Here is a 230686-nt window from a genome sequence, read left to right on the forward strand (position 1 = left end):
CCCGATCCGCGCTGTCACGGCGCGGATCATGTAAAACAGGAGGCATCCCGATATTTTCCTCTGTCCAAAAACAAAGGCGTCTGATAGTCTTGTTTGACACAGAACGACAGTCATAGCGCCCGCCGCGCTTGCCAGTTCATTCTGGCGGCGCGACCGATCTCAACTCAAAAACAATTCTCTTGGACTAAAGAGAGAATGAAATAAAATTTATGGCAAATTTTTTTGACGAGATGTATTCCAACGGCGCCCAACAGGTTCGCCCGCATTACTCCGAATTTTCAAACTGGCTGTCCGCACAATCGGCGGAAACAATCGCCCGCAAACGCGCAGAATCGGACCTGATCTTTCGCCGCGTCGGCATCACCTTCGCCGTCTACGGCAACGATGCCGGCACCGAACGGCTGATCCCTTTCGACATCATCCCGCGCATCATCCACGCAGCGGAATGGGCCAAGCTTGAAGCCGGTCTCATCCAGCGGGTGAAGACGCTCAACATGTTCATCCACGACATCTACCACGAGCAGAAAATCATCAAGGCCGGCATCATCCCTGCCGAGCAGATTTTCCAGAACGCGCAATACCGGCGCGAGATGCAGGACGTGGATGTGGCTTCCGATATCTACGCGCACATTGCCGGCGTCGATATCGTGCGCGCCGGCGAAGGCGAGTTCTATGTGCTTGAAGACAATCTGCGGGTTCCCTCCGGCGTGTCGTACATGCTGGAAAACCGCAAGATGATGATGCGCCTGTTCCCCGACCTCTTCACCCGCCACAAAATTGCACCGGTTGATCACTACCCCGATCTGCTGCTCGACAATCTGCGCTCGGTAGCGCCGGCCGGCGTGACCGATCCGGTGGTGGTGGTGATGACGCCGGGCATGTACAACTCGGCCTATTTCGAACACGCCTTCCTTGCTCAACAGATGGGCGTGGAACTGGTCGAAGGCCAGGATCTGTTCGTCAAGGACAACGTGGTCTACATGCGCACCACGCGCGGCCCGAAACGCGTCGACGTGATCTATCGCCGCATCGACGACGACTATCTCGACCCCCTCGCCTTCCGTCCCGATTCCTCCCTCGGCGTCCCGGGTCTGCTGGCCGCCTATCGCGCCGGCAAGGTCACGCTGACCAATGCCATCGGCACCGGCGTGGCCGACGACAAATCCATCTATCCGTATGTGCCGGACATGGTGCGCTTCTATCTGTCGGAAGAGCCCATCCTCAACAACGTGCCGACTTATCAGTGCCGCAAGAAGGACGATCTTTCCTACACGCTGGCCAATCTGGAAAAGCTGGTGGTCAAGGAAGTGCACGGCGCCGGCGGTTACGGCATGCTGGTCGGTCCGGCGTCGACCAAACAGGAAATCGAGGATTTTCGTCAGCGCATCATCGCCAAGCCGGACGGCTACATCGCCCAACCGACGCTGGCGCTGTCAGTCTGCCCGACCTACGTCGACGCCGGCATCGCACCGCGCCATCTCGACCTGCGGCCGTTTGTGCTGTCCGGCAAAAACATCTCGATGGTCAAGGGCGGCCTCACGCGCGTGGCGCTGAAAGAAGGCTCGCTGGTGGTGAACTCGTCGCAAGGCGGCGGCACCAAGGACACCTGGATTCTGGAGAAATAAGACATGCTGAGCCGTACTGCTGATCACCTGTTCTGGATGGCGCGCTATACCGAGCGCGCAGAAAATACCGCACGCATGCTTGATGTGCACGTACAAACCGCATTGCTGCCGCAATCCCCCGACGACGCCGAACAAGGCTGGCGCGCGTTGCTGGGGATTTCCGAGCTCTTGTACGGCTACGAACAGAAATACGACAAGCTGACCCAGAAGGACGTCATCGACTTCATGGTGCGCGATCCCGACAACTCATCGTCGATTGCATCCTGCCTGCGTCAGGCCCGTGAAAACGCGCGTGCCGTGCGCGGTGCGCTGACCACCGAGGCCTGGGAAATCCAGAATGCCACCTGGATCAAGATGCAGTCTTATCTGCAGACCAATGCGCTGGAGCAGAATCCCAGCGACTTCTTCGAATGGGTCAAGCATCGCTCGCACCTGTCGCGCGGCGTCACCATCGGCACGATGCTGAAAGATGAAGCGTTTCACTTCATCCGCCTCGGCACTTTCCTTGAGCGCGCCGACAATACCGCGCGTATCATCGACGTCAAGTTTCACGGCGCCAAGGAGTCCAAGAAGCAATCCGGCGCCACGCAGTCGCAAAGTCAGTCGCAAGGCGACATCCAGGAAGAAAATCCGCAAATCGATTTTTATTACTGGGCAGCAATTCTTCGTTCGGTGTCCGGCTTTGAAATCTATCGCAAGGTGTATCGCGATGTGATCACGCCGGAGCGCGTGGCCGAGCTGCTGATCCTGCGCGCCGACATGCCGCGCTCGCTGGCGGCGTGCATGGGTCACGTGCTGAGCAATCTCAAGAACGTGCACAACGACGTTTCCGCCGATACCGAACGCTTCGCCGGCAAGCTGCACGCCGACCTCAAGTTCAGCAGCATCGAGGAAGTGCTGGACGCCGGCCTGCACGATTATCTGACGGTCTTTCTGGAACGCATCTTTGAGCTGGGTAATCGCATCAGCAAAGATTTTCTTGTTCCTTTGGCAGCATAAATATTCAGATAAACAATATCGCTGCCTAAGAAAATTCTGAAAGCTGCCGTTAATGTAGGTACACGGCGACAGTTGGCCTCGTCCACGCTTCGCGTGCACGAGGCTTCCTGTAAAATCCGGCTTTTACTTTTTTAGATCACATCATGACTTATTGCGTGGCCATGCGCCTGAATAGCGGCCTGGTTTTTCTTTCCGACTCGCGCACCAATGCGGGCGTCGATCATATCGGCACCTTCCGCAAGATGAGCGTGTATGAAAACGCGGGGGATCGCGTGATGGTTCTGATGACGGCCGGCAATCTTTCCATTTCGCAATCGATACGCCAGCTGCTTTCGGATCGCACCAATGCCGAAGGCCACACCATCTGGACTGCCAAATCGATGTATGAGGCGGCGCAGATTCTGGGCGATACCATCCGCGCCGTGCATGACCGCGATGCAGAAGAACTGAGCAAGTTCGGCATCGACTTCAATGTGAGCATCATCTTCGGCGGTCAGATCAAGGGCGAGCGCTGCCGTCTGTTCCAGATGTATTCGGCCGGCAATTTCATCGAATCCCATGATGAAAACACCTATTTCCAGATTGGCGAAGCCAAGTACGGCAAGCCCATCATCGACCGCGTGGTCACGCCCAAGACCAGCCTCGACGAGGCCGCCAAGTGTGCGCTGATTTCGATGGATTCGACGCTGAAGTCGAACATTTCGGTCGGTCTGCCACTGGATCTCTTGCTGTACGCCAACGATCAGCTGGCCGTGACGCGCTTCGTCACCATCGATGAGCAGAACCAGTATTTCCAGATGATCCGCCGCAGTTGGGGTGCGCAGTTGAAGCGCGTGTTCGAAGCGATAGACGATCCGATCTGGAACGCCGCACCGGAAACCACCCTGAACGTATTGTCTTCGGTCGATGAACTCAGCGAACCGGTGCGCGTACCACCGCCGGTCGAAGTCACCCGCAGCATTCTGGAGCCGGTGCCGCGCCAGACGCTGGCCGAAGACGGCGGCAAGGAACAGGCGACCTGATTGCCTGCAACTTGAGCGGAAGATGAGCGCAAGCAGCGCTCATTATTCAGCGAGGGAAATACAGGCGATATCAGACGCACATAAAAAATGGCTGCAAGCAATTGCAGCCATTTTCATTTGCAGCGTCCGGCTTAGCATTCTGGCCTTGCCACAACTGAAGTCAGCGCCGTGAGACGGCGCCAACTTCAGCCGGAATATCAAACCACAATGGTCTGAGCTTCGCCTTCGGCGCGTTCGCGAATTTCGCCGATACGCATCACGGTTTCGCCGGCCGCCTGCAGTTGCGCCATGGCGGCATCTGCGTTTTCCCTGGAAACGATCACGGTCATGCCGATGCCGCAGTTGAAGACGCGGTGCATTTCAGCATCGGCCACGCCGCCGTGCTGTTGCAGCCAGGTGAACAGCGGCGGCATGGTCCAGGCCTTGCTGTCCAGCACAGCGGTCAGATTCTTTTGCAGCACGCGCGGCACGTTTTCGACCAGACCGCCGCCAGTGATGTGCACCAGACCCTTGACTTCCATTGCTTCCATCAGCGCCAGCAGCGGCTTGACGTAGATACGGGTCGGGGCCAGCAGCACGTCGGCCAGCTTGCGGCCGTGAAAATCAGAATTCAGGTCAGGCTTGGCCACTTCCAGAATCTTGCGCACCAGCGAGTAACCGTTGGAGTGCGCGCCCGAAGAGGCCAGACCCAGCACTACGTCGCCCGGAATGATCTTGGTGCCGTCGATCAGCTTGGATTTTTCGACCGCGCCGACCGCAAAACCGGCCAGATCGTATTCGCCATCCGGATACATGCTCGGCATTTCAGCGGTTTCGCCGCCGATCAGCGCGCAACCGGCTTGTTCGCAGCCCTGAGCGATGCCCTTGATGACATCGGTGGCGCTGGCCACATCCAGCTTGCCGCAGGCAAAGTAATCGAGGAAGAACAGCGGTTCAGCGCCCTGCACCAGAATGTCGTTGACGCTCATGGCCACCAGATCAATGCCGACCGTATCGTGACGGTTCAGATGGAAAGCCAGCTTCAGCTTGGTGCCGACGCCGTCGGTGCCGGACACCAATACCGGCTCCTTGAACTTCTTGCTGATCTCGAACAAGGCGCCGAAACCGCCAATACCGCCCAGGACGCCTTCGCGTGTTGTCCGCTTGGCAAAAGGCTTGATTGCTTCGACCAGAGCGTCCCCGGCGTCGATGTCGACACCGGCGTCGCGGTAGGAAAGGGAGACATTGGATGATGAAGTCATGATGATATTGGCACTGAAGACGGTAAAATAAGGAAATATTCAGGGAAAAATCCCTGTCAAACCGTGATTTTAACAAAACCGCTACGCCCCAAGACCGATTCCATGCCTTTTTCTTTCTCCGACGAGCAAAAACAAAATCTGGTGTGGCTGATCGTCGGAATTCTGCTGGTAACCCTGATTGCTGCTCTGGGGCCCATGCTGTCGCCCTTCATCGCCGCCGCCATCCTCGCTTACGCCCTGAATCCGGGGGTGGACTGGCTGGCGCGCCGCCGCATCGGGCCGCTGCGCCTGCCGCGTTTCATCGCCGTCAGCATCATGATTCTGCTGATGCTGCTGGCCGGACTGACGCTGGTGCTGATCGTGGTGCCGATGGTACTGAAACAGATTCCGCAGTTGCAGGCCCAGATTCCGCCGCAACTCGACAAGCTCAACGCCTTTCGGTCGCCGCGCCTGCATTTGCTGGGCATCGACGTGCGACTGGACATGGCCGGCATCAAGGCCCTGCTAACCCAGCAGATCAGCACCAGCGGCGATGAAATCTGGGCTTCGGTGCTAGCCTCGGCCCGCGTCGGCGGCGCCGCCTTGCTGGCCTGGGCCGCCAACATCTTGTTCGTGCCCATGGTGCTGTTCTATCTGCTGCAGGACTGGCATCCCTTCATCAAGCGCGCGCAGAGCATGATCCCGCGCCGCTGGGCCAGCAAGATCGGCGCGATGGCCACCGAGGTCGACGACCTGCTGGCGCAATATCTGCGCGGGCAGCTGCTGGTCATGCTGGTGCTGGCGATCTATTATTCGGTCGGCCTTTCTCTGGCTGGCTTCGACAGCGCCATTCCGGTCGGCGTGCTGACCGGCGTGCTGGTGTTCATTCCCTACGTCGGTTTCGGCCTCGGCCTGGTGCTGGCTCTGCTGGCGGCGGTACTGCAATTCGACGGCTTCTACGGCCTGCTGTCGGTGGCCGTGGTGTACGGCATCGGCCAGGTACTGGAAAGCTTTATCCTGACGCCCAAGCTGGTCGGTGAACGCATCGGCCTGCATCCTCTGGTCGTCATTTTTGCGTTGCTGGCATTTGGTCAGCTGTTCGGTTTCGTCGGCGTATTGCTGGCCTTACCGGCATCGGCCATCATCTCGGTATTGGCGAGCCATCTGCGCCGCGAATACCTGGGCAGCAACTTTTACAATCGCCAGTCATGAAACAAATTCCGCTCGACCTGAGCGCGGACCAGCCGCAAAGTTTCGATACTTTCGTCACCGGCCGCAATGAAGAACTGCTGCAGCATCTGCGTTACAGCGCTGGCCTCAACACCGGTGCCGACGCCGGCCCCGACACTGCTGCCGATGCTGCGCTCGGCAACGACCGCTTCATTTACATGTGGGCCGAAACCGGCGCCGGCAAAACGCATCTGATCAACGCCCTGGCGCATCATGCCGGCGACGCAGCGCGCATCATCCGCGCGGCCGACGCCTTCGACAGCGACTTCGACTACAGCCCGCACATTTCGCATTACCTGCTGGACGACGCCGATCAGCTGTCGGCGCCGACGCAGATCGCCGCCTTCAATCTGTTCAACCAGATCCGCGAACAGGGCGGCTGGCTGATCAGCAGCGGCCAGTTGCCGCCGGCCCAGCTGGAGCTGCGCGAAGACTTGCGCACACGCCTCGGCTGGGGCCTGATCTATCAGGTGCACGGTTTGTCGGACGACGAAAAAATCGCTGCACTGACGCAGTCAGCGCAAGCGCGCGGCATGGGTCTGCCGGCCGGCGTGCTGCCCTATCTGCTCACGCATTACCGGCGCGACATGCCTTCGCTGTCGCGCATGCTGGATGCGCTCGACCGCTATTCGCTGGAAACCAAGCGCGCCATCACGCTGCCTTTGCTGCGCGAACTATTACAACAGGAAGCCGAACAACAATGAATCTCGCCTTATTCGATCTCGACCACACGCTGATTCCCATCGACTCCGACCACGAATGGGGCGAATATCTGAGCCGCAGCGGGCTGGTCGATGCGCTCAGCTTCAGGCAGGCCAACGACGAATGGTTTGCGCACTATCAGGCGGGCACGCTGGATCCGGTCAAGTACCTCGAATTCGCCTTCGGCATCCTGTCGCAATTCCCGCGTGAAAAGCTCGATCAAATGCACCGCGACTTCATGCAGGAAGTCATCCGTCCGGCAGTGCTGCAGCATGCGCGCGACCTGGTCAAACAACATCTGGATGCAGGCGATCTGGTGGCCATCGTCACCGCCACCAATCAGTTTGTCACGGCGCCGATTGCAGAACTGTTCGAAGTGGAACACCTGATCGCCGCCTTGCCGGAACTCGACAGCGGCGGCAACATCACCGGCAAACTGCTGGGCACGCCGACCTACGGTCCCGGCAAGATCGTGCATACCGAAGCCTGGCTGAGCCGCATGGGCAAGACGCTGGCGGATTTCGAGCGCAGCTATTTCTACAGCGATTCGCAGAACGATATTCCCCTGCTGGAACGCGTCACCGATCCCATCGCCACCAACCCCAACGACAAGCTGAAAGCGCATGCCATCGCGCGCGGCTGGCCGATTCTGAACCTCTTCGACGGCCACGCACAATGATTAAGAAGCTGATCCGCTCGATTCTGGGCAAGGGCAAAAAAGCAGCTGCCGGCACCGAACCCGACATCCTCGGCCCCAAGCAGCACGGCATTGATCCTCAACTGGTGTCGCCGAATGCCGTGCGCGTCACGCAGACGCTGCAGGAGGCTGGTTTCAAGGCCTTCATCGTCGGCGGCGCCGTGCGCGATCTGCTGCTGTCGGTCAAGCCCAAGGACTTCGACGTCGCCACCAACGCCACGCCGGAGCAGGTCAAGCACTTGTTCCGGCGCGCCTTCATCATCGGCCGCCGCTTCCAGATCGTGCACGTGATGTTCGGTCAGGATCTGATCGAAGTCACCACTTTCCGCGGCGCCTCCGCCGAAAGTGCACTCAAGGATGAACACGGCCGCGTGCTGCGCGACAACACCTTCGGCGAACAGCATGAAGATGCCGTCCGGCGCGACTTCACCATCAACGCCATGTACTACGATCCGGCCACCCAAAGCGTGCTGGACTATCACGGCGGCATTGCCGATATCCGCGGCAAGACCTTGCGCATCATCGGCGAACCGGAAGCGCGCTATCGCGAAGATCCGGTGCGCATGCTGCGCGTGGTGCGCTTTGCGGCCAAGCTGAAATTCAATATCGATCCGGCCAGCAGCGCGCCGATTCCCATCATGGCGCCGCTGATCGACAACGTGCCGGCGGCGCGCGTGTTCGACGAAATGCTCAAGCTGCTGATGAGCGGCCATGCGCTGGCCTGCCTGCAGCAACTGCGCAAGGAAGGTCTGCATCACGGCCTGTTGCCGCTGCTGGACGTGGTACTGGAACAGCCGCTGGGCGAAAAATTCGTGACGCTGGCGCTGGCCAATACCGATGCCCGCATCAAGCAGGGCAAGCCGGTTTCGCCGGGCTTTTTGTTCGCTTCGCTGCTGTGGCATCAGGTGCTGGAAAAATGGCGCGCCTATCAGGCCGCCGGCGAATATCCGATTCCGGCGCTGCATCTGGCGGCCGACGACGTGCTCAATGCCCAGACCGAAAAGCTGGCGCTGCAACGCAAGATCGCCTCCGACATGCGCGACATCTGGGCCATGCAGCCGCGCTTCGAACGTCGCGTCGGCAAGGCCCCGTACAAGCTGCTGGAACATCTGCGCCTGCGCGCCGGTTACGACTTCCTGCTGCTGCGTTGCGAGTCGGGCGAACTGGATCTGGAGTTGGGCGACTGGTGGACCGCCTTCATGGAAGGCGGCAGTTCAGAGCGCGAAGAATTGCTGGCGCGCAAACCGAACGATAGCGGTTCCGGATCAGGTGCCGGCCCCGGCGGCGGCGCCGGCCCGGCCAAGAAACGCAAGCGTCGCGGCGGCCGCAATCGTTCCAAGAGCGGCGGTGCCGAAGGCGGTTCGGGTGGCGATGAAGGCGGAAGCCAGACGGCCCCATCTGCATCATCTGCGCCATCTTCAATAGCGGCCGCACCGGCACCCCGGACGCCGCGCAAGAAATCCCCGGACGCAGCTTAAGCAGTGAGCGCAGTTGCCTTGAACGTGGATAGCCAGGTCGAAAAATTCACAGCCTATATCGGCATCGGCGCCAACCTCGGCGACGCGCGTCAGACCGTCGCCGACGCGATTGCGCAACTGGCACAGTTGTCTCAGACCTCGCTGCTGGCGCAGTCTGCCTTTTATCGCACCGCGCCGGTCGACTCCAGCGGCGATGATTACGTCAATGCGGTTGCCGCCGTATCGACCTCACTGACGCCGCTGCAATTGCTGCATGCCCTGCAAGACATGGAACAGCGGCACGGCCGCCTGCGCCCTTATCGCAATGCACCGCGCACGCTGGACCTGGACATCCTGCTTTACGCCGAACAATCCATCGCCGGCGCCGAACTCGACGTGCCGCATCCGCGCATGACGCAGCGCGCCTTCGTCCTGATTCCCCTGCTGGAAATTGCTGCCGACATCGTCATCCCCGGCCACGGTCCGGCGCAAGATTTTCTGCCGCAGGTGCAGGGCCAGGCCATCAGCAAAATCTGAACGGCAAGCGCTTTGCAACCGGCATAGCGCATCCTCGCCCCACGCCCTGGCGCCTTTCATTTCATCCTCCAGCCCGTCGCTTCGTTTTACCGTGAACTGCGGCGCCGCTTTCTCATCCAACCCGAACTCGCCCGTCCGCAGCTTGCAGCGGATGTCGCATCGCCAAGCTCGGCGGCAAGGGGCGCACACCACCGGGAGATGAAGATGAAACTGGAAGGATCATGCCATTGCGGCGCCGTGCATTTCAGCCTCGACAGCAATACGCCCACCCCCTATCAGCGCTGCTACTGTTCGATCTGCCGCAAGACGCAGGGCGGCGGCGGTTATGCCATCAATCTCGGGGGCGACGCCGCCAGCATGAAGGTGCGCGGCAAGAAATTCATCAGCATCTATCACGCGCGCATGAAGGAAGAAGGTGCCCGGCGCGCCCACGCCAGCACGGCCGAGCGGCACTTCTGCAGCCGTTGCGGCAGCGCGCTGTGGCTGTTCAGTCCTGAGTGGCCGGAGTTGATACATCCCTTCGCCTCGGCCATCGATACACCGTTACCGGTGCCGCCGGAACACACGCATCTGCTGCTGGATTCAAAGGCATCCTGGGTCGAAGTGCAGGCGGGCCGCAAGGACAAGAAGTTTCAGCACTTCCCCGAGGAGTCATTGCTGGAGTGGCATCAGCGGCATGGTTTTGCTGCTGAAGATTGAGCCGGAAACGGCGCGCGCCCCTCAGGTCCTGACCTGATTTTCCGGCACAGAGAAATGCAGCGAGCGATCAACCCGGCGGACTCCCCGCCGTATCGGCTGAGCCGGCACTGCCGTCGCCGGGTGGCAAGGGACGCAATTCCGGCAGACGACGGTGATGTCCCTTGAGCCAGGTCGGCAGCTCATTGGCCGGCATCGGCTTGGCGATCAGATAGCCCTGCCCGATGGCGCATCCTGAATCCTGCAGCAGACGCCAGTCTTCTATGGTCTCTATGCCTTCTGCCACGGTCACCAGTTCCAGCCGGCTTGCCATGTCCAGCGCCGACTGCAGAATCACGCGCAGATTCTTGCGGCTGTGCGCGCCATGCACGAAGGAACGATCGATTTTCAATTCGGTAAAGGGAATGCGCGCCAGTTGCTGCATCGATGAAAAGCCGGTGCCGTAGTCGTCGATGGAAAGGCCGAAGCCCTTGAGACGCAAGCGCGCCAGCGTACCGAGCGCATTGCCAAGATTGGCCACCACCGAGCTCTCGGTGATTTCCAGCACGATCTGATCGGCATCAACCTCATGCTCATCAATCATGGTCAGAATCTTTTGCACGAAGCCCGGCACCTCCAGCGACAAGGGCGACAGATTGATCGCGACCTTGATGGCCAGGCCGCGACTATGCCAGGTCGCAGCCTGGCTCATGGCCTGGCGCATCATCACCAGCGTCAGTTCGTGAATCAGGCCGGTCTGCTCCGCCATCGGGATGAAACGATCCGGCGGGATCATGCCGCGCTCGGGATGCATCCAGCGCGCCAGCGCCTCCACCCCCTTCAACATGCCGCTGCGGATATCCACCTTGGGCTGATAGTAAGGAATCACCTCGCCTGCCGCCAGCGCCTGCGTCAGTTCCTGCTCGGTCATGGGCGGTGAATTGTCGTAGCGCTTGGGGGCAGCGCCGGGCGCCTTGAATGTCTTCAGCGCCCCCAGCAGCTTGTCCTTGCTGAGCGGTTTCTGCAAGGCGCCGAGCACATTCATGCCGAGCGCCTCGATCATGGTCTCCACCGAACTGAGCAAGGAGGTTTCGCGGCTGGACGCCACGATCAAGGGTACGTTGACGCCGCGCTGCTGCAACTGCTGGATCAGCTCGACGCCGTCCATGCCCGGCATCTCCAGATCGATGATGGCCAGGCTAGGCGGCAATTTCAGGATCGCCAGCAGATCGAGGGCCTCGTTGCCGTTGCCGGCTTCGTAGATCATCTCGATGCCGAGTTCGCGCATCAAACCCACGGTGTGTTGACGCTGCAAGGAGCTGTCGTCCACCACCAGCAGGGATTCGATAAGTTCGTTCAGATTTTCAGGAGCCATATCGACCGATCACCGCAGAAATGTTTTCCAGGGAGATGACGTCGCCGACGCCACCCAGTTGTATTGCCTCTTTCGGCATGCCGAATACGACACTGCTCGCTTCATCCTGAGCATAAGTGGCGGCGCCGCGATCAGACAATTCCTTCATGCCACGGGCGCCGTCGTCGCCCATGCCGGTCATGATGATGCCGACCGCGTTGCGCCCCGCGGCCTTGGCGACCGAGCGGAACAGCACATCCACCGAGGGTTTGTGACGGCTCACCAGCGGGCCGTTGACCACCTCGACGTAGTACTGCACGCCATCACGCTTGACCACCACATGCATGCCGCCCGGCGCAATCAGCACGCGCCCCGGCAACACCAGATCGAGATGCTGCGCTTCCACCACTTCCGCCTGCGACAGGCCATTGAGTCGCTGCGCAAAACTCTTGGTGAAGTGCTCCGGCATATGCTGCACGATCACTATTCCCGGACAGTGCGGCGACAAGCCGCGCAATACATACTCCAGAGCCTGCGGCCCGCCGGTCGATACGCCGATGGCCACAATCTTCGGCGTCGCCGGCTGATAGCCGTCGGCCAGGCCCGGTGCACTCAGCACGGCATCGGCGCTCAGGCGCGCATGGTCGGAGGCATGATTGCCGTCCGTGAATGTGCGCGGCAGAGGGCGGATGCCTTTGAACGGCGTGCCCGGCGCGGCGTTCTGAAGCGGCTGCGCCGACACATGAACAATCGCCGCCGGTTCATGCACAACGGCAACTGGCGCAGCCGTCAGTGCCGGGAACGCCGGGAATGCCGCTGCGCCCGCCGGCGCATGCTCGGCAGCATGCGCCGGCCGCACCACCCTCGCCTGTGCCGCCGCTCTGATGGCGGCGATCAGATCGTCCGAACTGTCATGCAGAAAATCACGCACGCCCAGCGATGGTTTGGTGATGATGCCGACCGCACCGGCCGCCAGCGCCTCCATCGTGATGCCGGCGTTCTTCTCCGTCAGCGTCGAGCAGATGATCACCGGCGTCGGCCGGATCGCCATGATCTGGCGCAGGAAAGTGATGCCGTCCATGCGCGGCATCTCTATGTCCAGCACGATGACGTCGGGCCAGGCAACGCGCATCTTGCCCATCGCAAAAATCGGGTCGGAGGCGGTGGCGATCACTTCGATGTCATGGCAATGCGCCAGCAGATCCTGCATCACCTGACGCACCACCGATGAATCGTCCACGATCATGACGCGCGTCTTCATCCCGGCCCACCCGACTCAGCCCGTTTCGCCTCTTCCTTCTTCAAGGTGCCGCGACCGCGGCGCACCCACACATCGCCCGTATTCAGATCGAAACGCAGATAGCGATAGCCGTCGCCTTCGATATCCTGCGCGGCAATCGGTATCTTGTGCTGCTTCAGAATATCCAGCGCAAATTGCGCGTTGGCCTGGCCCACCGGCTTTTGCAACAGTACGGTATCCATGGTACGGCTGCCGCCGAATACCTTGACCTCGTAATCGGCCACCCGCGTCTTGTGTCGTTTGATTTCGGCCAGCAATTGGCGCAAGGCATCTTCACCATAGCGACCATCCAGCGGCAGCTCAACGTCTTCCTGCCCGTTTTCCTTCCGGCCTTGCCGCTGCCGCGCCGGCAGCAAAAAATGACAGAGCCCGCCCAGTCCCTGCTCCGCATGCCAGAACACGATGGCGACGCATGAGCCCAGCAAGGTCTCGACGTAACAGTCGCCCTGCCCGAAAAATACTTCGCCGGGGCTGACGAAAATGCGCTCGGCACTCATCGGCTCTTCCAGTAGATCGAAGGCGACAGCATCTGCAGATCGAGCGGCATGCCGTGCAGCGATTCCGAATGGCCGACAATCAGATGGCCGCCCTGCTTGAGCTTACGGGTGACTGCGCGGATTACCTCGACCTTGGTCTCGAAATCGAAGTAGATGATGACATTGCGCAGAAAAATGATGTCGTACTGCTGATCGGCATCCTGCGACAGATCCATCAGATTACGCTGCTCGAACTGTACTTTGCGGCGCAGCTCCGGCGCGATCAGAAAATGCCCCTCGTACTTGCCGGTGCCGCACAGGCAGTAACGCTTGAGATAGGCCTCCGGAATATTCTGCCCGCGCGCCATCGGGTACAAGCCGCGCCGGCCGAAACTCAGAACACGCTGACTGATGTCGGATGCAAACACACTCCATGCCGCCTGGCGGCGCTGCTCGCCCAGCAGCATCGCCAGTGAGTAGGCCTCTTCACCGGATGAGCTGGCAGCGCTCCAGACCTTGAGATGCGACACGATCCCCAGCGTCGGCAACAATTGCTCTTTCAAAAAATCGAAATGACGTTGTTCGCGAAAAAAATAGGTCTCGTTGGTGGTGATCAGATCAATGGCGCGCTGACGTTCCGCAGTGGCCGAGGGCCTGGCGATCAGCGCGTGATATTCACCCAGCGAGCCAAGCCGCAGTTCGTTCATGCGCCCTGCCAGCCGGCTGTGCAGCAGCGCCTTTTTCGAGTCCGGCAAGTGCAAACCCACATGCTGCCGGAAGAGCTGCTGAAACAGCTGCATCTCCTGGTCGCTGACATCAATGTCGATGGGGGCCGGCGCATTGAACATGGATTCAACTGCCTCCGTTTTTTTCGCCGCCGTCGAAGCCGCCGTCCTCATCTTCGGAACTCATCCCCAGCAGGCTGGCCAGCTCATCCACCGACAGCACCTGCTGAATGTCGAGCGCAACCACGAAGCGTTCGTTGACGCTGATCATGCCTTCGATGAAATCGGCACGTATCCTGGCGCCGAAGGTGGGCCGGGTTTCGACCTTGTTGGCTTCTATGCTCTGCACCGCGCTCACGGCATCCACCATCACGCCCAGCAACAGCAGCTGCTCATCCTGGGTGAACTCCAGAATGATTACGCAGGTGCGTTTGGCCGGCACCGTCGGCGCCCGCCCGAAGCGTATCGCCAGATCGATCACCGGCACCACCGACCCGCGCAGATTGATCACGCCGCGCAAGAACGCCGGCATCAGCGGCACCTCGGTGACGCCGCCGAATTCGATGATCTCGCGGATATTCTCGATCGCCATGGCGAACTGCTCGCCGCCAACCAGAAAGGTCAGAAACTGCCGCATCTCTACCACTTCCGGCGCGCGCTTCTTCCTGAACAAGGACTCTCCGCCTATCGATAAACTTGGCATATGCCTACCCTTTGCAAACTGCTCTCTGAATTTCACACATCCGAAAAAGACGAATTCTTCATATTCTGGCCCGTCAGCATGGGCAACGACTGGGATCTCTTGCGTGCCGCGCCCGCAAACTTCCTTCCAGCATGCGCACTTCCGCTCCCGCTTTCCTCCAGCGAGAAATATTCCATCATTTCCTTGAGCTGCAGCACCTGGCCGCTCATTTCCTCCGACGTCGCCGATAACTCTTCCGATGCCGCGGCGTTCAGTTGCGCGGCCTGCGACACTTGACTGATTGCGGTATTGATTTGTATCAGTCCCGAATTCTGTTCCTTGGCCGAGAAGGAAATTTCATCGACCAGATCGGCGGTGCGCCGTATCGACGGCAACATGTTGTCCAGCAAATGTCCGGCGCGCTCGGCCAGCACCACACTACGCCCGGCCACCTCGACGATCTCCTGCGCCGCCATCTGCGAGCGTTCCGCCAGCTTGCGCACTTCGCCCGCCACCACAGCGAAACCCTTGCCGTTCTCACCGGCGCGCGCCGCTTCAATTGCGGCATTCAATGCCAACAGATTGGTCTGGTAGGCGATATCGTCGATCACGCCGATCTTGCCGGCGATCTGCCGCATCGCTTCCAGCGTCTGACGCACCACGTCACCACTCTCGCTGGCGGCGCGCGCGGCCTCGCCGGCGATGATATTGGTCTTGTTGGCGTTCTCCGTGTTGTGCAGGACGGTGGCGGTGATCTCCTCCACCACGGTGCCGGTCTCTTCCGCATTGGCAGCCTGTTCGGACGAATTCTGGCTGAGTTGTCCTGCGGCGGAGGCCAGTTCGCTCGAGGCCGAAGCCAGCATAACCGTAGTCACGTTGACGTCATTGAGCACCAGATTGATTTTCTCCAGCATCTGCTGCGCGCTGCACAGCATGCTGCCGTCGCCGAAACGCGAGATGTCAAAACGCACGGTGAGATCGCCATCCGCCACCTTCTTCAGCGCCAGCATCGCCTCTTGGGGATCGCCGCCGATCTGGCGCGCGAACATATAACGGGTATACAAGCCCAGCAGCAAGGCAAACAAAACCGCGCACGCTGTGACCGTACTGACTTCAAACAGATTGCTTCGCTCCAGCAGATCGGCGCGCGTCTTGTTGTCGGTGGCTTGCCGTACATTTTCGTCGGTCAGCAGGCGGAGTTGCTGACGCACTTTTTCCGATAGCAGATAAGTATCGTTGGAACTGTCAATGACAGCGGCATTGTCCAGAAGCTGCGCCCGCCGCTTCTCGATGGAGGCGTAGAAATCCTGAAGAATCTGCTCGCACTGCCTCTGCAGATCAGCCTCCAGTTCGGTCACGATCGAGGTGGTTTTATATGCGATGAAAGCCTGCCTGGTCTCTGCGAGACTCCCCTCCACTGCTCCGGCAAGACGTTGGCGCTCGGCAGGATCCTGCGTTTTCTCGAGCAGGGTGGTAGTCGCATACGCATCCAGCGCCCCCTTGCGCACATCGTTCAGATTGACGATGGTCTGCAGATTGGAGCGATAGATTTCCTGTAGCAAGCTGTTCACACGGAACAGGTTGTACATGCCATCCGCCCCGACCCCCAGGGTGATGATCGCCCCCAGTCCGAAACACAAGGCCAGTTTGCTTGCCAGTTTCATACACCCCTCCGACACCACAGTAGTACACGCATTCCGGACGCTCACCACGCGATCCGCACTTGAGTGTTGCATCGGGTCTTGTATGCCCGTTGGATCATTCAAATCACACAACTGCTGCGGGTAAACCCGCCACGGCCAAGATATTGCACCGCCCCTTGCTTCATTGCACCGGGGCCAGCTTCAGAAGCGCTTGAACGAAGATTCATCGACCGGTTCTTCGCCGGTATCCAGCATCGAGATACGACGCGAACGCGGGGTGCTCGCCTTGATCACCTGAGGTTCGTTGATCTGCTTGCCCGCGCGCCCGGCCTGCGCCGCCTGCAAAGGCGGCGCTTCGCCGACGCGGAAGAAACGCATCAGCTCCTGCAGCTGTATCGCCTGCGCGCTCATTTCCTCCGAAGTCGACGACAACTGCTCCGAGGCCGACGCCGTCATCTGCGTGGTCTGGGCCATTTGATGTACGGCATTGTTGATCTGCTCCAGCCCCGCAGACTGTTCGTTCGATGCCGCAGAAATCTCCTGCACCAGATCGGCGGTCTTGCGAATCGACGGCACCATCTGATCCAGCAAGGCGCCGGCTTTTTCCGCCAGACCGACGCTGTTTTCTGCGACGGCGATGATTTCCTGCGCGGCCGCTTGCGAGCGCTCGGCCAGCTTTCTGACTTCGGCGGCCACCACCGCAAATCCCTTGCCGTGCTCGCCGGCACGCGCGGCTTCAATCGCCGCGTTTAATGCCAGCAGATTGGTCTGATACGCAATGTCATCGATGATGCCGATCTTGCCGGCGATCTGTTTCATCGCCAGCACGGTCTCGCGTACTGCCATGCCGCCTTCGGTGGCGGCACTGGCCGACTTGCTGGCGATGCCGTCGGTCATGCGTGCGTTCTCGGCGTTCTGCGCAATGGTGGCGGTAATTTCTTCCACCGAGGCGCTGGTCTCTTCGACGTTGGAGGCTTGCTGCGAGGCGTTCTGGCTGAGCGCCTGGGAAGACGCGGAAATCTGCTCGGAGGCCGAGGCCAGCGAGCTGGCCGTACCGCCGACGTCACCGATCACTGCGGTCCACTTGGCGATCATCTGCTGCGTACTGAACAGCACGCTGCTGCGATCCCTGCCCGACACCGGCACCGCCACCGTCAGATCGCCTTCGGCCACCTTGCGCAGCACCGCCATGGCGTCCTTGGGTTCACCGCCTATCTGCGAGCGGATCGCGCAATAGGCGTACAGCAGGCAGATGAACAGCACCACCATCGATGCGCCCAGCAACCAGAAAATGCGTAATTCCAGCACGGCGTAATCGGACTGCGCCCTCTTCACGCCGGCGGCGGTGCGTTCGTCCACCATGCGCAGAAAATCATTGGTCGGCGTCATGATGCGGCCCAATACGTCGCGGTAGTTCTGGTCGAACACCAACTCCTGCGCCATGGCCTGATTGGGCGCGCCGGTCACGCTGAACTTGCCGGCGCCATCATCGAACTGGCCCTTCACTGCGTGAAATGCGGTGATGTCGATCTTCGACAACTGATCGGCGGTGGATTGCGCCTCCTGCATCTTGGCCAGCTCGGCGGGAGTAAAACCGGCCTGCTTCATCAAGGCGCTCAAAGGCTGCGCCGGACCGCTGGCAGCTTCCACCATCTTGCGCGAATTGACCAGCTCCCAGTTGAAGCGCTCATAGTTCTTGGGACGCGCACGCTTGCCGTTGCGGATGTCTTGCACCATGTAATAGCGCTCTTCATCGTTCGGGTCGCCGGTGGTGACATAGGCGCGCGCGAACTTGGTCATGTCCTCGGTGGTGCGGCGCAACTCATTGGCCAGCGTGAACGAGTAATAGCGCGACTCATGCGCATGATCGAGCGTGCTGTTGGCTTCCTTCAACTGTCGTGTGAGGCCCACTACCGCCGCCACCAGCAGCGCCAGCACAATCACCAGCCAGCTGAAAAGTTGCTTGATGCTCATGCGTTGCATAACTCGGGTTTGCATAGACGTCCTCTGTATCTTCCTGCCGCTCGGCGATGGCCTTACTGCTCCGACGCGAAACCGCGCTCCGGCTGAATCAAACGCACCTGCTCCTGCTGCTGCGTGTATTGAATAAGATGCGGCACATCCAGAATCAAGGCCACCCGGCCGTCACCCAGGATGGTCGAGCCTGACAAGCCCTTCACCTTGCTGAACAGCTTGCCCAGCGGCTTGATCACGGCCTGGCATTCACCCAGCAAACCGTCGACCATCAAGCCGGCGCGATGATGACCGTACTGCACCACCACCAGGCTCTTGCGGCCGCTGGCGCGTGCCGGCAATTCGAACAGCTCGCCCAGCGGAATGAAGGGCAAGGGTTCGTCGCGCAAGGTAACGATGTTGTTGTCGATATTCTGGCTGACCAGATTGATGCACTCGACCACCATGTCGAGCGGAATCACGAACACCGCATTGCCGACAATCACCTGAAAGCCGGAGATGATCGCCATGGTCAGCGGCAAACGAATTCTGACGACCGTACCCTGCCCCAGCACGGTAGCAATATCGACATCGCCGCGCAGCGCATCGACGTTTTTCTTCACTACATCCATGCCGACGCCGCGCCCCGACAAGGCAGTCACCTGCTCCGCCGTCGAGAAGCCCGGCTCGAACACCAGACGGAAAATATCGGCCTCGCTCAGTTCCGCATCGGCGCTGACCACGCCCTGCTCGACCGCCTTGCGCAAGATGCGATCGCGGTTCATGCCGCGGCCGTCGTCCATCACTTCGATCACCACACTGCCCGATTCATGCGTGGCATTGAGCCGCAGAATCGAAGCTTCCGGCTTGCCGGCGGCGACTCTTTCATGCGCCGGCTCGATGCCATGATCAATCGCGTTGCGCACGATATGCATCAACGGGTCGGCGATCTTTTCGACCATGGATTTGTCGAGTTCAGTTTCCGAACCGGTCATCACCAGCTCGATATCCTTGCCCAGATCACGCGCCAGATCGCGCACCACGCGCGGAAAACGCTGGAAGATTTCATTGACCTGCACCATGCGCAACGTCAGCGCGGCATCGCGGATCTGTTCCACCAGTCCGCCTATCGACTGTGTCGCTTCTTCGAACTGCGGATCCTTGCGCCGCTTGGCGATCAGGCTGGCGCCGGCGCCGGCGATGACCAGTTCGCCGACCAGATTGATCAGCTGATCCAGTTTCGACACTTCGATCTTGATGAACTTCTGTTCCTGCGCGCGCTTGTCTTCCAGCGAACGCGGCTTCATGGGCGCGACCGCCAAGGCATTTACCGCAGCCACTGCGGCCTGAATGGTAGCGGTCGCTGCGGTACTGCTCAATGCATGCACGTCCAGCGCGGCGATATCCGGCAGGTCTGCGGCCACCGGCAAACTGGCACGATCATGCTGCGCCAGTTCGAGTATCGCATTCCATTCAAAAGCGTCGAACGCGCCGATGTGATCGAACAGCACGCCCAGACGCGCAGCATCGACCGCGCTCAGTTGCGCCAGCTGCGCGGCATACAATGCCGGCGCACTGCGCGGCGGCAGTACCTGGATGCTACTGTCATCGCGCACGAATTCGAAGACGTCTTCCAGCGTCTGCTGCGTTGAATCGGAGGCGAAGGCGATTTCAAAACCGAGATAGCAATTCTCGGCATCCATCTCCGCAGCGGCCGGGATTTCCTGATCGATGACCAGCACCGCGGCCATGCGACCCAGCGTACGCAGATAGTGCAGGAAGGAAACCGGATCCAGACCATGCCGCAATACGTCCTGACTGAAACGCAGCGACAGATGCCAGAAGGGATTGCCGGTGACCGCACCATCCGGATCTGCGGCCGCCGCATGCGCAGGCGATGGTGCGGATGAAATCGTTGGCGTTGACGTTGACGCTGGCGGCAACGGTGACGATGCCGGCGCCAGCAGATCGAGATTGTCCTTGGCGGTGGCTTGCTCCGGCTCTTCGGACAGCAGACGCTGCAAGGCGGCTTCCAGTTCGGCGCGTTGCTGCGGATCGGGATCGGTGTCTTCGTGCAATTGTTCGATGGCATCGACCAGCGCGCCGATGTAATCGCCGCATTGCAGCAGCAGCGACATCAGCGCTTCGTCGAGCGGCAATTCATTCTTGCGTACGCGTTCCAGCACGCTTTCCAGGATATGGGTGAACGCGACGATGCTGTCGAAGGCGAACAGACCGGCCGAGCCCTTGATGGTATGCGCAGCGCGGAAGATGGCGTTGATGGCATCCTTGCTCGGACCTTCGGCTTCGATCTGCAGCAAGGCCGCTTCCATCGCGACCAGAAGTTCGCGCGCCTCCTGCACCAAGGCGTCCCGGGCGGCATCTTTCTTCATGACGCCCCCACGCCGTCTGCGGCGAAACCGGGCACGGCTCGCGCCTCATCATCGGCGGCGTCGGCGGCAGCGGCGAAATATCCATGCAGATGCAACAGGTCGAAAACCGTCAGCACTGCGGGACTGGAGGCCAGCACCACCACCCGCTTTCCCTGCAAGGCTGCTTCCTTGCGCACCAGCAGCAGCAATTGCACACCCGCGGTATCAATTTCATCGATGCCGCGCAGATCGAGCTGCAACACGGCATGCGCCTGACCCAGCGCGCGCAGCAGATCAAGCTTGCTTTGCGCAGCCTGAAAGATAGTGAAGCCGCCGTTCAGACTGAGCAGCAACTCTCCTTCATGGGTGGCGTAAGTCAATGGCATGGTCGATGCTCCGCACGCATATTCATTTCACCTCAAGGCAGCACCAGCTTGGCGACCGCTTCCAGCAACACCGGCGGCTGGAATGGTTTGTGCACCCAGGCCCGCACACCGGCGGCACGCCCCTCCTGCTTGATGTCTTCGCCGCTTTCGGTGGTCACCATGATCACCGGCGTGAATTTGTAGTTCGGCATCTGCTTCATTTCGCGCACGAAACTGAGGCCGTCCAGATTCGGCATGTTGACGTCCGAAATCACCAGATTGAATTTGCGGCCGTCGAGTTTGCTCAGCGCGTCCTTGCCATCGTTGGCCTCGACCACCTGATAGCCGGCGCTCTTGAGCGCGATGCTGATGGTTTGCCGCAGGCTGAATGAATCGTCGACGATCAGGATGGTTTTTTCCATGCGTTCCCCCGCTAAAAGAAATCGACCGACGAATGCAGCACGGGCGCCGACTGTCGGCCGCTGTGCATCTGTCGCTGTTCGTGAGTGGTATAGGTCTGTTCCAGATCAGCCAGCCATTGCGCACGCGGCGGCAAGCTGTGCCCCCCATCCAGCGCCTCATGCAGCTTGCTGATGTCGCTTTGCACATGGTCGAGGATCTGGCTGATGCGATCCTGAAATTGCAGGCTGACCAGGATCTGGCAGATCTCCTGATCGACTTCGCGATTTTCTTCCTGCAACTGATCGACCTTGCCGCTCAGCTTGAGCGCCGATTCGCGGAAATCCGACACCACCTGATCGATCACCGTGCGCGAATTGTCCATGACCGCGCCGGATTCGCTGTCGATTTCGCTGGCGGCGCTGATCGCCGCCTGGATCTGCTGACGCGCCGCTTTCGATTTGGCGACGATCTGGCGGCTGTTGCTGGCCGAGCGTTCTGCCATTTCCTGCCAGCTGCGCTCATCGCTGACCAAATCCGCGACGCCGGTATGGCCGGCGAGCTGTTCGTTTTCCTGCGCCAGCTGACGAATCTCTTCATGCGCGTGACTGAGGCTATCCATCTTGCGCAACAAACCCTGGCGACTTGCCAGTACATCTTCCAGCGCCGCAGCGATCGCACCGAGTTGCATGGCGGCGTTCTGTATCACTTGCAGTACATCGGCATTCTTGCCGCCCTGCGACAGCTTGAGAGCACCGCCCAGACGATCGTGCAGACCGGCGAAACGCGCAGTCAGATTGTCGATCGCCTCCTGCGTCTGGCTGCGCGCCAGTTGTACATTACCGCGCCAGGCCGGCAGCACGCCCGACATCAGTTCAGGCAGCGCCTGCGCCTGCGCCTCGTTGGCGACAACGGTGGAGTGCTGTGAGGTACCCTCCGCAACCGAGGTGGCGCCCGTCATCATAGGGGCCGCGGTTTCGACGTTACTCAATTGCACTTCATGTCCGGCAACCACCACGGCGACGGGTGCCGTGCTTTGGGGCACAGGCAAGGGCGAGGCAGCGTCCGCAGCCTCGCCGGCGATCCGCAGCGCGCCATTGAGATAGAAGGCGCCGCCCAGCAAGACCCCGACCAGCACCCCCAGCCACCAATGTTGCGCCAGCGATGCCATCAACACGAGGTTGAGCATGCATAGCAACAGCAAGATATTTCGCAAAGACTTCACATCCCGCCCCATCTGAAATTGTTCTTCTGATGCACATCCTGCGCCGGCATGCGGTCGTCCAGATGTTTTCGTCCCTATCCATTGCTTAACGGCAGGGCAAGACTGCTTTTTTAGCAAGCAAGCGAAATTTTACGAAAAAAGTTGCCCGCTAAAAACGTGTGGCTGGCGCAAAGCCTCGGCCCATCAACGGCTGATGAGCTATTGTGAAGCTTACAAGAAGCTGAGCGTCGCCGGAATAAGGGGGAAATACTGCCGGATTTTTCGGATTGAATTTCCCATAAGAATAATTTTCCCTGCGGCAAGGATGGTGCGCCGGAGTGCCTGGTACAAAATCCTCTACAATGCGGCACCTGCAATCTGCAATGCCGAGCGGAGCAAGCAGAGCGGGAAACCTGATCAGCGGATTGACGCACGCATGGATTTAACTACCTGTAAATACATTGCGGTCGAAGGACCGATCGGCGTTGGCAAAACCACGCTGACGAAGCGGCTGGCCGCCACACTTGGCGCCCGCCCCGTCCTTGAGCTGCCGACCGAAAATCCGTTTCTGGAAAAGTTTTATCGCGATGCCGCCCGGTACGCATTGCCGACCCAGATGCATTTTCTGTTTCAGCGCATGGAGCAGTTGCAGCCCCTCAATCGTGACGAGCGCGGCGAAGCCCGTTTCGTCGCCGACTTCGTGCTGGAAAAAGATGCGCTGTTCGCGCAACTGACGCTGGCCGATGAGGAACTCAAGCTGTATCAGCAACTGTATGCCCATCTGCGTCCGCAGGTACGCCAGCCCGATCTGCTGATCTATCTGCAGGCATCGCCAAGCACGCTGCTGCAGCGTATCGCGCAACGCGGCATTGCAATGGAAGGCGCCATTTCTGCCGACTATCTGCAACGCCTGTGCGACAGCTACAGCAACTTTTTTTATCACTACGAGGGCGCGCCGCTGCTGACGGTCAATACCGAGCATCTGAATCTGGCCGAAGGCGATTCGGATTTCAGCACCTTGCTGTCACACATCGCCGCCCTGCGCGGCAAGCGCGCCTATCTGAATCAGGGAGACTGAAAACATGTCAGGCTATTTGCAGGAAACCGGCGCGACGGCGCGCAGTAAAGCGATCACCACGCATACCTTGCAAGCCATGCGCGACAAGGGCGAAAAATTTTCCATGCTGACCTGCTACGACGCCAGCTTTGCAACGCTGATGGATCGTAGCGGCGTTGAAGTGGTGCTGATCGGCGACTCGCTGGGCATGGTCTGCCAGGGTCACAACTCGACCCTGCCGGTCACAGTGCAAGACATCGTGTATCACACTGCCAGCGTGGCGCGCGGCAACGGCACCATGCTGATCATGGCCGACCTGCCCTTCGGCAGCTATCCGACATCGCAGGCGGCTTTCGACAATGCCGTCAAGCTGATGCAGGCAGGCGCGCACTCGATCAAGCTGGAGGGCGGCGCCTGGCTGGTCGACACCGTCAAGTTCCTGACCGAGCGCGGGATTCCGGTGTGCGCGCATCTGGGCCTGACGCCGCAGTCAGTGCATCAGCTGGGCGGCTTCAAGGTGCAGGGTAAAACCATGGACGGCGCCACGCGCCTGCATGCCGATGCGGTGGCGCTGCAAAATGCCGGCGCTTCCATGCTGTTGCTGGAAGCGATTCCGGCAACGCTGGGCAAGGAAATCACCGAGCGCCTCAGCGTTCCGACCATCGGCATCGGCGCCGGCCCCGATTGCTCTGGCCAGGTGCTGGTGATGCATGACATGCTGGGGGTGTTCCCAGGCCACAAGAGCCGCTTCGTGCGCAACTTCATGGACGGCGCGAACGGCATCGACGGTGCACTGAAGGCCTATGTGGCGGCGGTGAAGGATGGCAGCTTTCCGGCCCAGGAACATTGTTTCTGAGCGGAGGCCGGCCATTCTTTACGCGCTGCAGGACTGACTTCCCAGCCTCGCATCACTCAATAAAAAAGCCTGCTTGCGCAGGCTTTTTTATTGTTCAGGTGCAGCCGGTGTCAGCTCACTCTTCGCTGAGGTCGCTGTAGCGTGCAAGACTCTCGCTCAGATAGCGGGTGCATTCGTCGGTATTGCTGATGGTCGGCGACAAAGCGCTCAGCAGACCGTCGTGCACGCCGTAGACCAGCGGATGAATGCTCAGTTGCTGACCGCGCTCCCAGGCATCGGCGACAATGGTGGTGCGGCAGATGTTGGCGACTTGCTCAAGCACATTCAGCTCGCACAGGCGATCGTGCTTCTCGTTGTCAGACAGATGATCATGGAAGCAGCCGACGTGCTTTTCATGCACATCCTGCACGTGCTGCAGCCAGTTATCGGCGAGGCCGACACGGCGCTTGGTCAGGGCCGCCTGCACCCCGGCGCAGCCGTAATGGCCGCACACGATCACGTGCTTGACCTTGAGTACATCCACCGCGAATTGAAGGACCGACAGGCAATTCAGATCGGTATGCACCACCACGTTGGCAATGTTGCGGTGAACGAATAACTCGCCGGGCAACAGGCCCAGCAGATCGTTGGCGGGAACGCGATTGTCGGAACAGCCGATCCAGAAATATTCAGGCGAGCGCTGGGCGCCCAGCTTCTTGAAAAAATCGGGATCGCGGTCAGTGATTTCGCTGGCCCAGCGGCGATTGCCCTGAAGCAGCTGTTGCTGAACCTGGTCTTGTTGGCTTGTTTTTTTCATAGTCTTCAAGATCGAGTGTCATGTGGCCCGCTCGCGGCACGAGCGTGCAGCCGGGACGACATGAAGGTGGATGAGCGGAAGACCGTGCAGCTTGCCGGAATCCCGAGCGCAGCGCTGAAGCCGGCCGGGATCGGAGCCGGTCTGCAGCCCTGTTAAAAAGACTGAGGCCGACGCTGCTATCGATATCTTCCGGGAAAGTAGCGCAGCTCGCGCTACTGCAGATCTGTGCGGCACCCGCCTGCGTGTTGCAGGCTCATGCGCGCGTGGATCGCCGAGACAGCATTGTATAGAAAAAGCACATAAAAAAACCGGCACATCGGTAAAGACATGCCGGCCTGGTGCGGGCTTACTCGAAGAATTCCTTGACCTTGTCTTTCCAGGTCTTGGTCTGCGGGCTGTGCTTGGCGCCGCCTTCGGCAGTCAGTTGCTCAAACTCGCGCAGCAGCTCCTTCTGGCGTTCGGTCAGCTTGACCGGCGTCTCCACCACCACATGGCAGAACAGATCACCGGCATAACCGGAGCGCACGCCCTTGATGCCCTTGCCGCGCAGGCGGAAAGTCTTGCCGCTCTGCGTGCCTTCAGGAATCGAGAACGAGGCCTTGCCGTTGAGCGTAGGCGCTTCGATTTCGCCGCCCAGCGCGGCCTTGGCGAAGGAGATCGGCATTTCGCAATGCAGATCGTCGCCGTCGCGCTGGAACACTTCGTGTTGCTTGATGTGAATTTCCACATACAGATCGCCCGGAGGACCGCCGTTCACGCCCGGTTCGCCGTTGCCGGACGAACGGATGCGCATGCCGTCATCGATGCCTTCGGGAATCTTCACCTCCAGTGTCTTGTTGCGCTTCAGGCGACCGGCGCCGGCGCACGTCGGGCATGGCTCGGGAACCACCTTGCCGCTACCGTGGCACTTGGGGCAAGTCTGCTGAATGCTGAAGAAACCCTGCTGCATGCGCACCTGGCCGTGGCCGCCGCAAGTCGAGCAAGTGACCGGCGAGGTGCCGGGCTTGGCGCCGCTGCCGTGGCAGGTGTCGCACTCATCCCAGGAGGGCACGCGAATGGTGGTGTCGAAACCGTGGGCGGCCTGCTCCAGCGTGATTTCCAGGTTGTAGCGCAAGTCGGCGCCGCGATATACCTGCGGACCGGCGCCGCGACCGCGGCCACCACCGCCGCCGCCGCCGAAGATGTCGCCGAAGATGTCGCCGAACGCGTCGGCAAAGCCGCCCGCACCGGCGCCGCCGCCACCGCCGCCCATGTTGGGATCAACGCCGGCGTGGCCGTAGCGGTCATAGGCATCACGCTTCTGCGGGTCGGACAGCATTTCGTATGCTTCCTTGACCTCTTTGAATTTGTCCTCCGCGCCCTTGCTGTCCGGGTTGCGGTCAGGATGGTACTTCATCGCCAGTTTGCGATATGCCTTCTTGATTTCTTCGTCCGTGGCGTTTTTCGCCAGACCGAGAATCTCGTAAAAATCACGTTTTGCCATGTAAAGAACTCATTTCATAAGTAGGCGTGAATGCGAGCGAGTCCTGTCGGATCGGGTGCATGGCGCGCCAGGGAAGCAAACAGGCCGCTTCCTTCGGGTTCTGCTCAGAATAGTTGCGCTACAGACAGAAACCAACAATGTGAAAAAGCCGAGGGACTAGCTTGCGGCTGTCTACCTCGGCGCGTCGCCAGTGAAACGGCGACCTGTTTTGCTTGCCTGATACCTTGCTTCTTTGCTGTACGTCCGGCGCATGATCTTGTTGCATTCAGCTACATCAACGAACCCGGATTTGCCCTTTTCCAGCATGCAAATTTCGCGCCCGCTACCGCTTCATCCAGCCGGAAGCCGAGCCGCCGCGATGCATCAAGCGGCGGCCGGACAGGGGTCTTGCTATTACTTCACTTCCTTGAAGTCGGCATCGACCACGTTGTCGTCCTTGGCGGCTGCGCCTTCGGTCGCACCGGCAGTTGCGCCGGCCGCGCCGCCTGCAGCTGCGGCTTGCGCCTGCTGGTCGGCATACATCTTTTCGCCCAGCTTCTGCGCGGCGGTCGACAAGGCAGCGGTCTTGGCGTCGATGGCAGCCTTGTCGCTACCCTTCAATACCTCTTCCAGCTCCTTGATGGCGGCTTCGATCACTTCCTTCTCGCCGGCCGCCAGCTTGTCGCCGTATTCGCCCAAGGCCTTCTTGGTCGAGTGCACCAGCGCATCGCCCTGGTTGTGGGCTTCAGCCAGTTCCTTCAGACGCTTGTCTTCATCGGCGTTGGCTTCGGCGTCACGCACCATCTTTTCGATCTCTTCTTCATTCAAGCCGGAGTTGGCCTTGATGGTGACCTTGTTTTCCTTGCCGGTGGCCTTGTCCTTGGCGCCCACGTGCAAAATACCGTTGGCGTCGATGTCGAAGGTCACTTCGATCTGCGGCGTGCCGCGTGGCGAAGGTGGAATGCCTTCCAGATTGAATTCGCCCAGGCCCTTGTTGCCGGCCGCCATTTCACGCTCGCCCTGATACACCTTGATGGTCACGGCCGGCTGATTGTCGTCGGCCGTCGAGAACACCTGACTGAACTTGGTCGGAATGGTGGTGTTCTTCTTGATCATCTTGGTCATCACGCCGCCCATGGTTTCGATACCCAGCGACAGCGGGGTCACGTCCAGCAGCAGCAAGTCCTTGCGATCGCCGGACAGCACCGAACCCTGGATCGCGGCGCCGACGGCCACCGCCTCATCCGGATTCACGTCCTTGCGCGGCTCCTTGCCGAAGAATTCCTTCACCTTTTCCTGCACCTTAGGCATACGGGTCATGCCGCCGACCAGAATGATGTCGTCGATGTCGCTGACCTTGACGCCGGCATCCTTGATCGCGATGCGGCAAGGCTCGATGGTCTTGCTGATCAGTTCTTCGACCAGCGATTCCAGCTTGGCGCGGGTGATCTTCAGATTCAGGTGAACCGGTGCGCCATTGGCCATGGCGATGTAAGGCTCGTTGATTTCAGTCTGTTGCGACGACGACAGTTCGATCTTGGCGCGCTCGGCCGAAGCCTTGATGCGTTGCAGAGCGATGGCGTCTTTCGACAGGTCCAGACCGTTGATCTTCTTGAACTCTTCGATGATGTAATCGATGATGCGTTGGTCGAAGTCTTCGCCGCCGAGGAAGGTGTCGCCGTTGGTCGACAGCACTTCGAATTGCTTTTCGCCATCGACGTCGGCGATTTCGATGATGGAGACGTCAAAGGTGCCGCCGCCCAAGTCATACACCGCGATCTTGCGGTCGCCCTTTTCGGTCTTGTCCAGGCCGAACGCCAGCGCAGCCGCAGTCGGCTCGTTGATGATGCGTTTGACTTCCAGACCGGCGATACGACCGGCGTCCTTGGTCGCCTGACGTTGCGCGTCGTTGAAGTAAGCCGGCACGGTGATCACGGCTTCGGTGACTTCTTCGCCCAGATAATCTTCGGCGGTCTTCTTCATCTTGCGCAGCACTTCTGCGGAGATTTGCGGTGGCGCCAGCTTCTTGTCGCGCACGCCGATCCAAGCGTCGCCGTTGTCGGCCTTGACGATCTGGTAAGGCATCAGACCGATGTCTTTCTGTACTTCTTTTTCTTCGAACTTGCGACCGATCAGACGCTTGGCGGCGTAGATGGTGTTCTTCGGATTGGTGACTGCCTGGCGCTTGGCCGGCGCGCCGACCAGCACTTCGCCGTCTTCCTGATACGCGATGATGGATGGCGTAGTGCGCGCGCCTTCCGAGTTTTCAATGACCTTGGGTTGATTGCCTTCCAGAATGGAAACGCAAGAGTTGGTGGTACCCAAGTCAATACCGATGATTTTTCCCATGATTTTTCCTTTAATTCCTCTGCCCTGGATGCCGGGCCACAATGTTTTGGATGTTTTTAATATATGGAGAGAACTCGTGCTTTCAAGCGTCGCGAACGCGCGAAAAAGCAATTTTTATGCCCTTGCCCGTTCTTTACTTGCCTTGCGCCACTGTAACCAGCGCCGGACGCAGCAGCCGATCCGAAATCGTGTAACCCTTTTGCAAGACGGCGACCACGGTATTGGCTTCTTGCTCGGCCGGCACGGCAGAAATCGCCTGATGTTTCATTGGGTCGAGCTTCTCGCCGGCTTGCGGACTGACTTCCAGCAGCTTGTTTTTTTCAAAGGCGGACGACAATTGCTTGAGCGTCATGTCCACGCCTTCCTTGAGCGACTCCAGCGAAGGTGTTTCTATCTTCAGCGCCATTTCCAGGCTGTCCCGGACCGACAACAGCGACTCGGCAAAACCTTCGATCGCAAATTTGTGGGCGCGGCTGATGTCTTCCTGAGCGCGACGACGGATGTTTTCCGCTTCGGCCTTGGCACGCAGGAAAGCATCCTGCATTTCCGAAGCCTTGGCTTCGGCTTCCGCCAGCTTTTGTTCCAGTGTCGGCTCGGCGCCGACGGGAGCTTCGGCAGCCGTTGCGGCCTGAGCGGCAGCATCGGTCGGCTGAGTCGCCGCTTCGTTTTCAGCTTGTTTTTCCATCTCTTGCATACCTGATTTACCTCCAACAAATACAATTCTGGTGTGGACATTCGCCTGTCCGGGCAATTTTCCGCCGCCCGTCATGCGCTGCGATGCGCAGCACATGGGGCATGCCCTTATTTTTTCAAGGGCTTTCGGACCTGTTTCAGGCCCGAATTCGGCAAAAATTGACGTTCAGACAAGCAAAATGTCACTGCCTGTTACAAAAATGTCGCCGCGTGAAACAAACTAGAAGCAGACGCGCTCTAAGATATCCATATGCGGCCGGAACAGGGTTGCACAAGCCAAGCCAGGGATGTTCAGCGTTTCCTCAGCTATCCCATCGCAGTATCGCTTTCAGCAAGGTGACACCATGAAATTGCCACTGATTGCAGCATTCATCATCATTACCTACAGCCTGCTGGCTGCCGCCTGGATCAGCTATTCGCGTTTGCCGCTGCTCTATGCGCTGTAAATACCGGCGCAAGCGCGGTATTCAGCCAGTAAGGCAGACAGTCAGATGGACGATAGAGCTGCGGCGCATTGAAAATATTGCAAATAAAACAACAACATTAATCACAACACCTCGCCCTGCCTGATCCCGCGATATCGGCCCTGCCCCCGACACACTCCGGACTCGCTTCCCCCGCCGTTTTTAATTTTGCGGCGGCCCGGCGTCGTATCAGCCCGCTATTCTAGCAGGCCCTAACAAGGCTCTGAAGCTTTGGAGATGCTCAATGCTCGCCTGGCGGCGACGCTATTGGCGACTTCCCTTGATTGATCGCCTGGGATTTGCGCACTTAGGTGGGTGCGCTCAGTTTTCGCGCGCGCTCGGCGGAAATACCCGCCTCCAATGCCGCATCTTGCCGCGCCGCCGGATTGCTCATGGTCGGCCAGCCGGCCAGATGCTGCTCGGCAATCTCTGCCATGCCCTTGCCCCAGACTTCGGCTTCGTTCAGACAAGGGATGAAATGGAATTCCTTGCCGCCGGCATGCAGGAACTCGGCCTTGGCTTCCATCGCAATTTCTTCCAGGGTTTCCAGACAGTCGCTGATGAAACCTGGACACATCACATCGACCCGGCCCACGCCCTGCTGTGCCATTTGCTGCAAGGTCGGCGCAGTATAGGGTTGCAGCCACTCAGCCTTGCCGAAGCGCGACTGGAAAGTCACTTGATATTCATCATCGCCCAGCCCCAGTGCCTGCGCCAGCAGACGCGCAGTCTTGTGGCATTCGCAATGGTAGGGGTCGCCCAACAGCAGCGTGCGTTTGGGCACGCCGTGAAAACTCATCACCAGTTTGTCCGGGCGGCCGTGCAGCGCCCAATACTCTTCCACCGACTGGCGCAGCGCCGCGATGTAGGCCTGATGATCGTGATAATTGCGGATCAGTCTCAGCTCCGGCACATTGCGGATCTTGCGATAGTGCTGAAAAACGGCGTCGAAAATGGAGGCGGTGGTGGTGCCGGAATATTGCGGATAGGCCGGCAAGACCAGGATACGCCCGCAGCCTTCGGCCTTGAGCCGGTCCAGCACATCGGGCAAGGCCGGCTGGCCGTAGCGCATGGCGCAGACCACCTCCAACTGATGCCCGCGCTGCGCCAGCACATTGCGCAACAGCGCAGTCTGGCGCTCGGTATGCACCTTGAGCGGCGAGCCTTCCGGCATCCATACGCTGGCATATTTGGCGGCCGATCTGCCGGATCGAAACGGCACGATGATGCAATTCAGGATGAACCACCAGATGGCGCGCGGAATTTCGACCACGCGCTGATCCGACAAAAATTGCTTCAGATAGCGTCGCAGCGCCGGGGCATCCGGCGCGTCCGGGGTACCCAGATTGACCAGCACGACAGCGGTCTTGACCTGGTTGCCGTGGGTGTAAGGAGGTTCTTTGCGAAAGGCCATCGTGATCCGTGAAAGTCTGATTGCGCAGGGCGTCTTTAGTATTGTGTATTTATGCCAGAGGCCGGTTTCGGCGCCGCTTCAGGACGCCAGCAACTCGCGCGCATGCTTGCGCGTGGTCGCAGTGATCTCCAGGCCGCCCAGCATGCGCGCGATTTCTTCCACGCGCGACTTGGCGTCAAGGCCGTCGATCTGCGACAAGGTCTTGCCGCCTTCGCTGCGCTTGCTGACCTGGAAATGCTGATTGGCCTGACTGGCGACCTGCGGCAAGTGCGTCACGCACAAGACCTGGCGCTCCTGGCCGAGGCGCTTGAGCAGACGTCCCACCACTTCCGCCACGCCGCCGCCGATGCCGCTGTCGACTTCGTCAAAGATCAGCGTGGGTGTGCTGGTCGCGGTGGATGCGATCACTGAAATCGCCAGCGCGATGCGCGCCAGTTCGCCGCCGGAGGCCACCTTAGCCAGCGGCCGCGGTGCGACGCCCGCGTGTCCGGCCACCATGAATTCCACTTGCTCCAGACCATAGCTGGCCGCTTCGCCGGCATGTAACGCAATTGAAAAGGTACCGCCAGCCATGCTCAGATCCTGCATCGCAGCCGTCACTGCAGCGCTCAATGCCGTGGCCGCCTTGGTGCGTGCCTTCGACAGCTTTTGCGCCAGCGCCATGTAGATCGCTTTCAGTTTTTCTTCCTGCGCACGCAGCGCATCGACGTCGCTGGCGTCGGCCAGTTGCTTGAGCTGCTCGGAAAGCGTGACCTGTTCCTGAGGCAATTCTTCCGGCTGCACGCGGAATTTGCGCGCGGTCGAATGGACCGCTTCCAGGCGCAGCTCCAGCTGTTGCAAACGCGCCGGATCGAGCTCCACCCGGCTCAGATAATCGTTGAGCGCATACACCGCCTCCTGCATCTGGATACGCGCAGGCTCGAGTGCATCAAGCACCGGCTTGAGACCGGCATCGACATCCACCAGCTTGCCCAGCTTCAGGTTCAGGCTGGTCAGTTGAGACAGCATCGGCGCCTCGGATTCGGACAGCGCCGCCAGCGTTTCCTGCGCACCGCCAATCAGGCTGGCAGCGTGCGACAGGCGGCTGTGCTCGGTACTGATCTCGGTCCACTCGCCGGGCTTGAGCGCCAGCTTGTCCAGTTCGTTGACTTGCCATTCGAGGCGTTCACGCTCCAGCAAGACGTTCTTGGCATTGCGTTCGAACTCTTCGCGCTGACGCGCCAGCGCCGACCAGCTCTTGAAGGCCGCGGCCACCGCGCGCGCCTCGTCCAGCAAGCCGGCCTGGCTATCCAGCAGTTGGCGCTGTGCATCGTTCTTCAGCAAGGATTGATGCGCGTGCTGGCCATGGATATCGATCAGCATTTCGCCGAGTTCGCGCAACTGCGTGGCGGTGGCCGCGATGCCGTTGATGAAGGCTTTGGAGCGGCCGTTGTTGTCGATCACGCGCCGCAGCAGCGCGCCGCCGTCTTCGTCGGCGAATTCATAGTGTTCCAGCCAGCCTTGAATTTCGGGCGTGCCGGCGAAATCCGCCGTGATGTCGGCCTTGGCGGCACCTTCGCGCACCACGCTGGCGTCGCCGCGCCCGCCGAGCGCCAAGGCCAGGGCGTCGATCAGGATCGATTTGCCGGCGCCGGTTTCACCGGTAAACACGGAAAAGCCGCGCGAAAATTCAAGTTCGATCGCGTCAACAATCACAAAGTCACGAATCGTCAGGGTACGCAACATGGTCGGTCAGAAGAAAACGTTGAGGGGAGTCATACAGATCGCCGCACATGAAACCGCAGCCGCGTTGCTGCTTCAATCACGCAGCAAGACGGCTTTCGATTCCATGCAGAGACAGTGGTGGCCGTCGTTCAGCGACGCTTATTGTAGTCGGCCTTCCACCGAAGGATATTCATTCCAGTGCAATTTACGCCGCAAGGTGTCGAAATAGCTCCATCCGTGTGGATGCAGAAAGGTCACCTTGTGCGCCGAACGACGGATGACGATGCGATCGCCGTGCGACAGGCTGGTCAGCGATTGCATGTCGAAGTTGGCGCTCATCTCACGCCCGTTGACCACCTGAATCACGATTTCACAGGAGTCGGACAAGGTAATCGGCCGGTTCGACAGGGAATGCGGCGCAATCGGCACCAGCACGATGCCGTGCAGACTCGGATGCAGAATCGGCCCGCCCGACGATAGCGCATAGGCGGTGGAGCCGGTCGGCGTCGCCACGATCAGGCCGTCGGAACGCTGGTTGTACATGAAGCGGCCATCGACTTCGACGGTCAGTTCGATCATGCCGGAAGTGGCGCCGCGCGATACCACCACGTCGTTGAAGGCCAGCGCGTGAAAGATCTGTTCGCCGGCGCGATATACCTTGGCGTCCAGCAAGGAACGCGACTCCGCCTCAACTTTACCGTCCAGCATGTCGGCCAATGCCGGTATCATGCCATCCAGCGGCAGATCGGTGATGAAGCCCAGACGTCCTTGATTGATACCGATCAGCGGCACGTTGTAGGGCGCGAGCTGGCGCGCGATGCCGAGCATGGTGCCATCGCCGCCGACCACGATGGCAAGGTCGGCATACTGCCCGATCTGCGCCGGCGTCATGGCGTCGTAGCCGTCGAGCGCAACATTGGCCGCGGTTTCCGCTTCGAACACCACGGTATGACCATGCGTTTCGAGAAACACGGCGATGTCGGATAAAATCTGCGCAATACCGACGGTCTGATACTTACCGACGATCGCGATGGTTTTGGGCACAGCTGCCTGTATGGGTAATTTGATGGGCCACATGCTGCGGATTAAAACATATTTGACCGGTCTTTGTAATGAATAAACCTGCAACACCCCCAACCGCGACAACTGCGGCGAGCTCCTCTGCCGGCGCGCCGGTGCGCGCAGTGCTGTTCGATCTGGACGACACACTGTGGGCCATCGAGCCGGTGCTGGTGCGCGCCGAGAATCTGCTGTTCGACTGGATGCAAGCCAATGCGCCGCGTGTGACGCAGCATCACAGCATCGCCAGTCTGCGCCAGCGCCGCCTGGAATTGATGGAGCGCGAACCGGCCTACCGCATCAATCTGTGGGCCTTGCGCCATGCAGTGCTGACCGAGGTATTTCAGGAACATGAAGAAGATCATAGCCGCGTTGACGAGGCCATGGCCTTGTTCAGCGAGGCACGCAACGCGGTCACGCTGTTCGACGACGTGCTTCCGGCATTGCAGTTACTCAAGCAGGGCCTGGCGCTGGGCACCGTTTCCAACGGCTTCGCCGACCTCAAGCATATCGGGCTGGACGGGCATTTTCAGGTATCCATCGCAGCGCACACCTTCGGTCGCGCCAAACCTGATCCTTCCATTTTTCTGGCCGCCTGCGAAGCCTTGCAAGTGACGCCGCAGCACACCGTGTACGTCGGCGACGATCTGATGCTGGACGTGCAAGGCGCCCAGCAGGCCGGTCTGCGCGCAGTGTGGATGAATCGTTTCGAACGTGAATTGCCGCCGCACGTGAAGCCCGACGCCGTTTGCAGCAACCTGCACGATCTGCAGCGCTGGTTGGCGGCGCTGGAATCGCAGGCAGGCTAAGACCCGCTGCGCAACAGGACATCCGAAGAATCGAAGAATGCTGGCAGGCTTTCGGCCGCATCGTTAGAATAGCCCCATGCAACTTGATAATCGCGCCCGCACTCTCCTCAAAGCCCTGGTCGAAAGGTATATCGCCGACGGCCAGCCTGTGGGTTCGCGCGCCTTGTCGAAACTGTCGGGACTGGAGCTGTCGCCGGCCACCATCCGCAACATCATGGCCGATCTCGAAGAGATGGGTTTCGTCGCCAGCCCGCATACCTCGGCCGGCCGAGTGCCGACGCCGCGCGGCTACCGGATGTTCGTCGACACCCTGCTGACGGTCGAGGCGATTGATGAAAGTGCGCTGGAAAGCCGTATGCAGTCGCGCTTCCCGACCAGCAACTCGCCGCAAAAGATCATTACCAATGCCGCGCAGGTCCTGTCCTCGCTGTCGCAGTTCGCCGGCGTGGTGATGACGCCGCGCCGCGAATCGGTGTTTCAGCAAATCGAATTTCTGCGCCTGTCCGAAAAGCGCATCCTGCTGGTGATCGTCGATCCCGGCGGCGACGTGCAAAACCGCATGCTGCTGACGGAGGTCGATTACACGCCGTCGCAGCTGACCCACGCGGCCAATTATATCAACCTGCATTACGGCGGTCTGAGTTTCGATCAGGTAAGGCAACGTTTACAAGGCGAACTGCGTCAGCTGCGCGACGACATGACCAGCCTGATGCAGGCGGCGGTCGAAGCCGGCAGCGACGCCATGAGCGAAGAATCGGACAACGTGGTGATCTCCGGCGAGCGCAATCTGCTGACGGTAGCCGATCTGTCGTCCAACATGAGCTCGCTGCGCAAGCTGTTCGACATGTTTGAACAAAAGACCGGCCTGCTGCAATTGCTGGATGTATCCAGCAAGGCCGGCGGCGTGCAGATTTTCATCGGCGGCGAATCGCAGCTGGTGCCGATGGACGACATGAGCATCGTCACCGCGCCCTATGAAGTCAATGGCAAGATCGTCGGCACGCTGGGCGTGATCGGCCCGACCCGCATGGCTTACGAGCGCGTGATTCCGATTGTCGACATTACGGCCAAGCTGCTGTCGAGCGCGCTGAGCGGGCAGCATTGAAGAACATGACGTACTGCAGCGCAAATGAAAAACGCCTGGCTCACACCGGGCGTTTTTCATTTGACCACCTCAGTCGGACTACCCGGCTTGATTGCTCACGCCGCGTAGTCCGACACTGGTAAATCAAGGCAAATTATTTTTTGCTTTTTTGGCAATTACGGCAGTGTCCGTAAAGCGCCAGCGCGTGGTCGGCGATCTCGAAACCGTGCTCTTGAGCGATCTTCAACTGGCGCTTTTCGATCTCGGCATCGAAGAATTCTTCGACCTTGCCGCAGTCCAGACAGACCAGGTGATCGTGGTGCGAACCTTCGTTCAGTTCGAACACGGCCTTGCCGGTTTCAAAGTGATTGCGCTGCAAAAGGCCGGCTTGCTCGAACTGCGTGAGCACACGATAGACGGTCGCCAGACCGACATCAAGATTGTCGGACAGCAACATCTTGTAAACGTCTTCGGCGCTCAGATGGCGCACGGCGGTGTTCTGAAAAATCTCAAGAATTTTCAGGCGAGGCAAGGTGGCCTTGAGGCCGCTTGCTTTCAATTCGGATGGATTATTAGGCATGGTTCAGTAATTTCCCGGTTATCTGGCTTATCATATAGCGTTTTAGGCTCATGGCTCAACCCGGTTGAAATTTTATGCAAATGCTGCCCCGTATGATGTCCCGTTATTCCTCGTATAAAACCTCTGCGCTCGGCCTGTTGCTGGTGATGGCAGGCCTGCTGGCAGGCTGCTCTTCGACCAAGCCCGAACAGAAGGCAGACGCCACCGCGCCCGGCGGCGTGAAGGTGACCGGCAACAACGGCAGCCTGTTCGGCTTCCTCAAGCCTTACCGCATCGATATCCAGCAAGGCAACTTCGTTTCCAAGGAAATGGTGTCGCAACTGAAGCCGGGCATGACCCGCGAACAGGTGCGCTTCGTGCTGGGTACCCCGCTGCTGGCCGACATGTTCCACGCCAATCGCTGGGATTACGACTTCCGTCTGGCCAAGGGTAACGGCCAGATCATGGCCAGCCGCGTGTCGGTGTTCTTCAAGGAAAACCTGCTGGAGCACGTCGAAGGCGGCGATGATCTGCCGACCGAGCAGGAATACCTGACCCTGATCTCCAACGCCAAAGTGGGCGCACGCCCTGAGCTGAGTGACACCAACATCAAGCCGGCCTCCCCGGTCGCACCATCTGCCAACGAAAAGTAACATGACTGCTCTGAAACTGGCGGTAGCCGGCGCCTCCGGGCGCATGGGCCGCATGCTGATCGAAGCGATCCAGAACGCCGACGACCTCACATTGGCCGGCGCACTGGATACCCCCGCATCCCCCGCACTCGGCATCGATGCCGGCGCCTTCCTCGGCAAGGCGGCCAATGTCGTGATCGAATCCGACCTGGCCAAAGGCCTGGCCAGCGCACAATTGCTGATTGACTTCACGCGCCCCGAAGGCACGCTGAAACATCTGGAATACTGCGCGGCGCACGGCATCAAGATGGTGATCGGCACCACCGGTTTCGATCAGGCCGGCAAGGATGCCATCGCCGAAGCGGCCAAGAAAACCGCGATCCTGTTCGCGCCCAACATGAGCGTGGGCGTCAACGTCACCATGAAGTTGCTGGAGCTGGCGGCCAAGAGCTTTTCGCACGGCTACGACATCGAAATCATCGAAGCGCACCATCGCCACAAGGTCGATGCACCTTCCGGCACTGCGCTGAAAATGGGTGAAGTGATCGCCGATGCGCTCGGCCGCAAGCTGGATGACGTCGCCGTGTATGCGCGCGAAGGCGTCACCGGCGAACGCGATCCCTCCTCGATCGGTTTCGCCAACATCCGTGGCGGCGACATCGTCGGCGACCACACCGTGCTGTTTGCCGGCATAGGCGAGCGCATTGAAATCACGCACAAGTCTTCCAGCCGCGTCACCTACGCGCACGGCAGCCTGCGCGCCGCGCGCTTTCTGGCCGACAAGCAGACCGGTCTGTTCGACATGCAGGATGTGCTGGGCCTGAAGTAAGCCCGTCTGCCATCGCACCAGACACGCCGCCGCGCACACCCTGCCCGGCGGCGAATTTTTTATCAGCGGCGCACTCTGATTCATTCGGATTACACTTGATGTGAAGTCCGGCCCCCCGATCAATCTCCCCCCTCACTCCAGGAAAGCACACGAGCATGGAACAGACCACAGGAATCGCACATTACTGGGCGCAAGGCGACGCGGTATCGCACAGCGTTGCCTATCTGCTGTTGCTGATGTCAGTCGCCAGCTGGTACTACATCCTGTCGAAAGCCTGGAGTTCGTGGCGCATCCGCCGCGGCAGCAATGCGCTGGACGGTTTCTGGAAAGCGCCGACCCTGCCCGACGCCATCAACAGCATGCAAGGCATGGACAGCGAGCAGATTTATACGCCGCTGGCGGTGCGCGCCTCGGAAGCGGCCGGCATCTCATCCAGGCAGCAAGGTGCGCCCTCACTGAATGCCGCCACCGATCCCGGCGAGCTGATCACGCGCACGCTGCGCCGCGAAATCAACCGCGTCTCGGCGCGTCTGGAACGCGGCCTGACCTTGCTGGCCTCGGTCGGCTCGACCGCGCCCTTCGTCGGCCTGTTCGGCACGGTCTGGGGCATTTATCACGCGCTGGTGGCGGTGTCGGCCAGCGGCACGGTGCAGATCGACAAGGTCGCCGGTCCGGTCGGCGAAGCGCTGATCATGACCGCGCTGGGGCTGGTGGTGGCGATTCCCGCGGTGCTGGCCTACAACGCCTTCACCCGCGTCAATCGCTTGACGCTGGCCGAGCTGGACGGTTTCGCCCACGATCTGCACGCCTATCTGACCACCGGCGAACGCGTCGGCAAATAAGCGATACATAAGCGACGAGCAGCACCTCCCCCAACCACGTATTCAGGAGAGCGCCATGAGCTTCGGCGGATTCAACGACAACCAGCACTCAGGCCCGATGGCCGACATCAACGTCACACCCATGGTCGACGTGATGCTGGTGCTGCTGGTCATCTTCATCATCTCGGCGCCGCTGTTCACGCACGCGCTGAAACTCGACCTGCCCACCGCCAAGTCTTCCCCGGCGCCGGAGAAACCGACCACAGTCAGCATCGGCATCGACGCGGTCGGCAAGCTGTTCTGGAAGGATCAGCCGGTCAGCAAAGATGAATTGCAGCAAAGACTGGCCGAAGCCGCGCAGCAGCAACCGCAGCCGGAAGTACAACTACGCGCCGACAAATCGACCCGTTACGAAGTCATCGCCGACGTCATGTCCGCCGCGCAAAGCACCGGCCTGAGCAAGATCGGCTTCGTCACCGATCCCAAGCCGGAGGCGGCGGCCAGCAGCGCTGCACCGGCTGCTAAAAACCAGGTCGGCACGCGACAAATATCGAAGTGAGCAGCAAGCCGCATCCCACCAGACACACAGCAAAAAAGCAGAAAGCACACCATCATGCCAAGCGTACAACTGGCGGGCGACCGCATCACCGACTGGGACAGCTTCCACACCGAAAGCGCACTGGCCTTCGGCTTCCCCGACTTCTACGGCCGCAACATGAATGCCTGGGTCGACTGTCTGAGCTATCTGCGCGACGACGACGGCATGTGCAAATTCAAACTCAAACCCAAGGAAGTCTTACGCATAGAAATCAGCGGCAGCAAAGAACTGCACGCGCGCCTGCCCGAACTGGTGGAAGAAGTGGAATTCTGCTGTACCGCGATCAACGACCGCTGCGAAGACTATGACGAACTGCCCACGCTGGAATTGATCTGGAAGTGATGTGCACTTATTGAGGAAATGACCGTAAAACGAGATAGACGAGATAACAAACAAAAAAATAACAAAGTCTCAAGCAAGCAGCAAACACCAGAAATGAGACACCGCAAAGCCGAAGGCGAGCAAAAATCCCGATGCCGAAGGCGAGGCAGTTAAAAGAATTCCCCCGTGGGGACGCAGCCGGTGATGTGGTGCAGAAAATGGATCAGAAGTGAAACTTGTCTGAGCGCAGCGAGTTTGTTTCACTTCCCATTTTTTGCGCCGCAGCGCCGGGAACCCCAAAGGGGCAAGTCTTCGGGGTCGCCTTTCTTTGCTCACTTTCTTTGGCGAAGCAAAGAAAGTGAGTAGCTGCCGGGCTACCCCGGCGCTCCCCTCCGCCCGAAGAAACAAAAGAATCAATCAACGCACTCCAGCCGGCAATTGCAAACAACCCAAAGCACCAACGCCAAACCCAACCCAACACAACCCAACACAACCCAACACAACGCATCGCATCGCATCGCATCGCATCGCATGCGTATCACACCAAGCAAGATCCAACTGAATCAGTCAATCAACGCATCCCCATCATAAAACGGATAAGGCCCCTCAAACTCCCCCACATAAGCCGTATGGCTGATCAGACTACCGGCCGCCTCATCCCATAAATGCAACTGAAACCCCGGCGGCTCCAGTACAAACTGCGAAGCCGCCTGCGGATCCAGATCCAGCATCACCTGATGCGAAATTCCCGGGCAAGTCGAAGCAATCGTCCCGCCGAATCGCACATGAATCGGCCGATGCAAATGCCCGCATAAAACACGCTCCACCTGCGGATGACGCCGCACCACCTGCTCCAGTAATTCAGGCTGCGCCAGACCGATATCGTCCATGTGCCCGATGCCGGTCTTGAATGGCGGATGATGCATCACGATCACGGTCGGCGTCGCCGGCTGCTGCGCCAGGACTTCATCCAGCCACTGCAGACTGGCAGGCGCCATTTCACCCAGACTGGAACGCGGAATCACGGTATCCAGCGCAACGATGCGCAGCGCGTGGGTGTCGATCACATACTCGATGCGCTCGCCGCCCTGCTGCAGATAAGTGTGCTCGGGAAACGCCGCGCGCAAGGCCGCACGCTCGTCATGATTGCCCGGCAGCAGATAGAAAGGCATGCTCAGCGGCTGCAGCAACTGACGCAGAAATTCATATTCGCCGGGCAGGCCGAAATCGACCAGATCGCCGGTCAGCACCACCGCATCGGGACGTTGCTTGAGCTGATTGACCTGCGCCACGCAACGTCGCAGGCTCTCGGCGGTGTCCACCACCCGATACGATTTCTTGCCGCCGGTCTTGATGTGCGGATCGGATATCTGACACAGAATCATGCGGTCACCTGTGCAGTTGCATGGGTGCTCATGCCGTCATCCGAAGACAGGCAATTCAGCAAGGCGTGCGGCGCAATTCGCAGCGCCACCGTCTGCCCCGCATGCCAGTTGCCGCGCCGCGCAGTTTCGGCGATCACGGTCTGGTTGCCGTATAGCTCGATCACGAAACGGGTGCGGTCGCCAAGGAAAAAACTGTCGAGCACGCGCCCCTGCACATCGCTGCCGCTGAAAGCGCCTGCTTCCTGCGCGTCGAACACTTCCACATCTTCGGGACGAAACATGGCGGTCACCGGCGCGCTGATTTCCGGTGCGCGCTGCGGCGCCGCCGGGAACGCCAGACGGCCGTTGCCGATGTACAGATAGCCTTCACGCAACGGGCCGCTGATGCGGTTCATGGTGCCGATGAAATCAGCGACGAAGGGGCTGGCCGGCTGGAAGTAGATTTCCTGCGGGGTCCCGATCTGCGCGATCTTGCCGCGCTCCATCACCACAATCCGGTCCCCCAGCGCCATGGCTTCGCCCTGATCGTGCGTCACGTAAATCGCGGTGATGCCGAGCTTGCGCAACAGGCGATTCAGATCGGCGCGCACCGCTTCGCGCAGCTTGGCGTCGAGCGCCGTCAGCGGCTCGTCCAGCAGCAGCACGCGCGGCTCGACCGCCAGCGCACGCGCCAGGGCAACACGCTGCTTCTGGCCGCCCGACAACTGATCGACGCGACGATGGCCGAGGCCCTGCAGGTGCACCATCTCCAGCAAGGTCTCGATGCGCTGCAGACGTTCGGCCGGCGCTACCTTGCGAATCTTCAGACCGTAGGCGATGTTCTCGCCCACCGTCATGTTGGGGAACAGCGCGTAGTTCTGAAACACCATGCCGACGCCGCGCTTCTCAATCGGCAAGGCGGTCACATCTTCATCGCCGAACATCACGCGACCGCCGGCATCAGGAAACTCCAGCCCGGCGATCATGCGCAGGGTGGTGGTCTTGCCGCAGCCGGAGGGGCCCAGCAGCACCAGCGTTTCGCCGGGCGCGATCTCCAGATTGAGCGGCTGCAGTGCCTGCGCGCCGTTGGGATAGGTTTTGCCGCAGTGCTGCAGCTGGATGGAAACGGCATTTTTCATAAACGGACTCGTGTACGGCTGCTGTGCGCCACCCACTGCATGGCGATCAGCAAAGGAATAATCATGAAAAAGAAAATCAGGGTGTAGGCGGAACCGACTTCCAGTCGCATCGATGCGTAAGCGTCGGCCAGGCCGACCGGCAGCGTCATGGTGAGCGGCGTGTGCAGCATCCAGGTGATGTTGAACTCGCCGATGGAGAGCGTCACCACCATCAGCGCGCCGGCCACGATGCCCGACAGCACATTCGGAATCACCACGGTAAAGAAACGCTGCATCAGGCCGGCACCGAGGCCGGCGGCAGCCTCTTCCAGCACCGCCAGCTGCGAGGACTGCATCACCGCCAGCACCGGGCGCACCATGAACGGCAAGGTGAACAGCACATGCCCGACCAGGATGAACAGCAGGCTGCCGCGAAACGCGCGGTACTGGCCGTAAGCCATGATCAGCGCCAGCGCGGTGGCCAGACCGGGCACCGCCACCGGCATCATCAGCAATTCTTCGATCACGCGCGCCAGGCGGCTGTTGCCGCCCTTATGGCGCGCCAGCGCGTAGGCCAGCGGCACGCCCAGTACGGCGGTCACCAGCAGACAGGCCAGTGCGATGAAGATCGAGCGCCAGATGGTGGCCTGATAGGCATCCCACACTTGCAGCACCCAGCGCGTGGTGAAGCCGCTGGAAAGGCCGACGAACACGTTCTCCGTGATGCCGGCCAGCATCGACAGCAGCACCGGCACGATCAGGAAGGCGCACACCAGCAGCGTGAACGCCAGTTGCAGATAAAAACGCCACGACCTTTGCATGTTGCGTCCTTTCTTCACATGGACTTCCGACGCGCCGCTCATGCTGCCGCCGCCACGCCGTTGCCGGTGAGCGAGCGCGCCAGCGCCAGCACCAGCCAGGTAATGACGCCGAGCACGATGGACAGCGCCGCCGCCATCGCGAAATTCGCGTAGCCGGTAAATTCGTTGTAGATGGTCATCGGCAAAACATCAATCCGCGTGGCCAGCGTGAACGCGGTGCCGAAGGCGCCGACGCTGGTGGCGAAACAGATCGCACCGGATGAGATCAGCGCCGGCAACAGCGCCGGCATGACGATGTCGGTCAGCACGCGCAGCGGACTGGCGCCCAGCGAACGCGCGGCTTCTTCCAATGCCGGATCGAGCTTTTCGGCGGCCGCCACCACGGTCAGGATGACGCGCGGAATCGAAAAATAGAGGTAGCCCAGAAACAGTCCGCTGAGCGAATAGGCAAACACCCAGGCGTCGCCGAAGAGGGCATGGCTGATGGAGCCGATCAGGCCCTGACGGCCGGCCAGCATGATCACCATGAAGCCGACCACGACGCCGGGAAACGCCAGCGGGAAAGTCAGCATCGCCATCAGCAACTGCTGCCCGGGGAAACGATTGCGTTGCAAGAACAGGCCGACCAGCGAAGCGATCAGCAAGGTCGCCAGCGTGACCACCGCCGACAGTGTCAGCGTCGACAGCAGACTGATGAAATAGCGATGATTGGTCAGCACCGCGAAATAGGCGGCAACCCCGTCCGGTCCGCTGGCGCCGACGCTGAACAGGCGCAGCATGGGCAGCAGCCAGAAGGCCGCGAACAGGGCCAGCCCGGGCGCGGCGAACCACAGCCAGGGCTGCGGCCGCCGCACTGCCGGTGCGCCCCGGGGCGCCGAATGCTGAGGCGTCCCGGGTGCTTGCTGAAGAGGCAGGCTGCGCGACATGTTTAACGCACCTCGGCCAGATAGCGCTCGCTGAACTTGCGCTGCACTTCTGCCATCTTGCCGTAATCGACCGACTTGGCGCGGGCGTATTCGGACGCCGGCAGGAAGCGCGATTCAGCTTCCTTCGACATCGCCGATGCGCGCACCGGACGCAGATAGGCATTGGCCCAGATCGCCTGACCTTCGTTGGACAGCAGGAAGTCCAGCACCTTCTTGGCATTGGCCTGGTTCGGGCCGTTCTTCACCAGACCGACCACGTAAGGAACGGTCACCGTGCCTTCGGTCGGGATCACGAAGGCGACATTGGATTTGTCCTTGTACTTGGCGCGATAAGCGTCGAAGTCGTAACCCAGCAGGATAGGGATTTCACCCGACAGCAGACGTGCATACGAAGTCTGCTTGGGCACGATAGGCTGATTCTGCTGCAGCGACTTGAAGAAGTTGATGCCCGGCGTGAAGTCGTCCAGCGTGCCGCCCAGCGCCTGGTTGATCGCCACCGCGCCGACATAGCCGACGAAGGCGCTGGCCGGATCCAGATAACCGATCAGACCCTTGTATTCCGGCTTGAGCAGATCCTTCCACGACTTCGGCACCGGCTTGCCCTTGAGCGCGTCGACGTTGACCATGATGCCCATGGTGCCGGAGTGAATCGTGAACCAGTAACCGTCAGGGTCCTTCAGGCCGTTGGGAATGTCGTTCCAGCCGGCCGGCTTGTAGGACGTGATCAGATCGTTCTTCTTGGCTTCGATGCCGAAGGTCACGCCGACGTAGGTGAAGTCAGCCACCGGGCTGGCTTTCTCTGCCGTCAGCTGCGCCAGGGCCTGGCCGCTGTTTTTGTTGTCGGGCGGCACGGTGATGCCGGTCTTGTCCTTGATGGCCTTGATCTGGGTGGCCCAGTCAGCCCATTCCGGCGGACAGTTGTAGCAGATCGCATTTTGCGCGGACGCCGCGAGCGAGGCCGACAGCAGCAAGCCGCCGGCGATGGTTTGAACAACACGTTTCAGGAACATGTCCGATCCTCTCAGATGGTGAAGTGTGAAAAAACAGGAAAAACAAGAACAACTAAAACTTACTCAATCAGGCAAAACAAATTCGGAAATGCATGGAGCCGGGCTCAGTCCTCCGGCGCCGGGGCCACATAAGCCGCCGCCGAAGCGCCGGTGCGTATTGCATGCGGCAGGATGCGGCGCTGCTCCGCCGCGGCCAGACCGGCGTTGTCGTTTTCGATCGCCGCCACCAGCGTGCGCAGCGCCACTTCGCCGATCTGGCCGGAGGGCTGCACCACGCTGCTGAGCACAGGCTCCATCAGTTCGCCCAGCGGAATACCGTCGAAACCCATGACCGAGATGTCTTGCGGCACACGCAGGCCGAGCGCGCGCAGATCGCGCATGGCGCTCAGGGCCAGCAAATCGTTGGAACAGAACAAGGCGCTGGGACGGCACGCCGGATCGGCCAGCAATTGCTGGTAATCGGTCGCTGCGGTCAGGGTGTGCCGCTGTACTTCAATCGCCGGCAAAGGCGCAAGCTGCGCCGCCTGCATCGCCTCCAGATAACCTTGGTGTCGCTGCAATGCGCGGTCCGAGGCGCTGAACTGGCCGGACAACATCTGGATGCGGGTGTGGCCCAGCGCGATCAGATGCGCCACCGCATCGCGCGCGGCCTGGCGGTTGTCGACCGAGACCGCAGTCCGGCCTGGCGCGTTGTCGCTGAGCTGGTTGTAGGCCAGAACATAAGGAATCCGTTCGTGCTCCAGCAAATCCAGCGTGGCGTTGGCGCCGGCATCGGCCACAGTGAGAATCACGCCATCCACGCGATGGCTAAGCAGGCGTTCGACCGCGGCCGATTCGTCCTGCGGCAGATATTCGGTGGCGGTAAACATGACCGAGTAAGCGAGCTCGCGCGCCGCCAGCTCTATACCCTGCAGACACTGGGCGAAGACGGTATTGGACAAGGTCGGCACCACCACCCCGACCGTGCGCGAATTGCCGGCGCGCAGATTGCGCCCGGTGAAGTTGGGCCGAAAGCCCAGCGCAGCGATAGTTTGATGGATGCGCTCGGCAGTTTCGGCGCTGACCGATCCCGGTTTGTTGAGCAAACGCGACACCGTGGCGATCGAAACGCCAGCCTGAGAGGCAACTTGTTTGATGGAAGGTCGCACGATAGTGAGCGCTGAAGGCCGATAGATGAAAACGATTACATCTTGACCGGCCTTTGTTACCGCCTCATGACGATGAATGACGAGCCATTCTTAGAAGAATTTCAACTAGTTTCCGCAATTCAATATTTCTTTTATAGATTTGTTTCCATGCGGAAATCAAATTAAATTGAGATCACTCGCGTTTTGAAGCCTGCGCGAGCATTCATTCACCCATATCGGAGCTCATATGAAAAAGCCACAGCACAGAAATATTCGATCCACCCAGACCCATTGCCTGCAAGTCTGTCGTAATGCACCAGGATCACTGGCATCCCTGGCGTCTTTGGCTTCACTTGCCTCGGCCATCGCGCTGACGACATTCAACCCGATGCCAGCTAACGCGGCGGAGTCAGCCGAAATCAAGGTGAAGGGAGTCATCAAGCCGCCCGCCTGCACGCCCAATCTGGTCAGCGGCGGCGTGATCGATTACGGCACAATCCAGGCCAGCGCCTTGCGCCCCAACGAGTACACCGTACTGGGTGAAAAGAGCATTCCGTTTTCCATATCCTGCACTGCCGCCACGAAGATGGCCGTACGCTCGACAGATAATCGCGCGGCGTCTATGGTGGCAGGGATCGTCGACGGCGTGCCCGCCACCGCTGCCGGCAGTCATTGGGGTGATCGCTTCAACTATGGCCTGGGCATGGTCAACAACAAGCCCATCGGCGGCTATGTACTCGCGTTCCGCCAGGACACCTTCAAAAGCGGCAGCCAGAACGTCGACACGATCGTTTCCGCAGATGCAACAACATGGAAAAAATCCAGCATGGGGGGCGCGCCAAAATCAGAAATCATCTCTTGGGCTACGCCGGGCACCGTGCTGCCCGCTGCCCTGCTATCGGTGACCGGCACCATCATGATTAACGCGGTGCTCAACAAGCCAGGCGAATTGCCGTTGAACCAGGAAATCCCGCTGGACGGTTCGGCTACTCTGGAGGTGATCTACCTGTAATACTTGCGGCAAGCCAGTGAGTCTCAAGGCGCCATAAAGCAAAGGGCCGTTACGACCCGATACAACACAACACCACAAAGGCGCATTCCCGCTCAGGATTGACCGCCGCCCGCAGCAGACCGCCCCTCCGCCGTCCCTTCCGCCCACGGTACTCCTCAAGAAAAAATTTACTCAGCCTCGCAAGCAGCCGGCAAGTCTTCCGCTTTCTTTACATCAAGCCCGTAATCCGCCTCTGCCGGGCAACGCTTACTTGATTTCTTCTCGCCTGAAGAGAATAAGCGCCGGAATCCATCGCGGTTGTCCGTGAGCACCGCAGCAATCGGCGACTTACTGGGCCTGCAGGCGCATGAGCCGCTATAAGAGCCGGTATAATGCTGGGTTTCGATCTCCCACCGGTTTCAGCCCGTCATGCAAGATAAATACAGCCCAGCCGAAGTAGAACAATCCGCGCAACAACACTGGACCGCGATCGACGCCTACAAGGCCGTCGAACACGCCAAAGACAAGAACGGCAAGGACAAGCAGAAGTTCTATGCCTGCTCCATGCTGCCCTATCCGTCCGGCAAGCTGCACATGGGCCACGTGCGTAATTACACGATCAACGACGTGATGTACCGCTATCTGCGCATGAGCGGCTTCAACGTGCTGATGCCGATGGGCTGGGACGCCTTCGGCATGCCGGCCGAAAATGCGGCGATGGCCAACGGCGTGCCGCCGGCGCAATGGACTTACTCGAACATCGAGTACATGAAGAAGCAGATGCAGGCCATGGGTCTGGCGATCGACTGGTCGCGCGAGATGACCGCCTGCACGCCCGAGTACTACAAATGGAATCAGTGGATGTTCCTGAAGATGCTGGAAAAAGGCATCATCTACAAGAAGACCGGCACCGTGAACTGGGACCCGATCGATCAGACCGTGCTGGCCAACGAGCAGGTTATCGACGGCCGCGGCTGGCGTTCCGGCGCGCTGATCGAGAAGCGCGAAATCCCGATGTACTACGCCAAGATCACCGACTACGCCGAAGAGCTGCTGGAGCACGTAGAAACCAAGCTGCCGGGCTGGCCCGAGCGCGTGCGCCTGATGCAGGCCAACTGGATCGGCAAGTCGACCGGCGTGCGCTTCGCTTTCCCGCATGAGATCAAGGACGACGGCAAGCTGATCAATGACGGTCAGTTGTGGGTCTTCACCACCCGCGCCGACACCGTGATGGGCGTGACCTTCTGCGCCGTGGCGCCGGAGCATGCGCTGGCGACTTATGCCGCAAAGAACAATCCTGCGCTGCAAGACTTCATCGCCGAATGCAAAAAAGGCAGCGTGATCGAAGCCGACATGGCCACGATGGAAAAGAAGGGCATGCCGACCGGCCTGTTCGTCACCCATCCGCTGACCGGCGCGCAAGTGGAAGTGTGGGTCGGCAATTACGTGCTGATCACCTACGGCGACGGCGCCGTGATGGGCGTGCCGGCGCATGACGAGCGCGATTTTGCGTTCGCCAAGAAATACAATCTGGCGATCAGGCAAGTGGTCGCGCTGGAAGGCAAGACCTACTCCACCGACGCCTGGGAAGAATGGTACGGCGACAAGGAAAGCGGCAAGACCATCGATTCCGGCAAGTACGACCATCTGGACTATGCCGGCGCCGTCGATGCGGTCGCCGCCGATCTGTCGGCCAAGGGTCTGGGTGAAAAGAAGATCACCTATCGCCTGCGCGACTGGGGCATCTCGCGCCAGCGCTACTGGGGCACGCCGATTCCTATCATCCACTGCGCCGATTGCGGCGACGTGCCGGTGCCGGAAAAAGATTTGCCCGTGGTCCTGCCGGAAGATTGCGTGCCGGACGGCAGCGGCAATCCGCTCAACAAGCATGAAAAATTCCTGAAGGTCGATTGCCCAAGCTGCGGCAAGCCGGCGCGTCGCGAAACCGACACCATGGACACCTTCGTCGATTCGTCCTGGTACTACATGCGCTATACCTCGCCGCAAAGCAATGAGGCGATGGTCGATGCCCGCAACGACTACTGGATGCCGATGGACCAGTACATCGGCGGTATCGAACACGCCGTGCTGCATCTGCTGTACGCGCGCTTCTGGACCAAGGTCATGCGCGACTTCGGCCTGGTGAAATTCGACGAGCCCTTCACCAACCTGCTGACGCAGGGCATGGTGCTCAACGAAACCTACTATCGCGAAGAATCCAACGGCAAGAAGATCTGGATCAATCCGGCGGATGTCGAACTGAGCTTCGACGACAAGGGCCGTCCGGTTTCAGCGATCCTGAAGAGCGATGGTCAGCCGGTGCAGATCGGCGGTACCGAGAAGATGTCGAAGTCGAAGAACAACGGCATCGACCCGCAGGCGCAGATCGATCAGTACGGCGCCGATACCGCGCGCCTGTTCACCATGTTCGCCTCGCCGCCGGAGCAGACACTGGAATGGTCGGGCACCGGCGTTGAAGGCGCCAACCGTTTCCTGCGCCGGGTCTGGGCCTTCGGCTTCAACCATGCGGCGCGCATTGGCGGCGCCGGCGCGCTGGATGCGGCGCAACTGGACGACAAGCTGAAGACGCTGCGCCGCGAAGTGCACAAGATCCTGCAACAGGCCGACAACGACCTCAAGCGTATCCAGTACAACACCGTGGTGTCGGCCTGCATGAAGATGCTCAACACGCTGGAAGCAGCCAAGCTGGACGACAGCCCGGCCGCCAATGCGGTACTGGCCGAGAGTTTCTCGGTTTTCCTGCGCGTGCTCAATCCGATCACGCCGCACATCACGCACGTGCTGTGGCAGGAGCTGGGCTATGCCGCCAAGCAGGGCGACATCCTCGACGCCGACTGGCCGCAGGTCGACAACGCTGCGCTGGAGCAAAGCGAAATCGAAATGATGGTGCAGGTCAACGGCAAGCTGCGCGGCAGCGTGACGGTCGCCAAGGACGCCGACAAGGCCAGCATAGAAGCGCTCGCGCTGGCCAACGAAAGCGTGCAGAAATTCCTGACCGGCGCGCCGAAGAAAGTCATTGTTGTGCCCGGCAAGCTGATCAACATCGTCGTCTGACCTCCTGATATCGAAGCGGAACCTGCAATGCACAGAATGCACACATCTCTTCAACAACGTATCGTTCACGGTCGCCAGTGGCTGCTGATGCTGGCGGCGGCGCTCCTGCTGAGCGCCTGCGGCTTCCACATGCGCGGCCCGGCCAATCTGCCGTTCAAGTCAATCAACCTGGGCTTCTCGCCGGGCTCGACACTGGGCGTGGAACTCAAGCGCAACATCCAGGCCAGCGGCGTACAGGTGGTGGATGACGCCAAGTCGGCCGAGGCCGTGATGCAGGTGCTCAGCGACACGCGTGATCGTCAGATCCTGACCCTCAACACCAACGGCCGCGTGCGTGAATATGCGCTGTTCCAGCGCTTCAGCTTCGTGGTCAAGGACAACAAGGGCGTGATCATTATCCCGCCGACCAATGTCACCCTGCGCCGCGTCATCACTTATGACGAAAATCAGGAACTGGCGAAGCAGGCTGAGGAAGCGCTGCTGTACCGCGACATGCAGAGCGATCTGGTGCAACAGATCCTGCGCCGTCTGTCGGCCAGCAAGCCCAAGACCGACGACGCTGCGTCGATGGAATAAGCCAGCCAACTCAGAAACCGACCTCAGCCACCATGCAACTCCGTCTCGACGCACTCGATGCGCATCTCAACAAATCGCTGGCGCCACTGTATGTGATCGCCAGCGACGAGCATCTGCTCGCGCTCGAGGCGGCGGACAAGATACGCAAGACGGCACGCACGCAAGGTTTTACCGAGCGCGACGTGCTGGTGGTGGAGCGCAGTTTCAAATGGGGCGAGTTGCTGGCAGCGAATCAGTCGCAATCGCTGTTCGGCGACAAGAAACTGATCGAGTTGCGCATCCCCACCGGCAAACCCGGCAAGGATGGCGGCCAGGCGCTGCAGGAATACGCCGCCAATCTGAGCCCCGACAACATGACCATCATCAGCCTGCCCAAGCTGGACTGGGCCACGCAAAAGGCGGCCTGGGTCGGCGCCTTGCAGCAGGCGGCGGTGTATATCGACATTCCGCTGGTCGAGCGCGCACAGTTGCCGGCCTGGATCGGCAATCGCCTGACCGCGCAGCAGCAGAGCGCCGACCGCCAGTGCCTGGATTTCATCGCCGACCGCGTGGAAGGCAATCTGCTGGCCGCGCATCAGGAAATTCAAAAGCTGGGCCTGCTGCACCCGCCCGGCAAGCTGTCGTTCGAACAGGTGCACGACGCCGTGCTCAACGTCGCGCGCTACGATGTCTTCAAGCTCAACGAAGCCATGCTCTCGGGCGATGTCGCCCGGCTGACGCGCATGATGAGCGGCCTGAAAGGCGAAGGCGAAGCGCTGCCGCTGGTGCTGTGGGCGCTGACCGAAGAAATCCGCACGCTGCTCAAGCTGAAATCGGGCGCCGCGCAGGGACGCCCGGTCGGTGCGCTGCTCAAGGAATACCGCATCTGGGGCCCGCGCGAAAAACTGATGGAACCGGCCTTGCGCCGCATCAGTCTGCCCGCCTTGCAGGCCGCATTGCAGGAAGCCGCGCAGATCGACAAGATGGTCAAGGGATTGCGCGCCAAGGCATTCGCCGGCGATGCCTGGGATGCCTTGTCGCAACTCGGACTGAAGCTGGCGCGCGGAGCCTGAGGCAGCAGAGCTGAATCGTCAGGCTCCCGTCACGCGGCAGTTCTCACAGGCAACGACATCGCACCACCAGGTAATCAACAACACCAGCAAAGCTGCACTATCCGGCACCGGCCTCAGGCCATGCCGCCAGAAGGGAATCGAAACATGGACAACATCGAACACTACATGAATGAAGTCGGCCAGCGCGCGCGCCAGGCCTCGCGTGCCATGGCCAAGGCCGACAGCGCCGCCAAGAATCTGGCGCTGTCGCTGATCGCGGCCGCCATCCGGCGCGACGCAGACATTCTGCGCGCCGCCAACCAGCAGGATCTGGACGCGGCGCGCGCCAACGGTCTGACCGAAGCCATGCTGGATCGCCTGACGCTGTCCGACAAGGCCATCGCCACCATGGCCGAAGGTCTGGAGCAGATCGTCTCGCTGTCGGACCCGATCGGTGAAATCAGCAACATGAAATATCGCCCGACCGGTATTCAGGTCGGCCAGATGCGTGTGCCGCTGGGCGTGATCGGCATCATCTACGAAGCCCGTCCCAATGTGACGGTGGACGCCGCCGGCCTGTGCATCAAGAGCGGCAACGCCACCATCCTGCGCGGCGGTTCGGAAGCGATCAACTGCAATCAGGCGCTGGCCAGACTGGTCAAGCAAGGTCTGGCCGAAGCCGGTCTGCCGGAAGATGCAGTGCAAGTCGTGGAGACCACCGACCGCGCCGCCGTCGGCGCACTGATCACCATGACCGAATACGTCGACGTGATCGTGCCGCGCGGCGGCAAGGGCCTGATCGAGCGCCTGATCAAGGAGGCCAAGGTGCCGATGATCAAGCACCTGGACGGCATCTGCCACGTCTACATCGACGACAAGGCCGACAGCCGCAAGGCGCTGGATGTGGCCTTCAATGCCAAGTGCCATCGTTACGGCACCTGCAACACCATGGAAACTTTGCTGGTGGCGCGCGCGGTCGCGCCGCAGATTCTGCCGCCGCTGGCCGAACTGTATCGCGTCAAGGAAGTCGAGCTGCGCTGCGACGAGGAAAGCCACGCGATTCTGGCCGACTATCCGCAACTGGCCGTGGCGACCGAAGAAGACTGGAGCACCGAGTACCTGGCGCCAATTCTGGCGGTGAAGGTGGTGGCCGATGTGGATGAAGCGATCGAACATATCAATCGCTATTCCTCGCAACACACCGACAGCATCATCACGGAAGACTACACGCGCGCCATGCGCTTCCTGCGCGAAGTGGATTCAGCTTCGGTGATGGTGAATGCCTCGACGCGTTTTGCCGACGGTTTCGAATACGGACTGGGCGCCGAGATCGGCATTTCCAACGACAAGCTGCACGCGCGCGGCCCGGTCGGTCTGGAAGGCCTGACCTCGCTCAAGTACGTCGTGCTGGGTCAGGGTCAGGTCAGGCAGTAAGCCCGCCCGTCCCTGCGTTTCACTGCCGCTCGCCACACAGAAATAGCTGAAGTATTGCCAAAGGAAGCCCATGCTCTGGATCAAAGCGCTGCATATCGTCTTCGTCACCTCGTGGTTCGCCGGGCTGTTCTATCTGCCGCGCATTTTCGTGAATCTGGCGCAGGAAAGCGAAACCGTCAGCCGCGAGCGCCTGCTCGGCATGGCGCGCCGCCTGTATCGCTTCACCACGCTGCTGGCGTTTCCGGCGCTGGCCTTCGGCGCCTGGCTGCTGACCTATGGCTTCGGCCGCGGCCCGGGCAACGGCTGGCTGCATGCCAAACTGTTCTTGGTGCTGCTGGTGATCGGTTATCACCACGCCTGCGGTTCACTGCTCAAGAAATTTGAACTCGGCAAAAATACGCGCAGCCATAAATGGTTTCGCTGGTTCAATGAAGTGCCGGTCATTTTGCTGTTGATCATCGTCATTCTGGTCGTCGTCAAACCCTTCTGAACCTGCAGCAGGTTTTCAACTACTTTAGCCAACCCGGAGCCATCCATGAGCAAGGTCTGTGAATACTTCTTCGCGCCGCATTCGCCTTACGCCTATCTGGGCCACGCTCGCTTCGTGGCGCTGGCCGAAAAATACGGGGTGCAAATCCTGCTCAAGCCTTTCGATCTGAGCAAGATCTTCGGCGTCTCCGGCGGCCTGCCGCTGGCCAAGCGCGCACCGCAACGTCAAGCCTATCGCCTCAAGGAACTGGCGCGCTGGCGCGACTATCTGGAACTGCCGCTGAATTTGCAGCCGACCTATTTCCCGGTGCAGAGCGACGCTGCAGCACGTCTGATCATCGCCACTCAGCTCACGCACGGCACCAGTGCGGCGCTGGCGCTGACCGGCGCCATCATGAGCGGGGTCTGGGCCGAGGAAAAGAATATCGCCGACACCGCGACCCTGATTGCCATCGCCAATACGCTGGAGCACGACGGCGCTGCCCTGCTGAAGTCCTCCGAGACCGCCAGCGTGCAGGCCGAGTTCGATCGCTTCACCGAAGAAGCCAACGCCGCCAGCGTGTTCGGCGCGCCCTGGTTTGTGTTTGAGGGCGAAGGCTACTGGGGCCAGGACCGGCTCGACTTTCTTGAGCGGGCATTTGCCGCAGCGTAAGCGTAGTAAGCAAGAATAAAAAGGGCTGTGCCAGCCGACGGCTGCACAGCGGCAATATCTGCAATATCAGCAGCATCAGTGAGATCGGCAACATCTGTAACATCAGCAAGCTTTTCACCGTCCACCAAGGACATCAGATTCACCACGGATAAAAGGTACCCCCATGACCACACCCTATTCTTATTTCTGCCCCTGCCCGCGCGGCCTCGAAAGCGCACTGGCCGAAGAGCTCAATGAAATCGCCGTGCATGCCGGCCCGGAAGCGGCGCTGAAAGTACACAACCAGGTGCCCGGCGGCGTGCACTGTTCCGGCACCATGCAGGCCGCGTATCAGCTCAATCTGCACTCGCGCATCGCCAGCCGCGTGCTGATGCGCATGGCGCACGGCGCCTACAAGAACGAAAACGACATTTACGATCTGACGCTGGCGCAAGCCTGGGAAGACTGGTTCAAGGTCTCGCACACCATCCGCGTCGATGTGACGGCGGTGAAGTCGCCGCTGCGCAGCCTGGAATTCACCACCCTGAAAATCAAGGACGCCATCTGCGACCGCTTCCGCGACCTGATGAACCTGCGCCCTTCCGTCAACACCAAGACGCCGGACATGCGCATCACCGGTTTTCTCGATGCACACAATTTCACGCTGTATCTGGATACCTCGGGCGAGGCGCTGTTCAAGCGCGGCTGGCGCGATGAAACCGGCGATGCGCCACTGCGTGAAAATCTGGCGGCCGGCCTGCTGCGCGTCAGCGGCTGGAAACCGGGCGTGCCGCTGTTCGATCCGATGTGCGGCTCCGGCACCATCCTGGCCGAAGCAGCGCAGATCGTGGCCGGCGTGCCACCGGGCGCACGTCGCCGTTTTGCGTTCGAGAAGTTCGGCAATTTCGACGCCGGCACCTGGCTGTCGATCAAGGGCAATTTCAAGCCCAATCCCTTCCCGACCACGCCGACCATTTTCGGCAGCGATATCTCGGGCGACATGGTGGAAATCACGCGCCAGAATCTGATCAATGCCGGCATCCAGTTCGACGTGCCGCTCAAGCAAATCGAAGCGCAGGAAATCAAACCGCCGCTGGATGCCGACGGCCAGCCCATGGTCGGCATCATCCTGACCAATCCACCGTATGGCGAACGGATCGGCGTGCGCGGCGACCGCGCGCTGCCGACCGAAGAACTGTTCGAAGCCTTCTTTGCCGCCTTCAGCACCACGCTCAAGCAGCGTTTCGCGGGCTGGAGCGTGTTCCTGTTCTCTGGCGATCTCGGCTTGCCCAAGCTGATGCGTCTGAAAGAGGCGCGCAAGACGCCGTTCTTCAACGGCGCGCTGGAGTGCCGTCTGTTCCGTTTCGACATGGTGGCCGGTTACAACCGGCGCGAAGAAGCCAAGCCGAAGCCGGCTGCAGGCGAGTGAAGAGATAGGCAGACTGGCGAGGATGAATGAAGCCTGAACAAGGCTGCGTTTTTAGTACCAATGCCGTTCAGTTCATCACTGAGCGGCATTTTTATTTGTGCGTTGCGCCCGACGCTTTGAAACCGGCAAGCCACTACCCTTGCCGCTTATCAAAATCGGCCATTGTCAATTTTTTCAAAACAATCTGTCCTGCCTCCCCTGATTTATCTGCTCGCATTTTTTCCCTACAGTGTCATCACTGCAGCCGGATCGGAGTCTTTCCGCTCAGGCTTATATGAACCACACCTGTCCGGGGAAACCACATGACTACCGTCACCGCCAATACCAAAGCCGACTACGCCGCCTTTCTGCTGCGCGTCACCATGGGCATTTTCTTTCTGGTGCACGCCTGCGTGAAGATTTTCATCTTCACCCCGGCCGGCACCGTGGCCTTCTTCTCGTCGCTGGGCGTACCCGGCATCCTGGCCTATCCGATCATCGCGCTGGAAGTGGTCGGCGGCATCGCGCTGGTACTGGGCTACTATGGCCGCTATCTGGCGATTCCGCTGGCGCTCGACCTGGCCGGCGCCATCGTGCTGGTGCATGGCAAGGCCGGTTTCGGCTTCACCAATCCGCACGGCGGCTGGGAATATCTGGCGCTGTGGATCGTGGCCCTGATCGCAGTGTTCCTGCTGGGCGACGGCGCCTATGCCCTGAAGCGCGAGCCGCTGAACAAATAAGTCCGGTGCGCCCTGAGCAATCGGCCGTCACGGCAATGATTGCCACAGCAGGGCCTAACGGGCCCGCTCCCTTTTCTGATTTTCCTGCTCTGTTCTATCGGAGGAAACCATGTCCGCACAATTCACCCTGCCCTCGCTGTTCGTCTCCCACGGCTCGCCCATGCTGGCGCTGGAGCCCGGCAAGACCGGGGCTATCCTGAGCGCCATCGGCGCGGCATTGCCCAAACCGAAAGCCATTCTGATGGTGTCGCCGCACTGGGAAACCGTGAGCGCGCGCGTCGGCAATCTGCAGAAGCAACGCGTGATTCACGACTTCGGCGGCTTCCCGCAGCCCTTGTATGAACTCGATTACCCGGCCGCCGGCTCGCCGCCGCTGGCCGAGCACGTGGCGCGTATTCTGCGCGACGGCGGTGTCGATGCCGGCACCGACGGCAGCTGGGGACTGGACCATGGCGCCTGGGTACCGCTGCGCTATCTGTATCCGCACGCCGATGTGCCGGTGGTGCAGTTATCGCTGCAGCCGCATCAGCCGCCCGCCTATCACTATCAGATAGGTCGTCTGCTGGCGCCGCTGGCGCGCGAGGGCATTCTGCTGATCGGCTCCGGCAGCTTCACGCACAATCTGCGCGAACTGCAGCGCAGCGATCCGACCGGCCCGGTGGCGCCGCATACGCTGGAGTTTTTGCACTGGTTCCTGGATCACTTGCAAAGCGGCGATCTGGAAAGCCTGCTGGCCTATCGCAGCCTGGCCCCGCATGCGGTGCGCACGCATCCGACCGACGAGCATTTGCTGAGCCTGTTCTTTGCCATGGGCGCAGCCGACGACTGGAAGCGCTTCGTGCATCTGGACAGCGGTTCGACGTATCATAGCCTCCGCATGGACGCCTTCGCCTTCGGCTCTCAAGCCGATTTGCTGGCAAAATTGCCGGCCGCTGCCTGAGCACAATCTGGCTTGATGTGCATCAGCACGCGGCGCGCGGGCATCGCGCATAGTGCTGCAATACACTGAGCGCCGCCGTCGATGTTCTGCCTGGAATCCGACGGCGGCGCGCTTTCACATCAGGGATGGATAATTTGAACAAACTGCGCGAAATCGAATGCTTCATCGCCGTGGCCGAAATGGGCAGCTTCGTCAAAGCGGCCGACGAGCTCGGTATTTCCAAGGCGGCGGTCTCGCGCACCATCCTTGAGCTGGAAGCCCGTCTCGGCTCACGCCTGATGCAGCGGACCACGCGCCGCCTGTCGCTGACTGAAGCCGGCAGTCTTTATCTGGAACGCTGCAAGCAGATCGTGGCGGCGCTGGAAGAAGCCGATGAAATGCTCAGCCTCGGCGCCAGTAAGCCCAGCGGCCTGCTGCGCATCAACGCCCCGCAGACTTTCGGGGTGCTGCATCTGGCGCCCTTGTGGCCGATGTTCATGCAGCGCTATGAAGGCGTGAATCTCGACGTCACGCTATCGGATCGCATCGTCGACATCATCGACGAGGGATTCGACATGGCGATCCGTATCGCGCGCCTGTCCGACTCCACGCTGGTGCACCGCAAGCTGGCCGCTACCAGCGTGCAGGTCTGCGCCTCGCCGGCTTATCTGGAGAAACACGGCAGGCCCACCCATCCGCACGATCTGGCGCAGCACACCACCATCGGCTACACCTATTCGGCCAGCAAGGACGACTGGCATTTCATGGGCCCGGACGGCCCGGTCAACGTCAAGGTGACGTCGCGTATGCACATCAACAATGGCGACAGTTGCGTGGCGGCCGCGGTGGCCGGCATCGGTATCACGCGCCAGCCCACCTTCATGGTCGATCAGCATCTGCGCAACGGCTCACTGATCGCGCTGATGCCGGAATACGTCACCAGCGAACTCGGCATCTATGCCGTCTATCCCAGCCGCACGCACTTGCCTGCCAAGGTGCGCGCCATGATCGACTTCCTGGCGGAAGCGTTTCAACAGGTGCGCTGGGCCGAAACCTGACACCGGCATGAGGACCGCAGCCGGTTGAGCAAGGCCTCGCCGCAAAAGCCGGCAGCGCCCCCAAACTTTCCTCCTTTGCATCACGCAGAGCGACAAACCCCGTGCGCCACGGCACCCTGCCAGGCCAGCCCCCTCACGCCGATTCAATACCCTGCTCGCCGCTTCCGATGAGTAGTCCATCGGCACGCTCCCCCAATAGCAAGGCACGAGCACGGTGGAATCTTTCGACGATGTCAGATCAACATCTTGAATCGGCCTGATCCGCCGTCTCTGCGATATCTGCCCGCTGAATTTCAGCATCAAATACGCACCACTTCCATCCAAAAAAAAGACATTCTGGTGCATAAAAATCTCTATTTTTGTCACCAGCATCCGCAAAAAATATAGCTTTTCATCAGATTGAAAATAGACTTAACCCATTCATTTTAATAAATAAATTACTCAAATTCCCATCCACACACAAGCTTAAAAAAACATGGTGGCATGCCTATTGCTTTATATCCTTTATTGCATGCAACAAATCATGCAACGGCAATCATTTTCCGAGAGATGAAGGCGTGCAGATAACGCCGTAACAAAGTGGACAAAAGATCATTGATGAGCCCGAACTCTTCTTCTGTGCAGCCTGCAAGCGACTCCCCTGTCTTGCAGCAAGCCCTTCAAACCCAGTTGCCAGCCATGCTGGCCCTGCTCGAAGAGCTGGTCAATATCGACAGCGGCTCTTATGACGTCGCGGGCGTCACCCGCATCAGCACAAGGCTATCCGGCCTGCTGGCCGACATCGGCTTTTCCATCAAGCGCCTGCCGGTGCCCGAGCGCGCCGATCTGGTGACGGCAACGCTGCGCATGGGCGGCCAGGGCCGGCTGGTGATTCTGGGCCATAGCGATACGGTCTGGCCGGCCGGCACCGTGGCCGAGTGGCCATACACGCGCCTGGATGCAGAGCGCGCCACCGGCCCCGGCGTCGGCGACATGAAGGGTGGACTGGTGATGGCGCTGTTCGCGCTGCGCGCCCTCATTGCCGATGGTTTTAACGGACTGGAATCCATACGCCTGATCCTGGTGCCCGACGAAGAACTGGGCAGCGCCAACAGCCGCCCCGTGATCGAAGCACAGGCGCGCGATGCAGACGTAGTGCTGGTGCTGGAACCGGGTCGCCCCGGCGGCGGCGTGGTGAGCGCACGCGGCGCGCTGGGCGCCTTCTTCATGAAAGCCCACGGTTGCAGCGCGCATTGCGCCAGCAATTACGCCAAGGGCGCCAGCGCGCTGCGCGAACTGGCCGGCAAGGTGGTCGAGCTGGACGGCCTCTCGGACCCCGACAACGGCGCCATCGTCAATGTCGGCGTACTGCAAGGCGGCACCGCCCGCCAGGTGGTGCCGGGCGAAGCGCGCATGGATATTGATCTGCGCGCCCGCACCGATGCGCAGGCAGCCACTTTGCACGCCGCCATCGAACGCATTGCGGCCGATTCGCGCGACGAACGCGTGCAGGTCGAACTGAGCGGCCGCCTCACGCGGCCGGCATTCACCGGCGAACGCAACCGCGCGCTGGTGGCGCTGGCGCAGTCGGTGGCCGGCGAACTCTCGCTGCCGATCTTCGAGGCGCCGCCGGCCGGCGGCGGTTCGGACGGCAACTTCACCGCCGCCCTCGGAATTCCCACCCTGGACGGACTGGGCCCGGTCTGCCATGACATCTGCAGCCGCCAGGAAATCATCGAACTTCAAAGCCTGGTCGATCGCGCGGCGCTGCTGTGCGGCCTGATCCGGCAACTTCCTTCACTTCTTTCTCAAGGTCACTGACACCATGGCACTACTCACCGGCAAGCAATATCGCGCATCCCTCAAAGACGGCCGCCAGGTCTTCGTCAACGGCGAACTGGTCGAAGACGTCACCACGCATCCGGCCATCAAGCCCATGGTCGATGCCATGGCAGCGCTCTACGATCTGCAGCACGACGAACGCTACAAGGACGTGTTCGGCTACGTCAACGAAGATGGCGAAATCGCCAGCCGCGTCTACAAGCTGCCGGAAACCATCGAAGACCTGCGCAATCGCCGCGAGATGACGGCCGCCATTCTCAATGAAGTCAGCCCGGTGATCGACCGCTTCGGCGACGAGACTGTGACCCCGCTGTTCGTGATGAAGGATCGCAAGGCGCTGCTCGACAAGTACGACACGCGCTACTACGAAAACGCGGTGCGCTGGCTCAAGAAACTGCAGGTCAGCAACTGGTTCCTGACCTCGGGCAATACCGACCCCAAGGGCGACCGCAGCAAGCAACCCTACCAGCAGGACGACCCTGACATGTACACCCGCGTGGTCGAAGAACGCGAGGACGGCATCATCATCCGCGGCGCCAAATTCGAGACCGGCGCCTGCTATGCGCACGCGGCTTTCGTCAAGCCGACCGTCGGTTCCTGGGTGCCGGAAAACACCGACTATGCAGTGGCCTGCATCGTGCCGCTGAATTCGCCCAACCTGCGCCACATCTGCCGTGCGCCACACTTCGACAGCCCCAACGGTTTCGATAAACCGCTCTCGTCGCAGTTCGACGAGCTGGATACCCTGATCGTTTTCGACGACGTCTTCGTGCCATGGGAAAACGTCATCTTTTCGCGCAAGCCGGAACTGGCTGCATTGATCCGCCAAGACCTGCACAACTGGGCGGCCCAGGGCTTCCTCAACCGCGCCTATGCCAAGGCGGATACCCTGGTCGGCGCGGCGCTGCTGGTAACCGAGCACACGCGGCTGGGCGCAATTCCCTCGATCCGCGAAAAGATCGCCGTCCTCATGGGCTACCGCGAAACCATCCGCGCCTTCATCTTTGCTTCCGAGTCGGAACATCAGGTCAGCGAGAGCGGCATGATCATGCCCAACCTGAGCATCCAGAACGCGGGGCGTGTTTACGCTTCTTCCAATTTCTATGAAATGGTGCAGATCCTGCGCGATCTGGCAGGCGGTACTGCGGTCATGCAACCCGACGAGCGCTCGCTGCGCAGCCCCCTGACCGGCCCGGACGTGCAGAAATATTTCCGCATCGGCAGCACCACCGCCGAAGACCGCCTCAAGGTGCTCAACCTGGTGAACGAGCTCACCGCCAGCAGCTTCGCCGGCCGCATGTGCGCGTACGCGATGTTCGCCGAAAGCCCGCCGATGGTGCAGGCCATGTCGCTCTACAACAGCTTCGATCGTCAGGGCTCGCTGCAGCGTGCCGCGCGTCTGGCCGGCGTCGCCGCCTGAAGTCCGTGATCCATTGAATCCGCTGAATCCATTGCATCAATTGACGAGCACTCTCATGACAGAACCTCTCCACACGCCGGCAGGCGTCGCCCTGGTCGTTGATCAGGTGCGCAAGCACTACGGAGCCTTCACCGCGCTCGACGACATTTCCCTGTCAGTGCCGCCGGGCGCATTGCTGACCCTGCTGGGCCCCAGCGGTTGCGGCAAGTCCACACTGCTGCGCATCATCGCCGGCTTTGCCAGCGCCACCGGCGGTCAGGTGAAAATCGGAGACAAGGACGTCGCTGCGGTGCCGCCCTTCCAGCGCGAAACCGCCATGGTGTTCCAGAGCTATGCCTTGTTTCCGCACATGCGCATAGTCGAGAACGTCATGTTCGGATTGAAGATGCGCAAGGTGAAAACTGCCGCCGCCCGCGAACGCGCCATGCAGGCACTGGAAATGGTGCGCCTGGCGCATCTCGCCGACCGCTATCCGGCACAGCTCAGCGGCGGCCAGCAGCAACGCGCGGCGCTGGCGCGCGCACTGGTCACCGATCCCAAGATCCTGCTGCTCGACGAGCCCTTTGGTGCGCTGGACAAGAGCCTGCGCGAAGAAATGCAGGTCGAGCTGCGCAAGCTGCAGAAGGCCGTCGGCGTGACCACGGTATGCGTTACCCACGATCAGGCTGAAGCCATGACCATCTCCGATTACGTGGCGGTGATGAAGGATGGCCGGCTCGAACAGTTCGGCCGGCCGCTGGAAATCTACGATCGCCCGCGCTCCGAATTTGTCGCCACCTTCATCGGGAGCGCCAATGTGTTCAAAGGCAAGGTGCAATCCGCCGCCGGCGAGCGCGTGGAAATCACACTGCCGGGCGCCGGCACGATCAATCTCGCCGCTACACGTGCGGCCGGGCAGAACGCGGCCGTCGCGGTGCGGCCCGGGGCACTGGCAATCGGCAGGCCGGATATGCATGGCGACCCTGCGCACGACAGCTTGCGCATGCCGGGTCAGGTGGCGTTCTGCGTCAACCTGGGCCACGGCGTGAGTTACGAAGTCGCGGTGCCGGGCGTGGGCAAGGTGATGGTCGAACGCCCGCGCCGTCAGGACGACACGCTCTTCGAACCCGGCCAGCAGGTGGTGCTGACCGCTGCGGCGCGCGACTGCGTACTGCTGGAGGCATGACCATGGCTACCGACAAGGACGCTCTGCAACATCGGGCCTCGCCCTGGAACTTCACGCCCGCCTTCGTGGTGATGGCATTCTTCTTCAGCGCCTACGCCACCTTCCTGTACACCAGTCTGCTGCATCAGGTGCCGGGCCAGGCCACTTATGGAGGCGCCCCCAGCCTCGCCAACTACGCACGCTACTTCAGCTCGGCGTCCGATCTGGCGGTGCTGGGCAAGACGCTGTGGCTGTCGGCAGAGCTCACCCTTGCCTCGCTGGTGCTGGGCTATCCGGTGGCCTATGTCATCGTCCGCACCGAATCAGGCGCCTTGCGCGGCCTGCTGCTGGGCGCCATGGCGGTGACCTTCCTCTCGGGATCGGTCACCCGTGCCTATGCCTGGCTCATCATTCTGGGCAACAAGGGACTGATCAACGCACTGCTGCTGCAACTCGGCGTCATCGCCAAACCGCTGCAACTGGTCTACAACGAGACCGGCGTGTTCATCGCGCTGCTGCACTTCGTGCTGCCGTTCTTCGTGCTCACCATGATGGGACCGCTCAAGAACGTGCCGCGCTCACTGGAGGAATCGGCCATCAATCTGGGCGCCACGCGCTGGCGCGCCTTCCTGCATGTCACGCTGCCGCTGGCGGTGCCCGGCATCATTGCCGCCAGCTCGCTGACTTTCGCGATGGCGCTGAGCTCATTCCTGTTTCCGCTGGTGCTGGGTGGCGGACGCGTGCGCATGGTGGCCAATGCGATTTACGAATACATCTTTGCGTCTTACGATTTCCCGTTCGCAGCGGCGACCGCAACCATCTTCCTGGCCGTTGCGCTGTTCTTCGTCTGGGCCTTTTCCGCCGCGCAGAAAGCGCTCACCCCCGGCATGAAAAGGAGCGCCTGATGCACGGCAACTACAAACTTTATTCGCCGACGGTGCTGGCGCTGACGCTGGCCACGGCCTTCTTCCTGCTGGCGCCGGTGATGTTCATCGTGATTTACGCCTTCAACGACAGCAGTTATTTCAGCTGGCCGATGAGCGGCCTGTCGACCAGGTGGTTTGCCAACTTCTTTGCCAACGACCGCTTCATGGCTGCGGCGAAAACCAGCATGACCATGGGTGCCATCGTCACGCCGCTGAGTCTGGCCATCGCCGTGCCCACCGCCTATGCGCTGGTGCGCTGCGAGTTCCGCGGCCGCGAGCTGATCAACGCCTTGCTGATGTCGCCACTGCTGATCCCCGGCGTGGTGACCGGCATCGCCTTCCTGATCTATCTGAGCAACATCGGCATCGGCCCCGGCTTTACCGGCCTGGTGATCGCGATGACCTGCTTCAGTCTGCCCTTCGCGGTACGTACGCTGGTGGCCAACATGCATGGTCTGCGGCCCGAACTGGAAGACGTGGCACGCAATCTGGGCGCCGGCGACTGGCCGGTGTTCTGGCGCATCGTGCTGCCGCAGTTGCGCCCGGGTCTGCTGGCCGGAGGCACCTTCGTATTCGTCGAAGCCATCGATAATTTTTCGATCTCGGTCTTCCTCTCCACTGCCGATGTGAGCACGCTGCCGGTCGAGGGCTACAGCTATATCCGCGACTTCGACGATCCCACCGTGGCCGCCATGGCGGTGGTGCTGATCGCGCTGTCGACTGCTCTGGTGTTGCTGGCCGGACGACTGGTAGGACTCAACCGCATGTTCCGCATCGAATGAATCCGCCCCCTGCTACTCACGCTCCCGACCTCATTTCCAAGGATGCCGCCATGGATGCCAGAACGCTTTTCCTCGAGGCCATGCGCCACACCACTGCGCCGGTGGCGGTGGTCACCACTGACGGCGCGGCCGGCCGCGCCGGCGTGACCGTCAGCGCCGTGTGCTCGCTGTCGGCCGATCCGCCGTCCATCCTGGTGTGCATTCACGAGATGAGCCCGGTGCTCAATATCATCCGCCGCAATGGCTGTTTCTGCGTCAACCTGCTGGGCGCCGAACAGAGCCACGTGGCCGACAGCTTCGCCGGCCGCGTCGCCCGCTGGCGCGACGAGCGCTTCGCCTGCGCAGAATGGACGAGCGCCGTCACCGGCGCGCCGGTCCTGCAAGCTGCACTGGCCACGCTGGACTGCGCGCTGGCACGCGACATTTCTCATGCCACGCATGCGATGCTGGTCGGTGAAGTCCGGAACACACTGGTCACACCGGGCCCGGGCCTGTTGTATGTAAACCGCGGCTACCACAGCATCGGCGCACCAGTGCCGGCCCACGCAGAGGCTTTCGCATGACTTTTTCCATCGTCGGGCGTTGCGCCCGCACCGGCATGCTGGGCATGGCCGTCACCTCCTCCAGCTTATGCGTCGCCAGCCGCTGCGCCTGGACGCGCGCCGGCACCGGCGTGATCGCCACGCAGAATCTCACCGATCCGGGCCTTGGCCCGCTCGGTCTGGATCTGCTGGCGCACGGCAGGCCGGCGAGCACGGTGCTGGAGATGCTGGTGCGCGCCGATCCGCAGTCCGGCCATCGCCAGTTGCTGGTGCTCGATGCGCAGGGTCGCACAGCTCATTTCACCGGTGCGCAGGCGCTGCCGACTCATGGCTTCTCACTCGGACAAGACTGCGCCGCTGCCGGCAACATGCTGGCCAATGATGCAATCCCGCAAGCCATGGTGGAGACCTTCACTGCGACCGCTGAATTGCCGCTGGCCGAACGTCTGCTGCGCGCGCTGGAACGCGGCCTGGCTGAAGGCGGCGAGGAACGCGAACTGCGCTCGGCCGGCGTACAGGTCGCGCATACGCTGAACTGGCCGGTGGTTGATCTGCGCATCGATGGACAGAATCAGCCGCTGACCGCGCTGCGGGCGCTATGGCATTTATACGAGCCGCTGCAGGACGGATATGTCAGCCGCGCCTCTGCGCCGCAGAATTATGTGCTGGCGCCCGCGCCGGCGAAGTCAGCCCCGGCGTCAACCATTCAGGATCAATGATGAAACTGCTCTATTCCACATCGTCCCCCTTCGTGCGCAAGATCACGGTGCTGATCCATGAACTCGGTCTGCACGAAGGTATCGAGCGACTGCCCAGCGCAGCCAATCCATTGCAACGCGACGAACGCATCACGCGCCACAATCCGCTCGGCAAGGTGCCGGTGCTGATCACCGATAGCGGTCTTTCGCTGTTCGATTCGCGCGTCATCGCCGATTACCTGTGCAGCCTGTTGCCCGGTAATTCGCTGTTGCCGGAGAGCGGTGATACGCGCTGGCGCATCCTGCGCGATCAGGCGCTGGCCGATGGACTGCTGGATGCAGCGCTGCTGGTGCGTTATGAAATCGGACCACGCCCGGAAACTCAACGCTGGGCTGGCTGGATCGATGCGCAGACCGCCAAGATAAGAGCCGCGCTTGACGTGCTTGAGAGCGAGGCCGCAGGCTGGAGCGGACGCTACGACCTCGGCATCATCGCCGCCGGCTGCGCGCTCAGCTATCTGGATCTGCGCTTTGCCGAACTGAACTGGCGGGCACGCTGCCCCGCGCTCGCAACAATCATGGCGCCGGTATTCGAGCGGCCGGCCTTCTTGCAGACCGTGCCGCTATTGCCAACGCCGCCGGCCTCGCCGGCCGCCACAAATCCATCCACTCCCGTGCAAGCCCCTCGCGGCCCGCGCGTCTGAGTCCAATCAACCCGTCTACAAGGAAATCACCGTGAGCGATCTCGCCAACGCCATTCAAGCCCCGGCCGCCTCCGCCGAGGATATTGCATCCTTATTCGCATCGAGCTCGCCCGAAGAACGTCAGGTACGCCAGGACCTGGCGGCGGCCTATCGTCTGGTTGCGCTGCTGGGCATGGAAGACAGCATCTGGACCCACATCTCGGCGCGCGTGCCGGGCACGCATGACCAGTTCCTGATCAACCCGCACGGCGTGCTGTTCCGCGACGTGACCGCCTCCTCGCTGGTAAAGATCGACACCGAAGGCCGCATTCTGGCGCCGACCAGACATGCGGTGAATACCGCCGGTTTCGTGGTGCACAGCGCGGTGCACATGGCGCGCCATGATGCCGGCTGCGTGGTGCATCTGCATACCGTTGCGGGGGTTGCGGTGTCGTCGCTGGCCTGCGGCGTGCTGCCGACCAATCAGTGGTCCTTCCAGTTTCACAACCGGGTGGCTTATCACGACTACGAAGGCATCGCGCTGGATACCGCTGAACGCGAAAGCCTGATCGCCGACCTCGGTCCGACCTCGCGTGTGCTGGTGCTGCGCAATCACGGCATGCTCACCCTCGGCAACACCGTGGCGGATGCCTTCATCCTGATGCGCAATCTGGATATCGCTTGCCAGGCGCAGATAGCGATTTCCTCAACCGGTCTGCCGGTCACCGAAGTCCCCGAGGCGGTACGCGAACACACCGCACGTCAATACGAGCGCAGCGTGGAAAAGCACCATGCCGATCCGTCGAACTCTTCCATCAGCCTGGAGTGGAGCGCTTTGGTGCGTCGCCTGTCGCCGCCTGAAGCTACCCATTTCAGCGACTGATACCCGCAACTCATGATCGTAGAGCCGGCCGCCGGCCTGGCGCCGGCGGTGGAAGAGGATTCGGGGGTCTCCCCAGTCAGGGCTGTTTTTTTGCCCTTCACTGCATGCAGCAATGAATGCTGGCATGGATTCTGCTAAAACAGGTTTTCCACACCCGAGATTAAGATCCACGTTTTATCGGACTCTACGACAACAAAGCGAGACAAGTCATGAATAACGAGCAACCAACACCATCCGCCCCGGCCACCGATCTGGCATCCATGGTCGACGCCAATACACCCTGGTTCGTGCCCAAAGGTGTGCCGGTCGCGCGCATGGCCGACCAGATCTACCGGCGCCTGCGCACTGCCATCCTCAGCGGCGAGATCCCGGCGCGGACGCGGCTGGTGGAACTGGACGTGGCGGCGCGTCTGCAGGTCAGCCGCACGCCGGTGCGCGAAGCAATCTCGCGGCTGGTGAGCGACCTGCTGGTCACGCCCATGACCTACGGCGGCGTGGAAGTCGTCGATACCGCCGAAGAACAGGGCGACATCTTTGCCATCCGCGAAGCGCTCGAAGGCAGCGCGGCCCGGCTGGCCGCCGAGCGCATCACGGAGGCCGAACTTCAGGCCCTGGATCAGGTACTGGAAGAAAGCATGGCGCTGCCGCTGGATGCGCTGGCGGAGCGAGCCGTGCTCAACGACCGGTTTCATACGCTGATCCTGCAGGCTTCGCGCTCGCAACGTCTGATCCAGATGGTCGAAGGCTTTCGCGAATTCTTCATCGATGAGGTCAAGCTGATGCGCTACACCCAGCGCGACACCCAGACCGCTCTCAAGCACCACCAGGAAATCGTCGCAGCGCTACGTGCCCACGACGGCAAGCGAGCCGAGCGTCTGGCCCGCAATCATCTCGAACACAGCAAGGCGCGCCTGCAAAAACCAGGCAAGCGTCGCCGATCCTAGTTTCTCCACCCAGCCACCACCAATCGCCATGAAAACTCCAAACGTCCGCTTCCTCTGCTCCGCTCTCGCGGCCGCTTCTTTCGGCCTCCTTGCCTCCCTGCCCGCCAGTGCGCAAGAAAAATCCATCAGCGTCATGATGTGGGGCTCCACCTGGCAGACCTCGCTGCAACAGTCCAGCGCCGACTTCACCAAGAAGACCGGCATCAAGGTCAATCTGGTGACGCAGGGAAGTTCCGGCGAAGGGCTGGTCAAGCTGCAGACCATGAAGGCCAAGCCTACCATTGACGTCTGGTTCACCACCGCGTCGGTAGCCGAGCGCGCAGTCACCGACGATGCGCTGTTCGCGCCGCTGCCGGCTGCCAAAATGAATAATCTGGGCGAACTGGCCAAGGGCACGGCCACCGACAGATACGTCGGCATCTATGGATATCCGGTGTCCATCATCTATCGCACCGACCTCGTGCCGGAGCCGATCAAGGCCTGGTCCGACCTGTGGCAGCCACGCTTCGCCGGCAAGCTGGCGATCCCCGCGATGGGCATCTACCAGGGCCGGGCGCTGATGATTGCGTCGATGAGCGCAGGCGGCAGCGCCACCGACGCCGACAAGGGCTTCGAGATGCTGGGCAAGCTCAAGCCCAACGTGGTGATGTTCTACGGCACCGATACCCAGGCGCGTCAGGCGCTGGCGCAGGGAGAGGTCTCGGTGCTGGTGGGACCGCCCTCGCAGGCCAAGCGCATGGCTGACGCCGGACGTCCGGTTGCCGTGGTGAGCCCCAAGCCGGCCATCATGAACTTTGATGTGGCCACCATCGTTCGTTCCGGCAAGGAAGATCTGGCCGCCCAGTACATCAACTTTCTGCTGGAGCGTGAAGCCAATGAAACCCTGGCGCGCAACCTCAACATGAGCCCGGTCAACAAGAACGCCAAGCCGTCCGACTACCTGGCGCCGATGCTGCCGAAAGCAGAGGATGCGTTCATTCCCAGCGAAGAGTTCATCAACAAGAACATCGCCGCGTGGACCGAGCGTTTTAACCGCGACATCGTCAAATAATCCCTTCCCCGCATGACACCGGCCTGCGTTCCTGACGGGAAAGCAGGCCGTTTCCTTTTCAGGCCTGCGGGTGCGCTTGAAGCGCACCCGCACCGCAATGATTGCAAGAGCCGGCTCGGCGCCTGGCTCATGCAGCAGCCTCAGCACTACCGCCATTGGCGAACTCTTCACGACCGGCAATAAAACACTGCGCAGGATACAATCCAGTGGTCTTACCAATCACAAGTAGTTATTCCAGCAGGCCAATTGCTTGAGCGCTGCCGTGAAAATTCATTGAGCTCGCATACTTTGAGGTACCGGACGTTTGCGCTCCCGGCCTGATTTTTCCTATGCCGAACGGCTGAATTTCCACGCACAGATCGAAAAATATAACTCGTATTCAGTCTCCATCGCCTCGCTGCCGCCTCTCTTGACATCTTTTCGCCAAACGCGCAAAGTGACCACAATACAGACTATATGTCCATATAGTGAACAACAAAAGCCAGGCAGACAGATCAATCGAGGAGCATTCATGACCGAGCAAACACCCGCCGCATCCAAGCTGATGCCGTATCAATTCCCCAATCCCAAGGAAGCGCCACTGGAAATCGTGGTAAATCCGGCCATTCCCGACGACGAACGCGTCTGGGTGCCACAGGCCGAGAACGTCTGGTTCCGGCCGCTGTGCCTGAATGTGTCGCAGGGCTACTGGACCAATCTGCTGCGCGTGCGCAAGTCCGGCGTGCTGAGCCGCCATCGCCATCCGGCGCCGGTGCATGGCATGGTGCTCAAGGGTAAATGGCACTATCTGGAACACAACTGGATCGCCGAACAAGGCAGCTACGTGTTCGAACCGCCGGGCGAAACACATACCCTGTTCGTGCCGGAAGACGTGGAAGAAATGATCACCTACTTCCACATCACCGGCGTGATGTTCTACTGCGACCCATGGGGCAAGTTCGAAGGCTACGAAGACGTCTACACCAAGCTGGAAATGTGCCGCAAGCACTATGAAAGCGTCGGCCTGGGCAGCGACTTCGTCAACCAGTTCGTGAGATAAGCATGGCCTACGCAAACGCCGATTACGACTTCACAGGCTGTGTGGCGGTGGTCACGGGCGGCACCGGCGGCATTGGCGCCGCCATCAGCGAGCGGCTGGCCAAGGGCGGCGCGCAAGTGGTGTGCTGGGATCTCAAACCCAATCCTGAATCACGCTTCACGCAGGACACCGTGGACGTCAGCGACCCGGCCTCGACCGATGCTGCCGCTCAGCGATTGCTGGCGCGCAGCGGCCGCATCGACTTCCTGATCAACAACGCCGGCTATGCCGGCTCGACCGTGCCGCTGGACGAATACGACGTGGCCGAATGGCATCGCATCGTCAGCGTCAATCTGCTGGGCGTTTTCCACGCCTGCCGCAGCGTGGTGCCGGCCATGCGCGCCGCCGGTCAGGGGCGCATCGTCAATATCGCTTCGCTGGCAGGCAAGGAAGGCACGCCCAACGCTTCGGCCTATAGCGCGTCGAAGGCCGGCGTGCTGGCGCTGACCAAGTCGCTGGGGAAGGAACTGGCCAACGCCGGGGTGCTGGTCAATGCGCTGGCGCCGGCAGCGGTCAAGACCGCGCTGCTGCAACAGATGGATCAGGCGCACGTGCAGAACATGATCAACAAGAGTCCGATGGGCCGTCTCGGCACCGTCGATGAAGTATCGGAAATGGTGGCCTGGCTGTGCTCAGGCTCATGCACCTTCAACACCGGCGCCGTGTTCGATCTGTCCGGAGGTCGCGCCACCTATTGATTTTCGTTTTACCGCTGCACCCTGCAGTACGGCAATACCGTAGCAACGCGTCAAAACTAAAAAACGACTGTTTCAAGCACCGCGCAGACGACGCAGGCAGTCCAAAAAAATATTTCGGCTGATGTAACTGAAAGCCGCGCCAACGCCTTTCTATTCTGGAGACTTACATGGAAGTTCAAAAGAGCCCCAAGCTCAAACGCATACAACTTGTTGCACTCACGTTTCTGATGCTGGCGGGCATCGTCAACTATCTCGACCGCAGTACGCTGTCCATCGCCAATCATTCGGTCAGCCAGGAGCTCGGCCTGTCCGCGTCGCAAATGGGTCTGCTGTTGTCGGCCTTCTCGCTGGCCTATGCATTTTCGCAATTGCCGATCGGCGCCATGCTGGATAAATTCGGTGCACGCATCATGCTGGGCGCCGGCATGTTCGTCTGGTCGGTCGCACAACTGGCCGGCGGCTTCATCGGCAATCTGCAGCAGTTTCTGGTGGCCCGCGTGTTCCTGGGTCTGGGCGAAGCGCCGCAGTTTCCGGCCGGCGCCAAGGTCGTCAGCGAGTGGTTCGCGGTGCGTGAGCGCGGCGGCCCGACCGGCATCTTCGTCGCCTCGTCCACCATCGGCCCGGCGCTGGCGCCGCCGATCCTGACCATCCTGATGCTGTCCTTCGGCTGGCGCATGATGTTCGTAATCATGGGCATACTCGGGATTGCGGTGTCGGTGGGCTGGTACATCTTCTATCGCAACCGCAATGAAGTCGAACTGACCCCGTCCGAAATCCTGTACCTGGCCGACGGCAGCGATAACGATCCGAACGCCAACGCCAAACTGACTTTCGCCGAGTGGAAGAGCCTGTTCAAATACCGCACTACCTGGGGCATGCTGTTCGGCTTCATGGGTGTGATCTACATGGTGTGGCTGTATCTGACCTGGCTGCCTGCCTATCTGGAACATGAACGTCACCTGAGCATCGCGCGCACCGGCTGGGTGGTGGTGATTCCTTACATCTTCGGCACGCTCGGCATGCTGTCCTCGGGCTATATCGCCGACGGTCTGATGAAACGCGGCATGGCGCCGATTCGCAGCCGCAAGTGGCCGATCTGCGCCGGCCTGATCGGCGCCGGCGCCTTCACCATTCCTGCCGCCTATACGCCGAGCACCACCATGGCGATCGTCTATATTTCGCTGGCGATGGCGTTCGTGAACATGGCTTCGGGCGGCGCCTGGGCCCTGGTCAGCGTGGCGATTCCACGGCGTCTGGTGGCATCGCTGGGCAGCATGCAAAACTTCGGCGGCTACCTCGGCGGTTCGCTGGCGCCGGTGATCACGGGCGTGGTGGTCGATCAGACCCACTCCTTCATCAACGCGCTACTGATCAGCGCGGGCGTGGCCTTCGCGGCAGCGCTGGTGTACATGTTCGTGGTCGACAAACCGATCGACGCGCACGCATAAATTTCAAGCACTCTGGTGGCGTGGCGACCTTGCCCGCCACATGGCCGCAGCTGCATGCGCATGCAGCTGCGCTCCGGCTTTTTTCAAACTGCAGCACCGCATTCATTACAGCAAGGAACCGACATGACGTTTTCGACCGATATCTTCAAGGGCAAGACCGCACTGGTCACCGGCGGCACACAGGGCATAGGCGGCGCCATCGCGCGCAAGCTGGCCAGCCTGGGCGCACAGGTGATCGCCGCCGGCCTGCCGCCGTTCGCCACCGAAGAATTCAAGGACACCGGCATCACGCTGGCGTCGCTGAACGTGACCTCGGACGAAAGCGTCAAGCAATTGCTGGCCGATATCCAACAGCTCGACATCGTGATCAACTGCGCCGGCATCATCAAGCGCGGCGCCGAACTCGAAATCGACGCCTTCGAACAAGTCATCGCCGTCAATCTGAACGGCACCATGCGCGTGTGCGCAGCGGCGCGTTCGCTGCTCAAGGAAAGCAAAGGCTGCATCGTCAACACGGCGTCCATGCTGAGCTTCTTCGGCGGCGGTCTGGTGCCGGGCTATAGCGCCAGCAAGGGCGGCATCGCGCAACTGACCAAGTCGCTGGCGATTGCCTACGCGGCCGACGGCATCCGCGTCAATGCCGTAGCGCCGGGCTGGATCGCCACGCCGCTGACGCAGGCGCTGCAGGATGATCCGCAACGTGCCGGCCCGATTCTGCAACGCACGCCGCTGAACCGCTGGGGCACGCCGGAAGATGTCGGCAATGTCACCGCCTTCCTGTGCACGCCCGCCGCCTCTTTCATGACCGGTACCATCGTGCCGGTGGATGGCGGCTATCTGATTTCCTGAGTACATCAGGCAGACATCAGCGGAGTGCCGTCGCCGACCGTGCTCCGCTATAATCTGGCGCTCCCGCTGCAGCCATCTCCATGCATCAACACCTGCCAGGCACGCTTATGACCACTCCCGCTCACAGCCCGGAAGACTCGACCAAGATCGCCGGCACGGCTGCGTTCTCCAAGTTCGTCGCCGTGCTGCAGCTGATCGCCGACCAGACCGGCTCCTCGCTCAGCATTTCTCAGCTGGCGGCGCTGAGCGGCTATCCGCGCCCGACCGTGTATCGCATTCTGGGCGCGCTGATGGCCGAAGGCATGGTGGTGGAAAATCCGCGCACCCGCAATTTTGAAGTCGGCCCGCGCCTCATCAATCTGGCCAGCAAGGCCTGGGACCGCAGCGATATCCGTACCACCGCCATTGATGCGCTGCGCGCGCTGCGCGACATCACGCGTGAGACGGTGCATCTGGCGGTGCCCAGCGACACCGGCATGGTCTACATCGAAAAGCTGGAGAGCCCGCAGGCGGTGCGCATGACCTCGCGCATCGGCACCCGCGTGACGCTGTATTCAAGCTCGGTCGGCAAGGCGTACCTGTCGGCGCTCGGCAGCGAGGACAGCGAACGCCTGATGCGCGCGATTACCATGCAGAAATTCACTGAACACACCATCACCGACATCGCCACGCTGCGCGAAGAAATCGCACAAACCCGGCAACGCGGTTTCGCCGAAGACCGCGAAGAAAACGAGGCCCAGATTTTTTGCCTGGGCGCGCCCATTCCCGGCCCTGATGGAGCGCCGGTGGCCTGCATCAGCATCAGTATTCCGCTGTTCCGCAAGCAGCAGGATGTGCAGGCCAGCTATATCCAGCCGCTGCTGGAAACCTGCGCCGGCATCGCGCGCAAGCTGGCCGGCCCGGGCTGATCAGCCTGGCTTGCCGCCCCCCCCCGGCAAGCGTCAATAAAGTGTTACCAATTGCGTTTCCCGCCGTCTTGCGCGCGCAAAGCTGCTTAAATTCCGGCTTTGCCTTGATGGAGCAACGACGATGCCGGGCCCTGCTTTTTCCCCACGACTGAATCAATGGCGGCGCATCGCCCATGCGGCCGCCGGCGGCGCTCTGCTGTGCGGCGCACTGTGGATGGCGCCGGTCAGCGCGGCGCCGCTGGTCGACCTGCTGGCCAGCGACATCCTGCCGATGAGCGAGCAACTGCGCAGCGATCTGAAGCTGACGCCGAATCAACAGATCCTGTGGAAGCAGACCGACCAGAAAACCCGCGCCATCCTGCGTCAGCGCCAGACGCGGCGCGAGCGCCTGCAAGCCGAGACCGACGCCGTGCTGCACAGGCCGGACGGTGACTTCCGCGAACTGACACGCGGCTACGATGAAGACGGCGTCGCCGCCGAACAGGAAGGCAGACAACTGCGCGAGATCTGGCTGACCATGGGCGATGCGCTCGACGATCATCAGCGCAAGATCGCGCAGGATTACATTCTCGATCGCATGCAACGCGCCAGTGAAGGCAGTGGCGGTGGTCGTGGCGGCAGCGGTGGCCGTGAAAAAGGCGGAGGCATGGGCGGAATGGGAGGCATGAACCGCGGCGGCATGGGCGGCAGTTCCGGCATGGGTGGCAGCGGCATGAATTCCGGCGGCGGCAGTGGCAGTTTCAGTAGCGACTCTTCCTTCTGAGCCGGCAATGAAAACGCAGCGAACTCATGTGAGTTCGCTGCGGCGGGTGATCAAACGGATCGCCGATAACGAATTGATTCGGCCTCAGGCCGCCGGCGGCAACTCGACCTTGAACAATTCCTTGCCGTCGACATCGTGCAGCGACATGGTCAAGGCCTTGCTCTTGGCGTCGATCTTGCCGATGCCGAAGAACTGATAGTTATCGGTCGGCGGGCGGTTCTGTTTCATGTCGGCCGGGATGCTGACGAAGCGTACATCCGGCCCGAAAGTACGATCGATTTCACCGGGGCCGAAAGTGCCTGCATTGAGCGGGCCACCGACGAATTCCCAGAACGGATCGAAGTCGTTGAACTGCGCGCGCTCCGGCGAATAGTGCGTGGCCGACGCGTAATGTACATCGGCCGTGACCCACACCACATTCCTGATGCGATTGCGCTTGATGAAGCGCAGTAGCTCGGCCACCTCCAGTTCCCGGCCCGAAGGCTTGCCGTGGTCGGCATTGGCCCACGCTTCGAAAGTGCCCTGCGGTACATCCGGATTCAGATCGGGCACCACGATGGAAATCGGCATGTCGCTGGCAATCAGCTTCCAGGTCGCGCGTGAACGCAGCAGCGACTGCTTGAGCCAGCGCATCTGCTCGCTGCCGAGAAAGGCGGCATCCGCGCCGCCGGTCTGCCGATTGGGCGAATTGGCGCCACGATAGCTGCGCTCGTCGAGCATGAAGGTTTCCAGCAGCGGCCCGTGATTGAAGGCGCGATAAATGCGATGCGGATCGCTGCTGTCGATGCGGAAGGGGTTGTATTCAAACATGGCCTGCCGTGCGCGCGCCGTCAGCACATTCAGCTCGCGCTCCTGATAGCGCTTCTCGGCCGCGCCGATGACCTGGCCCGGATACCAGTTGTTGCGCACCTCATGGTCGTCCCACTGCACCAGAAACGGTACCTCGGCGCAGAAGCGGCGCTTGCTTTCATCGAGCTGGTTGTAGGCGAAGTTGCCGCGATAGTCGTCCAGCGTCTGCGCCACTTTCGATTTGGCTTCGGTCACCACATTGCGCCACAGGCTGCCGTCGTCCAGTTTGACCTCGGCCTGAATCGGACCGTCGGCGTAAATCTGGTCGCCCGAATGAATGAAGAAATCCGGCTTGAAGCGACGCATTGCCTCATACACGCGATAGCCGCCCCACTCACGATTGATGCCCCAGCCCTGCCCGGCCTCGTCACCGGAAAACGCGAAGGTGATATCGCGCGGCGGCTTGCCCGCCCCCATATCAGCCACATCGGGAATCACCAGACTGCCCTGTAGCGCCTCGCTGATGGCGGAGCTATGCGTCAGATCCTGAAAACGCACGCGATAGTGAATCCGCCCCGGCGGCAGATCGCGCAATTCAACACGTGCGGTGTAATCGCTGCGCGCCAGTGCAATCGAGCCCTCGATGCGGCGTGCGTCGCGAAAACTCTCGTCGCTGGCATATTCGATCAGCATGCGCGCATTGCGGTCGCTGCGACTCCAGATGATGGCGCGGTCGCGCGTGACGTCGCCGCTCATGATGCCGCCCGGCAGTTGCGGGCGCAGGCGTTCCGAGGTGATCACAGCCGGTGCCGCCGGGCTATTTTGCGCATGCGCTCGCATTGTCTGAGCGGATGCCAGCAGCGCGCCGCTGCCCAGTACTGCATCGCGCAGAAACAAACGGCGGCGGCGATCGAGGGGATGTTCATGGTCAGGCATGGCGACTCCTTGGCTGGCGGTTGAAATGACGCGCTCGGCCAAACGACACGGGGCGCGATGAAATATTGCAATTTAACAATGCAATATGACCGCGGCATGAACGCCCCCAGCCAGTCATCAGGCACCGTTTCTGCGATGGCAGAGCATTCCGCACGCTGATTTCCCTGCCGAAATACTTCGCACCAAAATATTCAGACCAATGCCCGATTCACGTGCATCCCGCCCATTTCTCAAAGCCAACAGAGTCAATTTATACTTAATAATCAATCACCTAAACATAAAGCACCAAAATGGAATGTTTTTTGCTTTAAGAGCAAGCCTCAGCGCATTTCTTGCACAATTATTGGGAGATTTTGTAGTGGACGATCATAAAAACGGAGCGGATGCCTTATTCGTCCTGCTCGGCGCCATCATGATTCTGGCGATGCATGCGGGCTTTGCGTTTCTCGAACTGGGGACAGTGCGCAAGAAGAATCAGGTCAATGCGCTGGTCAAGATTCTGGTCGATTTCGCGGTCTCAACCATCGCCTACTTCTTCGTCGGCTACTACGTCGCCTATGGCGTCAGCTTCTTCGCCGGCGCCGAAACCCTGGCCGCACGCAGCGGTTTCGAGCTGGTCAAATTCTTCTTCCTGCTCACATTTGCAGCAGCCATTCCGGCCATCATTTCGGGCGGCATTGCCGAGCGTTCCAAATTCCATCCACAGCTGATTGCCACCGCCGTGCTGGTCGGGCTGGTCTACCCCTTCTTCGAAGGCATTGCCTGGAACCAGCATCTGGGCGTGCAGGCCTGGCTCAAGAACATGTTCGGCGCCGAATTCCATGACTTCGCCGGCTCCATCGTCGTGCATGCGGTGGGCGGCTGGATTGCCTTGCCCGCGGTGCTGCTGCTCGGCGCACGCCGCGGCCGCTACAGCAAGGAAGGCGCGGTCGCCGCGCATCCGCCCTCGAACATTCCCTTCCTCGCGCTGGGCGCCTGGATACTCACGGTGGGCTGGTTCGGCTTCAACGTCATGAGTGCACAGACGCTGGACAAAATGAACGGCCTGGTGGCGATGAATTCGCTCATGGCGATGGCCGGCGGCACGCTGGTGGCCCTGATCCTCGGCCGCAACGATCCAGGCTTCGTCTACAACGGCCCGCTGGCCGGACTCGTCGCAGTCTGCGCCGGCTCCGACCTGATGCATCCGCTGGGAGCCCTGATCACAGGCGGCGTCGCCGGCGCCATCTTCGTCTGGATGTTCACGCGTACGCAAAACAAATGGAAGATTGACGACGTGCTCGGCGTGTGGCCGCTGCACGGCCTGTGCGGATTATGGGGCGGCCTGGCCGCCGGCATCTTCGGCCAGCGGGCGCTGGGCGGCATAGGCGGCGTCTCGCTGATGTCGCAACTGTGCGGCAGCCTGCTGGGCATCGCCATCGCCCTCGGCGGCGGCTGGATCGTCTACGGCGCGCTGAAGAAATGCATAGGCATCCGCCTCGACCCGGAACAGGAATACGAAGGCGCCGATTTGTCGATTCATAAAATCTCGGCGACGGCGGAGCGTGAGACTAGCTGGTGATTGATGATAATTAACAATAAAATCTGTATTCGGAGAATAAAGTCTGTATGGAATCGCAAAGTCTGTAAAAATGGTTTGATACCATACCAATAGGTTGCTCATTAGACAAACGCCAAAAAAGCAAAAAGCCACCTCAACAGGTGGCTTTTTGCTTTGAAACATCAATGATCATACTTCCCAAGGTCTGCTATCGGCCAGAAACAGACATCTGCTGACGAGATTGGTGGCCCAGTAGATGGTAAATACGCTCGCCAAAATGTTTAACGATAGAGCGGCACTATCGTAAGCGCCAATTCAAAAGACCAAAAATCTCTATCAGGTCAACATACTTAAAGCGGTAGCACGTAGGGAAAATAAGCAGGCCTCCTTCGAATTGGCATAATTTTTTCCCAGCTGTAAGCCAGATTCAGTAATTGCTGCTCGGTGAAACTTTTCCCCAAAAACTCGATGCCGATCGGCACGCCGTCTTCCGTGTAACCACCAGGGATTGAAATCGCAGGCAATCCGGTCCCTGAGCTCAATTGCGCATTGACTCCTGTCTGCGGATTTCCGATGAGCACAGCCTTTCTCCGCATGACTGGATAAGCAAAAACATCGATACCGTTGCGGCACATCTCATCCTGCAACAAACTGCGGAGACGCTTACGTGCGGCTAGTGCCGATTTGTATTCAGCGTTGTGCTGCCTCAGGGGCCTATTGCGGTCCTTCAAAACTTCATCGACTTCGGCATGATGCATATTTTGCTGTATCAACTGATCCAGAGACTGCACAGGGGCCTGCGGATGACGCCGCAGATAAGCGGTAAAGTCGAACTTGAATTCATGGCGAATGACATTACTCTCCTGCACCATGGCTTCCAATCCGGGCAGGTGCATTTCCTGCAACTCGGCACCATGGTTTGCAAAGACCCTGAGCATTCGTCTGATCAGCAGCGCAACCTCACTGTCCTCTACCTCCGTACCAAACAAGTTATTCAACACGCCAATCGTGATGCCCTGAATTGCATCTGTGCGCAAACCGTTGCGATAGCTCAAAGGTATATGTTGAGCAGCATGCAGCGTACTACTATCCTCCGGATCGGTACCTACCGTCGCATCCAGCATGATCGCCAAATCCGTTACACAGCGCGCCATGGGCCCCGCTACATCCTGAGTCGATGAAAGAGGAATGATGCCGCTTCGGCTAGACAAGCCAGCACTCACACGCAGGCCAATCAGACTTTGATTTGCAGCTGGAATACGGATCGAGCCGGCGGTGTCGGTACCCATTCCTGCGGCAGCAAAACTGGCGGCAATGGCGGCACCGGTGCCACCGCTGGAGCCTCCGGGGACACGGCCCAGTACATACGGATTGCGCGTGTAACCCGATAGCGACGAAGCGTTCGTGACACCTACGGCCAATTCATGCATGGTCGTTTTTCCGAGAATGACGGCACCGGCTTCGCGCAAGCGCCTGATCTGAAAGGCGTCATTCTTCGGATGAAAATTCTTCAGCACGGCAGAGCCACCGCTGGTCGGCATGTCGATCGTTTCGAAGTTATCTTTCACCAGCACCGGTATGCCGTGCAGCAGACCACGAACGCTGCCGCCGCGCCGTTCCATGTCGAGCGCGTCCGCCTGGCGCAGTGCGTGGGGGTTGATCCTGGCGACAGCATTGATGCATGGCCCCCGTTGGTCAAGCGCACGGATACGCGCCATGTAGGCAAGCGTCAAGCGGCGCGCGCTGATGAGGCCGCACTGCTGTGCCGACTGCAACTCTTCGATCGAACGTTCGGTGACGTCAAAGCTGCTCATGCAAAGAACCCGGTCCGCAGCGCGTCATTGCACATGGCAAGCCACCAAATGGCCATCCGAACGCACCGTCAATGCCGGAACCTGCTCTTTGCACACAGGCTGCGCCTGCGGACAGCGTGTGTGGAAACGACACCCTGCCGGTGGATTGGCGGGGCTGGGCGGGTCGCCGCGCAGGATCTGGCGGGTCGCCTTGACCTTGGGATTGGGCTGCGGCACTGCCGACAGCAGGATTTGCGTGTACGGATGTTGCGGTCGCGCGAACAGGGTGTCACGATCGGCCAGCTCCACGATTTTGCCCAGATACATCACGGCAACGCGATGACTGATGTGGCGCACCACTGCCAGGTCGTGGGCGACGAACAGATAGGCGATGCCGAATTCCTGCTGCAGATCCATCAACAGATTGATCACCTGCGCCTGCACCGACACGTCCAGCGCCGATACCGGCTCGTCGCACACAATCAGCTTGGGATTAAGCGACAAAGCGCGTGCAATGCCAAGACGCTGGCGCTGGCCGCCGGAAAATTCGTAGGCATATTTCTTCATCGCGTCTGGGCGCAGGCCAACCTTGGCAAACAGCCATGCCAGCTTGTCGTTCTCAGAATCCTTTCCGCCTCTGTTTTGGGCGCGGAAATTGCGCATCGGTTCGGCCACGATATCGCCGGCGCGCATGCGCGGGTTGAGCGAGGCGTATGGGTCCTGAAAAATGATTTGCATGTCTTGCCGGCGCAGTCTCATTTTCTCGGCGGACAGACCGACCAGTTCTTCACCGTCCATCGTGACGGAGCCGGCGGTCGGTTCGATCAGCCGCAACACCGATTTGCCGGTGGTCGTTTTGCCGCAGCCTGATTCTCCCACCAGCGACAAGGTCTCGCCCTTGGCCAACGAAAAGGAAACGTCTTCGACCGCTTGCACCACTCGCCCCGGCTTACCGAACATGCCGCCTGGCGTGATGTAATGCTTCTTCAGGTTGCGAACGTCCAGTAAAGGCGCCTGCAAATATTCGCGTTCCGGTTTCATGAATGTGCTCCCATGAGGTCGTCCTGTGGCGCAGCTTGCTGCGCAATTTCCTGCCATCGAAAACAGGCCACCGAATGCCCGTGTCCAGCCTCCATTAGCATCGGGGTCTCTTGCCGGCAACGCTCTACTGCGTAGCTGCAGCGACCGGCAAACGCACAACCACGCGCCAGCTCGTGCGAGGCAGCCACTATGCCGGGGATTTCCAGCAGGCGTCCTTCCACCGCCGCATTCATCGCAGGCATCGATGCCATCAACGCGCGCGTGTAAGGATGCACGGGCCGCTCAAACAGTTCCTCCGTGCTCGCCTCTTCCACCTTACGCCCGGCATACATCACCACGACGCGGTCGCAGGTCTCGGCCACTACGCCCAGATCATGCGTGATCATGATCACACCCATACCCAATTTGGCCTGCAAGTCTCTCAGCAACTCAATGATCTGCGCCTGTATCGTGACATCCAGCGCCGTGGTCGGTTCGTCGGCGATCAGCACCTCCGGATTGCAGGCCAGCGCCAGCGCAATCATCACGCGCTGACGCATACCGCCTGAGAGCTGATAGGGATATTCATTGACGCGGCGCTCCGGTTCGGCGATCTGGACCAGGCGCAGCATATCGGTGGCGCGTGCCAGCGCTTCCTTCTTGCCCAGCTTCTGGTGCAGCATGATGGTTTCGGCAATTTGCACGCCGATGGTCATGACCGGATTAAGCGAACTCATGGGATCCTGGAACACCATCGAGATGCGATTACCGCGGATCTTGCGCATCTCTTTTTCACTTAACTTGAGCAGGTCCACGCCGTTGTAGCGGATGGCCCCGCCGGCAAAGCGGCCCGGCGGCATCGGTATCAAGCGCATGATGGACAAGGCGGTCACGCTCTTGCCGCAACCCGACTCGCCCACCACGCCCAGAGTTTCGCCGGCACGCAAGGTGTAAGAGACGCCGTTGACCGAGCGCACTGTTCCGCTGATGGTGTCGAAATGCGTGCTGAGCTGATCGATTTCCAGTAAGGGCGGCTGATGCGCCGACGCATGGACGGAGGAAGGGACTGTGGATGTCATGTAATGCTCCTATAGCTGGCGTGCCAGCCGTGGGTCTAGTGCATCGCGCAAGCCGTCGCCCATCAGGTTAATGGCCAGTACGGTCACGGCGAGGAAAATGCCTGGGTAAAGAATGATGTGGAATGCCACCGCGATGAAGTTGCGCCCCTCCGCCATCATGTTGCCCCAGCTCGGGATCTCCGGCGACACGCCGACGCCGAGAAAGGACAGCACCGCTTCCACCAGCACCGCCGATGCCGCGATAAAGGTCGCCTGTACGATCAGCGGCGCCAGAATATTGGGCAAGATGTGGCGCCACAAAATCACCGGCAAGCGCGTACCGATGGCGTGCGCCGCCTCGACAAACAATTGCTCGCGCAAGATCAGCGACAGTGAACGCACCAGGCGCACCACACGCGGCACCTGCGGGATGGTGATGGCGACGATGATGGTGCCCAGTCCTGCCTTGGTCACAGCCATGAGCGCAATGGCCAGCAGGATATCGGGAATCGCCATCAGACCGTCCATGATGCGCATGATCACCGCATCCACACTGCGTACGAAGCCGGCCAGCAAACCCAGGATAACGCCGATGGCGGTTGCCGCCGCCGCCACCGACAAAGCCACCAGCAGCGATACGCGCCCTCCCCAGATGGTGCGGCTGAAGACGTCGCGTCCCAATGCGTCGGTGCCGAACAGATGCTCTGCCGAAGCGGACTGCAAACGCGCGATCGGATCAATGGCCTGCGGATCCTGGCTGGCGATCAACGGTGCAGCCAGTGAGATGATCGCCATCGCCACCAGCAGCAAAGCTCCCAATATCAGCGTGGGGTTTTTGCGCAACCAGCGCAGTGAGCGCGTGGGTGCCGACGTGCCTGGGACGGCCGTCTCTGCAGCTATTTCAGCAACCTGGCTCGCCACTGCCGTAGATGAATCTGACATGATGAAATTCCTTGTAAACTGCGGCGCGCTCAATAGCGGATGCGCGGATCGAAAAAGCGATAGCTGAGGTCAATCAACAGGTTGATCAGCACATACACGCCGGCTGATAACAACAGCACACTCTGGATGACGGGATAGTCGTGACGCTGTACGGCATCGACCACCAGACGACCGACACCCGGAATGGCGAACACCGTTTCGGTGACGACCACGCCACCGATCAGCAGCGACAGACCCACGCCCACCGTGGTCACAATGGGAATGGCAGCGTTGCGCAAGGCATGCAGCAACACCGGCATGACACCCAATCCTTTGGCGCGTGCCGTGCGGATGTAGTCTTCACTCAACACTTCGATGACAGTAGCACGGGTCATGCGCGTGATCAGCGCGATATACACCAGCGCCAAGTTGATGCAGGGCAGCGTCAGGCTGCGCAACCAGGGCCACACCCCCTCCGACAAACTGACGAAACCCTGAGTCGGAAACCACTGCGCTTTGATCGCCAGGCCATAAATCAGCAGATAACCGACCAGAAACACCGGCACAGAAAACGCCAGTACGGCAAACAGCATGATCAGGCGATCTACCCAGGAGCCGGCGCGATAGGCCGCAACGGTGCCCAGCGGAACGGCGAACAGCAGCGTGAGCGCCATCGTCAGCAGGGCGATCGACAAGGTCGGCTCCAACCGCTGCCCCAGCAGTTTGCTCACGGGGATCTGGGTAAAGATGGAACTGCCCAGGTTGCCATGCAAGAGATTGCCGCTCCACAACGCAAACTGCTCCCACAACGGCTTGTCTACCCCCAGCTGCGCGCGCAGTCGCGCGATGTCCTCAGCCGTAGCCGAGTCGCCGGCGATCAGCGCCGCCGGATCGCCCGGCGACAAGTGAATCAGCATGAAGACGATCAGCGCCACCACGATCATGACTGGCAAGATCGATAACAGGCGTTTCAAAAAATAAGTCATATCGGGTACTCCTCGCTATTGCGATACAAATTCATCCATTGCGTTGACGGCGGACTCACTTGTCCAGCGCCCACAACATCGGCACGTCGCCGACCTGGCGCTCGATGTTTTTCACCGTCTTGCGCGCAGCGAACGCTCCCGAGAACTGGCCCAGCGGCAAATACAGCACCGACTGGTAGGCCTGCTTCTGGAAATTGTCGAGAGCGATCTTGCGCTTAGCGGCATCGGTCTGGCGCGTCCACTCCAGGCGCAACTCGTCGAGTTTTTTATCGCAGGGCCATCCCGGCTGAGTGTTGCCGCAGGCAGCTCCAAGCACGAAGTTGCTCAACGGCGAGTCTGTCGCCTGCGCCGCCACCAGCGTGGTGTAGGCGCTCCAGCCGCCCGCCTCCGGCTTGTCCTTCTTGGTGCGACGCGACACCAGCGTCGGCCAATCCATCGACTGCACTTCCACTTTCAGGCCGATGTCTTTCATGGTCTGGATCGCCACCAGCCCGGAGCCATTGATCGATGGATAATCGCTGGGCAACATCATCACCACCTTCTCGCCCTTGTAGCCGGACTCGGCCAGCAATTGCCTGGCCTTGGCCAGGTCGGCGCCATGGTAAGGCTCAGCCCCCGCAGCCGTCTCGCCGGGCGCGCCGCAGATGAAGAACGTGGGGCAATACTTCATGCGCAGGTCGGCCGGATAACCCATGGCCGTGGTGAACTTGGCCTGGTCGACCGCATGCAGCAATGCCTGGCGCACCTTCTCATTGTTGAACGGCGGGTACAACGTATTCAACACCAACGCTCCCTGCGAGGCGCCGGTAGCGCCCACTTTGATGCTGGTATCGGAGCGCAGCGGATTGATATAGTCGGGCGGAATCTGCTCGATCATGTCTACTTCGCTATTCTTCAAAGCCGCCATGGCGCTGTTGGAGTCCGGCAGAATCACCCATTCGATCCGGTCGATGGTGCCGGCGCGATTGCCAGCCAACGCGCTGACCGGTTCGCTGCGGCCGACGTATTGCGCATTGCGTACGAACACCACTTTGCTGCCGGGCACCCATTCGTCCCGCTTGAATTTATAAGGGCCGGAACCGATCACTTCAGTCACCGCGCCGTTGCCGGCTGCCTTGATCAGACGCTCCGGCATGATCACGGCCGGCAGGCTGGTGCTCTTCGAGAGTGCTTCCAGTACCTGGCCGAATGGCTCTTTCATGCTCAGGGAAAACGTCGTCTTGTCATTTGCGCGCCATTGCGCGCCAGCTGCAATCATCGCGCGACCGTAGTTGTCCTGGGCCTGCCAGCGCTCCAGCGAAGCGACCACGTCCGCCGCCGTTACTGGTGCGCCGTCATGGAACTGCAAGCCTGGCCGCAAGGTGAACGACCATTGCTTACCGCCGTCAAAATAGCGGAATTTGTCGACCATCTGAGGACGCGGAACACCACCGGCATCGCGCGCGAACAACGTGTCGTAGACCAGCATGGCAAAGTTGCGCGTCACATAGTTGCTCGACACGATGGGATCGGTAAATTTCAGATCGGCCTGCGGAACGATGCGAAACACCTTGGCCTGGGCATGGGCCGCCATCGGCAGACAGAGGGCGATGCCGGATAAGGTCATACAGGCAATGGCGACATAACGGCGAACATTCATACTTTGCTCCTGGCAAAATCGGCTACTGAATCGGAGACGGCGCAGCTCGGCCCATGGCGACAACGGTCTTGACGCAACTGGTGCGGAAGATCCCGTGTTTCGCATGCCGAAGACGCTCCCCTTCGTTAAAGACGACAACAAAGCGCCTTTCCCAACACGCTTCGATGCCTGTTTTTTTATTTGCTGCTTACATTTTTATTGCATTTTTACTACTATCCAATAACTACCGCACAATGACAATTGCTGTTTTTCTCTCTTGGCGATGCCTTTGAAACATAGTGCTCATGTCGGTGCACGATGCAGACGTTTTTGCTATCGTTTCCTTGAATCTGCACTGACAAGCAGCGCCACGATGTCTTGCGTGCACTGTTTTATTCTTCACCCGGCGGCGACATATTCCCGTTCTGTGGCGCTCATGCCACGCCGCATCGGTGTACTTTCTTTCGGGCCGGTCTGCGACTCGCCGTCGGCGATACACTGCCGCACGATGTCTCTGAAACGCAGCAAGGCCGGGTTGCTGTTCTCGGCTAGATGGATGAAAGAGAAATCGATGGGCACCGAAAAATCGTGGAAATCGAGAAATTTCACGCGTGCAGGCGGTCGCGCGCGATTGTCCGAAATCACTACCGCCGCCCCCAAGCCAGCCGATACCAGCGCCATAATCGCCGTCACCGTCGACACTTCCTGGACCACGTCGAGCGTTACCCGGCTATGCGTGCACGCGGCAAATATCTGGTCGTAGTACGCGGGATAAGTGGAACGCGGAAAACCCACCACCGGCTTGCCAGACAGGTAACGGATGCTGACCCGTTCATCCTCCCGCACCTCCCACTCCTGCGGCACGGCCATCACCACGTCCTTGCGTGAAATCGACAGCATGCGGAATTTTTTCGGCAGCGGCGCGAACAGGTTCAAGAAGCCGCCATCGAGCGCCTGCGATTCGATTTCCGTCAGCTGCTGCGTGGTATTCAGCGGCACCAGCTCGACCTTGACCTGAGGCGCTTCTTTCTGGAATCGGCTGAATGCCGTTGGCAACACGCCAGTCCATCCCGCACTCTCGGTAAAGCCGATGCGTATCACGCCTTGCATGCCGGCAGCGGCTTCACGCGTGAGGTGCGTGGCCTCTTCCAATGCCAGCAACGTTCGCTGGACGCTAGACAAAAATATACCGCCGATCTCGGTGAGCTTGAGGCCGCGCGACGTGCGCTCGAACAGCGTTACACCCAGTTCGCTTTCGAGGTCCATGATCTGCCGCGACAAGGCCGGCTGCGTGACATGGATGCGTTCCGAAGCGGCACGCACGCTGCCCTGCTCCGCAACTGCAATGAAATATCGTAAGTGCCTCAGTTCCATGGGCGTGACTTTCGTGATGACGGTGGTCGTTCGGCTTGCACGGTTCAATGGTCCAGCAGTAGCTGCTGCCTGCGCGGCGCCTCCGCTTGCAGGCTGATTTCAGTCAACTTGAAACCGCCGACCATGCCGTTGAGTTTTTGTGCGTGCTCGTTGAGCACCGACGAGGCAGCTGCGGCCTCTTCCACCAGCGCGGCATTTTGCTGGGTCGATTGCTCGATCTCGCCGACCGCCAGATTGATCTGACTGATACCAAGGTCTTGCTCGCTCATGGAACGATCGACCTCCATGATAAGAGTGGCCACGCGCTGGATGCTGTGCACGATGTCGGCCATGTTCTTGCCGGCGTTTTGCACGCGTGAAATACCGGTCGCGACCTTGGCCTCGGAAGTCTCTATCAATGCCTTGATTTCCTTGGCGGCAGTAGCGCTGCGCTGCGCCAGACTGCGCACTTCGCTGGCGACGACCGCGAAGCCGCGACCGTTTTCCCCAGCGCGCGCCGCTTCCACGGCCGCATTCAGCGCCAGGATATTGGTCTGGAAAGCAATGCCGTCGATGACACTGATGATCTCGGCGATGTTGGCCGATGAACCGGCAATCTCGGACATGGTGCTGACCACTCCTTCCATCACATGCATGCCGTTCTTGGCCGCATCGCTGGCGACATGCGCCAGTTCGCTGGCGTGCTTGCTGGCTTCGGCCGAGCTCTTGACGGCGCCGGTCAGTTCTATCAACGACGCAGAGGTTTCTTCCAGCGTGCCGGCCACCGACTCGGTGCGCGCCGACAAATCGTGGTTGCCGAGATCGATTTCGCGCGTGGCGACCGACATCGCCTCGCCGCCCGATTTGATTTCGCGCAATATGCCTTCGATCTTTCCAACGAACGCATTGAACGATATGCTGATCTTCGCCACCTCATCGCGCCCCAACACCGGCAGACGCTTGCTGAGGTCGCTGCCGCCGGCGCCGATCTCGTTCATGGCATCCGAAACCCGTGCCAGACCGCGCACCGACCGCGCCGTAAGCACACTGCTACCGAGCGCTGCCAGCAACGCCATCAAGGCCACCGCGACCGATGACGCCAGCAACACGCTGCGCAGGCCCGTGGTCGCCTCCTGCAGGTCAAGGGCCACGGCCAGCAGCCAACTGGTGCCGGGAATGGCCCGCACCAGCAAGAGTTTGTCGGCGCCACCCAGGTTGACGCGCAACAGCTGTTCCGTACCGGCCAGCGCTTTCAGGGCCGGATAGGCCAATGCCGGCGAAATACTGTCGGAGGGCTTCAAGACGAATTGCGCATCGGCATAGGCCAGCACGACGCCATTCTGATCGACCACGATGCCGAAGCTCGACGGCGTGGGATGAATTTTCCCAACCACGTCGCTCACCGTCTGCAGCGAAACGCCCCCGGCGACCACGCCGACCACCTGGCCGTCGCGCACGATGGGCGCCGTCAGCGACACCACCGGCACCCCCGTGGCCGAACGATATGGCTTGGTGATTTGCGACATGCGGGTCTTGGCCGTGTCGGCATACCATGGCCGCGAAGTGGGGTCGTAGGTGGCCGGCAAATCGGACGAGTCCGCCACGAAACTCTTGTCTTGCCAACCCGTTGTGGTCAACGCAAAGCCGCCGCCTTTCTGCAGTTGCTTGGTCAGGCCATGCGGGTCGCCGGCTTCTATGGTGGCGGCGGTTGCCGCCACTGCCACCGCTTTGGCCGAAATCCATTCTTCCAGTGCTCGGGTATTGCCTGCGGCGATCGCAGACAAGTCCTGGCGGATGGTTTCCATGCTGTCAGTCCGCACGATCAGGTAAATGGTCGCGCTGGTGACGGCCAGTGCAATCACGACGGTACCGGTAGTAATCGCCAGCATTTTGGTACGCATTGAAGAAAACATGTTTAGCCCCCGCTCTGAACCCTTAAAGACTGCGTCCATCCAACCTGTCTTAGCCGCCATCGCCGCCGGTGAGCACCATGCCGCTGCGGCTGGCGCGATGCCGGCCGCCTTGCCAGGCCAGCACGCCGTTGACGACCACGGCGACGATGCCCTCCGCAGCGGCGATCGGCTTTTCGTAGCTGGCGACGTCTTTGATGGTTTTCGAATCGAAGACCACGATGTCGGCATGCATGCCCACGGCCAGTACGCCGCGTCCCGTCAAGCCAAAATTGCGCGCGGTCAGGCCGGTCATCTTCCATACCGCCGTCTCCAGCGAAAACAGCCCGAGGTCGCGGCTATAGCGTCCCAACACGCGCGGGAAGGTTCCCCACAGGCGCGGATGCGGCTTTTCACCGGTCGGTATGCCGTCCGAGCCGATCATGGTTTCCTCGAAGGCCAGGATGTTCTTTACGTCTTCCGGATCCATGCTGAAGTACACCGCGCTAGCCGGTTGCAGGCGCCGCGCCGCTTCTTCACGCGAGACATTCCACTCGTCGGCGATGTCGCCCAAGTAGCGTCCGGCACAATGGGGATACGTCTGGCTGGACGCGATCAGTACCTTGCCTTCCAGCTTTTCTGGAGCACTGTGCAACATGGTGGAACTGGCGTTGTAGGGATAGCAGTCCAGCGACACGCATTGGCATTGCATCGCGGCCTTGATGCGCGGCAAGGTGATCGCCGACTTTCCGAAATTTTTTTCCCGCTGCAGTTTGTGATGGGAGATCACAACAGGCACATCCAGTTCGCGACCGATCAGGAAAGTCTCTTCCAGCGCCTCCATGGAATGGTCTGCCTCGTCGCGCATGTGCGTCACGTAGAGCGACTTGCGGCGCGACAACGGGCGACCGACGGCGATGATTTCTTCCGTCGACGCCGCCATGGCAGGCGGGTAGGCTGTGCCGGTGGACATGCCGATGGCGCCGGCCTCGAGCGCTTCTTCCAGCAAAACCTGCATCGCGACGATTTCGGCATGGGTGGCAACGCGATCGAGCGTGTCCATGCTCATCACCCGCAGGGTGGAATGTCCCACCAGCGCCGCGACATTGACCGCCGACGGCGTGTCGCGCAGCGCCTGTAAATAGGCGGCAAACGTCTCGAAACGCGGCTGGTTTTCCCCGCCCAGCAGATTGAGCGGTGCCGGCATCGGACTGGCGTCGCTCAGCGGCGCAATGCTGATACCGCAATTGCCGGTGATGACCGTAGTCACGCCCTGCGACACCTTGTAGCTCATGTTCGGTTGCGACAGCACGGCCTGGTCATCATGCGTATGAGAGTCGATAAAACCAGGTGCAACGATCTTGTTGCGAGCGTCGACCACGATGTCGGCCTCGCGTCCGGCGAGATTGCCGATCTCCGCGATCATGCCGTCAATCACGCCGACATCGGCCTGAAAGCGCGGTTGGCGATTGCCATCGATCACCATGCCGTGACAAATCAGCAGGTCGAATTTTTTGTTGGCCGGTGTTGGCGTGCTCATCAGTACGACTCCAGGATTCAATATGATTGCGCGACCGGCTTGACCGGAATGGGCGCTGCTTGAATCGGACTATAGGAGGGTGAAACAACGGCGTCCAATGAGAAGATTTGGCTACCCTATAACCTTTGGCTATATACTTTGATTGCCTTGAAACCGTGGAGCAGCAAGAATTTCCCCTGCTCACGACCAGATGAGATTCTCATGCGCCTGCGACATATAGAAATATTCAGCGCCATCATGCGTACCGGGAGTGCGGTCGGTGCGGCGCGCCTGCTCAATGTGACCCAGCCGTCTATCAGCAAGATGCTGCAGCATGCCGAACAGACACTGGGATTCAAGTTATTCGAACGCTCCAAGGGGAAACTGGTCCCCACGCCGGAAGCACTTCGTCTGCAGGAAGAGCTGGAGCCGTTCGACAAGCAATTGACGCGCATCAAGCGCGTGGTCGCGGATCTGGCCGTGGGCAGTGCCTCCCCCCTGCGCATTGCCGCCACCCCTGCCATCGCGCATCACATGGCGCCGCGCGCTCTGGCGCAATGGTGTCGCGCGTATCCCGCTTCAGAATGTGTGATGGCGGTATCGCATACCCGTGAAATGCTATACGCCCTGCTGTTGAACGAGGTCGACCTCGGGCTGACAATGCAGTCGATCTCTCATCCAAACCTTATCTCGACGCTGATCCGATCCTGCGAAATCTATGCGATTGCCCCGAAGGGCTGGTGGCCCAAAAAAATACTGAGCGAGCCGCTCCAGGCGGAAGAATTATCGGACCAACCTTTTGTCGGCATCGATATCACATCGCCGTTGGGGTCAGCCATGTCCATCTGGTTGGAGGACATTTCGCCACCGCCCAACGTCCGCGTACAGGTTCAGACTTTCACGCTTGCACGCGCGCTGGTAGAAGAAGGAATTGGGATCGCCGTGGTGGACAAGTATACCGCCCATGCCAAACTGATCGGCTCGGAGATTCAGATAAGAAAGCTGTCACTGGACATACCAACCAATATCTACGCGCTGACAAACGGCTCGCGCCCGCCGCCAAAAACCGCGGCCTACTTGCTGGATATCTTGAAGAATACGAAGGATTGAAACAAATCAAGTGCGCGGCTGAGCTTACTTCTCGTGCAATGAACGGCGGCAATCGGCCAGAAGCAGTCATCCGATGAATGCCCTTGTTGGTGCAAGCTGATCCTCCATTCTTACTAAGGAGAGTCAGATGAAGATGCTATAACTATGCCAGTTGCTTCTTGAAACAAGGGCAGACTCGCCGGACACAAACCACCGCGACCATGTAGCTATCGTCACCGAGACTGGTGTCTCGACACGGGCCTTTAACAATTACTTCTCGAACGAAGAGGTTATGATCGTCGGTATCGGTGCGATCCGCGCCGAACCGCCCATGTTTGCCGAGGAACGGAAGTCCGGCATTGAGATCGCGTTTATCATCGCGGTGCAAATCGGCGCCGCCTCGATGTGCACGGAGGTCCAATTTCAACCCGCCATTCCTTTAGCCTTATCGTTGCTCGACGCCCTCCAAAGAACAGTGGGCCATTTATGTCTAAACGAAGCTGGTTCGCAAATGCTCAATGAATGCGCTGAATGCGCGGGTTGGGTGCCTGGACGGCAGATAGTAAAAACAATGGCCGTCGAAGGTAGGCGAATACTCTTCTAGTAATCGCACGAGCTGTCCGGATTCAATTTTAGCCGCCACATGGTGTATAGGCACGTAGCAAATCCCTGCACCGCGCACCGCGGCAGCAACGATCGTGGCGAGGCTATTGCTAGTCAGTGTTCCCGGCGGATCAATCGTTATAGATCGACCTCTGTCCTCGAAGTCCCAACGATAAATTCGGCCGTTAGCGAAGCGCTGACGGATACAGCGATGCTGCAGCAAATCTGCCGGCAGCCTCGGCGGCGGATGGTTCGCGAGGTAGGCAGGAGCAGCGGCGGCAACGAGCGAAGACTTTTTCGATATCGGGATCGCCACCATATCGGGTGGAACGTCATCTCGAAACCTGACCCCAGCATCGAAGCCGCCGGCAGCGAGGTCGACAAGGGCAGAGTCTATGACTAACTCTACCTGGACAAGCAGATGACGGGCTTGGAATTCGGATAGTCCTCTTTCAAGGAGTAGAACCGCACCGTATTCCGCGGCAGTGATGCGAATTTGACCTGAGAGTTGGTCGGCATCGTCACGTAATTCAGCGATGGCATTCTCCACACTATTCAGCGCAGGCCTGAGACGTTCGGCCAGCCGAGCGCCGGCCTCTGTGAGACCAACGCTACGAGTTGTTCGGTTGAGGAGACGCGTTCCAAGCCTGCTCTCTAAGGCCCGCATGGCATGGCTCAGTGCCGATGGTGAAAGGTCCAGGAGAACAGCCGCGCGCCGGAAACTGCCATGCTCCGCGATCGCGAGAAATATAGTTAAGTCATCGAGAAATGGCCTCATTAGTGAAAATTTCTCATTAAGCTGTTCATATAAGCCCATATTGTTGTGATTTATTTCGCTAATTATAATGTTGATGAATTGGCGCAAGCAACGGACGGGTTTCCAGCGCGAGCCATCACCTGGAGCCACCCATGACCGATATAGCTAAGACCGTAGTGATCACAGGCTCATCAAGCGGTATCGGAAAGGCAACGGCGCAGGTCTTTGCAAGAGCCGGGTGGAACGTTGTCGCCGCAATGCGACTGCCGGCTGTGGAAAAAGATCTTGTAGAGACCGACCGGTTGAAGCTCGTCGCCCTCGACGTTCAGGACGCCGCCAGTGTCACCGCGGCTGTCGCGACATCGATATCGGCATTCAGCAAGATTGATGTTTGGATTAACAACGCAGGCTACGGCACTTTTGGCCCGATAGAAGCGGCGTCGCAAGCACAAGTGCAGCGGCAATATGATGTCAACGTCTTTGGGGTGATTCATTGTGTCAAAGCTATAGCTCCGCACTTCCGCTCAAATCGAGAGGGCGTAATAATCAATGTTAGCTCGATAGGAGGCCTGATGGCCTTGCCCGCCTATACCCTTTACAACTCCACCAAATTTGCAGTTGAGGGACTATCAGAGGGGCTGTGGTATGAGCTGAGCAGGTTCGGGATCAGGGTCAAGATAGTGGAGCCGGGTCTTACCAAGACCAACTTCGGAAGTAGCTCCATGGATTTACTCGATCACTCGGAGCTGCCCGCTTACGAGCAAATGATGGAGGCAATAAACGCCGCGCGTAAAGATAACGTCTCGCGCTCAAGCTCGCCAGAGTTAGTCGCAAATACGATCTTTGAAGCCGCGAACGACCCTGGCGATCGTCTGCGCTATCTCGTTGGAGCCGACGCCAAGCGCCTCTGGCGGTTACGCCGATGGATCGGCGCTCAAACACAGATGCGCATTGTTCGCCGCGCCTTAAAAATGAGCTGATTGGAACAACGAACCATGCCGAAGCTGCGATACATACTTCCCTTCTTGATAGGAATTTTATCCATGAGCGCCCCCACCGAAGCTTCCCCACGCAACAAAGTGCTAGGCACATGGAGAATGATGTCAGCTTGGCTCGATCCGGAGGGCGCGAAGGTACCGGCCTATGGCAAGAGGCCGAACGGATTGCTTAGTTTTACATCCGATATGCATTTCGTCGAAGTATTAACCGACGCGGACGTTCCACGTTTTGTATCTAATATGCGTGGTGAAGGCACCGACGTAGAAAATCGGATTGCCATGGCAAAAACCATTGGTTTCTTCGGGACATACACAGTCGATGACGAGGGCGAATTCAGCGGCAACCAGGTCGATGGATCAACTTTTCCGAACTGGACTGGTGACGTCAGGAGTCGCAACGAGCTGCGCCTGATCGTGGAAGGAGACAGGATGACGGAGAACTTTCAACGGCCGGATGGTACCAAGATCGTCATTCATTGGGAACGTGTTCGTTAGCCCTTCATCCAGAACCGACGAACCTGCAAGCATTGTTACTTCAAATGCAAACCAAGATTGCTACTCGATACTACGCTCGCAAAGCAGGCCGTGTCGTAGGTCTTGTCGCTGTAGCGGCAGGTAGCGCTGCTACGGCACTACGTGGAAGAAATGAATATGCTCTTCCTCGGATGAGATATTCCCTTCAGTGATAAAGACTAAGTCCGCTTTTGGGTCGAAAACAGATGGAAGCGACCGGCCAGAAGCGGTCTTCCGAGGCGTCTGCACTAGCCAGTGTGTACGGTGGTGTGTCTAGGGCACTTCTCTGAAGGCGTAACAATTAGCCCTCGCGTCGTTTAACGCATGGTGCTCCGGCAAGGCATTCTTCTTATGGTACTCATAGCGAAGCAACTCGTTGATTCTGTCCGCTACGAGTCGGCGTTTGCACCAGGGAGGAACCCTACCATCCAGTGCGTCATAGAATAAATCCCAGTCGGCCTGATAGTCGTAGCAGATATAGGAATAGTGCTTGAGGCGACGGCTGCAATCGGCCAGAAACAGACATCGAGATAAAAAACTCTCCATCCGCGCAAAGGAAGTGCCATGAATCAGAACGAACTGTACGCGGCAGACCAGCTCAAAATTCTCATCTGGTCTGGCTTTTATGACATCGATCAGGTCAACGAGGCCTTAGACGACATTCTGGAAGAAGATATTGATGAAGAAAAATTGCAAAAATTCATCGATGAACAATTTTATGAGAAGAGAGTACAAGAGAAAGATTGGCCGTCAAAAACGGATTGTGACAGGCTTGACGCGTTGTTCCAGGAGTTGAATGAATCGATGATCATTGCATTGCAGAATGCTGGTTTTACTAACCAAGATGGTCTAGGCGATGTGCGACAAATTTGGTCGGAACAACCTTCTCGTGCTTATCGGGGATATTGTTTCTACCACCAGCAGAGTATGGCAAGCGCACTAGCAGGAAGGGGACTGCTGCTTTCTTATGGCGATTTGGCCAATACCGACGAAGGAACCTTGGCAATCGCTGGGGAGATAGTCTCAGCGCTGGAGCGGCATGGGTTCAGAGTTGATTGGGACGGAAGCGCACAGACGAAGATCAACGTTCCTCTGATCAAATGGCATCGCAGGGGAAAGCGGAAGCGGTCTTAGTCGTGACCTAGACCTGGCAGTTCTCGGTTTATTAGGTCAGACACTGTATTGCTATTTCCTGGAATATCTAATTCGATCTGTAAAGTCTGCAATCGGCCAGAAGCGGACTTTGTATAAATCTATCATCCGGTACGAAAACTCTTTTATCCAAAACGAGAAGCTATGCAGAAAACCGAATTTGAAGAGATTTTTGACGAGATAGTCGCCCGCCCGTTAGAAGCTATCGGGTTTCAAAAGAAAGGGACGCGATTGCTAAGCGATGACGGGTTGGTACAGATTGCTTGGGTACGCGGTGGAGGACGGCTTGCCAGCCCTGGAACGATTGTCCATCTTGCTTGTTTTCGCCACTCGTTTCTGCGAGATAAATCCGAAACTGTGCCCACTGCAGCTCCCGGTGAACCCGGAGAATATCCGTGGGTATTCAGTTCTGAGGAGTTGTTGAACACTAATCCCCAAGATTGGGCTTTTGATCCATCAAGATTAATGTCTCTTCCCTATGGGCGACTAGATTTCTCAACGCTGTCTACGGCAGATGTAATTAGTGCATTGACTGACAGGCGAACTGCATTTACTAAATATGTCAGTTGGGCTCGCGCTCTATCCTTGAAGGAAGCGCACGAGCAGATCGCATCTCATGTTGAGAAATTTTGGGTGGCCAGGCTGTGGGATCAGGACTATCGTTCGTTCCCGACCTCTTCTCATCCTGTTTGAAAATGGCTTACCGAAGTTCGCAACCGGCCAGAAGCGGCCCTTGAGATTTTAAGTTACAGAACAACAGTTGATATGAAAAATGAAGGAAAGCGGGAAAAGAACTGGAAAGATCTGTATACCAGATCGACCAAACTTGCCCGCGCAAAGCAACTTGGTATTGAGTATCCAAGGCTTTTCGAAGCCAAGCTGAGACAAAACTCTGTTTCCGAGGCCGACGAACGAATAAATGTTCTTTTCGTTTGCAGCAAAAATCAATGGCGAAGCCCAACTGCGGAAACCATCTGGCGCAGTCATCCAAAATTGAATGTGCGGTCTGGCGGAACAAGTCCAAATGCTCGACACCATGTTTCAGAAAACGACATTCGGTGGGCTGACGTAATTTTGGTGATGGAAGAAAAGCATAGGTCGCGACTAAAAGCAGAATACACGCGCGTTCTGGATTTTAAGCTTATCTACGTGCTTGATATCCCAGACGAATATAAGTACATGGATGCAGAGCTGATTGAGCTGCTAAATCAGGCGGTGCCAGCGATTCTGATGTTAGAGTGAAGTCCGCTATCGGCCAGTAGCGGTCATCTGCAGATATGCCCCTGCAGAGAGGCGTCCGGAAAATCAGGATTCGCTGTCAGAACGGCACAGCCTTCGTGGTCGCACCGCTTTCTGGTGAGCCGCCAAGCTTGAATAACACCACAATATGTGCCAAGCGACCTGCCTGTTCTTGTAGAGATTGAGCTCCGGCGGCAGCTTCTTCTACCAATGCGGCATTTCGCTGGGTTGATTGATCCATGTGCGCCACAGCGTCATTGGTTTGATTGATGCCCTGACTTTGCTCCCGGCTGGCCGCAGTGATCTCAGCCACCACATCACTGACCTTCCTTACGCTTTCCACCACGCTTCTTATGGTGACACCGGCTTCAATCACAGTCTCTTCTCCAGTGGATATCTGTTCCACGGAATCCGTGATGAGAACATTAATCTCTTTGGCTGCAATGGCAGAACGCTGCGCCAGCGACCGTACTTCTGACGCCACTACTGCGAAGCCGCGACCTTGCTCACCGGCGCGAGCCGCTTCCACAGCCGCATTCAATGCAAGGATATTGGTCTGAAAGGCGATACCGTCTATCACGCTGATAATATCCACGATCTTTTGAGACGACGCCTTGATGACCGTCATGGTTTGTACTACTTGTTCCACCATCGCGCCGCCCCGACCGGCGATCTCGGAGGCTGACTGTGAAAGCTGATTGGCTTGTGTCGCGTTGTCGGCATTGTGGCGCACGCTGGAAGTCAGTTCTTCCATTGCTGCCGCCGTTTCTTCCAGCGAACTGGCCTGCGCTTCCGTACGCTGAGACAAATCCATATTGCCGCTGGCAATATCGCGCGACGCCGCATGAATGGTGTGACTGGCATCACGAATGTCGATCATGACGCCTTCAATCTTGTCGACGAAGCGATTGAACGCTGCACCAATACGCGCGAGTTCATCGCTACCTTGCATGCGGAGGCGGCGCGTAAGATCGCCGTCGCCGTCAGCAATTTCTTCCAACGCCTCCTGCACCGCCAGTAAACGCCTCAATGACTGCGACACCAGCACGCCAAGGATAAGTGCAGCTAACCCGGTCACCAGCAACGAGGTGATCAGCGAGGTACTTAACATGGCGGTCAGCGGCGCAGAGGCATCCGCGAGATCAAGCGCAATCACCAGCATCCATTCGGTACCGGCTACCCGAACCGGAAACAACATTTTGTCGCGGCCGGCGAGAATGACATCCTGATGACGATGGCTGGCATCCAACTTCGACAGCGTCTCCACCTCAATCGCCTGATTCAGAGTCGAAACCGGTTTCAGATCAAATTGTTTGTCCGGGTGAGCGATGATGTTTCCGTCGGCATCAAGGAGAAAGGCATAACTGTTCTCTGTCGGCTTGATGGCGACAACGGTACGCACCACGGTGTCGAGCAGCACATCAGCAGCAGCAACTGCTGCCAGCACGCCGTCGCTGCTCACTGCTTCCGCAAATGTAACCAGCAACTTGCCTGTGCTCGAGCTGGTATAAGGCGCTGTGACTATCGGCCCGCTGCTCTTGACTGCCTGCAGATACCAAGGACGCATGGTCGGATCGTAATCGGCAGCACGTGCGCGATCCTGCGAAAAAACTGCATGCTTGTCCTGATAACCGATATAGGCCTGAACGAAGTCTCCTGCTTGCTCGGCGGTCTTTACAAAAGGCTTGGGATCCTGCGTCAACGCGGATTGCTTAATGGAACTCACCACCAGTTTCTTGGCGGCCACCCACTCGGCGATAGTAGCAGCCCGGCTTTGTGCCAACTGCCCTAGCTGACTATCCAGCGAAGATAACGTACGCGAACGCACAGTGACGAAATTAGCCCCGACGACGACCAGCATCGCCAACACAACGATGCCGGCGCAAATAGCGATGAGGCGATTGCGTAAGGAAGAAGAGTTCATGATATTTTCATTGGATGCCCCTTGAGCAATCGCTCTGCTGAGCCGGGCGTCAATCGGGATAAATGACACGTGGCCTATCGCAAGAATCGCGCTTCCAGTTCGCGCATGTACTTGTCGCCCTGAAGTCCGATGATGTCGGCAACCGCGGGAATCTCTTTATCGACGTTGGCAATGCCGCCGTCCCTGCGAATCTGCTCGAATACTTTGCGCATGGCGCCGGCAGCTGCCCGAATAGCGTGATTGCCATAGATGACGATACCGACTTTTCCCAGCGCTGCAATATCCGCTTCAGTCAACTGCGGATAGGCAGTAGGCACCAACACCAAAGGGACTTTTCCTGACCAGGCCTGGATGAAGGAAAGGATTTCGTCGGGCGTCTTTTGTTTCGAGTGAATCAGAATCGCATCTGCGCCGGCCTCGACGTATGCTTGGCCGCGGCGGATAGCTTCTTCTTGTCCCTGCCCCGCGATCAACGCTTCCACTCTCGCCACCACGACAAAATCCTTGTCGGTACGCGCCTCGACTGCTGCCGCTACCTTGCCTTGAAACTCTTCGATACGCACCAGTTCCTGCCGTCCTTCTGCACGCAGACTGGTGTCTTTGGGAAAAGTCTTATCTTCCATCACGATTGCCGACGCACCGGCGGCTTCGTATTGCGGGACGATGTAGCTGACATTGACCGCATTGCCGAATCCAGTATCGATGTCCGCGATCAGTGGAATGGAAACAGTCGCGGCAACCGCCCGCATCATTTCCAGATGTGTGCTCATCGAAAGGATGTTTGCATCGGGCACCGCATAACTGGCTGACAATTCAAAACCACTACCCCAGATACCTCCAAATCCGGCCTGCTCTGCCAGCTTCGCCACCAACGGATTATGTGCCGCCATGGCGGTGAAGAGCGTGCCGTCGTTGAGTGCGGCGCGCAGTCGTTTATTCTTGCTCATCGTTGATCCTTGCTTGTGTGAGTGTTGAGAAACTGATTTATTGCAGACGCGCGCAAGCCGCTGCTATCCGTGCTGTAGCAAGCTTGAGCTCATCGTCGGCTGCGGCATAGGACACCCGGAAATGCCCGGGCAATTCAAATGCGGTGCCGGGCACCACGGCCACGCCGCTTTCGCGCAGCAAATACAGGGCAAGTTCTGTATCCGAGGCAATCAGATTGCCGGAAGGATCGCGACGGCCGAGCAGCCCCATGCATCCTGGGAAGGCATAGAACGCCCCGGGCGGAAGATCACAAGTAATGCCTTCAATCTTGCACAAGTCGCCGACAACCTGATCACGACGCCGGCGAAAAGCCTCGACAAATCCGGGCAAAAAATCCATCGGCCCGTCAAGTGCTGCAATTGCCGCCGCCTGACTGATCGAGCTGGTATGTGAAGTCGACTGCGATTGAACCAAGTTCATGGCCTTTATCAGTTCCTTCGGACCCGCGCCGAAACCCACTCGCCAGCCGGTCATGGCGTACGCCTTCGAGACACCGTTAATGGTCAGCGTCCGCGCAGCAAGTTCGGGAGTGACCGCCGCGGGCGTGGCAAACGGCGTTGTCTCATAGCGGATCTTTTCGTAGATATCGTCAGCCATGATCCATACCTGTGGATGGCGCAACAGCACCACCGCCAATGCCGCTAATTCGGCGGCGCTATAGATCGCGCCGCTTGGGTTGGAAGGTGAATTGAGCATCAGCCATTTGGTGCGCGGCGTAATGGCTTCTTCCAATTGCTCGGGTGTGATCTTGAAACCGGCACCTGCATTGCAGCGCACGATTACCGGGGTACCGCCTGCCAGCAAGACCATCTCTGGATAGGAAACCCAGGCTGGTGTCGGGATGACGACTTCATCGCCCGGATTGATCGTCGCCTGTAACGCGTTGTACAGCAATTGTTTGGCGCCGCAGCCGACCTGAATTTGCTCGGGGGTATAGCGCAAGCCATTGTCGCGTTCGAACTTTCGGCTGACCGCTTCACGCAGCGCCAAAGTGCCGGGCACATCGGTATAGCGCGATTCGTTGCGATCGATTGCCGCCTTGGCGGCGTCGCGCACGTGCTGCGGGGTCGGGAAGTCAGGCTCGCCCTGGCTCAGAGTGATGATGTCGCGGCCGACCAGTTTCAGCTGATTGGCCAGTTGAGTCATCTCCTTCGTGGCTGAAGGTTTGGCGCCCAGCACACGGGTAGCCAGAAATTGTGTTGCTTGAGTTGTAGAGTCGTTCATTCTATGGTTCCTACTTTAAGACGGAAAATCCAGCGCGCCAGCGCCAGGGAGGTAAAGATCGTGATCAGCAGCAGTACGCTGTAGGCACAGGCCAGTGCCAGGCGGCCGCTGTCTACTTGTTGAAAAATTTCAATTGGCATGGTGTTCATGCCGCCGAAATACAAGACGATGGTGGCCGACAGCTCCGACAAAGTGGTGACCCACATCAGGACGGCGGCAGCACCCACGGAAGGACCGATCACCGGCAGTACCACGCGCACAAAACTGCCCAAGGTACCGACACCGAGACTCATTGATGCTTCTTCTATCGAATCCTTAAGGTTGTGCAAGGGGCCCGTCGCGGAGCGCACGCCGCTGGGTACCCGCCGCAGAAAATATGCCAGCGCCATGATGATCCAGGTCCCCGTCAGCGCCAGTGGCCCACTGCTGAATGAATTGATCAGCGCAATACCCAGAACGGTGCCGGCGATAGTCAGCGGCAAAGTCACCAACACATCAAGAACGTGTGTAATCAATGAACGACGTTTGACGATGAGATAAGCGGTGGCGATGGAAAAAACGACTCCCGTCGCTGTCGCTATGGTCGACAAGAACAGCGAGTTATACAAAGGTTCGGGTGCTCTTACCAACGCGTAGTGAAAATGATTGAGCGTAAAACCGCCGTACCGGAGTACCGGTCCCACCGAGGGAGTAAAAGCCGTCACAAGGACGACTAGCGCCGGCAGCAGAGACAGCGCCACGATCAGCAGCACACTGCCGGCTGCGGCCATTGCCTTGCCGCCTTTAAGTGGAATAGCTACGGGCGTACGTCCTGATTCCATTTGGAATTGACGCCGTTCGACGACAAACTTCTGCAACAACAGCAAACCGGCGCCGAGGTAAACCAACAATGACGCCATGGTGGTTTGCATCTGCGGATTGCCGCCCATCTCGCTGACAAATTCGTTGTAGGCCTTGACCGCCAACACCGGTGTGCGCGCACCAAGAATCGCCGGCACGCCGAAGCTGCCGATCACATGTGTGAACACAATCAAGGCGCCGGCGAACACCGATGGCAGCAGGAGCGGCATGGTGACACCGACCAGCACCCTCGGCAGCGGGCGCCCCAGACTTAGCGCAGCCTCCTCCAAACTGCGATCCATCGATTTCAGCCCAACCAGCACCGCGACGAACGCATAGACGTAGTTATTGAGGGTCATAACAAACACCAGTCCCCACCACGAGTACAACGACGGCAACTCAGTACCAAGCGGTTCAAGCCAGCTGTTGATGAGTCCCTGCTTACCAAGCACAAGCACCCACGAGGCCGCGACCACCACATCCGGAATCACCATGGTGATCAACGGCAAGATCATCAACATGCCCGCAAAAGGAAATTTGCAGCGCGCTACGACCAGCGCCAGCCCGCCGCCGATGAGTAGCGAACCCGCAGTGACGGCGACGCCGAGGATCAACGTGTTGAAAAAAACTTCGCGATAAGATGGTTCGGAAAAAAACCGTACGTAACCATGCAAGCCCCAATGCCCGTCCGGATTGATGAAGGATTTTCCTAGCATCGACACCAGCGGCCACAGCAGAAATATCGCCATGAGGCAGATCGCAGCGATCGCAGTCGCCATCCATGCAGGATCACGTCTTAATCTGCCGGCGATCATGTTGCCTCCACCAGATGCGCGTCGAACGGCAATTGCAGCAGCACGTTCTCACCGCGAATACGCTGTCGTTGTTGAGCGTTGCCGCTGCTGGCGACAGCGATCGTTCCCGCAGGTGTGCGGATGGCGTAGCTGGTGAGGCTGCCGCGAAATTCGACATGCTCCACCACGCCCGGAACCTGCCCCTCTTTGGGTGCATCGGCCTCCGCAAACGAGATCTCTTCACTGCGCACGGCCAGTTTGATTCCCGCCCGAAACGGTACTGCGCTATTGGTCAGCAATACCCCTGCGGACGAATCGAAACGTCGCAGGCCGTTGACTTCAGGCAGTTCCTGATTGATGGAAATCAGATTGGCGCTACCAACAAAATCGGCAACGAAGGACGTACAGGGACGCGTATACACTTCGCGCGGCGTCCCTAGCTGTACGACACAACCGCGATTCATGACGGCGATCTGATCTGACATTGCCAACGCTTCTTCCTGGTCGTGCGTCACGAATACTGTGGTAATGCCGGCCTCGATTTGCAACTCTCGGATCATGCTGCGCAACTCGACGCGCAATTTGACATCCAGCGCCGATAGCGGCTCGTCCAGCAACAACAGCTTTGGCTCAATCACCAGCGCCCGCGCCATCGCCACCCGCTGACGCTGTCCGCCAGACAAGGCGGATGGCGGGCGATCTGCGAAAGACTCCAGTCCGACGCGTTTGAGCATGGCCATTGCGCGCTGCGTTGCCTGATCTCTTGGAACATTCCGGGCCGCCAGTCCGTAGCAAACGTTGGCGAGAATCGAACGATCCGGAAACAGTGCGTAGTCCTGAAACACCATCCCCACGTCCCGACGATTGACCGGTACTCCCGTCACATCGACGCCGCCGAACAGAATGCGCCCGCTATCGGGGCGAATGAATCCCGCCAGCATACGTAATAGACTGGTCTTGCCGCAGCCAGACGGCCCCAGCAAGGTGAATAGTTTTCCGCTCGGTATCTTCAGATTCAGTTGACGGAACAAGGCTTGCTTGCCGTAGCTTTGTTCGATATTTTCAAATACAACTTGCATTGTCATCTCCCTTTTATGCGCTCTTGCGCGATCAACGCGCAGAGATGATTTCGCGCCACTCGGCGAGGAACGCTGCGCGATCCTGGCTCATCTTTTCCTCATCAAGCGGCACCACTTTTACGGCACTCAATGCAGGCAATGTCGAGAGAGTGCTTACGTCGATATCGGTACGCAAAGGACGGCGGAATGCTGATTTAAAGATATCGGTCTGCGCTTCTTTCGACGCCAGAAACTCGTACAGCTTGCGAGCCTCGGCAGGATGCTTGGCACCTTTGATCAAGGCCATGCCCTCCACCGACATGAACGTTCCTTCAGACGGGTAGACCAGCTTGATCTCCTTGAGGCCGCCGGCGACGTATTCATAAGCGGCGTATTCCATGGTGAGCGCAACGGCGAATTCACCTTTGGCGACACCGTCGTAGGCGGCAGATGTGGTTCCGACGATCGTGGCGTTGCGTGCAATGCGACTCAACATGGCTTTGCCGAGTGTTTGTCGAATACCGTACAAGGCGACAAAGGAAGCGCTGGTGCGTTCAGGATCGGGAATAACCAACCGACCCTTCCAGCGCGGGTCGCTCAGATCGCTCCAACTCTTCGGAAGAGCCCCATCCGTGACCTGACGTGCGTTCACCATCAATACGTTGACATGGACATTGGTGCCCAACCACAGGCCGTTGGGTCCGCGATAGGCGGCGGCAACAGTATTTGCCTGCGGTGATGCATACGGGTCGAGCTGGGCTTTGAATTCCGCAATCGTTGCCAGTCCGCCGGACCAGAATATGTCCCCCAGAGGATTGGCGGCCTCCGCCTTGATGCGCTGCATCAGCGCACCTGTGCCAGCACGGACCACAGAGACTTTGATATCCGGATTCTTCTTTGTGAACAGTTCCACTACACGGTTGACGGTTTCTACATTGTTTGACGAATACAGGACCACTTCGGCAGCCGCCGCCGGCTTAACCAAGAAACTGACTGGTATGAGTAATAATGATAATAGGCGACACTTCTTCAACATGATTTGACCTTTTTGAATAGATGAGGGAAGCTGGACTGGCGATGATTGCAATGTACTATTACCGTCCCATGACAGAAAAGCGCCACTATCTCAATCTACGCATAGAAGGATGAGTTTTAATCATGCTTAAACATCTGGACGTACCTCTCACGGCGATTCGGGCGTTTGTCACCATCGGCCGCCACGGGACCTTCACCCGGGCTGCGGCCGCACTGGGGATTACCCAAAGCGCAGTCAGCCGCCATGTAGCGACGCTGGAGAAAGCCGCCGGCATCAAATTGTTCGAGCGACGCGGCGCGACGATTGCGTTGACCACTGCCGGATCGCAGTATTACGACGCTGTCAAAGATGCAGTGGCAACGATCGAACTCGCCACACAGCAGATGTTTCAAGGGGAAAACAGCAACGACCGGTTGATGGTGCGCACTTCCATGCCAAGCTTTGCAATGACGGTCGTCGTGCCGATGCTGGGTGCTTTCATGGCCCAATCGCCGCTGCGGGTCGATCTGATTACATCCTTGTCGCCACCGTTGCCGCAGGACGAATTCGACGTCCTCATCACGCGGGATCTGGCTATTCCGAATAGCGAAAGCTGGGAATTGCTGCAAGAAGAACTGGTATGCGTAGGCGCCCCTCCATTGGTACAGAAGCACCGAGCACAGGCGCCGCACCGTTGGCCGATGATTGCGACAACATCACGCCCGGATATTCTGGCGACGTGGGCCATCGCAAAAGATATCTCACCGGATCGCTTGCACGTCGGTGCAATGTACGATCATCTTTTTCTGGCTGTTGCCGCAGCAATCGGCGGCACAGGATTTCTAGTCGCACCGCAGTTGTTGGTGCTTGACCAGCTGCGGGCAGGAACACTGATCATGCTGGACGATCAGAAAATCTCCTCCGGCGCGACCTATTGGGCTTACATGAATTCGCAAACGCAACAGGTACAGGCCGGCCGAAACTTTTGTCGCTGGCTTAAGGGCATGTTGAGAACTCGAGTAACTCAGTTAGCAAATGAATTGTCTGAGGCCCGCACCAAATAGGTTTAGATTGGATGGTATAAATTAACGGCAGCAATCGGCCAGAAACAGACATTCACAAAAGCAGAAATTTCTGGTTGCCCCACGTTAATTTTTCGGTGGTATGAAAGATTCGGGGCGTAGGCTCGCGAAACTTTCGAAGAATAGTTTTTCTCATTGAGAAAAAAATGGCGAGGCTCCACAGCCTCGCCAAAACACTACCAGAGGACAACTTCTATGGACTTAACTGGTCGCCACTCGCCTGTCTTGCTGTTGCCGCCTCGGGGGGCGAACGCTGACATCCGCAAAAAACAGCACTCAGCCATCAATCTAGTGTGAAGACGTTAACAAGCTCAGATAGCTTGAGTGCTTGCCCTTGAAGGGAATGCGCCGCGGCGGCTACTTCTTCCACCAGAGCGGCATTCCTCTGCGTCACCTCGTCCATCTGCAAGATTGCGGCATTGATTTCACCAACACCGCGATCCTGCTCGGCGCTTGCCGCACTGATTTCGGCCATCACTGAACTGACTCTTTGAACGCTGGCAACAACCTCTTGGATCGTTGTTCCCGCTTGGGTCGCCAGCAAGCTGCCTTCCGAAACCTGCCGCGTAGAGTCACCGATCAAGCCAGCAATCTCTTTTGCCGCGAGTGCAGACCGCTGCGCCAAGACTCGCACTTCGCTCGCCACCACCGCGAATCCCCGTCCCTGCTCGCCGGCACGGGCCGCCTCAACCGCCGCATTGAGTGCAAGGATATTGGTCTGAAATGCAATGCCGTCAATCACCGCAATGATCTCGACGACCCTTTTGGACGAGGCATCTATGCCAATCATGGTATCGACCATGCGGCTTACCATGTCGCCTCCCTGAGCAGCTACTCTGGAAGCCCCCGCGGCCAACGTGTTCGCCTGATGGGCGTTATCGGAATTCTGTTGCACTCCAGAGGTAAGCTCCTCCATCGCGGACGCGGTCTCCTCCAGAGCGCCAGCCTGGGATTCTGTTCTTGCCGATAAATCTGCATTGCCATGTGCGATTTCACTGGACGCGATCTTAATGATTTCACTCGACGTCCTTATTTCCCGCAAAAGATTCGATATCTTTTGGACAAACTGATTGAAGGCCCGCGCAATTTGCGCGAGCTCATCAATCCCGCTTGCGTCGATTCTCTGCGTCAAATCACCTTCGCCGCTGGCAATGTCATTCAGCGCATCGCGCACGAGTCCCAGGCGCACCAAAGCCTTTGCGATCAGTGCGCCCAGCAAGGCAGAAGCAGCGCAGGCAATCAGTGCGGCGATCAGCACCGACGAAATCAACACCTCCTTCAATGGCCGCATTACATCAGCACGATCCAGGGCAATCAGCAATTTCCAGTCAGTACCAGGTACGCTAACTGCCTGAAGCATCACGGCCTTCCCGTCCAACTCCACATATTTGCTTCGTTGAGAACGTTCTAACTCAGACAAAAATCCGGAATTCAATCCTGGATCAATGTCCGATACCGGCTTTAGTGCAAGTGCAGAATCGGGATGGGCAATGATCTTGCCGGCACTATCGACCAAGAATGCAAAACTATTCGGCGTAGCTTTGATGCCGACCACGATCTGAACGACTGTATCAAGGAGCACGTCGGCGGAGGCGACCGCGATGACCTTGTTCTCTGATCGTACGGCCTCAGCAAATGTCACCAATAATTTTCCGGTGCTGGCACTGACGTAGGGGGAGGTGACGACTGGGATTGAAGCCTCCGATGCCTTTATAAACCAGGGCCTCTTTGTTGGATCGTAGTCCGGCGCTCTGCTCCGCGACTGCGAAAACGAAGCACGCTTGTCCTGATAGCCGATGTAGGCGTCATCGAATCCACCGGCCTGTCGAGCCGCCTTGAGTGCCGGAACGGCATCTTCCTCTCCAGTGGACTGCACGATGGAAGACACAACCAACTTTTTAGATTGAATCCAGGCAGCGATGGTCGCCGCGTGGCTATCGGCCAGCTGGCGCGTCTGCACTTCCAGACGTTCAAGCAACTGTGATCGTGTTGTGACGTAGTTCGCGCCAACCATACTCAACATTCCGGTCAGCACGGTGGCTACGCAGACCGCGATCAAGCGGGCACGCAGTGTAGACAGCAACATCACTTCCTCATCTATGGATTGATTTTGGCCGGATGGCGCCATGTGCAGTGATGCAGCGCCAGCCAATGCGGCGCCGCTACAGAACCGCATGTGCGGGGCTGATCAGACATCAGTCTGATTCTTGATATATTCAAGCAATCGCCAAGAAGGCCGCACCGCATAGATGCGGCCCTCGAGATGGCTCGGATCAGCGCATAGCCTTGGCAAATGCATCGAACCTGTCCATTGCTTTTTCAAGAAGCGCCATTTCGAGGGAAATGGAGATGCGGAAGAAGGGGCTTAGACCGAATACTTCGCCTGGCACAGCCGCCATCTCACTTTCATCAAGAAGGGCCTCGGCAATGGCGACATCCGTGCTCAACTTCCGTCCCGCCCCGCTAGTACGGCCGATCCAGTCACGGCAGTTGATGTAAACGTAGAAGGTTCCGGCTGGCTTGATGGCCGAAAGTCCCGGCACCTTGTTCAGGCGCTCCACCACGAAATTGCGGCGCGCCTCGAACACTTCGCGATTTGCGGACAGGAAGGATTGGTCACCTTCGAGAGCCGCGATAGCCGCAGCTTGAGCAATGCTGCTCGGGCTGCCGGTTAATTGGCTGAGTAGATCACCGATGGCCTTCATCACTTTCTTGGGGCCGGCAGCGAATCCCAGACGCCAGCCCGTCATGACGTAGCCCTTGGAGAAGCCGTTGATCGTGATAATGCGGTCAGAGAATTCCGGGATGATTTGCGCGAACGTTGCCGTTTTCTCTCCATCGTAGGCAAGATGTTCATAAAGTTCGTCAGTCACAATCCAGACATCGGGATATTTCTTCAGCACCTCCGCCAGCGCACGAATCTCATCTTCGGTATAAATGGCCCCCGATGGATTGCTAGGCGAATTGAAGATAATTGCGCGAGTCTTCGCGTTGAGAACGCTCGCCAATGATTGCGGCGTGATCTTGAACCCGGTCGATTCCTCACCCACCACGAACACTGGCTTTCCGCCGGCCAGTTCTACATGATCCGGATAGGTGACCCAATACGGCGCGGGGATAACGACTTCGTCTCCGGGATTAACGACACTAAGCATGGCCGCATAGATGATCACCTTGGCGCCGCTACCGACCACAATCTGGTCAGCGGCGTAGCTCGCGCCATTTTCGCGCGCGAGTTTAGCGATGATTGCTTTCTTCAGGGGCGCGAAGCCGTCCGCTGCGGTGTATTTCGTGAAATCGGTGCGAATCGCCTCAATACCCGCATCCTTGATGTGTTGCGGCGTGTGGAAGTCCGGCTCACCCAGGCTCAGGGGAATGACATCGCGGCCCGCGCGCTTCATTTCAGCGGCAAGTGCGCTCATTGCCATGGTCGGCGACGGTTTGATTTCGGTGGCGCGTTTTGCAAGTATTGGCATGATTTGACCTGTTTCGTGTGCGATAGGGTTATTGCATTGATCTCAGTTGGTGCTTTCAGCCGGGGCGACCTTGTCGTTGACCAGGCCGGCGTCATCAAACAGTTTTCGGACGAGCCCGGACGCCTTGGCGTCTTCAAGAAATGCAGAAACATAGGACAGCGCTAGCGGCCGCTTCTTGGGCACGGCGATCGCAATCCCCGCGCTGTGAAGATGGCCGTCCAGAATGCGCGAACCAGGAATCCCTGCCTGGTATAAAGCCAATACATCGCGCGACAAGGAGACCGCATCGACCCGACCGTCGCGCAGCATCTCCATGGCTTCACCGACTGTCTCGGACGAGACGATCGTTGCAGAAGGCAAGGCGCGCGCGGTGCCACGAATGGTGGTGGTGTTCGCAATGCCTGCCACCTTGGCGCTTGGCTTGTCGAGATCAGCAATGGCGTTGATTCCAGAATCTCCGCGCACCAGGCCTGTCGCCTGGAGGACGAAATAGCTCGGCCCGAAATCGACCCGTCGGCGACGTTCCTCGTCGACCGGCATGAAAGCGACATCAATGACCCCACTTTCAAGTGCGTCGGTCAGTTGTCCGGAATTGGGGGCGACGTAGAAATCGATTGGAACACGCAGTTGCGTTGCAAGTGCTTTCCCCAACTCGGCTGTCACACCGCGGGGCTGGCCGTCACCGTCCTTGACGACGAAGAAGTTCGACATCTCCGGCGCAAACGCGACTCCGAATTTGATCACGCCACTGGGCGCAAGCTGACTCCTGGTCGCTTGCCCCTCAGTAGGGGTAGATGGTGGTTGGGTAAATTGAGGATGGGTCATGGCAGTGTGCGATATGGGCGATAAATCAAGCGGGGCAAGGTGCCCTCACTTCTAAACATGTTTGAGCCTGGTCAGCTTTACCAATTGGTCGAAATATATTTCGCCTCGGTAAACTCCAGGAGCCCGTGGTGCGCTCCTTCTCGTCCCAGGCCGCTTTGCTTGACGCCGCCAAACGGGGCGGCCGGATCGGAAACGAGACCTCGATTCAAGGCAATCATCCCGCTCTCCACCATTTCTGATACGCGCAACCCGCGAGCAAGATCGCTCGTGTAGATGTAAGCGACCAGACCGTATTCGGTGGCATTGGCGAGCTCAACAGCTTGAGCTTCGGTATCGAACACGACGATAGGAGCCACAGGGCCGAAGATTTCTTCGCCCAGAAGATCGGCATCAGACGACACATCCGTCAGTACCGTAGGCTGGAAGAAATAACCTACGCGGCCAGGCGCCTTTCCGCCTGTCAGTACCTTCGCCCCTTTTGCCACGGCGTCATCTACCAAAGACGCTACTTTCTCGACAGCAGCTTTATTGACCAATGGACCGCACTGTGTGCCGGGCTTGATACCGTCATCAACCACCAAGGCGGCGATTCGCTCAGCAAGCCGACGACTGAACTCTGCAGCTGCCCCACGCTGGACGTAGAAGCGATTTGCCGCCGTGCAGGCCTCGCCGCCGTTACGCATCTTGGCGATCATTGCGCCTTCGATGGCCGCATCCATGTCAGCGTCATCAAACACGACAAACGGTGCATTGCCGCCCAGCTCCATCGAGCAGTTAATGACGGAATCCGCTGCCTTGCGCAGCAAGATCCTCCCGACTTCAGTGGAGCCGGTAAAGGACAATTTGCGGACACGCGGATCTTCCAGGATAGCGTTGGAGACCTTGCCGGCGGTTGATGTAGTCAGAACATTCACGACTCCTGCCGGAACCCCCGCCTCAGCCAGGAGTGCGGCGATCGCATAGGCAGTCAGCGGGGTTTCGGTCGCCGGCTTCAGAATGCAGGTGCATCCGGCAGCAAGCGCCGGGCCAATCTTTCGGGTTGCCATGGCTGCCGGGAAATTCCATGGCGTAATGAGCAACGAGATTCCAACCGGCTGATACTGTACAAGCGTACGCGCCATGCCCGAGGGGGCAATGCTGATCTCGCCATTGATGCGAACCGCCTCTTCTGCATACCAGCGGAAGAACTCTGCGGCGTAAGCGACTTCTCCTTTTGCATCGGTCAACGATTTTCCGTTTTCCAGCGAAATGAGCTTTGCCAGTTTTTCGGCATCCCGAATCATCAAGTCATAGCAACGGCGCAAGATATCGCTACGGACACGTGGCGCTGTCTTCGCCCAATCTTTTGCGGCCTTATCTGCAGCGTCTACCGCCTGAATTGCGTCTTCGACACTGGCGTCTGCCACGCTGGCCAAACGGCTCTCGGTCGCAGGATCGATAACGTCAATCCTCTTTCCGGTTGCCGACGCACGCCAGGCGCCGCCGATGAAAAGGTCAGTAGGGATTGACGCAATGTTGAGCTCAGTTGATGCCATGATTTCCTCTGATATGCCGCGGGTATGAGTTAGTGAGTGCCGTAGAAGGCGTTCTGAACAATTTCACGCACGCCCTCAACATCAAGCTTGCGGGGGTTGTTATTGATAAGTCGTGCTGACAGCATTGATTGTTCGGCAACCCAGTCCAACTTATCCTCGGGCAGGTTCAAGCCCGCCAAGGTGCCAGGTATTCCGATACGGGCGCACAGATCACGAGTGCGCTCGATCGTTTCCAGAACGATTTGCTCTGAGGTGCCATGTGTGACACCGATTGCGTCCCCCATCGCCAGCAGTTCATGAAGGCATGCGGGCGCGTTATATGCCATGACATAGGGAAGAAGCGTCGCGACACCCAGGCCATGCGCAGTGTGCGTGAGCGCTCCCACCGGATACTGAATCGCGTGTGCCGCCGCCGTCCCCGCCCCCCCAAAGGCCATCCCTGCCGAAACGGCCCCATACATCAGCATGCTGCGTGCGTTGACGTCCGAGCCGTCCTCGATTGCGCGAGGAAGATGTTTGAAAATCGCTCGAATCGCCACCAGCGCATGCTGGTCGCTGAACAGGTTCTTGCCGACGAACACTCGCTGCTGGGACAACTCCGGCGTGCGCGGGTGACTGATCGCGGTTAAGGCTTCGATAGCGTGTGTCAATGCGTCTGCGCCTGACAAGGCCGTCAAGCCTGGCGGGCAGGTCAAAGTGAGTTCTGCGTCGCAGACGGCGGTATGCGGGATCAGATAAGGACTGGACACTCCGACTTTCAGGTCGCGTGCATGATCGGCCAGTACCGCCACGGGAGTGACTTCGGAGCCTGTGCCCGAGGTTGTAGGAACGGCGACCACAGGAATGACAGGACCTGGGACCTTGAACTCCCCGTAAAAGCGATCCATCGGCCCACCATGGGTGAGCAGCAAGCTGACCAACTTGGCCATGTCCATGCAGCTTCCCCCGCCGATACCAGCAATCACGTCGGGATTGAAGCCTTCACAGAACTTGACGCACTCCTCGATACTTGAAAGCGGCAATTCCGCTTGCGTCCCATCAAATACCAGGCAATCCAGCCCCTTCGACTTCAGATCCGCGAGAATTTCATCCATCTCAGTGGATGCCGCGAAGCGTTGATCGGTGCAGACAAGAACACGTGTTCCGATACGCCCAATAATCTGCCCAAGCGCGTGGCGCTGGCCGTTTCCGAAGATGATCGCATTGGGCGACCGCATTACTCCGAAGATTTCATCCATCTGTGTCACCCTGTTAGTCAATGTAGAAGCGAAGAGCCGAGCTCATTTCCTGCGGGATCAGCCAGATCTCGTATCCGCTGCCAGACCTCTGGAGCAATGAGAACTCCGTTTTTGAGGCTCGCATCCCTCTGGAGCAACGCGCGATCTCCCGGCACCACTACCGGCCGCTCTGCAACAGCCGGTACAGATGTCCGAAGCATATTCAGGTAGTCCGTAACCGATTGCGTCATTGCATCCGACTCCGGCTCGATGACGATGAACACGTCGCCCTTGTTGCACAGCTTCGTTGAGTCAAGGGTGCCTGCCACATCGCGCCCCAAAGCAGATGCGGTGAGTGCCCCGACCAATATTTCGAAGGCAAGCCCCAGCGCATAACCTTTTGCACCACCGAACGGAGCGATCGCCCCGTCCTTGGCGGCAGCGGCATCGATGGTTGGATCGCCCTTGGCATCAAGGGCCCAACCAGGCTGGAGAGCCTGCCCTCTGTTGGCGTAGTCATGCACCTGGCCCATCGATATGAGGCTGGTTGCCATGTCGAGAACGAAAGGATCAGGGGTGGCAGGAACGCCAATGGCCACTGGATTGGTACCGATCATGGCCTGACGGCCACCCCAGGGATGCACCAGTGCCTCACTGGTGGTAAGTGCAATCAGCACTTGCCCGTCTCGGGCAACACGCTCCGCGTAGAGCGCTAGCATGCCCAGATGATTGTTGTTGCTGATCGCTGCAGCCGCCAGGCCGGCAGTCTTTGCGCGAACTGAAATCTTTTCCAGCGCGGCCCAGGCTACAACCGGCCCCAACCCTTGCTGCCCATCAACCTGCAACAACGCATCCCCACGCCAGCGCGACGTCCCTTCCGTCACAGGATTTGCTATGCCGTTGCGGATTCGTTCGATCACACGCGGCAGCCTCAACAGGCCGTGTGATGCACGACCGCGAAGCTCAGCTTCCAGCAAGAGATCCATTTGCATCCTTGCTCCGGCGTCAGGTACTCCGGCCTTCTTCAGGGCCGCAATTCCCACCTGCAAGGCTAGGTCGCTCTCGACTCTGATCTTTTCACTCATAATTCCAGTCCATTCTTTCCAACCTGCATCGCTCTTCACTTGCGGGCGATCTCCCATCCTGGTGAGTTCGCTCGCATTACCTCGCTCCATGCTTATGCATGGAGCGATATGGTTTGCCTACTTTCCGGTCAGAGCGTATTCGGCTGCAATGGGTGAATCAGTCGGCTTGGCCACAACGGCGTTGAATTCAGCACTCATCGGGATATTGAGATTCACGCCCTTGGGTGGAATTGGGGCCTGGAACCATTTCGCATAAATGCGATTGATTTCCCCTGAGCGATACACGTTGGAAATCGCCGCGTCGACTACCTTTTTGAATGCGGGATCATTGAGCGGCTCGATGATCCCGAGCGGCTCGACAGAGAGTGCCTCCGAGCTCAGAACATAATCTCCCGGGCTCTTCGATGTCGCGGCGAGAGATGCCAGGATAATGTCGTCATTGATGATGGCTTGCGCCCGATCTGTCTCAAACATCAGGAATGCTTCAGCGTGGTCACGCGCAGTGAGAATCGTGATCCCAAGCTTTCGCTCGCCATTGAGCGTCGCCAATTGTTTGATGTTCGAGGTGCCGGAGGAAGCCACCACAACCTTGCCCTTCAAATCGTCGAGTTTGCGATAGCTCGATGATTTCTTTGCCATGATCCGGCTTGACGTGACAAAAATGGTCGGAGCGAAAGTGACGACCTTTTGTCGTTCCTCGTTGTTGGTCGCGGAATCGCAATTCAGGTCGATGGTGCCGTTGGCGATTAGCGGAATGCGGGTAACTGCGGTGACCGGCAGCATCTTGATATCCAGCTTGGACAGTCCAAGCTCTCGCTGCACCGCAGTGGCGGCTTTCAAACACAGGTCGACCGCATAACCGATATAGGCCTGGTTTTCAGTCAGATAGGAGAAAGGAATCGAGGAATCACGCACTCCCAAGGTGATTAGCCCGGTTTCCTTGATCTTCTTCAGCCGTCCCGTCAGATCCTGTCCATGAGCGCTGCCAACAATTACGCCGAGGAGAAGCGTTGCCAGTGCAAGTTTTCCGCGTTTGAGTTGTTTCATCAGAGTGCCTTATCCATTCCCGAGTTGAAAGGTGGTACCGCTCTTATTTGTCCAGCACAAGGTGTCCCCGCCTTACCCCATTGAGATTCCTCACAGCTTCAGAACGAGCAAAGTAGAAGCGCAAGCCTTGGTTGAGAGAACCCTGGAGTTTTTATGCAGAAGGCGCCGCAACATCAGGCGCAGGCAAATGATAGCCAACGCACTGGCTCTTGTATGATACAGTTGCGCATAACTGTTCAGAACTGTGTCAATAGATGACTACTACAGATATTGCAGTCTCTCTCACGAGAAATTCCAGCATTCCGCTTTCCCAGCAGCTCTCTTCCGAGATCGAGCAATTGATCGACCGCGGTGTACTGCGAGGAGGCACCAAGCTCCCGTCGGTTCGGGTGCTGGCCGAGGCGCACAGCACCAGTACGCATACTGTGGTCGAGGCCTATTCACACCTGGTCGCCCGTGGCGTCGTGCTATCGCGGCGCGGATCAGGCTTCTTTGTCGCAGAGAATCCGACTAAATCCTCGGTGTCCGAAGTCGCAAAATTGAGGGAGTCGCTTGACCCAAAGAAGTTGGGACAAGAATTAATGTCTGATGCGCCGACATCGTCGGTCCGCCTCGGAGGTGGGCCGGTCGGTTCCGATTGGGTCGACTATATCGAGCTGGAGTCTGCGGTTCGGAAAATCTCGCGCGGACTTCTTCCAAGGTTCGGAGCCCTGGGCACGACGCAAGGTTATGCCCCTCTCCGGGAAATGCTGGCAAGACAGCTTTCGCAACGCGGTATCAAGGCTGCCACGAGCAATTTGCTGCTGACCAATGGCGCGACACAAGCGATTGACTTGCTAATCCGACTCTTGGTCAAGCCCGGTCAAACCGTGCTCATAGATGATCCAGGCTACTTCCAGACTGTATGGGCGCTCAAGGTAAGAGGAGCGCATATTGTTGGCGTCCCCAGGAATCTGGACGGACCGGACGTTGCCGCGTTCGAGAAGATTTGCACAGAACTAAAGCCGAGCATCTTCTTTACGCAGAGTGCGCTACAGAACCCCACCGGCTCCATGCTGTCCTTATCGGTTGCGCACGACCTGTTGCGCGCAGCCGAGAAGCATGGCGTAACTATCGTAGAAGATGATGTCTCGGCAGATCTGGCGCCGGAGAATTCGCCAAGATTGGCCATGCTCGACCAGTTGAATCGCGTTATCTATTTGGGAAGCTTTTCAAAAACACTGACTCCCAGCCTCCGAGTCGGCTATTTGGCCACCAAGCGGACTGACTTCCTTGAGGAGCTCGTGACACTGAAATTAATCAGTTGCTACGCGAGTTGTGAGCCTAACGAGGCCATTGTTCATTCCTTGTTGGCCGATGGCCACTATGCGCGACACGTCAGGCGGCTTGATCGCCGCCTGCAGGAAAGAGCCTCCACCGCAATAGCGCGCCTTGAGCAAGATGGCTTTCGAATTGATCAACCGTATATCGGTGGCACATTCGTATGGATGAAGCAGGTAGACATTCCGGATGCCATGGCTCTGACCAACCAGGCATCGCGAATGGGGATGCTGTTAGCACCGGGTTGCGCATTCCGTCCGAATCTTGAACTCAGCCCCTACCTTCGCTTCTCACTTCCGCTTTGCACCGACTCAGCGCTAGACATGCTCTCAAAGGCGGTATCTGCGACCAAAAAAGAGTTACGCCGAGGTTAGAGCAGCATGCAGCGGCTCTCCCAAAGCCCCGAATCGAACAGTTTGTGCATACTCAATCTTTTTAGCTCTAGCCCCAGCGCTTGCAATATCAGAAACAAAACGGTGACTGTTGATTTGCGTCGAGAATTGACCCACGTTTAGAACACAATTCTGCTTATGAGCATAAGTAGGAGATCGAAGTGATCGACGTGGCATTACTAGGAATTATTCGACGCTGGCACCTTCGTGACCAGATCCCATTGCGAGAGATCGCCAGACGTTTAGGCATCTCACGCAACACCGTCAGGCGAGATATTCACGCTGAAGCCATCGAGCCAGCCTATGCAGATAGGCGTCCCCGGAGCGCCCTAGATAAATACACACTAAAACTCTCAGCGTGGTTAAAGACTGAGGCGGTCAAATCACGCAAGCAGCGGCGTACCTTAAAGCAGCTTCACTTAGAGCTGCGATCCTTGGGTTATGAGGGGTCGTACGATCGGCTCGCTGCCTTCGCGAGACGCTGGAAGGTGGATCAATTGGAGAGGGTCAATTCCGCGAGCAAATCAACAATTTATACGCAGTCTCGGCCAGAAGCCGACCTTCGAACAAATAAATCAGCCCGCTTATGCAGGCTGATTTATTTGGGGCATTCCGATTGTCCGCGCAGGTGAGCTAGAAGTGTTCTCGTCTCCGAACTGGGTGTCCGTGATCAATGAAGTGCGCAATGTGGCCGATGCGGATCAAATTTGCGAGCGTTGACAGAATTTCGACGAAGTCGGACGCCATGGGAATCCATGTCTCCCCATTACGCTGGAAGGCACTTGGCGGCGGCTTGATAGCCCGCTTAACGGCGCGCTGTATCCGAGACACACCAATATTTCAATTGAAACATTGAAGGAATGAGCTGAAACCCTGGTGTAACGCGGCTGGATCAAGATACACACATACCGAACCTGATGTTCGGCCCAACTCAAGGAGAACACCATGCGTACCTACATCACTTCCGCTGTCATCGTCGCCGGCCTGTTTGCAAGCACGGGCGCCTACGCCGCAGAGATCGTCATGCCGCAGGGCATCGATTGGGCTATGTGGAGCGAATGGCTGCGTGAAGCCGCCGGTTCCTTGCCAGGCTGATTTCCGAATAACAAACTGAAGGGTGAAGCCATGCGTATCTATACCGTATATCTTTTGGTGATTGTTGGGCTTCTGGCCGTATCGGGTACCCAAGCGGAAGCTGTGATATCGCCGCCGAATGAGTACGCCATGGACCACTTTCATAACGTCATTGCAATGAGGTTTTCATAAATAATCCTGAGCTTCCGATCGGATCACATCATGCCTTTCTCTCGCCTTGCCTTGCTAATGGTCTTCGGCCTACTCATTTCATCCGGTGCTCAAGCAGCAAATTCAATGCTGGATTCCGAAGTGCTGTTTTCATTCACAAGTAACTTGTCCAGTTCTTTAACCCGGTATTGGTGGCAAGCCTACTTTTAATAGCCAAGATCGGCGCCTCTCGCTAGCCGCTGACAAGGATGCCGGATCGCTTTGCGCTTCAAGCGCAGCCGTCCCAGGATTATTTGTACCGACAAGGGCAAAGAATTCTGCGGTCGGGCCATGTTGCGCCGGGTGCAGCATCGAGACATGCAGCAAGAGACCCGCGCCATTTCAGGAAATTTCAGGAAACGTCGTCCGCAGCCGATACTGGCGTTGCCGATAATTGCCCTCGAGGCCGCTGAAGCTGCAATCGACGTCGCTGAACAGGCGGCTGACGCGGTTCAGGGTGGAACGCTGCTCCTCGGTCTCGATGGAGATCAGACGCCGCTTGCTGCGCGCGTAGTGCTCGCAAATGTCGACCACCAGACAATGGCCGTAGTCGGCATTCTTCACATCGATCAACAGCGCTTCCGGCTTGCTCAGACCGAAGCTTGCGGCCAGTTCAATCCGCGCGCTGAGAAATGGGCTTGCGTTCCTCAGCTTTTCGCTCAGGCGCATCAGGGTGTCTCCGGCCCAGGTATTGAGGCTTGATTGTGCAGAAAACGCTTCCAGCGCGGTCTTCGCGTCTTGATGGTTTTGCGCCGCCGCCTTTTGCCACCAGTAGATTGCTTTGACATCGTGCAGCGGATCGTCGCGGCGGTTGCGCCAGTAGGTCTGTGCGAACTCGTATTGCGCATCCACCAGCCCGAGGCCGGCGGCCTTTTCCAGGTAGCGCAGAGCGACATCCAGATTCCGTTGCGAATAGATGGAACGTGAATGGATTCTGGCCAGCGCGTGCCATGCGGCAGCCGAGCCGCCTTCGCCAGCGAGGGTGAGCCAGTGCAACGCCTTCTTGAAATTGGCCAGGCCATGCTCCATGAACACCCGATTGCCGCCGCGGTCGATCTTTGCGCAGAGCAGGCCGAGCTCAAGCTGCGCCTCGATGTTTCCGGCCAGCGCGGCCAACTCCAGAATACGGCTGATCTCGATGGGATCAGGCTGCCGATGCGGGTCCATTTGCGAATGCATCTGCGGATACGTTTGCTGCAGACGCCATTGCGCAAATCGCAGCAATAAGGCCGACTCCTCGGCAGACAGGAATACGCCGCCGGTGACCTCCACCTCTTTTTCCAGCTGGGCCACCACCACGGCATTTCGCTTGAACAGCTTGTCGACCAGGACAGCGGCGCCGCGGGCAAAAGCGGCGTAGTCCGATTTTTTCCAGGCCTTGTCCAGCAGCGCATATTGCGCCTGCTCAATGCCTGCGTGTGCCGCCTTGGTGATCAATCGATCTTCAAGCGTGAGCACGGCATCCGCCGACGGCGCCTTCGCGCTGTGCCCTTTCCCGTCATCGTCGCCGACGCGAACCTCATCCTTGCTGTGCCGCTGTATCTGCTGCGCGAGCAACCACTGCGCCTGATGATCGTCCTGGCTGGCGAGCACGGACAAGGCGCCGATGGCTCTGGCCTGGCTGCTGCTGTCGAACTGCTCTGCATTGTCCAGCACCAGACGGGCGAAGGTCAGGCCTGCGTGCGTGATGCCGGCATCGAAGGCCTTTTCGTACCAGACTGCGGATTCACGCGGCGGCGATAGTTCCTTCACCTGATCATAGGAGATGTTCTTTCCTATCGTCATCCAGGCATCATCAACGCCTTGTTGCGCTGCCCGTTTCAACCAATAGAATGCAGTGCCGTTGCTTCGCGGCAGACCGGTTCCGCCGCACAGGTATCGGTTTCCCAACGCCAGTTGTGCCATGGATGATCCTGCGCGTGCGGCTTTGATCACAGCCATTTCTTCTCTTGTTGCCATTGTGTTTTCTGGTTGCTTGCGTAAGTGAAGTGGAACTTGAAGTCGGCCGCCGTATGAACAGAGGCGCGGGCCCGGGCATGAAAATCTGCCGGCACGCACGCCGTCATGACGAGCAATGACTTCGCGAAAATCAAGGCAAAAGGAGTCCCTTCCGGCGCAAGCAATTGCGTCGGTTATCAGACTGCCTCGGGGGGGGATGGCTCGACTATGAAGTCGGCGTGGGCACCTTCTCAGAGCCGGCTGCCCAGTGACTTAAACGAGCACGTGTACTGGCGCCGACGGATGAATGATTCAGGCTTGGCTGAATTGCGAACGGACGGGGAAAATGGATGTTCATCACTGGCAGAGACTTGCGAATATCCATGGCGATGCATGGCCGCTGTGATACTTAAAATCTATACAAGCGCGGCTGGAATCGAACATCGTCATCATAAATAAATCGACATCTTTAACGCGATATGGCGAGGCTTGATTGTAGTTGAGCTCGGCCTGCTTATTAGACGCGTATTGCTCAATGGACTATTGCGGGAGCAGCAATGATTTCGTATTTTCTCGCGAGAAAAAAATGAAGAAGGGCACTGCATGAAAATCATGCAGTGCCCTTCTTTCAAGTTCTGTCTGCTGTCGCCGAAACGACGGGAGATGAATTAGAACTTGTGACGGATACCAACTGCTACAGCAGCCTGGTTGCCATCGGTGCCGGTGCTGTCGGCGATACCGGTGTTGACGATATCGGTAGCACGGATGTACGACGCGAACGCATACAGATCGGTACGCTTGGACAGCGAGTAGTCGGTACCGAAGTTGTACGCGGTCAGCTTGCCCTTGCCCGACACGCCGTCGAACTGAGCGCGTGTGTGTTGCACAGCGGCCAGCAGCTTCAGCGATGGGCTCAGAGCATAGGCAGTACCGATTTCATAGATATCGGCCTTCTTCGAACGCGCCAGAGTGCGGTTGGTCAGTGTGGTCAGCGAACCGACGCTGGACGCAGTCAGGTTGGCCTGAGTGTTCAGGTCTTGCTGAACGCGCGACCAGTTGCCGTACACACGTGCCGGGCCAAACTGGTACGAAGCCAGCAGATTCCAGCCCTTGAACGCGGTGCTGCCCTGGTTTGCGGCCAGAGTATTCGGTGTCACGGTGGTTGTCGACGAAGGAATCAGGCTGACATCGGATGGTGTGCTGCCGTTAGCCTTCGACTGGTAGTAGCTCACGCCCAGACCCAGTGGGCCGTTTTCGTACTTCAGGCCACCACCGAAAGATTGACCGGCGGAGGTTTGACCAGCTTGCTCGCCGAAACCGTACAGCAGGTTACCGGTGAAGCCGCTGATGTTAGTCGTGGTGTACGAAATCGAGTTGTTGGTGCGCGTACCTTCCAGACGATCCAGGTTGTGACCGACGTTGCCGGTCCAGCCGCCGAATTCGTTAACCGAGCTCAAAGAAGACAGCGTGTCGGCGAAGTCGGTTTGACGACCCAGCAATACAGTACCGAAGCCACCTGCCAGACCCACCACCGACTTGCGGCGGAACAGGTTGCTGCCGGTAGTCGCGTCGGAACCTTGCAGACCGCCGGTGTCGTTGGAGAAGCCGGTTTCCAGGTTGAACACGGCGCTCAGACCGCCGCCCAGATTTTCAACGCCCTTGAAACCGATGCGCGAACCCTGGATAACGCCGGAGTTGATGCCAAACTTGCTGCCTGTGCCGCCGTTGGTGGTGGCGACCTTGCTTTGATATACAACGCCGGTATCAACGATACCGTAGATGGTGACGGAGCTTTGCGCTTGAGCAGCGCCTGCGAATGCGCCCAGAACAGCGAGTGCCAGCAAAGATTTTTTCATTTGAAATCCTTCTATAAAAATAGTCTTGAGGATCCGTACTTCAGTCGGATGCACAGACATTAAAGCTTCTGCTGCCGCGTGACTTCACCTTGGTTTATAGAAGCAATTTTTTAGATCAGATCAAAAAAATAAAATGGCATCTGTTGTATTTTTTTCTCGCGGCAATTCTCATGCGACGGCAATCCGCGCTGTTTCTCGCTATCGCTGCGCTGCCAGGATTTCACACACGCTTTTCATGTTGGAAGAATCTGGTCAGATTAAGCATGCGAGAAACCTTTGAGATAAATCACACAAGGATTTATCTGAAATTCTTTTTGAAACATCACAGCACTAAATCTCGGGGAGAATGTCGTCATTCCGGTAAATTTATTCTTGCCCGCCAATCTCCGGACGACCGCAAGAATCTATTTTTTCACGCACTCGCATTTGCTGTTCGCCTCATCACCCGCACATTTCCGTCATCGAAGAAATGACAAAGGCCACCGTCAAGGTGGCCTTCATTTTTATCGCCGGCTCGGAAGTATTTGCATCTCCCGCCAGCACTGATTCAATAACAAGAGCGCGTCAGATCTCATCCAGAAAGCGATGCATCACATAGGCATCCACCAGTCCGAGCTGCTTGTGCGCGAAGACCTTGGGCAGTGTGCCGACGATGGCGAATCCCAGCTTCTGCCACAACGCGACCGCAGCAGTATTGGTGCTGACCACGAAGTTGAATTGCATGGCCAGGAAACCGGCCTTCTTTGCCTCGCTCAGGCAATGCTGCCCCAGCATGCGCCCCAGCCCCTTGCCGCTGCCGCCGGAGTGCACCATGAACGATGCATTGGCGACGTGCCGGCCGAGATCGCGCTGGTTGGCAACGATCTTGTACATGCCCAGGATGCGTCCTTCTTCTTCCGCAACATAGGACGAAACGCCGGGCCCGAACCAATAGGCAAAGGCATCCGCATGACTGGCGTCAGCCGCGAACACATACGTGCTTTCAGTCGCGACCACTTCCTGAAAGATGGGCCACATGGCCGGAAAATCTGATTCAACCGCCGGGCGGATATTCATGTCGATGCTCTTGTCTGCAAAGTGCGGATTCTACCCGAATGAGTGCAGCAGACCGATTGCCGGAGCAACTGGGCGTCGCTCTCAAAACCTCACGCTCCGCGCGCAAGTGACGGAAAATCCCGAGGAATGGCGCCGAAGCGCTCAGGCCTGCGGCATCGTCATCGTCAAGCGGCAAGCTGAACGCCGACGGCTCTGCGCGGGCAACGTCATGCAGGCTCACGATAGGCGCGGCTGGAAATGGCAACCGAATTGCCATCGGGATCTTTGACATTGGCAAACGCGTAGCCCTTGGCCTGGTGCGTGCTGCCGAAGATCAGGCCCTGCCGCGCGCATTGCTGCTTGAAACCATCCACATCGCGCACGCTGAACATCAGCTTGACGCCGACCTGCCCCAGCTTCACGGTCTTGGCTGCCTGATGAATGAGGATGGCGGCGCCGGAGGCGGGCGATGTGAGTTCGATCAGCCCCTCTGTCATTTCGCCCGTCGTCTGGAAGTCGAAGTGCTTGCGATAGAACTCCGCTGTCACTGAAGGATTTCTTGCATAGATGAGGATGGTATTGAGCACTGCCGACATGAGGCGCCTGAATGTGTGGTGACGGGAGCGTAACTCTATCAAGGAAGTCTATTTTTTTCAGCGAAAAATGCGCCGCGGATGGCTGCGCAGAATTGCCGGCTTTGCGCCACATTCATGGTGAACGCGGCGAGAGTGCTCCACCGCGCCTCATTCAATTCACGGACAGATGCTTCAACACCGTCTCCTTGGTCGGAATCGGTTCGATGGCGCCGTAGCCGGTAGTGGACAGCCCTGCAGCCACATTGGCGTAACGCACCGCGTCGTCGATGCTGTCGCCGGCCACCAGACGCGAGATCAAGGATCCGTCGAAGCAGTCGCCGGCGCCGGTGGCGTCGATCGCGCTGACCTTCGTCGGCGGCACGTGGCGTGCACCGGCGACGCCCTTTTGCCAGATCCAGGCGCCATCGGCCCCGCATTTCAACACCACCTGCTGCGCGCCGTGATGTTCGCACCAGGCCAGCACGTCGTCGCGCGTGGAGACGCCGGCGATGATCTGGGCTTCATCCAGACCGGGCAGGAAGATATCGGTGCTGGCGATGGTCTGCTCGATGATGGCGCGCGCTCGCGTCAGCGGCCACAGGTTCAGGCGCAGATTCGGGTCGTAACAGATGCGCGCGCCGGCCTGGCGGGCGATGTCGATCGCGGCAAACACGGCATCGCAGGCATTGGCGCTGATGGCCTGACTGATGCCGGAAACGTGCAGGTAGCGGCATTGCGTCAGCAGAGTCTGCGGCAGCCGCTTGGGATGCATGCGGCTGGCGGCGGAGCCCGCGCGCATGTAATGAAAATGATGCCCGGCTTCGTCATGACTGACGAAATACATGCCGGTATGCGCCTCGGCATCAATCTCCACGCCCTGCATGGCTACGCCTTCGCGGCCCCACAGGGCTTGCAGCATGCGGCCGAAGCGATCATCGCCGATCCGCGTGCAGTAAGCCACACGAGCGCCCTGACGTGCCGCGGCAATCGCGAAGTTCGAGGTGTCGCCGCCAAAACCCTGGCGATATTGGCCGGCACTGGTTTCATTGAACTCGATCATCGGCTCGCCGATGGCGATGATGTCGAAAGCTTTATCGTTGTTCATGGTATCTCGCGAGGATGCTGGAATGGTAGAAGGCCGCCGGCTTAAATCAGGCCGCTGTTGCGCATGGCCGCTTTCACGCCGTGCTGACGGATCAGCGACAGATCGCGGATCAGCGCATCGCGCACGCTGGCATTGCCCGCCAAGTCTTCGCCGAACACCGCACTCAGCGCGAGCAGCGCTTGTACGCGCGCGGCGCTGTCTTCAGCGGACGTGGCAGCAGCCTGCAAGACGCCCGCCAAAGGATCTGAAACCGGATAGCTGCGGCCTGCCTCATCTTGCCCCGCCAGATACTGGAACCAGCCAGCCAGCGCAAACAGCAAATGCCGGCAATCGGCGTCGGCAGCCAGACGATTGCGCAAAGTGCCCAGCAGGCGCTGCGGAATTTTCTGAGAGCCGTCCATGGCGATCTGCTGCAGGCGATGCTTGAGGGCAGGATTGCGAAAGCGCTGCATCAGTTCGGCGCGGTAGGCGGGCAACCCGGGGCGCTCCAGCGTAGGTTCGACTTCTTGCGCCAGCATGGCGGCGACGAAGCCCGACAAATCGGCATCCTGCATGGCCTGATCCACAGTCTCGTAAGCCATCAGCGCCCCCAGATACGCCAGCGTCGAATGGCTGCCATTAAGCATGCGCAGCTTGGCATGTTCGTAAGGCGCGGCATCAGCAACGATGGTGGCGCCGGCGTCCTCCCAGCGCGGGCGCGGGCCGCAGAAGCGATCTTCGATCACCCATTGCGTGAAGCGTTCGGTCATCACCGGCCAGGCGTCGTGCAGACCCAGTTGTTGCTCGACATGGCGGATGTCGACTTCCGTGGTCTTCGGCACGATGCGGTCGACCATGGAGTTGGGAAAGCTCACCTGTTCGGAAATCCAGGCGGCCAGTCCGGCGTCGATTTGCGCAGCAAACGCCAGCACCATGCCGCGTGTGGTGTCGCCGTTGGCAGGCAGGTTGTCGCAAGACACCACGGTGAACGGCGCCGTGCCGCCGGCACGGCGTTGCGCCAGCGCACGCACGATGAAACCGATGGCGGTCTTGGGATCCGCCTGTTGCAGATCGTGCTGAATGTCGGGGTGATCCAGCAGCAGCGCGCGGCTGGCCGGATCGTAGCAATAACCTTTTTCGGTCACGGTCAGGCTGACGATATGGCAGCGCGCATCGCTCATCGCGGCGAGCACCGCTTGCGGATTTTCCGGCGCGACCAGTGCGGCTAACAGGGTGCCGACCACCATCAACTGCTCACCCTGGCTATCGCGCACCGCGACGCTGTAGAGATAATCCTGCGGCGCCAGCGCATCGTGGGTATCGGCCTGACGCAGCGAAACACCGACGATGCCCCAGCGCAGGTCGCCGGCGGCGACGGCGGCTTCCGTGTACAGCGCCTGGTGCGCGCGATGAAAGGCGCCCAGCCCGAGGTGCACGATACCCGGCGCCAGTTTGCTACGGTCGTAGGCCGGCAGTTTGAGGCGTGATGCGGTGGAATGATTTGCGCTTGCGGCGAGGGTCGCCAATTGTGCTTGATTGATTCGCATGGGCTGGATGGACTTGATTGGCTTGTCGGCTTGCGTTAAGCCGACGCCCACCCGGCATGCGGTGGAACGAGGGCATGGGATTGGAGGAGGCGCGATTGCATTTGCATGCAGGCGCCAGGCTGCTCAGGATTCGGAAGACTCCGGGAAGTCGGGAGATTGCGGGACGACGGAATCCTTCAGACTCCAGCCGCGTGAAAATTCACGGGTGACGCGATCCAGATGGGCGCGCATGGCGCGTCGTGCGCCGGCCGAGTCGCGGGTAGCGATGGCTTCCAGAATGCGGCGATGGTCTGCCAGCGTGGCATGACGCAACTCGTCGGTGTGAAAGTGCTCGTCCATCTTGCTCCACAGACGTCCGCGCTGATTCCACATGCATTCCACCACTTCCACATACGCCGTGTTGCCGGTCGCGCGCGCTACCGCCAGATGGAAGGTGCGATCGGCCTCTTCATTGCGCTTGCGGTCGCTGTAGAAGCGCTCCATGTCGTTGACGGCGGTGAGAATGGCATCAATCGCGCTATCGGTCGCCATACGCGCGGCAACGGCGGCGATTTCACTCTCGATCAGCTTGCGCGCCGAGAGAATCTCGAACGGCCCCGAACCCGAGCCGGCCTCATTGACCGAGGGCGCAATGTGCAGTTTCTCGTTGACGTAGACCCCGGAACCCAGCCGCACCTCGACGATACCGCTCAGTTCCAGCGCGATCATTGCCTCGCGTACCAGCGCACGGCCCACATCCAGCCGCAAGGCCAGCTCGCGCTCGGACGGCAGGCGTCCGCCGGCGGGGATTTTCTCATCGCGGATGATTTCTTCGATGCGTTTGGCGACGACGCGGTAAGCGCGCGTTTCCTGGGCGTTCGGATCATCTTCGCTGACGGCTTTGGCGGCTTGAAGTGGCGGATTCATGGTGGCTCCTGCAATTGGGAAGCATCATAGCACACAAGATAAATTGGTTGACCACTTATGATTGGTCAACCAATTTACTCAATCAGGTCTAGCCAATTACGTTTTTGGGTGCGATACTGGCGCGACCAATTGGCAAGCAGGCCAATCATCCGACCATGAGGAAACCGTGAAGATCACCGATGCAAAAGTCATTATCTGTTCACCTGGACGCAACTTTGTCACGCTGAAGATTTATACGGATGAAGGCCTGACCGGCATCGGCGACGCCACCCTGAATGGCCGCGAACTGGCAGTAGCGTCCTACCTGACCGACCACGTCATTCCCTGCCTGATCGGGCGCGACCCGCATCAGATCGAAGATATCTGGCAATACCTTTATCGCGGCGCCTACTGGCGCCGCGGCCCGGTGACCATGAGTGCCATCGCCGGCGTCGATACCGCGCTGTGGGACATCAAGGCCAAAGCCGCCAATATGCCGCTGTATCAATTGCTGGGCGGCCGCAGCCGCAGCGGCATCATGGTCTACGGCCACGCCAATGGTCGCGATATCGAGGAAGCCACCGACGAAGCGCTGCGCTATTCGGAAATGGGCTTCAAGGCGATCCGCGCTCAGGCCGGCGTACCCGGTCTGAAAAAGGTGTACGGCGTATCGAGCGGCGCGCAGATGGCCAGCGGCGCCAAATTCTACGAACCGGCCGACTCATCCCTGCCGTCGGAACACGACTGGTCGACCGAGCGGTATCTGGATCATGCCCCGCGCCTGTTTGAAAAACTGCGCGAAACGCTGGGCTGGGATCACCATCTGCTGCACGACGTTCACCATCGCCTGACGCCTATCGAAGCCGCACGCCTGGGCAAGTCGCTGGAACCTTGCCGCCTGTTCTGGATGGAAGACCCGACGCCGGCCGAAAATCAGGAGGCCTTCCGTCTGATCCGCCAGCACACCGTGACACCGATCGCGGTGGGCGAAGTCTTCAACAGCATCTGGGACTGCAAGGACCTGATCCAGAACCAATACATCGATTACATCCGCGCCACCGTGGTGCATGCCGGCGGCATCACACACCTGCGCCGCATCGCCGATCTGGCAGCGATCTATCAGGTGCGCACCGGCAGCCATGGCGCCACCGATCTGTCGCCGGTGTGCATGGGCGCAGCGCTGCACTTCGATACCTGGGTGCCCAACTTCGGCATTCAGGAATACATGCATCACACCGACGAGACCGATGCCGTCTTCCCGCACGATTACAGCTTCAGGGACGGCTTCCTGTACGCCGGCGAGAAGCCCGGCCACGGTGTTGATATCGACGAGAAACTGGCAGAAAAATATCCCTACCGCCGCGCCTACCTGCCGGTGAATCGCCTGGCCCATGACGGTACGCTGACCAACTGGTGACAGGGATGCAGAGCGATCGGAAACAAGCTTAAAACCCGGCCGCATGCATGGCATCAACAGCATGTACGGCATGACAGATCACATACAGGAGACAATTAAAATGAGCATTTCCCGCAGACAGTTCAACCGCATTGCACTGGGCGCCGCTTCGGCCGCCCTGTTCTCCCTGGCCAGCGCGCCGGTTCACGCGGCCGACAAGCAATACAAGTTCAAATACGGCACCGCCTTCCCGAATGATCATCCGGGCGCCGTGCGCATCAAGGAAGCGGCTGATGCCATCCGCAAGGAATCCAACGGCCGCATCGATATCCAGGTGTTCGCACAGAGCACGCTCGGCAGCGAGCCGGACATGATCTTCCAGGTGCGCTCCGGCGCAATCCAGTTCATGTCCACCGCCGGCACCAACCTGCAGTCGATGGTGCCGGTGGCCGGCATCAACGGCGTCGCCTTTGCCTTCAAGGACTACAAGCAAGTGTGGGCGGCGATGGATGGCGAACTCGGCGCCTACGTGCACAAGCAGCTGGAAAAAATCAACGTCTACACCTTCGACAAGGTGCTCGACAACGGCTATCGCAACATCACCACGGCGACCAAGCCGATCAACACGCCGGCCGATCTGGCCAACTTCAAGATCCGCGTGCCGGGCATTCCGCTGTGGATCGCCATGTTCAAGGATCTGGGCGCAGCGCCGACCTCGATCAACTTCGGCGAGCTGTATTCCGCCTTGCAGACCAAGATCGTGGACGGCCAGGAAAATCCGCTGCCGCTGATCCAGAGCGCCAAGTTGTATGAAACGCAGAAGTATGTGTCGATGACCGGCCATACCTGGGACGGCCACTACATCTTCACCAGCACCAAGTTCTGGAACAGCCTGCCCAAGGATGTGCAAGAGATCATCTCGCGCAACTTCAACGCCGCCGCCGTCAAGGAGCGCGCTGACATCGCCGAACTCAACACCCATCTGGAAGCAGAGCTGAAGAAGCAGGGCATGGTCTTCAACTATCCCGACAAGCAACCCTTCATCGATGCGCTGAAGAAGGCCGGCTTCTATACCAATACCAAGGCCAAGTACGGCGCCGAAGCCTGGACCATCCTCGAAAAGTATTCCGGCCCGCTGTAATGCAGGCCTCCTGCGCGCGGCCTCCGGTACTGCGCGCAGGAGCAACAGAACAACCGGGAGCTTGACTGCGCGGCACGCCTTGCGGGCATACCACCCGCTCGCCGCGGAGAACGGAAACAGTACGCGTACGGCATGAACAATAAAAAAGATGCCGCCGTCACGTCGTGCAGTGGAGAGAAAAATGCATACATTAGAAGCAACCCCGGTGCCGCAGGCATCGACCTCGCCGATGGCGGTGTTCGGAAAACTGCTACAGAAGTTTTCCGAGATCTGCGCCGCCGTACTGGTGCTGATCGAGATCGGCGTACTGATCGCAGGCACCACCGCGCGCTACTTCTTCGGACATCCGCTGACCTGGACCGACGAACTGGCCTCCATGCTGTTTCTGTGGCTGGCCATGTTCGGTTCCGTCATTGCTTTGCGGCACGGTTCGCACATGCGCCTGACCACCTTCATCAACAAGATGCCGCCGGCTGTGCGCGGCTGGGTCGAGGTATTCGGCATGGTGCTGGCGGCGACCTTCCTGATCTTCATCCTGATGCCTTCGTATGAACAGTTCGAAGAAAGCCTGATCGTCACCACTCCCACGCTGGAAATCAATGAAGGTTTCCGGGTCGGCGCGATCCTGGTCGGCGTGGTGCTGATGCTGCTCACCGCACTGGAGCGCATGTTCACCGTCGCTACCCTCAGGCAACTGGCCGGCACCATCGGCCTGGTCGTCGTGATCGGCACCGGACTGTGGCTGAACGCCGATCATTTCGCCGAACTCGGCAACGTCAACCTGATCATCTTCTTCGTCACCATCGTGCTCGGCTGCGTGGTGCTGGGCGTGCCGATCGCCTTCGCCTTCGGCCTTGCCACGCTGTCCTATCTCGCCTTCGCCACGGATACGCCACTGTCGATTCTGCCTAACCGCATGAACGAAGGCATGTCGCCGCTGATCCTGCTCGCGGTGCCGCTGTTCGTCTTCCTCGGCTCGCTGATCGAAATGGTGGGACTGGCGCGCGCCATGATCGGTTTTCTGGTGGCGCTGATCGGCCACGTGCGCGGCGGTCTGCAGTATGTGCTGCTGGGCGCGATGTATCTGGTGTCGGGCATTTCCGGCGCCAAGGTGGCCGATATGGCGGCGGTGGCGCCGGCCCTGTTCCCCGAGATGAAAAAGCGCGGCACCAGCGACGGCGATCTGATCGGCCTGCTGTCGGCCTCCGGCGCGATGTCGGAAACCATTCCCCCCAGCCTGGTGCTGATCGCCATCGGTTCGGTCACCGGGGTGTCGATTGCTTCGCTGTTCGTGGGCGGCCTGTTCCCCGCCATCGTCGGCATGCTGTGCATGTGCGTGGTGGTGTACTTCCAGACCAAGAATGAAAAGATGGACGGCGTCGAACGCGCACCGGGCCGCCTGGTGTGGAAAGCATTCTTCGTGGCGCTGCCGGCCATCGCGCTACCGTTCGTGATCCGCACCGCAGTGGTCGAAGGTGTTGCCACTGCGACGGAAGTGTCCACCATCGGTATCGTCTACACCATCATCGTCGGCCCGCTGGTGTATCGCCAGTTCGACCTCAGGCGCATCTATCCGATGCTGATCGAAACCGCCTCTTTGTCGGGCGCCATCCTGCTCATCATCGGTTGCGCCACCGGCATGTCGTGGGCGTTGACGCAATCGGGTTTCTCGCATCAGCTGGTTGAGGCGATGAGCACGGTGCCGGGCGGCAAGCTGGGCTTCCTCGCCATTTCGGCGCTGGCCTTCATCGTGCTCGGCAGCGTGCTGGAAGGCATCCCGGCGATTGTGCTGTTCGGTCCGCTGATGTTCCCGATCGCACGCGTCATGGGCATCAATGAAGTGCACTACGCCATGATCGCCATCTTCTCGATGGGCCTGGGCTTGTTCGCGCCGCCGTTCGGCGTCGGCTTCTATGCCGCCTGCGCAGTCGGCCGTGTGGCGCCGGACAAGGCCATCGGCCACGTCTGGCCGCATATTGCCGCACTCTTCTTTGCTTTGATCCTGCTGATCCTGTTCCCCTGGATCTCGATCGGTTTCCTGTAATCGCCTGCCGCCGGCGCGTCTCTCAAGAGCGCCGGCTTTTTCTTGCCAGCCGGAGTCACCACCATGCTCAGTATCGTCGTTGAAAAACCTCACCAGATCGCCGTCATTGAACGGCCCCTGCTCGAACCGGCCGCGGGCCAGGTGCGCGTACGCGTGCGCTATGCCGGCATCTGCGGCTCCGACCTGCACATCTACCATGGCCAGAATCCTTTCGCGGTCTATCCGCGCGTGATCGGCCACGAGTTCGTCGGCCGCATCGACGCGGTCGGCGCCGGGGTCGATGCGGCACGTCTGGGTCAGCTGGTGGCGGTCGATCCGGTGGTCAGCTGCGGCGAATGCTATGCCTGCTCGGTGGGCCGTCCGAACGTCTGCAACCATCTGGAAGTGTACGGCGTACACCGCGACGGCGGCTTCTCCGAAGCGGTCTGCGTGCCCGCCGCGAATGCCTACGACATCCCGGAATCCATCGCCGAAAGCTGCGCCGCCATCATCGAGCCGTATGCCGTAGCGGCCAACGTGCTCAATCGCACCGGCGTGTTTCCCAATGACGTGGCACTGGTCTATGGCGCCGGGCCGATCGGCCTGACCGTGGTCGAAGTGCTCAAGGGCGTCTATGGCGTGCGCACCATCGTCACCGACCGTCTGGATGAGCGGCTGGAACTGGCGCGTGTCTGCGGCGCCGACGAGGTGGTCAATACCGGCCGCGAATCGATCACCGACGCACTGGCGCGTCTGGGCGTGGAGCGTGGACCGACCTTGATCATCGATGCCGTCTGCCACCCCACCATTCTGGAAGAAGCCGTACGCATCGCTGCGCCGGCCGCACGCATCGGCTTGCTGGGATTTTCTTCCGAGCCATCCGCCATCCCGCAGCAGGAACTGACCAAGAAGGAATTGTCACTGCATGCATCGCGCCTGAACTGCGCCATGTTCCCGCGCGTGATCGAGTGGGTCAGCAAGGGCCTGGTGCGTCCCGAAAAGATCATCACGCACCGGGTCGACTTCCGTGATGTCGCCAAGGCCTTCGAGATCGTGCAAAAGGACCCGAAGAACAGTTGCAAGGTGTTGCTGGATTTCGCACCTGTCGAATGATGTGCAGCATGCCGGCAAGTCTCCCGGGATTTGCCGGCATTACCCTGGCCGCGCTCACACGGCCGCGCTTCCGCTCTGCAGTTGAAAGCCGCTCCCCCCTGTCCGTCCCTCCTCCGATATCCGCCTCGCACAAAGAATCCGCAAAAAATCACACCAGACATTGATCCGGACACGGGTAGCTTGACGTGCGATGGGCCTAATATGAGGTGCTGGTCTGATCGCCGCCGTAGTACGGCCGATATGTTTCGGCCGGCGCGACCAGATACGGACGGTTCGCAAGGAACCGCCTTCTGCGGGAATGCTCCCGATCAATTCAAGAGGTGAAGCTATGAATGACAAACCCGGCGCCGAGCGCCAGACTCATGCGGAATGGGAAAAGGATCTGGAAGCGGTCGATCTCGAAATCGTCAGGCTGGCGATCATCTGCCAGGTACGCCTGCTCGATCCGGGCATCATCTCGCATGTGCTTGATGATCAGGCCTGGGTCTGCGGCACCGAACATCCGAACGCGTTCAAGAGTCTGCGCGGGCTGCTGTTTTTGCACTATGACATGCAGCAACGCATGGTCGAGTCCTATGGCAAGGTCGACACGGCCGAGATTGTTCTCAGAGTGAGAGAGCATCTGGCGCCGCGCATCAGCGATCAGCTGGGAAGCCTGTCCTGAAGACGCAGGCCGATCGCCGGGATCGATACCGCGCCGGCGGTCTGTTGATCTGGCTTACCAGTAACCCAGAATCTTCCACCAGATGCTGCCGAACACGCTGAAGATCAGCAGCTCGATCACGCACATCACAAAGCCCACGCGCCACCAGGTGCCCATCGTGACATAGCCGCTGCCGAAGATGATGGGCGAGGTGCCCGTGGCGTAATGCGTGAGCGTCATCATGATGGCCGAACCGGCGGTCATCATCAGCATGAAGGGCGCCACATATTCGTTCGGCAGCAGTTGTGCGCCGACCGTAAGGAAGGCCAGCAACATCGCGCTGACGTGGGCAGTGGTGCTGGCGAAGAAGTAGTGCGAGAACACAAACACCAGCAATAGCACTGCGGCAATTGAGGGCCAGCCCATGCCGCTGGCGACAATGGCGTCTTTCATGCCGCCCGAGAACCAGGCGATCACGCCGGTCTTGTTCAATTGTTCAGCCAGCATGACCAGCGCGCCGAACCACACCAGCGTATCCCAGGCGCTCTTTTCCGACAGGACATCGTCCCAGTCTATGGTGCCGGTGATGATCAGCGCAAACAGGCCGACGAAAGCGACCACCGTCGGATCCAGCGTGAAGGCCGGGCCGAACAGCATGGCCGGCACGTTGGCCCACAGCAGCAGCAGCATGGCGAAGGTGCCCAGCATCACGCATTCCTTGGGCGCCAGCGGCCCCATGCGGGTCAGTTCGGCGCGCGCATATTCGACCGCGTTGGGAGTTGCCTTCAGCTCCGGCGGCGACAACAGATAAATCACCAGCGGCATCAGCAGCAGACACAACAGGCCCGGCAGCAGCATGCAGGTGGCCCAGGCAGTCCAGGTCAGATGCAGGTTCTGGTGCGTGGCCCTGGCCACGTAATCCACGACCAGCGGATTCGGCGCCGTGGCGGTCAGGAACATCGCCGAGGTGATCGGATTGGCGTGATAGTTGACCAGCGCCAGATAGGTGCCGACCTTGCCCTGTGTCCCCTTGGCCGGATCGGACTCGAAGGCGTTGGCAATCGATTTCATGATCGGATGCACGATGCCGCCGCCGCGCGCCGTATTGCTGGGCGTGAACGGCGCCAGCACCAGTTCGCAGATGGCCAGACCGTAACCTATACCGACCGTTTTCTTGCCGAACAGGGAGATGAAGATGAGACCGATGCGGCTGCCGAGACCGGTTTTCTTCAGGCCGCGCGAAATCAGGATGGCGACCACGATCAGCCAGATCAGCGGATTGGAAAAGCTGCTGAGCGCATCGGCAATCGCGCCCTTGGATGAACTTGACGTGACTTGCGACAGCGAGACGATGACGATCGCCATCATCGCCATCACACCGATAGGCATCACCTTGAGAATGATGGCGACGATCGTGGTCAGGAAGATTGCCACCAGCGTCCAGGCCTTGGGCGTGAGACCCGCGGGCGCCGGAATCAGCAGCAGCGTGATCAGCACCGCGGTGGCAATCAGGGCCGGCACCAGCTTGAACGGCACGGCCTGATTGAAGTAGCGGAACGTCCTTTTGACATATGTCAGCATCGATATAACCCTGTTGTCGTTTTCGGAGTCTGGTTCCGGCTGCCACGCGGATGCACTGGCGGATGATGGCTTGCATATCTCCTTCGCGGCGCGTGCACGTCGGCACGCTACGCTGATGTACGACAGCCACGACGCGCATTGCCTGAAACGGCAACGCGCTCTGTTTTTACGTCTGGCGCAGCGCGCCGCTCAAGCGGCGAAATCCAGCACCACCCGCCCTTCGATTTCGCCGCGATGCATGCGTGCGAACACATCGTTGATGTTGTCCAGACTATCGGTCGAGACGGTGGCCTTGACCTTGCCTTCATTGGCGAATATCAGCGATTCCTGCAGATCGAGCCGGGTGCCGACGATGGAGCCGCGCACGGTGATGCCGTTCAACACCATGTCGAAAATCGACATCGGGAAATCGCCCGGCGGCAAGCCGTTCAGCGACACCGTACCGCCGCGCCTGACCATGCCCAGCGCCTGCGAAAATGCCTTGGGCGACACCGCGGTGACCAGCACGCCATGCGCGCCGCCGATTTCTTTCTTGATCACCGCCACCGGATCGGAAGTCCTGGCGTTGACGGTCAGCGCCGCGCCCAGACGTCTGGCCAGCGCCAGCTTGGCGTCGTCGATATCCACCGCGACCACGTTCAGCCCCATGGCCTTGGCGTATTGCACCGCCATGTGGCCGAGACCGCCTATGCCTGAAATCACCACCCAGTCGCCCGGCTTGGTATCGGTGACCTTGAGTCCCTTATACACGGTAACGCCGGCGCACAGGATGGGCGCGATCTCGACGAAGCCGATCTCTTTCGGCAGATGGCCGACATAGTCGGCATCGGCCAGCGCGTATTCAGCGAAACCGCCGTTGACCGAATAGCCGGTGTTCTGTTGCGATTCGCACAAGGTTTCCCAGCCGCCCAGACAATGCTCGCAATGGCCGCAGGCCGAATACAGCCAGGGAATCCCGACGCGGTCGCCGGCCTTGATATGTTTGACGCCGGCGCCGACCTCCGCCACGTAGCCCACGCCCTCATGGCCGGGAATGAAAGGCGGATTCGGTTTGACCGGCCAGTCGCCTTCGGCTGCGTGCAGGTCGGTATGGCACACTCCGCATGCTTCGATCTTGACCAGCACCTGCCCGGCGCCGGGCGTCGGCACGGGAACGTCTTCGATCTGCAATGGCTTGCCGAATGCCCGGACCACGGCGGCTTTCATCATCTTGCTCATCATCGTTCCCTTGTATTCACGTCATCAACGTTCAGGGTTCAACAATGAGTCAATTCAGTTCCGCTTGTATTGAGGCACATCAAGTGCCGGGCAATCAAAAGCGCGACCAGGACGTCGCCAGTATCGGCAAGGCCTTGCGAATTGAAAGTTCAGCGCCTCAGGTGCGCGCGGGCGTGTCGCTCAGCGGCAGCACGCTGACCCAGTAGCGGGTACGCATCAGCACCTTGACCGGCAGCGTATGCTGAAGGGTGCTGAGGATGCGGTCGGTGTCGGCCAGCTGGAACACGCCTGAAATGCGCAGGTCGGCGACAGCGGCGTCGCACATCAGCACACCCTCGCGGTAACGCCCGACTTCCGTCAGAAAATCGGCCAGCTTCATATTGTCGGCGTAGATGCTGCCGTCCAGCCAGCTGGTCTGCGCCGGATCGATGGCGCCGGCCTGGCCGATCTTGCCCGCAGAGAAATTGACGCGTTGCCCGCTCAGCAGTCTGGACGCCGGCACGCCGCCTGCAGGCGTAAGTTCGACGCTGCCTTTGACGACTGCCAGTTGGCTGAATTGCCGCTGGCGACGCAGCACAAATTGCGCATCCTGCAAACGCAGCCAGCCGTCATCGGTGGCGACGATCAGCGGCCTGCGTTCGGCAACGGCCTGCACAAATATTTCGCCCTGCCTGAGACTGACCCGCCGCAGCTCATTGCTGAAATCGACCTTCAATACACTGTCGGTATTGAGCACGATGCGCGTGCCGTCGGTCAGCGCAATGGTTTTGCGTTGACCGACATCCGTTGCATGCGACAGGCTGCCGTCGCGGCTGTTCCGATACAGCATCCAGGCCAGCGGAGCGACGAAGACGGCGGCGACGCCGGCCTTGATCAAATGGCGCCGTTTGAGTTCGGTTTTTCGATGGAGGGTCCGGCTGAATTCGGCCGGGATGATGCGCATCTTGCCGAGCAGGCCTTCGGCCTTTTCCCAGGCTTGCTGATGGGCGGGACTTTGCTGCTTCCAGCGCAACCATTCCGCCTGCTGCCGCGGACTCATTTCGCCCGCGTGGAATTCGGTCAGCCAGCGTGCGGCTTCTTTGAGAATGCCGGGGTCGATATATTGATGGGTCGCCGTCGATCGCGTGCTCATTGCATGGTCAGCAGACACTGCTCGAATGCGGCGCTCATGTAGCGCTTGACGGTGCGTTCGCTGACATCCAGAGCGGTGGCGATCTGTGCATAGCTCAAACCGTCCAGTTGCGACAGCAGAAAGGCTTCACGTGTTTTTGCCGGCAACGCATCAAGCAAGGCATCGATTTCCTGCAGAGCTTCGAAAATCAGCAGGCGCTGCTCCGGCGACGGCATCTGCGCCTCCGGAATCATGGCCAGCGCTTCCGCATAGGCGCGCTCCAGCGATTGCCGTTCATAGAAGTTGACCAGCAAGCGCTTGGCGACGGTGCGCAGATAAGCGCGCGGCTCGTCAAGCTGGCTCAGCGTGTTGCCGTCATGCAGCCGGATGATGCGCAGGAAGGTGTCCTGTGCGATATCGCTGGCGCTGTCGACGCTGTCCAGCTTATGCCGCAGCCACGACTCCAGCCAGCGATGATGCTGGCGATAGAGATCGCTGACCTGAGCGGAAAACTCATCGGCGACGGGCTGCTTGGCGCACAAGGTGGACATTCTGAGCGTATCGGGATCGTGATTAGATGATTGATCGAATCGAAATCAAATTTTTTTTGCAAAAATATCGATTTATTATAATAACAATGATTCGCATTAACAAATTCAATCGCACTTTCGGACGACTTCTTGCCTGCGCTGCGTAGTTTTAATGAGACGTTGCACGCCGATGTCACAGACGGAAAGTCGAAAAAAATGCCTGCAATTGCAGGCATGGAAAGGCTGGCTTGCATCAATGGCCGCGCCTCTGCTACGCGATGGAAATCGAGAGTGTGGCTGCGCCTCCAGCCGGCGCAGCAGACGGACCATCGCCGTCCACGCCGTGCAGCAAACGCTGCGCAAAGCTGCGAAAGGCTGCATGCGCCGACAACTGTAATTCATAGCCGATCTTTTTCATGAAGGCGGCGGTCGAGGTCTGCGGCACCCGCGCCATCCAGCGCATCGCCTCGTCGATACGGCCACGTTCGGCCAGCATGCAGGCGTAGCTGTATTGCCCGCGAAAATCGCCGGCCTCGGCCGACGCTCGGTAGTACTTGAAGGCGATATTGCGGTCCGCCTGCACCACGATGCCTTCTTCGTAATAGCGGCCGATCAGGTTGAGCGACTTGGCGTGTCCCGTCTGCGCCGCCTGGCCGTACCACGACAAGGCCTGTGCATGATCCTGCGCCACCCCGCGGCCGGTGGCCAGCAGATTGGCATAGTTGTACATGCCCCAGTCCAGCCCGGCCTGCGCCGCCTTGAGAAACCACAAGGCCGCCTGCGTCAGATCGACGGAGGTGCCCCAGCCGTGTTCCGCGCAACGGCCGCGCATGTTCATCGCCATCGCATGCCCCTGCTGCGCCGCCTGGCAAAAATGGCGATACGCCAGCGCAGCATTCTGCGCCACGCCGCGACCATCCAGATACAGTTGCCCCAGCAAGGCCTGCGCATGGGCATCGCCCAGGCCGGCAGCACTTTGCAGCGAGCGCGCCAGTTCCTCCGGCGGCCCGGCCAGCAAAGCCTGCCATTGCTGCGTGCTGATGCCGTCCAGCGCGCGTTTGTCCTGCGGAATTGTCATGCGCGCTTCTGTCATTTCTGTCATGTGTTGGCCCATTGGCGAATCAGGTTGTGATACACGCCGATCAACGCGCGCCGCGCGGTGTCGTCGGCTTGTGTCGCATTCAGTGTCTGGATTGCGTTATCCATGTCGAACAGCAGGCTGCGCCGGCCGTCGTCGCGCACCAGACTTTCTATCCAGAAGAAACAGGCGACCCGCACACCGCGCGTGATCGGCATCACCTGATGCAGACTGGTGGCCGGATACAGCACCATGTCGCCGGCCGCAAATTTGGCGCGATGGCGACCGTAGGTATCCTCGATTTCAAGTTCGCCGCCTTCATAGTCTTCCGGTTCGCTGAGGAACAGCGTGGCCGACAGATCGGTGCGGATCTTGCGTCCGCCGTGTGGCGGAAAGCGGATGCTGCCATCGATATGCGCACCAAAGCTCATGCCCTCGCCATAGCGATTGAACATGGGTGGATAGATCGCGTTCGGCAGCGCCGCGCTGATGAACAGGGAATGCCCCTCCACTGCCGCCAGCACGATTTTCTGGCATGCCTGCGCGACCTCCGAGCGTTCGTCGATCTGTTGATTGAACTTGACCGGCGCCCCCTGATAACCGGCAGTCGCCCGGCCATCCACCCAGGCCGCACCTGCTTCGTCCAGACGCTGCCGCAGCGTCTGCAATTCCTGCTGATCAAGCACATGGGGAATCCGAACTAACATGTCTCTTCCTCTGCCCGCTCTCTTTGTTGCACCGAAACGATAAGCATAAAAACAATCTTCAAACGAAAAATTCCTGCAGCGGAAAAATCCGCCGCAGGAACAAGCCCATGCCGTCCCGGAATGACGCGTTCTCACATTACGCGCCATCACCGGCTTCACCTCAGACCTGCTGCATCAATACTTCACATTCAGCGCCAGTGTTGCCGAGCGGCCCGGTGCAATCGACGCATAGTGCGATGCGTAGGCCTGGTTGTAGTAGACCTTGTCGCTCAGGTTCTGAATGTTCAGCTGCAGGCTCATGTTCTTGTCGATCACGTAGCTCGCCATCGCATCGAAGCGCGTATAGCCGGGCACCCATTTGGTGTTGGCCGTATTGCCGTAGACCCTGGAGGTGTAGAACGCACCGCCGCCGACGCTCAGCCTGGGCATGACCATGTAGGTGCTCCACAGGCTGAAGCTGTTCTTCGGGATGTTAGCGAACTGCTTGCCGTTGGTGGTGCTGGCATTGCCGCCGTCCACGATCTTGCTGTTCATGAAGGTATAGCCGCCGAACAGCTGCCACTTGGCCGTCAGATTGCCGGCAAAGCCCAGTTCAAGGCCATCGACCTTGTAGTTGCCGGCCAGTTGCGTGGTGCCGTCGGCCTGAGTCACGCGCGCATTGACCTTCTCGGTACGGAACAGCGCCGCAGTCAGCGACAACTTCTTCTCCATCACGTCCCACTTGGTACCCAGCTCGTAGCTCTTGCTGCGTTCAGGATCGAGGTTCTGATTGGCCGCGCTGATACTGCCGTCGGAGGTGCCGTCGTTGGTGTTCAGGCCGGCCGGATCGGACGAGGTGCTGTAGTTGACATAGATGCTGCCGTTTTCCGCGGGCTTGAAGACGATGCCGGCCTGATAGTTGATGAAACTGCTCTTGCTGTACAGGTCGCTGGCGGCAGTCGCTGCAATCGCCACGCCGGTCGGACTGGCGGCGGCGGTGATGGCGGGAGCGGCATTGGTCCTGGAAGTCGAGCGATAGCTGTCGTAACGCAGACCGGCATTGATCGACCATTGCTTGTTCAGCTCTGCGTTGTCGAACATGTAGACCGAGTAGGTATTGGCAGTGGCATAGGTCGGACGGTTGGCCTGGCCGATGTAGCCGTTCCAGGGATCGTTGGGATTCGGACTGTACAAGCTGGTGCAGTTGTAGCTCGATGCGGCGCCGGTGCCGGCCAGACAGGCAGCGGTGCCGGTCGAGGTGCGCACCCAGTAGCTGTCCTTGGTGGATTCTTCGCGCGACATTTCAAAGCCGACCGAGAAGTTGTTCTTGACCGAACCCAGCATGAATTCGCCATACAGTTCGGTCTGGTTCTGGATGTTGTTGCCGTCGTTGATGCGCGTGTTGGCGCGGCGCCAGACCTGACCGTTGTAGGCATTGCCCTGGCTGTCATCCGGCTGCGTCCAGATGTAGTTGTACGAAGTCTTGGTGTAGCGCGTGGTGTTGCGCACGTGCAGCTTGACGTCGAAGTCATGCTCGATGCGCGCAGTCGCGATATCGGCCTGAGTCTGACGGAAGTCGCGGTCGGCCAGCCCGTAGAAGGCATTGCGATTGACATTGTAAGGACTGCCGTCGCCGTTCAGTGCATTGCCGGCGCGCGGATTATTGTAGGGAATGCCGCTGTCCGGCAGATCGTCGGATTGCATGTGGTAATAGCTCAGCGTGACGCGGGTCGGCGAATTCAGGCCCAGCGTCAGGGAAGGAGCAAAGCCCCAGCGGCTGTTGAAGATGGCGTCGCGGCCGGCCACGCCGGAGTCGTGATACATGGCGTTCAGGCGGATCGCGGCGTTGTCGCCCAGCAGATAATTGCCGTCCGCGGTCAGGCGCTTGTAGTTGTCGGTGCCGATACCGATGCTGCCTGCGCTGAACTGCTCCTTCATCGGCGCCTTGCTCACCAGATTGATGCTGCCGCCGGTGGAGCCGCCGCCGCCGAAGGCGGAGCTGGCGCCCTTCACCACTTCAACCGATTCGACGTTGAAGATTTCACGCGACTGCGAACTCAGGTCGCGCATGCCGTCGACATAGGTGCTGCTCTGCGCATCGAAACCGCGAATGAAGGGACGGTCGCCGACCGGGTTGCCGCCTTCGCCGGCGCCGAAGGTAATACCCGGCGTGGTGCGCAGCGCTTCCACCAGCGAGGTAGAACCGGTCTGGCTCATCACTTCGGAGGTGATGACGGTCACGGTCTTGGGCGTATCCAGCAAAGGCGCTGTGAATTTGCTGGACGATGCGGTATCGGCCTTGACGCTGCTGCCGCTGCTTTCGGTCACGGTGATTTCCGGCAACGATGCCGCTTCGCCGCTAGTCTGCGCATGCGCATCCTGCAGCATGGCCTGGCTGCCGAACGTGGCAAACAGCGTTGCCGCTATCGGGGTGAATCTGCGATCCATGTACTTCCTTCCGCTCTGTTGTTATGTGCGCTGTCTGGCTGGCTGAAACGGAAGAACCGATGGCTGGCGGAACGCTGGTTGAAAACAGTGGCGAACATTTCCGGAGCGGAAACGCTCACCGCTAATCGATACAAAATCCTTGCTGAAAATGAGGCGCCAGCTACAGCCCGCTTCAAAAAAAAACGGCGCAAAAGCGCTCCCCTGCGGCCTGACCGGAGTCGCCGCAATGATGGACTTCAAACAGTGTTGATCAGGCCGGATCGGCTCGCTATCTCAGCCTGGCTTGCTCCCCGCAGCGCAATCGCTGCAAGTGATGTGCACCGTGAGCGGCGCGGCAGCGGGCGACAGCCCGGCGCGCGCGCCCTGACGCAACAATTCTTCTTCCAGCGTGCCGGATTCCAGCATCACGGTGCGCCGGCAATGCACGCACACCATGCGGCAATGTCCCACCGTGGCCTGAGACGACAAGCCTGACGATGATGACGGCGACAACCGTGACGATGGTAGCGACGCCCCCGTCTGCGGCGCCGATCTGATCCAGTAGAGATATTTGACGTCGTCGCCGTCCATGTTCCAGCTGCGCTGAAGCACGCCCTCCTGAGTCAGGTCCTTCATCACGCGGTAGACGCTGGCCAGACTCAGCTTCTGTTCGCGCGTCAGCATGGCCTGATACACGTCTTCCACACCCATCCTGCTACGCGGCGAAGCGGCCAGCAATTGCAGCACGTACAAGCGACCGCTGCTGGGCCGCACATGCATGCGCCGCAGATGTTCGCGGGCCTGACTGAGCGCGGCTGCTTCCGCTTTCGCTTCCGCGTCTTCGGTCACTGCCACGGCAGGCGGGAACGCAGCCTCGCCAGAGGGTGCGAATGCAGCTTCAGAATGAGATAGCAACATGGCGGTCAATACCTGAAATGGGCGCTGAGCACGGCGGAACGTCCCGCCGCGATGGTCGCGTAGACCGGATACGAGCTGTCGTAATACAGCTTGTCCGTGAGGTTGTAGAGATTGAGTTGCAGCTCCAGATTGGCGTTGGCCTGCCATGCCAGCATGGCGTCGAACTTGGTGTAGGCCGGCACGTAATTGGTGTTGGCGGAGTTGGCGTAAAGCCGGTCGCTGTAGGTAAGGCCGGCGCCGACTCTGAAGCCGGCCGGCAAGCGATAGCCTGACCACAGCGTCAGCGACCGGCGCGGCGTCAGTGGAAAAATATTGCCGTCGTTGGCGCTGGTCGGGCCGTCATCGTTGATGCGACTGTCGAGATAACTGTAACCGGCCGCCATGCTCCAGTCGGCGCTGATGTTGCCGCGCGCGCCGAGCACCAGACCTTTCACGGTTTGCGTGCCGCCATTGACCGAACCGCGACCGATGGAAATGCGGGCATTCGTCTTCACCGCGCGGAACATCGCGGCACTCAAGACCATGCTGCGACCCGGCGCGTTGCCGACATCCCATTTGACGCCTGCTTCGATATTGCGAATGCGTTCGGGCTCCAGATCCTGATTGGCGGCGGAGATGACATCGCTGCCCTGCCCGCTGTCGGAGCCGACCGGATTGGCAGCGGTGGAAAGCGTGCCGTAGACGCTCAGATTGTCGGCCGGCTTGAAGATCAGGCCGAGCTGATAGCTCCAGAATGCGGAGCGCTTGCTCAAGCTGCTGGCGCCTTCCGTGCTGGTGGAAAAACGGTCGTAGCGCAGGCCGCTGTTGAGCAGCCAGCGCGGACTCAGCGTGCCGGTGTCTGCGGCATACAGCGAGACCGTGTCGGAGGTGGTGGTCAGCACACCCGTCGCGGAATCGGGCTGAGCGACACTGCCGGTCCACGGCCCGGCGGGATTCCAGCCATACAGCGACGTACAGTTGTAGGCGACCTCGCAACCGGCGCCGCTGATGATGTCGTTGCCGGCGCTGTCGCGTACGTCGTAGTTGCTGCGCTGGCCGCGTTCGCGACTCAGCTCCAGTCCGGCGACGAATCGGTGGCTGACGGCGCCGGTCGCGAAGTCGCCGCTCAACTGGGTCTGATTCGACATCGCACGCATGTCGAACACTGCGCTCTTGGCCTGCAGTTGCAGCAGATCGCTGCCGCTGCCAGTGCCGGCCCATTGCGGATTGGTGGCGATGAAATCCATCGCCGAGGCTGAATATTGCGTCAGATTGCGCAGACGCATGCCGCCGTCGAGCTTGTGCACGACTTCGACCTGGGCGATATCGGCCGAGCTGCGGATGAAGTCGCGGCTCAGCAAACCATAGAAGCGATCGCGGCCGACATTGATCGGCGCGCCGCCGCCCTGCGCATAAGGCACCGAATAGTCGGGCATGTCGTCGGTCTGCAGATGGTAGTAACTGAGCGTGACGCGGGTCGGCGTGTTGAGCCCGAAGCTCAGCGAAGGCGCGACACCCCAGCGGCCGTAGCTCACTTGTTCGCGTCCGGCCTTGGCCGAGTCCTGCCACATCAGATTGAGTCGGGCGGCGCTGGTGTCGTCCATGCGGCGATTGACATCGACCGTGGAGCGCCGGTAATCGGCGCTGCCGACGCCGAGGCTGGCATCGAAGAAATTGTCTGCCTGCGGCGTCTTGCTGACAATGTTGACGCTGCCGCCGCCGGCGCCGCGACCGCTGTAGATCGAGCCCGGCCCTTCGATCACCTCGATCTGTTCGACCGCAAACACTTCGCGGCTTTGCGCGCCCGGACTGCGCATGCCATCCACGAACAAGGAATTGCTGGAATCGAAACCGCGAATGAAGGGACGATCGCCGCCCGGTGCGCCCAGCGCATCGGCGCCCTTGAAGGTGATGCCGGGAATGCTGCGCAAGACATCGGCCACCGAGCCGGCCTGCATGTCCTTGATCAGCTCGGCCGGGATCACGGTGACCGAGCGCGGCGTATCGAGCAGCGAGGCGGTCAGCTTGTGCGGCTGCGTTTCAGCGCCCGCACCATTGCCAGCGGCGGCCGGGCGCACGGTCACCATCGGCAGACTGCTTTCCTGCTGCATGCGCTGAACAGGCTGAGTAAGCTTCTCGCCATCCGGTGGCGTGAGCAGCTGCAGCACGAAATCGCCCTTGCCTTGCATCACTGCCCGAATGCCGGTGCCGCGCAATACGATCTCCAGACCTTCAGACACTGAATGGCGGCCCTGCAGTCCCGCGCTCGATTTACCTGCGGCGATTGAAGGCTGATAGGACAGCGTGATGCCGGCGCGCGTCGCAAAGCTGCCCAGAACCTGGGACAGCGACGCCGGCGCGATTGAAAACTCAATCCGCGCGGGCGCTTGCGGCACTTGTTGCTGAGCTACAGACGTAGCGGCACCGACGTTCGTCACTGCGAGCATCCCCTCAAGAATCAATGCAATCCAGACAAGGCCTCTCATCGGCTTTGCCATCCATTTTCTGCAGCAAGGCACATACTGATTCCGTATCACGAATCATCCTCATTGATATTCAGTGCTTGCTTGTTCATGTGCATGACAGGCGAGGTGCAAAAAGGGGACACAAAAAGATGAAATTGATTTTCCGGCGGCAGCGCCTGGCTCTGCGCCATCAGGCAGACACGTGACGGATACGATGAAAATTACCGAAGAGAAACATACACTGGACCACGCAACACCGCGCAACGCGGCGCCGACGCATGCCGCGCCTTGTTCAAGCCGGCAGGCTGGCTGCCGTTTTATGGGCAGCCCATTCGACCACCGCCTGGTCGCCGACCGCTGCGAAACAGGCAACGGTGCAGGCACGTTCGGGAAAACGATACACGGCGGCGACGCTTCCGGGGCCGGAGCCGGTATGGCCGATGCTGCGCCCGGCCGGACCTGACTGCGCGATCATCATCCCCAGGCCGTAGCCGAAATCGACACCAGGCCGGCCCGGCAAGGTGTTGCCCAGCGGCCGCATGCGCAACATCTGCTCCAGCAAGGGCGCCGGCAACAGTTGCCCGTCGAGCAGACGATCCAGCAACAAGGCAGCCGAGGCCGGCGTGCCCGTCAGCAAACCGTGATACACCCAGCGCGGATGATAGTCGCCGGGATTGCCGCAGTCAGTGGCAAGCAAATCTTCAGGCGTTTCGGCCAGCGCCACATCACCGGTATCGGAGCTAGCCAGCGGTTTGAAAACCAGCATGTCCAGCGCCGACTGCAGATCGCTGCCGACCGTAGCTTCGATCAGCTGCCGCACCAGCAGATAGCCGGTATTCGAATACGCCCAGCCCTGCCCCGGCGCGAACTGCAGTTGCTGATGCTGAACCCGCTCCAGCATTTCCACCACCGTCCAGGGCGCGTCCTTGCGTGCGACGGCGTGTGCGTAGTCAGAAAGATCGCTGTAGTTGGGTATGCCGGCGGTATGGCAAAGCAATTGCCTGAGCGTGTAGCCCTGAGCAGCGAGCGGCGCATCGAGGCCCACTCGGCCATCACGCACCAAGGCCAGCGCGGCGGCGGCCAGCACGGTTTTTCCGAAGCTCCACCAGAGCACCGGACGCGCCTGAGGATCCGCAGCGATCAGTTTGCCGTCACGGACGACGGCGCTGCGAACAGTATCTGGAGTGGCTCTGGAAATGGTGACTGGGCTCATGGAGAAATTCGGCTGCACGGGCCACCATTTTATATCCGTGTGCTGTACAGGCCCGAGTTGTGCAGTCGATGCGAACAACGAAGGCCGAGCAGAGAAAGAGAAAAGAAGCAGCCGGATCAGCTCAGGGAATAGTCGGCGCTCTTCAGCGCGCCGGGATCGGAATTCAGCAAGGCCAGCGCACCGATGCGCGACATCAGTTGCAAGCGACGCTCCTCATTCTGCATGCCGGACGTGTCGGGTGTGCCGCCAGCGATCTGCGCCAGTCGCAGCTGCGCAGCAAAATCGGTGGAGCGCGAGGTCTGCAAAGGCGTGGTCTCATCCTTGATCAGCTTGCCCAGTTCATAGCTTGAGACGCGCGTCTTGCGGCTGGCGGTCTGCTGCAACAAGGCCTGGACCAGCGCCCCCTGATCGTAGGCAATATGCAACGTGCTGTCGGCCCGATCGTCGATCTGGTGATAGCTATAGTTCTGCGACTGCTTGTCGGTGCCCAGCTTGAGCGGCAGGTCTGCCAGCAAAGACTGGTGATACGCAGCCTGCAGGCGCGCGCTCTGCTGCTGCACGATGCGACGCCCGGCCTGATCGCGCCCCGCCACGGTGGTCTGCTGCGATACCTGATACGAGAAACTGTCGACCTCTTCCGGATGCAGCGGATTGATGGACTTGGTGGCTTGCGTCACCGTCGCCGAGAAATCGGCCAGCCCGCTCAGCATGCGGCGATCCGCAGCATCGGGCGCGACGGCGGCACCGCGCTGCCCATCCGCAGAAGCTTGCTTGCCGACATTTGAGAGCATCTGGGCGAAGCCATCCTTGAACATCGTCATCAGCGATTCATCACCATGGCCGCGTTGCCGGGCCTGATCGAACTGCTGCAGATAATGCGAGATGGCGCCGGCCTGCTGCTGCGCGCTGCCGGACAAGGCCGGATTGCTCAGATCCACCGCCAGCTTCAGAGCGCCGGCCGGGCCGCTGGTGTTGAGCGTGCGCGCCCGGCTGTCTGCATGAAAATCGATGGACTGGCTTTCCTGGTCCAGCTTGGCGTGCAGCTCAAGCGACCCAAGCTGCGCGCTGTCGAATTGCGTGAGCGCATCCAGATTGAGGCGCGGCGGTTGTGCACTCAGGCCATCGATGGCCGCCTGAAATGCATCGGCCAGCTTGCCGAGCGCGGCACGCTCGGCATCACTCAGCGTGCCGCTGATATCGATCTGCACCGCCAGACCTGCGGCGCTGCTGCCCAGACTCAGGCCGACCTTGGCGCCGCTGGTGGTGACGATATCCAGCGCGATGCGATTGTCGGCATAGCGATGCGCCTGTTGTTGCAAGACCTGCTGCACCACGCTGTCATGTTGCTGCGCGACGTCCGACAAGACCACCGACTGCGAGAAGTTGCCACCGCCGGCGGCGATGCTCTCCAGCAGCGATTTGCCCAGCGCATGAAAACGCGATGCGGTGGACGCGCTCTGCGCATTGCGTCCCAGCAAGCTGCTGACCGCATCGCCGCCGGCGTTTTCCCATACCGCGATCTTGGGCGCCGGCGTCAGAACGCCGGCCGCAGAATAAGTCTGCAAGGTATGCACGGCATTGCCGCCCGCGTTGCTGGCAAGCGTGACGACCGCACTACCGGTCGGCTGGCTGGTGACGGCCGCCACTGCGGACGTGGCGACAGCAGCCGTTGAAACAGAGGCCGGCAGTGAGACGCTAAGCGGAGCAACAGTGGTCATGGCGTGGAAGGAAATACGGCGATCGACATGATCGCCACCCATGCACTAACGGCACCCGCGCGCGAAGCTTGAGATGCTGAGACGCCGCGTTTCGGAACGCTGTGTCTCAGTGCTTCAAGAGCGGACGCCGGTTGGTGCAACTAGAGATCCAGCTTGAGGGTCGCGACGATGCTGCGTTCCGCCCCCGGCGTCACGTAGAGATTGTTCCATGAGGAGGTGTAGTAATTGCGGTTGAACAGATTGTGCACATCGACTGAAACGCGCGCGGTCTTGTTGATCTGCCAGTAGCTGATCAGCTTCACGGTGGTGTAAGACGGCAGCGAATACGTGTCGGCGGCATTGCCCGAACGATTGCCCACGTAATTGAGTCCGCCGCCCAGACCATAACGGCCACCGTTGGCCAATGCATCTTCGCGGATCGCCAGCAAGCCGCCGCTCAGCTTCGGGATATTGGCCAGACGGCTGCCGATGGCCAGCGTGTTGTCCTTGGTCACGCGCGCATCGGTCCAGGCGAAGTTGCCGGTGAGGCGCCAGTTGGCATTGATCTGCCCGTACACATCCGCTTCAAAGCCGGTGCTTTTGACTTCGCCGGCCGCCACCGAATACCCCGGCACGTTGCTGCTGGTCAGCACATTGGTCTTGGTGATGTCGAACACGGCAAAGTTGGCGCCCAGGCGCTCGTCCAGCGTCTGCAATTTCCAGCCGGCTTCATAGGCGGTCGAATACTGCGGATCGAAAGGCTTGCCGTTGATGTCGGTGCCGCTGTTGCCCCGGAAGGATTTGCCGACCGAGACATACATCGAACTCCAGTTGTTGGGCAGATAGGTCACGCCGGCGCGCGGCGACACGGCGCTCTGCTGTTGCGAAGTGTCGGTGCGGGCAACGCGGTTCTGCACGCTCTGCTTGTATTGATCCCAGCGCAGACCGCCCAGCAGTTTCCATTGGGGCGAGAGGCTGATCTGATCCTGCGCAAACAAGGCCTTGACGCGTTGCCGCTCGTCCGAGCTGGAAGTAAGACTGGTCAGCGCCGGCGCAGGTGTGCCGTAGACCGGGTTGTAGATGTCGATCGGATAGTTGGCCGAACGCAGGATTTCAGTATTCATCCAGAGCGTGGAAGCCTCGGCGCCGAACAGCACGGTGTGGCCGATGGCGCCGGTATTGAATTTGCCTTCCAGCTCGCCCTGGAAGGAGATATCGCGCGAGGGCAGCTGACGCCAGGTCGCCTGGCGATTGAGCGTACGATTGTCGGCGGCCAGCGAAGTCGCCTCGGTGTAGCGGCCGTCGAAGCTGCTTTCCTTGTAGCTGGCGCCGACGCGGGTGCGCCAATGCTCCGACAGCGTGCGGTCCAGCGTCAGCTGATGCGTATTGCTGGTCAGCGTCATGTTGCCGTCGGCCGGCTCGTTGAGCACGCGGTCGCGCGGCAACGTGCCGAGTACGCCGCGTACATTGATCACGCCGCGATCCAGCGGCGTATTTGCGCGCAGGAATTCGGCTTCGTAATTCAGCAGCGTGCGGCTATCGATCACCCAGGAGAAAGAAGGCGCGATCAGCGTGCGCTTGTTGCTGAGCAGATTGGAGCGGCTGTCGCCCTCCTCCGCCATCAGGTTGAGACGATAGGCAAAGTCCTTGCTGACCGGGCCGGTGCTGTCGAAGGTGGAACGGCGCAGACCGCGGCTGCCGATGCTGAAGTCCGCCACATTGCGCGGGGTGAACTCTGGTTTCTTGGTAACGATATTGATGGTGCCGCCCGGCTCGCTGCTGCCGTAGACCGCCGAGGCCGGGCCCTTCAGAAATTCGAAACGTTCCACCGTCGCCGTGTCGCGCGGCGCGTTATAGCCGCGCGATCCGGGAAAGCCGTTGACCAGAAAGCCCATGTCGGTACTGCTGAAACCGCGGATGCCGAAATTGTCCCAGGTGCCGCCGAAGTCGTTGAGGCGCGCAATGCCGCTGACGAAATCGACCACATCGGCCAGGCGGACCGCGCCTAGATCTTCAATCTGCTGAGTACCGATCACGCGCACGGATTGCGGTACTTCACGCAACGGCGTGTCGGTGCGCGTGGCGCCGCTGCTGCTGACCGGGTTATAGGTGCGGCCGGCGCGCTCGGAAACCACATCCACCGTCGGCAGGGCCGTCTCGGCGCTGTCGCCGGCACTGGATTGGGCGCCGGCAAAAGGTGCCGCCATCAGCAGACCTGTGGCCAGCAAACGTGCGGAGGCGCGAGCGGAGATCCGCGCAGAATTCGACGTGCAATTGCGAAAATACATAAAAATCCGTAAAGAATCGAAAACCCGGAAATATAAATGAGAATTCATCTCATTTGTGAATTTTCTTTACGAGTGTAAGTTCGCATATCCTGATTTTTATCAATATCTGCAAGGGATTGCGTAGCAAATCAGTATGCGAGTCGATCTGCTCTCTTATTGATCTGAAAACTATCCCCCGGCTAATCACCTTCGCTCTTTTTTGGTCTCCGAAAAACTGCTGCCGTCAAGTACAGACGACAGCCGTTCTGCATCACGAAAAAACTACCAGCGATAAGTCAGGGTCGCCAGAATCGAACGTGGCTCGCCGTAGCGGCAACCGGTGGAGGCGACGCATTGCACGTAGTCCTTGTTCAGCAGATTCTTGGCGTTGACCTTCAATTGCACGCCGCGCAGACGGCTGCTGATCTGTTGCAGGTCGTAGGCCAGCATGGCGTCGAACAAGGCACGCGCCGGAGCCGGATCGCTGACGCCGGCAATCGGTGAGCTGCTCAGATAACGCACGCCGAAGCCGGCTTTCAACCCATGTGCGCCCGCCTTCGAAAAGTCATATTGCAGCCAGGCCGAGGCTGAGTGATACGGCACGCCGGAGACGCGCTGACCGACCTCTGCAGCGACATTGCTCCTGGTGGTGCGGGCGTCGGTGTAGGCGTAGTTGGCGATGGTTTCGAGCTGGCCGAACTGAGCGCGCGCTTCCAGTTCTGCACCACGCGAACGCATTTCGGCGGTCTGCACCGAGTAGCTGGTATCGACCGGATCCACGGTCAGGCCGTTGGTCTGATTGATCTGATACACCGCCGCGCTGAACAAGGCATTGCTGCCCGGCGGCTGATAACGGATGCCTGCTTCATACTGCTCCGCCTCGGTCGGCTTGAAGCGTGCGCCGCTGCGGTCGGTGCCGGCTTGCGGCACGAAAGACTGACCGAAGCTGGCGTAAGGCGCGAGGCCGTTATCGGCCAGATAGACCAGGCCGGTGCGACCGGTGAACGCCTGGTCGCGCGCATTGGTGACCGCTTGCGTGCGATAGGCCGTGACCGAGCTGTCGACCCAGTCCTGACGACCGCCGATCAGCAGCACCCATTTGTTGTCCAGCTTGATCTGGTCTTGCAGATACAGGCCGAACTGTGTGGCCTGAGTCTTGCTGCCGTTGTCCACCGATGTGATGACCGGCGTGGCGCCATAGACTGGATTGTTCAGGCTGATGCCGCTGACGCTGCCGGCGTAACGGTGTGAAGAATAATTACTGTCGAAATAGTCGAAACCGACCAGCAGCTTCTGCCTTAGACGGCCTTCGCCGATATCGATTTCCAGCGACGTGTCGGCGGTCAGGCCGTCCGACTTTTCCGCCCGATTGACTACCCCGCGCGACATGATGCCGGTGGTGGCATTGAGCGTACCGTAGGACAGATAATTGAAACTTGCGTCGGCATTGAAGTAGCGCAGATTGTGGCGCAGCTTGACCTGATCACTGACGGCGTGCTCGAACAAATAGCCCAACGAATAGACGTCGCTGTCGTAGCGATCGTAGTTTGGCTCGCCAACGAAGAAGCTGCGTGGAATACGGCCATTCAGCGTCAGCGCTGAGGAGGCCGGCGCCACGAAGCGCGTACGCATTTCCTGATAGTTGGACAGCAAGGTGAGCGAAGTACGTGCGGATGGCGCCCAGGTCAGCGCACCGGCCAGATAGCGCTTGTCGTCGTTGATGTAGTTGACCGAGGTGTCGGACTCACGCGCCAGTGCGCTGAGGCGGTAGCTCCACACGCCGTCGTCGGTCAGCGCTCCGGCGAAGTCGCCGGTCATCTGTTTGCGGTCATTGCTGCCGACATCGGCGCTCAGTTCATGATACGGCTCGACAGTCGGCCGCTTGCTCACGGTGTTGATGACGCCGCCGGGACTGAGCTGACCGTACAGCACCGAAGCTGCGCCACGCAACACCTCGATGCGCTCCAGACCGAAGGGCTCTTGCGAGCCGTCGTAGACGCTGGGTTGATATTTCATGCCGTCGCGCAGCATGCCGGTATTGGCATTGGCCAGATTGAAGCCACGGATACGGACATCATCCACCATGCGATTGAAGGATGAGGCCTGACCGACCACGCCCGGCGTGTATTCCAGCACCTCCGACAGCGAACTGGATTTGCTTGCCTCGATCTGGTCTGCAGTCGCCACCGACAGTGACTGCGGTGTTTCCAGGATGGGTGTATCGGTCTTGGTGGCGGAGCCGCCACGCTTGGCAACCAGGCCATGCAGCGGCCCGGTGATCGATTCGCGCTGCGCGGCGCCGGCCACAGTGATGGTCGGCAACGCCGAAGATGCGGACGACGGCAACGCCGCGACCAGTGCATAGCCGCCATCGGCCTTTAGCGCGGCGCTCAGACCGGATCCGCTCAATAGAACGGCAAAGCCCTCGGCCACCGTATAACGGCCGTTCAGCCCCGCCGTATTGCGCTTTTGCGTGATCTCCGGCTCGAACGACAGCAAGACCCCGGCGCGACGGGCGAAGGCGTTGAGACGCTGATCCAGAGGACCGGCAGGGATGTCGTAACTGAGGCGAGCTGCTTCATTGGCTTGCGCGTAAGCCGGCGCGCCGCCGTGCAGCATGGCGGCGCCAAACAATGCAGTCTGCAGCGCGAGGGCAATGCGGTGTCGGGAAAACAGCGGGCGGGCGGCTGATCGGCCGGCACGCGCCATGGCGGGAACGGATTGCTTGCGGTTATTCATGGTCGTCCTTGAATCGAATAGCGAGGGTGCTATCAGGTAAACCGGACGAGTCTTGAAAACCTGCAGAAAGGAATGAAAAAAACAGAAAAAATCTCAATACATCAGCCTGGCCCATGTCAGGCCGGCTTCAGGCTGATCCAGTAGGAAGTCAACATGTCGATCTTCACCGGCAGCGTGCGGGCCACCGCCGCCAGCACCTTGGCCGGTTGATTGAGCGGGAAAACGCCGGAGATCCTGAGATCGGCGACGGCATCGTCGCAGCGAATGCGACCGGGCAGATAGCGGTCCAGCTGCGCGACCAGCTCGCCCAGACGCATGCGATCCGCCACGATCATGCCCTCGGTCCAGGCGATACCATCAGTATCCGCCGGCACAATGTTGACGCGCGAAAGCAAGCCGCCGGCACTGAACACGGTTTGCTGTCCGGCGTCGAGACGCACAGCCTCGCCCGCCTGCTGCCGGCGGATTTCCACCGCGCCTTCGAATACGGCGACCAATACCGATGTTCCCTGATCCCATACGCGAAACTCCGTTCCCAAGGCCTGGATATCGCCAAACCGGGTCTCCACGATGAAAGGCCGGTAACGGCTGGCCGGATCGTGCGCGGTGGTAATCAGCAATTCGCCGCGATACAGACGAATACGGCGCCGGCTATCGCTATAGTCGGCGTCGAACGCGGTCTGCGTGTTCAGGTGAACGGCAGTGCCGTCGGCCAGTGTCACCTGGCGTTGCTCGCCGATGTCGCTGGCATAGCTCGCCAGCATGCTGCGCCAGGGCAGCAAGGCCTGGCTGCCCCATGCCAGCGAACCGACGCCGCATACGATGGAGAGCGTCTTGAGCGCAAAGCGACGGTTGTATTTGCGGCGCGCGGGGCTGTCGCCCAGCGTCGCATGGCTAAGGTCGGAAGGAAGACTCTGTACGCGCGTGGTCAGCGCCTGCAACCTCGACCATGCCTGTTCGTGTGCGGGCCGCGCGGCGCGCCAGCTGCTGCACGCCTGGTGATCGGCCGGCGTGGCTTCCCCCGAATGCAGTCGGACCATCCATTCAATGGCTTGCTTGACGCTCAGCTCGTCGGGTGCACTGCCGTCAGTCTGGCTGGCGCTCATTGGCAATACTGAACCTGGTAACAGGCGGCGAAGGCCCGCGTCATGTATTGCTGAACCGAACTGAGCGAGACCTTGAGTTCGGCGGCAATGTCGGCGTAGCTGAGACCATCCAGCTGCGACATCAGAAAAGCGCGTCGTACCTTATCGGGCAGACCGGCCAGCATGGCATCGATTTCATTGAGTGCCTGCAGCACCACCATGCGCGCCTCGGGCGAAGGCGACTGCGCTTCCGGCAAATGGCTCAGCGCGTCAAGAAAAGCCGCCTCCAGCGCGCAGCGCCGAAAATGATCGATGACCAGACCACGCGCGATGGTGGCCAGCAAGGCCTTGGCTTCGGTGAGGTAGAAGGCACGGCGGGCATCGATCACGCGCACAAAGGTGTCCTGCGCCAGATCCGCCGCATTCTCCGCATTGCCCATGCGATGCCTGAGCCATCCAAGCAGCCAGCCATGGTGCTGGCGATACAGGCCGGAAATGTCTTCGCTGGTAAGGGGAGTGTTCACGCGCAGGAGCCGCAGGCAATGATAGGAATGATTCTTATTATAGATTCATTCGCACCCGCAAGCCACCTTGCGTGCAGGCAAGCAATTCATATCAGCAGATGCATGCCAGCCAATGCCTCAACGCTGATATCAAGACCTTGCCGGCGCGGCCGCTTGCAGCAGGTTCACTGCGATCCTTCAGTTGCCGCCGGCACGCTTGCTTGCGCCGGTTCTGTCGGCACCGGATCGACATGCGTCATCACGTCCAGCACATGATGCGCGTCCATTACGCGCTGGCGCGCCGATTCGGCAATCGCATGCCCCTGGGTAACGGTTTGTGCACCGTCGATTTCCAGGTGCACATCGACCAGCGTCATGTCGCCCATCTTGCGCGTGCGCAGATCGTGTACGCCATAGACGCCGGGGGTCTGCGTCAGGGTCGCGCGTATGGCTTGCAACTCTTCCTCGGAAACCGCCTTGTCCATCAGATCGTTGAGCGCCGACCAGAAAAAACGCCAGCCCATGCGAATCACCATCAAGCCGACCACCGAAGCGGCGAGCGGATCGAGCAGCGTGAAGCCGAGCAGACTGCCGCCTATGCCCAGCGCCACCACCAGCGATGAGGCGGCGTCGGAACGCGCATGCCAGGCGTTCGCCACCAGCATGCTGGAGCGCACGCGCTGGGCCACGCCCAGCATGTAACGAAACAGCAGCTCTTTGCTCAGCAGCGCGGCCAGTGCCACCCACAAGGCCAGTACATGCACCGGCGGCGTATGGCCGAAGTTCTGGATCTTATGAATCGCCGAAAACAGCATGCCGATGCCGACCGCCAGCAGCAGGCCGCCCAGCGCCAGCGACGCGGCATTTTCATAACGTTGATGGCCATATTGATGATCGGCGTCGGCGCGCTTGCGACTGTGATGGGCGGCGAACAGCACCACGAAATCGGCGATCAGGTCCGACAGCGAATGCACGCCGTCGGCGATCAAGGCCTGGGAGCCCGAGAAAATCCCGGCGGCGATCTGTAGCGTGGTCAAGGCCACATTGACCACAATACTGACCATGGTGCTGCGGCGGCCGGCGCGAAATCTGAGTTCGGCCTCGGCAGCTGCTTCTTTTGCAGTACTTAGCATATTGATAATCCTGGCGACCTGTACGGCCGCAAAGCTTGTGCTCTGCGGCAAATTGCTGGATCATCTTGCCACTTTACAATTGATCCTGCAGCCTTTACAACAAAAGCCTGCAGCGGATTTCAAGGGGCACCAGAGTAGGTGGCAGCGCGAGGAATTGTCGGGCATCAAACCGGCCTGGGCAGAATGGGGTTCTGCCTTTCTGAATGTCGACCGCAAGCACGGTCGGGTTCACGGCCCGATTGCATGTCTGATTAAAGCCTGCGGAAAATCTGCCGAGAAAAAAGAATCAGCAGCACTCATCCGAGGAACAGCATGGAACAAGCAACTCCGCAAACCCTCTCGTTCGGGTTCGACAGGGCCAGCGGTGAATTGAGCGCAACCTATACGCCGCGCGAGGGTTTTCCGGCGCTGACGCTGGCGTTTCTGAAGCAGGCTCTCACCGACAATGGCCTGACCAAGCTGCACATCGAAGAATCCGTGCTGAATGCCTTCGTGCGCAAAGCCGAAGACGCCAAGGAGCCGGTTTCGCAAGTCATCGGCCAACGCCGCGACGGCGAATTCTCGCTGGAAGTGGCGGACGATCTGATGACCGCTTCGCTGACCCTGGTGGCGCCGCGCGGCGGCCGCGCCAAGAGCGTGGAAGTGATCAACGCCATCCGCGCCGCCGGCATCACCCACGGCATCCTGCATGAACAATTGCGCGGCGCGCTGAGCGCCGGCCAATGCAACAAGCTGGTGATCGCTCAAGGCGACATGCCGAGCGTGCCGGAACCGGCACGCTTCGAAAGCCTGCTGGAAGAAAAGAAGGAAGAACTGTCCGAGATCGACGAAGACGCCGTGGTGTCGTATGCCGACATGGGCTATCTGCTGCTGGTCAGCGCCGGCGATCCGCTGATGCGGCGCACGCCGCCGGTGCAGGGCAAGGAAGGCATGGACATCAAGGGCAAGCCGGTGCCGGCCAAGCCGATTGCCGACATCGGCTTCGCCAAGGAATCAACCGGCGCCGAACCGAGCGAAGAAGATCCCGATCTGCTGGTGGCGACCGTCGCCGGCCAGCCGACGGTGATCAAGAACGGCGTCAAGGTCAATCCCATCATCGACATTGAAAACGTCGATCTCAGCACCGGCAATCTGGATTTTGAAGGCACCGTGCGCGTCTCCGGCGACGTCAAGACCGGCATGCGCCTGCACGTCTCGGGCGACGTCATCGTCAGCGGTACGGTTGAGGCGGCGGAAATCGTGGCCGGCGGCAACGTCACGGTCAAGGGCGGCGTGATCGGCCACAGCGAAGGCGCATCCACCGCACAGGCCGGCACCACCTCCATCGCTTCGCGCATCAAGAGCCAGGGCTCGGTGCAGGTGCAGTTCGCTGAAAGCGCGCATATCGAAGCGGCCGAAAGCATTCTGGTGATCGGCAACGCACGTCAGTGTGAGCTGCTGGCCGGCAACGAAATCATTGTCGGCAAGGGCAATCCGCGCGTCGGTCAGATCATCGGCGGCCGCATCCAGGCCACGCAGCTGATCAAGGCCAACGGCATCGGTTCGGCGAACGGCAATCTGACCAAGGTGCAGGTCGGCCTCGACCCCTATCTGGAAGAGAAACTGGAACTCAAGGATCAGGAGTACAAGCGTAAGCTGGCTGAACTGGATCGCACTATCAAGCAGATTTCCTACTACAAGCTGAATCCGCAAAAGGCCACGCCGCAGGTACTCGAAGAGACGCACGACAAACGCAAGGCGCTGGCGCAGGAAGTGAAGATCATTCTCGAGGAATACAACGAGATGAAGGAAGAACTGATCTCCGCCGAGCAAGCCCGCATCGTGATCGCCAAGGCGGTCTACGAAGGCGTGGAAATGCGTATCGGCAGCCAGGTCTGGCAGGTGCCGAGTGAAATGAGCGGCGGTACGGCACAATTGATAGGCGGACACATCGAATACGCGCGCAAGAAGTAAGACCGCACTTCCGCCTGCCCCCATGCCAACCAGCCAGCGCACCGGACGGTACCGGCAAGCGCAACACAGCGACAGCGTCTGCAGCTGCAACAGCCCTGCCTTCGTCGGCTGGGTCAGCCTGCCGCTGTCATTGCAGAAAACCCCGCTCTTGTGCAAACGGAACAGTAAGGGGAGCGCCGATGCCTGGCGCGATCAGTTTCAACGGCGATGAAGAGAGTCGCGCTGTCGACGACCTACCCGCGCTGCGCGCGCGGCAACGCTCCTGGCGTTAAAAATATTCTGAAAAACCGGTTTAGTGCCAGGCAATGTCGCGGCTACAAACACGGGCAAGACATAAAATTGTGAGTTGGCAAAAATGGGTAAAACGTTCAAACAAACGCTGCGCGAATTCAACTGGGAGCAAAATTTCCTGGTGAAAAGATGGAAGTTACGCATGCGTTATGCGTTGATGGGCCTGATTAAATTTGTCTTGTGGCCACGAAGGAAAAAATATGATTTGTCACAAGTCAAAAAAATTCTGATTGTCAGAAATGATCGTATCGGCGATATGATCGCAACGACCGCATTAATCAGGAATCTGTCGCGGTGCGGTTATACGGTCTATGTATCTTCGAGGAAGCCCTCTTTAGACATCATTCGACATAATCCCCATGTCAGCGGCACATTTGTGTATGACGACAGCAGCCTCGGTGCTTGGCTCAACACGATCAGAGCTGTGAGGAAAGACAAATTTGATCTGGCGGTTGACGTCAGATGCAACCGATTTGTCGATATTAAAAATATAGTCTTTTGCTCATATATAAAAACACCGATTCTCGCTGGCTTTAATAAGAGTGATATAGCGACATTCAATTTTCCTATTCCATATTATTCCCCTGAAAGTCATGTGACGGTACAGTTGCGCACTTTACTGGATCAGCTTCACGTCAAAGCGGACGACCTGCACTATGAGCTTTTTGTCAGTGATGACATCAGAAAAAAGGCCTTGAACTTCTTGCAGTCTTTGGACAATGCCGGCAAAAAAAGGATTGCTGTGTTTAATCCTTTTGGTAGTCTGGCTGCACGTTTTTTGTCCGACGAACAAATTAATGCCGTGTGCCAATTGCTCAATCGTGATTACCACATTGTGTTGATTGGAGAAAAAGACCGTGTCCAGCATTTGCAGGCATTGAATGGCGTATTTCTTTTTGATTCGCAAAGCATATTGGACGTCATACCTCTGATCGAACTGTCAGATCTCGTGGTCACGGTAGACACTGCGATCGTGCACCTGGCAACTTGCTATCAGAAAAATACCATCGCCTTCTATATCAATACCGTACCGGTCGCACCGGTAAGTACGATTATTAAAGTCGTGCGTTCCCATGAGATGTTTTTGTTGAACAGCAAACTTCAAGATTATTTTCAGGATAAGAAGTACATCATAAAAGCTGCGCCAGACAGAACGATTCCTGTTAATCATCTTGCGTGGGCGCCTAATAATCCCCATGCACAGCAGATTCTGTTTGACCGTGATCCTATCAGTGCCGTGGACAGCGCATTGTTTGAAGCGGAGGTGGCCAAATCTCTGAGAACGATCCAAGAAGGGAAGGAAGAGGATCGACGTCTCCCCACATTTGAGTAGCACGCGGAAATGAGACTCTCATCCCGTCCTGCAAGGAAAATCGCCATGCCTGAATTGATAGGAAGTCAGATGGATTCGGGCGTTCAAGAAATAAAACCGCAAAGAAGGAAATCTCCCGCATGGCCGATTTAGCCCGCCTCGACGCCGATCAGCTGAAGCAACTGGCGCGGCAAAGCGCCGCCATCGTCGCCAGTTGCATTTGTGACAATTCGGTCTTCGCCGGCTGGGGCAGCCTGCCGCTGTCGCTGCCGGAAAACCAGCTGGAAGATATAGGCACGCTGCTGCAGGACGCCTACGTCGAACCCAGCTTCGTCGAATACCATCCGGACGGCAGCCGCTACGAATCACCGACCGCGCCGGTGGCCGTCCACTACTTTCCCTATAACCGCTGCAATGTGGCGCGCTGCACGCTGTGCGGGCGCCATTACCTGCGCTATGTCGAAGCCGGCGGCTACTTCGTCGATCGCCGCATCCGCGCCTTGCTGGATGCGACGCTGGTCAGCGATGCACCGCTGGCGGCCTGAACAGAATTCCGGCGCCGGCGCTTTTTTCTGAAAAAATGGCCGCGCACCGAATGCAGGCAAACCGCACCCGTTTTGAAGCAGTCGCGCGCTGGAAACTGGCATTTTCGACATGTTTCGGTCGGATTTTTTCATTTTTCGCCGCTTTTGGCCCCAGACAAGCCGAAAAAAAGCTGGCACACTTCCTGCTCACATTATTTTTATAAATTGCATCTGATGGCCTGACCCAGCTGGTCCAGCCACTGGATAGCCGGACATACTTAATCAAGATGAAATCGCTAGAACCCGTCAGCGTCACCCGTTTGTACCGCATGATCGCCGATCAGATCGCCGGCCGTATCCGCTCGGGCGAATTCGAGCCCGGCAGCCGCTTGCCCTCGGAGCGCGATCTGGCCGAATCGCTGCAAGTCAGCCGCACTTCGGTGCGCGAAGCACTGATTGCGCTGGAGCTGGAAGGCTTTGTTGAAGTGCGGGTCGGCAGCGGCGTGTTCGTGATGGCTTCCGCCAATGAAAGCAAGAAGACGCGTGCCGTGACGCCGGCAGAAGATCAGGCCACCACCGATCTGCTGAGCGATATCGGGCCGTTCGAATTGATCGCGGTGCATCTGATGGTGGAGCCCGAATGCGCCGCGCTGGCGGCTCAGCACGCCACGCCGATGCAATTGGCGGCGATCATTTCGGCCGCGGCCGGCATCCGCCAGGGCGAAGAACAGCGCCAGGCCAATCGCGATTTTCACGTTGCGGTGGCCGCCGCCAGCGGCAATGCGGCGCTGGCGATTACGGTGGCCAACCTGTGGGAATTGCATGACAACAGCGCGATTTTCTACAAGCTGGAGCAGCATCTGGTGATGAAGCCCGAAGTCTGGCATCTGGCGGCGACCGAACACGACGCCCTGATCGAAGCCATTCTGCGACGCGATCCGGAGGCCGCCCGCGCTGCCATGCGCGAGCACTTCATGGGCTCTCAGCATCGTCTGGGCGAGGATTTTTACCCGCATCTGGTGTAGCGGGAGGATGGAACTTTCATTGTTCCATTTTGATTAAATTGGTCCAACCACTGGGCCATTGTGGTGATTTTTGTGGAATCGAATTGAACGGCAGCCGTCCGTCAGCACAGGCGGCAAGCACATAAAGAGACACCCAAAAGCAGGGAAACACGCAGAAGCGCAAGCAAGAAAACAGGCAGCAAATGCAGTTCAACAAGCGCAGGTTCAGCAAAACAGTAACAGCAGCAAACCCATCAGCAGCAAATGTGACGCAGGCAGTGCATTACTCAACACTAAGGGAAAACATGAAATCACCAATTGGAAAGCATCTGGCCGGGCTCGCCGCCATCGCCACTCTCGCCGCCGTTCTGGCGCCCTTGCCCGCCGTGGCGCAGACCAAGGGCGGCACCCTGTTCGCCGTGGTGCAGCCGGAACCGCCGTTACTGGTGCTGGGCCTGAACCAGCAATCGCCGACCCAATACGTGGGCGGCAAGATCTATGAAAGCCTGCTGACCTATTCGCAAGATCTCAAGCCCATGCCTTCGCTGGCGAAATCGTGGAAGGTCTCCGACGACGGTCTGACCTACACCTTCGATCTGCAAAGCGGCGTGACCTGGCACGACGGCAAGCCATTTACGGCCGCCGACGTAGTCTTCAGCGTCGACAAGTTCCTGCGCGAAACCCATCCGCGTGTGCGCGTGGTGATCAACAAGTATCTGGAATCGGTGACCGCGCCGAACGACCTGAAGGTGGTGTTCAAGCTGAAGGAAAAGTTTGCACCCTTCCTGTCGCTGTTCGGCGCCGACAACATGACGGTCATGCCCAAGCACATCTATGAAGGCACCGACTTCAAGAGCAATCCGGCCAATCAGCATCCGATCGGCACCGGCCCCTTCATGTTCAAGGAATGGAAGAAAGGCTCCAACATCACGCTGGTGCGCAACCCCAACTACTGGAAGAAGGGCCTGCCTTACCTGGACGGCATCGTGTTCCAGGTCATCCCGGATGCGGCTTCACGCGCGCTGGCATTTGAAAAGGGCGACGTGCAAGTACTGCGCGGCGGCGACATCGATTACGTCGATGTGAAACGTCTGCAAGCGCTGCCGAATGTCGAGAACACCAATCAAGGCGCAGAAATGTTTTCGCCGATGACTTCGCTGGTGATGAACGAGCGCAAGCCGCCCTTCAACAACATCAAGGTGCGTCAGGCCGTGATGCATGCGCTGAACCGCAAGTTCATCGTCGACAACATCTTCTTCGGTATCGGCAAGGTTGCGACCGGCCCCATTTCGTCGAGCACCATGTTCTATGACAGCAATGTGCCGGTCTACGACTTCAATCTGAAGAAGGCGCGCGCACTGATCAAGGAATCCGGCGTCGATTTGGCTGCCACACCGATCAAGCTGCTCTCTTACCCCTACGGTTCGGCCTGGGATCGTCTGGGCGAATACACCCGGCAAAGTCTGGAACAGATCGGCTTCAAGGTAGAAATCGAATCGGCCGATGCCGGCAGCTGGGCATCGCGCGTGGCCAACTTCGACTTCGACCTGACCTTCCACTTCACCGACCAGTTCGGCGATCCGGCCATCGGCGTCTCGCGTCTGTTCCTCTCGTCCAACATCGTCAAGGGCTCGCCCTTCGTCAACAACGAGGGCTACAGCAATCCCAAGGTGGATGAGTTGCTGAACAAGGCTTCCTCGGCCAACACGCCGGCCGAACGCCAGAAGCTTTACTCGCAGGCGCAATACATCCTGGTGGATGAAGTCGCCAACGGCTATCTGTTCGAAATCAAAAACGTCAGCTTCTTCCGCAAGAACGTGAAGAACCTGATCACTTCCGGTATCGGGCTGAATGCTTCGTTCGACAAGGTGTACATAGAGAAGTAATGCGAGAGAAGTAAAGCGAGAGAAGTAATGCGCGAGCGGTCATTCGCAACAGGCAATCAAAGCGCAATCGAAGCAAACGTAAAGCCGCGCCGGCTGCGCGATCTTCTGCCACGACGGATCAGGGTCGGAAGCAGAAATTGCCAGCCGGCCATCGGCCACAAAGGTGGTGCATCTTGAAACTCATATCCTTCCTGATTTCGCGACTCGGCAAAGCCCTGGTCGTCATTCTCGGTGTCGTCACCGTCAATTTTCTGCTGATCCGGCTGGCGCCGGGCGACCCGGCGTCGATCATGGCCGGTGAAGCCGGCTCTTCCGATCCCAGCTATGTCGCCCAGATGCGCGAGCAATTCGGTTTTGATCAGCCGCTGATCGTGCAGCTCGGGCACTACCTCAAAGGCGTGCTGCAGTTCGATCTCGGCTATTCCTATCGCAACAAGCTGCCGGTACTGGACCTCATCCTGGAGCGACTGCCGGCCACGCTGTTGCTGATGGTCTGCGCCTTCGTGTTTTCCATCATTCTCGGCGTACTGCTCGGCGTGCTGTCCGCCCGCAGCCGCTACACCAACCGCCGCACCTGGATCGACAGCCTGATTATGGCCGGTTCTCTGGTGCTGTATGCGACGCCGCTGTTCTGGCTGTCGCTGATGGCGATCATTTTCTTCTCGGTCACGCTGGGCTGGTTGCCGGCCTTCGGCATGGAATCAGTCGGCGCGGGGCTGACCGGCTGGGCCCATGTCTCCGACGTTGCCCAGCACCTGGTCCTGCCGAGCATCTCGCTGGGCTGCTTCTTCATGGCCATGTATGCGCGCCTGACGCGCGGCTCCATGCTGGAAGTGATCGGCATGGACTTCGTCAAGACTGCACGCGCCAAGGGCGTGCCGGCCAATCAGGTGATCCTGCGCCATGTGCTGCGCAATGCACTGCTGCCCGTGGTGACCTTCGCCGGCATCCAGCTCGGCCAGATGGCTGGCGGCGCGGTGCTGACGGAGACCGTGTTCGGCTGGCCCGGCATCGGCCGCCTGATGTTCGATGCGCTCAACCAGCGCGACTATCAGTTGCTGCTGGGCGTTTTCCTGATCACTTCGGTGATGGTGGTGGCCTTCAATCTGCTCACCGACCTGATTTATCGCTTCATCGATCCACGCATAGAATCCGGAGCCTGACATGCGTTCCTTCATAGTCCGTTTCATCTCAAACAAGGGCGCCGTCGCCGGCCTGCTGATCCTGCTGGTGGTCTTGCTGCTGGCGCTGTCGGCCTCTTTCCTGTACGAAGAATCGCCATGGGCGATGGTCGCCACGCCGCTGCTCAAACCCTTTGCCGATCCCGATTACCTGCTCGGCACCGACATGCTCGGGCGCGACATCGGCGCCGGCCTGGCTTACGGCGCTCGCGTGTCGCTGCTGATCAGCCTGATCTCGACGCTGGTCGCGGTGTTCTTCGGCGTGCTGATCGGCGCGCTGGCCGGCTTTTACGGCGGCTGGATCGACGACGTGCTGATGCGCTTCACCGAGTTCTTCCAGACCATTCCGCAACTGGCGATGGCGATCGTGCTGGTGGCGATCTTCAAGCCATCGATCTATTCCATCGTCGGCGCGATTGCGCTGGTCTCATGGCCGCCGGTAGCACGCCTGGTACGCGGCGAATTCATGTCGCTCAAGCAGCGCGAATTCGTACAGGCCGCCATCGTCATCGGCCAGAAACCGATGCGCATCATCTTCACGCAGATTCTGCCGAACGCCATTTCACCCATCATCATCACCGCCTCGCTGATGATCGCCACCGCGATCCTGACCGAGTCCGCGCTGTCCTTTCTCGGACTGGGCGACCGCAATCTGATGAGCTGGGGTTTCATGATCGGCGCTTCGCGCACCATGCTGCGCGAAGCGCCGTGGATGAGCGTGATGCCGGGTCTGGCGATTCTGTTCACGGTACTGGCGATCAATCTCATCGGCGAAGGCCTGAACGACGCCATGAACCCACAACTGCACAAACGGGGAACCTGATATGGATGCCATCCAGACTGCAACAAAGCAGGATGCCAAGCGCTTGCTGAGCGTGCGTAATCTCACGGTCGCGCTGCCGCGCAGCGGCGACCGTGCCTTCGCGGTGCAAGACATTTCCTTCGACATCCATGCCGGCGAGATCGTCTGCATCGTCGGCGAATCGGGTTCGGGAAAATCGATCAGCGCCAACGCCATCATGGGCTTGCTGCCGCACTATCTCAAACCCCAGGCCGGGCAGATTCTGTTTCAGGGCCAGGACTTGCTGACCTTGAATGAGGAAGCGCTGCTCGGCCTGCGCGGAAAAAATATCGGCATGATCTTTCAGGAACCGATGTCGGCCCTGAATCCGCTGATGAGCGTAGGCGATCAGATCATCGAAGTGATGGCGGTGCACGGCGCCTACCCCGGCAAAGCGCGCGCGGCCCGCGTGCTGGAGATGCTCGATTTCGTCGGCCTGCCCGATCCGGCCAGTCTGCGCAATGCCTATCCGTTCCGCCTGTCGGGCGGCCAGCGCCAGCGCGTGATGATCGCCATGGCCTTGGCCCTGGAACCTTCGCTGCTGATCGCCGACGAGCCGACCACTGCGCTCGACGTCACCACGCAGGCGCAGATTCTGGCGCTGATCAAACGCATACAGAAATCGATGGGCATGGGTGTCATGTTCATCACCCACGATTTCGGCGTGGTGGCCGATATTGCCGACCGCGTGGCCGTGATGCAAAAAGGCCGTCTGGTGGAACAAGGCGTAGCCGACGAGGTACTCAATCGCCCGACCCATCCTTACACGCAGCGATTGATTGCCGCCGTGCCGGACGGCCGCGCCGCAGCCGTCGGCGCAGAAGATCCATCTGAGGCAGTGTTGAAAGTGGTCGATCTGCGCAAGACCTATGTCACCGCGCGCGGCCTGCTGATCAAGAAGCGCGTGGTGCATGCGGTCGACGGCGTCAGCTTCGCGGTGCAGCGCGGGCAGACGCTGGGCATCGTCGGCGAATCAGGCTCCGGAAAATCAACCATCGGCAAATGTCTGCTCAAACTGATCGATATCGACGGCGGCCAGATCTGGTTCAACGGGCAAGACATCGCGCCGATGTCGCAAGCCGAAGTACGTCCGCTGCGACAGCAACTGCAAATGATTTTTCAGGACCCGTTCGCCTCGCTCAATCCGCGTCACAAGGTCGGCCAGATCATCACCGACGGCCCGGTGGCCAACGGCGTCGATTACGCCACCGCCGCCGCCCGCGCCAGAGAATTGCTGCGGCTGGTGGAGCTGGATGAATCAGCCTTTGAGCGCTATCCGAATGAATTTTCGGGCGGCCAGCGACAACGCATCGGCATCGCCCGCGCACTGGCGCTGGAACCGAAAGTTCTGGTCGCTGATGAGTCGGTATCGGCGCTCGACGTCTCGGTGCAGGCGCAGGTGCTGCGCCTGCTGCAGGAACTGCAACAGCGCCTGAATCTGGCGATGATTTTCATCACGCACGACCTGCGCGTGGCATCGCAGATCTGCCATCAGATCGCCGTCATGCACAAGGGCCGCATTGCCGAATACGGGCCGCCGGCACAGATCCTCGATCAGCCCACGCACGACTACACCAAGAGATTAATCGCCGCCATCCCCGGCAAGAACTGGCATCCGACGGCGGTTCAGACGGCGGCTCACTCCGCCATGACCGGACACAACGTCAGCCTCTGAAACAACAAGGGCCGGCAGGGCGAACCCGCACAGCGAGTACCCCGCCGCGCCCCAAGGACACAGCATGAAATCAAGCAACAGCAATTCCGGCGGCGCAGGCACGGCCGCCCAGCAAGACAGTGGCGATAGTTTCGACTACGTGATCGTCGGCGCCGGCGCCGCCGGTGCGATTCTGGCCAACCGGCTTAGTGCCGATCCGACAGTGTCGGTCTGCCTGCTGGAAGCCGGCCCGCGCGATTGGCATCCCTTTCTGCGCATACCGGCCGGCTTCATCAAGATCATTTCCAACAAGTCCTTTGTGTGGCCGATCACCACCGAGCCCGGCACGTACACCGCAGGGCGCCGCGTGCCGCTGCCACAAGGCCGCACGCTGGGCGGCACCACCGCCATCAACGGCATGATCTACAACCGCGGCCAGGCGGCGGACTACGACGGCTGGGCCGCCGCCGGCAATCCCGGCTGGAGCTATGCAGAGGTACTGCCCTACTTCAAGCGCAGCGAACAAAGCAGCATCGGCGACGCGCGCTATCACGGCCGCCAGGGGCCACTGGCCGTGTCGGCCTTGAAATGGATACATCCCATCTGCGAGGCCTTCATCCAAGGTGCGGCAAATGCCGGCATCCGCCGCAATGAGGATTACAACGGCGCGCAGCAGGAAGGTGTGGGGTATTTCCAGCGCACCATCAAAGGCCGCTGGCGGGTCAGCACGGCGCAAGCCTTTCTCAAGCCGATACGCGCGCGCCGGAATCTGGAGATCCGGACTGACTCGCAGAGCACTGCGCTGATCCTGAAAGGCAAGCAGGCGGTCGGCGTGCGCTATGTGGTCCAGCGCGATCTGGCGCAGCCGCAGCAGGTGTTTGCGCGACGCGAAGTGATCGTCTGCGGCGGCGCCATCAATACCCCCAAGCTGCTGCAATTGTCCGGCATCGGCCCGGCGCCCTTGCTGCAAGCATTGGGCATTCCGCTGCAACATGAATTGCCGGGCGTCGGCGCCAATCTGAAAGATCATTTCTCGGTGCGGCTGGTAGCGCGCGTCAGGAACAGCAAGACCATCAATGAGATGGCGCGCGGCTTCGGCCTGTTCGGACAGGTGCTACGCTGGCTGGCCGGACGTCCGAGTCTGCTGTCGGTCAGTCCGTCGCTGGTGCATTGGTTCACGCGCTCGAACGAGCAGCAGCCGCGCGCTAATCTGCAAGGCGTGTTCTCGCCGGCCAGCTACAAGGAAGGCTATCTGGGCCTGCTGGATGGTTTCCCCGGCATGACGGTCGGAGTCTGGGATCATCAGCCGCTGAGCAGCGGCTTCGTCCATGCGCGCTCGGCAGACCCGCTGCAGGATCCCATCGTGCAGCCCAATTATCTGGAGCATCCGCATGACCGCAAGGTGCTGCTGGAAGGCATGCGCAAGGCGCGCACGCTGTTGCGCACGCCTGAGCTGAACAATTTCTTCGTGGAAGAGACGCTGCCCGGCGCACAAGTCACCAGCGATGAAGCCTTGCTGGCATTCGCCTCGCGCTATGGCGTATCGGCCTGCCACATCTGCGGCACGGCCAAGATGGGCCCGGCCTCGGACCCCATGGCGGTAGTTGATCATGAGTTGAAAGTGCATGGCCTGCACGGCCTGCGGGTGGTTGATGCTTCGGTGATGCCGGCCCAGCCTTCAGCAAACACCTGCGCCGCCACCATGATGATTGCGGAGAAGGCTGCCGACCTGATTCTGCATGCGCGCCAACGGAAAGACGCCGGTTCGGCTACTCTTGATACTGATGTTGATGCCAATGCGAACGCTCAGACAGCGGCGCACCGCGTCAATCACTGAGACCAGCATCGCATACTTGCCATTGCCGCTCTCTTTACCCTGCTTCATGAAAGGATCGCCATGCCAACAGATTCAGATCGCGACACTGCGGTGCATATCGAACTTGAAAACACCAACGGCAACGCGCTCTGCGGCGCCGACATCGAACGCAAGGCCCGGTTGTATGGCTGGCCGATGAGCGCCGACAAGGCGCAACAGGTGGCAGAAGCCGGCAACCTGCGCGTCTCCGCATTCTATCGTTCCGCCACACTCGGTTTCGACGATGGCCCCGGCTTCGAAGCAAGCCTGCAGGCCTGCCGCTATCAGCCACAGGAAAATGTGCAGGAAGACTTGCGGGAAGGCGTATGAACACAGCAACCAATACCAGTCTGCCCGCCGATTGTCTGGACATGACGCTGGTGCAAGCCGCGCAAGCCATCCGCGACAAAAGCATTTCCTCGGTCGAACTCACGCGTGCGGCACTGGATCGCGCCCATGCGCTGCAAGCTCGTTTCAAGGCCTTCATCCGTATCGATGAGGAGCAGGCCATGGCCGCCGCTCAACGCTGCGATGCCCTGAGCAGCGGCGCCGAATTGCGCGGTCCCTTGCATGGCGTGCCATTGGCACACAAAGACATGTTTTATCGCCAGGGCGAAGTATCGACCTGCGGCTCGGGCCTGCGCAAAAACTGGGTGGCTCCGGTCACGGCGACCGTGCTGGAACGGCTCGACCGCGCCGGCGCGATCCAGATCGGCACGCTGCACATGACGGAGTTCGCCTATGGTCCGAGCGGCCAGAATGCCACGCTGGGTGATGCCCTCAATCCCTGGAACCCGGACTACATTCCAGGCGGCTCTTCATCCGGCCCCGGCATCGCCACCGTTACCCGCACCGTGTTCGGCGCGCTCGGTTCGGACACCGCCGGCTCGGTGCGCATGCCGGCCCATCTGTGCGGCGTCACCGGCATGAAAACCACCCACGGCCTGATTCCCGTGAACGGCTGTATGCCGCTCTCCGCTTCACTGGACGCCATCGGCCCGCTGACTCGCACAGTGCAAGACAATGCGCTGATGCTGGCGGTCATGGCTGGCATGGACGATCTGCTGCCTGCCCACACGCATGCCTACATCAGGGCAGCCGAACAGGGAACCAGCGGCGATCTGACGGGCCTGCGCATCGGCCTGCCGGTCGGCTACTTTGACCGCCAGCTCAATGCCGAAGTAGCACAGCGCTGGAATGAAATGGCGCGTCAACTGGCCAGCCTCGGCGCCCAGGTCGTGCCGGTGGCCATGCCCGATCTGGATGCGATCAATGCCGCCGGCGTGCTGCTCACCTGGGGCGACGTCGTCAGCCTGCATGGCGAGCAGATGCGCGAGCGCCACCACGAATACAGCGCGCAGACGCGCGGCCGGCTGCAATCGGCGCTGGCCATCAACGAACGCGATTACCTGAACGCGCAACGTTACCGCGGCATCGCGCTGCGCGAGTTTTGCGCCAGCGTTTTTTCGCGCTGCGATGCCTTGCTGGCCCCCATGCTGTCCTTCCCGGCACCACGGCTGTCACAGGTCGATGTGACGGGCGGTGCTGCGATGGCCAACATCCTGGAAGAAATGACGCGCCTGGTGCGCCCCGCCAACATGCTGGGCTTGCCGGCCTTGGCGCTGCCGGCCGGCTTTACCTACAACGGCATGCCCTGCGGCATGCAATTACTGGCGCGGCCGTTCGGCGAGAGTCTGCTGTATCGGATTGGCGCCGCATTTCAGAGCGCCAGCCACTGGCATACGATGGCGCCGCCGCTGCGCCACGCTGAACCGGCTACAGCGACGGCAGCGGTGACTTCGGCATAAATCAAACCCCGGCAAGAGAAAAATACATGAGCCCATATCAACACCCGCAGCCCGCTGAGCAGGATCATCAGATTTATGAAGCCGGCAACGTCCCGCTGCAATCGGGGCGCACCTTCCGCAAGATGAAGATCAGCTACAAGACCTTCGGCACGCTGAATGCTGCGCGCGACAACATGATTCTGTATCCGACCTCGTATTCGGCGCGGCATTCGGACATTGAATTCATGGTGCAGCCAGGCGCTGCGCTGGATCCCGGGAAGTACTTCATCGTGATCCTTAACCTGTTCGGCAACGGCCTGTCCAGTTCACCCTCCAACACCCTCTGGCCGGATCAGGGTGACCGTTATCCGCATGTCACCCTGTACGACACGGTACAAGTCCAGCGCAGGATGATTGAAGAACTATGGGGCGTGAGCAAGATCGCCATGGTGTATGGCTGGTCGATGGGCGGCATGCAGGCCTATCACTGGGCCGCCGTGTTTCCCGACTTCATCGAGCGCATTGCGGTGGTGTGTGGCGCAGCGCGTTGCGCGCCGCACAACAAGGTATTTCTGGACGGCGCCGGCAGCGCATTGACCGCCGACCCGGCATGGATAGATGGGATCTTTACCGACAAGCCGGTGCGCGGCTACCGCGCCATGGGCCGCGTGTATGCCGGCTGGGCTTTGTCACAGACCTTCTACCGCGAAGAAACCTGGCGTCAGTTGGGTGCGACTTCGCTGGAAGATTATCTGGTGACCTTCTGGGAAACCAATTTCTCACGCCGTGACCCTTCCGATCTGCTGGCGCAATTCTGGACCTGGAGCAACGGCGACATCAGTGCCAATGAGCGTTATCACGGCAGACTGGACTATGCACTGAGCGCGATCAGCGCCCGCGTGCTGTTGATGCCGGGCGATCACGATCTGTATTTTCAGGTGGCCGACAATGCGGCCGAGATGAAGCATCTGCGCCATGCGACGCTGGCGCCCATTCCCTCGATCTGGGGCCATCGCGCCGGCAATCCGGTCAACCAGCCGGACGACCGTGCGTTCATCGAGCAACATGTGCGGCAATTGCTGGCACAGTAAGCAGCGTTCGGAGGCATCCGCCCAGGCCTGAGCATTAAGGTTCAGCCGCCTCAGCGACGCTGAGCGGCAAACTGACCGACATCAACGCCAGTTCCATGCGCCGGTATGCGCCCACCTTTTGCCAGAACAAGCGCGCGTCGTCGTTATCCTGATACACCAGCATGTGGCAGCGGCCAATACCGGCGGCGGACAGTCCGTCGAGCGCACGGGTCGCCAGCAGTTTGCCGAGTCCCTGCCGCTGGTGCGCCGGGGCTACGGCGAGGTGGTAAATCATGCCGCGCCGGCCGTCGTGGCCGCACAGGATGGTGGCGGCCAGCGTCTGGTTTTCGCATGCGACCAAGCTCAGCCCCGCATTGCGTTCGAGGAACAAGCCGATATTTTCGCGCGAGTCGGCCTCGCTCAGGCCCAGGCCGGCAGTGGCCGTCCATAGCGCATAGGCCGCGTCGTAGTCTGATTTTTTGAATTCACGAATGTCCATCTTGAGGTTCTGTTGATTTCCGAATGGTCTGCAAGCGCTCCAGCGCCCTCCCTTGTTCATCGAAGTTGCTGTCGGCCAGCCATCGCCGCAGCGCAGTCGCGTGACGCGGCCACTCCGGCGCCAGCATGGAATGCCACAGCACATTGCGCTGCACGCCTTTGATGACGAAGCCATCGCGCCAGCGTCCTTCATAACTGAATCCATAACGTTCGGCAGCCAGCCGCGACGGCTCATTGCCTTCCAGACAGCGCCACACCAGACGTTGATAAAGCAGTTCGTCGAACACATGCTGCATCAGCAGAAATACCGCTTCGGTGGAGGCCCGCGTGCGCTGCAGCGCCGGTGAAAACCAGATGCTGCCGATTTCTATGGCGGCATCGCTCGGATAGACGTCGCATAGCGAGAGCCAGCCTTTGGCAAGCCCGTCACGGCTGTCGATCACGGCCCAGAAGGGTTGCAAGGCTCGGGCTTCCAGTTCCAGCAAATTGTCGCGCAAGGCGTCGATATCGCTGAACGGGCCATATCTGAGATGCCGCCAGGTGTGCTCCGCTCCCTGCATGGCCTGCCACAAGTCCGGTACATGCAATGCGCTCAGCGGCGCCAGCCGCACGCTGCGCCCCACATGTTCGCGCTTGACCGGAAACGGTCTGGGCAGCACCGGCAAGCTGTCCTTGTTCATCGTTATTGTCCTTTCGAGCTCAACTGCATGATGCAAATGATAAGCCGCTGCGACGACAACGGCATCCTGCTTACGCCGTCCTGCATCAGCGATTCAGCTTGCCCGACATCAGGATCTGGAACAGGGTTTCCGCCGGCCGGCTCAGTCGCCGGGCGGTCAGCGCCACGTATTCGATATCGGGCAGCCTCGGCAGGCTGGCGTGGTTGAGCGGCTGCATCAGATCGCGCGAGGCCAGATGCTGCGGCAAGGGGCTGAGGCCAAGGCCGCCGCGCGCTGCCGCCATGCAGCCGGCGTGGCTGCCGCTGGTGCAGACGATGCGCCATTGATGGCCGGACTTGACCAGCGTCTGCAAAGTAGCAGCGCGGGTGATGCTGGGCTCCGGCAGCAGGATCAGCGGCAACGGCTGACTGAGGTCGACCTGGGTCTCAGGCCGCGTCAGCCATTGCATGGGCGTGCTGAACATGCTCTGACCGCGCTGTTCGCCGCTGCGGCGCTTGCCGACCAGCAAATCCAGCTTGCCCTGCTCCAGCAACTCATAGAGGTCATTGGTGAGGCCGATGGTGATTTCCAGCTCCACCTCGGGATGCTGGCTGCGGAAGGCCGCCAGCATGTCGGGCAACGGCCCCATGGCGAGGTCGTCGGAAGTGCCGAAACGCACGCGCCCGCGCAGGCGCGCGGCCTTGAACTGGGCCTCGGCGCGCGCGTGCGCCTCCAGAATCAGTCGGGCATGGATCAGCAGGCTTTCGCCATCGACGGTCAGCGCCAGCGAATGGGTATCGCGAATGAACAGGCGGCGGCCGACGCTTTCTTCCAGCCGGCGGATGTGGTCGCTGACCGAGGATTGCGTCAGCCCGAGCTGGCGCCCCGCCTCGGTGAAACTGGTGGAGACTGCGGCGGTGCTGAAAGTGTGAAGCCAGACTGGATTGAGCATGCAGCCATTGTCATCGGAATAAGCGATGACAGTCAATACTATCAGAGGGGTTCCCGTTGATCGTGGTTTTTTCTATCATTCAGCCATCCATGGCATCGCGCCATGTTCAAGATCATCAATACTGCGCGCATCACGCCAGACCAGAAGGGGAAACCACATGAAACGCTTTTTACCCGATCGCTTTACCCAAATGCTGCTGGGCACGGTGCTGCTGGCCAGCCTGTTTCCAGCCACCGGCAGCTTCGAATCCTTCATGCATATCGCCAGCAATGTGGCGATCTCGCTGCTGTTCTTCCTGCACGGCGCACGCCTGTCGCGCGAAGCTGCGATGTCCGGCCTCAAGCAACCCAGGCTGCACATCCTGACGCTGTGCTGTACTTTCGTGCTGTTCCCGCTGCTGGGTCTGGGCTTCAAGGCGCTGTTCCCGAATCTGCTGACACCGCAGTTGTGGCTGGGCGTGCTGTTCGTCTGTACCTTGTCCTCCACCGTGCAATCCTCGATCGCTTTCACCTCGATTGCGCGCGGCAATGTACCGGCCGCCATCTGCGGCGCCACCGCCTCCAATCTGCTGGGCATCGTGGTGACGCCGCTGCTGGTGACGCTGCTGCTGCATCGCCATCATGAAGCGGGCGGCATCAGCGAAGTGCTCAACATCCTGCTGCAATTGCTGCTGCCCTTCGTGCTGGGCAATGTGCTGCGCCGCTGGATAGGCGAATGGGTGGGACGCCATCGCGGCCTGCTGGCGGTAGTCGACCGCGGCGGTATTCTGCTGGCGGTGTATGCCGCCTTCAGCGCCGCCGTGGCGCAAGGCGTGTGGCATCTGTTCCCGCCCGCGCAACTGGCCTTGCTGGTGTTCGTCAATGCCTGCCTGCTGGGCACCGTAATGCTGATCACCACCTTCGGCGCACGCGCCATGGGCATGCCGCGTGCCGATGAAATCGTGCTGGTGTTCTGCGGCTCGAAGAAGTCGCTGGCCTCCGGCATTCCGATTGCCTCGGTGCTGTTCTCGGGCAGCGGCGTGGTGCTGCTGCCGATCATGATCTTTCACCAGATGCAGCTGATGCTGTGCGCGGTCATGGCGCGCCGCTATGCAGAAAAGCTGGAACGGCAGGAAGCTGCTGCAGGATCCACCAGCGCTGCCGGAGACAACGCCGCCGCTATCGCGCGCTAAGCGCGCTGAGCACGCCGAGCCGCAGCAGCACTTTTTCCTCCTGATTTCATCTCTTCTCCAGGGCTCCTGACACAACGGTGTCAGGAGCCCTGTCGCATGATGTCTCCCATGCCAGCCCGGCATATGCACATACAAGGAGAGCAGCATGCACACACGTATCAACTGGTTCGAAATTCCCGTCACCGACATGGCGCGCGCCACACGCTTCTATGAAACCCTGTTCACGACGAAACTGAAAGAAGAAAACATGGGCTCCGGCACGCTGGCGATTTTCTGCGATCCCAAGGGCGAAGGCGTCGGCTGCCTGATGAAGGGCGACAACATGGAGCCGACTTCGGCCGGCACCATCAACTATCTCGATGCCGGCGCTTCCCTGCAAATCGTGCTGGACCGCGTTGCCGCAGCCGGCGGCAAGATCGTGCTGGACAAGTTCACGCTGCCGCGCGATCTCGGTGTCATCGCTCACGTGCTCGATACCGAGGGCAACCGCATCGGCCTGCACGCAACGAATTGACACCCAAGCTGACATTTGACTGACAGCATGGATGCGGCGGCGACTCTGCAGAATCGTCGCCGCATCGGCCTCTGCATTCCCCCCCCTATCTCGCTGCACAGCACCATCGATAGCTATGACAAGCGGTCTGCAAGCGTGCCAGAATGGCGCCCATTCACAACCATTCAGCTGCCCGCCAGAGGCAGCAAATTTCCCATGCGCAGAGCCGACCGTCTGTTCCAGATCACGCAATACCTGCGCGGGCGCAGGCTCACTACCGCGAAACAATTATCCGAATGGCTGGCGGTTTCCGAGCGCACCATTTATCGCGATATCCGCGACCTCTCATTGTCAGGCGTGCCGGTGGATGGCGAAGCCGGCGTCGGCTATCGCATCAAGCCCGGTTACGATCTGCCGCCGCTGATGTTCAATCCCGACGAAGTCGACGCACTGGTGATCGGCATGCGCATGGTGCAAGCCTGGGGCGGCCCGCAACTGAGCGCCTCGGCCGCGTCCGCGCTAGCCAAGGTGGTGATGGCGCTGCCCAAGGACAAACGCGAATTCGTTGAAGCCACGCCGCTGTTTGCTCCCAACATTCAAATGGAGGCGCAACAGGGCGAACGACTGGAAACCCTGCGTCAGGCCATCAACAGCCGCCACAAACTGATGCTGCATTACAGCGATGCGCAACAACGCGTCTCGCAGCGGCTGGTGTGGCCGCTGGCGCTGTCGTTCTGGGGCGGACTCTGGATGCTCGCGGCGTGGTGCGAGGAACGCGAAGATTTCCGTTCCTTCCGTCTCGACCGCGTGCAGCAGATGAGCGGCAGCGGCTACTATCCCGATCGCAACGGGCGCCGCCTGTCCGATTTCGTGCGTGCGATTCGCAGCGAGCAGCGGCACAACCGTCCGGGCGGGCTCGCCCCCGGCCTGGGCCAGTGAAGCACAGCCGCGCCACTCATGCGAAATCCGCATATGCTGCTGCCGATAACTTCCTTCATTCCCGCATGCAATCGGTTTAGGCTTGAATCATTCGAGATTCTTTCAGGCACACCATGCATCGCGGAGTCAGCAAACCAGCATCCCTCAAAGCCGGCCGACATCAGGCCGCCACGCTCGCCGTCGCCAATGCAAACACAGAAGTCGACGACAGCGTATTTTCGCTGCGTGACCGCTGCGTGCTGTGTGTGGGCGGACTGACCGGCGCCCGCAATCACTATCGCGCCGAGATCGAAACACGCGAAGGCCGCTTCGTGCATCACGACGGCGGACGCGAAGACAATCTGCATCGCCTGATGCCGATGCTGAGCGCCGCCGACGTGGTGATCTGCGCCTCCGGCAACATCAGCCACAACGCTTATCACCTGGTGAAGACTACCTGCAAGAAACTGGGCAAGCCTTGCGTGCTGGTCAAAGGCACCGGCATCGCATCCTTTGTCGATGGGCTCAGCAGTCTGGTGCCAAGGCCGTTGCAAAAGCCGGCTTCGCAACGCGGCGAAACGCTGTTGAAACACGGACGCTGACTTGGCGCCCTGACTTCATTCGGCCTCGCATTGATGGCCCTCGCCACGACCATTGATTGTTGTCGCCTAGTCAGTATCAGGCAGTCCATTGGAAAAAAATCGCAAAGCCCCCTACAATCAGCAGCTATCCGGCGCCGCCATTCTGCGCGCCGCCGCTGTCATCCTGTAGGGAGCCTGTTTGAACGACGTCCGCCTCACCGCCCTTTCCTTCTTTTCATCGTCGCGCATGCGCAGCGCAGCTGCAGTGCTGTCGGCCTGTGCCGTGCTGGCTGCCGGTCCTGCTCAAGCCGCGCCCTCAGCCACCTTCGGCATCGAAGTCGGCAACGCTCTGTTGTGCCTCAACCAGCTCAATAGCAAATATTTCTACGATTACCTGACCGTGGCCTTCGGGCCGCCTTACAAGACCGAAGGCGGTGCCTACTGGTTCAAGGCCAGCGGTTCGATCTGGGGCGTGCAAGTCACCGACGTGCTGGTCAACGACGGCAGCAGCCAGGCCGACTTCATCGGCGCCTACTTCAAAACCACGCCGGCCAAACTGGGCGACGCCGTCACCGCCGCCACCGGCATCCGCTTTTCGCTGGAAGACACCACCACCTATTCGCCCCGCCATTCACAGGCCGGCAGCATGATTGTCTACAACGACAACGACGCCAAGATGTACTGCGCCAAATCCAAATTTCTGGTGCCGGGCCCTCAGCAATAAATCCTGAACTGCCTCCGCTTCCGGCTGATGTCGATTGCCGACAAAAGCAGGGGCAGACCACACAAACGGCAACGCCCGCCTGGCAGCATGAGCATGCTGCCAGGCGGGCGTTGCACTGAAACTTTGCCTGCCCACGCTAGGGGCAGGATTTCATCCAATCAGCCGGCAGTTTCCTCGGATACCGTACGTACGCAATCGCGGCCGTCGGCCTTGGCCACGTACAGCGCGCGATCGGCATCGCGCAGCAGATCTTCCGGTTTGTGCAGCTCGCGCTTTGGCACGATGGCGCCGACGCCGATGCTGATGGTGACCTTGCCGGTGGGGCTGGCGGAGTGCGTGATCGACAGCTTCTCGACCGAGGTGCGAATCCGCTCGGCCACGATCATCGCGCCCTGCAGTCCCGAGCCCGGCAACAGCACCGCGATTTCTTCGCCGCCGTAGCGCGCCGCCAGATCTTCCGGCCGCGTATTGGTGTCGCGAATCGCGCTGCCCAGACGGCGCAGCACCTGATCGCCGGCCATGTGGCCGTACAGATCGTTGTATTGCTTGAAGAAGTCAACGTCGATCATCAACATCGCCATCGATACGCCGGTGCGGGCGGCACGGTTGAATTCCTCGGTCAGGCCCAGTTCGAACTGGCGACGATTGGCCAGGCCGGTGAGCGCATCTTCCAATGCCAGGCGCGCCAGCGTCTTGTTCATTTCTTCCAGATTGACGCGTGCCTCGTCCAGCTCCATCTCAGCCTTCTTGCGCTCGTTCATCAGGCCATTGAAGGCTAGGCTGAGATCGCCCAGTTCGTCCGGCCGCACATTACCTTCCATCTGCGCGAAGCTCTTGTCTTCACGAATCTTCTGGATATGCGCGTGCAACTGATGCAGAGGGCGCAGCATGCGCGTCGTGAACCACCAGGCCAGCCAGCCCGACAGCAGCGTCAGCACCGCCGCCGCCAGCAAGGCGCGATTCTGCATTTCATGAATCGGCGCGTAGGCATCCTTGGTCAGATAGTGCGAACCGATGATCCAGCCGGTGCTGTCCATGCGCTTGAAGGCGAACAGCGCGCGCTCGCCGGCGCGATTATTGCCTTCCACGCTACCTTCAAAACCTTCCAATGCCTTGTTGTTGACCAGATTCTGACCGCCGGCCTCATCCATGTGCTTGAGGATGCGCTCCTTCTCCGGATGCTCCACCAGCATGCCGGCGGGCGTCAGGATGTACATGAAGCCGCTCTTGCCCAACTTCACGTCGGTGAACTGACCGAGGAAATTGTTCTGGCGCAGATCGATACTGGCCATGAACACCAGCTCGACGTCACCCTTCTGATTCAGCACCGGCTCGGTCATCAGCACAATCGCGCGGCCCGACATCTTGCTTTCCAGCGGCGTCGAAATAACGCCCTTCCTGGTCTTGACCGTCTCCAGCAGATAATCGCGATTGGCCATGCTGAAGCGATTGATCTGAGTCGGATCGATGAAGTTGGCGACCACATTGCCGTTCGGCTCGACCACCGAGAAATTGAAGAACAGTGAGGTCAGCGACTGATGCTGCTCGATGTACGCCTGCATCAGCAGCGCGTTGCCGCGTGCGCCCGGCGGCATGCCCTGCGCCAGCGAACGCAAGGCAATGCGGCGATCAGCGAAGCCGGCGTCGAGCGCGGCCGCCGTCAGTTTGAGCGCCGTGAACTGCTGTTCGCCCAGCTCGTCGCGCATGTCGCGCCGGATCACGAACAGGGAAACCGCAGTCACTACCACCGCAGTAATGAGAACAGCGGTCACCACCGCCAATGCCAGACGTGTTTGAAGAGCCAGTTTGAGTCGCAGCATATGTAGAAAACCGATCTTTCCTTGAGGAAAGTTATTGAAATGAAGCGCTACCTGAATAAGGTTTGCGCAGATTGTCTGCAGACTGCCCCGACATCTCTCGGAGACGATGCCGCCCGCCCCGCTTGCGCACTGCATCACCCCATGCCATTCGCGCAAGCAAGCCGCCATTATTCTCCATTTTCGACATCACGGCGCTCGAAAACAGAGCGAGATGCTACAGCCTCAGTCGCGGCGATGCAAACCTGCAACGTTATGCATGGACCGGCTAAAACGGCGCACGCGTCCAGCCTCCGGCGCTGCGCTAGACGACTTCCAGCGCCAGCAGAATCTGCAGCCGGCCCTGTGCAAACTGCCGCGCCTGCACCAGCAGTTCTTCCAGATTTTCCTGCTCGCTTTCCAGCCGCTGGCCGTCGCGCACCAGTTTCTTGCCCTGTGCCGAGATGTGCTGCCAGACAAATGGCGGCCAGGACTCGACCGCCTCCCCCGTTTCATGGCGCGCCAGCAAAAACAATTGCTGAATGCGATCGGCCGCCACGCCGCCGCCGCTCAGCGGACTGCAGAGATGACCAACGTCGCCATCGCGGCTCGCCTTTTGCAAGAGATGCAGATTCAGCGCACGCGTCCGATCCCAGGTCTTTTGCAAGTCCTCCGCGCTGGTCTGCGGCTGTGCCAGAGCCGGGGCCATCGGCGCCACATGGCCGGTGGCGATCAGCATCATCACCGAGTCGACAATCTGCACCGGCGTCAGCTTGCTGGCCGCCAGGCTGTCCGCCAGTTGCGCCAGCATATGCGGGCGATGATCGCTCATGGCCTGCATGATGGGTTCGTAGACCTGCCGATTCAGCGTGATCTCGGAGGCAGCGTTTTGCAGCGTCAAGGGCACCTGCGCCGGGTCGGTAAGCAAGACCACCGCCTGCAAGGCCAGAGCCTGCATGCGCTGCGGCCCGTCCATGCGCTGCGCACCGCGTACCCAGTAATCGCGGCGAAACTGCTGATTCACCATGAAGTCGCGCACGCTCTGGCGCATCACCGGGTCGGCCACGCCTTGTATGAACTGGCGTTGCGCCGGCGTCAGATTGGCCATGTCGAGCTGATCGGCGAAATGCGCCGGACAGGCGAATTCCAGCCCGGCCGATGACAGGCGCTGATGCATCTGCGCAAAGGACTCCGGATGCCAGTCGCGATTGAAATATTCATGCGCCAGATAATTGCGGCCCTGCTGCTGCAAAATCTTCAGACGGTCGCGCATGTGCGGATTGGCTTGCGCGTAGACCGGGTCGGTGTCGAACAGGGCGGCGGCAAATTCCAGCGCAGCGTCGATGCGCTGTTCGGTCGGCATCCCGGCGGCGTCGTTGGCGGCCTGCGCCGTGTGCTGCACCAGCAGATCGCGCAGCGGCATCAGCGCGGCCCAGCCGGGCTGGGTGTTGTAGCTGATGTAGAGCACCCCGCCCGGTTTCAGCTTGCGCTGGATGAAGTCGAAAATGATGTCGCGATTGTCTGCCGAGACCCAGCTCCAGATGCCATGCAGGGCGATGAAATCGAAATCGGGTAAATCGCTGCGGCTGCAGAATTCGTTAAACGCGGTGGCATCCATCTGCGCGCCGCTGCCGGATGCAGCTGCCAGCTCCTGTGCGAATGAGGCTTGCGCCGGATTGAAGTCATTGCCCCACCACTGCACATCCGAGCCGGCGGCATGCAGATTGGTGCTCAGTCCCTGACCGAAACCCAGCTCGCAGGCAGTCTTGATCTGAGGCGCCTGCAAACCCTGATAGGCAAACGCCAGCGGCAGACGCGCCGGATTCATGCCGGGGTAATAACCAAAGGTATAGGCGATGTCGAAGACGTAACCGTCGTTCCAATTATTCAAATCTGCCTCATGAGGAATGAAGAACGCGTCATGCAAGGATAGGCTTGCAGCGAGCGAACCCTCCATCGACTGCAAATCGGATGCTGGGATTGTATGTGATCGCGGCCTGGCTTGCCGTCAGGAATGCGTCAGATTGCAGCAATGAGGGGAGAGAGGCGAAAGCAAAAAGAAGTGATGCGTTTTTTGCATGCGCGGCATGCTGCCGAGGCAATCAGGCATCCGAAGAGGGCTGCGAACCATGCCGCTTCATCTGCGCCTGGCGGGTAGCAGTCCGCCAGCGCCAGCGCGAATACAGGCGATTGAGCAATTGCTGATATTCGCGCTCATCCTGCTGGGAGCGTCGGGTCTGCTGATGCAAGACGGCAAAACGCAACAGCAGCGGATCGCCGGCAGGCATGCATTCGCCAGGCCTGGGCTGCGGCCGCTCATCGCGCCATGGCAAATGGGCAGCGAGGGCCATCAGCCTGCGGCCTGCGCCAGCGACACGCAGCGGCGCGCCAGAATTTCGGTCGGGTCGAGCACCGGCACGCATTTGCCGTTCACTTCAAAGGCTTCGTTCTGATGCATCAGCAAGGGCAGTTCGGTACAGCCGAGGATCACCACGTCGGCGCCCTGCTGCGCCAGCAAACCGATCTGTTCGATCAGCGCCAGGCGCAGATCGTCATTGACGAAACCGGCTTTCACGCCGTGCTCGCCATAGATGATCTGCATCACCTGCTCCTGCTGCTCAGGGGCCGGCGTCACCAGTTGCATGCCTAGCCGTTGCGCGGCCTCATGATAGACCGTGCTGGCGATGGTGCCGGCGGTCGCCAGCAGGCCGATGCGGCACGGCTGGCCGTACTGGCGCGCCACGTAGCCGACAGTCTCGTCCAGCATGTTGATGATGGGCACCGACAGATGCGCCTGTATGCGCTCGACGAAGGCATGCGCGGTATTGCAGGGAATCGCGATGATGTCGGCGTTATCGTTTTCCAGACGCTTGCAGGCGGCATAAATGGCGACGGTGGGATCGGGGCCGTCGGCCACCAGATTCTGCGTGCGGTCGGGAATCTGCGGATTCTGCTCGACCACCAGTTTGATGTGATCCTGATCTTTTTCCGCCGGCGTATTGCGGATCACCTTGCCGATGAAATCCACAGTCGCCGCCGGCCCCACGCCGCCCACCACGCCGATCTTGAACTGGCGCGCCACCACGCCTTCGTAAGCGATCACCGATTCCGCATAGACCTGATTGGTGTCGATCAGCGGGATACCGCGTGCGATCAGCGCATCGGCCACCATCGCCACCTCGGTCATGCCCGGCAAAATCACTTGCGCGCCCTGGCGCAGCAAGTCCTGGCAAGCCTCGTACAGGAGATCGATGGTATTACCGCTCATGCAACCGTGCTTGATGCCCTGCGCGCCGTATACCGCGCGCATCACACAGGCGTGCTGCACGGCATCGGAGGGAAACAGCAATTCGTATTGATCAGCGGGGAAGTACTTCTGAAACAGCTGCTTCTTGCGCACATAGCTGGAGGTCAGCACGCCGACGCGTTGCAGCTTGGGCAGACGGGTTTCCAGATGGCGCCGGATCGCGGCCAGCATGTCGACGATGGGCAGGCCGACTTCCACCTGCAGCTCGTCCAGAAAGGTGTGACTGATGAAACAGGGCAAGGCCACCGCCGCCGCACAGCGCTCTTCGAACTGACGCACCATGTCGAATACGTAGAGCTTGCGGGCATTGGTGTAGGCATTCTCGGCGCCGGCGATGTCGGCCTCCTTGAACGGTTTCTGATCGAACAGGATTTCCACCCGGCGCGCGGGCGGCATGGCTGCCGCAAACCGCGTCATCTTGAAAAACACATCGGCGCTGGCGACCGAACCGAGGCCGCCGATGATGCCCACCGCGTTGTAGCGCGGACTGTGCTGATAGCCTGAACCGCTGATGCCTGACATAGCCTTCCCACCCCGATTTTGTTGCATTGCACAGAGCATACAAAAAGCGCGGAGCAAGACTATGCAAGTTTGCTCTGAGGCTATGCAATAAGGACATAACCCAGTTCCGGTGCGGGCTGGCGGTGATACGATAGTTTGCACGGGGTGGCAAAAATGCTGTTTTCAGGACAAGCTGTTACTGCACTGCATGACAAAGCGATAACACACGCACCCGCCATCCCGCCCGCACATCGGCAACGCGCATCACATCGACAGGGGACACATGGACATCAAGTGGATAGAGGATTTTCTGAGCCTGGCGGTAACGCGCAATTTCTCGCGCTCGGCCGAGCATCGCAATGTGACGCAGCCGGCCTTCAGCCGCCGCATCCGTGCGCTGGAAGCCTGGATCGGCGTCGAACTGGTTGATCGCAGCACCTATCCCCTGAGCCTGACGCCGGCCGGCAAGCTGTTCAACGACACCGCCGCCGAAGCGATCCGCATGCTGCATGACGCACGCGATCAGCTCAACAGCGTGCATACCGCCAAGAACATGTTGCGCGTGGCGGCCGGCCATTCGCTGGCGCTGAGTTTTTTCCCGGAATGGCTGAGCCGCGTCAAGCGCCAGTCGGCCGGCGAAATCAGCGCACGCATCACCGCCACCAATGTGCACGACTCGGTGCTCTCGCTGACGGCCGGGGAATGCGATCTGCTGCTGTGCTACCACCATCCGCAATTGCCCATCCTGCTCGATCCCGAGCAATACGAATTTCTGGTGGTCGGCGCCGAACGCGTGCTGCCGGTCACCGCCCCCGGCGCCACAGGTGCGCCGGCGTTTCAACTGCCGGGCGGCAAGGACAAGCCGGTGGCCGCGCTGTCATATCCGAATGCCTCGTTTTTTGGACGCGTGGTCGAGCTGATTCTGGCGAACGCGCCGCGCACCGCTTATCTGAAATCGGACTACGAGTCGGACATGGCCGAACTGCTCAAACGCATGACGCAAAACGGACTGGGCCTGGCCTGGATGCCGGAGCGCATCGTCGCGCGCGAACTGGAAGACGGCAAGCTGCTGCGCGCCGGCACGCAGGAATGGTCGCTGGACCTGGAAATCCGCCTGTTCCGCTCGCTGCTCAACAAGCGGCCGGCGCTGACCAGATTGTGGGATGAGCTGGCGCAACCGGCGCGCAGCTGACTCGGCGCTGCCTTGCTTCAGCGCCGGTTCAGAGCGAGTTCAGGGCCTCAGGCCTCAGTATTCGGTGTATTTCCTGGCATTCCCACGCGCCTGATCGAGCGGATATTTCTTGCGATTGAGCTCCATCTTTTCCAGCACCGCAGTCTTTAGATCGATGCCGCAATGATCGGCAAACTGGATCAGATAGACCAGCACGTCGGCCACTTCATGCCGCACGCCCTCACGCGCCTTGTCGTCCAGCTCGGCCTCCTCGCCGGTGCGCAGCCACTGGAAATGCTCCAGCAATTCGCTGGCCTCTACCGACAAGGCCATCGCCAGATTCTTGGGCGTATGAAATTTCAGCCAGTCGCGTTCGCTGGAGAATGCGCGGATCAGATCGCGCAACTCGGTCAGATCGGAAACGGCGGCAGGAGATGAAGCAGAGGAAGCAGAGGAAGCAGAGGCAGAAGAAGCGGCGGAGGTTTGCGTCATGGAATATCGATCCGAAATAGGTCTGAGGCGGGATTGGCCTGATACCTCACTTTATCACTCCCTGCTCGGTGTAAAAGCTGGGCTGACGATCGCCCCCCCGCCAGCCCTTCATGCAATCGCCGGATGATTGACCTGAAGCAAGGCACAAGACAGCGCAATCGGCGACAATCCGGTTCGCTTGCAAACAAGCTGAAAACACGAACGCAGCATGCCGCTGCCTTATCTGAAGGACTGCATGAGACACATCGCCGCTGTAAATCGCTCCCTGAAACGCCTCGCCATGCCGGCGCTGATGATGCTCGTCCTGGCGCCTGGCTTGAGCCTGCTGAGCGGCTGCGAAAAGACCGCAGAAGAAAAGATTGCCGAGCACGCGGTGCCGGTGCGCTCGCTGGGCATGCCGCTGGATACTTTTGCCACCGGCTTCAATCGCACCATGGTCGAGGTGCTGACCGATCGCAAGGACGACGACCCGGCGCACACCGCCAGGCTCTACCGGCTGGATGCCAGCCGCCTGCACGTCGGCAAACAGGAAAAGTGGCTGGAGACCACGGTCGGACCGGCGCAGACATCGATCCTCGCCAGCGTCGACAAGGCCGGTGAGCTGAAGGCGGTGGGCGTATTGCTGACCGATCGTTCACAGGCCGCACATGAAGAATTTCTGCTGTGCGCCGAAACCAGCGCACGCAGCTTTGTCACCAGCGCGGATGAGCGCGGCAAACTGCTGAGCATCATCAATCGCCTGACCGGCGTGGCGCTCAACAATCCCGGCCAGCGCATGACCGAGGTCGTCGGCGAGCGCCTGCTGTCGGTAGAAATCGTTCCGCAGGGCCTGCTGTTTCAGGTCGCACAAAAACAATAGGCTGACACGCTCGCAACCTACCCGCCTCTCTCCAAAAAACATTGCCACCTCGCAATACACAGATACAAATTGACGGCCTTACAGCAGTGACTGCATCGTTGCAACCTGACTTTGAATACAGGCATGATTTGAATGTGATTGCCTGCGCTGGATCATTCTTTGGGTAATTGCGCCTTGCAAACCCTACTCATCTTTTCGACAATGAGGCTTCGTTAGCAAGGCAGTCATTCGCATCATCGTTCGTACGGTTCGCGCCAACAGATCAATAAGAAGTTGCCCGTCTCGGGGGAGACCCGGCAGGCCAGTGCCAGCAGTTTTCCGAATCATTGTTTTATGTACGATCGCCCGCTTCGCTGCATTTTTTATGCATGCCGCGACAGCCGAGCGGCATTCAATCAAAACAGCAAAAGGGGAAACAGACATGCGAACTAATCTGCCGGTGAGCAGCACCGAATATGCATTGCAGGATGGCAAGTCCATCGTCTCCAAGACCGATCTGCAAGGCAACATTAACTACGTCAATCCTTACTTCATCGAGGTCAGCGGCTTCAGCGAAGAAGAGCTGATCGGCGCCCCGCAAAATATCGTGCGCCATCCCGACATGCCGGTGGAAGCCTTCGCCGACATGTGGTCCACTCTGCGTAGCGATCTGCCATGGACCGGGCTGGTCAAGAACCGCTGCAAGAATGGAAATTTCTACTGGGTCTCGGCCAATGTCACCCCGGTGCGCGAGAACGGCAAGGCGGTCGGCTACATGTCAGTGCGCACCCGTCCCAGCCGCGAGCAGGTGAACGGCGCCGATGCGCTGTACAAGCGCTTCAAGGCAGAGCAGGCCGGCGGCATCAGAATTCATCGCGGCGCTGCTGCACCCTCGGGCATGGCCGGCAAACTGAATCAGTTGCAGGACCTGTCGATCGCCGCGCGTCTGGCGCTGATCATGGGCCTGCTGACTATTCTCTGCGCGATCGGCGGCGCCAGTGCCGCCACGCATATCAGCAGCAGCGGCGGCGATGCCTTGCCGGTGCTGGGCGCGACAGGCATCGGCGCCTTGCTGCTGCTGGGCGGCTGGGCGCTTTTGCATCGCAGTCTGGTGGCGCCGCTGCGACATGCGATTGAAGTAGTGCACGGGCTGGCCGGCGGCGATCTCGGGCTAAGCGTCAAGGTCAACCGGCGCGGCGACATGGGCATTTTGCTGCAGGCGCTGCAGCAGTTGAATGTGAATCTGCGTTCCATCATCGGCGATGTGCGCGACAACGTGAATTCGATGTCGGTATCGACGCAGGAAATCGCCAACGGCAATATGGATCTGTCGACCCGCACCGAATCGCAGGCCTCGAATCTGGAAGAGACCGCCGCCAGCGTCGAAGAGTTTGCCGCGACCGTGAAGCAGAATGCCGATCATGCGACAAATGCAGACCAGCAGGCGCAATCGGCGGCCACTGTCGCCCGGCGCGGCGGCGAAGCGGTGCAGAGAGTCGGCGCCACCATGGAGGAAATCAATTCAGCCTCGCACAAGATCGTGGACATCATCAGCCTGATCGACGGCATCGCCTTCCAGACCAATATCCTGGCGCTCAACGCTGCGGTGGAAGCGGCGCGCGCCGGCGAGCAGGGACGCGGTTTTGCGGTGGTGGCGTCGGAAGTGCGCACGCTGGCGCAACGCTCCGCTGCCGCCGCCAAAGACATCAAGGAACTGATCGATGACTCGGTCAAGAAGGTCGGCAGCGGCAATCAGCTGGTCAGCGAAGCGGCGCAGACCATGAGTGAAATCCAGCAGTCGATCCAGGGTGTGACCGGCACCATGAACGCCATCACCGTGGCCAGCCAGGAACAGAGCGGCGGTATCGATCAGTTGAATCAGGCGATCAATGCCATCGATGAAACCACGCAGCAGAATGCGGCGCTGGTGGAACAAGCGGCTGCGGCAGCAGAGAACCTGCGCGATCAGGCGCTGCGTCTGAGTCAGGCGGTATCGATCTTCAAACTGGCGCCGGTGGCGGCCGCATCGGCATCTGCACCTCAGCACGGCGCGCGCGCGGCAAGACCTTCGGCGCAGGCGTTACAAGTCTCGTGATGCCGTCTCCGCCTGAGCATGTTCAAGCTGCCAAGGCTCTTGGTATTGAGAGATGGCGTTGATCTGCAGTCGCGGAGCGCTTTACAAAAGCTTGCACATCTTTACGCGTTCGCGGCGCCTGCCATGTGCTTTCCCTACACTGCGCTTGCTATCATCGTTTACACATTGATCGATACCGAAAACCCACGTTAAACAGTGTCTCGACCATGTAAACCGGACGCAGATTTCCGCCTCCGGATTTCACAACAGTCAGCATGAAGGGAACATCTCATGAGCATTTCATCCATCTCCTCCGGCAGCGCGCTGTACAACGCCGTGGTGCAACCGATCAAGAACGTCGTCAAGGAAGTCGGCGATGAGATCGGCAGCGCGGTCGACGCTACCGTGAACACTGTGTCGTCGGCGGTCTCCACCGTCGGCCACGACATTTCCGCCGGCATCAAGTCCATCGGCAGCATCATCGATACCAAGGCCTGAAGCAGGTCTCAGATCTGCGGCGCTGTTTTCCCTGGCCGAAAAAAAATCCCTGCACTAAACGGCAGGGATTTTTTATGGGCGAAAACGATGGGACTGAATCCACCTGGTCCGCCGCCCCGGCTCGACGCGAAGCAGCAGACCGTTGATACGGGCCGGCTATTGCTTGAGGCAGCTCGGATAAGGCGGCGCCTCATCGGCCACGCGATCGCACACCCTCACCGGCATCAACAACCGATAACGCTGCACCCATTTGCGGGTATCGATGCTCAGCGCGTCCTTCGAAGCTGCGCCGCGCTCGGCCCATTGCACGGTGTAGTAATCGCGGCGGCCCTTGACCACCATGATCAGCGCCGTCTCGCTGATCGGCGTGGCTGCCGCGCCGGCGGTGCCGCAGCTCATCACCGCGATGTAACGCTGATAGCCATTGCTGTCGTCTGCCGCCAGAGTTTTCTGATTGAAGGACTCGGGACAGGCGCGCTGAAAGTTCTCTGAAATCGTTTCGGCGAAACGCTCGGGCGTGGCGTCCGGCTTCTGCGCCAGATCGCGGGTGCCGGTGACCGACAACATCTGCGTCCACGTCTCTTCGTTCTCGCCGCGCAGCACCGCTTCGCGCAGATAGCGTCGCTCGCTGGCGTTTTCATTGATCAGCACGAAACCGGCCGGCATGCCGACCGCCAGCAACTGGCTGAAGATGGGCGTGACGGCAGTCGCCGCCGCTGCGCTTGAGGGGGCAGTCGGCGGCATGGGGGCGGCCGGTGCAAGCGGCGCAACCGGGGTATCTGCTGCAACTACCGGAGGAGCCGAAGCCGGGGGCGATGCCGCAGGCCGGGACGTAGCGCAGGCCGCAAGCATGAGGGCCGTCAGCCCGATCAGGCCGGTTGAAATGGATTTGGCTAGGCCGGTGTTCATGGTCTTGAGCGCCTTGCAAGAGGTAGAAAATTCGAGATGCGGATTCTTGCAGATGCGCCGGACGGCGGCAAGAACAAGTTCAGCGCGGCAAGAGAAGAGCCACCCGGCAAAGGGTGGCGTCAAATCACTTGCTGTCGGTACAGCTGCGATACGGCGCGCCTTCGCCCGGCACCGGATCGCAGAGACGGATCTGGCCGAACTTGCGGTAGATGTCTTCCCACTTGCCGGTCGGGATGTTGATCGGCGGCATCATGGGCTGGCCGTGCTCGGCCCACTGCACCACGTAGTAATCGCGTTTGCCCTTGAGCACCGCGATCATGGCGGTCTCGCTGACCTGTCCTTGCCCGCCCATCATGGCACGCGTGCCGCAACTGCCGACCACGGCGTAACGACCATCGGCGTTGCCGACCACCTCATTGAGCGGCATCTGCGCAAAGGCATTGGGGCAACTGCGGTTGAACTGGCCGATCAGGCTCTGCGCCAGATTCTCGGGCGTAGTGGCCGGATTGAGCGCCAGATTGCGCAGCGCCGACACGGTCAGCTTGCGGGTCCAGTTGTCGGAGGTTTCGCCGGCCGGCAGCAACTCGCGGCCGAAACTGTCTCCCCCCTGGCTTTCGCGGCCGATATGAAACGTGGAGGGCGACTGAAAGAACAGCAACTGGCTGAACACCGGAATTGCAGTCGGCGTCACCGGTTCATCATCGGCGGCCGGTGGCGGCGTCATGGGCATCTGCGCGGAGGGTGCGATCACGGAGGGTACGACATCGGAGGCGGCAACTTCCGGCGCCGGCGGCGTAGCGCCGTTCCGGATCGGCGCGCCCGGCTCAGTGGCGGGCGCCAGCCCGGCCTGATCCGGATTCGGCACGGCATACACCTGCGCGCCGGATTCTTGCCGGGCGGCCTGCTGCGCGCCCGCCGTTGCTGCAGACGGCGGCGGCGAGCGATCGATGCCCCAGGGTTTATCCAGGGAAATACTGCTGCCGCAGGCGCTCAGCAAACCCAGCAGCGGCAATAGCGCCAGCGCGGCCGAGCGCTTGAATCCGTTCACTGAAATGAAAACCCCTGATGCACGCCGCTTGCTTGCCATTTTGTTCATGTTTTATTCGGTCCGATGATTGAATGCCCTGCTTCGCCTTACTGACCGCCGTGCGGCGATTTGATTCCTCACGCCAGCGACCAGGCCACGCCCCCTGAAACCCGTATGTTACTTTACCCATCCGCCCACCGCAGCGGCGCCTGCAGCAAGACATGCATGGCGGAACATCTGCGGCGCAGCAAGCGCCTGGCATACGATCATCACGGGCCAAGGGAAAACAGGACGAAGAAGGGAGAACACCACCATGCTGCTGCATTACATCTATTTGCTGGCGATCACGGCGGAAGCCATGTCCGGCGCCATCATGGGCATACGCCGCGAGATGGATCTGTTCGGCATCAGCCTGATCGCCACCGTTGCCGCACTCGGCGGCGGCACCGTGCGCGACGTGCTGATCGGCCACTATCCGCTGGGCTGGGTCGCGCATCCGGAATACCTTGCCTTCACCATCTGCGCCGCCATCGTCACCGCACTCGCGGCGCGCAAGCTGCATCATTTCAAATCGGCGTTTCTGGTAGTCGATGCGCTGGGGCTGGTGGCCTTCACCATCATCGGCTGCGACATCGCCCGCGGCTTCGACAGCTTTCACCCGGCGATTGTGGTGATCTTCGGCATGGTCACCGGCGTTTTCGGCGGCCTGCTGCGCGACGTGCTGTGCAATGAAATTCCGCTGGTGCTGCAGCGTGAAATCTATGCCAGCGTCTCGCTCCTGACCGGAGCCGTGTATGTCGGCCTGCTGCACTTGCAGGTCGACACCAGCGTCGCCACGCTCAGCGCCCTGGTGCCGGGCTTTCTGATCCGCCTGCTGGCGATACGCTTTCACTGGGAACTGCCGCGCTTCAACGACAAGGGCATCAAGGGTTTTGAATGAGTAGCGTGCCGCAGCGAGCCGCCACTCGACCACTGCGGATGCCGAAACCGGCCGCTCGTAACTGAAGCCCCACCCTCTTGCAACACAGGCAATACTTTGTTTCAAAGCGCTGACGCTGCTTAGCAAACTCCAGGGGTTCGATACGGCCTTATTTACATCTATGTTCACAAGGAGTTGAAATGAAGCGCCTCAGCGTATTGGTCATGGCAGGCATTCTGCTGCTTTCTCTGGGCGGCTGCGTCTGCGCCCCCTGGTTCTGCGGCCCCGGCGGTGGCGGGCCGGGCGGCGGGGGACATGGCGGCGGCGGCTGGGGTGGCGGAGGCGGAGGTGGTGGAGGCGGCGGCCCGCACTAAGTCCAGGCAGCGCCAAGGAACCTAAGAGCAGTCTTTACAGTCACTCCGATCAAGAAGTGTAAATCCTGGGGGCAGGTGCTGAGCAAAGCGACAACTTTGCGCAGCACCTGCCCTTATTTTTTGATCCGTCAGACCGCAAAGGCCTCCCATGTCGAAGCAAACCTATACGCCTGCCGGTACGCAGGATCACCTTCCATGGCTGGACGGTCTGCGCGGCATTGCGGCGCTCTGGGTGCTGGCCTCGCATGTGCAGATCCTGACCGGCCTGCGTAATATCCCGGTGCTGTCATGGGGCGGTGTGGCGGTTGATCTGTTCATGCTGCTGTCGGGCTTCCTGATGGCGCATAACTATTTTCTGCGACAACGCAGCGAACCCTGGGAATCGCCCCGCACCTTCTTTCTGTTCTGGCTGCGGCGCTTCTTTCGTATCGCACCGCTCTACTATGTATTGCTGATCGTCGCATTTTCGGTAGGCGCCCTGCTGGCGCAGGACCGCATGACCATCGCAGCCTTGTGGCCCTCGACAGCATCGCCGCTGCAACGCTATCTCGACGGCAGCGCCGCCAACTATCTGACCCACCTCAGTTTCCTGTTCGGCCTCATGCCCGACTACGCTTTCCGCACGCCGCTGCCGGACTGGTCCATCGGGCTGGAGATGCAGTTCTACCTGGTATTCCCCTTCATCATGCTGGCCCTCGCGCGCCTCGGTCCGCTCCTGACGACGCTGGCGGTACTGGCGGTCTGCGTCGTGGCGCGGCTTTGCTTTCCCGAATATTTCCAGCGCTTTGAAATGCCGGCCTTCATCGCCATGAAACTGTACGTCTTCATGGCCGGCATCTGGATCGCCGTCGCCCGCAAGCAAAAGTCGATGACGCTCTCGATGCTGGCCGGGCTCGGCATCATGCTGGTGTGGGCGCTCGCCGATCGCACCTTCCACGTGTGGGAGCCGCGCGCCATGACCGTCGGCCGCCTGCTGATCGTCGCCGCCATGTTCTATCTGATGAACAACGGCACGCTGCCCGGCAGCATGCTGCTGCAAAAACCGACGGCGTTTCTGCGCGCCTGGCTGTCCGGACGCGTCGCACGCTTCCTCGGCGACACCTCGTATTGCGCCTATCTGCTGCATCTGCTGATTGTGCTGCCGGTTGCCGGCGCGCTGGCGAGGAACGCCCAATACATTGCAATGCCCGCCGCCCTGCGCTTTCTGCTGGCGCTGGCGCTGATCCTGCCGCCGGTCTATCTGCTCTCCTGGGGGCTGTTCCATACCGTGGAGAAATTCGGCATCCACATGGGACGTGTGCTGGTCAGAAAGTTGTCGCGCGGCACTCCCCGCGGCGCTGCGCTCCCCGGTGAATCAGGCGCAGGTGACAAGGCGGCACACGGTATCCCACGATAGAAATCCGCGCAGACCTCGCCAGCCCGCGGCGATTACACGCAGAAAAAAAAGCGAGGACGTCCGGCACTCGCACCCGTCATTCAAATCATGCCCCCCTTGCCATGTAGGGCAACGGGCGCTTGCTCCAAGCGCCCGGGCTTGACATTTTCCCCAGCGCAAGAGATTCTTTCGCGCACTCGAAAGCGAGTGTCCGTCACACAAACGCATGGGGAATAACAATGAACGAGCAGCTCAATCAACCCGGCCAGCCCCCAGCAAGCCCTGAATTTTCCGCCGCCACACCACCACCGCCCGGCGGCTTCGCACACAGAGCGGCGCCTGAAGAGCGCTTCAGCTTCAGCGGACGCGGCTCCGAATATTTCCGCATCTGGATCGTCAATCTGCTGCTGTCGCTTGTCACTCTGGGCATCTATTCCGCCTGGGCCAAGGTCAGACGCCAACGCTACTTCTACGACAACACCAGCGTCGCCGGCACCAGCTTCGAATATCACGGCAATGCCTTTGCCATCCTCAAAGGCCGCATCGTTGCTTTCGTCTTGCTGGCGGCCTACAACTTCGCCTTCAAGAGCAGCCCACTGATCGGCCTCGCCATCATGCTGGCGTTCGCGCTGGCGGTGCCGTGGCTGATCTGGCGCAGTCTGCAGTTCAAGCTCTACAACTCCAGCTATCGCGGCATCCGTTTCGGTTTTCGCGGCAAGGCCGGCGGCATTTATCTGAACTATCTGTTGCTGCCGGTGCTGACGGTGTTCAGCCTGTATCTGCTGACACCGTTCACGCATCAGCGCATCAAGCGCTATCAGCATGGCGAATCGCGTTTCGGCACCAGCCACTTTTCTTTCCACGCCAGCGTCGGCGGTTTCTACAAAACCTATCTGCTTGGCTTGGGTATTTTCTTCGCCGGACTGATCGCGATTCTGCTGCTCGGCGGCGGCGCCGTGTTCGCCAGGGGCACCGACTTCGACGGCAGCGAATTCTTCTCGTTCGGACTGATGCTGTTCGCCGTCTATGTCTGGGCATTCATGATCCTGCCGCTGTTTTTCACGCTGCTGCAAAACCTGATCTGGAACAACACGCGCCTGGGCGAACACCGTTTCAGCAGCCGCATGCGCTGGCCGCGCCTGATGTTCATCGCCTTTACCAATATCGTCGGCATCGTCTTCACGCTGGGCTTGTATACGCCATTTGCGCAGATCCGCACCCTGCGCTACCGGATCGAATCGATGAGCCTGCTGCCGGCCGGCAATCTGGATGAATTCATCGCCGACAACGCGCCCCAGGGCTCGGCCACCGGCGAAGGCTTTTCCGATCTGCTCGACTTCGATCTTTCACTCTGAGCACACGGCGGACCATGATGCAGGTTGCAGCTTTTTATTTCGACGGCAAGACTTCACGCCGGCATGCGGTCTCGCTGGAAGTCGATGGCGACGTGGCGCACATCAGCGGCGATGTCGAACGCATGTGCCCGATCGCTCAATTGCGGGTGTCGGAGCGGCTCAATCGCGCCGCGCGCAAGGTGACGTTTCCGGACGGCGCCTATCTGGAAATTCAGGATGGCGCAGCCTTCAGCGAACTGCTGCGCAGCACCCGCCATCGGGATTCGCTGGTGGTGCGCATTCAGCAAAACTGGCGCGCCAGCCTGATCGCCACGGCGGCTTTGCTGCTGGTGCTGGCCGTCAGTTACCTCTACCTGCTGCCGGCCGCCGCCGGGCTGATCGCACGCACCTTGCCGGCCTCGGTCGAGCAGCGCGTGGGCGCCGGCACGCTGGATTTTCTGGACGATCACATCTTCTCACCCACGCAATTGCCGGCGCCAAGACGCGCCGCCATCATTGCCCGCTTCAATGCGCTGACGGCGCCGATGGCGGATGCGCCGGCCTATGAAATCCTCTTCCGTAAAAGCCGCATCGGTCCCAATGCGCTGGCGCTGCCGTCGGGCCAGATCGTGCTGACCGATGAAATCGTGACGCTGCTGGATGACGACGATGCGGTGATGGGTGTGCTGGCGCATGAGCTGGGCCACGTGCATCAGCGCCATCTGATGCGGCGCCTGATCCAGAGCTCGGCCATCGGTGCGGTCGCCACGGTACTGTTCGGCGACGTCTCGGCAGTGCTGGTGAACGTGCCGACGGTGCTGCTGGACATGAAGTATTCGCGCGACGTTGAACGCGAGGCCGACGACTATGCGCTGGCCATGTTCCAGGCCAACGGCATCAGCCGGCAGAAGCTGGCCTATGTATTTGAAAAACTGGAAAACAAGAGCGAGAACCAGGGCGGCGTCATGCCCTATCTTTCCAGCCATCCGGCCAGCGCGGAGCGGGTACAGCGGATTCTGGGCGCGAATTAAGGACGCCTGGAGATTTCAGGGGAGACCGCGAGATGCGCGGTGCTCAGCGCCGGGCGGGCACGGCATCGATTCAGCACGCGCCCGACACATTTCTCAGAACTGTTCCCAGCCATCGGCGTTATTGTCGGCGGTGGCACTTGCCGGCCTGGCGACAAGTTTCCTCTCTGCCGCCAGCTTGATTGAACTTGCCGGCTGAATCCTCGCAACTTTGGGTGTGATATCTGTGGCGGGGGATTTCGCCGGGGCTCTGACAACAGGTGCGGCAAGGCTGTGATTGCCGAGCTTGAAAATGCTGACCACTTCCGACAGGCGTCCGGCCTGATCCTGCAGCGACTGCGCGGCTGCAGCCGCTTCTTCCACCAGGGCGGCATTCTGCTGCGTCACTTCGTCCATCTGCGTAATCGCCAGATTGACCTGCTCGATCCCCTCGCTCTGTTCCTGGCTGGCCGAGCTGATTTCACCGACCACATCGGTCACGCGGCGCACGCTATCGACCACATCGCTCATGGTGGCACCGGCCTGCTCCACCAGCATGCTGCCTTGCGCCACTTGCGCTACGGAGTCGTCGATCAGAGTCTTGATTTCCTTGGCTGCCGAAGCAGAACGCTGGGCCAGGCTGCGCACCTCGGAAGCGACCACGGCAAAACCGCGTCCCTGCTCGCCGGCACGTGCGGCTTCCACCGCCGCGTTCAGCGCCAGGATATTGGTCTGGAAGGCGATGCCGTCGATCACGCTGATGATGTCCACAATCTTCTTCGACGATGCATTGATCGAACCCATGGTATCGACCACTTTGCCGACCACGTCGCCGCCTGCCATCGCTACTTCCGAAGCTGATGCCGCAAGTTGATTGGCCTGACGTGCATTGTCGGCATTCTGCTTTACGGTGGAGGTCAACTGCTCCATCGCGGAGGCGGTTTCTTCCAGCGAGCTGGCTTGCTCTTCAGTGCGGGATGACAGATCGAGATTGCCGGTCGCGATCTGGGTCGACGCGGTGGCAATCGTGTCGGTGCCGTGGCGCACATGACCGACGATTTCGGCCAGGCGGTTGCGCATCAGACGGATCGAGGCCATCAGGCTGGTCTGGTCGCCGCTGCGCAGATCGATACTGGTGGAGAGATCGCCGTTGGCAATGTCGCTGGCGACCGCCATGGCATATTGGGGTTCGCCGCCGAGCTGAAGCAGGATGCTGCGTGTGATCAGCAAGGCCGCGATCAGGCTCAGAATGAAGGCCGCCGCACTGACCGCGGAAAGCAATACCGAAGAATGCTGATAGGTCTCGTGACTTTGCGCCACGGTCTGATCCATCGCTGCGCGCTGATAGTCGGACAGTTGCCTGAGCGCATTGAACATCGCGACCTGCTTGCTGCGCATGGTGCCGAACAGCAAGGCCCGGGCCTCATTCACATCCCCCTTCTGCAAGGTCGTCAGCAAGTTCTGCTGTTCGCCGTAATACTCGACGCCGGAACGCTGCAACTCGACCAGCAAATCCTTGCCCTTGCCGCTGATGATGACTTCGCGGAGTTTTTTCAGTGTCTGCTCGTTTTCGTCGCGCGCCTTCTTGATCCGGTCAAGTTCCTGCGCATTGATTTTTTCATCATTCGACAAAGCCACATTCCGAACTGCGCGCGCGATCAGATTGACGTTGCTGGAAATGCTGTCGATCAACAGAATTTTGGCGTAACGGTCATTCACCAGCAGATTGACGTTGTCATTCAGCGCCGCCAGCCTGGTGTAACTGAAGACGGCAATCCCCAGCAGTAGCGCCAGCACCAGACCGAAACCAAGATACAGCCGATTGGCAACTTTCAAATTGGAAAAACTCATGGCGGGTTGCTCCTGACAGATAGATGGACCTACACGATGAAATGGCTGATGCAATATTGCATGAAAGCAAAAAATCTCATAGCCCTATGTGAGAAGACGACAGATGCTCCAGCCACAACGGCCATGCGCGCTATCGGTGCAATGCGACCGCAGCGCTGGTGCGCCGCCGTTCTGAGCACTCGCAAAGGGATGAAATGGCATCAGCCAGCCCTTGTTAACGGACGGCATAAGCGGCAGCTTTAGCAACAGACGCTTATGCGCAGCATTTGCCGCCCACAGAAAGCAAGTCTGAGTGGGGCAGGAGCGATGCCGATGATCTGGTGATGTGCGAAGATGATTCCTTGCGTTTCTTCAGGCATCGCGACGCAATTTCCCGATAACAACAGAATACGACTCTATGCGCCTGGCCTTGATTTCAGACATACACGGCAATCTGCCCGCGCTTGAAGCGGTGGTGCATGACTTCAGCCGACGCGGCGTCGACGCCGTGATAAATCTGGGCGACAGCCTGTCCGGCCCCTTGCTGCCGTTGGAAACCGCACAATATCTGATGGCTCAGAACTGGCTGCAACTGGCCGGCAACCATGAACGCCAGTTGCTGTCCGCGCAAACCGAAGCAATGGGCCTCTCCGACCGCTATGCACGCGCACAACTGACGCGCACGGAGTTGCAATGGATCACATCGCTGAAACCGACTGCTCACTACGCGGCGGATATTTTTCTGTGCCACGGCACGCCCGCCAGCGACACGGAATATTTTCTTGATTCGCTGATGGACGATCGACTCCGCATGGCGACGCCTGTTGAAATCGAGCAGCGACGCGGCAGCATGGACAGTGCTCTGATTGCCTGCGGTCACACCCACATTCCAAGGCTGATGCGCACAGCGCAGGGTCAACTGCTAGTCAATCCGGGCAGCGTCGGCCTGCCCGCCTATGACGATATTCATCCGCACTTTCACGTCGTCGAAACCGGTAGTCCGGATGCGCGTTACGCCATCGTGGAGCGCATCAACGGCGTATGGCAAGGCATGCTGCTTGCCGTTCCCTACGACTACCGGCCGATGGCACAACTGGCAGCCGAACGCGGCCGTGCCGAATGGGCTTGCGCTTTGAGTTCCGGCTATCTGAAGTAGCGCGGGAACAATCGATCTGCACTGAAAAAACCAGCAGATGACGAGCGCACAGGCGCAGCAGATGCAAAGTAAATGCTGACTCAATCAGCACTTCTCGCAGGCAGCTCAGCTCTTTAAGAATGTGCCGCGCTGCGCACGGCAACAACTCGCAATCACACACCTGACGGTGAAGTCACTACCTGATTTCAGGGATATCCGATGGGCTCGGCTGATGCTATTCTGCGCGCGCCCAAGGGTGATGCATTCAGCCTGATCGCTGGCACGCCAATGCAATCAGCGATGCACGAAAGTCGCCGCTGCACTGTGAAGGAAACAGTGCAGGCTCGGATATCTGGCACGCCTTATGCGTACGTGAAAGTCACGCCACAACATTTATCAAGTGCATGTAGACTGTCGTCGGCGCGCAAATCAATATCGCTGCAATGAGAAACGGCCCGCGTTTTTCCTTGCATCAACTAAATCCATCTCAGCACATTGCCCGATGGAAAAATACAGTCTGATTGCCAATCGGCAAACTGGCTTTTTGCAAGCGGCGTGACTGCAGTCGCGCGTAGATCTGCTCAGAACGGAAGTGCAGCAAGGACTTCAGACAAAATAAATACTCTGCTTAACAGAAGGAGTTTCTGATTGTGAATTCACGCATAGCCTCACCCATTTCCGGGTCTCGCATATGCCACACGGCAACATGCGGCAGCACCTCCTTAATCCTGTTCACATGGGGAACTCGATGACGGTCATTCGCTCCAACCCGTCGGCAACCACTCATCCAATTTAAAAAAAGTTTCAAGGATGCGCGCGCGTTGGTCAACTTTATAGCCGCGCAATCCGGACGCTGTCTGCACCGTCCGTCGATCGCTCAAGTGGCGATTCGGACTCAGCAACAGCTGGCGGACAAGCCTACAAAAAACCAAGAAAAGGAACGGGCGAATGAACAGTTCAGTACCGGAGCATCCTCCGGCCGAAGGAAGACTCAAGAACTCTGATGCAATCAGGCACTTGCTTGCGATCAGCAACGACAACGAGAAACAGATTCTCGCCAACCATCCCGAACTGACGGCGCTGGTGTCCGACATTCAGGCTGCGCTCGACTCCGGCCTGCGTGGCGCAGGCGATCAGAATCCGATTCCGGTGCTGCTGTGCCAACTCGCGCGTAGCTACTATCTGGGCGCGGTGCGCCTGATCCTGAGCGGGCAAGTCTCGGCTATTTTCCCGGTGCTGCGCGCTGCACTGGAAAGCATTTCCTTTGCCGTCCTTGCGGCACAAAGCTTGCGCAATGCCGACATCTGGCTGAATCGTGAAAAGAGCACCCGTGCCTGGGATCGTTGCGCCAATCTGTATCGCTTCCCCGAGGCCGTAAAAGTCCTGCGCAATCTGGACCCTGATCTGGCCCTGGCCTTCACCGAGTATCACGATGCCTCGCTGGCCGACGTCGCGCCGCCCAGAAAGCACAATGCATTTTTCGATGCCCAATTGAAGCATCTGGTGCAAGACGGCAGCGCTGCCAACCTCGCCCGCATCTATCTCCCCCCCTCCGGCGCCATCTTCAAAGCGCTCGACGCCAGCGTCCGCTATGGCTGCCTGATCCTGGCCGGTCTGCAATATGCGTTGCCGCAGCACACCCCAAGTGTCAACGCATCCAGGCTCAGTATTGAAATATGGGGCGAGATAGAGGCGTTGATGAATGCGGGTGGTTCCAGCGATGCAGACGGCAGCGCATCGAATTGAAGACAGCGGGAGTTTGTTGCAGTTTGCCTGCCAGGCATTGATCGACCGACAGCGTTAAGCAGCAACGGATTTTATTCCGAACGCTCCATCATTCTGCTGACAGCTATGCCCGCGTGGACGTTGCGAGCCAGATGATGAGAACTTGCAATCCCAGCGATCAGCGTTCTTGCATTCTGCATTGATACATTCTGGTTTTCAGCCGAGGCCAAAAAGAGACTAAAAACAGATTCATCGCATGTCCTTCCGGATTCGTGTACAATACGAATCTGTACTTGCATCAAGTCGTAATCTTGTTGGTCCCAATTCCGCATGACTGTTGTTCCTCTTCCGGTCGTTCTGTCTTTTCTCCTTCGGTTTCATTTCTTGGTTTCAAGTGCCTTTCAGGCATGTCGCCTCTATTCAAATTGAAGGAAATTATCATGAGCAGCCAAACAGGTGTAGTTAAGTGGTTCAACGACGCTAAGGGTTTCGGTTTCATTACCCCTGATGCAGGTGGCGCGGATTTGTTTGCACACTTTCAGGACATTCAGTCCAACGGCTTCAAGAGCCTCTCGGAAAACCAGCGCGTGTCGTTTGACCGCGGCGTGGGTCCTAAGGGCGAAAAAGCCAGCAATATTCAAGTCATCGCTTAAAGCCAGTACTCGCCTCTGATCAGGTGCCGCTTCTTTCAGGAAGTAGCGACTGGCAGAAACGGCGAGACAGCAAAACAGGCGTCCTTGCTTTCCTGATTTTCGGACATCCGCAGACCGGTACTTTGCAGATAGCAAAGATCGGTAGACAAGATCAGGATTGCGACGATGCACAGTGCCTTCGGCAAATCACGATTTGCCAGGGCCTTAGCCAACGCTTACCGGCTGTTGACACCGCGCAGATAGCACGGGTTGATGGGAAATGGTTCAGTTGGCTAATCACAGGCTCCGACCTGTGAAGCAAATAATTTGTTAGCCGTTCGTAGTCGGCTTCATTCGCATGAATGTGGCACAAGATTGACGAACAACTGTATTTGAAACGGCACCGCACACGATAGCGCGGGTTGTTCCAGGCCAGCGACACCATGCAGATGGCATGGGTCAAGGAAGATCCAGCATTAATAGATGAACGGCCCACCTTTGGTGGGCTTTTTGCGTTTACGGCCCCGCCTTGATTTCAGATCACCGACTGCTTCGCCAACAAGGCTGCTACAAGTTTCATGCTCGTGAACTGATGAAAGCGAGCCATACGCCTGTTGGCAAAATTCATGCAGAACGAACCGTACCTGATCGCAGCAATGAAGCGAGCGCAGACAACAACCCGTTCCGTCCAGCCTCACCTGGCTTAAAGAAGAGATATCACTTCCATGCGATGAAGCGGCCTTAGATCTCGAAATCAGCCATCCCGGACAGAATGCAGTAACAGATTGTTACATCGCGGATATTTGCATTAACTACGCGAATTATTTAAGAGATCCGCTCTTCCAAAAAGCGACTGTGCACCGCAACAATATGATAAATTTAGCGAACTAGCTATTGACTAAAAAGATTACGCACAAACGTTTCCAGGCGGAAATCAAGTGTGGTGCGCTCGCATTCAAACATTCAGATTAGGCAGATTTTTCTTATGCCCGGCTCACATCTGCGCCAAAGCATTTAAAGAAATATCCGTTGTGCTGTCGTCGTTCCCGATTGCCCTGCAGTTGCTCTGTATCAAGCATAAAAATTAACAAGCACAACGCCGACTAGTCCATGAAGGAAAGCAAACAGCTCTTTTCACATTTGAAGTAATTCAGCTTCGCGAGATTGTTCTCGCGCGTGCGTCAATTCGCGATGGATTTTTCAAGAGAAGAATTCCGGTTGCGGATCTAACAAGAAAACCAAAAGGCACAACGCCAGATGTCAGATGTTGCTTAAAGAAATCGTCAAATATTCCGGCAAAACTCAGCTGATTGCTGCCGGGCTTATTGCATCCGGATTCTCGAACTTCGTTTTGATCGCGCGACTGCGGCAAGCTGAAGAACGCTGGATGTCGTCACATCTTGAAATGCTCACTTATCTGGCAAGCTCGATTGCCGCGTGCGGGCTTGCCTGCAGTTTCATTTTTTCACCCGAGAGCAGATCGTGCTTTCACTCGAAAGCGCTTTTTGCCCACCCCGTTTTTTCTATTGTCACGGTCCCGTGTGGAAACAAGCTGATACTTTTTCCGCCGGATTGACGTTCAACCCTGATGTTATTGAACTCCAAGCATCTTCACTGAAAGCGCTCTATGACTATCGTAACGAATTGGCTTAAAGACCCCAGCAGCCTGTTTTTCTTTTGCGGCCCCTGCGCCATCGAATCGCGCGCGTTTGCGCTGGACACTGCGGCCCAACTCAAAGAGATCTTCGTTGAAGCCGGCTTGCCGTTTGCCTACAAGTCCTCGTTCGACAAAGCCAACCGCAGTTCAGGCGACAGCTTCCGCGGAGTCGGCCTGGAAGAGGGACTGTCCATCCTGCAGGAAGTGAAGGACACGCTGGGCATTCCGGTGCTCACCGACGTGCACGATGCCTGGCAGGTCGAGCCTGTGGCCAAGGTGGTGGATATTCTGCAAACCCCGGCCTTCCTGTGCCGTCAGACCGACTTCATCGCGGCCGTCGCGGCCGGCGGCAAGCCGGTCAATTTCAAGAAGGGTCAGTTCCTGGCCCCCTGGGACATGAAGAACGTGATCGACAAGGCCAAGGCGGCGGCACGCGAAGCCGGCCAGCCCGATGATCACTTCATGGCCTGCGAACGCGGCGCCACCTTCGGTTACGGCAATCTGGTCGTCGACATGCGCGGCTTGCAGATCATGGCCGAATCCAGCGGCGCGCCGGTGGTATTCGACGCTACGCACTCGGTGCAACTGCCAGGCGCCAACGGCGGCAGCAGCGGCGGCCAGCGTGAATTCGTTCCGGCGCTGGCACGCGCCGCGGTGGCGACAGGCGCCGTGTCGGGCCTGTTCATCGAAAGCCATCCGGATCCGGACAAGGCGCCGTGCGACGGCCCCAACATGGTCTCGTTCAAGGATTTGCCGGCGCTGCTGAAGCAGCTCAAGGCCATCCACACTGCCACCCGGGCCTGAGGTCTTTCATGCGTTGCATAGCAGTCATCCCTGCACGCTTCGGGTCGAGCCGTTTGCCGGGCAAGCCGCTGGCCGACATTCTCGGCAAGCCGATGATTCAGCATGTCTACGAGCGGGTCAGTACGCTGGGCGAACTGGAGGATGTGGTCGTCGCGACCGACGACGAACGTATCGTTCAGGCCGTGACGGCCTTCGGCGGCAAGGTCGTGCTGACCTCCCCCGATCATCCTTCCGGCACGGACCGGCTGGTCGAGGTCATGCGGCATCATCCGGCCGATCTTTACCTCAACGTACAGGGCGACGAACCGCTGGTGAATCCTGAACATCTGCGCAGTCTCTTGCAGGCTATGCAAGATGCACCGCAGACTCAGGTCGGTACGCTATGCCACGCCATCAGCGCCGCCGAAGCCGACAATCCCAACACCGTCAAGGTGGTGCGCAGTCAATCCGGAGACGCACTGTATTTCAGCCGCGCGCGCATTCCCTTCGTGCGCGATCAAGCCAGACAAGCGCGCTACTTCAAACATGTGGGCGTATATGCCTACCGTGCCGAAGTGTTGGCCGCGTTCCCCACTCTGCCCGCCAGCGAACTGGAGGCCGCCGAGATGCTTGAGCAGTTGCGCATCATGGATGCCGGCTGGCGGATCCGCGTCATCGAAGTCGATCATGCCGCGCCCGGCGTGGATTCACCGGCCTGTCTCGATCGCGTGCGGGCGCTCATGGCGGGCAAACCTGATCCGGCACAAACCGCCGGCAGTCTGGCTGATGTGAAGCTCGTCATTACCGACGTCGACGGCGTGTTGACCGATGGCGGCATGTGGTACGACCATACGGGCGAATGCCTCAAACGCTTTCACGTGCGCGACGGCATGGGCATCAAGATGCTGCAGGAAGCCGGCATCAGCGTCGCCGTGGTGTCCGGCCGCGACTCGGCCACCCTGCGCAAGCGACTGGCCGATCTGGGCATCACCGCCTTCCATCTGGGCGCCAAGGATAAGGCTGCAGCCTGCCATGCCCTGATGGCCGAACACGATGTGGCGCCGCTTGCCACCGCCATGATCGGCGATGACAGCATCGACTTGCCCGGCATGGCGGTGTGCGCCTGGCCGGTAGCGGTGGCGGATGCTGCCGACTACGTCAAGCGCCATGCCCGCATCGTGCTGACCAAGGCCGGCGGCCAGGGCGCCTTCAGGGAATTTTCCGACAGCCTGCTGGCGGCCGGCAATCGCTCTGACATTTATAACAGCGTGGCCGGTTACAGCCAGGCCATGAACCGCATGACACAGTGAGAGAAGAACAAGATGAAGCAAACCGGTATCAGAGTATTCCAGGAACAGGCACAGGCGCTGAACCTGATCGCTGAACGCCTCGGCGATGAATTCGAACACGCCGTCGACATGATGTTCAACACCGAAGGACGGGTCATTGTTTCGGGCATGGGCAAGTCGGGCATCATCGGCGCCAAGATCGCAGCGACGCTGGCATCTACCGGCACCTCTTCGTTCTTCGTGCATCCGGGCGAGGCTTACCACGGCGACCTGGGCATGTTCCAGGGCATCGACACCGCCATTCTGATTTCATACAGCGGCGAGACGGAAGAAGTGATTCGCCTGATTCCCTCCTTGCGCCACTTCGGCAGCAAGATCATCGCCATCGTCGGCAAACCCGAGTCGACGCTGGGCAAGAATGCCGACATCGTGCTCAACGTATCGGTGGTGCGCGAAGCCTGCCCGAACAATCTGGCGCCGACCACTTCGACCACCGCCACACTGGTCATGGGCGATGCGCTGGCCGTCGCACTGATCGAAAAGCGCGATTTCAAACCCAACGACTTCGCGCTCTACCATCCGGGCGGAAGCCTGGGCAAACGCCTGCTGACACGCGTCAAGGATGTGATGCACACGTCCTTGCCGTGGGTGCATCGCGACACGCCTCTGACCGACGTGATTGCGCGCATGACCGAGGGCGGTCTGGGCATGGCGCTGATCGGCGACGACGAAAGCCGCCAGACACTGGCCGGCGTCATTACCGACGGCGACTTGCGCCGTGCTCTCGTGGCGCGCAAGGACATCTATCGCATTACCGCCAGCGAAGTGATGAACACCACGCCCAAGACAGTGCAGGAGTCTGACATGTTCGTCGATGCCGAAGCCAAGATGCTGGAGCTCAACATCACCGCACTGGTTGCACTGGACGACACTCGGCGCGTGGTGGGCGTGCTGAAACTGCTGGATGCAAAACGGATTTAACGGATAGAAAAGCCCGTGACCTGACACGTCATCACAATAACAACTGACCCTTCGAGCATTTCATTATGATGATCATCGTCTCTGGCCGCGTGGCGCCAGGGTACCCGGCGCAATCTCAGGCCGGAAAGAACTCTCCCGCACCCGACCACGGGAGGCATCATGAGTGCAGCCGCTAACGCCCGCTGGATTGCACTGACGCAACTGGTCAAGATCGGCTCGCAGCTGGTCAACATGTTTGTGCTGACCAAGCTGATCGCACCGCTGGACTACGGCTTGATGGCCATGGCCGGCGTGGCGACCAATCTGGCCTTCATCCTGCGCGATCTGGGCACCGCCGCCGCCATCATTCAGAAAGCCGATCTGAGCGAAGCGGATACCTCCTCGGTATTCTGGCTGAACATGGCCGGTGGCGCCCTGCTGATGCTGGCCTTGTGGATCGTCGCACCCCTGATGTCATCAATGTTCGAGGAGCCTCGACTCACTAATGTGCTGTGGGTGCTGGCCCTGACCTTTCCGCTGGCGGCAAGCTCCACCGTGCACCAGGCACTGCTTGAACGGGTCTCGCAATTTCGTCTGATCGCCGGCATTGAATCGGCCTCATCGCTGCTCTCCTTGCTGATCGCGCTGGCGCTGGCATTCCACGGCGCCGGCGTCTGGGGTCTGGTGGCGCAGGCGCTGATGATGACCAGCATCACCACTCTGCTGCTGTGGTGGTACTCGTCCTGGCGGCCCTCGTTTGTGTTTGACCGGGCATCGCTGCGCAGTGTGTTTTCGTTCAGCGGTTCGATGGCCGGCCATCAAATGGCCAGCTATCTGTTCAGAAACGCCGACAGCTTCGTCGTCGGCCGCCTGTTGGGCGCGACGGTATTGGGCAACTACTCGCTGGCCTACAAGCTGATGCTGTTCCCGGTTCAGAACATTTCCTGGGTGGCGGTCCGCTCGCTGTTCCCAGTCATGAGCCGCCGCCAGGACGACAAAGAATATCTTGCCGACCTGACCCTGCGATCCATCAAACTGGTGTCCTTCATCTCGGCGCCGATGATGTTTGGCGTGGCCGGCGTGTCAGACCTGTTTGTGCATTTGTTTCTCGGCAGTCAGTGGTATCTGGTCGGCCAGATTCTGGCGCTGCTGTCCTTCGTCGGTTACGTACAAGTGATTACCAGCATTGCCAGCCCGGTGTTCATGTCGCTGGGCAAAACCAGCTGGATGCTGAGAATCTCGCTGGTCGGTACGCCCCTGCATATCCTGGCGTTTGTGACCGGCGCGCTGCTGGACGGTGTGAGAGGGCTGGCCATCGGCTATCTGATCGCCTCATTGCTGATGGCGCTGCCGGTGTTTTACTTTTGCTGCCAGACACTCTCGATTCCGCTGCACAAACTGGCCTGGGCCTTGCTGCCATCGGTTCTGTCGTCCGCCGCCATGGTGCTATGCATCACCATGTGCCGCGACAGCATGCATGTCTCCGGATATTTGTTATTCTTTTCGCTGACGGCATTGGGCGTAGTGTCCTGGCTGGCGATGGTCGCCCTGTTTCAGAGATCCGAGGCCAGGGATTTCATGAATCTGGCCTTCAGGCGCATCAAGAAATCATGACATGAGGAGCAACACGTAATCGTTATGGAATATGTTGCATTAATCAGAACCTTCAACAGCCTGCCGCTCGTACTCGACGTCATCGCCGCGTTGCGGGCCCAAACCTGCCCGCCCGCGGTTATCATGGCGGTCGACAGCGGATCGGAGCCGGCACAGGCCGCGCAGCTGCGCGAGCAGGTCGATCAGTTTATTGATGTTTCCGGGAAACCATTCAACTACGCCCGGTCTATCAATGTGGGCGTGGCTGCCGCCAGCGCCCCCAATGTGCTGATCATTTCCTCGCATGTGGTTGTGCGGGATGACAAATTGCTGGAGGATTTTTTCCAGGAGCTCAGCAAGACGGGCATGGAAGTCGGTTCGCTGATTGCCAAGCCGGAGCAAAGCTGGTTGTCGCGGACCGTCACCGATGCGACATTCACCGGTGTGAACGGCCTGACCAATTCCTGCAGCTTTGGTCCGGCCCGCTTCTTCCGCGAAATGCCTTTCCGCGAAGAGGTATTTGCCTCCGAAGATCAGGAATGGACCAGAAGATTTCTGGATTCAGGCGCAGCAGGAATGACCATCGTTGAAACATCGAGAATCGATTACCTGAACAAGAACTTTAACTTCAGAAAAAAATACAACGAAGAAATGGCTCTTGCAACCTATGTCGACCGCAAGCGCATGGGAGCAAAATCGATACTCACTTGGATGCTTAAATCGGCCTGGTCGCTCGGTGTGCGCGGAGATCGCGCCAAAGCCTTGCATCGATATCAGGTTGCCGTCGGTCTATTGAAAGCAAGATTCAAGAAGCCGGAAATCAATTCAAAATATTTTTAAGGGCCCCTCATGAAGCTAGCTTTTTTCGTACTGGCGGATCTGTTCGTGCCGCTCATGCTGAGCACAGGCGCATGCCTTAAAAAGCATCATGGCCACACTGCGTGCTACCTGAACTTCCTGCCCTCCGACCACAAGCTGCTGAGTAAAAATACCGATCAGTATTTCCCGAAACATCTGGCCAGCCTCGACGGCTGCAAAGACGGCGTGGAGATCATGTTCTCGGAGTCGGAAGTGGAAGGCATGGTCAACTTCATGCAGCTCAAACATGGCGGCAGCCTGCAGGAATGGCACGCCAGAGTGAATGCCGTCGCACGTTACGTGCATCGCTTCATGCAGGCCGAGCAACCCGACGCGTTCGTGCTGTGGAACGGGCAAGACCACATCGGCCAGGTCATCAGCGTTCTCTGCCGCGCCAAGAACATTCCCGTGGTCTATATGGAAAACGGTTACTTCAGCAATACCCTGCAGGCCGATCCGCAAGGCGTGAATGCCGCCGCCAGCCTGGCCCAGCTGAATTACGAAGAAATCATGTCCCTGGCGCAGGCGGTACCGACAAGCGCTGCCGGTCACGACAGCGCACCCGAATTTGCGTTTCAGCCGCTGTCGCGCTCGGAGTCGGCGCTGATCGCGCTGGCGCACCGCACCAACAAGAACTACTACAGCACTTATCCGGAACAGCGCGGAACAAGCCGCCTCAAGTCATGGCGCATCAAGCGCTATCGCAACACCATCCCGAACGATGCGGCGCAACTGCCCGAGCATTTCGCCTTCGTGCCGTTCCAGGTGCATGACGACACCCAGGTGCTGCTCAACTCCAGGCTGGTGCATTCAGTCGAAGAGTTCTTCAAGACCGTGCATGCCGCCATCCGGCGCACCTGCGGCCCGGATTATCCGATCATCGTCAAAGAGCATCCCGAAGATCTGGGACGCTATGACTACGAACCATTGCGCAAGCAGTTTCCGGACGTGATCTGGTTCCGCAAATTCGACATCGAGACCCTGCTCGATCGCGCCGACATGGTGTGCGTGATCAATTCCTCGGTCGGCTTGCAGGCGGTGCGCCGCAAGAAGCCGACGGTGGTGCTGGGCGAATCCTTCTATTCAAAGCCGGAGATCGCTTTTGTGGTCAAGCATCTGGATGAACTCGACACCATGGTGGCCAAAGCCGCGCAGGGCGTGGATGCGCAAATGGCTGAGCACATCGATCAATTCATCGATGCGCTCAATCAGACCCTGTTCGTGAAAGGCACCTGGAAACACCCTGCCTGCGTACAGGCCGCGCCCGCCGTCGCCCTGCGCCTGACGGAACTGTTTGGGAAATCGGAGCAGAAGCTGCCGTCGCTGGCGGCCTGATCGCGATGTTCGAGGAAAACCGGCCTCGGCAGATGACAGCCGGCCTTTGATGCAATGCCGTTCAGTGAAGTGCTGAACGGCATTTTTGTTTTATACCTGCCGCGGTCAGCGGCACCAGTACACCATACTTCTCAGCCTCAGCCGTCCGCATTGATGCGGGCAATCAAGACCTTCAGCACCTCTTCGGCACGCTCATTTTCTACCTGGCAAGTGCCGGCATTTTCATGACCGCCACCGCCGTATTCCAGCATCAGCGTACCAATGCTGGTCTTCGAGGTCCGGTTCAGAATGGATTTGCCGGTAGCAAATACCGTGTTCTGCTGCTTCACGCCCCACAGTACATGAATCGAAATATTCGTCTGCGGGAACAAGGCGTAGATGATGAAGCGGTTGCCGGCAAAAATCACTTCTTCGTTGCGCAGATCGAGCACCACAAGATTCTTGTGCACCGTGGCGCAACGCAGGATTTGCTGCTTGCACTTTTCCGCATGCTCGAAGTACAGCTCCTTGCGCTCCTTGACGTCGGGCGAGGCCATGATTTCATCGATAGACTGCGTTTTGCACAGCTCGATCAGATCCATCATCAGGTTGTAGTTGGAAATGCGGAAGTCGCGGAAGCGACCCAGACCGGTACGTGCATCCATAAGGAAGTTGAGCAAGTCCCAGCCTTCCGGATTCAGCACTTCCTGCTCGTTGAAACGTGCGGCGTCGCCCTTGTCGACCGCGGCCATCATGTCGCTCCATGCTGCGGGGAAAGCCTTTTCTGCGCCGTAGTAATCGTACACCACGCGTGCGGCCGAAGGCGCATCCGGATGAATCACGTGATTCTTGCGATCACCGGTGTTGCGGATGGTTTCCGACAAATGGTGATCGAAGGCAATATGCACGCCCTCCACGAAAGGCAGGTTGGTGGTGATGTCGTTGTCGCTGATGGCAATTTTTCCGTCCTGCATATCTTTGGGATGCACAAACAGGATCTCGTTGATCATGTCCAGATGCTTCAGCAGAACGGCACAGACCAGACCGTCAAAATCACTACGCGTCACCAGACGATATTTCTTTGCTTCCGACATGAGTATTCCCCCTAGTTAATGAAATTCCAATCGGCATCCGCCGTTCCAATGCAATGTTTAATGTTACAACTTAAAACCATGCGCGGACAGAAACTCTTGCCCACGTTTGAGCCGACTTGAACATCAATCAGAAGCCACATCAAACTCTTTTCAATCATCCAGGCAGAACTTGGGAAGCGTTTGCGTATTCCGCCCCAACACAATCCATAACTGTGTCACGCCAGACGAGTCCATGAGCAAAGACATCGCAGTAAAAATTGGAAAGAATATTGCCGCTGCGCGCAAAGTCCAAGAGCGCACCCAAGCAGATGTCGCCGAGGCGGTACCGGTCCTTTCGCGCAATTTCAAAACTGCGGAGACGATGAAGAATCACTGACAAAACTTGTATTTCAACTTGTTAGTCGAATTCCACATGCAGAGCCAGATCGGGACACCATCAAATTTCAAGTAGATAAATTTCGAGAAAAAATCGGCGAAATACTTCAGCGCTTGGACAACATAGAAGTCTCATCCGCTTCCCGTGAGGTTGTGGTTGATACGGAGAATTCATCGGCCAAGCTTTTTGAAGAAATAAAAATAATGTTTCAGGATCTACCATCCAGAATTGAAAAACGGGTTTCAAGTGATGGGAGGAGACGTAGAAGAAAACTGCATCCCGGCATGTTTGAGGAGTTGATGCACGTTACAAAAGATCCGAAACTGGGTATGAAAATTGCACTCAGTTTTTATCGAGAAAAAATGCCGTGGCTTTACGATGAAGGAATAACCATCCTTAACAGGATGAATCGGCCAACGGTTCAAATAGAAAAGGTGTTTTCGGATTTTGAACGGCTTCTAATGATAACGGTGCAAAGCCCTGCATTTGAAATTTTAATAAACGATGAGGAAGAATATTTCTTCTTGCGCGAATTGCCCCATATGATATTGAGCCATTTTCACCGAGCTATTTTTGGCAAATAGCAATGGCTTCATAGAAATAACAGAAATGGCGGCGATAACAGCTTGAAGTACTCGGCCACTACAGAATCGATACCACTGAACAACGTTCGAGTTCACAAAACACCCCAAAACCCGCGTAAAATGCCGGTTCCGCGGGTGTAGCTCAATGGTAGAGCAGAAGCTTCCCAAGCTTACGACGAGGGTTCGATCCCCTTCACCCGCTCCAGTGTCCGTTGCGGACGGCCTTGGTTGCGCCCTTCGGATTGCGGCTGTTCCGCTTCTTCAGTCTTTTGCTTCCCGAGTATTTCATGTCAGAAAACAAATCCGGCAAACCACTTTTCTATGATCCGACCGAACATCGCATCCGCAGCTTCGTGACGCGCGCGGGGCGTTTGTCCGGGGCGCAGGCGCGTGCGATCGAGGAGCTGGGGCCCCAGTTCCTGCTGCCTTATGCCAAGGCGCCGCTGGATGTGGATGCCGCGTTTGGCCGCACTGCACCGACCGTGTTCGAGATCGGTTTCGGCATGGGCGAGACCAGCGCCAAGATCGCGCAACTGATGCCGGAAAAGAATTTCATCGGCGTGGAAGTCCACACGCCGGGCGTCGGTAGTCTGCTGAAGCAAATCGGCGAACAGCAGATCGGCAACATGCGCCTGATTCAGCATGATGCGGTGGAGGTGCTGACCAATATGATCGCGCCGAATTCGCTGGCGGGTGCGCATGTGTTCTTCCCCGATCCCTGGCACAAGGCGCGCCACAACAAGCGCCGTCTGATTCAGGGGCCGCTGGTGGCTTTGCTGAGTTCGCGTCTGATGCCGGGTGGCTATCTGCATTGCGCCACCGACTGGGAGGAATACGCGCTCCAGATGCTGGAAGTGCTGGGCGCCGAACCGACGCTGAAAAATACGGCAGAAGCTTATGCGCCGCGCCCGGATTACCGGCCGGTGACCAAGTTTGAAAATCGCGGCATCAAGCTGGGTCACGGCGTGTGGGATCTGGTGTTTACCAAGATCGCCTGATCGTCGTTCACACGCGGCCGATCAATTCGGCAGGCACTGAAAAAACGGCATGTGCGCGCAAGCGACATGCCGTTTTCTATTGCGTCCCCCTTCACGTTTCTTGCGCCGCATGCGCCGGGCGTCGATCCGGACTCAGGTCAGCTTGAACACGCTGACTGCGCGCGCCAGCCCGGCGGCCTGATCCTGCATGCTTTCAGCGGCAGCGGCGGCCTGCTCCACCAGCGCCGCGTTCTGCTGCGTCACCATGTCCATCTGCACCACTGCTTTATTGACTTCGTCGATGCCGGCGCTTTGCTCGCGGTTGGCGTGCGTGATTTCATCCATGATGGCGGCGACCTGCTTCACCGAGGCCACGATCTCCTGCATGGTTTCGCCGGCGCCGTCCACTAGTGCGGTGCCGGCGTTGATCTTGCCGACCGAGTCGCCGATCAGTTCCTTGATTTCCTTGGCGGCGGTGGCGCTGCGTTGTGCCAGCGTGCGCACTTCCGAAGCGACCACGGCAAAGCCGCGCCCTTGTTCACCGGCACGCGCCGCTTCCACCGCGGCATTCAGTGCGAGGATGTTGGTCTGGAAGGCAATGCCGTCGATCACGCTGATGATGTCGACGATCCGGTGCGAACTCTGCCCGATTTCCTGCATGGTGCCGACCACCGCCGCCACCATGTCGCCGCCCTTTGCCGCCACGGAGGATGCGTTGCCGGCCAGTTGATTGGCCTGCTGCGCGTTCTGCGCATTGCGCTGCACGGTGGAGGTGATTTCCTCCATCGAAGCGGCGGTTTCTTCCAGCGAGCTGGCCTGCTCTTCGGTGCGCGCCGACAAGTCGCGATTGCCGTTGGCGATTTCGGTTGAAGCAATCGCAATGCTGTCGGTACCGATGCGTACTTCGGAGACGATGTTGACCAGGTTGTCGTTCATGGTTTTCAGCGCGTGCAGCAATTGCGCGGTTTCATCCTTGCCGGAGACCATCACCTGCGAGCGCAAATCGCCGGCGGCGACGGTTTGCGCAATCTGCACCGCTTCGCTCAGCGGACGCGTGATACTGCGCACCAGCCAGTAAGTGATCAGTCCCCCGCCCACCAGCGCCAGCGCAATCGAGATCAAGAGAAGCAGACGCGCCTGCTGATAGTTTTGCAGGCTCTCGCCATTGATTTCCTCGCGCATCTGATCGGCATGCTTGAGCACCGCACCGACGATGTCGTCGATCATCTTGGTCGGCAGGCGATCCACGCCTTTGACCAGCTCGTCCACCTTGCCGACGCTGGACGGATCGTCCGAGACATATTGCTTGAGTGCTTCCAGATATTTGCCGAGCAGCTCGGCATGCGCCTGCTGCGCCCTGGCGACGTCGCCGGCATCCATGCCGATGGAGGGCATCAGAACCTCCAGCTTTTTCAGCATGGTCTGAGTGCTCTTGCTTTCATCGATGAAGGCCTGCCGGTATTTGTCGAAGCTGGGCTGATCCTTGCCGCGCAGCAAGGTGTTTTTCCACTCCTGCACCTGAATCTTGAACTGCACCTGTGCACTGCGCGCGGCATCAATGGATTGCTCGATCAGCGCCGCCTTTTTCATGGCATCGACGCCGTCCTTGTAGCTCTCATCGAGCACTAGCCAGCCGCGAATGCCGACGAACGCGGTGGCCAGCAACAGCAGCCCCGCCAGCAAACCCAGACGCACACCTATTTTCAGATCGTTCAGCTTCATGCCTGCCCCCAATGTTTGCTTCGACACTTGCACAATAAAGCCTGGCTTGCGATAGCAGCATCAGAGAATTCCTGACGCTGAGAGGGCGTGTAGATGCTGCACCACGCTTATGTTGCGCAGCAACAGCCGACAATCAGTTTATCGGCAATGCGCAGGGGGCGCTGAAGGCCTTTTGCGCCTTAACCGAAAATAAATGTGGGGTGAATGAAAGGCCCGCCAGGGATGAGAACGGCTCAGGCGGCCGCGCTGAATTCCGAAATCAGGGTGATGATCTGCGCGCCATAGGTGTCGAGCTTTTTCTCGCCGACGCCGTTGACGTGACGCAAGTCGTCGATCGATTGCGGACGCGCCTTGGCGATTTCACGCATGGTGGCGTCGTGGAAGATGACGTAGGCCGGCACGTTGTGTTCGCGCGCGGTTTCGACGCGCCACCAGCGCAGCTTGTCGAACAGCAGTTGTTCGTCGGCCGAGAGATCGGACTCGACGTAACCCGAGCCGGAACGTTGTGAAGTGCGCTTTTGCTTGACCGGCTTCTGATATTTGCGCAGCTGAATCGATTGCTCGCCGCGCAGCACCGGGCGCGCCAGATCGGTGAGCTTGAGCGCGCTATAGGATTCATGATCGACCGTCAGCAGGCCCAGCGCAATCACCTGGCGCAGGATGGCGCGCCATTCGGCTTCGCCGCGATCGCTGCCGATGCCGAACACCGAAAGCTGATCGTGACGCCATTGCTTGACGCGATCGCCGTCGATGCCGCGCAGCACTTCGACCACGTGGCCGGAGGCAAAACGCTGCTCGACGCGATAGACGGTGGACAGCAGTTTCTGCACTTCAACCGTGGCGTCGAACGACACCGGCGGCGTCATGCAGATGTCGCAGTTGCCGCAGGGCGTGGCTTCCTGACCGAAGTAATTGAGCAGGCGCACGCGCCGGCAATGCAGGGTTTCGCACAGGCTGAGCATGGCATCGAGCTTGACGCCTTGCACCCGCTTGAAGGTTTCGTCGGCTTCCGACTCGTCGATCATGCGGCGCTGTTGCACCACATCTTGCAAACCATAGGCCATCCAGGCATCGGCCGGCTGGCCGTCGCGGCCGCCGCGTCCGGTTTCCTGATAGTAGCCTTCGATGCTCTTGGGCAAATCCAGGTGGCAGACGAAGCGCACGTCCGGCTTGTCGATACCCATGCCGAAGGCGATGGTGGCGACCATCACGATTTTTTCTTCACGCAGGAAGCGCGCCTGATTTTTGGTGCGCAGCGCGTAGTCCATGCCGGCGTGATACGGCAAGGCATTGATGCCGTTCTCGCGCAAAAACTCGGCGGTCTCTTCCACCTTCTTGCGCGACAGGCAGTAGACGATGCCGGCGTCGTCGGCATGCTCGGCCTGGATGAAGTCCAGCAACTGCTTGCGGCCGTTGGCCTTTTCGACGATCTGATAACGGATGTTGGGACGGTCGAAGGAGGAGACGAACTGGCGCGCTTCTTCCAGTTGCAGGCGATGAATGATTTCTTCGCGCGTCTGCTGGTCGGCGGTTGCAGTCAGCGCGATGCGCGGCACATGCGGGAAGCGCTCGTGCAGCACCGACAGCTTGATGTACTCGGGACGGAAATCGTGACCCCATTGCGACACGCAATGCGCCTCGTCGATGGCGAACATGGAGATGTTGGAGGCCTGCAGCAGCTCCAGGCAGCGCGGCGTCATCAAGCGTTCCGGCGCGACGTACAGCAGATCCAGATCACCCTGGCGCAGACGCCGTTCGATCTGCATGGCTTCGTCGAAACTCTGGGTCGAATTGAGGAAGGCGGCGCGCACGCCGACTTCATCCAGGGCATCGACCTGATCCTGCATCAGCGCGATCAGCGGCGAGACCACCACGCCGACGCCCTTGCGCAGCAGCGAAGGAATCTGATAGCACAGCGACTTGCCGCCGCCGGTCGGCATCAGCACCAGCGCGTCGCCGCCCTCGGCCACGTGCTGCACGATGTCAGCCTGATGCCCGCGGAAGGACGAATAGCCGAACACGGTCTCCAGCACGTGCAGCGCACGTTCGGGCAGTGAAGCGGTTTCGGGCAGGGAATCGAAGTTGACCATTCTGAGCAAGACTATTTCTGAAAACGCCGGCGCACATCAGTACGCCGGCAATACACCGGCAACGCGCCATTATTGCAGGATGCCGCGGCTGACCGCCCATAACAGGAAGACGCCGAGCACCGCACGATACACGATGAAGGGCCAGGTGGAGAAACGTTCGAGGAATTTCATCAGACCCCAGATCGCCGCGAACGCCGAAATACTGGCGACCACCAGGCCGAACAGCAGCACGCCCCAGGCTTCCAGCGGGATGTGCGCGTGCAGCAGCACCGCCAGTTCCTTGAGGCCGGCCAGCGCAATCGCCGGCAAACCAAGCAGGAAAGAAAAACGCGCCGCCTCTTCGCGACGGAAATTCAGGAACAGTGCTGCGGTCAGCGTCGAACCGGAACGTGAGACGCCCGGAATCAGCGCACCGACTTGCGCCAGCCCGACGATCAGGGCATCGCGCAGCCGCATCTGATCGACGCTGCGCCTGTGCTTGCAGATCAGCTCGGCCAGCGCCAGCAGAATCGCCATGCCGATGCAGGAGTAGCCGATCACGGTCAGGCTGCGCAGCGGCGAGCCGCAGGCGTTCAGGACATGCGACAGGGCCAGCCCGGCGATGCCGATCGGGATGGTCGCCAGAATGATGGCCACGGCCAGGCGAAACATCGGGTCGTTGAAGTCGCGCCGGCGATAGGCGGACACGCTGCCGCCGGTGACGGCGCGCACGTCTTTCCAGAAATAGCTGACCACGGCCGCCAGCGCTGCCAGTTGCATGGCCGCGGAAAAGGCCGAGCCGGGATCATGCCAGCCGAGCATGGCCGGCACGATGCGCATGTGCGCGGTGGACGAAATCGGAAGCAGTTCGGTGATGCCCTGCACCACACCGAGAAAACCGATCTGCAAATAATTCAGAGAGGCGAAGCCGATATCCAGACCGGCGCTGCACACATTGGCCATGAGTCAAAGTCCTGTTACGAGTTGGCGTTGCTTTTATGGGTATGCCGGATCGGGATGAGCGTCCGGCTGGTCTGCTTTGTTTGCTGCATTTTTTTGCCGCACTTTTTGCTGATGCCGACGTCATCGCAGCAATATTTACTGACGTCGTCCTGACACAAATACTGTCCCTTAAACGCCTGATCCCGGCTCACGCCGGGATCAGGGGACTGCGGGAGTCAAGAATGAATGCTGAGCCTGAGCGCCGGGACTTAATCGACCCAGACCACCAGCCCGCTATACGCAGTGGCCAGCACCACGATGCCGAACACGATGCGATACCAGGCAAACACGGTGAAATCGTGCGAGCTGATGTAGCGCAGCAACCAGCGCACGCACAGGAAGGCCGAGACGAAGGCCGCCACTGTGCCGACGGTGAACAGCGGCACATCGGCCGAGCTCAGCAAGGCGCGATCCTTGTACAGCGAATAGATGGTCGCAGCGAACAAGGTCGGGATCGCCAGGAAGAATGAGAACTCGGTGGCCGCCTTGCGCGACAGGCCGAACAGCATGCCGCCGATGATGGTGGCGCCGGAACGGCTGGTGCCGGGAATCAGCGCAAACGCTTGCGCACAGCCGACCTTGAGCGCATCCAGCGGCGTCATGTCATCCACCGAGTCAATGCGCGGCGAGGCCATGTTCATGCGGCCCTTGTTACGGCGTTCCACCCAGAGAATGATCAGGCCGCCGACGATGAAGGCAATCGCCACCGACACCGGATTGAACAGCACTTCCTTGATCTTTTTGCTGAACAGAAAGCCGAGGATCGCGGCCGGCAGAAAGGCGATGATCAGATTGATCACCAGACGCTGCGCCTTGCGGTCGCTGAACAGGCCGCCGAGCACCGAGGCGATGCGCACGCGATATTCCCAGCACACCGCCAGAATGGCGCCGGCCTGGATCACGATTTCGAACACGTCGACTTTTTCCTTGGGGAAAGCCGGGCTGGAGAATTCCAGCAGGCTGCCGGCGAGAATCAGATGGCCGGTGGAGGAGATAGGTAGAAATTCGGTCAGGCCTTCTACGATGCCCATGATGAGCGCTTTGAGCGCGAGAATTGTATCCATGCTGGGAGTCTGGGTAGGAGTGGTGAGTAGGGTCGAGGTGAAAAGGAAGCTTGCCGCGAAGGGCTTTTTTCCTGCCTGGAATTGCTGCAAGCCAGCATTCTACAGTTTAGGCGCTACCATGTCGGCTTTTAGCGGCAAAGATCGGCGTCGCCAGGCAGCGACCGAGGTCGACACCGGCGGCAAAACCGGGCGCGCAGCGCCTGTTCAAACGGAAAGGAAAGTCATGGCCGGCATCACCATTTATCACAACCCGAAGTGCGGCACCTCGCGCAATGTGCTGCAGGCGCTGCAGGACGGCGGCGCCACACCGGCCGTAATCGAATACCTGAAGACGCCGCCCGACCGCGCCACGCTGAAGAAGCTGATCGCGGAGATGGGCGTGCCTGTGCGCGAGATGATGCGGCAAAAGGAAAGCATCTACGAAGAACTGCAACTGGCGGACGCCAGATGGAGCGATGAGCAACTGGTCGACAAGATGCTGGAGCATCCCATCCTGATCAACCGGCCTATCGTGGTGACATCCAAGGGCACGGTGCTGTGCCGCCCCAAGGAAAAGCTGGCGGAGATTTTTCCCTGAGTTAGGGCCGATGCGCGCCGACGTGCACCAATGGATGCCAGGGACTCGGACTTGAAATCAGGCGCCGGGCGCAGTCAGACGTTCCAGCCGGCCCAGCCATTGCATGGCGGCTTCGCGGTTGTCGCCGCACATTTCCGCCGAGGCGCTCAGACCACCGCAGAAGGCCGGACGTTCGGGCCGGCCGAAGATGGCGCAACGAAAGTCATCCATCAATTGCACGCAGCGCACACCGGCCGGCTTGCCTGCGGGCATGCCTGGAATCGGGCTGGTGATGGAAGGCGCGGTGCAGCAGGCGCCGCATTGCGGACGGCAGTTCATGATGGCGTGGTCGGTCTGACAATAGCTTGAATCGAGTCGCCGCAGGAATACGTCACTGGCGGCGGGCGCTATTTTAGCTTTTTCCGCGGCTTGCAGACGCGGCCCGGGTCTTTACATGCGATTGCAGGTCGAATTGAGCGGCGTTCTTGACGCCGTGAACAATGCCACATACATTTCCGACTCCCCGGTAACTTAATGCCCTGCGCTGCTTTCAGGGCCTCAGGCGACTTACCGGGCCGGGATTCTTCCGTTTCAGCACTCTGGTCTGCTCATCCATGTCCGAATCCGCCAAAGAACCGCGTTGGGAACGCCGCAAGCAGGACCGCCCGCAAGAATTGCTGGCGGCCGGGCTGGCGTTGTTCGTCGAGCGCGGCTATGCGGCCACGCGACTGGAGGATGTGGCGGCGCGCGCCGGGGTCTCCAAGGGCACGCTGTATCTGTACTTCGAAAACAAGGAAAGCCTGTTCAAGTCGGTGGTGCGGGCCAATATGCTGCCGCTGGTGGACGAGGCCGAAGACATGGTCGAGCGCCATACCGGCCACAGCGCCGACTTGCTGCGCGAGCTGATTCTGAGCTGGTGGGGCGCGGTCGAGCACAGCGGACTGGTCGGCATTTCCAAGCTGATGATGGCGGAAGCCGGCAATTTCCCCGAACTGGCGCAGTTCTATCAGGCCGAAGTCATCAGCCGTTGCGATGCGGTGATGGTGCGCATGCTGGAACGCGGCGCGGCGCGCGGCGAATTCCGCAGCGTGGACGCCGAGCAGATGAAAAAAGTGATCGTGGCGCCGATATTGATGCTGATGTTGTGGAGCCAGTCCTTCGGTCCCTGCAGCATCCCGCCGCTGGACCCGCAAGCCTATCTGGCCAGCCTGATCGATTTATGCCTGCACGGCTTGCTGAAGCCGGAACACAAGCCGGCGCAACAGCAGCCCGATTGAACGAGACATGCCTGAGCCGCCCTCCGGCTCCGGCCCACAATAAATAGCAACACACCAGGCACACGAGCACGATGACCATTCCTTTCTTCAAGCGCCGCTGGGTGCGCATCACCCTGCTGATTCTGGTTGTGCTGATCAGCGCTTCGCTGCTGCTGAAAAAACGCGCGCCGCCAGCGCCGCCGGTGGCCACGGCCAGCAATGCACCGAGCGTGATGGAGTTCGTCGCCAGCGATATTTACACGGTGCAGACCGGTGAATTGCGCCGTGTGCTGCCGCTGTCAGGCGCGCTGCGGGCGCTGAATCAGGTCTCGGTCAAGGCGCGCGTCAGCGGCGAGGTGAAAGAAGTCCTGGTGCGCGAAGGCGAAGCCGTGCGCGAAGGCCAGGTGCTGGCGCGCATCGACACGGCCGACTACCAGGCCAAGCTGGAACAGGCGCGCGGTTCGCTGCTGGCCTCGCAAGGCCAGCTCGACATCGCCACCCAGACCCGCAACAACAACCAAGTGCTGCTGGACAAGGGCTTCATCTCGCGCAATGCCTTCGATACCGCCGCCAGCCAGTTCAGCATCGCCAGGGCCAACGTCGACACCGCGCGCGGCGCGCTGGACGTCGCCAGGAAAGCGTTGAGCGACACCATCATCAAGTCGCCGATGAAGGGCCTGATCAGCGCCCGCAATGTGCAGCCCGGTGAAAAGGTGGCGATCGACGGCAAGCTGCTGGACGTGGTCGATCTGAGCCAGATGGAGCTGGAAGCACCGGTGCCGACCACCGATATTCTGAAGGTCTCGAGCGGCCAGGAAGTGATGGTCAGCATCGAGGGTCTGCCGGATGCGATGAGCGGCAAGGTGGTGCGCATCAACCCGGCCACGCAATCGGGTTCGCGCTCGATCATGGTGTATGTGCGCATCGACAATCCGCAAGGCCTGCTGCGCGCCGGCATGTTTGCCGACGCCAGCCTGACGCTGGAAAAAAAGAGCGATGTGCTGACCGTGCCGGCCACCGCCATCCAGACCGAAGACGGCAATGCCTTCGTCTACGCCATCGAGAACGGGGTGCTGAAACGACGCCCGGTAGTGACCGGCCTGAACGGCGTGACGCTAGTGAAGCAGGGACGCATCAATGCCGTTGAAGTCAGCCAGGGCTTGCAGGCCGGCGCGCAGATCGTGAAGGCCAATCTCGGCATTCTGCGCGACGGCACTGCGGTGCGCGTTCTCGGCGCGGGCGACGCGGCAGCAGCGGCGCCGGTAAAGGCCGGCTCGGCGTCTTCGAGCCCGTCCAATGCCGCCAATGCCGCCACCGCCGGAAATGCGATGCAGGCGCCTGCCGCCTCACAAAACGGCATCGCGCCTGCTGCTCCCGCTGCAACGCCGGCGACGCAGCCGCAGGGGCGCTGAGCGATGTGGTTCACGCGTATCAGTATCGGCAATCCGGTCCTGGCCACCATGATGATGCTGGCCTTCGTGGTGCTGGGCCTGTTCTCCTACCAGCGCATGCGGGTCGATCAATTCCCCGACATCACGTTTCCGGTGGTGGTGGTGCAGACCACCTACCCCGGCGCCTCGCCTGAAAACGTCGAGTCCGACGTCACGCGCAAGATCGAGGAATCGGTCAACACCATCAATGGCATCAACAGCCTGACCTCGCACTCCTACGAAGGCCTGTCGGTGGTGATCGTGGAGTTCGATCTGACCGTCGATCCCTCCCAGGGCGCGCAGGACGTGCGCGAAAAGGTGGCGCTGGTGCGCGCCGCCTTCCGCAAGGAAGTGGATGAACCGCGCATCACGCGCTTCGATCCGGCCGATCAGCCCATCTTTTCAATCTCGGTCACCAATGCGCCCGACGCCAGGCCGCGCACGCTGCGCGAGCTGACCACGATTTCCGATCAGGTGATCAAGAAGCGGCTGGAGAACGTACGCGGCGTCGGCTCGGTGACCTTGGTGGGCGGCGTCAAGCGCGAGGTCAACATCTACGTCAAACCGGCCGAGATGGAGGCGCTGGGCATAGGCGTTAACCAGATCGTGGACGCGGTCAAGAATGAAAATCAGGAATTGCCGACCGGCGCCATCCGTACCGCCGATGCCGAGAAGACCGTGCAGGTGCAGGGCCGCGTCAGGAATCCGGAAGATTTCAAGCGCATCATCGTGGCGCGCCGCGGCGGCCAGCCGGTGACGCTGGAGCAGGTGGCGCGGGTGGTCGACGGCCAGGAGGAACAGGAGACGCTGGCGCTGTACAACGGGCAACGCACGCTGGCGCTGGACATCCTCAAGGCGCAGGGGCAGAACACCATCGACGTCGCCGACGGTCTGAAGCGCGCCATCAGCGACATGCAGCCCAGCCTGAAACAGCTCTATCCGGGCGTGACGCTGCAGGTGGTCAAGGACGGTTCGCGCCAGATCCGCACCGGCGTCGAGAACGTGCGCCGCACGCTGCTGGAAGGCGCGGTGCTGACCATCATCATCGTGTTCCTGTTCCTCAATTCATGGCGCTCGACCGTGATCACCGGCCTGACCTTGCCGGTGGCGCTGATCGGCACGTTTCTGTTCATGTACATGTTCGGCTTCACCATCAACATGATCACGCTGATGGCGCTCTCGCTGTGCGTGGGCCTGCTGATCGACGACGCCATCGTGGTGCGCGAAAACATCGTGCGCCATGCCGGCATGAGGGTGAACGGCAGATATAAATCACACCGCACGGCGGCGCTGGAAGGCACTGCCGAAATCGGGCTGGCGGTGCTGGCCACCACCTTCTCCATCGTCGCGGTGTTTTTGCCGGTGGGTTTCATGGGCGGCATCATCGGCCGCTTCTTCCATCAGTTCGGCATCACGGTGACGGCGGCGGTGCTGATTTCGATGTTCGTGTCCTTCACGCTGGACCCGATGCTGTCGTCGATCTGGCCCGATCCCGATGTGCATCAGGGTGAAAATCGGCAGCGGCGCGGCTGGTACGACCGCAGCATAGGCCGTGTGCTGCAGCAGTTCGATCGCATGGTGCAATGGCTGTCGGCGCGTTATCAGAACATGCTGAAGTGGTCGCTGCAGCATCGCGTGCTGACGCTGCTGCTGGCGCTGCTGACCTTCCTCGCCGGCTTTGCGCTGCCGGCCAGCGGCCTGATCGGTTCCGAGTTCGTGCCGCAGGCCGATTACTCGGAAAGCGGCGTCACCTTTTACACCCCGGTCGGCTCTTCGCTGGAGCTGACCGAAAGCAAGGTGCATCAGGTGGAAGCCGTGCTGCGCCAGTTCCCGGAAATCACCGACATCTACAGCACGGTCAACACCGGCAATGCCCAGGGCAAGAATTATGCGACCGTGTTCATCCGCCTGAAACCGCGCAATCAGCGCAGCATCAGCACCACGCAGATGGCGCCCATGCTGCGTGACAGGCTGGCGCAGGTGGCAGGTATTACCGTGACCCACGTCGGCACGCTGGACGGCGTCGGCGGCGACAACAAGCAGGTGCGCTTCAGCCTGCTGGGTCCCGATCTGCAGCAGCTGGCGCGGCTGTCGGATCAGGTGCAGCAAAAACTGAAGGCGATGCCCGGCGTGGTCGATCTGGATTCCAGTCTGAAGGCGCAGAAGCCGACCATTGCCGTCGAACCCAAGCGCGACATCGGCTCCGATCTCGGCATCGGTGTGGCGCAACTGGGCGCGGCGCTGAGTCCCTTGCTGGCCGGTGAGGCCGCCAGCAGCTGGCGTGCGCCCGACGATGAAAACTACGACGTCAACGTGCGTCTCTCGCCCGACGACCGCAACACCGTGGACGACCTGTCGCGCCTGATGCTGGCCAGCACGCTGAGCAATGCCGACGGCACGCCGCGCATGGTGCCGCTGCGCCAGGTGGCCGATATCCGCGAGACCGTCGGCGCCAACCAGATCAACCGGCGCGACCTGAATCGCGAGGTCGAATTGTCGGCCAATGCCTCGGGCCGCTCGGCCGGGCAGATCAACGCCGAGATCAAGACCATGCTGGACGGCATGCACTGGCCGCCCGGCTATCGCTACCAGATCGGCGGCTCGACCAAGAGCATGAACGAATCCTTCGGCTACGCAGTGGGTGCACTGGCGCTGGCGATCGTGTTCATCTACATGATTCTGGCCTCGCAGTTCGCCAGCTTCCTGCAGCCGATCGCCATCATGTCGTCGCTGCCGCTGACGCTGATCGGCGTGTTTCTGGCGCTGATGTTCTTCCGCTCGACGCTGAACATGTTTTCCATCATCGGCTTCATCATGCTGATGGGCTTGGTGACCAAGAATGCGATTCTGCTGGTGGACTTTGCCAATCAGGCGCGCAAGGAAGGCATGGAGCGCGGCGCCGCGCTGCTGGAAGCGGCGCATGTGCGGCTGCGGCCGATTCTGATGACCACGCTGGCGATGGTGTTCGGCATGGTGCCGCTGGCCTTCGGCGTGGCCGAGGGTTCGGAGCAGCGTGCGCCGATGGGCCAGGCGGTGATCGGCGGCATCATCACCTCCTCGCTGCTGACGCTGGTGGTGGTGCCGGTGGCCTATACCTATCTGGACGACCTGGGCGCCTGGGTCCAGCGCAAGTGGCGGGGCGCCGGGTCTGAAGATGCCCGTAGCGAGGCGGAACGGGACCGCGATTCGTGATCCGCAGCCCGGCTGCATCCGCCCGTCTGCGGCATTGCAGCAACAGGCAAGTGCGCGCCGGGCCGCCCCCCGCTTATATGAGCTGTTTTGCGGCCTCGTGTTTGATAAAATGCTGCTTTTCCGTCGTTATTGAGCCTAAGCCATGAATATCGAACAAGCCCGCTTCAACATGATCGAACAGCAAATCCGCCCCTGGAACGTGCTGGCGCAAGACGTTCTTGATTCCCTGATGGTGGTCAAGCGCGAAGATTTCGTCCCGAGCGTGTACAAGAATCTGGCTTTCTTCGATACCGAAATCCCGCTGCCGGGCGGCGAAGTGATGCTCACCCCCAAGCTGGAAGCGCGCGTGCTGCAGGAAACCGCGATCAAGAAACACGAATACGTGCTGGAAATCGGCGCCGGTTCGGGCTACATGGCGGCGCTGCTGGCGCACAAGGCGCGTCACGTCACCACCGTGGAAATCTCGCCTGAGCTGAAAGCCCTGGCCGAGCAGAACCTGGCTGAAAACGGCGTGGTCAATGTCGATGTGCAACTGGGCAACGGCGCGCAAGGCTGGACCGGCGCCGACGGCAAGGCTGCCGAATACGACGTGATCGTGATTTCCGGCTCGCTGCCGGTGCTGCCGGACGCCTTCCTCAAGCAACTCAAGGTCGGCGGCCGTCTGCTGGCGGTGATCGGCGAAGCGCCGGTGATGACGCTGCAAGTGATCACCCGTACCTCGGAACAGGTGTTCGATACCGTCGGCATCGTCGAACTGCAGACCAAAGCGCTGCACGCGGCGACCACCCTCTCCCACTTCACTTTCTAGGATTCTGCATGGAGCACATCACCGCCCCGGAACTGGCCGCCTGGATCGCCGATTCAGAGCGCCCGACGCCTCTCCTGCTCGATGTGCGCGAGCCCTGGGAGAACCAGACCTGCAGCATCGAGGGATCGACCCTGATCCCCATGAATACCATTCCCGGCCGTTTTGCCGAACTGGATGAAGAACAGCCGGTGGTCTGTATCTGCCATCACGGCGCGCGCAGCGCTCAGGTCGCCGCTTTTCTGGAACGTCAGGGTTTTACCAAGGTGGCGAATCTCACCGGCGGCATCCACGCCTGGGCGACCCAGGTCGATTCCGCCATGCCGACCTACTGATCTCCTGAATCCGCAACGCCTCGCCCTCACGAAGACGGCAAGGCGTTGCTGGGCAACTCAGGCCTCGGCTTTCTGCAGCTCACGCCCCGACCTTGCATCTCCCCGCCCGCTCTGCAGCGGCCCGTCGCCACAGCCGGCAATTTTGCAGAGTCCCCAATCCCATGCGCCGACTTATTTCCCATGCAGTGATCGCCGCCAGTCTGCTCACCCCGGCCGGCCTGGTGCAAGCTGCCGATCTGGTACAGGTCTATCTGCTGGCGCTGGCCAACGATCCGGTCTACACCAGCGCGCGCTACGCGCTGGCGGCCGGCCAGGAAAAGATCACCCAGGGCCGCGCGGGGCTGTTGCCGGCGGTGGGTCTGGGCGGCGCCTATACCCGCTCGGATGAAAACTTCGGCAGCGCCAGCAATACCTACAGCCTGCAATTGACGCAGCCGCTGCTGCGCCTGGCCAATTGGGAAACCTACCAGCAAGGCAAGCTGTCGGTCGCTTCCAGCGAAGCGCAATTTGCGCAGGCGCAGCAGGATCTGATTCTGCGCGTCGGCCAGGCCTATTTCGACGTGCTGGCGGCGCAGGATGCGATGTCCTTCCTTGGCGCCCAGAAGATCGCGATTTCAGAGCAGTTGGCTTCGGCCAAACGCAATTTCGAGATCGGCACCTCGACCATCACCGACACCAACGAAGCACAAGCCCGCTACGACCTCGCCAATGCCCAGGAAATCGCCGCCCGGAACGACCTGGAAGTTGCGCTGAGCAAGCTGCAGCAGATCATCGGCGCGCCGCCGACGCCGCTGTCTGTGCTGCGCCCGGACGTAAAGCTCAGCGCGCCGCAGCCGGCGCAGATCGATACCTGGGTCGCCAGTGCCCAGATGCAGAATTACGGCGTGGTGGCGCAGCAGATCGCACTGGAGATCGCGCAGAGTGAAATCAAGCGCAATCGCGACGGCCATACGCCGACCGTCGATCTGGTGGTCAAGCGCAGTTTCAGCGATCAGAACAGCGTCAGCACGCCCTACCTGAACGGGCGCGGCTACAGCAACTCAATCGGCGTGCAATGGAATATTCCGCTGTATTCCGGCAATTCGGTCAGCAGCAAGGTGACCGAGGCGGTGGCGCTGGCCGAGAAAGCACGCTCCGATCTGGAGAACGCGCGCCGCACCGCCGTGCTCAATGCGCGTCAGGCCTATCTCGGGGTAGCAAATGGCCTGTCGCAGGTGAAGGCGTATGAGGCGGCGGAAATTTCCAGTCAGTCTTCGCTGGACTCCAACAAGCTGGGCTATCAGGTCGGCGTGCGCATCAATATCGATGTGCTGAACGCGCAGCAGCAGTTGTACTCAACCCGGCGCGATCTGGCCAAGGCGCGTTACGACACGCTGATGAACAGCCTGAAGCTGAAGGCGGCCAGCGCAAGTCTGAAAGAAGAGGATTTGCAGCAGATCAATGTCTTGCTGACGGCGCCGCCGCCCTGATCAGTTCTGTAGCGTGGGTGCGGTTTTGAGCGTGTGAATGGCCGCGGTCAGCAGATTTTCGGCCTCTTCCGCCAGATCGAAACTGGTCGGCGAAAAGAACCAGTCCGTCAGCAAGCCACTGAATACCGCGTGCGCCATCAGACAGGCGCGCCGCACATTCAGATTCGGCGGCAACTGGCCGCGCGAGATGGCGTTGTTCAGAATCTGCTCCATGCGGAACATGCCCTGCATGTGGCATTCGCGCTGGCGCACCAGAATCGGATCGTCGTGATCGACAAATTCGCATTTGTTGAAAATGATGTCGAACACCTTGCGGCAGCGCGGATCAGTAACCGCCTGCTTCAACACAAACACCCCGCCCTTGATGAACTCCCCCAGCGGATCGGTCACGCGCTGATCGGCATTCTCTTCCATGATGGCTTCCATCGGCAGCCGCACGCGCTCGCACATGGCGTCGAACAGATCGCTCTTGTTCTTGAAGTGCCAGTAAATCGCGCCGCGCGTCACATCGGCGGCCTTGGCGACGTCCGCCAGCGAGGTGTGCGAGACGCCGCGTTCGTGGAATACCTGTTCGGCCGCATCCAGAATGCGGGCGCGGGTTTCCAATGCTTCTTCCTTGGTTGAGCGTGCCATGTCAGAGCCGTCCGTGAAGGGTAGCGAATGCTGCCAACGACGGAAAATCACTCATTTCAGGCCTGCCGCCGGCACAAAATGATGCGACGCAACCTGAATGCGAATTTTCCATCGGGAACGGCTTGATACCGTCCATCCGGATTACCCCTGACTTTGCGCTCGACATCTTGTGTGACGACATGATCACTTTACTCCCTGACAATGGTGCAACATTTTGACGCAGCGCAAACTCGTTTTCGCCAAATTCCATTGCCTGAAAAGGCAGCAAGAACTCAGGAAAGACGGCGCTTGGCGCTCAAAATGTAAGAGATCGCTCATATTTTTCTACGCTGAGCCCAAGTAATTTGTTAAATTATGAGGCTGAACCGAAGAAATACATACATACACGAATGTATGTATAATAACACCCGTTTCAAGCCCCTGCTTTAAATCTGCTTTAAAAATAATCAACCCAGTCTTTCGACGCCGACTTGCCCGCATTTTTTGCTTTGCAACAATTTTGCGTTAGCCTTGCTGTTTCATTCGTTTCACCGAATTCGATTCATCGCCGCTGCAGCGGTGCCTTACTTTTTACTTACGTGCGAGATATTTATGAGCTCAGTTAGTCGTTTCACGCGCCTTACCCTGACTGTCGCAGTTGCCGCCGCTTTGGCTGCCTGCGGACAAAAACCGAATGCGCAAGCCGGTGCCGGCATGCCTCCGGCCGAGGTATCCATCGTCACCATCGCTCCTGAGCGCATCACCATCAGCAACGACCTGCCCGGTCGCCTGGAAGCCACGCGGATCGCCGAAGTGCGCGCCCGCGTCGCCGGCATCGTGCTCAAGCGCACCTTCCGCGAAGGCGCCGAAGTGAAGGCAGGCGAGGTGCTGTATCGCATCGATCCGGCCCCGTTCAAGGCCGCTTATGACAGCGCGCAAGCCACGCTGGCCAAGGCGCAAGCCAACGTCACCCAGTCCACGCTGAAGGCGCAGCGTTACAAGCCGCTGGTGGAAGTCAACGCCGTCAGCAAGCAGGAATACGACGACGCCTTTTCGACCCAGAAGCAGGCTGAAGCCGATGTCGCAGCAGCCAAGGCCTCCGTGCAGACCGCCGCGCTGAACCTGGGCTATGCCACCGTGACTTCGCCGATCTCCGGCCGCATCGGCCGCGCGCTGGTGACGGAAGGCGCACTGGTCGGTCAAGGCAGCGATGCGACTCAACTGGCGGTGGTGCAACAGCTGGATCCGATCTACGTCAACCTGACGCAATCGAGCACCGATCTGCTCAAGCTGCAGCAAGCGATGTCCAGCGGCAAGCTGCAAACCGTGGGTCAGGGCAAGGCCAAGGTCACGCTGGTGACTGACGACGGCCGCGCTTATCCGCAGTCGGGCAAGTTGCTGTTCTCGGATGTGACGGTGGATGCCACCACCGGCAGCGTCACACTGCGCGCTGAATTCCCGAACCCGAACCGCACGCTGCTGCCGGGCATGTATGTGCGCGCCAAGCTTGAACAGGCGGTCGACGAACAAGCCATCGTGGTGCCGCAGCAAGCCGTGGCGCGCGACCTGAACGGCTCGTCCGTGCTGGTGGTGGGTGAAGGCGACAAGGTTGCTGCACGTCCGGTCAAGACCGGCTCGGCACAGGGCAACAGCTGGATCATCACCGACGGTCTCAAGGCCGGCGACCGCGTGATCGTCGAAGGCGTACAGAAAACCAAGCCGGGCGCCACCGTGAAACCGGTGCCCTGGAAGGGTGGCGTCGGCGATGCTGCCGCACCGGCTCAGCAAGCTCAGCCTGCCGCTCCGGCGCAGGCTCCGGCCAAGCAAGAAGCCGCCACCAAAGCTAACTAAGAGGCTGTCAGATGGGAAAGTTCTTTATTGATCGCCCCGTTTTTGCGTGGGTGTTAGCAGTCTTCATATTACTGGCGGGTGCGCTGGCCATTACCGGCCTGCCTGTCGCCCAGTATCCGAGCATTGCGCCGCCGACCATCGTGGTCACGGCGACTTACCCGGGCGCGACCGCGCAAACCCTGGACGATTCGGTGACCAGCCTGATCGAACAGGAAATGAACGGCGCCGACGGTCTGCAATACATGGAATCGCAAAGCCAGGCCAACGGCCAGGTGCAGATTACCGTGACCTTCTCGCCTGAAACCAATGCCGATCTGGCTGCGGTGGATGTGCAGAACCGCCTCAAGCGCGTGGAAGCGCGTCTGCCGGCGGCGGTGACGCAACAAGGTGTGCAGGTGACCAAGTCGCGCAGCAACTTCCTGCTGTTCATCGGTTTGTCGTCGACCGACGGCAAGCTTGATCCGGTGGCCCTGGGCGACTATCTGTCGCGTAACGTGCTCAACGAAGTCAAGCGCGTGCCGGGCGTCGGCCAGGCGCAGCTGTTCGGCACCGAACGCGCGATGCGCATCTGGATCGATCCGAACAAGCTGATCGGTCTGAACATGACGCCGGCCGACGTGACGGCCGCCATCACCGCACAAAATGCGCTGGTGGCGGGCGGCACGCTGGGTGCGCTGCCTAGCCCCGGCACGCAGCAGATTGCTGCGACCGTGGTGGTGAACGGCCAGCTGACCAGTCCCGAACAGTTCGGCGATATCATCCTGCGCGCCAATCAGGACGGCTCGACGGTGCGTCTGCGCGACGTCGCCCGCATTGAAGTCGGCGGCCAGTCGTATGACACCTCCGGCCGTCTGGACGGCAAGCCAAGCTCCTTCATCGGCGTGCAGTTGTCGCCGACCGCGAATGCGCTGGGCACCGCCACCGCCGTGCACAAGAAGATGGAAGAGCTGTCCAAGTATTTCCCGGCCGGCGTGAAGTACACCATCCCTTATGACACCTCCAAGTTCGTCAAGATCTCGATCGAGGAAGTGGTCAAGACCCTGATCGAAGCGATCGTGCTGGTGTTCCTGGTGATGTTCCTGTTCCTGCAAAACATCCGCTACACCATCATCCCGACCATCGTCGTGCCGGTGGCGCTGATGGGTACGTTTGCCACGCTGCTGCTGTTCGGCTTTTCGATCAACGTGCTGACCATGTTCGGCATGGTGCTGGCGATCGGTATTCTGGTCGATGATGCGATCGTGGTGGTGGAAAACGTCGAACGCATCATGAGCGAAGAAGGTCTGTCGCCGCGTG

At 59.7% G+C, this 230686-nt stretch carries 198 protein-coding genes, 1 tRNA gene and 2 pseudogenes (1 of these 201 running past the window's edge); 110 read left to right on the plus strand and 91 right to left on the minus strand.

Going from position 1 to position 230686, the window contains the following annotated elements:
* Nucleotides 1-209: 209 nt before the first annotated feature.
* The 3 genes from PQR62_RS08915 (at nt 210) to PQR62_RS08925 (ending at nt 3646) form a co-directional block, all read left to right on the plus strand.
* Nucleotides 210-1625, plus strand: a complete 1416-nt coding sequence (locus PQR62_RS08915) for a circularly permuted type 2 ATP-grasp protein (RefSeq protein ID WP_408156992.1) — start codon at nt 210-212, stop codon at nt 1623-1625.
* Nucleotides 1626-1628: 3 nt separating this feature from the next.
* Nucleotides 1629-2624: an alpha-E domain-containing protein gene (locus PQR62_RS08920; protein ID WP_408156994.1), complete on the plus strand. Its 996-nt coding sequence runs from the start codon at nt 1629-1631 to the stop codon at nt 2622-2624.
* A gap of 143 nt (nt 2625-2767) precedes the next feature.
* Complete coding sequence (locus PQR62_RS08925; protein ID WP_408156996.1) at nt 2768-3646, plus strand: proteasome-type protease; 879 nt, start codon at nt 2768-2770, stop codon at nt 3644-3646.
* A 197-nt stretch (nt 3647-3843) separates the two neighbouring features.
* Here PQR62_RS08925 and purM read toward each other — a convergent pair whose 3' ends face one another.
* Nucleotides 3844-4887: a phosphoribosylformylglycinamidine cyclo-ligase gene (gene purM / locus PQR62_RS08930; protein WP_408156998.1), complete on the minus strand. Its 1044-nt coding sequence runs from the start codon at nt 4885-4887 to the stop codon at nt 3844-3846.
* Between the two features lie 102 nt (nt 4888-4989).
* Between purM and PQR62_RS08935 the strand changes: the two genes are divergently transcribed.
* The 6 genes from PQR62_RS08935 to PQR62_RS08960 all read left to right on the plus strand — a co-directional run bounded on the left by PQR62_RS08935 (nt 4990) and on the right by PQR62_RS08960 (nt 10188).
* Nucleotides 4990-6078 carry an AI-2E family transporter gene (locus tag PQR62_RS08935; protein ID WP_408157000.1) on the plus strand — a complete coding sequence of 363 codons (1089 nt, stop codon included), beginning with the start codon at nt 4990-4992 and terminating at the stop codon, nt 6076-6078.
* The gene (gene hda, locus PQR62_RS08940) at nt 6075-6800 is read left to right on the plus strand and encodes a DnaA regulatory inactivator Hda (protein WP_408157002.1); all 726 of its coding nucleotides are present in this window, start codon (nt 6075-6077) and stop codon (nt 6798-6800) included. The genes PQR62_RS08935 and hda overlap by 4 nt, the downstream gene beginning before the upstream one ends.
* Entirely contained in the window at nt 6797-7477 is a 681-nt protein-coding gene (locus PQR62_RS08945) for a histidinol-phosphatase (protein WP_408157004.1), read from the plus strand. Before hda ends, PQR62_RS08945 begins: the two co-directional genes overlap by 4 nt.
* Nucleotides 7474-8973, plus strand: a complete 1500-nt coding sequence (pcnB, locus tag PQR62_RS08950; RefSeq protein ID WP_408157006.1) for a polynucleotide adenylyltransferase PcnB — start codon at nt 7474-7476, stop codon at nt 8971-8973. Before PQR62_RS08945 ends, pcnB begins: the two co-directional genes overlap by 4 nt.
* 18 nt (nt 8974-8991) lie before the next feature.
* Nucleotides 8992-9489 (plus strand): 2-amino-4-hydroxy-6-hydroxymethyldihydropteridine diphosphokinase, encoded by a 498-nt coding sequence (gene folK / locus PQR62_RS08955; RefSeq protein ID WP_408157008.1) that lies wholly within the window; start codon nt 8992-8994, stop codon nt 9487-9489.
* 204 nt (nt 9490-9693) lie between these two features.
* Complete coding sequence (locus PQR62_RS08960) at nt 9694-10188, plus strand: GFA family protein (protein ID WP_408157010.1); 495 nt, start codon at nt 9694-9696, stop codon at nt 10186-10188.
* Between the two features lie 67 nt (nt 10189-10255).
* Here PQR62_RS08960 and PQR62_RS08965 read toward each other — a convergent pair whose 3' ends face one another.
* The 11 genes from PQR62_RS08965 to PQR62_RS09015 all read right to left on the minus strand — a co-directional run bounded on the left by PQR62_RS08965 (nt 10256) and on the right by PQR62_RS09015 (nt 22622).
* A complete protein-coding gene (locus PQR62_RS08965; RefSeq protein WP_408157012.1) occupies nt 10256-11539 on the minus strand; it encodes an EAL domain-containing response regulator in 1284 nt (427 codons plus the stop codon).
* On the minus strand, nt 11529-12779 hold the full coding sequence (locus tag PQR62_RS08970; protein WP_408157013.1) for a protein-glutamate methylesterase/protein-glutamine glutaminase: 1251 nt from the start codon (nt 12777-12779) through the stop codon (nt 11529-11531). The genes PQR62_RS08965 and PQR62_RS08970 overlap by 11 nt, the downstream gene beginning before the upstream one ends.
* On the minus strand, nt 12776-13315 hold the full coding sequence (locus tag PQR62_RS08975; protein WP_408157015.1) for a chemotaxis protein CheD: 540 nt from the start codon (nt 13313-13315) through the stop codon (nt 12776-12778). The genes PQR62_RS08970 and PQR62_RS08975 overlap by 4 nt, the downstream gene beginning before the upstream one ends.
* Nucleotides 13312-14142 (minus strand): CheR family methyltransferase, encoded by an 831-nt coding sequence (locus PQR62_RS08980; RefSeq protein WP_408157017.1) that lies wholly within the window; start codon nt 14140-14142, stop codon nt 13312-13314. Before PQR62_RS08980 ends, PQR62_RS08975 begins: the two co-directional genes overlap by 4 nt.
* 4 nt (nt 14143-14146) lie before the next feature.
* On the minus strand, nt 14147-14722 hold the full coding sequence (locus PQR62_RS08985; protein ID WP_408157019.1) for a chemotaxis protein CheW: 576 nt from the start codon (nt 14720-14722) through the stop codon (nt 14147-14149).
* A gap of 32 nt (nt 14723-14754) precedes the next feature.
* Complete coding sequence (locus PQR62_RS08990; protein WP_408157021.1) at nt 14755-16365, minus strand: methyl-accepting chemotaxis protein; 1611 nt, start codon at nt 16363-16365, stop codon at nt 14755-14757.
* A gap of 180 nt (nt 16366-16545) precedes the next feature.
* Nucleotides 16546-18342 (minus strand): methyl-accepting chemotaxis protein, encoded by a 1797-nt coding sequence (locus PQR62_RS08995; protein ID WP_408157023.1) that lies wholly within the window; start codon nt 18340-18342, stop codon nt 16546-16548.
* A 38-nt stretch (nt 18343-18380) separates the two neighbouring features.
* Nucleotides 18381-20690, minus strand: coding sequence for a chemotaxis protein CheA (locus PQR62_RS09000; protein ID WP_408157025.1), 2310 nt, complete (start codon nt 20688-20690; stop codon nt 18381-18383).
* Nucleotides 20687-21055: an STAS domain-containing protein gene (locus PQR62_RS09005; protein WP_408157027.1), complete on the minus strand. Its 369-nt coding sequence runs from the start codon at nt 21053-21055 to the stop codon at nt 20687-20689. The genes PQR62_RS09000 and PQR62_RS09005 overlap by 4 nt, the downstream gene beginning before the upstream one ends.
* A 32-nt stretch (nt 21056-21087) precedes the next feature.
* The gene (locus PQR62_RS09010) at nt 21088-21456 is read right to left on the minus strand and encodes a response regulator (RefSeq protein WP_408157029.1); all 369 of its coding nucleotides are present in this window, start codon (nt 21454-21456) and stop codon (nt 21088-21090) included.
* Between the two features lie 11 nt (nt 21457-21467).
* Complete coding sequence (locus PQR62_RS09015; protein WP_408157031.1) at nt 21468-22622, minus strand: chemotaxis protein; 1155 nt, start codon at nt 22620-22622, stop codon at nt 21468-21470.
* A gap of 451 nt (nt 22623-23073) precedes the next feature.
* Here PQR62_RS09015 and PQR62_RS09020 point away from each other — a divergent pair, with 451 nt between their 5' ends.
* Both PQR62_RS09020 and panB read left to right on the plus strand, forming a co-directional pair.
* Nucleotides 23074-23715, plus strand: a complete 642-nt coding sequence (locus PQR62_RS09020; protein ID WP_408157033.1) for a deoxynucleoside kinase — start codon at nt 23074-23076, stop codon at nt 23713-23715.
* Between the two features lie 4 nt (nt 23716-23719).
* Nucleotides 23720-24550: a 3-methyl-2-oxobutanoate hydroxymethyltransferase gene (panB, locus tag PQR62_RS09025; RefSeq protein WP_408157035.1), complete on the plus strand. Its 831-nt coding sequence runs from the start codon at nt 23720-23722 to the stop codon at nt 24548-24550.
* Between the two features lie 115 nt (nt 24551-24665).
* Here the strand turns inward: panB and can are convergent, their stop codons facing one another.
* From can to PQR62_RS09060, 7 genes are all read right to left on the minus strand, one after another.
* Nucleotides 24666-25346, minus strand: a complete 681-nt coding sequence (gene can, locus PQR62_RS09030) for a carbonate dehydratase (RefSeq protein WP_408157037.1) — start codon at nt 25344-25346, stop codon at nt 24666-24668.
* Between the two features lie 346 nt (nt 25347-25692).
* Nucleotides 25693-26829 carry a molecular chaperone DnaJ gene (gene dnaJ / locus PQR62_RS09035; RefSeq protein ID WP_408157039.1) on the minus strand — a complete coding sequence of 379 codons (1137 nt, stop codon included), beginning with the start codon at nt 26827-26829 and terminating at the stop codon, nt 25693-25695.
* A gap of 393 nt (nt 26830-27222) precedes the next feature.
* Nucleotides 27223-29157 (minus strand): molecular chaperone DnaK, encoded by a 1935-nt coding sequence (gene dnaK / locus PQR62_RS09040; protein ID WP_408157041.1) that lies wholly within the window; start codon nt 29155-29157, stop codon nt 27223-27225.
* A gap of 133 nt (nt 29158-29290) precedes the next feature.
* On the minus strand, nt 29291-29851 hold the full coding sequence (grpE, locus tag PQR62_RS09045; protein WP_408157043.1) for a nucleotide exchange factor GrpE: 561 nt from the start codon (nt 29849-29851) through the stop codon (nt 29291-29293).
* Nucleotides 29852-30621: 770 nt separating this feature from the next.
* Nucleotides 30622-31728, minus strand: a complete 1107-nt coding sequence (gene hemH / locus PQR62_RS09050) for a ferrochelatase (RefSeq protein ID WP_408157045.1) — start codon at nt 31726-31728, stop codon at nt 30622-30624.
* A 78-nt stretch (nt 31729-31806) separates the two neighbouring features.
* Nucleotides 31807-33453, minus strand: coding sequence for a DNA repair protein RecN (gene recN / locus PQR62_RS09055; protein ID WP_408157047.1), 1647 nt, complete (start codon nt 33451-33453; stop codon nt 31807-31809).
* A 138-nt stretch (nt 33454-33591) separates the two neighbouring features.
* On the minus strand, nt 33592-34509 hold the full coding sequence (locus tag PQR62_RS09060) for an NAD kinase (RefSeq protein ID WP_408157049.1): 918 nt from the start codon (nt 34507-34509) through the stop codon (nt 33592-33594).
* Nucleotides 34510-34544: 35 nt separating this feature from the next.
* On the opposite strand from PQR62_RS09060, the gene PQR62_RS09065 reads away from it, so the two are divergent.
* Both PQR62_RS09065 and hrcA read left to right on the plus strand, forming a co-directional pair.
* The gene (locus tag PQR62_RS09065) at nt 34545-35300 is read left to right on the plus strand and encodes an HAD family hydrolase (protein ID WP_408157051.1); all 756 of its coding nucleotides are present in this window, start codon (nt 34545-34547) and stop codon (nt 35298-35300) included.
* A gap of 76 nt (nt 35301-35376) precedes the next feature.
* Nucleotides 35377-36405 (plus strand): heat-inducible transcriptional repressor HrcA, encoded by a 1029-nt coding sequence (gene hrcA, locus PQR62_RS09070; RefSeq protein WP_408157053.1) that lies wholly within the window; start codon nt 35377-35379, stop codon nt 36403-36405.
* 133 nt (nt 36406-36538) lie between these two features.
* Here the strand turns inward: hrcA and fur are convergent, their stop codons facing one another.
* Nucleotides 36539-36964 carry a ferric iron uptake transcriptional regulator gene (gene fur / locus PQR62_RS09075; protein WP_408157055.1) on the minus strand — a complete coding sequence of 142 codons (426 nt, stop codon included), beginning with the start codon at nt 36962-36964 and terminating at the stop codon, nt 36539-36541.
* 92 nt (nt 36965-37056) lie between these two features.
* Here fur and PQR62_RS09080 point away from each other — a divergent pair, with 92 nt between their 5' ends.
* From PQR62_RS09080 to PQR62_RS09100, 5 genes are all read left to right on the plus strand, one after another.
* Nucleotides 37057-37596, plus strand: a complete 540-nt coding sequence (locus tag PQR62_RS09080; protein WP_408157057.1) for an outer membrane protein assembly factor BamE — start codon at nt 37057-37059, stop codon at nt 37594-37596.
* 1 nt (nt 37597) lies between these two features.
* Entirely contained in the window at nt 37598-38404 is an 807-nt protein-coding gene (dapB, locus tag PQR62_RS09085; protein WP_408157059.1) for a 4-hydroxy-tetrahydrodipicolinate reductase, read from the plus strand.
* Nucleotides 38405-38559: 155 nt separating this feature from the next.
* Entirely contained in the window at nt 38560-39246 is a 687-nt protein-coding gene (locus tag PQR62_RS09090; RefSeq protein ID WP_408157061.1) for a MotA/TolQ/ExbB proton channel family protein, read from the plus strand.
* 55 nt (nt 39247-39301) lie between these two features.
* On the plus strand, nt 39302-39784 hold the full coding sequence (locus PQR62_RS09095) for an ExbD/TolR family protein (RefSeq protein ID WP_408157063.1): 483 nt from the start codon (nt 39302-39304) through the stop codon (nt 39782-39784).
* A gap of 54 nt (nt 39785-39838) precedes the next feature.
* A complete protein-coding gene (locus PQR62_RS09100) occupies nt 39839-40165 on the plus strand; it encodes a barstar family protein (protein WP_408157065.1) in 327 nt (108 codons plus the stop codon).
* 542 nt (nt 40166-40707) lie between these two features.
* On the opposite strand, the gene PQR62_RS09105 is transcribed toward PQR62_RS09100, so the two are convergent.
* The 6 genes from PQR62_RS09105 to PQR62_RS09130 form a co-directional block, all read right to left on the minus strand.
* Entirely contained in the window at nt 40708-41529 is an 822-nt protein-coding gene (locus PQR62_RS09105; RefSeq protein WP_408157067.1) for a phosphodiesterase, read from the minus strand.
* Entirely contained in the window at nt 41526-42647 is a 1122-nt protein-coding gene (locus PQR62_RS09110; protein WP_408157069.1) for an ABC transporter ATP-binding protein, read from the minus strand. Before PQR62_RS09110 ends, PQR62_RS09105 begins: the two co-directional genes overlap by 4 nt.
* Complete coding sequence (locus PQR62_RS09115) at nt 42644-43447, minus strand: ABC transporter permease (RefSeq protein ID WP_408157071.1); 804 nt, start codon at nt 43445-43447, stop codon at nt 42644-42646. The genes PQR62_RS09110 and PQR62_RS09115 overlap by 4 nt, the downstream gene beginning before the upstream one ends.
* Nucleotides 43448-43485: 38 nt before the next feature.
* On the minus strand, nt 43486-44373 hold the full coding sequence (locus tag PQR62_RS09120; RefSeq protein ID WP_408157072.1) for an ABC transporter permease: 888 nt from the start codon (nt 44371-44373) through the stop codon (nt 43486-43488).
* A gap of 2 nt (nt 44374-44375) precedes the next feature.
* On the minus strand, nt 44376-45383 hold the full coding sequence (locus PQR62_RS09125; RefSeq protein WP_408157074.1) for an ABC transporter substrate-binding protein: 1008 nt from the start codon (nt 45381-45383) through the stop codon (nt 44376-44378).
* Between the two features lie 104 nt (nt 45384-45487).
* A complete protein-coding gene (locus PQR62_RS09130; RefSeq protein WP_408157076.1) occupies nt 45488-46531 on the minus strand; it encodes a LacI family DNA-binding transcriptional regulator in 1044 nt (347 codons plus the stop codon).
* Between the two features lie 226 nt (nt 46532-46757).
* Between PQR62_RS09130 and PQR62_RS09135 the strand changes: the two genes are divergently transcribed.
* The 28 genes from PQR62_RS09135 (at nt 46758) to PQR62_RS09270 (ending at nt 75500) form a co-directional block, all read left to right on the plus strand.
* Nucleotides 46758-47522, plus strand: coding sequence for a DUF1120 domain-containing protein (locus PQR62_RS09135; RefSeq protein ID WP_408157078.1), 765 nt, complete (start codon nt 46758-46760; stop codon nt 47520-47522).
* Between the two features lie 408 nt (nt 47523-47930).
* Nucleotides 47931-50576, plus strand: a complete 2646-nt coding sequence (gene leuS / locus PQR62_RS09140; protein WP_408157080.1) for a leucine--tRNA ligase — start codon at nt 47931-47933, stop codon at nt 50574-50576.
* A 36-nt stretch (nt 50577-50612) separates the two neighbouring features.
* A complete protein-coding gene (locus tag PQR62_RS09145; RefSeq protein WP_408157081.1) occupies nt 50613-51152 on the plus strand; it encodes an LPS-assembly lipoprotein LptE in 540 nt (179 codons plus the stop codon).
* A gap of 32 nt (nt 51153-51184) precedes the next feature.
* Nucleotides 51185-52204, plus strand: a complete 1020-nt coding sequence (holA, locus tag PQR62_RS09150) for a DNA polymerase III subunit delta (protein WP_408157083.1) — start codon at nt 51185-51187, stop codon at nt 52202-52204.
* A 144-nt stretch (nt 52205-52348) separates the two neighbouring features.
* Complete coding sequence (locus PQR62_RS09155) at nt 52349-53617, plus strand: glutamate-5-semialdehyde dehydrogenase (protein WP_408157085.1); 1269 nt, start codon at nt 52349-52351, stop codon at nt 53615-53617.
* Between the two features lie 70 nt (nt 53618-53687).
* A complete protein-coding gene (locus PQR62_RS09160) occupies nt 53688-54107 on the plus strand; it encodes a CopD family protein (RefSeq protein ID WP_408157087.1) in 420 nt (139 codons plus the stop codon).
* Between the two features lie 45 nt (nt 54108-54152).
* Nucleotides 54153-54758, plus strand: a complete 606-nt coding sequence (locus tag PQR62_RS09165; RefSeq protein WP_408157088.1) for a 2-hydroxychromene-2-carboxylate isomerase — start codon at nt 54153-54155, stop codon at nt 54756-54758.
* 163 nt (nt 54759-54921) lie between these two features.
* A complete protein-coding gene (locus PQR62_RS09170; protein ID WP_408157090.1) occupies nt 54922-56166 on the plus strand; it encodes a THUMP domain-containing class I SAM-dependent RNA methyltransferase in 1245 nt (414 codons plus the stop codon).
* A 302-nt stretch (nt 56167-56468) separates the two neighbouring features.
* Nucleotides 56469-56885, plus strand: a complete 417-nt coding sequence (locus PQR62_RS09175; RefSeq protein WP_408157092.1) for a DoxX family protein — start codon at nt 56469-56471, stop codon at nt 56883-56885.
* Between the two features lie 109 nt (nt 56886-56994).
* Entirely contained in the window at nt 56995-57825 is an 831-nt protein-coding gene (locus PQR62_RS09180) for a dioxygenase family protein (protein WP_408157093.1), read from the plus strand.
* 134 nt (nt 57826-57959) lie between these two features.
* Complete coding sequence (locus tag PQR62_RS09185; RefSeq protein WP_408157873.1) at nt 57960-58862, plus strand: LysR family transcriptional regulator; 903 nt, start codon at nt 57960-57962, stop codon at nt 58860-58862.
* A 678-nt stretch (nt 58863-59540) separates the two neighbouring features.
* A complete protein-coding gene (locus PQR62_RS09190) occupies nt 59541-60662 on the plus strand; it encodes a M20 family metallopeptidase (protein ID WP_408157095.1) in 1122 nt (373 codons plus the stop codon).
* A gap of 4 nt (nt 60663-60666) precedes the next feature.
* Nucleotides 60667-62103 (plus strand): 4-hydroxyphenylacetate 3-hydroxylase family protein, encoded by a 1437-nt coding sequence (locus PQR62_RS09195; RefSeq protein ID WP_408157097.1) that lies wholly within the window; start codon nt 60667-60669, stop codon nt 62101-62103.
* 55 nt (nt 62104-62158) lie between these two features.
* A complete protein-coding gene (locus PQR62_RS09200; protein WP_408157099.1) occupies nt 62159-63268 on the plus strand; it encodes an ABC transporter ATP-binding protein in 1110 nt (369 codons plus the stop codon).
* Between the two features lie 2 nt (nt 63269-63270).
* Nucleotides 63271-64152 carry an ABC transporter permease gene (locus PQR62_RS09205; protein ID WP_408157101.1) on the plus strand — a complete coding sequence of 294 codons (882 nt, stop codon included), beginning with the start codon at nt 63271-63273 and terminating at the stop codon, nt 64150-64152.
* Nucleotides 64152-64955, plus strand: a complete 804-nt coding sequence (locus PQR62_RS09210; protein WP_408157103.1) for an ABC transporter permease — start codon at nt 64152-64154, stop codon at nt 64953-64955. Before PQR62_RS09205 ends, PQR62_RS09210 begins: the two co-directional genes overlap by 1 nt.
* A 50-nt stretch (nt 64956-65005) precedes the next feature.
* A complete protein-coding gene (locus PQR62_RS09215) occupies nt 65006-65518 on the plus strand; it encodes a flavin reductase family protein (RefSeq protein ID WP_408157105.1) in 513 nt (170 codons plus the stop codon).
* On the plus strand, nt 65515-66216 hold the full coding sequence (locus PQR62_RS09220) for a DUF1028 domain-containing protein (protein ID WP_408157107.1): 702 nt from the start codon (nt 65515-65517) through the stop codon (nt 66214-66216). The genes PQR62_RS09215 and PQR62_RS09220 overlap by 4 nt, the downstream gene beginning before the upstream one ends.
* Nucleotides 66216-66899, plus strand: a complete 684-nt coding sequence (locus PQR62_RS09225; protein WP_408157109.1) for a glutathione S-transferase N-terminal domain-containing protein — start codon at nt 66216-66218, stop codon at nt 66897-66899. Before PQR62_RS09220 ends, PQR62_RS09225 begins: the two co-directional genes overlap by 1 nt.
* 82 nt (nt 66900-66981) lie before the next feature.
* Nucleotides 66982-67761, plus strand: coding sequence for a class II aldolase/adducin family protein (locus PQR62_RS09230; protein WP_408157875.1), 780 nt, complete (start codon nt 66982-66984; stop codon nt 67759-67761).
* Between the two features lie 209 nt (nt 67762-67970).
* Nucleotides 67971-68705 carry a GntR family transcriptional regulator gene (locus PQR62_RS09235; protein ID WP_408157111.1) on the plus strand — a complete coding sequence of 245 codons (735 nt, stop codon included), beginning with the start codon at nt 67971-67973 and terminating at the stop codon, nt 68703-68705.
* 133 nt (nt 68706-68838) lie between these two features.
* Nucleotides 68839-69756: an extracellular solute-binding protein gene (locus tag PQR62_RS09240; protein WP_408157112.1), complete on the plus strand. Its 918-nt coding sequence runs from the start codon at nt 68839-68841 to the stop codon at nt 69754-69756.
* A gap of 511 nt (nt 69757-70267) precedes the next feature.
* Entirely contained in the window at nt 70268-70795 is a 528-nt protein-coding gene (locus PQR62_RS09245) for a 2,4'-dihydroxyacetophenone dioxygenase family protein (RefSeq protein WP_408157114.1), read from the plus strand.
* Between the two features lie 2 nt (nt 70796-70797).
* A complete protein-coding gene (locus PQR62_RS09250) occupies nt 70798-71532 on the plus strand; it encodes an SDR family NAD(P)-dependent oxidoreductase (RefSeq protein ID WP_408157116.1) in 735 nt (244 codons plus the stop codon).
* Nucleotides 71533-71699: 167 nt separating this feature from the next.
* Nucleotides 71700-72980, plus strand: coding sequence for an MFS transporter (locus PQR62_RS09255; RefSeq protein WP_408157118.1), 1281 nt, complete (start codon nt 71700-71702; stop codon nt 72978-72980).
* 123 nt (nt 72981-73103) lie between these two features.
* Nucleotides 73104-73829 (plus strand): SDR family NAD(P)-dependent oxidoreductase, encoded by a 726-nt coding sequence (locus tag PQR62_RS09260; RefSeq protein ID WP_408157120.1) that lies wholly within the window; start codon nt 73104-73106, stop codon nt 73827-73829.
* Between the two features lie 107 nt (nt 73830-73936).
* Nucleotides 73937-74737 (plus strand): IclR family transcriptional regulator, encoded by an 801-nt coding sequence (locus PQR62_RS09265; RefSeq protein ID WP_408157122.1) that lies wholly within the window; start codon nt 73937-73939, stop codon nt 74735-74737.
* A 121-nt stretch (nt 74738-74858) separates the two neighbouring features.
* Nucleotides 74859-75500: a hypothetical protein gene (locus tag PQR62_RS09270; protein ID WP_408157124.1), complete on the plus strand. Its 642-nt coding sequence runs from the start codon at nt 74859-74861 to the stop codon at nt 75498-75500.
* A gap of 84 nt (nt 75501-75584) precedes the next feature.
* On the opposite strand, the gene PQR62_RS09275 is transcribed toward PQR62_RS09270, so the two are convergent.
* Nucleotides 75585-77225, minus strand: coding sequence for an alkaline phosphatase D family protein (locus PQR62_RS09275; protein WP_408157126.1), 1641 nt, complete (start codon nt 77223-77225; stop codon nt 75585-75587).
* 358 nt (nt 77226-77583) lie between these two features.
* Here PQR62_RS09275 and PQR62_RS09280 point away from each other — a divergent pair, with 358 nt between their 5' ends.
* Entirely contained in the window at nt 77584-78786 is a 1203-nt protein-coding gene (locus PQR62_RS09280; protein WP_408157128.1) for an ammonium transporter, read from the plus strand.
* 329 nt (nt 78787-79115) lie between these two features.
* On the opposite strand, the gene PQR62_RS09285 is transcribed toward PQR62_RS09280, so the two are convergent.
* From PQR62_RS09285 to PQR62_RS09325, 9 genes are all read right to left on the minus strand, one after another.
* Nucleotides 79116-80579 carry an amidase gene (locus PQR62_RS09285; protein ID WP_408157130.1) on the minus strand — a complete coding sequence of 488 codons (1464 nt, stop codon included), beginning with the start codon at nt 80577-80579 and terminating at the stop codon, nt 79116-79118.
* Between the two features lie 24 nt (nt 80580-80603).
* Complete coding sequence (locus tag PQR62_RS09290; protein WP_408157132.1) at nt 80604-81599, minus strand: ABC transporter ATP-binding protein; 996 nt, start codon at nt 81597-81599, stop codon at nt 80604-80606.
* Nucleotides 81596-82657, minus strand: coding sequence for an ABC transporter ATP-binding protein (locus tag PQR62_RS09295; RefSeq protein WP_408157134.1), 1062 nt, complete (start codon nt 82655-82657; stop codon nt 81596-81598). The genes PQR62_RS09290 and PQR62_RS09295 overlap by 4 nt, the downstream gene beginning before the upstream one ends.
* Before the next feature lie 9 nt (nt 82658-82666).
* Nucleotides 82667-83578, minus strand: coding sequence for an ABC transporter permease (locus tag PQR62_RS09300; RefSeq protein ID WP_408157136.1), 912 nt, complete (start codon nt 83576-83578; stop codon nt 82667-82669).
* A 29-nt stretch (nt 83579-83607) separates the two neighbouring features.
* Complete coding sequence (locus tag PQR62_RS09305) at nt 83608-84543, minus strand: ABC transporter permease (RefSeq protein ID WP_408157138.1); 936 nt, start codon at nt 84541-84543, stop codon at nt 83608-83610.
* A gap of 55 nt (nt 84544-84598) precedes the next feature.
* A complete protein-coding gene (locus tag PQR62_RS09310; RefSeq protein ID WP_408157139.1) occupies nt 84599-86182 on the minus strand; it encodes an ABC transporter substrate-binding protein in 1584 nt (527 codons plus the stop codon).
* A 378-nt stretch (nt 86183-86560) separates the two neighbouring features.
* Nucleotides 86561-87583, minus strand: a complete 1023-nt coding sequence (locus PQR62_RS09315) for a LysR family transcriptional regulator (RefSeq protein WP_408157141.1) — start codon at nt 87581-87583, stop codon at nt 86561-86563.
* Nucleotides 87580-89427: a methyl-accepting chemotaxis protein gene (locus PQR62_RS09320; protein WP_408157143.1), complete on the minus strand. Its 1848-nt coding sequence runs from the start codon at nt 89425-89427 to the stop codon at nt 87580-87582. The genes PQR62_RS09315 and PQR62_RS09320 overlap by 4 nt, the downstream gene beginning before the upstream one ends.
* A gap of 49 nt (nt 89428-89476) precedes the next feature.
* Nucleotides 89477-90943 carry an N-acyl-D-amino-acid deacylase family protein gene (locus PQR62_RS09325; protein ID WP_408157145.1) on the minus strand — a complete coding sequence of 489 codons (1467 nt, stop codon included), beginning with the start codon at nt 90941-90943 and terminating at the stop codon, nt 89477-89479.
* Nucleotides 90944-91144: 201 nt separating this feature from the next.
* Between PQR62_RS09325 and PQR62_RS09330 the strand changes: the two genes are divergently transcribed.
* The gene (locus PQR62_RS09330; protein ID WP_408157147.1) at nt 91145-92032 is read left to right on the plus strand and encodes a LysR family transcriptional regulator; all 888 of its coding nucleotides are present in this window, start codon (nt 91145-91147) and stop codon (nt 92030-92032) included.
* A gap of 469 nt (nt 92033-92501) precedes the next feature.
* On the opposite strand, the gene PQR62_RS09335 is transcribed toward PQR62_RS09330, so the two are convergent.
* On the minus strand, nt 92502-93479 hold the full coding sequence (locus tag PQR62_RS09335; protein WP_408157149.1) for a LysR family transcriptional regulator: 978 nt from the start codon (nt 93477-93479) through the stop codon (nt 92502-92504).
* 44 nt (nt 93480-93523) lie between these two features.
* Here PQR62_RS09335 and PQR62_RS09340 point away from each other — a divergent pair, with 44 nt between their 5' ends.
* The 5 genes from PQR62_RS09340 to PQR62_RS09360 all read left to right on the plus strand — a co-directional run bounded on the left by PQR62_RS09340 (nt 93524) and on the right by PQR62_RS09360 (nt 97276).
* A complete protein-coding gene (locus tag PQR62_RS09340; protein ID WP_408157151.1) occupies nt 93524-94351 on the plus strand; it encodes an SDR family oxidoreductase in 828 nt (275 codons plus the stop codon).
* A gap of 63 nt (nt 94352-94414) precedes the next feature.
* Nucleotides 94415-94864 carry a lipocalin-like domain-containing protein gene (locus PQR62_RS09345; protein ID WP_408157153.1) on the plus strand — a complete coding sequence of 150 codons (450 nt, stop codon included), beginning with the start codon at nt 94415-94417 and terminating at the stop codon, nt 94862-94864.
* A gap of 582 nt (nt 94865-95446) precedes the next feature.
* On the plus strand, nt 95447-96016 hold the full coding sequence (locus PQR62_RS09350) for a DUF6891 domain-containing protein (protein ID WP_408157155.1): 570 nt from the start codon (nt 95447-95449) through the stop codon (nt 96014-96016).
* Between the two features lie 162 nt (nt 96017-96178).
* Complete coding sequence (locus PQR62_RS09355; RefSeq protein ID WP_408157157.1) at nt 96179-96727, plus strand: hypothetical protein; 549 nt, start codon at nt 96179-96181, stop codon at nt 96725-96727.
* 72 nt (nt 96728-96799) lie between these two features.
* Nucleotides 96800-97276, plus strand: a complete 477-nt coding sequence (locus PQR62_RS09360) for a low molecular weight protein tyrosine phosphatase family protein (protein WP_408157159.1) — start codon at nt 96800-96802, stop codon at nt 97274-97276.
* Between the two features lie 76 nt (nt 97277-97352).
* On the opposite strand, the gene PQR62_RS09365 is transcribed toward PQR62_RS09360, so the two are convergent.
* From PQR62_RS09365 to PQR62_RS09390, 6 genes are all read right to left on the minus strand, one after another.
* On the minus strand, nt 97353-99197 hold the full coding sequence (locus PQR62_RS09365) for a methyl-accepting chemotaxis protein (RefSeq protein ID WP_408157161.1): 1845 nt from the start codon (nt 99195-99197) through the stop codon (nt 97353-97355).
* A gap of 74 nt (nt 99198-99271) precedes the next feature.
* Complete coding sequence (locus PQR62_RS09370) at nt 99272-100144, minus strand: phosphonopyruvate hydrolase (RefSeq protein ID WP_408157163.1); 873 nt, start codon at nt 100142-100144, stop codon at nt 99272-99274.
* Nucleotides 100145-100181: 37 nt separating this feature from the next.
* Nucleotides 100182-101408, minus strand: coding sequence for a pyridoxal phosphate-dependent aminotransferase (locus tag PQR62_RS09375; protein ID WP_408157165.1), 1227 nt, complete (start codon nt 101406-101408; stop codon nt 100182-100184).
* Nucleotides 101405-103063, minus strand: coding sequence for an ABC transporter permease (locus PQR62_RS09380; protein WP_408157167.1), 1659 nt, complete (start codon nt 103061-103063; stop codon nt 101405-101407). Before PQR62_RS09380 ends, PQR62_RS09375 begins: the two co-directional genes overlap by 4 nt.
* On the minus strand, nt 103060-104121 hold the full coding sequence (locus PQR62_RS09385) for an ABC transporter ATP-binding protein (protein WP_408157169.1): 1062 nt from the start codon (nt 104119-104121) through the stop codon (nt 103060-103062). The genes PQR62_RS09380 and PQR62_RS09385 overlap by 4 nt, the downstream gene beginning before the upstream one ends.
* A 31-nt stretch (nt 104122-104152) precedes the next feature.
* Entirely contained in the window at nt 104153-105136 is a 984-nt protein-coding gene (locus PQR62_RS09390) for an ABC transporter substrate-binding protein (protein WP_408157171.1), read from the minus strand.
* Between the two features lie 122 nt (nt 105137-105258).
* On the opposite strand from PQR62_RS09390, the gene PQR62_RS09395 reads away from it, so the two are divergent.
* A complete protein-coding gene (locus tag PQR62_RS09395) occupies nt 105259-106179 on the plus strand; it encodes a LysR family transcriptional regulator (protein ID WP_408157173.1) in 921 nt (306 codons plus the stop codon).
* Between the two features lie 301 nt (nt 106180-106480).
* Here PQR62_RS09395 and PQR62_RS09400 read toward each other — a convergent pair whose 3' ends face one another.
* From PQR62_RS09400 to PQR62_RS09430, 7 genes are all read right to left on the minus strand, one after another.
* Nucleotides 106481-108325, minus strand: a complete 1845-nt coding sequence (locus PQR62_RS09400; protein WP_408157175.1) for a methyl-accepting chemotaxis protein — start codon at nt 108323-108325, stop codon at nt 106481-106483.
* Nucleotides 108326-108470: 145 nt separating this feature from the next.
* Complete coding sequence (locus tag PQR62_RS09405) at nt 108471-109673, minus strand: pyridoxal phosphate-dependent aminotransferase (protein ID WP_225201864.1); 1203 nt, start codon at nt 109671-109673, stop codon at nt 108471-108473.
* Between the two features lie 42 nt (nt 109674-109715).
* Nucleotides 109716-110498 carry a transporter substrate-binding domain-containing protein gene (locus tag PQR62_RS09410; RefSeq protein WP_408157177.1) on the minus strand — a complete coding sequence of 261 codons (783 nt, stop codon included), beginning with the start codon at nt 110496-110498 and terminating at the stop codon, nt 109716-109718.
* 77 nt (nt 110499-110575) lie between these two features.
* Nucleotides 110576-112033 (minus strand): NAD-dependent succinate-semialdehyde dehydrogenase, encoded by a 1458-nt coding sequence (locus PQR62_RS09415; protein WP_225201866.1) that lies wholly within the window; start codon nt 112031-112033, stop codon nt 110576-110578.
* Between the two features lie 29 nt (nt 112034-112062).
* Nucleotides 112063-113271: an iron-containing alcohol dehydrogenase gene (locus tag PQR62_RS09420; RefSeq protein WP_408157179.1), complete on the minus strand. Its 1209-nt coding sequence runs from the start codon at nt 113269-113271 to the stop codon at nt 112063-112065.
* Between the two features lie 17 nt (nt 113272-113288).
* Nucleotides 113289-114335 (minus strand): Ldh family oxidoreductase, encoded by a 1047-nt coding sequence (locus PQR62_RS09425; protein ID WP_408157181.1) that lies wholly within the window; start codon nt 114333-114335, stop codon nt 113289-113291.
* Nucleotides 114336-114452: 117 nt separating this feature from the next.
* Complete coding sequence (locus PQR62_RS09430) at nt 114453-115382, minus strand: amino acid ABC transporter substrate-binding protein (RefSeq protein ID WP_408157183.1); 930 nt, start codon at nt 115380-115382, stop codon at nt 114453-114455.
* Nucleotides 115383-115636: 254 nt separating this feature from the next.
* Here PQR62_RS09430 and PQR62_RS09435 point away from each other — a divergent pair, with 254 nt between their 5' ends.
* The 3 genes and pseudogenes from PQR62_RS09435 (at nt 115637) to PQR62_RS09445 (ending at nt 118189) form a co-directional block, all read left to right on the plus strand.
* A complete protein-coding gene (locus tag PQR62_RS09435) occupies nt 115637-117076 on the plus strand; it encodes an aminotransferase-like domain-containing protein (RefSeq protein WP_408157185.1) in 1440 nt (479 codons plus the stop codon).
* Between the two features lie 179 nt (nt 117077-117255).
* A pseudogene (locus tag PQR62_RS09440) lies at nt 117256-117624 on the plus strand (HTH domain-containing protein); the annotation flags it as partial.
* A gap of 415 nt (nt 117625-118039) precedes the next feature.
* Nucleotides 118040-118189, plus strand: a complete 150-nt coding sequence (locus tag PQR62_RS09445; protein WP_408157187.1) for a hypothetical protein — start codon at nt 118040-118042, stop codon at nt 118187-118189.
* A gap of 531 nt (nt 118190-118720) precedes the next feature.
* Here PQR62_RS09445 and PQR62_RS09450 read toward each other — a convergent pair.
* The 7 genes from PQR62_RS09450 to PQR62_RS09480 form a co-directional block, all read right to left on the minus strand.
* Nucleotides 118721-120337, minus strand: coding sequence for a tetratricopeptide repeat protein (locus tag PQR62_RS09450; protein WP_408157877.1), 1617 nt, complete (start codon nt 120335-120337; stop codon nt 118721-118723).
* A gap of 647 nt (nt 120338-120984) precedes the next feature.
* On the minus strand, nt 120985-122172 hold the full coding sequence (locus PQR62_RS09455; RefSeq protein WP_408157189.1) for a porin: 1188 nt from the start codon (nt 122170-122172) through the stop codon (nt 120985-120987).
* A gap of 564 nt (nt 122173-122736) precedes the next feature.
* Complete coding sequence (locus PQR62_RS09460; RefSeq protein WP_408157191.1) at nt 122737-123228, minus strand: GNAT family N-acetyltransferase; 492 nt, start codon at nt 123226-123228, stop codon at nt 122737-122739.
* A gap of 206 nt (nt 123229-123434) precedes the next feature.
* Nucleotides 123435-123803 (minus strand): VOC family protein, encoded by a 369-nt coding sequence (locus tag PQR62_RS09465; protein WP_408157193.1) that lies wholly within the window; start codon nt 123801-123803, stop codon nt 123435-123437.
* 151 nt (nt 123804-123954) lie between these two features.
* The gene (locus PQR62_RS09470) at nt 123955-124887 is read right to left on the minus strand and encodes a sugar kinase (RefSeq protein WP_408157195.1); all 933 of its coding nucleotides are present in this window, start codon (nt 124885-124887) and stop codon (nt 123955-123957) included.
* A gap of 41 nt (nt 124888-124928) precedes the next feature.
* Nucleotides 124929-126413, minus strand: coding sequence for a mannitol dehydrogenase family protein (locus tag PQR62_RS09475; protein ID WP_408157197.1), 1485 nt, complete (start codon nt 126411-126413; stop codon nt 124929-124931).
* 123 nt (nt 126414-126536) lie between these two features.
* The gene (locus PQR62_RS09480; RefSeq protein ID WP_408157199.1) at nt 126537-127319 is read right to left on the minus strand and encodes a FadR/GntR family transcriptional regulator; all 783 of its coding nucleotides are present in this window, start codon (nt 127317-127319) and stop codon (nt 126537-126539) included.
* A gap of 166 nt (nt 127320-127485) precedes the next feature.
* On the opposite strand from PQR62_RS09480, the gene manD reads away from it, so the two are divergent.
* From manD to PQR62_RS09505, 5 genes are all read left to right on the plus strand, one after another.
* A complete protein-coding gene (gene manD, locus PQR62_RS09485) occupies nt 127486-128715 on the plus strand; it encodes a D-mannonate dehydratase ManD (RefSeq protein ID WP_408157201.1) in 1230 nt (409 codons plus the stop codon).
* Nucleotides 128716-128815: 100 nt separating this feature from the next.
* Nucleotides 128816-129835 carry a TRAP transporter substrate-binding protein gene (locus PQR62_RS09490; RefSeq protein WP_408157203.1) on the plus strand — a complete coding sequence of 340 codons (1020 nt, stop codon included), beginning with the start codon at nt 128816-128818 and terminating at the stop codon, nt 129833-129835.
* 181 nt (nt 129836-130016) lie between these two features.
* A complete protein-coding gene (locus PQR62_RS09495) occupies nt 130017-131879 on the plus strand; it encodes a TRAP transporter large permease (protein ID WP_408157205.1) in 1863 nt (620 codons plus the stop codon).
* 63 nt (nt 131880-131942) lie between these two features.
* On the plus strand, nt 131943-132971 hold the full coding sequence (locus PQR62_RS09500; protein ID WP_408157207.1) for a Zn-dependent oxidoreductase: 1029 nt from the start codon (nt 131943-131945) through the stop codon (nt 132969-132971).
* A 328-nt stretch (nt 132972-133299) separates the two neighbouring features.
* On the plus strand, nt 133300-133635 hold the full coding sequence (locus PQR62_RS09505; protein ID WP_408157208.1) for a hypothetical protein: 336 nt from the start codon (nt 133300-133302) through the stop codon (nt 133633-133635).
* A 54-nt stretch (nt 133636-133689) separates the two neighbouring features.
* On the opposite strand, the gene PQR62_RS09510 is transcribed toward PQR62_RS09505, so the two are convergent.
* The 16 genes from PQR62_RS09510 to PQR62_RS09585 form a co-directional block, all read right to left on the minus strand.
* The gene (locus PQR62_RS09510) at nt 133690-135195 is read right to left on the minus strand and encodes a DASS family sodium-coupled anion symporter (RefSeq protein WP_408157210.1); all 1506 of its coding nucleotides are present in this window, start codon (nt 135193-135195) and stop codon (nt 133690-133692) included.
* A 189-nt stretch (nt 135196-135384) separates the two neighbouring features.
* Nucleotides 135385-136413 (minus strand): alcohol dehydrogenase AdhP, encoded by a 1029-nt coding sequence (adhP, locus tag PQR62_RS09515; RefSeq protein WP_408157212.1) that lies wholly within the window; start codon nt 136411-136413, stop codon nt 135385-135387.
* 157 nt (nt 136414-136570) lie between these two features.
* Nucleotides 136571-137545 carry a FecR domain-containing protein gene (locus PQR62_RS09520; protein ID WP_408157214.1) on the minus strand — a complete coding sequence of 325 codons (975 nt, stop codon included), beginning with the start codon at nt 137543-137545 and terminating at the stop codon, nt 136571-136573.
* Entirely contained in the window at nt 137542-138075 is a 534-nt protein-coding gene (locus PQR62_RS09525) for a sigma-70 family RNA polymerase sigma factor (protein WP_408157216.1), read from the minus strand. The genes PQR62_RS09520 and PQR62_RS09525 overlap by 4 nt, the downstream gene beginning before the upstream one ends.
* Nucleotides 138076-138325: 250 nt before the next feature.
* Nucleotides 138326-139132, minus strand: coding sequence for a tetratricopeptide repeat protein (locus PQR62_RS09530; RefSeq protein WP_408157218.1), 807 nt, complete (start codon nt 139130-139132; stop codon nt 138326-138328).
* Between the two features lie 20 nt (nt 139133-139152).
* Complete coding sequence (locus tag PQR62_RS09535; protein WP_408157220.1) at nt 139153-139839, minus strand: Fe2+-dependent dioxygenase; 687 nt, start codon at nt 139837-139839, stop codon at nt 139153-139155.
* 174 nt (nt 139840-140013) lie between these two features.
* The gene (locus PQR62_RS09540; protein WP_408157222.1) at nt 140014-142266 is read right to left on the minus strand and encodes a TonB-dependent receptor; all 2253 of its coding nucleotides are present in this window, start codon (nt 142264-142266) and stop codon (nt 140014-140016) included.
* 273 nt (nt 142267-142539) lie between these two features.
* On the minus strand, nt 142540-143163 hold the full coding sequence (locus PQR62_RS09545) for a Fur family transcriptional regulator (RefSeq protein ID WP_408157224.1): 624 nt from the start codon (nt 143161-143163) through the stop codon (nt 142540-142542).
* A gap of 5 nt (nt 143164-143168) precedes the next feature.
* Nucleotides 143169-145580: a TonB-dependent siderophore receptor gene (locus PQR62_RS09550; RefSeq protein ID WP_408157226.1), complete on the minus strand. Its 2412-nt coding sequence runs from the start codon at nt 145578-145580 to the stop codon at nt 143169-143171.
* Between the two features lie 319 nt (nt 145581-145899).
* Nucleotides 145900-146820, minus strand: coding sequence for a serine hydrolase domain-containing protein (locus tag PQR62_RS09555; protein WP_408157228.1), 921 nt, complete (start codon nt 146818-146820; stop codon nt 145900-145902).
* A 116-nt stretch (nt 146821-146936) separates the two neighbouring features.
* A complete protein-coding gene (locus PQR62_RS09560; RefSeq protein ID WP_408157230.1) occupies nt 146937-148580 on the minus strand; it encodes a hypothetical protein in 1644 nt (547 codons plus the stop codon).
* 98 nt (nt 148581-148678) lie between these two features.
* On the minus strand, nt 148679-150724 hold the full coding sequence (locus PQR62_RS09565; protein ID WP_408157232.1) for a TonB-dependent siderophore receptor: 2046 nt from the start codon (nt 150722-150724) through the stop codon (nt 148679-148681).
* Nucleotides 150725-151066: 342 nt separating this feature from the next.
* Nucleotides 151067-153523, minus strand: coding sequence for a TonB-dependent siderophore receptor (locus tag PQR62_RS09570; protein ID WP_408157234.1), 2457 nt, complete (start codon nt 153521-153523; stop codon nt 151067-151069).
* A 116-nt stretch (nt 153524-153639) separates the two neighbouring features.
* Complete coding sequence (locus PQR62_RS09575; RefSeq protein WP_408157236.1) at nt 153640-154629, minus strand: FecR domain-containing protein; 990 nt, start codon at nt 154627-154629, stop codon at nt 153640-153642.
* Complete coding sequence (locus PQR62_RS09580; RefSeq protein WP_408157238.1) at nt 154626-155132, minus strand: sigma-70 family RNA polymerase sigma factor; 507 nt, start codon at nt 155130-155132, stop codon at nt 154626-154628. Before PQR62_RS09580 ends, PQR62_RS09575 begins: the two co-directional genes overlap by 4 nt.
* Before the next feature lie 164 nt (nt 155133-155296).
* Complete coding sequence (locus PQR62_RS09585) at nt 155297-156244, minus strand: cation diffusion facilitator family transporter (RefSeq protein WP_408157240.1); 948 nt, start codon at nt 156242-156244, stop codon at nt 155297-155299.
* A gap of 312 nt (nt 156245-156556) precedes the next feature.
* Here PQR62_RS09585 and PQR62_RS09590 point away from each other — a divergent pair, with 312 nt between their 5' ends.
* The 12 genes from PQR62_RS09590 (at nt 156557) to PQR62_RS09645 (ending at nt 171623) form a co-directional block, all read left to right on the plus strand.
* Nucleotides 156557-158197: a flagellar assembly protein A gene (locus PQR62_RS09590; protein WP_408157242.1), complete on the plus strand. Its 1641-nt coding sequence runs from the start codon at nt 156557-156559 to the stop codon at nt 158195-158197.
* Nucleotides 158198-158552: 355 nt separating this feature from the next.
* On the plus strand, nt 158553-159821 hold the full coding sequence (locus PQR62_RS09595) for a glycosyltransferase family 9 protein (RefSeq protein WP_408157244.1): 1269 nt from the start codon (nt 158553-158555) through the stop codon (nt 159819-159821).
* 119 nt (nt 159822-159940) lie between these two features.
* Complete coding sequence (locus tag PQR62_RS09600) at nt 159941-160345, plus strand: hypothetical protein (RefSeq protein ID WP_408157246.1); 405 nt, start codon at nt 159941-159943, stop codon at nt 160343-160345.
* Nucleotides 160346-160611: 266 nt separating this feature from the next.
* Nucleotides 160612-161349, plus strand: coding sequence for a FadR/GntR family transcriptional regulator (locus PQR62_RS09605; protein WP_408157248.1), 738 nt, complete (start codon nt 160612-160614; stop codon nt 161347-161349).
* Nucleotides 161350-161633: 284 nt separating this feature from the next.
* A complete protein-coding gene (locus tag PQR62_RS09610; protein ID WP_408157250.1) occupies nt 161634-163214 on the plus strand; it encodes an ABC transporter substrate-binding protein in 1581 nt (526 codons plus the stop codon).
* Nucleotides 163215-163387: 173 nt separating this feature from the next.
* The gene (locus PQR62_RS09615) at nt 163388-164377 is read left to right on the plus strand and encodes an ABC transporter permease (protein WP_408157252.1); all 990 of its coding nucleotides are present in this window, start codon (nt 163388-163390) and stop codon (nt 164375-164377) included.
* A 1-nt stretch (nt 164378) separates the two neighbouring features.
* Entirely contained in the window at nt 164379-165218 is an 840-nt protein-coding gene (locus PQR62_RS09620; protein WP_408157254.1) for an ABC transporter permease, read from the plus strand.
* 1 nt (nt 165219) lies between these two features.
* Entirely contained in the window at nt 165220-166911 is a 1692-nt protein-coding gene (locus PQR62_RS09625; protein WP_408157256.1) for an ABC transporter ATP-binding protein, read from the plus strand.
* Between the two features lie 64 nt (nt 166912-166975).
* On the plus strand, nt 166976-168727 hold the full coding sequence (locus tag PQR62_RS09630; RefSeq protein ID WP_408157258.1) for a GMC family oxidoreductase: 1752 nt from the start codon (nt 166976-166978) through the stop codon (nt 168725-168727).
* 60 nt (nt 168728-168787) lie between these two features.
* Entirely contained in the window at nt 168788-169075 is a 288-nt protein-coding gene (locus PQR62_RS09635; RefSeq protein ID WP_408157260.1) for a hypothetical protein, read from the plus strand.
* Nucleotides 169072-170553, plus strand: coding sequence for an amidase (locus tag PQR62_RS09640; RefSeq protein WP_408157262.1), 1482 nt, complete (start codon nt 169072-169074; stop codon nt 170551-170553). The genes PQR62_RS09635 and PQR62_RS09640 overlap by 4 nt, the downstream gene beginning before the upstream one ends.
* Nucleotides 170554-170579: 26 nt before the next feature.
* Entirely contained in the window at nt 170580-171623 is a 1044-nt protein-coding gene (locus PQR62_RS09645) for an alpha/beta fold hydrolase (protein ID WP_408157264.1), read from the plus strand.
* Between the two features lie 34 nt (nt 171624-171657).
* Here the strand turns inward: PQR62_RS09645 and PQR62_RS09650 are convergent, their stop codons facing one another.
* From PQR62_RS09650 to PQR62_RS09660, 3 genes are all read right to left on the minus strand, one after another.
* Complete coding sequence (locus PQR62_RS09650) at nt 171658-172101, minus strand: GNAT family N-acetyltransferase (RefSeq protein WP_408157266.1); 444 nt, start codon at nt 172099-172101, stop codon at nt 171658-171660.
* A complete protein-coding gene (locus PQR62_RS09655) occupies nt 172088-172780 on the minus strand; it encodes a GNAT family N-acetyltransferase (protein ID WP_408157268.1) in 693 nt (230 codons plus the stop codon). The genes PQR62_RS09650 and PQR62_RS09655 overlap by 14 nt, the downstream gene beginning before the upstream one ends.
* 85 nt (nt 172781-172865) lie before the next feature.
* The gene (locus PQR62_RS09660; protein WP_408157270.1) at nt 172866-173711 is read right to left on the minus strand and encodes a LysR family transcriptional regulator; all 846 of its coding nucleotides are present in this window, start codon (nt 173709-173711) and stop codon (nt 172866-172868) included.
* A 157-nt stretch (nt 173712-173868) separates the two neighbouring features.
* On the opposite strand from PQR62_RS09660, the gene PQR62_RS09665 reads away from it, so the two are divergent.
* The 5 genes from PQR62_RS09665 (at nt 173869) to PQR62_RS09685 (ending at nt 177598) form a co-directional block, all read left to right on the plus strand.
* A complete protein-coding gene (locus PQR62_RS09665) occupies nt 173869-174882 on the plus strand; it encodes a bile acid:sodium symporter family protein (RefSeq protein WP_408157272.1) in 1014 nt (337 codons plus the stop codon).
* 145 nt (nt 174883-175027) lie between these two features.
* Nucleotides 175028-175396: a VOC family protein gene (locus PQR62_RS09670; protein ID WP_408157274.1), complete on the plus strand. Its 369-nt coding sequence runs from the start codon at nt 175028-175030 to the stop codon at nt 175394-175396.
* A 195-nt stretch (nt 175397-175591) separates the two neighbouring features.
* On the plus strand, nt 175592-176314 hold the full coding sequence (locus PQR62_RS09675; protein ID WP_408157276.1) for a helix-turn-helix transcriptional regulator: 723 nt from the start codon (nt 175592-175594) through the stop codon (nt 176312-176314).
* Nucleotides 176315-176427: 113 nt separating this feature from the next.
* Nucleotides 176428-176895 carry a DUF2325 domain-containing protein gene (locus PQR62_RS09680; RefSeq protein WP_408157278.1) on the plus strand — a complete coding sequence of 156 codons (468 nt, stop codon included), beginning with the start codon at nt 176428-176430 and terminating at the stop codon, nt 176893-176895.
* A gap of 178 nt (nt 176896-177073) precedes the next feature.
* Complete coding sequence (locus PQR62_RS09685; RefSeq protein WP_408157280.1) at nt 177074-177598, plus strand: hypothetical protein; 525 nt, start codon at nt 177074-177076, stop codon at nt 177596-177598.
* 158 nt (nt 177599-177756) lie between these two features.
* On the opposite strand, the gene PQR62_RS09690 is transcribed toward PQR62_RS09685, so the two are convergent.
* The 4 genes from PQR62_RS09690 to cuyB all read right to left on the minus strand — a co-directional run bounded on the left by PQR62_RS09690 (nt 177757) and on the right by cuyB (nt 183223).
* Complete coding sequence (locus PQR62_RS09690; RefSeq protein WP_408157282.1) at nt 177757-179418, minus strand: diguanylate cyclase; 1662 nt, start codon at nt 179416-179418, stop codon at nt 177757-177759.
* 301 nt (nt 179419-179719) lie between these two features.
* Nucleotides 179720-181285: a methyltransferase regulatory domain-containing protein gene (locus PQR62_RS09695; protein ID WP_408157284.1), complete on the minus strand. Its 1566-nt coding sequence runs from the start codon at nt 181283-181285 to the stop codon at nt 179720-179722.
* Between the two features lie 211 nt (nt 181286-181496).
* Nucleotides 181497-181682 carry a hypothetical protein gene (locus PQR62_RS09700; RefSeq protein ID WP_408157286.1) on the minus strand — a complete coding sequence of 62 codons (186 nt, stop codon included), beginning with the start codon at nt 181680-181682 and terminating at the stop codon, nt 181497-181499.
* Between the two features lie 62 nt (nt 181683-181744).
* Nucleotides 181745-183223, minus strand: a complete 1479-nt coding sequence (gene cuyB / locus PQR62_RS09705) for a cysteate racemase (protein WP_408157288.1) — start codon at nt 183221-183223, stop codon at nt 181745-181747.
* Nucleotides 183224-183485: 262 nt separating this feature from the next.
* Between cuyB and PQR62_RS09710 the strand changes: the two genes are divergently transcribed.
* A complete protein-coding gene (locus tag PQR62_RS09710; protein ID WP_408157290.1) occupies nt 183486-184394 on the plus strand; it encodes a LysR substrate-binding domain-containing protein in 909 nt (302 codons plus the stop codon).
* Between the two features lie 54 nt (nt 184395-184448).
* On the opposite strand, the gene PQR62_RS09715 is transcribed toward PQR62_RS09710, so the two are convergent.
* Nucleotides 184449-184865 carry a nucleotide pyrophosphohydrolase gene (locus PQR62_RS09715; RefSeq protein WP_408157291.1) on the minus strand — a complete coding sequence of 139 codons (417 nt, stop codon included), beginning with the start codon at nt 184863-184865 and terminating at the stop codon, nt 184449-184451.
* 235 nt (nt 184866-185100) lie between these two features.
* Between PQR62_RS09715 and PQR62_RS09720 the strand changes: the two genes are divergently transcribed.
* From PQR62_RS09720 to PQR62_RS09730, 3 genes are all read left to right on the plus strand, one after another.
* Entirely contained in the window at nt 185101-185724 is a 624-nt protein-coding gene (locus PQR62_RS09720; RefSeq protein ID WP_408157293.1) for an attG domain containing protein, read from the plus strand.
* A gap of 421 nt (nt 185725-186145) precedes the next feature.
* Nucleotides 186146-187798, plus strand: coding sequence for a methyl-accepting chemotaxis protein (locus PQR62_RS09725; RefSeq protein WP_408157295.1), 1653 nt, complete (start codon nt 186146-186148; stop codon nt 187796-187798).
* 270 nt (nt 187799-188068) lie between these two features.
* Nucleotides 188069-188275 (plus strand): protamine P1 domain containing protein, encoded by a 207-nt coding sequence (locus tag PQR62_RS09730; protein WP_408157297.1) that lies wholly within the window; start codon nt 188069-188071, stop codon nt 188273-188275.
* A gap of 156 nt (nt 188276-188431) precedes the next feature.
* On the opposite strand, the gene PQR62_RS09735 is transcribed toward PQR62_RS09730, so the two are convergent.
* Nucleotides 188432-189019 (minus strand): hypothetical protein, encoded by a 588-nt coding sequence (locus PQR62_RS09735; protein ID WP_408157299.1) that lies wholly within the window; start codon nt 189017-189019, stop codon nt 188432-188434.
* 289 nt (nt 189020-189308) lie between these two features.
* Nucleotides 189309-190232, minus strand: coding sequence for a hypothetical protein (locus PQR62_RS09740; protein ID WP_408157301.1), 924 nt, complete (start codon nt 190230-190232; stop codon nt 189309-189311).
* A gap of 292 nt (nt 190233-190524) precedes the next feature.
* Between PQR62_RS09740 and PQR62_RS09745 the strand changes: the two genes are divergently transcribed.
* The 4 genes from PQR62_RS09745 to PQR62_RS09760 all read left to right on the plus strand — a co-directional run bounded on the left by PQR62_RS09745 (nt 190525) and on the right by PQR62_RS09760 (nt 195244).
* Nucleotides 190525-191151 (plus strand): trimeric intracellular cation channel family protein, encoded by a 627-nt coding sequence (locus PQR62_RS09745; RefSeq protein WP_408157303.1) that lies wholly within the window; start codon nt 190525-190527, stop codon nt 191149-191151.
* Between the two features lie 501 nt (nt 191152-191652).
* Complete coding sequence (locus tag PQR62_RS09750) at nt 191653-192900, plus strand: acyltransferase family protein (RefSeq protein WP_408157305.1); 1248 nt, start codon at nt 191653-191655, stop codon at nt 192898-192900.
* 218 nt (nt 192901-193118) lie between these two features.
* Nucleotides 193119-194234 (plus strand): YjgN family protein, encoded by a 1116-nt coding sequence (locus PQR62_RS09755; protein WP_408157307.1) that lies wholly within the window; start codon nt 193119-193121, stop codon nt 194232-194234.
* 17 nt (nt 194235-194251) lie between these two features.
* Nucleotides 194252-195244, plus strand: a complete 993-nt coding sequence (locus tag PQR62_RS09760) for a M48 family metallopeptidase (protein ID WP_408157879.1) — start codon at nt 194252-194254, stop codon at nt 195242-195244.
* A gap of 93 nt (nt 195245-195337) precedes the next feature.
* On the opposite strand, the gene PQR62_RS09765 is transcribed toward PQR62_RS09760, so the two are convergent.
* Entirely contained in the window at nt 195338-197071 is a 1734-nt protein-coding gene (locus PQR62_RS09765; protein WP_408157309.1) for a methyl-accepting chemotaxis protein, read from the minus strand.
* A 409-nt stretch (nt 197072-197480) separates the two neighbouring features.
* Here PQR62_RS09765 and PQR62_RS09770 point away from each other — a divergent pair, with 409 nt between their 5' ends.
* From PQR62_RS09770 to PQR62_RS09815, 10 genes are all read left to right on the plus strand, one after another.
* Entirely contained in the window at nt 197481-198206 is a 726-nt protein-coding gene (locus PQR62_RS09770) for a metallophosphoesterase family protein (RefSeq protein WP_408157311.1), read from the plus strand.
* Between the two features lie 927 nt (nt 198207-199133).
* The gene (locus tag PQR62_RS09775; protein WP_408157313.1) at nt 199134-199931 is read left to right on the plus strand and encodes a hypothetical protein; all 798 of its coding nucleotides are present in this window, start codon (nt 199134-199136) and stop codon (nt 199929-199931) included.
* Nucleotides 199932-200350: 419 nt separating this feature from the next.
* On the plus strand, nt 200351-200563 hold the full coding sequence (locus PQR62_RS09780) for a cold-shock protein (protein ID WP_408157315.1): 213 nt from the start codon (nt 200351-200353) through the stop codon (nt 200561-200563).
* A gap of 1243 nt (nt 200564-201806) precedes the next feature.
* Nucleotides 201807-202118: a hypothetical protein gene (locus PQR62_RS09785; protein ID WP_408157317.1), complete on the plus strand. Its 312-nt coding sequence runs from the start codon at nt 201807-201809 to the stop codon at nt 202116-202118.
* 51 nt (nt 202119-202169) lie between these two features.
* Entirely contained in the window at nt 202170-203003 is an 834-nt protein-coding gene (gene kdsA, locus PQR62_RS09790) for a 3-deoxy-8-phosphooctulonate synthase (RefSeq protein ID WP_408157319.1), read from the plus strand.
* A gap of 8 nt (nt 203004-203011) precedes the next feature.
* Complete coding sequence (gene kdsB, locus PQR62_RS09795) at nt 203012-204292, plus strand: 3-deoxy-manno-octulosonate cytidylyltransferase (protein WP_408157321.1); 1281 nt, start codon at nt 203012-203014, stop codon at nt 204290-204292.
* 12 nt (nt 204293-204304) lie between these two features.
* Nucleotides 204305-205252, plus strand: a complete 948-nt coding sequence (locus PQR62_RS09800) for a KpsF/GutQ family sugar-phosphate isomerase (RefSeq protein WP_408157323.1) — start codon at nt 204305-204307, stop codon at nt 205250-205252.
* 159 nt (nt 205253-205411) lie between these two features.
* The gene (locus tag PQR62_RS09805; RefSeq protein WP_408157325.1) at nt 205412-206845 is read left to right on the plus strand and encodes a lipopolysaccharide biosynthesis protein; all 1434 of its coding nucleotides are present in this window, start codon (nt 205412-205414) and stop codon (nt 206843-206845) included.
* Between the two features lie 24 nt (nt 206846-206869).
* Complete coding sequence (locus PQR62_RS09810; RefSeq protein ID WP_408157327.1) at nt 206870-207664, plus strand: glycosyltransferase family 2 protein; 795 nt, start codon at nt 206870-206872, stop codon at nt 207662-207664.
* A 9-nt stretch (nt 207665-207673) separates the two neighbouring features.
* Nucleotides 207674-209017 (plus strand): capsular polysaccharide export protein, LipB/KpsS family, encoded by a 1344-nt coding sequence (locus PQR62_RS09815; protein ID WP_408157329.1) that lies wholly within the window; start codon nt 207674-207676, stop codon nt 209015-209017.
* Nucleotides 209018-209154: 137 nt separating this feature from the next.
* Here PQR62_RS09815 and PQR62_RS09820 read toward each other — a convergent pair whose 3' ends face one another.
* Nucleotides 209155-210090, minus strand: coding sequence for an exopolyphosphatase (locus PQR62_RS09820; protein WP_408157331.1), 936 nt, complete (start codon nt 210088-210090; stop codon nt 209155-209157).
* A gap of 232 nt (nt 210091-210322) precedes the next feature.
* Here PQR62_RS09820 and PQR62_RS09825 point away from each other — a divergent pair, with 232 nt between their 5' ends.
* The 4 genes from PQR62_RS09825 (at nt 210323) to trmB (ending at nt 212048) form a co-directional block, all read left to right on the plus strand.
* The gene (locus PQR62_RS09825) at nt 210323-210466 is read left to right on the plus strand and encodes a hypothetical protein (RefSeq protein WP_408157333.1); all 144 of its coding nucleotides are present in this window, start codon (nt 210323-210325) and stop codon (nt 210464-210466) included.
* 113 nt (nt 210467-210579) lie between these two features.
* Complete coding sequence (locus PQR62_RS09830; RefSeq protein WP_408157335.1) at nt 210580-211050, plus strand: hypothetical protein; 471 nt, start codon at nt 210580-210582, stop codon at nt 211048-211050.
* A gap of 131 nt (nt 211051-211181) precedes the next feature.
* Nucleotides 211182-211255 (plus strand) — tRNA-Gly (locus PQR62_RS09835).
* 82 nt (nt 211256-211337) lie between these two features.
* Nucleotides 211338-212048, plus strand: a complete 711-nt coding sequence (gene trmB, locus PQR62_RS09840) for a tRNA (guanosine(46)-N7)-methyltransferase TrmB (RefSeq protein ID WP_408157337.1) — start codon at nt 211338-211340, stop codon at nt 212046-212048.
* A gap of 132 nt (nt 212049-212180) precedes the next feature.
* Here trmB and PQR62_RS09845 read toward each other — a convergent pair whose 3' ends face one another.
* From PQR62_RS09845 to PQR62_RS09860, 4 genes are all read right to left on the minus strand, one after another.
* Nucleotides 212181-213749 carry a methyl-accepting chemotaxis protein gene (locus PQR62_RS09845; RefSeq protein WP_408157339.1) on the minus strand — a complete coding sequence of 523 codons (1569 nt, stop codon included), beginning with the start codon at nt 213747-213749 and terminating at the stop codon, nt 212181-212183.
* 233 nt (nt 213750-213982) lie between these two features.
* Entirely contained in the window at nt 213983-215839 is a 1857-nt protein-coding gene (gene recQ, locus PQR62_RS09850; protein ID WP_408157881.1) for a DNA helicase RecQ, read from the minus strand.
* A gap of 69 nt (nt 215840-215908) precedes the next feature.
* Nucleotides 215909-216781 carry an undecaprenyl-diphosphate phosphatase gene (locus tag PQR62_RS09855; RefSeq protein ID WP_408157341.1) on the minus strand — a complete coding sequence of 291 codons (873 nt, stop codon included), beginning with the start codon at nt 216779-216781 and terminating at the stop codon, nt 215909-215911.
* Nucleotides 216782-217029: 248 nt separating this feature from the next.
* Nucleotides 217030-217884 carry an undecaprenyl-diphosphate phosphatase gene (locus PQR62_RS09860; protein WP_408157343.1) on the minus strand — a complete coding sequence of 285 codons (855 nt, stop codon included), beginning with the start codon at nt 217882-217884 and terminating at the stop codon, nt 217030-217032.
* A 223-nt stretch (nt 217885-218107) separates the two neighbouring features.
* Between PQR62_RS09860 and arsC the strand changes: the two are divergent.
* Nucleotides 218108-218458, plus strand: a pseudogene (gene arsC / locus PQR62_RS09865) (arsenate reductase (glutaredoxin)); the annotation flags it as partial.
* 60 nt (nt 218459-218518) lie between these two features.
* Here arsC and PQR62_RS09870 read toward each other — a convergent pair.
* Entirely contained in the window at nt 218519-218779 is a 261-nt protein-coding gene (locus PQR62_RS09870; RefSeq protein WP_408157345.1) for a YkgJ family cysteine cluster protein, read from the minus strand.
* 275 nt (nt 218780-219054) lie between these two features.
* On the opposite strand from PQR62_RS09870, the gene PQR62_RS09875 reads away from it, so the two are divergent.
* From PQR62_RS09875 to PQR62_RS09900, 6 genes are all read left to right on the plus strand, one after another.
* Nucleotides 219055-219717: a TetR/AcrR family transcriptional regulator gene (locus PQR62_RS09875; RefSeq protein ID WP_408157347.1), complete on the plus strand. Its 663-nt coding sequence runs from the start codon at nt 219055-219057 to the stop codon at nt 219715-219717.
* 71 nt (nt 219718-219788) lie between these two features.
* On the plus strand, nt 219789-221108 hold the full coding sequence (locus tag PQR62_RS09880) for an efflux RND transporter periplasmic adaptor subunit (protein ID WP_408157349.1): 1320 nt from the start codon (nt 219789-219791) through the stop codon (nt 221106-221108).
* Nucleotides 221109-221111: 3 nt separating this feature from the next.
* Nucleotides 221112-224318, plus strand: coding sequence for an efflux RND transporter permease subunit (locus PQR62_RS09885; protein WP_408157351.1), 3207 nt, complete (start codon nt 221112-221114; stop codon nt 224316-224318).
* Between the two features lie 142 nt (nt 224319-224460).
* Entirely contained in the window at nt 224461-225126 is a 666-nt protein-coding gene (locus PQR62_RS09890) for a protein-L-isoaspartate O-methyltransferase family protein (RefSeq protein WP_408157353.1), read from the plus strand.
* A gap of 8 nt (nt 225127-225134) precedes the next feature.
* The gene (locus PQR62_RS09895; protein ID WP_408157355.1) at nt 225135-225458 is read left to right on the plus strand and encodes a rhodanese-like domain-containing protein; all 324 of its coding nucleotides are present in this window, start codon (nt 225135-225137) and stop codon (nt 225456-225458) included.
* Nucleotides 225459-225619: 161 nt separating this feature from the next.
* Nucleotides 225620-226927, plus strand: a complete 1308-nt coding sequence (locus PQR62_RS09900; protein ID WP_408157357.1) for a TolC family outer membrane protein — start codon at nt 225620-225622, stop codon at nt 226925-226927.
* Here the strand turns inward: PQR62_RS09900 and PQR62_RS09905 are convergent, their stop codons facing one another.
* Nucleotides 226928-227560: a TetR family transcriptional regulator gene (locus PQR62_RS09905; protein ID WP_408157359.1), complete on the minus strand. Its 633-nt coding sequence runs from the start codon at nt 227558-227560 to the stop codon at nt 226928-226930.
* Nucleotides 227561-228151: 591 nt separating this feature from the next.
* On the opposite strand from PQR62_RS09905, the gene PQR62_RS09910 reads away from it, so the two are divergent.
* On the plus strand, nt 228152-229390 hold the full coding sequence (locus tag PQR62_RS09910) for an efflux RND transporter periplasmic adaptor subunit (RefSeq protein WP_408157361.1): 1239 nt from the start codon (nt 228152-228154) through the stop codon (nt 229388-229390).
* A gap of 11 nt (nt 229391-229401) precedes the next feature.
* On the plus strand, nt 229402-230686 hold the 5' portion of the coding sequence (locus PQR62_RS09915; protein ID WP_408157363.1) for an efflux RND transporter permease subunit. 1868 nt of this gene lie beyond the right edge of the window; only the first 1285 of its 3153 coding nucleotides appear in the window; the start codon lies at nt 229402-229404; the stop codon falls past the right edge of the window.

The organism is Herbaspirillum lusitanum (assembly GCF_046025995.1).
GTDB classification, from domain to species: Bacteria; Pseudomonadota; Gammaproteobacteria; order Burkholderiales; family Burkholderiaceae_D; genus Herbaspirillum; species Herbaspirillum lusitanum_A.

Bases quoted from the DNA above. Each gene is read 5' to 3' on its own strand.
- PQR62_RS08915 (WP_408156992.1), top strand. From the start codon at position 210: ATGGCAAATTTTTTTGACGAGATGTATTCCAACGGCGCCCAACAGGTT.
- PQR62_RS08920 (WP_408156994.1), top strand. From the start codon at position 1,629: ATGCTGAGCCGTACTGCTGATCACCTGTTCTGGATGGCGCGCTATACC.
- PQR62_RS08925 (WP_408156996.1), top strand. From the start codon at position 2,768: ATGACTTATTGCGTGGCCATGCGCCTGAATAGCGGCCTGGTTTTTCTT.
- purM (WP_408156998.1), bottom strand. From the start codon at position 4,887: ATGACTTCATCATCCAATGTCTCCCTTTCCTACCGCGACGCCGGTGTC.
- PQR62_RS08935 (WP_408157000.1), top strand. From the start codon at position 4,990: ATGCCTTTTTCTTTCTCCGACGAGCAAAAACAAAATCTGGTGTGGCTG.
- hda (WP_408157002.1), top strand. From the start codon at position 6,075: ATGAAACAAATTCCGCTCGACCTGAGCGCGGACCAGCCGCAAAGTTTC.
- PQR62_RS08945 (WP_408157004.1), top strand. From the start codon at position 6,797: ATGAATCTCGCCTTATTCGATCTCGACCACACGCTGATTCCCATCGAC.
- pcnB (WP_408157006.1), top strand. From the start codon at position 7,474: ATGATTAAGAAGCTGATCCGCTCGATTCTGGGCAAGGGCAAAAAAGCA.
- PQR62_RS08960 (WP_408157010.1), top strand. From the start codon at position 9,694: ATGAAACTGGAAGGATCATGCCATTGCGGCGCCGTGCATTTCAGCCTC.
- PQR62_RS08965 (WP_408157012.1), bottom strand. From the start codon at position 11,539: ATGGCTCCTGAAAATCTGAACGAACTTATCGAATCCCTGCTGGTGGTG.
- PQR62_RS08970 (WP_408157013.1), bottom strand. From the start codon at position 12,779: ATGAAGACGCGCGTCATGATCGTGGACGATTCATCGGTGGTGCGTCAG.
- PQR62_RS08975 (WP_408157015.1), bottom strand. From the start codon at position 13,315: ATGAGTGCCGAGCGCATTTTCGTCAGCCCCGGCGAAGTATTTTTCGGG.
- PQR62_RS08980 (WP_408157017.1), bottom strand. From the start codon at position 14,142: ATGTTCAATGCGCCGGCCCCCATCGACATTGATGTCAGCGACCAGGAG.
- PQR62_RS08985 (WP_408157019.1), bottom strand. From the start codon at position 14,722: ATGCCAAGTTTATCGATAGGCGGAGAGTCCTTGTTCAGGAAGAAGCGC.
- PQR62_RS08990 (WP_408157021.1), bottom strand. From the start codon at position 16,365: ATGAAACTGGCAAGCAAACTGGCCTTGTGTTTCGGACTGGGGGCGATC.
- PQR62_RS08995 (WP_408157023.1), bottom strand. From the start codon at position 18,342: ATGCAAACCCGAGTTATGCAACGCATGAGCATCAAGCAACTTTTCAGC.
- PQR62_RS09000 (WP_408157025.1), bottom strand. From the start codon at position 20,690: ATGAAGAAAGATGCCGCCCGGGACGCCTTGGTGCAGGAGGCGCGCGAA.
- PQR62_RS09005 (WP_408157027.1), bottom strand. From the start codon at position 21,055: ATGCCATTGACTTACGCCACCCATGAAGGAGAGTTGCTGCTCAGTCTG.
- PQR62_RS09010 (WP_408157029.1), bottom strand. From the start codon at position 21,456: ATGGAAAAAACCATCCTGATCGTCGACGATTCATTCAGCCTGCGGCAA.
- PQR62_RS09015 (WP_408157031.1), bottom strand. From the start codon at position 22,622: ATGCTCAACCTCGTGTTGATGGCATCGCTGGCGCAACATTGGTGGCTG.
- PQR62_RS09020 (WP_408157033.1), top strand. From the start codon at position 23,074: ATGGATTTAACTACCTGTAAATACATTGCGGTCGAAGGACCGATCGGC.
- panB (WP_408157035.1), top strand. From the start codon at position 23,720: ATGTCAGGCTATTTGCAGGAAACCGGCGCGACGGCGCGCAGTAAAGCG.
- can (WP_408157037.1), bottom strand. From the start codon at position 25,346: ATGAAAAAAACAAGCCAACAAGACCAGGTTCAGCAACAGCTGCTTCAG.
- dnaJ (WP_408157039.1), bottom strand. From the start codon at position 26,829: ATGGCAAAACGTGATTTTTACGAGATTCTCGGTCTGGCGAAAAACGCC.
- dnaK (WP_408157041.1), bottom strand. From the start codon at position 29,157: ATGGGAAAAATCATCGGTATTGACTTGGGTACCACCAACTCTTGCGTT.
- grpE (WP_408157043.1), bottom strand. From the start codon at position 29,851: ATGCAAGAGATGGAAAAACAAGCTGAAAACGAAGCGGCGACTCAGCCG.
- hemH (WP_408157045.1), bottom strand. From the start codon at position 31,728: ATGGCCTTTCGCAAAGAACCTCCTTACACCCACGGCAACCAGGTCAAG.
- recN (WP_408157047.1), bottom strand. From the start codon at position 33,453: ATGTTGCGTACCCTGACGATTCGTGACTTTGTGATTGTTGACGCGATC.
- PQR62_RS09060 (WP_408157049.1), bottom strand. From the start codon at position 34,509: ATGTGGCCCATCAAATTACCCATACAGGCAGCTGTGCCCAAAACCATC.
- PQR62_RS09065 (WP_408157051.1), top strand. From the start codon at position 34,545: ATGAATAAACCTGCAACACCCCCAACCGCGACAACTGCGGCGAGCTCC.
- hrcA (WP_408157053.1), top strand. From the start codon at position 35,377: ATGCAACTTGATAATCGCGCCCGCACTCTCCTCAAAGCCCTGGTCGAA.
- fur (WP_408157055.1), bottom strand. From the start codon at position 36,964: ATGCCTAATAATCCATCCGAATTGAAAGCAAGCGGCCTCAAGGCCACC.
- PQR62_RS09080 (WP_408157057.1), top strand. From the start codon at position 37,057: ATGATGTCCCGTTATTCCTCGTATAAAACCTCTGCGCTCGGCCTGTTG.
- dapB (WP_408157059.1), top strand. From the start codon at position 37,598: ATGACTGCTCTGAAACTGGCGGTAGCCGGCGCCTCCGGGCGCATGGGC.
- PQR62_RS09090 (WP_408157061.1), top strand. From the start codon at position 38,560: ATGGAACAGACCACAGGAATCGCACATTACTGGGCGCAAGGCGACGCG.
- PQR62_RS09095 (WP_408157063.1), top strand. From the start codon at position 39,302: ATGAGCTTCGGCGGATTCAACGACAACCAGCACTCAGGCCCGATGGCC.
- PQR62_RS09100 (WP_408157065.1), top strand. From the start codon at position 39,839: ATGCCAAGCGTACAACTGGCGGGCGACCGCATCACCGACTGGGACAGC.
- PQR62_RS09105 (WP_408157067.1), bottom strand. From the start codon at position 41,529: ATGATTCTGTGTCAGATATCCGATCCGCACATCAAGACCGGCGGCAAG.
- PQR62_RS09110 (WP_408157069.1), bottom strand. From the start codon at position 42,647: ATGAAAAATGCCGTTTCCATCCAGCTGCAGCACTGCGGCAAAACCTAT.
- PQR62_RS09115 (WP_408157071.1), bottom strand. From the start codon at position 43,447: ATGCAAAGGTCGTGGCGTTTTTATCTGCAACTGGCGTTCACGCTGCTG.
- PQR62_RS09120 (WP_408157072.1), bottom strand. From the start codon at position 44,373: ATGTCGCGCAGCCTGCCTCTTCAGCAAGCACCCGGGACGCCTCAGCAT.
- PQR62_RS09125 (WP_408157074.1), bottom strand. From the start codon at position 45,383: ATGTTCCTGAAACGTGTTGTTCAAACCATCGCCGGCGGCTTGCTGCTG.
- PQR62_RS09135 (WP_408157078.1), top strand. From the start codon at position 46,758: ATGAAAAAGCCACAGCACAGAAATATTCGATCCACCCAGACCCATTGC.
- leuS (WP_408157080.1), top strand. From the start codon at position 47,931: ATGCAAGATAAATACAGCCCAGCCGAAGTAGAACAATCCGCGCAACAA.
- PQR62_RS09145 (WP_408157081.1), top strand. From the start codon at position 50,613: ATGCACACATCTCTTCAACAACGTATCGTTCACGGTCGCCAGTGGCTG.
- holA (WP_408157083.1), top strand. From the start codon at position 51,185: ATGCAACTCCGTCTCGACGCACTCGATGCGCATCTCAACAAATCGCTG.
- PQR62_RS09155 (WP_408157085.1), top strand. From the start codon at position 52,349: ATGGACAACATCGAACACTACATGAATGAAGTCGGCCAGCGCGCGCGC.
- PQR62_RS09160 (WP_408157087.1), top strand. From the start codon at position 53,688: ATGCTCTGGATCAAAGCGCTGCATATCGTCTTCGTCACCTCGTGGTTC.
- PQR62_RS09165 (WP_408157088.1), top strand. From the start codon at position 54,153: ATGAGCAAGGTCTGTGAATACTTCTTCGCGCCGCATTCGCCTTACGCC.
- PQR62_RS09170 (WP_408157090.1), top strand. From the start codon at position 54,922: ATGACCACACCCTATTCTTATTTCTGCCCCTGCCCGCGCGGCCTCGAA.
- PQR62_RS09175 (WP_408157092.1), top strand. From the start codon at position 56,469: ATGACTACCGTCACCGCCAATACCAAAGCCGACTACGCCGCCTTTCTG.
- PQR62_RS09180 (WP_408157093.1), top strand. From the start codon at position 56,995: ATGTCCGCACAATTCACCCTGCCCTCGCTGTTCGTCTCCCACGGCTCG.
- PQR62_RS09190 (WP_408157095.1), top strand. From the start codon at position 59,541: ATGCTGGCCCTGCTCGAAGAGCTGGTCAATATCGACAGCGGCTCTTAT.
- PQR62_RS09195 (WP_408157097.1), top strand. From the start codon at position 60,667: ATGGCACTACTCACCGGCAAGCAATATCGCGCATCCCTCAAAGACGGC.
- PQR62_RS09200 (WP_408157099.1), top strand. From the start codon at position 62,159: ATGACAGAACCTCTCCACACGCCGGCAGGCGTCGCCCTGGTCGTTGAT.
- PQR62_RS09205 (WP_408157101.1), top strand. From the start codon at position 63,271: ATGGCTACCGACAAGGACGCTCTGCAACATCGGGCCTCGCCCTGGAAC.
- PQR62_RS09210 (WP_408157103.1), top strand. From the start codon at position 64,152: ATGCACGGCAACTACAAACTTTATTCGCCGACGGTGCTGGCGCTGACG.
- PQR62_RS09215 (WP_408157105.1), top strand. From the start codon at position 65,006: ATGGATGCCAGAACGCTTTTCCTCGAGGCCATGCGCCACACCACTGCG.
- PQR62_RS09220 (WP_408157107.1), top strand. From the start codon at position 65,515: ATGACTTTTTCCATCGTCGGGCGTTGCGCCCGCACCGGCATGCTGGGC.
- PQR62_RS09225 (WP_408157109.1), top strand. From the start codon at position 66,216: ATGAAACTGCTCTATTCCACATCGTCCCCCTTCGTGCGCAAGATCACG.
- PQR62_RS09235 (WP_408157111.1), top strand. From the start codon at position 67,971: ATGAATAACGAGCAACCAACACCATCCGCCCCGGCCACCGATCTGGCA.
- PQR62_RS09240 (WP_408157112.1), top strand. From the start codon at position 68,839: ATGATGTGGGGCTCCACCTGGCAGACCTCGCTGCAACAGTCCAGCGCC.
- PQR62_RS09245 (WP_408157114.1), top strand. From the start codon at position 70,268: ATGACCGAGCAAACACCCGCCGCATCCAAGCTGATGCCGTATCAATTC.
- PQR62_RS09250 (WP_408157116.1), top strand. From the start codon at position 70,798: ATGGCCTACGCAAACGCCGATTACGACTTCACAGGCTGTGTGGCGGTG.
- PQR62_RS09255 (WP_408157118.1), top strand. From the start codon at position 71,700: ATGGAAGTTCAAAAGAGCCCCAAGCTCAAACGCATACAACTTGTTGCA.
- PQR62_RS09260 (WP_408157120.1), top strand. From the start codon at position 73,104: ATGACGTTTTCGACCGATATCTTCAAGGGCAAGACCGCACTGGTCACC.
- PQR62_RS09265 (WP_408157122.1), top strand. From the start codon at position 73,937: ATGACCACTCCCGCTCACAGCCCGGAAGACTCGACCAAGATCGCCGGC.
- PQR62_RS09270 (WP_408157124.1), top strand. From the start codon at position 74,859: ATGCCGGGCCCTGCTTTTTCCCCACGACTGAATCAATGGCGGCGCATC.
- PQR62_RS09275 (WP_408157126.1), bottom strand. From the start codon at position 77,225: ATGCCTGACCATGAACATCCCCTCGATCGCCGCCGCCGTTTGTTTCTG.
- PQR62_RS09285 (WP_408157130.1), bottom strand. From the start codon at position 80,579: ATGAGCAGCTTTGACGTCACCGAACGTTCGATCGAAGAGTTGCAGTCG.
- PQR62_RS09290 (WP_408157132.1), bottom strand. From the start codon at position 81,599: ATGAAACCGGAACGCGAATATTTGCAGGCGCCTTTACTGGACGTTCGC.
- PQR62_RS09295 (WP_408157134.1), bottom strand. From the start codon at position 82,657: ATGACATCCACAGTCCCTTCCTCCGTCCATGCGTCGGCGCATCAGCCG.
- PQR62_RS09300 (WP_408157136.1), bottom strand. From the start codon at position 83,578: ATGTCAGATTCATCTACGGCAGTGGCGAGCCAGGTTGCTGAAATAGCT.
- PQR62_RS09305 (WP_408157138.1), bottom strand. From the start codon at position 84,543: ATGACTTATTTTTTGAAACGCCTGTTATCGATCTTGCCAGTCATGATC.
- PQR62_RS09310 (WP_408157139.1), bottom strand. From the start codon at position 86,182: ATGAATGTTCGCCGTTATGTCGCCATTGCCTGTATGACCTTATCCGGC.
- PQR62_RS09320 (WP_408157143.1), bottom strand. From the start codon at position 89,427: ATGTTTTCTTCAATGCGTACCAAAATGCTGGCGATTACTACCGGTACC.
- PQR62_RS09325 (WP_408157145.1), bottom strand. From the start codon at position 90,943: ATGAGCACGCCAACACCGGCCAACAAAAAATTCGACCTGCTGATTTGT.
- PQR62_RS09330 (WP_408157147.1), top strand. From the start codon at position 91,145: ATGCGCCTGCGACATATAGAAATATTCAGCGCCATCATGCGTACCGGG.
- PQR62_RS09340 (WP_408157151.1), top strand. From the start codon at position 93,524: ATGACCGATATAGCTAAGACCGTAGTGATCACAGGCTCATCAAGCGGT.
- PQR62_RS09345 (WP_408157153.1), top strand. From the start codon at position 94,415: ATGAGCGCCCCCACCGAAGCTTCCCCACGCAACAAAGTGCTAGGCACA.
- PQR62_RS09350 (WP_408157155.1), top strand. From the start codon at position 95,447: ATGAATCAGAACGAACTGTACGCGGCAGACCAGCTCAAAATTCTCATC.
- PQR62_RS09355 (WP_408157157.1), top strand. From the start codon at position 96,179: ATGCAGAAAACCGAATTTGAAGAGATTTTTGACGAGATAGTCGCCCGC.
- PQR62_RS09360 (WP_408157159.1), top strand. From the start codon at position 96,800: ATGAAAAATGAAGGAAAGCGGGAAAAGAACTGGAAAGATCTGTATACC.
- PQR62_RS09365 (WP_408157161.1), bottom strand. From the start codon at position 99,197: ATGAACTCTTCTTCCTTACGCAATCGCCTCATCGCTATTTGCGCCGGC.
- PQR62_RS09370 (WP_408157163.1), bottom strand. From the start codon at position 100,144: ATGAGCAAGAATAAACGACTGCGCGCCGCACTCAACGACGGCACGCTC.
- PQR62_RS09375 (WP_408157165.1), bottom strand. From the start codon at position 101,408: ATGAACGACTCTACAACTCAAGCAACACAATTTCTGGCTACCCGTGTG.
- PQR62_RS09380 (WP_408157167.1), bottom strand. From the start codon at position 103,063: ATGATCGCCGGCAGATTAAGACGTGATCCTGCATGGATGGCGACTGCG.
- PQR62_RS09385 (WP_408157169.1), bottom strand. From the start codon at position 104,121: ATGCAAGTTGTATTTGAAAATATCGAACAAAGCTACGGCAAGCAAGCC.
- PQR62_RS09390 (WP_408157171.1), bottom strand. From the start codon at position 105,136: ATGTTGAAGAAGTGTCGCCTATTATCATTATTACTCATACCAGTCAGT.
- PQR62_RS09395 (WP_408157173.1), top strand. From the start codon at position 105,259: ATGCTTAAACATCTGGACGTACCTCTCACGGCGATTCGGGCGTTTGTC.
- PQR62_RS09400 (WP_408157175.1), bottom strand. From the start codon at position 108,325: ATGGCGCCATCCGGCCAAAATCAATCCATAGATGAGGAAGTGATGTTG.
- PQR62_RS09405 (WP_225201864.1), bottom strand. From the start codon at position 109,673: ATGCCAATACTTGCAAAACGCGCCACCGAAATCAAACCGTCGCCGACC.
- PQR62_RS09410 (WP_408157177.1), bottom strand. From the start codon at position 110,498: ATGACCCATCCTCAATTTACCCAACCACCATCTACCCCTACTGAGGGG.
- PQR62_RS09415 (WP_225201866.1), bottom strand. From the start codon at position 112,033: ATGGCATCAACTGAGCTCAACATTGCGTCAATCCCTACTGACCTTTTC.
- PQR62_RS09420 (WP_408157179.1), bottom strand. From the start codon at position 113,271: ATGGATGAAATCTTCGGAGTAATGCGGTCGCCCAATGCGATCATCTTC.
- PQR62_RS09425 (WP_408157181.1), bottom strand. From the start codon at position 114,335: ATGAGTGAAAAGATCAGAGTCGAGAGCGACCTAGCCTTGCAGGTGGGA.
- PQR62_RS09430 (WP_408157183.1), bottom strand. From the start codon at position 115,382: ATGAAACAACTCAAACGCGGAAAACTTGCACTGGCAACGCTTCTCCTC.
- PQR62_RS09435 (WP_408157185.1), top strand. From the start codon at position 115,637: ATGACTACTACAGATATTGCAGTCTCTCTCACGAGAAATTCCAGCATT.
- PQR62_RS09445 (WP_408157187.1), top strand. From the start codon at position 118,040: ATGCGTACCTACATCACTTCCGCTGTCATCGTCGCCGGCCTGTTTGCA.
- PQR62_RS09450 (WP_408157877.1), bottom strand. From the start codon at position 120,337: ATGGCAACAAGAGAAGAAATGGCTGTGATCAAAGCCGCACGCGCAGGA.
- PQR62_RS09455 (WP_408157189.1), bottom strand. From the start codon at position 122,172: ATGAAAAAATCTTTGCTGGCACTCGCTGTTCTGGGCGCATTCGCAGGC.
- PQR62_RS09460 (WP_408157191.1), bottom strand. From the start codon at position 123,228: ATGAATATCCGCCCGGCGGTTGAATCAGATTTTCCGGCCATGTGGCCC.
- PQR62_RS09465 (WP_408157193.1), bottom strand. From the start codon at position 123,803: ATGTCGGCAGTGCTCAATACCATCCTCATCTATGCAAGAAATCCTTCA.
- PQR62_RS09470 (WP_408157195.1), bottom strand. From the start codon at position 124,887: ATGAACAACGATAAAGCTTTCGACATCATCGCCATCGGCGAGCCGATG.
- PQR62_RS09475 (WP_408157197.1), bottom strand. From the start codon at position 126,413: ATGCGAATCAATCAAGCACAATTGGCGACCCTCGCCGCAAGCGCAAAT.
- PQR62_RS09480 (WP_408157199.1), bottom strand. From the start codon at position 127,319: ATGAATCCGCCACTTCAAGCCGCCAAAGCCGTCAGCGAAGATGATCCG.
- PQR62_RS09490 (WP_408157203.1), top strand. From the start codon at position 128,816: ATGAGCATTTCCCGCAGACAGTTCAACCGCATTGCACTGGGCGCCGCT.
- PQR62_RS09495 (WP_408157205.1), top strand. From the start codon at position 130,017: ATGCATACATTAGAAGCAACCCCGGTGCCGCAGGCATCGACCTCGCCG.
- PQR62_RS09500 (WP_408157207.1), top strand. From the start codon at position 131,943: ATGCTCAGTATCGTCGTTGAAAAACCTCACCAGATCGCCGTCATTGAA.
- PQR62_RS09505 (WP_408157208.1), top strand. From the start codon at position 133,300: ATGAATGACAAACCCGGCGCCGAGCGCCAGACTCATGCGGAATGGGAA.
- PQR62_RS09510 (WP_408157210.1), bottom strand. From the start codon at position 135,195: ATGCTGACATATGTCAAAAGGACGTTCCGCTACTTCAATCAGGCCGTG.
- adhP (WP_408157212.1), bottom strand. From the start codon at position 136,413: ATGAGCAAGATGATGAAAGCCGCCGTGGTCCGGGCATTCGGCAAGCCA.
- PQR62_RS09520 (WP_408157214.1), bottom strand. From the start codon at position 137,545: ATGAGCACGCGATCGACGGCGACCCATCAATATATCGACCCCGGCATT.
- PQR62_RS09525 (WP_408157216.1), bottom strand. From the start codon at position 138,075: ATGTCCACCTTGTGCGCCAAGCAGCCCGTCGCCGATGAGTTTTCCGCT.
- PQR62_RS09530 (WP_408157218.1), bottom strand. From the start codon at position 139,132: ATGACAATTCCGCAGGACAAACGCGCGCTGGACGGCATCAGCACGCAG.
- PQR62_RS09535 (WP_408157220.1), bottom strand. From the start codon at position 139,839: ATGTTAGTTCGGATTCCCCATGTGCTTGATCAGCAGGAATTGCAGACG.
- PQR62_RS09540 (WP_408157222.1), bottom strand. From the start codon at position 142,266: ATGGATCGCAGATTCACCCCGATAGCGGCAACGCTGTTTGCCACGTTC.
- PQR62_RS09545 (WP_408157224.1), bottom strand. From the start codon at position 143,163: ATGTTGCTATCTCATTCTGAAGCTGCATTCGCACCCTCTGGCGAGGCT.
- PQR62_RS09555 (WP_408157228.1), bottom strand. From the start codon at position 146,820: ATGAGCCCAGTCACCATTTCCAGAGCCACTCCAGATACTGTTCGCAGC.
- PQR62_RS09560 (WP_408157230.1), bottom strand. From the start codon at position 148,580: ATGGGTGGCGATCATGTCGATCGCCGTATTTCCTTCCACGCCATGACC.
- PQR62_RS09565 (WP_408157232.1), bottom strand. From the start codon at position 150,724: ATGGCGGCACCTTTTGCCGGCGCCCAATCCAGTGCCGGCGACAGCGCC.
- PQR62_RS09570 (WP_408157234.1), bottom strand. From the start codon at position 153,523: ATGAATAACCGCAAGCAATCCGTTCCCGCCATGGCGCGTGCCGGCCGA.
- PQR62_RS09575 (WP_408157236.1), bottom strand. From the start codon at position 154,629: ATGAGCGCCAGCCAGACTGACGGCAGTGCACCCGACGAGCTGAGCGTC.
- PQR62_RS09585 (WP_408157240.1), bottom strand. From the start codon at position 156,244: ATGCTAAGTACTGCAAAAGAAGCAGCTGCCGAGGCCGAACTCAGATTT.
- PQR62_RS09590 (WP_408157242.1), top strand. From the start codon at position 156,557: ATGGAACAAGCAACTCCGCAAACCCTCTCGTTCGGGTTCGACAGGGCC.
- PQR62_RS09595 (WP_408157244.1), top strand. From the start codon at position 158,553: ATGGGTAAAACGTTCAAACAAACGCTGCGCGAATTCAACTGGGAGCAA.
- PQR62_RS09600 (WP_408157246.1), top strand. From the start codon at position 159,941: ATGGCCGATTTAGCCCGCCTCGACGCCGATCAGCTGAAGCAACTGGCG.
- PQR62_RS09605 (WP_408157248.1), top strand. From the start codon at position 160,612: ATGAAATCGCTAGAACCCGTCAGCGTCACCCGTTTGTACCGCATGATC.
- PQR62_RS09610 (WP_408157250.1), top strand. From the start codon at position 161,634: ATGAAATCACCAATTGGAAAGCATCTGGCCGGGCTCGCCGCCATCGCC.
- PQR62_RS09620 (WP_408157254.1), top strand. From the start codon at position 164,379: ATGCGTTCCTTCATAGTCCGTTTCATCTCAAACAAGGGCGCCGTCGCC.
- PQR62_RS09625 (WP_408157256.1), top strand. From the start codon at position 165,220: ATGGATGCCATCCAGACTGCAACAAAGCAGGATGCCAAGCGCTTGCTG.
- PQR62_RS09630 (WP_408157258.1), top strand. From the start codon at position 166,976: ATGAAATCAAGCAACAGCAATTCCGGCGGCGCAGGCACGGCCGCCCAG.
- PQR62_RS09635 (WP_408157260.1), top strand. From the start codon at position 168,788: ATGCCAACAGATTCAGATCGCGACACTGCGGTGCATATCGAACTTGAA.
- PQR62_RS09640 (WP_408157262.1), top strand. From the start codon at position 169,072: ATGAACACAGCAACCAATACCAGTCTGCCCGCCGATTGTCTGGACATG.
- PQR62_RS09645 (WP_408157264.1), top strand. From the start codon at position 170,580: ATGAGCCCATATCAACACCCGCAGCCCGCTGAGCAGGATCATCAGATT.
- PQR62_RS09650 (WP_408157266.1), bottom strand. From the start codon at position 172,101: ATGGACATTCGTGAATTCAAAAAATCAGACTACGACGCGGCCTATGCG.
- PQR62_RS09655 (WP_408157268.1), bottom strand. From the start codon at position 172,780: ATGAACAAGGACAGCTTGCCGGTGCTGCCCAGACCGTTTCCGGTCAAG.
- PQR62_RS09660 (WP_408157270.1), bottom strand. From the start codon at position 173,711: ATGCTCAATCCAGTCTGGCTTCACACTTTCAGCACCGCCGCAGTCTCC.
- PQR62_RS09665 (WP_408157272.1), top strand. From the start codon at position 173,869: ATGAAACGCTTTTTACCCGATCGCTTTACCCAAATGCTGCTGGGCACG.
- PQR62_RS09670 (WP_408157274.1), top strand. From the start codon at position 175,028: ATGCACACACGTATCAACTGGTTCGAAATTCCCGTCACCGACATGGCG.
- PQR62_RS09675 (WP_408157276.1), top strand. From the start codon at position 175,592: ATGCGCAGAGCCGACCGTCTGTTCCAGATCACGCAATACCTGCGCGGG.
- PQR62_RS09680 (WP_408157278.1), top strand. From the start codon at position 176,428: ATGCATCGCGGAGTCAGCAAACCAGCATCCCTCAAAGCCGGCCGACAT.
- PQR62_RS09690 (WP_408157282.1), bottom strand. From the start codon at position 179,418: ATGCTGCGACTCAAACTGGCTCTTCAAACACGTCTGGCATTGGCGGTG.
- PQR62_RS09700 (WP_408157286.1), bottom strand. From the start codon at position 181,682: ATGCCTGCCGGCGATCCGCTGCTGTTGCGTTTTGCCGTCTTGCATCAG.
- cuyB (WP_408157288.1), bottom strand. From the start codon at position 183,223: ATGTCAGGCATCAGCGGTTCAGGCTATCAGCACAGTCCGCGCTACAAC.
- PQR62_RS09710 (WP_408157290.1), top strand. From the start codon at position 183,486: ATGGACATCAAGTGGATAGAGGATTTTCTGAGCCTGGCGGTAACGCGC.
- PQR62_RS09715 (WP_408157291.1), bottom strand. From the start codon at position 184,865: ATGACGCAAACCTCCGCCGCTTCTTCTGCCTCTGCTTCCTCTGCTTCC.
- PQR62_RS09720 (WP_408157293.1), top strand. From the start codon at position 185,101: ATGAGACACATCGCCGCTGTAAATCGCTCCCTGAAACGCCTCGCCATG.
- PQR62_RS09725 (WP_408157295.1), top strand. From the start codon at position 186,146: ATGCGAACTAATCTGCCGGTGAGCAGCACCGAATATGCATTGCAGGAT.
- PQR62_RS09730 (WP_408157297.1), top strand. From the start codon at position 188,069: ATGAGCATTTCATCCATCTCCTCCGGCAGCGCGCTGTACAACGCCGTG.
- PQR62_RS09735 (WP_408157299.1), bottom strand. From the start codon at position 189,019: ATGCCGCCGACTGCCCCCTCAAGCGCAGCGGCGGCGACTGCCGTCACG.
- PQR62_RS09745 (WP_408157303.1), top strand. From the start codon at position 190,525: ATGCTGCTGCATTACATCTATTTGCTGGCGATCACGGCGGAAGCCATG.
- PQR62_RS09750 (WP_408157305.1), top strand. From the start codon at position 191,653: ATGTCGAAGCAAACCTATACGCCTGCCGGTACGCAGGATCACCTTCCA.
- PQR62_RS09755 (WP_408157307.1), top strand. From the start codon at position 193,119: ATGAACGAGCAGCTCAATCAACCCGGCCAGCCCCCAGCAAGCCCTGAA.
- PQR62_RS09760 (WP_408157879.1), top strand. From the start codon at position 194,252: ATGCAGGTTGCAGCTTTTTATTTCGACGGCAAGACTTCACGCCGGCAT.
- PQR62_RS09765 (WP_408157309.1), bottom strand. From the start codon at position 197,071: ATGAGTTTTTCCAATTTGAAAGTTGCCAATCGGCTGTATCTTGGTTTC.
- PQR62_RS09775 (WP_408157313.1), top strand. From the start codon at position 199,134: ATGAACAGTTCAGTACCGGAGCATCCTCCGGCCGAAGGAAGACTCAAG.
- PQR62_RS09780 (WP_408157315.1), top strand. From the start codon at position 200,351: ATGAGCAGCCAAACAGGTGTAGTTAAGTGGTTCAACGACGCTAAGGGT.
- PQR62_RS09785 (WP_408157317.1), top strand. From the start codon at position 201,807: ATGTTGCTTAAAGAAATCGTCAAATATTCCGGCAAAACTCAGCTGATT.
- kdsA (WP_408157319.1), top strand. From the start codon at position 202,170: ATGACTATCGTAACGAATTGGCTTAAAGACCCCAGCAGCCTGTTTTTC.
- kdsB (WP_408157321.1), top strand. From the start codon at position 203,012: ATGCGTTGCATAGCAGTCATCCCTGCACGCTTCGGGTCGAGCCGTTTG.
- PQR62_RS09800 (WP_408157323.1), top strand. From the start codon at position 204,305: ATGAAGCAAACCGGTATCAGAGTATTCCAGGAACAGGCACAGGCGCTG.
- PQR62_RS09805 (WP_408157325.1), top strand. From the start codon at position 205,412: ATGAGTGCAGCCGCTAACGCCCGCTGGATTGCACTGACGCAACTGGTC.
- PQR62_RS09810 (WP_408157327.1), top strand. From the start codon at position 206,870: ATGGAATATGTTGCATTAATCAGAACCTTCAACAGCCTGCCGCTCGTA.
- PQR62_RS09815 (WP_408157329.1), top strand. From the start codon at position 207,674: ATGAAGCTAGCTTTTTTCGTACTGGCGGATCTGTTCGTGCCGCTCATG.
- PQR62_RS09820 (WP_408157331.1), bottom strand. From the start codon at position 210,090: ATGTCGGAAGCAAAGAAATATCGTCTGGTGACGCGTAGTGATTTTGAC.
- PQR62_RS09825 (WP_408157333.1), top strand. From the start codon at position 210,323: ATGAGCAAAGACATCGCAGTAAAAATTGGAAAGAATATTGCCGCTGCG.
- trmB (WP_408157337.1), top strand. From the start codon at position 211,338: ATGTCAGAAAACAAATCCGGCAAACCACTTTTCTATGATCCGACCGAA.
- PQR62_RS09845 (WP_408157339.1), bottom strand. From the start codon at position 213,749: ATGAAGCTGAACGATCTGAAAATAGGTGTGCGTCTGGGTTTGCTGGCG.
- recQ (WP_408157881.1), bottom strand. From the start codon at position 215,839: ATGGTCAACTTCGATTCCCTGCCCGAAACCGCTTCACTGCCCGAACGT.
- PQR62_RS09855 (WP_408157341.1), bottom strand. From the start codon at position 216,781: ATGGCCAATGTGTGCAGCGCCGGTCTGGATATCGGCTTCGCCTCTCTG.
- PQR62_RS09860 (WP_408157343.1), bottom strand. From the start codon at position 217,884: ATGGATACAATTCTCGCGCTCAAAGCGCTCATCATGGGCATCGTAGAA.
- PQR62_RS09870 (WP_408157345.1), bottom strand. From the start codon at position 218,779: ATGAACTGCCGTCCGCAATGCGGCGCCTGCTGCACCGCGCCTTCCATC.
- PQR62_RS09875 (WP_408157347.1), top strand. From the start codon at position 219,055: ATGTCCGAATCCGCCAAAGAACCGCGTTGGGAACGCCGCAAGCAGGAC.
- PQR62_RS09880 (WP_408157349.1), top strand. From the start codon at position 219,789: ATGACCATTCCTTTCTTCAAGCGCCGCTGGGTGCGCATCACCCTGCTG.
- PQR62_RS09885 (WP_408157351.1), top strand. From the start codon at position 221,112: ATGTGGTTCACGCGTATCAGTATCGGCAATCCGGTCCTGGCCACCATG.
- PQR62_RS09890 (WP_408157353.1), top strand. From the start codon at position 224,461: ATGAATATCGAACAAGCCCGCTTCAACATGATCGAACAGCAAATCCGC.
- PQR62_RS09895 (WP_408157355.1), top strand. From the start codon at position 225,135: ATGGAGCACATCACCGCCCCGGAACTGGCCGCCTGGATCGCCGATTCA.
- PQR62_RS09900 (WP_408157357.1), top strand. From the start codon at position 225,620: ATGCGCCGACTTATTTCCCATGCAGTGATCGCCGCCAGTCTGCTCACC.
- PQR62_RS09905 (WP_408157359.1), bottom strand. From the start codon at position 227,560: ATGGCACGCTCAACCAAGGAAGAAGCATTGGAAACCCGCGCCCGCATT.
- PQR62_RS09910 (WP_408157361.1), top strand. From the start codon at position 228,152: ATGAGCTCAGTTAGTCGTTTCACGCGCCTTACCCTGACTGTCGCAGTT.